This is a genomic window from Roseateles agri, assembly GCF_034043675.1.
Lineage (GTDB): Bacteria > Pseudomonadota > Gammaproteobacteria > Burkholderiales > Burkholderiaceae_C > KK5.
Window position 1 is genome coordinate 228,540 of record NZ_JAXCLA010000007.1, and the last position, 229,195, is coordinate 457,734.

At 66.9% G+C, this 229,195-nt stretch carries 193 protein-coding genes, 2 tRNA genes and 1 other RNA gene (2 of these 196 only partly in view); 131 read left to right on the plus strand and 65 right to left on the minus strand.

What is annotated here, in order from left to right; translation table 11 throughout:
• Positions 1–1,543, plus strand: the 3' portion of a protein-coding gene (gene rnr, locus SNE35_RS21445) for a ribonuclease R (protein WP_320425056.1). 722 nt of this gene lie to the left of the window's left edge; 1,543 of the gene's 2,265 nt are visible here — the last part of the coding sequence; its start codon lies off the left edge, out of view; the stop codon is at positions 1,541–1,543.
• Here rnr and SNE35_RS21450 read toward each other — a convergent pair.
• From SNE35_RS21450 to SNE35_RS21465, 4 genes are read right to left on the minus strand one after another with little or no spacing between them, the layout of a single operon-like run.
• Positions 1,503–2,876, minus strand: coding sequence for an FUSC family protein (locus SNE35_RS21450; protein WP_320425057.1), 1,374 nt, complete (start codon positions 2,874–2,876; stop codon positions 1,503–1,505). The two genes, rnr and SNE35_RS21450, sit on opposite strands and share 41 nt — an antisense overlap.
• Positions 2,873–4,276 (minus strand): NAD(P)H-hydrate dehydratase, encoded by a 1,404-nt coding sequence (locus SNE35_RS21455; RefSeq protein ID WP_320425058.1) that lies wholly within the window; start codon positions 4,274–4,276, stop codon positions 2,873–2,875. The genes SNE35_RS21450 and SNE35_RS21455 overlap by 4 nt, the downstream gene beginning before the upstream one ends.
• A gap of 13 nt (positions 4,277–4,289) precedes the next feature.
• Complete coding sequence (locus SNE35_RS21460) at positions 4,290–5,513, minus strand: FAD-dependent oxidoreductase (protein ID WP_320425059.1); 1,224 nt, start codon at positions 5,511–5,513, stop codon at positions 4,290–4,292.
• Between the two features lies 1 nt (position 5,514).
• Positions 5,515–6,867 (minus strand): amidase, encoded by a 1,353-nt coding sequence (locus SNE35_RS21465; RefSeq protein WP_320425060.1) that lies wholly within the window; start codon positions 6,865–6,867, stop codon positions 5,515–5,517.
• Positions 6,868–7,030: 163 nt separating this feature from the next.
• On the opposite strand from SNE35_RS21465, the gene rpsB reads away from it, so the two are divergent.
• The 19 genes from rpsB to SNE35_RS21560 all read left to right on the plus strand — a co-directional run bounded on the left by rpsB (position 7,031) and on the right by SNE35_RS21560 (position 23,948).
• Complete coding sequence (gene rpsB, locus SNE35_RS21470; RefSeq protein ID WP_320425061.1) at positions 7,031–7,777, plus strand: 30S ribosomal protein S2; 747 nt, start codon at positions 7,031–7,033, stop codon at positions 7,775–7,777.
• A 76-nt stretch (positions 7,778–7,853) separates the two neighbouring features.
• The gene (gene tsf / locus SNE35_RS21475; protein ID WP_320425062.1) at positions 7,854–8,747 is read left to right on the plus strand and encodes a translation elongation factor Ts; all 894 of its coding nucleotides are present in this window, start codon (positions 7,854–7,856) and stop codon (positions 8,745–8,747) included.
• Between the two features lie 148 nt (positions 8,748–8,895).
• Positions 8,896–9,606, plus strand: coding sequence for a UMP kinase (pyrH, locus tag SNE35_RS21480; protein ID WP_320425063.1), 711 nt, complete (start codon positions 8,896–8,898; stop codon positions 9,604–9,606).
• Positions 9,607–9,704: 98 nt separating this feature from the next.
• Positions 9,705–10,265: a ribosome recycling factor gene (gene frr / locus SNE35_RS21485; protein ID WP_320425064.1), complete on the plus strand. Its 561-nt coding sequence runs from the start codon at positions 9,705–9,707 to the stop codon at positions 10,263–10,265.
• A gap of 31 nt (positions 10,266–10,296) precedes the next feature.
• A complete protein-coding gene (uppS, locus tag SNE35_RS21490) occupies positions 10,297–11,022 on the plus strand; it encodes a polyprenyl diphosphate synthase (RefSeq protein ID WP_320425304.1) in 726 nt (241 codons plus the stop codon).
• 19 nt (positions 11,023–11,041) lie between these two features.
• Positions 11,042–11,878: a phosphatidate cytidylyltransferase gene (locus SNE35_RS21495; RefSeq protein ID WP_320425065.1), complete on the plus strand. Its 837-nt coding sequence runs from the start codon at positions 11,042–11,044 to the stop codon at positions 11,876–11,878.
• Positions 11,878–13,068, plus strand: coding sequence for a 1-deoxy-D-xylulose-5-phosphate reductoisomerase (gene ispC / locus SNE35_RS21500; RefSeq protein ID WP_320425066.1), 1,191 nt, complete (start codon positions 11,878–11,880; stop codon positions 13,066–13,068). The genes SNE35_RS21495 and ispC overlap by 1 nt, the downstream gene beginning before the upstream one ends.
• Positions 13,065–14,438, plus strand: a complete 1,374-nt coding sequence (gene rseP, locus SNE35_RS21505) for an RIP metalloprotease RseP (RefSeq protein ID WP_320425067.1) — start codon at positions 13,065–13,067, stop codon at positions 14,436–14,438. Before ispC ends, rseP begins: the two co-directional genes overlap by 4 nt.
• A 56-nt stretch (positions 14,439–14,494) precedes the next feature.
• On the plus strand, positions 14,495–16,789 hold the full coding sequence (gene bamA, locus SNE35_RS21510; RefSeq protein WP_320425068.1) for an outer membrane protein assembly factor BamA: 2,295 nt from the start codon (positions 14,495–14,497) through the stop codon (positions 16,787–16,789).
• 2 nt (positions 16,790–16,791) lie between these two features.
• Positions 16,792–17,304 (plus strand): OmpH/Skp family outer membrane protein, encoded by a 513-nt coding sequence (locus tag SNE35_RS21515; protein ID WP_320425305.1) that lies wholly within the window; start codon positions 16,792–16,794, stop codon positions 17,302–17,304.
• 6 nt (positions 17,305–17,310) lie between these two features.
• Positions 17,311–18,339, plus strand: a complete 1,029-nt coding sequence (gene lpxD, locus SNE35_RS21520; RefSeq protein ID WP_320425069.1) for a UDP-3-O-(3-hydroxymyristoyl)glucosamine N-acyltransferase — start codon at positions 17,311–17,313, stop codon at positions 18,337–18,339.
• Between the two features lie 54 nt (positions 18,340–18,393).
• Positions 18,394–18,837 (plus strand): 3-hydroxyacyl-ACP dehydratase FabZ, encoded by a 444-nt coding sequence (gene fabZ / locus SNE35_RS21525; protein ID WP_320425070.1) that lies wholly within the window; start codon positions 18,394–18,396, stop codon positions 18,835–18,837.
• A gap of 2 nt (positions 18,838–18,839) precedes the next feature.
• The gene (gene lpxA, locus SNE35_RS21530; RefSeq protein WP_320425071.1) at positions 18,840–19,613 is read left to right on the plus strand and encodes an acyl-ACP--UDP-N-acetylglucosamine O-acyltransferase; all 774 of its coding nucleotides are present in this window, start codon (positions 18,840–18,842) and stop codon (positions 19,611–19,613) included.
• Positions 19,613–20,737: a lipid-A-disaccharide synthase gene (lpxB, locus tag SNE35_RS21535; protein WP_320425072.1), complete on the plus strand. Its 1,125-nt coding sequence runs from the start codon at positions 19,613–19,615 to the stop codon at positions 20,735–20,737. The genes lpxA and lpxB overlap by 1 nt, the downstream gene beginning before the upstream one ends.
• Positions 20,706–21,326, plus strand: coding sequence for a ribonuclease HII (gene rnhB, locus SNE35_RS21540; protein WP_320425073.1), 621 nt, complete (start codon positions 20,706–20,708; stop codon positions 21,324–21,326). The genes lpxB and rnhB overlap by 32 nt, the downstream gene beginning before the upstream one ends.
• An 82-nt stretch (positions 21,327–21,408) precedes the next feature.
• Positions 21,409–22,185 carry a TrmH family RNA methyltransferase gene (locus SNE35_RS21545; RefSeq protein ID WP_320425074.1) on the plus strand — a complete coding sequence of 259 codons (777 nt, stop codon included), beginning with the start codon at positions 21,409–21,411 and terminating at the stop codon, positions 22,183–22,185.
• A 146-nt stretch (positions 22,186–22,331) separates the two neighbouring features.
• A complete protein-coding gene (locus tag SNE35_RS21550; protein WP_320425075.1) occupies positions 22,332–22,595 on the plus strand; it encodes a hypothetical protein in 264 nt (87 codons plus the stop codon).
• Positions 22,596–22,611: 16 nt separating this feature from the next.
• Positions 22,612–23,508: an MbnB/TglH/ChrH family RiPP precursor modification enzyme gene (locus SNE35_RS21555; protein ID WP_320425076.1), complete on the plus strand. Its 897-nt coding sequence runs from the start codon at positions 22,612–22,614 to the stop codon at positions 23,506–23,508.
• Positions 23,502–23,948: a hypothetical protein gene (locus SNE35_RS21560; RefSeq protein ID WP_320425077.1), complete on the plus strand. Its 447-nt coding sequence runs from the start codon at positions 23,502–23,504 to the stop codon at positions 23,946–23,948. The genes SNE35_RS21555 and SNE35_RS21560 overlap by 7 nt, the downstream gene beginning before the upstream one ends.
• Here the strand turns inward: SNE35_RS21560 and SNE35_RS21565 are convergent.
• Both SNE35_RS21565 and ppsR read right to left on the minus strand, forming a co-directional pair.
• Complete coding sequence (locus tag SNE35_RS21565; RefSeq protein WP_320425078.1) at positions 23,937–24,818, minus strand: EamA family transporter; 882 nt, start codon at positions 24,816–24,818, stop codon at positions 23,937–23,939. The genes SNE35_RS21560 and SNE35_RS21565 overlap by 12 nt on opposite strands.
• A complete protein-coding gene (gene ppsR, locus SNE35_RS21570; protein WP_320425079.1) occupies positions 24,818–25,639 on the minus strand; it encodes a posphoenolpyruvate synthetase regulatory kinase/phosphorylase PpsR in 822 nt (273 codons plus the stop codon). The genes SNE35_RS21565 and ppsR overlap by 1 nt, the downstream gene beginning before the upstream one ends.
• A 191-nt stretch (positions 25,640–25,830) precedes the next feature.
• Here ppsR and ppsA point away from each other — a divergent pair, with 191 nt between their 5' ends.
• From ppsA to dnaB, 7 genes are all read left to right on the plus strand, one after another.
• Positions 25,831–28,230, plus strand: coding sequence for a phosphoenolpyruvate synthase (gene ppsA / locus SNE35_RS21575; protein WP_320425080.1), 2,400 nt, complete (start codon positions 25,831–25,833; stop codon positions 28,228–28,230).
• Positions 28,231–28,310: 80 nt separating this feature from the next.
• A complete protein-coding gene (locus SNE35_RS21580) occupies positions 28,311–30,386 on the plus strand; it encodes a sodium:solute symporter family protein (protein WP_320425081.1) in 2,076 nt (691 codons plus the stop codon).
• A gap of 152 nt (positions 30,387–30,538) precedes the next feature.
• Positions 30,539–30,904, plus strand: a complete 366-nt coding sequence (gene rpsF, locus SNE35_RS21585) for a 30S ribosomal protein S6 (RefSeq protein WP_320425082.1) — start codon at positions 30,539–30,541, stop codon at positions 30,902–30,904.
• Between the two features lie 9 nt (positions 30,905–30,913).
• Positions 30,914–31,213, plus strand: coding sequence for a primosomal replication protein N (priB, locus tag SNE35_RS21590; RefSeq protein ID WP_320425083.1), 300 nt, complete (start codon positions 30,914–30,916; stop codon positions 31,211–31,213).
• 45 nt (positions 31,214–31,258) lie between these two features.
• On the plus strand, positions 31,259–31,549 hold the full coding sequence (rpsR, locus tag SNE35_RS21595; protein WP_320425084.1) for a 30S ribosomal protein S18: 291 nt from the start codon (positions 31,259–31,261) through the stop codon (positions 31,547–31,549).
• Positions 31,550–31,561: 12 nt separating this feature from the next.
• Positions 31,562–32,014, plus strand: coding sequence for a 50S ribosomal protein L9 (gene rplI / locus SNE35_RS21600; protein WP_320425085.1), 453 nt, complete (start codon positions 31,562–31,564; stop codon positions 32,012–32,014).
• A 149-nt stretch (positions 32,015–32,163) separates the two neighbouring features.
• Entirely contained in the window at positions 32,164–33,579 is a 1,416-nt protein-coding gene (gene dnaB, locus SNE35_RS21605) for a replicative DNA helicase (RefSeq protein WP_320425086.1), read from the plus strand.
• Here dnaB and SNE35_RS21610 read toward each other — a convergent pair.
• Positions 33,573–34,250, minus strand: a complete 678-nt coding sequence (locus SNE35_RS21610; RefSeq protein ID WP_320425087.1) for a YoaK family protein — start codon at positions 34,248–34,250, stop codon at positions 33,573–33,575. The two genes, dnaB and SNE35_RS21610, sit on opposite strands and share 7 nt — an antisense overlap.
• Positions 34,251–34,256: 6 nt before the next feature.
• Positions 34,257–35,501, minus strand: coding sequence for a cation:proton antiporter (locus tag SNE35_RS21615; protein ID WP_320425088.1), 1,245 nt, complete (start codon positions 35,499–35,501; stop codon positions 34,257–34,259).
• A gap of 67 nt (positions 35,502–35,568) precedes the next feature.
• On the opposite strand from SNE35_RS21615, the gene SNE35_RS21620 reads away from it, so the two are divergent.
• From SNE35_RS21620 to SNE35_RS21635, 4 genes are all read left to right on the plus strand, one after another.
• Complete coding sequence (locus SNE35_RS21620; protein ID WP_320425089.1) at positions 35,569–35,916, plus strand: hypothetical protein; 348 nt, start codon at positions 35,569–35,571, stop codon at positions 35,914–35,916.
• A 98-nt stretch (positions 35,917–36,014) separates the two neighbouring features.
• A complete protein-coding gene (locus SNE35_RS21625; protein ID WP_320425090.1) occupies positions 36,015–37,328 on the plus strand; it encodes a hemolysin family protein in 1,314 nt (437 codons plus the stop codon).
• Positions 37,312–37,761, plus strand: coding sequence for a hypothetical protein (locus tag SNE35_RS21630; RefSeq protein WP_320425091.1), 450 nt, complete (start codon positions 37,312–37,314; stop codon positions 37,759–37,761). Before SNE35_RS21625 ends, SNE35_RS21630 begins: the two co-directional genes overlap by 17 nt.
• 86 nt (positions 37,762–37,847) lie before the next feature.
• Positions 37,848–39,560, plus strand: coding sequence for an AMP-binding protein (locus SNE35_RS21635; RefSeq protein ID WP_320425092.1), 1,713 nt, complete (start codon positions 37,848–37,850; stop codon positions 39,558–39,560).
• On the opposite strand, the gene SNE35_RS21640 is transcribed toward SNE35_RS21635, so the two are convergent.
• From SNE35_RS21640 to SNE35_RS21655, 4 genes are all read right to left on the minus strand, one after another.
• Positions 39,534–40,907, minus strand: a complete 1,374-nt coding sequence (locus SNE35_RS21640) for a TRAP transporter large permease (RefSeq protein ID WP_320425093.1) — start codon at positions 40,905–40,907, stop codon at positions 39,534–39,536. The genes SNE35_RS21635 and SNE35_RS21640 overlap by 27 nt on opposite strands.
• Entirely contained in the window at positions 40,904–41,461 is a 558-nt protein-coding gene (locus SNE35_RS21645; RefSeq protein ID WP_431312775.1) for a TRAP transporter small permease, read from the minus strand. Before SNE35_RS21645 ends, SNE35_RS21640 begins: the two co-directional genes overlap by 4 nt.
• The gene (gene dctP / locus SNE35_RS21650; RefSeq protein ID WP_320425094.1) at positions 41,458–42,483 is read right to left on the minus strand and encodes a TRAP transporter substrate-binding protein DctP; all 1,026 of its coding nucleotides are present in this window, start codon (positions 42,481–42,483) and stop codon (positions 41,458–41,460) included. The genes SNE35_RS21645 and dctP overlap by 4 nt, the downstream gene beginning before the upstream one ends.
• A 101-nt stretch (positions 42,484–42,584) precedes the next feature.
• Complete coding sequence (locus SNE35_RS21655) at positions 42,585–43,517, minus strand: LysR family transcriptional regulator (RefSeq protein WP_320425095.1); 933 nt, start codon at positions 43,515–43,517, stop codon at positions 42,585–42,587.
• Positions 43,518–43,576: 59 nt separating this feature from the next.
• On the opposite strand from SNE35_RS21655, the gene SNE35_RS21660 reads away from it, so the two are divergent.
• Positions 43,577–44,737, plus strand: a complete 1,161-nt coding sequence (locus tag SNE35_RS21660) for a PA0069 family radical SAM protein (RefSeq protein ID WP_320425096.1) — start codon at positions 43,577–43,579, stop codon at positions 44,735–44,737.
• Positions 44,738–44,746: 9 nt separating this feature from the next.
• Here the strand turns inward: SNE35_RS21660 and SNE35_RS21665 are convergent, their stop codons facing one another.
• The 7 genes from SNE35_RS21665 to SNE35_RS21695 form a co-directional block, all read right to left on the minus strand.
• Positions 44,747–46,387, minus strand: a complete 1,641-nt coding sequence (locus SNE35_RS21665; RefSeq protein ID WP_320425097.1) for a phosphoethanolamine transferase — start codon at positions 46,385–46,387, stop codon at positions 44,747–44,749.
• Positions 46,388–46,499: 112 nt separating this feature from the next.
• Positions 46,500–47,651, minus strand: a complete 1,152-nt coding sequence (gene dnaJ / locus SNE35_RS21670; protein WP_320425098.1) for a molecular chaperone DnaJ — start codon at positions 47,649–47,651, stop codon at positions 46,500–46,502.
• A gap of 102 nt (positions 47,652–47,753) precedes the next feature.
• Positions 47,754–49,703, minus strand: a complete 1,950-nt coding sequence (gene dnaK / locus SNE35_RS21675; RefSeq protein ID WP_320425099.1) for a molecular chaperone DnaK — start codon at positions 49,701–49,703, stop codon at positions 47,754–47,756.
• 81 nt (positions 49,704–49,784) lie between these two features.
• Positions 49,785–50,333 (minus strand): nucleotide exchange factor GrpE, encoded by a 549-nt coding sequence (grpE, locus tag SNE35_RS21680; RefSeq protein ID WP_320425100.1) that lies wholly within the window; start codon positions 50,331–50,333, stop codon positions 49,785–49,787.
• Between the two features lie 136 nt (positions 50,334–50,469).
• On the minus strand, positions 50,470–50,871 hold the full coding sequence (locus SNE35_RS21685; protein ID WP_320425101.1) for an RNA-binding S4 domain-containing protein: 402 nt from the start codon (positions 50,869–50,871) through the stop codon (positions 50,470–50,472).
• Positions 50,868–51,875, minus strand: coding sequence for a ferrochelatase (gene hemH, locus SNE35_RS21690; RefSeq protein WP_320425102.1), 1,008 nt, complete (start codon positions 51,873–51,875; stop codon positions 50,868–50,870). The genes SNE35_RS21685 and hemH overlap by 4 nt, the downstream gene beginning before the upstream one ends.
• Positions 51,872–52,834 carry an adenylate/guanylate cyclase domain-containing protein gene (locus SNE35_RS21695; RefSeq protein ID WP_320425103.1) on the minus strand — a complete coding sequence of 321 codons (963 nt, stop codon included), beginning with the start codon at positions 52,832–52,834 and terminating at the stop codon, positions 51,872–51,874. Before SNE35_RS21695 ends, hemH begins: the two co-directional genes overlap by 4 nt.
• 204 nt (positions 52,835–53,038) lie before the next feature.
• Between SNE35_RS21695 and SNE35_RS21700 the strand changes: the two genes are divergently transcribed.
• Complete coding sequence (locus SNE35_RS21700; protein WP_320425104.1) at positions 53,039–53,734, plus strand: PEP-CTERM sorting domain-containing protein; 696 nt, start codon at positions 53,039–53,041, stop codon at positions 53,732–53,734.
• 64 nt (positions 53,735–53,798) lie between these two features.
• Here the strand turns inward: SNE35_RS21700 and rpoD are convergent, their stop codons facing one another.
• From rpoD to argA, 6 genes are all read right to left on the minus strand, one after another.
• Positions 53,799–56,033: an RNA polymerase sigma factor RpoD gene (gene rpoD / locus SNE35_RS21705; protein ID WP_320425105.1), complete on the minus strand. Its 2,235-nt coding sequence runs from the start codon at positions 56,031–56,033 to the stop codon at positions 53,799–53,801.
• A 357-nt stretch (positions 56,034–56,390) separates the two neighbouring features.
• Complete coding sequence (gene dnaG / locus SNE35_RS21710; protein ID WP_320425106.1) at positions 56,391–58,316, minus strand: DNA primase; 1,926 nt, start codon at positions 58,314–58,316, stop codon at positions 56,391–56,393.
• 4 nt (positions 58,317–58,320) lie between these two features.
• Positions 58,321–60,663, minus strand: a complete 2,343-nt coding sequence (locus SNE35_RS21715) for a putative bifunctional diguanylate cyclase/phosphodiesterase (RefSeq protein ID WP_320425107.1) — start codon at positions 60,661–60,663, stop codon at positions 58,321–58,323.
• A gap of 197 nt (positions 60,664–60,860) precedes the next feature.
• Positions 60,861–61,157, minus strand: a complete 297-nt coding sequence (locus tag SNE35_RS21720; RefSeq protein WP_320425108.1) for an H-NS histone family protein — start codon at positions 61,155–61,157, stop codon at positions 60,861–60,863.
• A gap of 159 nt (positions 61,158–61,316) precedes the next feature.
• On the minus strand, positions 61,317–61,589 hold the full coding sequence (locus SNE35_RS21725) for an oxidative damage protection protein (protein WP_320425109.1): 273 nt from the start codon (positions 61,587–61,589) through the stop codon (positions 61,317–61,319).
• A gap of 57 nt (positions 61,590–61,646) precedes the next feature.
• Positions 61,647–62,987, minus strand: coding sequence for an amino-acid N-acetyltransferase (gene argA, locus SNE35_RS21730; protein ID WP_320425110.1), 1,341 nt, complete (start codon positions 62,985–62,987; stop codon positions 61,647–61,649).
• 105 nt (positions 62,988–63,092) lie between these two features.
• On the opposite strand from argA, the gene SNE35_RS21735 reads away from it, so the two are divergent.
• The 4 genes from SNE35_RS21735 (at position 63,093) to SNE35_RS21750 (ending at position 71,746) form a co-directional block, all read left to right on the plus strand.
• Positions 63,093–63,476, plus strand: a complete 384-nt coding sequence (locus SNE35_RS21735; RefSeq protein WP_320425111.1) for a VOC family protein — start codon at positions 63,093–63,095, stop codon at positions 63,474–63,476.
• 82 nt (positions 63,477–63,558) lie between these two features.
• Positions 63,559–67,347 carry an ATP-dependent RNA helicase HrpA gene (hrpA, locus tag SNE35_RS21740; RefSeq protein WP_320425307.1) on the plus strand — a complete coding sequence of 1,263 codons (3,789 nt, stop codon included), beginning with the start codon at positions 63,559–63,561 and terminating at the stop codon, positions 67,345–67,347.
• Between the two features lie 143 nt (positions 67,348–67,490).
• Positions 67,491–69,299, plus strand: coding sequence for a serine/threonine protein kinase (locus SNE35_RS21745; protein WP_320425112.1), 1,809 nt, complete (start codon positions 67,491–67,493; stop codon positions 69,297–69,299).
• A gap of 14 nt (positions 69,300–69,313) precedes the next feature.
• Positions 69,314–71,746: a protein kinase domain-containing protein gene (locus SNE35_RS21750; RefSeq protein WP_320425308.1), complete on the plus strand. Its 2,433-nt coding sequence runs from the start codon at positions 69,314–69,316 to the stop codon at positions 71,744–71,746.
• Between the two features lie 5 nt (positions 71,747–71,751).
• Here the strand turns inward: SNE35_RS21750 and SNE35_RS21755 are convergent, their stop codons facing one another.
• From SNE35_RS21755 to SNE35_RS21765, 3 genes are all read right to left on the minus strand, one after another.
• Entirely contained in the window at positions 71,752–72,033 is a 282-nt protein-coding gene (locus SNE35_RS21755; RefSeq protein ID WP_320425113.1) for a hypothetical protein, read from the minus strand.
• Between the two features lie 89 nt (positions 72,034–72,122).
• Positions 72,123–72,219: signal recognition particle sRNA small type (gene ffs, locus SNE35_RS21760), an RNA gene on the minus strand.
• Between the two features lie 17 nt (positions 72,220–72,236).
• Positions 72,237–73,364, minus strand: coding sequence for an AIR synthase related protein (locus SNE35_RS21765; RefSeq protein ID WP_320425114.1), 1,128 nt, complete (start codon positions 73,362–73,364; stop codon positions 72,237–72,239).
• A gap of 54 nt (positions 73,365–73,418) precedes the next feature.
• Between SNE35_RS21765 and dnaX the strand changes: the two genes are divergently transcribed.
• Genes dnaX through SNE35_RS21785 form a run of 4 tightly spaced genes read left to right on the plus strand, consistent with a single transcriptional unit; the run spans position 73,419 to position 76,738 of the window.
• Complete coding sequence (dnaX, locus tag SNE35_RS21770; RefSeq protein WP_320425115.1) at positions 73,419–75,392, plus strand: DNA polymerase III subunit gamma/tau; 1,974 nt, start codon at positions 73,419–73,421, stop codon at positions 75,390–75,392.
• Positions 75,393–75,422: 30 nt separating this feature from the next.
• On the plus strand, positions 75,423–75,749 hold the full coding sequence (locus SNE35_RS21775; protein ID WP_320425116.1) for a YbaB/EbfC family nucleoid-associated protein: 327 nt from the start codon (positions 75,423–75,425) through the stop codon (positions 75,747–75,749).
• The gene (gene recR, locus SNE35_RS21780; protein ID WP_320425309.1) at positions 75,749–76,339 is read left to right on the plus strand and encodes a recombination mediator RecR; all 591 of its coding nucleotides are present in this window, start codon (positions 75,749–75,751) and stop codon (positions 76,337–76,339) included. Before SNE35_RS21775 ends, recR begins: the two co-directional genes overlap by 1 nt.
• Before the next feature lie 12 nt (positions 76,340–76,351).
• Positions 76,352–76,738: an MAPEG family protein gene (locus SNE35_RS21785; protein ID WP_320425117.1), complete on the plus strand. Its 387-nt coding sequence runs from the start codon at positions 76,352–76,354 to the stop codon at positions 76,736–76,738.
• A gap of 7 nt (positions 76,739–76,745) precedes the next feature.
• Here the strand turns inward: SNE35_RS21785 and SNE35_RS21790 are convergent, their stop codons facing one another.
• Both SNE35_RS21790 and gloB read right to left on the minus strand, forming a co-directional pair.
• Complete coding sequence (locus SNE35_RS21790) at positions 76,746–78,383, minus strand: transglycosylase SLT domain-containing protein (RefSeq protein WP_320425118.1); 1,638 nt, start codon at positions 78,381–78,383, stop codon at positions 76,746–76,748.
• Positions 78,380–79,162, minus strand: coding sequence for a hydroxyacylglutathione hydrolase (gene gloB, locus SNE35_RS21795; protein ID WP_320425119.1), 783 nt, complete (start codon positions 79,160–79,162; stop codon positions 78,380–78,382). Before gloB ends, SNE35_RS21790 begins: the two co-directional genes overlap by 4 nt.
• Positions 79,163–79,194: 32 nt before the next feature.
• On the opposite strand from gloB, the gene SNE35_RS21800 reads away from it, so the two are divergent.
• The 4 genes from SNE35_RS21800 (at position 79,195) to SNE35_RS21815 (ending at position 81,432) form a co-directional block, all read left to right on the plus strand.
• Positions 79,195–80,013: a class I SAM-dependent methyltransferase gene (locus SNE35_RS21800; RefSeq protein WP_320425120.1), complete on the plus strand. Its 819-nt coding sequence runs from the start codon at positions 79,195–79,197 to the stop codon at positions 80,011–80,013.
• A 50-nt stretch (positions 80,014–80,063) separates the two neighbouring features.
• Positions 80,064–80,501, plus strand: coding sequence for a ribonuclease HI (gene rnhA / locus SNE35_RS21805; RefSeq protein ID WP_320425310.1), 438 nt, complete (start codon positions 80,064–80,066; stop codon positions 80,499–80,501).
• Positions 80,502–80,520: 19 nt separating this feature from the next.
• Complete coding sequence (locus SNE35_RS21810; protein ID WP_320425121.1) at positions 80,521–81,045, plus strand: deoxycytidylate deaminase; 525 nt, start codon at positions 80,521–80,523, stop codon at positions 81,043–81,045.
• A gap of 87 nt (positions 81,046–81,132) precedes the next feature.
• The gene (locus tag SNE35_RS21815; protein WP_320425122.1) at positions 81,133–81,432 is read left to right on the plus strand and encodes a hypothetical protein; all 300 of its coding nucleotides are present in this window, start codon (positions 81,133–81,135) and stop codon (positions 81,430–81,432) included.
• A 19-nt stretch (positions 81,433–81,451) separates the two neighbouring features.
• Here the strand turns inward: SNE35_RS21815 and SNE35_RS21820 are convergent, their stop codons facing one another.
• From SNE35_RS21820 to SNE35_RS21835, 4 genes are all read right to left on the minus strand, one after another.
• The gene (locus tag SNE35_RS21820) at positions 81,452–82,213 is read right to left on the minus strand and encodes an ATP-binding cassette domain-containing protein (protein ID WP_320425123.1); all 762 of its coding nucleotides are present in this window, start codon (positions 82,211–82,213) and stop codon (positions 81,452–81,454) included.
• On the minus strand, positions 82,210–83,391 hold the full coding sequence (locus SNE35_RS21825; protein WP_320425124.1) for a sugar ABC transporter permease: 1,182 nt from the start codon (positions 83,389–83,391) through the stop codon (positions 82,210–82,212). The genes SNE35_RS21820 and SNE35_RS21825 overlap by 4 nt, the downstream gene beginning before the upstream one ends.
• 65 nt (positions 83,392–83,456) lie before the next feature.
• Positions 83,457–84,479 carry a D-xylose ABC transporter substrate-binding protein gene (gene xylF, locus SNE35_RS21830; RefSeq protein ID WP_320425125.1) on the minus strand — a complete coding sequence of 341 codons (1,023 nt, stop codon included), beginning with the start codon at positions 84,477–84,479 and terminating at the stop codon, positions 83,457–83,459.
• A gap of 103 nt (positions 84,480–84,582) precedes the next feature.
• Positions 84,583–85,893: an ROK family transcriptional regulator gene (locus SNE35_RS21835; protein ID WP_320425126.1), complete on the minus strand. Its 1,311-nt coding sequence runs from the start codon at positions 85,891–85,893 to the stop codon at positions 84,583–84,585.
• Between the two features lie 279 nt (positions 85,894–86,172).
• Between SNE35_RS21835 and SNE35_RS21840 the strand changes: the two genes are divergently transcribed.
• The 8 genes from SNE35_RS21840 (at position 86,173) to SNE35_RS21875 (ending at position 101,252) form a co-directional block, all read left to right on the plus strand.
• Entirely contained in the window at positions 86,173–88,803 is a 2,631-nt protein-coding gene (locus SNE35_RS21840) for a DUF7927 domain-containing protein (RefSeq protein ID WP_320425127.1), read from the plus strand.
• Positions 88,800–92,441, plus strand: a complete 3,642-nt coding sequence (locus SNE35_RS21845; RefSeq protein ID WP_320425128.1) for an RHS repeat domain-containing protein — start codon at positions 88,800–88,802, stop codon at positions 92,439–92,441. Before SNE35_RS21840 ends, SNE35_RS21845 begins: the two co-directional genes overlap by 4 nt.
• A 5-nt stretch (positions 92,442–92,446) precedes the next feature.
• The gene (locus SNE35_RS21850) at positions 92,447–94,264 is read left to right on the plus strand and encodes a prealbumin-like fold domain-containing protein (RefSeq protein ID WP_320425129.1); all 1,818 of its coding nucleotides are present in this window, start codon (positions 92,447–92,449) and stop codon (positions 94,262–94,264) included.
• Between the two features lie 35 nt (positions 94,265–94,299).
• Positions 94,300–95,580, plus strand: coding sequence for a glutamate carboxypeptidase (locus tag SNE35_RS21855; RefSeq protein WP_320425130.1), 1,281 nt, complete (start codon positions 94,300–94,302; stop codon positions 95,578–95,580).
• Between the two features lie 86 nt (positions 95,581–95,666).
• Positions 95,667–97,835, plus strand: a complete 2,169-nt coding sequence (locus SNE35_RS21860; protein ID WP_320425131.1) for a S46 family peptidase — start codon at positions 95,667–95,669, stop codon at positions 97,833–97,835.
• Positions 97,832–99,148 carry a serine hydrolase domain-containing protein gene (locus SNE35_RS21865; protein ID WP_320425132.1) on the plus strand — a complete coding sequence of 439 codons (1,317 nt, stop codon included), beginning with the start codon at positions 97,832–97,834 and terminating at the stop codon, positions 99,146–99,148. The genes SNE35_RS21860 and SNE35_RS21865 overlap by 4 nt, the downstream gene beginning before the upstream one ends.
• Before the next feature lie 68 nt (positions 99,149–99,216).
• Positions 99,217–99,954 carry a MerR family transcriptional regulator gene (locus SNE35_RS21870; RefSeq protein WP_320425133.1) on the plus strand — a complete coding sequence of 246 codons (738 nt, stop codon included), beginning with the start codon at positions 99,217–99,219 and terminating at the stop codon, positions 99,952–99,954.
• Entirely contained in the window at positions 99,951–101,252 is a 1,302-nt protein-coding gene (locus SNE35_RS21875) for an MFS transporter (protein WP_320425134.1), read from the plus strand. Before SNE35_RS21870 ends, SNE35_RS21875 begins: the two co-directional genes overlap by 4 nt.
• Here SNE35_RS21875 and SNE35_RS21880 read toward each other — a convergent pair.
• From SNE35_RS21880 to SNE35_RS21890, 3 genes are all read right to left on the minus strand, one after another.
• Positions 101,249–102,397, minus strand: coding sequence for an alpha-hydroxy acid oxidase (locus SNE35_RS21880; protein WP_320425135.1), 1,149 nt, complete (start codon positions 102,395–102,397; stop codon positions 101,249–101,251). The two genes, SNE35_RS21875 and SNE35_RS21880, sit on opposite strands and share 4 nt — an antisense overlap.
• A gap of 76 nt (positions 102,398–102,473) precedes the next feature.
• Positions 102,474–103,397 carry a LysR substrate-binding domain-containing protein gene (locus SNE35_RS21885; protein WP_320425136.1) on the minus strand — a complete coding sequence of 308 codons (924 nt, stop codon included), beginning with the start codon at positions 103,395–103,397 and terminating at the stop codon, positions 102,474–102,476.
• Between the two features lie 29 nt (positions 103,398–103,426).
• Entirely contained in the window at positions 103,427–104,608 is a 1,182-nt protein-coding gene (locus SNE35_RS21890; RefSeq protein WP_320425311.1) for a DNA polymerase Y family protein, read from the minus strand.
• 370 nt (positions 104,609–104,978) lie between these two features.
• Between SNE35_RS21890 and SNE35_RS21895 the strand changes: the two genes are divergently transcribed.
• Both SNE35_RS21895 and SNE35_RS21900 read left to right on the plus strand, forming a co-directional pair.
• Positions 104,979–105,182 carry an oxidoreductase-like domain-containing protein gene (locus SNE35_RS21895; RefSeq protein WP_320425137.1) on the plus strand — a complete coding sequence of 68 codons (204 nt, stop codon included), beginning with the start codon at positions 104,979–104,981 and terminating at the stop codon, positions 105,180–105,182.
• Positions 105,183–105,313: 131 nt separating this feature from the next.
• Positions 105,314–105,961 (plus strand): PEP-CTERM sorting domain-containing protein, encoded by a 648-nt coding sequence (locus SNE35_RS21900; protein WP_320425138.1) that lies wholly within the window; start codon positions 105,314–105,316, stop codon positions 105,959–105,961.
• 41 nt (positions 105,962–106,002) lie between these two features.
• On the opposite strand, the gene argH is transcribed toward SNE35_RS21900, so the two are convergent.
• Positions 106,003–107,409 carry an argininosuccinate lyase gene (gene argH / locus SNE35_RS21905; protein ID WP_320425139.1) on the minus strand — a complete coding sequence of 469 codons (1,407 nt, stop codon included), beginning with the start codon at positions 107,407–107,409 and terminating at the stop codon, positions 106,003–106,005.
• Between the two features lie 50 nt (positions 107,410–107,459).
• Between argH and SNE35_RS21910 the strand changes: the two genes are divergently transcribed.
• From SNE35_RS21910 to SNE35_RS21930, 5 genes are all read left to right on the plus strand, one after another.
• Positions 107,460–108,485 carry a sensor histidine kinase gene (locus SNE35_RS21910; protein ID WP_320425140.1) on the plus strand — a complete coding sequence of 342 codons (1,026 nt, stop codon included), beginning with the start codon at positions 107,460–107,462 and terminating at the stop codon, positions 108,483–108,485.
• Positions 108,482–109,333 carry a LytR/AlgR family response regulator transcription factor gene (locus tag SNE35_RS21915; protein ID WP_320425141.1) on the plus strand — a complete coding sequence of 284 codons (852 nt, stop codon included), beginning with the start codon at positions 108,482–108,484 and terminating at the stop codon, positions 109,331–109,333. The genes SNE35_RS21910 and SNE35_RS21915 overlap by 4 nt, the downstream gene beginning before the upstream one ends.
• 8 nt (positions 109,334–109,341) lie before the next feature.
• A complete protein-coding gene (locus tag SNE35_RS21920) occupies positions 109,342–110,544 on the plus strand; it encodes a hypothetical protein (protein ID WP_320425142.1) in 1,203 nt (400 codons plus the stop codon).
• A gap of 90 nt (positions 110,545–110,634) precedes the next feature.
• Positions 110,635–112,362 carry an ABC transporter permease gene (locus SNE35_RS21925; RefSeq protein WP_320425143.1) on the plus strand — a complete coding sequence of 576 codons (1,728 nt, stop codon included), beginning with the start codon at positions 110,635–110,637 and terminating at the stop codon, positions 112,360–112,362.
• 16 nt (positions 112,363–112,378) lie between these two features.
• Positions 112,379–113,674 (plus strand): ABC transporter ATP-binding protein, encoded by a 1,296-nt coding sequence (locus SNE35_RS21930; RefSeq protein WP_320425144.1) that lies wholly within the window; start codon positions 112,379–112,381, stop codon positions 113,672–113,674.
• A gap of 9 nt (positions 113,675–113,683) precedes the next feature.
• Here the strand turns inward: SNE35_RS21930 and SNE35_RS21935 are convergent, their stop codons facing one another.
• Positions 113,684–114,691 carry an alpha/beta fold hydrolase gene (locus SNE35_RS21935; RefSeq protein ID WP_320425145.1) on the minus strand — a complete coding sequence of 336 codons (1,008 nt, stop codon included), beginning with the start codon at positions 114,689–114,691 and terminating at the stop codon, positions 113,684–113,686.
• A gap of 1 nt (position 114,692) precedes the next feature.
• Positions 114,693–115,982 (minus strand): Xaa-Pro dipeptidase, encoded by a 1,290-nt coding sequence (locus SNE35_RS21940; protein ID WP_320425146.1) that lies wholly within the window; start codon positions 115,980–115,982, stop codon positions 114,693–114,695.
• 76 nt (positions 115,983–116,058) lie between these two features.
• Between SNE35_RS21940 and SNE35_RS21945 the strand changes: the two genes are divergently transcribed.
• On the plus strand, positions 116,059–117,339 hold the full coding sequence (locus SNE35_RS21945; RefSeq protein WP_320425147.1) for an MFS transporter: 1,281 nt from the start codon (positions 116,059–116,061) through the stop codon (positions 117,337–117,339).
• Here the strand turns inward: SNE35_RS21945 and SNE35_RS21950 are convergent.
• From SNE35_RS21950 to SNE35_RS21960, 3 genes are read right to left on the minus strand one after another with little or no spacing between them, the layout of a single operon-like run.
• The gene (locus tag SNE35_RS21950; RefSeq protein WP_320425148.1) at positions 117,272–118,711 is read right to left on the minus strand and encodes an efflux transporter outer membrane subunit; all 1,440 of its coding nucleotides are present in this window, start codon (positions 118,709–118,711) and stop codon (positions 117,272–117,274) included. The two genes, SNE35_RS21945 and SNE35_RS21950, sit on opposite strands and share 68 nt — an antisense overlap.
• 15 nt (positions 118,712–118,726) lie before the next feature.
• Positions 118,727–120,325 (minus strand): DHA2 family efflux MFS transporter permease subunit, encoded by a 1,599-nt coding sequence (locus SNE35_RS21955; RefSeq protein WP_320425149.1) that lies wholly within the window; start codon positions 120,323–120,325, stop codon positions 118,727–118,729.
• A gap of 20 nt (positions 120,326–120,345) precedes the next feature.
• Positions 120,346–121,473 (minus strand): HlyD family secretion protein, encoded by a 1,128-nt coding sequence (locus SNE35_RS21960; RefSeq protein ID WP_320425150.1) that lies wholly within the window; start codon positions 121,471–121,473, stop codon positions 120,346–120,348.
• Between the two features lie 122 nt (positions 121,474–121,595).
• Here SNE35_RS21960 and SNE35_RS21965 point away from each other — a divergent pair, with 122 nt between their 5' ends.
• The gene (locus tag SNE35_RS21965) at positions 121,596–122,258 is read left to right on the plus strand and encodes a TetR/AcrR family transcriptional regulator (RefSeq protein WP_320425151.1); all 663 of its coding nucleotides are present in this window, start codon (positions 121,596–121,598) and stop codon (positions 122,256–122,258) included.
• A 3-nt stretch (positions 122,259–122,261) separates the two neighbouring features.
• Here the strand turns inward: SNE35_RS21965 and ppc are convergent, their stop codons facing one another.
• Entirely contained in the window at positions 122,262–125,159 is a 2,898-nt protein-coding gene (gene ppc, locus SNE35_RS21970; protein ID WP_320425152.1) for a phosphoenolpyruvate carboxylase, read from the minus strand.
• 114 nt (positions 125,160–125,273) lie between these two features.
• Between ppc and hemC the strand changes: the two genes are divergently transcribed.
• The 14 genes from hemC (at position 125,274) to soxA (ending at position 135,228) form a co-directional block, all read left to right on the plus strand.
• The gene (gene hemC / locus SNE35_RS21975) at positions 125,274–126,194 is read left to right on the plus strand and encodes a hydroxymethylbilane synthase (RefSeq protein ID WP_320425153.1); all 921 of its coding nucleotides are present in this window, start codon (positions 125,274–125,276) and stop codon (positions 126,192–126,194) included.
• Entirely contained in the window at positions 126,194–126,985 is a 792-nt protein-coding gene (locus tag SNE35_RS21980) for a uroporphyrinogen-III synthase (RefSeq protein WP_320425154.1), read from the plus strand. Before hemC ends, SNE35_RS21980 begins: the two co-directional genes overlap by 1 nt.
• Complete coding sequence (locus SNE35_RS21985; RefSeq protein WP_320425155.1) at positions 126,982–128,112, plus strand: uroporphyrinogen-III C-methyltransferase; 1,131 nt, start codon at positions 126,982–126,984, stop codon at positions 128,110–128,112. Before SNE35_RS21980 ends, SNE35_RS21985 begins: the two co-directional genes overlap by 4 nt.
• Positions 128,113–128,124: 12 nt before the next feature.
• Positions 128,125–129,360 (plus strand): heme biosynthesis HemY N-terminal domain-containing protein, encoded by a 1,236-nt coding sequence (locus SNE35_RS21990; RefSeq protein WP_320425156.1) that lies wholly within the window; start codon positions 128,125–128,127, stop codon positions 129,358–129,360.
• Between the two features lie 47 nt (positions 129,361–129,407).
• A tRNA-Arg gene (locus SNE35_RS21995) sits at positions 129,408–129,484 on the plus strand.
• A gap of 116 nt (positions 129,485–129,600) precedes the next feature.
• Positions 129,601–129,879 carry a hypothetical protein gene (locus tag SNE35_RS22000; protein WP_320425157.1) on the plus strand — a complete coding sequence of 93 codons (279 nt, stop codon included), beginning with the start codon at positions 129,601–129,603 and terminating at the stop codon, positions 129,877–129,879.
• A 74-nt stretch (positions 129,880–129,953) separates the two neighbouring features.
• Positions 129,954–130,030: transfer RNA gene (locus SNE35_RS22005), tRNA-Arg, on the plus strand.
• Between the two features lie 188 nt (positions 130,031–130,218).
• Positions 130,219–130,530 carry a hypothetical protein gene (locus SNE35_RS22010; protein WP_320425158.1) on the plus strand — a complete coding sequence of 104 codons (312 nt, stop codon included), beginning with the start codon at positions 130,219–130,221 and terminating at the stop codon, positions 130,528–130,530.
• Positions 130,531–130,692: 162 nt separating this feature from the next.
• Entirely contained in the window at positions 130,693–131,193 is a 501-nt protein-coding gene (locus tag SNE35_RS22015) for a (2Fe-2S)-binding protein (RefSeq protein WP_320425159.1), read from the plus strand.
• The gene (locus SNE35_RS22020; protein ID WP_320425160.1) at positions 131,190–133,346 is read left to right on the plus strand and encodes a xanthine dehydrogenase family protein molybdopterin-binding subunit; all 2,157 of its coding nucleotides are present in this window, start codon (positions 131,190–131,192) and stop codon (positions 133,344–133,346) included. The genes SNE35_RS22015 and SNE35_RS22020 overlap by 4 nt, the downstream gene beginning before the upstream one ends.
• Positions 133,347–133,399: 53 nt before the next feature.
• A complete protein-coding gene (gene soxX, locus SNE35_RS22025) occupies positions 133,400–133,738 on the plus strand; it encodes a sulfur oxidation c-type cytochrome SoxX (protein ID WP_320425161.1) in 339 nt (112 codons plus the stop codon).
• Positions 133,735–134,160, plus strand: a complete 426-nt coding sequence (locus SNE35_RS22030; RefSeq protein WP_320425162.1) for a thiosulfate oxidation carrier protein SoxY — start codon at positions 133,735–133,737, stop codon at positions 134,158–134,160. The genes soxX and SNE35_RS22030 overlap by 4 nt, the downstream gene beginning before the upstream one ends.
• A gap of 16 nt (positions 134,161–134,176) precedes the next feature.
• A complete protein-coding gene (gene soxZ, locus SNE35_RS22035; protein WP_320425163.1) occupies positions 134,177–134,497 on the plus strand; it encodes a thiosulfate oxidation carrier complex protein SoxZ in 321 nt (106 codons plus the stop codon).
• Positions 134,494–135,228 carry a sulfur oxidation c-type cytochrome SoxA gene (soxA, locus tag SNE35_RS22040; protein WP_320425164.1) on the plus strand — a complete coding sequence of 245 codons (735 nt, stop codon included), beginning with the start codon at positions 134,494–134,496 and terminating at the stop codon, positions 135,226–135,228. The genes soxZ and soxA overlap by 4 nt, the downstream gene beginning before the upstream one ends.
• Positions 135,229–135,237: 9 nt before the next feature.
• Here soxA and SNE35_RS22045 read toward each other — a convergent pair whose 3' ends face one another.
• Complete coding sequence (locus tag SNE35_RS22045) at positions 135,238–135,930, minus strand: glutathione binding-like protein (protein ID WP_320425165.1); 693 nt, start codon at positions 135,928–135,930, stop codon at positions 135,238–135,240.
• A gap of 154 nt (positions 135,931–136,084) precedes the next feature.
• Here SNE35_RS22045 and SNE35_RS22050 point away from each other — a divergent pair, with 154 nt between their 5' ends.
• On the plus strand, positions 136,085–136,708 hold the full coding sequence (locus SNE35_RS22050; protein ID WP_320425166.1) for a hypothetical protein: 624 nt from the start codon (positions 136,085–136,087) through the stop codon (positions 136,706–136,708).
• A gap of 12 nt (positions 136,709–136,720) precedes the next feature.
• On the opposite strand, the gene SNE35_RS22055 is transcribed toward SNE35_RS22050, so the two are convergent.
• Positions 136,721–137,800 (minus strand): phosphotransferase, encoded by a 1,080-nt coding sequence (locus tag SNE35_RS22055; protein ID WP_320425167.1) that lies wholly within the window; start codon positions 137,798–137,800, stop codon positions 136,721–136,723.
• 32 nt (positions 137,801–137,832) lie between these two features.
• Positions 137,833–138,537, minus strand: coding sequence for a Crp/Fnr family transcriptional regulator (locus SNE35_RS22060; RefSeq protein ID WP_320425168.1), 705 nt, complete (start codon positions 138,535–138,537; stop codon positions 137,833–137,835).
• A 117-nt stretch (positions 138,538–138,654) separates the two neighbouring features.
• On the opposite strand from SNE35_RS22060, the gene SNE35_RS22065 reads away from it, so the two are divergent.
• Together SNE35_RS22065 and SNE35_RS22070 are read left to right on the plus strand one after the other, a co-directional pair.
• Positions 138,655–139,440, plus strand: a complete 786-nt coding sequence (locus SNE35_RS22065; RefSeq protein WP_320425169.1) for a class II aldolase/adducin family protein — start codon at positions 138,655–138,657, stop codon at positions 139,438–139,440.
• A gap of 164 nt (positions 139,441–139,604) precedes the next feature.
• Positions 139,605–141,596, plus strand: a complete 1,992-nt coding sequence (locus tag SNE35_RS22070; protein ID WP_320425170.1) for a type IV pilus assembly protein FimV — start codon at positions 139,605–139,607, stop codon at positions 141,594–141,596.
• Here the strand turns inward: SNE35_RS22070 and SNE35_RS22075 are convergent.
• Genes SNE35_RS22075 through lptF form a run of 5 tightly spaced genes read right to left on the minus strand, consistent with a single transcriptional unit; the run spans position 141,593 to position 146,313 of the window.
• Positions 141,593–142,753 (minus strand): pyridoxal phosphate-dependent aminotransferase, encoded by a 1,161-nt coding sequence (locus SNE35_RS22075; RefSeq protein WP_320425171.1) that lies wholly within the window; start codon positions 142,751–142,753, stop codon positions 141,593–141,595. The two genes, SNE35_RS22070 and SNE35_RS22075, sit on opposite strands and share 4 nt — an antisense overlap.
• Positions 142,750–143,694, minus strand: coding sequence for a CysB family HTH-type transcriptional regulator (locus tag SNE35_RS22080; RefSeq protein ID WP_320425172.1), 945 nt, complete (start codon positions 143,692–143,694; stop codon positions 142,750–142,752). The genes SNE35_RS22075 and SNE35_RS22080 overlap by 4 nt, the downstream gene beginning before the upstream one ends.
• Complete coding sequence (locus tag SNE35_RS22085) at positions 143,691–144,080, minus strand: sirohydrochlorin chelatase (protein WP_320425173.1); 390 nt, start codon at positions 144,078–144,080, stop codon at positions 143,691–143,693. The genes SNE35_RS22080 and SNE35_RS22085 overlap by 4 nt, the downstream gene beginning before the upstream one ends.
• A gap of 11 nt (positions 144,081–144,091) precedes the next feature.
• Entirely contained in the window at positions 144,092–145,207 is a 1,116-nt protein-coding gene (gene lptG / locus SNE35_RS22090; RefSeq protein ID WP_320425174.1) for an LPS export ABC transporter permease LptG, read from the minus strand.
• Positions 145,204–146,313 carry an LPS export ABC transporter permease LptF gene (gene lptF, locus SNE35_RS22095; RefSeq protein WP_320425175.1) on the minus strand — a complete coding sequence of 370 codons (1,110 nt, stop codon included), beginning with the start codon at positions 146,311–146,313 and terminating at the stop codon, positions 145,204–145,206. Before lptF ends, lptG begins: the two co-directional genes overlap by 4 nt.
• A gap of 28 nt (positions 146,314–146,341) precedes the next feature.
• Here lptF and SNE35_RS22100 point away from each other — a divergent pair, with 28 nt between their 5' ends.
• The 9 genes from SNE35_RS22100 to SNE35_RS22140 all read left to right on the plus strand — a co-directional run bounded on the left by SNE35_RS22100 (position 146,342) and on the right by SNE35_RS22140 (position 159,558).
• Positions 146,342–147,817, plus strand: a complete 1,476-nt coding sequence (locus SNE35_RS22100) for a leucyl aminopeptidase (RefSeq protein WP_320425176.1) — start codon at positions 146,342–146,344, stop codon at positions 147,815–147,817.
• Between the two features lie 8 nt (positions 147,818–147,825).
• Entirely contained in the window at positions 147,826–148,257 is a 432-nt protein-coding gene (locus tag SNE35_RS22105; protein ID WP_320425177.1) for a DNA polymerase III subunit chi, read from the plus strand.
• 201 nt (positions 148,258–148,458) lie between these two features.
• Positions 148,459–149,601: a branched-chain amino acid ABC transporter substrate-binding protein gene (locus SNE35_RS22110; protein ID WP_320425178.1), complete on the plus strand. Its 1,143-nt coding sequence runs from the start codon at positions 148,459–148,461 to the stop codon at positions 149,599–149,601.
• Between the two features lie 523 nt (positions 149,602–150,124).
• Complete coding sequence (locus SNE35_RS22115) at positions 150,125–151,459, plus strand: TIGR03013 family XrtA/PEP-CTERM system glycosyltransferase (protein WP_320425312.1); 1,335 nt, start codon at positions 150,125–150,127, stop codon at positions 151,457–151,459.
• Positions 151,460–151,611: 152 nt separating this feature from the next.
• A complete protein-coding gene (prsK, locus tag SNE35_RS22120) occupies positions 151,612–153,738 on the plus strand; it encodes an XrtA/PEP-CTERM system histidine kinase PrsK (protein ID WP_320425179.1) in 2,127 nt (708 codons plus the stop codon).
• Positions 153,735–155,111, plus strand: coding sequence for a PEP-CTERM-box response regulator transcription factor (gene prsR, locus SNE35_RS22125; RefSeq protein ID WP_320425180.1), 1,377 nt, complete (start codon positions 153,735–153,737; stop codon positions 155,109–155,111). Before prsK ends, prsR begins: the two co-directional genes overlap by 4 nt.
• Positions 155,112–155,141: 30 nt before the next feature.
• A complete protein-coding gene (prsT, locus tag SNE35_RS22130; RefSeq protein ID WP_320425181.1) occupies positions 155,142–157,907 on the plus strand; it encodes an XrtA/PEP-CTERM system TPR-repeat protein PrsT in 2,766 nt (921 codons plus the stop codon).
• Positions 157,908–157,920: 13 nt separating this feature from the next.
• Positions 157,921–158,715, plus strand: coding sequence for a S1C family serine protease (locus SNE35_RS22135; protein WP_320425182.1), 795 nt, complete (start codon positions 157,921–157,923; stop codon positions 158,713–158,715).
• 57 nt (positions 158,716–158,772) lie between these two features.
• The gene (locus tag SNE35_RS22140) at positions 158,773–159,558 is read left to right on the plus strand and encodes a PEP-CTERM/exosortase system-associated acyltransferase (protein ID WP_320425183.1); all 786 of its coding nucleotides are present in this window, start codon (positions 158,773–158,775) and stop codon (positions 159,556–159,558) included.
• A 120-nt stretch (positions 159,559–159,678) separates the two neighbouring features.
• Here SNE35_RS22140 and prsT (SNE35_RS22145) read toward each other — a convergent pair whose 3' ends face one another.
• Positions 159,679–162,453 (minus strand): XrtA/PEP-CTERM system TPR-repeat protein PrsT, encoded by a 2,775-nt coding sequence (gene prsT, locus SNE35_RS22145; protein WP_320425184.1) that lies wholly within the window; start codon positions 162,451–162,453, stop codon positions 159,679–159,681.
• A gap of 359 nt (positions 162,454–162,812) precedes the next feature.
• Here prsT (SNE35_RS22145) and pepA point away from each other — a divergent pair, with 359 nt between their 5' ends.
• The 14 genes from pepA (at position 162,813) to SNE35_RS22215 (ending at position 180,129) form a co-directional block, all read left to right on the plus strand.
• Positions 162,813–163,631, plus strand: a complete 819-nt coding sequence (gene pepA / locus SNE35_RS22150; RefSeq protein ID WP_320425185.1) for a flocculation-associated PEP-CTERM protein PepA — start codon at positions 162,813–162,815, stop codon at positions 163,629–163,631.
• A 1,059-nt stretch (positions 163,632–164,690) separates the two neighbouring features.
• Positions 164,691–165,572 carry a ThiF family adenylyltransferase gene (locus SNE35_RS22155; RefSeq protein ID WP_320425186.1) on the plus strand — a complete coding sequence of 294 codons (882 nt, stop codon included), beginning with the start codon at positions 164,691–164,693 and terminating at the stop codon, positions 165,570–165,572.
• Between the two features lie 333 nt (positions 165,573–165,905).
• Positions 165,906–166,505 carry an XrtA/PEP-CTERM system exopolysaccharide export protein gene (locus SNE35_RS22160; RefSeq protein WP_431312778.1) on the plus strand — a complete coding sequence of 200 codons (600 nt, stop codon included), beginning with the start codon at positions 165,906–165,908 and terminating at the stop codon, positions 166,503–166,505.
• A gap of 41 nt (positions 166,506–166,546) precedes the next feature.
• Positions 166,547–168,148 carry an XrtA system polysaccharide chain length determinant gene (locus SNE35_RS22165; RefSeq protein WP_320425187.1) on the plus strand — a complete coding sequence of 534 codons (1,602 nt, stop codon included), beginning with the start codon at positions 166,547–166,549 and terminating at the stop codon, positions 168,146–168,148.
• The gene (locus SNE35_RS22170) at positions 168,149–169,129 is read left to right on the plus strand and encodes an XrtA-associated tyrosine autokinase (protein ID WP_320425188.1); all 981 of its coding nucleotides are present in this window, start codon (positions 168,149–168,151) and stop codon (positions 169,127–169,129) included.
• Positions 169,130–169,235: 106 nt separating this feature from the next.
• Positions 169,236–170,696, plus strand: coding sequence for a TIGR03016 family PEP-CTERM system-associated outer membrane protein (locus tag SNE35_RS22175; protein WP_320425189.1), 1,461 nt, complete (start codon positions 169,236–169,238; stop codon positions 170,694–170,696).
• 3 nt (positions 170,697–170,699) lie between these two features.
• Positions 170,700–171,782: an XrtA/PEP-CTERM system-associated ATPase gene (locus SNE35_RS22180; RefSeq protein ID WP_320425190.1), complete on the plus strand. Its 1,083-nt coding sequence runs from the start codon at positions 170,700–170,702 to the stop codon at positions 171,780–171,782.
• Positions 171,783–171,793: 11 nt separating this feature from the next.
• Entirely contained in the window at positions 171,794–172,936 is a 1,143-nt protein-coding gene (wecB, locus tag SNE35_RS22185; RefSeq protein ID WP_320425191.1) for a non-hydrolyzing UDP-N-acetylglucosamine 2-epimerase, read from the plus strand.
• Positions 172,937–172,946: 10 nt separating this feature from the next.
• A complete protein-coding gene (locus SNE35_RS22190; protein ID WP_320425192.1) occupies positions 172,947–173,798 on the plus strand; it encodes an XrtA system polysaccharide deacetylase in 852 nt (283 codons plus the stop codon).
• On the plus strand, positions 173,798–174,847 hold the full coding sequence (locus SNE35_RS22195) for a FemAB family XrtA/PEP-CTERM system-associated protein (RefSeq protein WP_320425193.1): 1,050 nt from the start codon (positions 173,798–173,800) through the stop codon (positions 174,845–174,847). The genes SNE35_RS22190 and SNE35_RS22195 overlap by 1 nt, the downstream gene beginning before the upstream one ends.
• A gap of 4 nt (positions 174,848–174,851) precedes the next feature.
• A complete protein-coding gene (locus SNE35_RS22200; RefSeq protein WP_320425194.1) occupies positions 174,852–176,039 on the plus strand; it encodes a TIGR03087 family PEP-CTERM/XrtA system glycosyltransferase in 1,188 nt (395 codons plus the stop codon).
• Positions 176,036–177,607, plus strand: coding sequence for an exosortase A (gene xrtA / locus SNE35_RS22205; RefSeq protein ID WP_320425195.1), 1,572 nt, complete (start codon positions 176,036–176,038; stop codon positions 177,605–177,607). The genes SNE35_RS22200 and xrtA overlap by 4 nt, the downstream gene beginning before the upstream one ends.
• A 42-nt stretch (positions 177,608–177,649) precedes the next feature.
• A complete protein-coding gene (locus SNE35_RS22210; protein ID WP_320425196.1) occupies positions 177,650–178,930 on the plus strand; it encodes a nucleotide sugar dehydrogenase in 1,281 nt (426 codons plus the stop codon).
• A gap of 68 nt (positions 178,931–178,998) precedes the next feature.
• Positions 178,999–180,129, plus strand: a complete 1,131-nt coding sequence (locus tag SNE35_RS22215; RefSeq protein ID WP_320425197.1) for a TIGR03088 family PEP-CTERM/XrtA system glycosyltransferase — start codon at positions 178,999–179,001, stop codon at positions 180,127–180,129.
• A 74-nt stretch (positions 180,130–180,203) separates the two neighbouring features.
• Here SNE35_RS22215 and SNE35_RS22220 read toward each other — a convergent pair whose 3' ends face one another.
• From SNE35_RS22220 to SNE35_RS22235, 4 genes are read right to left on the minus strand one after another with little or no spacing between them, the layout of a single operon-like run.
• Positions 180,204–181,859, minus strand: coding sequence for a hypothetical protein (locus SNE35_RS22220; protein WP_320425198.1), 1,656 nt, complete (start codon positions 181,857–181,859; stop codon positions 180,204–180,206).
• The gene (locus SNE35_RS22225; RefSeq protein ID WP_320425199.1) at positions 181,849–182,211 is read right to left on the minus strand and encodes a hypothetical protein; all 363 of its coding nucleotides are present in this window, start codon (positions 182,209–182,211) and stop codon (positions 181,849–181,851) included. The genes SNE35_RS22220 and SNE35_RS22225 overlap by 11 nt, the downstream gene beginning before the upstream one ends.
• Complete coding sequence (locus SNE35_RS22230; RefSeq protein ID WP_320425200.1) at positions 182,208–183,227, minus strand: glycosyltransferase family 2 protein; 1,020 nt, start codon at positions 183,225–183,227, stop codon at positions 182,208–182,210. The genes SNE35_RS22225 and SNE35_RS22230 overlap by 4 nt, the downstream gene beginning before the upstream one ends.
• Before the next feature lie 4 nt (positions 183,228–183,231).
• Positions 183,232–183,612, minus strand: a complete 381-nt coding sequence (locus SNE35_RS22235; protein WP_320425201.1) for a GtrA family protein — start codon at positions 183,610–183,612, stop codon at positions 183,232–183,234.
• 223 nt (positions 183,613–183,835) lie between these two features.
• Here SNE35_RS22235 and SNE35_RS22240 point away from each other — a divergent pair, with 223 nt between their 5' ends.
• The 14 genes from SNE35_RS22240 to SNE35_RS22305 all read left to right on the plus strand — a co-directional run bounded on the left by SNE35_RS22240 (position 183,836) and on the right by SNE35_RS22305 (position 205,779).
• Positions 183,836–185,755: an XrtA/PEP-CTERM system amidotransferase gene (locus SNE35_RS22240; protein WP_320425202.1), complete on the plus strand. Its 1,920-nt coding sequence runs from the start codon at positions 183,836–183,838 to the stop codon at positions 185,753–185,755.
• 19 nt (positions 185,756–185,774) lie between these two features.
• The gene (locus SNE35_RS22245) at positions 185,775–187,091 is read left to right on the plus strand and encodes a nucleotide sugar dehydrogenase (protein WP_320425203.1); all 1,317 of its coding nucleotides are present in this window, start codon (positions 185,775–185,777) and stop codon (positions 187,089–187,091) included.
• On the plus strand, positions 187,088–188,302 hold the full coding sequence (locus SNE35_RS22250; protein WP_320425204.1) for a glycosyltransferase family 4 protein: 1,215 nt from the start codon (positions 187,088–187,090) through the stop codon (positions 188,300–188,302). Before SNE35_RS22245 ends, SNE35_RS22250 begins: the two co-directional genes overlap by 4 nt.
• Positions 188,299–189,507 (plus strand): glycosyltransferase family 4 protein, encoded by a 1,209-nt coding sequence (locus SNE35_RS22255; RefSeq protein WP_320425205.1) that lies wholly within the window; start codon positions 188,299–188,301, stop codon positions 189,505–189,507. The genes SNE35_RS22250 and SNE35_RS22255 overlap by 4 nt, the downstream gene beginning before the upstream one ends.
• Positions 189,497–190,819 (plus strand): putative O-glycosylation ligase, exosortase A system-associated, encoded by a 1,323-nt coding sequence (locus SNE35_RS22260; protein WP_320425206.1) that lies wholly within the window; start codon positions 189,497–189,499, stop codon positions 190,817–190,819. The genes SNE35_RS22255 and SNE35_RS22260 overlap by 11 nt, the downstream gene beginning before the upstream one ends.
• Positions 190,816–191,775 (plus strand): polysaccharide deacetylase family protein, encoded by a 960-nt coding sequence (locus SNE35_RS22265; RefSeq protein ID WP_320425207.1) that lies wholly within the window; start codon positions 190,816–190,818, stop codon positions 191,773–191,775. Before SNE35_RS22260 ends, SNE35_RS22265 begins: the two co-directional genes overlap by 4 nt.
• Entirely contained in the window at positions 191,775–193,055 is a 1,281-nt protein-coding gene (locus tag SNE35_RS22270; RefSeq protein WP_320425208.1) for a glycosyltransferase, read from the plus strand. The genes SNE35_RS22265 and SNE35_RS22270 overlap by 1 nt, the downstream gene beginning before the upstream one ends.
• Positions 193,052–194,533 carry a lipopolysaccharide biosynthesis protein gene (locus SNE35_RS22275; protein WP_320425209.1) on the plus strand — a complete coding sequence of 494 codons (1,482 nt, stop codon included), beginning with the start codon at positions 193,052–193,054 and terminating at the stop codon, positions 194,531–194,533. The genes SNE35_RS22270 and SNE35_RS22275 overlap by 4 nt, the downstream gene beginning before the upstream one ends.
• A gap of 16 nt (positions 194,534–194,549) precedes the next feature.
• Complete coding sequence (locus SNE35_RS22280; RefSeq protein WP_320425210.1) at positions 194,550–195,620, plus strand: Gfo/Idh/MocA family protein; 1,071 nt, start codon at positions 194,550–194,552, stop codon at positions 195,618–195,620.
• A gap of 2 nt (positions 195,621–195,622) precedes the next feature.
• Positions 195,623–196,210, plus strand: coding sequence for an acyltransferase (locus SNE35_RS22285; protein WP_320425211.1), 588 nt, complete (start codon positions 195,623–195,625; stop codon positions 196,208–196,210).
• 1 nt (position 196,211) lies between these two features.
• Positions 196,212–197,309: a DegT/DnrJ/EryC1/StrS family aminotransferase gene (locus SNE35_RS22290; RefSeq protein WP_320425212.1), complete on the plus strand. Its 1,098-nt coding sequence runs from the start codon at positions 196,212–196,214 to the stop codon at positions 197,307–197,309.
• A gap of 10 nt (positions 197,310–197,319) precedes the next feature.
• Entirely contained in the window at positions 197,320–199,224 is a 1,905-nt protein-coding gene (locus tag SNE35_RS22295; protein WP_320425213.1) for an acyltransferase family protein, read from the plus strand.
• The gene (locus SNE35_RS22300) at positions 199,221–201,119 is read left to right on the plus strand and encodes an acyltransferase family protein (RefSeq protein ID WP_320425214.1); all 1,899 of its coding nucleotides are present in this window, start codon (positions 199,221–199,223) and stop codon (positions 201,117–201,119) included. The genes SNE35_RS22295 and SNE35_RS22300 overlap by 4 nt, the downstream gene beginning before the upstream one ends.
• Positions 201,120–201,396: 277 nt before the next feature.
• Entirely contained in the window at positions 201,397–205,779 is a 4,383-nt protein-coding gene (locus SNE35_RS22305) for a PKD domain-containing protein (protein ID WP_320425215.1), read from the plus strand.
• A 71-nt stretch (positions 205,780–205,850) separates the two neighbouring features.
• Here SNE35_RS22305 and SNE35_RS22310 read toward each other — a convergent pair whose 3' ends face one another.
• The gene (locus SNE35_RS22310) at positions 205,851–207,566 is read right to left on the minus strand and encodes an asparagine synthetase B family protein (RefSeq protein ID WP_320425216.1); all 1,716 of its coding nucleotides are present in this window, start codon (positions 207,564–207,566) and stop codon (positions 205,851–205,853) included.
• 608 nt (positions 207,567–208,174) lie between these two features.
• Between SNE35_RS22310 and SNE35_RS22315 the strand changes: the two genes are divergently transcribed.
• From SNE35_RS22315 to SNE35_RS22330, 4 genes are all read left to right on the plus strand, one after another.
• A complete protein-coding gene (locus SNE35_RS22315; RefSeq protein WP_320425217.1) occupies positions 208,175–208,873 on the plus strand; it encodes a hypothetical protein in 699 nt (232 codons plus the stop codon).
• A gap of 110 nt (positions 208,874–208,983) precedes the next feature.
• A complete protein-coding gene (locus SNE35_RS22320) occupies positions 208,984–209,244 on the plus strand; it encodes an HPr-rel-A system PqqD family peptide chaperone (RefSeq protein WP_320425218.1) in 261 nt (86 codons plus the stop codon).
• Positions 209,241–210,146: an HprK-related kinase A gene (locus SNE35_RS22325; RefSeq protein WP_320425219.1), complete on the plus strand. Its 906-nt coding sequence runs from the start codon at positions 209,241–209,243 to the stop codon at positions 210,144–210,146. Before SNE35_RS22320 ends, SNE35_RS22325 begins: the two co-directional genes overlap by 4 nt.
• Positions 210,143–211,234 carry a nucleotidyltransferase domain-containing protein gene (locus SNE35_RS22330; RefSeq protein WP_320425220.1) on the plus strand — a complete coding sequence of 364 codons (1,092 nt, stop codon included), beginning with the start codon at positions 210,143–210,145 and terminating at the stop codon, positions 211,232–211,234. The genes SNE35_RS22325 and SNE35_RS22330 overlap by 4 nt, the downstream gene beginning before the upstream one ends.
• 67 nt (positions 211,235–211,301) lie before the next feature.
• On the opposite strand, the gene SNE35_RS22335 is transcribed toward SNE35_RS22330, so the two are convergent.
• Genes SNE35_RS22335 through SNE35_RS22365 form a run of 7 tightly spaced genes read right to left on the minus strand, consistent with a single transcriptional unit; the run spans position 211,302 to position 217,121 of the window.
• A complete protein-coding gene (locus SNE35_RS22335; protein WP_320425221.1) occupies positions 211,302–212,402 on the minus strand; it encodes a GNAT family N-acetyltransferase in 1,101 nt (366 codons plus the stop codon).
• An 8-nt stretch (positions 212,403–212,410) separates the two neighbouring features.
• Positions 212,411–213,511 (minus strand): glycosyltransferase family 4 protein, encoded by a 1,101-nt coding sequence (locus tag SNE35_RS22340; RefSeq protein WP_320425222.1) that lies wholly within the window; start codon positions 213,509–213,511, stop codon positions 212,411–212,413.
• The gene (locus tag SNE35_RS22345) at positions 213,508–214,452 is read right to left on the minus strand and encodes a glycosyltransferase family 2 protein (RefSeq protein ID WP_320425223.1); all 945 of its coding nucleotides are present in this window, start codon (positions 214,450–214,452) and stop codon (positions 213,508–213,510) included. The genes SNE35_RS22340 and SNE35_RS22345 overlap by 4 nt, the downstream gene beginning before the upstream one ends.
• A gap of 3 nt (positions 214,453–214,455) precedes the next feature.
• Positions 214,456–215,199: a tetratricopeptide repeat protein gene (locus tag SNE35_RS22350; RefSeq protein ID WP_320425224.1), complete on the minus strand. Its 744-nt coding sequence runs from the start codon at positions 215,197–215,199 to the stop codon at positions 214,456–214,458.
• A 16-nt stretch (positions 215,200–215,215) separates the two neighbouring features.
• Positions 215,216–216,076, minus strand: coding sequence for a hydrolase 1, exosortase A system-associated (locus SNE35_RS22355; protein ID WP_320425225.1), 861 nt, complete (start codon positions 216,074–216,076; stop codon positions 215,216–215,218).
• Positions 216,073–216,876: a hydrolase 2, exosortase A system-associated gene (locus tag SNE35_RS22360; RefSeq protein ID WP_320425226.1), complete on the minus strand. Its 804-nt coding sequence runs from the start codon at positions 216,874–216,876 to the stop codon at positions 216,073–216,075. The genes SNE35_RS22355 and SNE35_RS22360 overlap by 4 nt, the downstream gene beginning before the upstream one ends.
• Entirely contained in the window at positions 216,873–217,121 is a 249-nt protein-coding gene (locus tag SNE35_RS22365; RefSeq protein WP_320425227.1) for an acyl carrier protein, read from the minus strand. The genes SNE35_RS22360 and SNE35_RS22365 overlap by 4 nt, the downstream gene beginning before the upstream one ends.
• Before the next feature lie 219 nt (positions 217,122–217,340).
• Between SNE35_RS22365 and SNE35_RS22370 the strand changes: the two genes are divergently transcribed.
• The 11 genes from SNE35_RS22370 to SNE35_RS22420 all read left to right on the plus strand — a co-directional run.
• Positions 217,341–218,930 carry an acyl-CoA ligase (AMP-forming), exosortase A system-associated gene (locus SNE35_RS22370; protein ID WP_320425228.1) on the plus strand — a complete coding sequence of 530 codons (1,590 nt, stop codon included), beginning with the start codon at positions 217,341–217,343 and terminating at the stop codon, positions 218,928–218,930.
• A 10-nt stretch (positions 218,931–218,940) separates the two neighbouring features.
• Positions 218,941–220,194, plus strand: a complete 1,254-nt coding sequence (locus tag SNE35_RS22375; protein ID WP_320425229.1) for a pyridoxal-dependent decarboxylase, exosortase A system-associated — start codon at positions 218,941–218,943, stop codon at positions 220,192–220,194.
• A 60-nt stretch (positions 220,195–220,254) separates the two neighbouring features.
• Entirely contained in the window at positions 220,255–221,016 is a 762-nt protein-coding gene (locus tag SNE35_RS22380; RefSeq protein ID WP_320425230.1) for a LytTR family transcriptional regulator, read from the plus strand.
• Between the two features lie 234 nt (positions 221,017–221,250).
• Entirely contained in the window at positions 221,251–222,114 is an 864-nt protein-coding gene (locus tag SNE35_RS22385) for an FAD binding domain-containing protein (RefSeq protein ID WP_320425231.1), read from the plus strand.
• A gap of 13 nt (positions 222,115–222,127) precedes the next feature.
• Positions 222,128–222,619 (plus strand): (2Fe-2S)-binding protein, encoded by a 492-nt coding sequence (locus tag SNE35_RS22390; protein WP_320425232.1) that lies wholly within the window; start codon positions 222,128–222,130, stop codon positions 222,617–222,619.
• A gap of 17 nt (positions 222,620–222,636) precedes the next feature.
• A complete protein-coding gene (locus SNE35_RS22395) occupies positions 222,637–225,051 on the plus strand; it encodes an aerobic carbon-monoxide dehydrogenase large subunit (RefSeq protein WP_320425233.1) in 2,415 nt (804 codons plus the stop codon).
• Positions 225,051–225,671: an SRPBCC family protein gene (locus SNE35_RS22400; protein WP_320425234.1), complete on the plus strand. Its 621-nt coding sequence runs from the start codon at positions 225,051–225,053 to the stop codon at positions 225,669–225,671. The genes SNE35_RS22395 and SNE35_RS22400 overlap by 1 nt, the downstream gene beginning before the upstream one ends.
• Positions 225,672–225,678: 7 nt before the next feature.
• Positions 225,679–226,584, plus strand: coding sequence for an AAA family ATPase (locus SNE35_RS22405; RefSeq protein ID WP_320425235.1), 906 nt, complete (start codon positions 225,679–225,681; stop codon positions 226,582–226,584).
• Complete coding sequence (locus SNE35_RS22410; RefSeq protein ID WP_320425236.1) at positions 226,581–227,747, plus strand: VWA domain-containing protein; 1,167 nt, start codon at positions 226,581–226,583, stop codon at positions 227,745–227,747. The genes SNE35_RS22405 and SNE35_RS22410 overlap by 4 nt, the downstream gene beginning before the upstream one ends.
• Positions 227,748–227,758: 11 nt before the next feature.
• Positions 227,759–228,664: an XdhC family protein gene (locus tag SNE35_RS22415; protein ID WP_320425237.1), complete on the plus strand. Its 906-nt coding sequence runs from the start codon at positions 227,759–227,761 to the stop codon at positions 228,662–228,664.
• A 6-nt stretch (positions 228,665–228,670) separates the two neighbouring features.
• A protein-coding gene (locus tag SNE35_RS22420) for a nucleotidyltransferase family protein (RefSeq protein WP_320425238.1) crosses the window boundary here: on the plus strand, positions 228,671–229,195 show its 5' portion. 150 nt of this gene lie beyond the right edge of the window; 525 of the gene's 675 nt are visible here — the first part of the coding sequence; it begins with the start codon at positions 228,671–228,673; its stop codon lies off the right edge, out of view.

Sequence of the window (229,195 nt, forward strand, 5' to 3'; positions counted from 1 at the left end):
CGCCTACGAGCGCGCCACCAGCGTCTACTTCCCGCGCCGCGTGATCCCGATGCTGCCGGAGAAGATCTCCAACGGCCTGTGCTCGCTGATCCCCTACGAGGATCGCCTGTCGATGGTCTGCGACATGCTGGTCAACGAGGCCGGCGAGGTCACGGCCTACCAGTTCTATCCGGCCGTGATCCGCTCGCACGAGCGCTTCACCTACACCGAGGTGGCCGCCATCCTTGGCAACACGCACGGCCCCGAGGCCGCCAAGCGCAAGGAACTGGTGCCGCACCTGCTGCACCTGCACGAGGTCTATCGCGCGCTGCTCGCGCAGCGCCAGATCCGCGGCGCGATCGACTTCGACACGACCGAGACGCAGATCGTCTGCGACGAGAACGGCCGCATCGAGAAGATCGTCCCCCGCACGCGCAACGAGGCGCACCGCCTGATCGAGGAGGCCATGCTGGCCGCCAACGTCTGCTCGGCCGACTTCATCGCGCAGAACAAGCATCCCGCGCTGTTCCGCGTGCACGAGGGGCCGACGCCGGAGAAGCGCGTCGCACTGCAGGCCTACCTGCGCGCGCTGGGCATCGGCCTGTCGATCAGCGACAACCCGAAGCCCGCCGAGTACCAGGCCATCGCCGCCGCCACCAAGGATCGCCCGGACGCGGCGCAGATCCACAGCATGCTGCTGCGCTCGATGCAGCAGGCGATCTACACGTCCGCCAACTCCGGCCACTTCGGCCTCAGCTACGAGGCCTACACGCACTTCACCAGCCCGATCCGCCGCTACCCGGACCTGCTGGTGCACCGCGTGATCAAGTGCATCCTGGCCGGCAAGAAGTACCACCTCGACCCCGGCAAGATGGACGTGCCGATGCCGGCCAAGCGGCCCGGCCGCGCGGCGCCGATCAACCCGGCCTCGGCCTCCACCGAGATCGAGCGCTGGGACGTCGTCGGCGCCCATTGCAGCGCCAACGAGCGCCGCGCCGACGAGGCCTCGCGTGACGTCGAGGCCTGGCTCAAGTGCCGCTACATGCGCGAGCACCTGGGCGAGGAGTTCTCGGGCACCGTCAGCGCGGTGACGAGCTTCGGCCTGTTCGTGCTGCTGGATGCGCTGTACGTCGAGGGCCTGATCCACATCACCGAGTTGGGCGGCGAGTACTACCGCTTCGACGAAGTGCGGCAGGAGTTGCGTGGCGAGCGCACCGGCATCCGCTATTCGACGGGCACCAAGGTGCAGGTGCAGGTCAGCCGCGTCGACCTGGACGGCCGCAAGATCGACTTCCGCCTGGTGAAGGACAACGACGAGACCAAGCTGATCGCGCGGGCCATGCGCGACAAGGCCGGCCAGGCGGCGTCCAAGCCCAACACGGCGGTCGAGGCGCTGGAGCAGGTGCGTCGCGCGGACCGCGAGTTGAAGACGAGCCGGGGCGGCAAGACCGGCAAGGCCGCGTCGCACCCGGTGAAGGCGGCGCGCCAGGCTGCGAAGGCCGGTGCCAAGTCGGCGGGCGGCGCTAGTTCGGCTTCGGAGGCGAAGCCGCGCAAGCGTCGCTGAGCGTGCGGCGCAACTCGCGTAGCGCCGGCCCGAGTGCCGGCGGTTCGCGCAGGGCCTTGCGCGCGGCACCTACCGCCATGCGTACGCGGCCGGGCGTCTCGCCTCGCTCGATCAGTGACGAGGCTAGTGCCTGGCAGGCGGCGAGATCGTCGATCCAGTCGGCCGGCTGAAATGCGCGCCATCGCCGTGTCGCCATGCGCAGGGCGCGGAACGGCGGTGCCAGCTTCGCGATGGCCTCGATACCAGTGTTGAAGGGCACCGCCGAGCGCTCCGCTTGCGCGGGATCGAGCGCCTCGCTCAGCGCGGTCAGGGCGTCGGCGATCCGGCGGCGCAGCACATCGGCCGAATCCAGCGGCAGCAGCCACCAGGCCGCGCCGATGCCGATCAGCGCGCCGATCAGGATCTCCTCCAGCCGCAGGCCCAGCAGCGGCGTCTCGCCTTGCAGCAGCGACAAGGCCAGCGTGATGAACAGCGCCCACCAGCCATAGCCGAGCGGGCGCAGCCACACGGCCATGAACATCGCGCCCAGCATCAATGCGGCGCTCAGCCCCGGATCGGCGGCCAGGCCCGCCGTCGCCAGCGCGATCACCGTGCCGGCCGCCGCGCCGCCCAGCCGCAGGATGCCCTTGTAGAGCACGTCCAGCCGGCCCTGGCTGCCGCTGTTGACGATGAAGGCCGTCAGCACGATCCAGGCCCAGCGCTCGGCGAAGAAGCCGTAGCCCACTGCGAACGAGAGCGCGAGTGCCAGCCCCATCTGCAGCGCCATCCGTGTGCTCGGCAGCGGGCGCATCGCCGAGGTTGGCTTCGTGTGCGCGGGTGCGGCCCGGGCCGGCGGCGCCTGCAGCAAGCCCAGCCTCAGCCCGAGCGCATGGACGACGCTGACACAGAACAGCGCCAGTAGCGCGACGATCGTCGGCAGCGCAAGTGCCAGCAGGGGCCCGACGTGCCGTGGCGGCGAATAGGGCGTCACGAGGATCACGACGAAGGGCAGAGCGATCAGCGTGCCCGCCTTGTGCCCGGCGGGGCCGAAGCGGCGCAGCCAGATCGACGCGGCGATGGCCAGCGTGAAGGCTGCGGCGCCCGCGATCGGCGCATGGCGCAGCAGCATCGCCACACCCAGCGCTGCGACGCTCACCAGCGGCAGCACTACGGCCGCCTCGATGCGACCGCGCAGGCTGCGGTCCAGCTGGCTGCGCGACAGGGACAGGCACAGGACCACGGCCAGCACCATCGGCCCCATCTCGGCGTCGATCGCCCGCGTGCAGGCCAGCGTGGCCAGCGCGGCCAGCAGCGTGGCGATGGCCTCGTACAGGGCGCGCCGGAGTTGGGTCATGCGCCGCGCGCCCAGGCGTGCAGTGCGTGCATGCGCTCGACCAGGTCGGCGGCGCGCAGCGGGCCGGCGGCCTGGCTCTCTCCCGCATGGCCGTGCCAGTGGACCGCCGCGGCGGCGATGGCGGCGGGCTCGCTGTGCGGCATCTGCGCCCATAGCCCACCGATCCAGCCGGCCAGCACATCGCCGGTGCCGGCGGTGGCGAGCGCGGCGCTGCCGCTGGTGTTGATCGCCGGCAAGCGCCCCGGTGAGGCAATGGCGCTGCCGGAACCCTTCAGCACCACGGTGCAATGCAACTCATCGGCGAGTGTCTGGGCGGCACGCAGGCGGCCGGCCTGCACCTCGGCGACGGTGCAGCCGAGCAGGCGGGCCGCTTCGAGCGGATGCGGGGTGAGGATCGTCTGCGCGTCGCGGTCTTTCAGCGCCTGGCGCAGCAGCGGATCGGCGGCGACGGCATTGAGGGCGTCGGCGTCGAGCACGAGCCTTGAGGCCTGCTCGATGACAGGGGCCAGGTCTTGCCCGATCGCCGCGCCGCCACCGCATCCGGCGATGACGGTCTTGCCGGCGAGGGCAGTGTCGTACCGCGCGTGCATCAGTTCGGGTCGCTGCGTGTCGAACTCGGCTGCAGCTTCGTCCAGCAGGCGGAGGTAGACGCGGCCCGCACCGGCCGCCAGTGCCGCTCGCCCAGCCAGCAGCAGTGCGCCCTGCATGCCGGCGGCACCGCCGACGAGCAGCACGTTGCCCTGCACGCCCTTGTGGCTTGCCGGGCCGGCCGGATCGAGCGGCAGCGCCAGCACGGCGTCGCGGCCGAGCAGCAGGGCGTCGGGCGCCGTCGTTGGCGTCACGCCGAGATCGTCGAACCAGATCTGGCCCGCCTGCGCCCGGCCCTGCGCAGTGAAGAGGCCCGGCTTCAGTGTGAGCAGGCTCAGTGTGTGGTCGGCGCGCACCGCCTGCGTGCCGATCGGAACGCCGGTGTCGGCGAGCAGGCCGCTGGGCAGGTCGACGGCAATTACCGGCGCGTCGAGTGCGTTGATCCGTGCGATCGCCGCCGCCAGTTCGGCGCTCGGCGGTCGGTTCAGCCCAAGGCCCAGCAGTGCGTCGATCGCCAGGGCCACCGGCTCGGCAGGAGGCTCCAGGCCGACGTGAACGCGGCGCCCCTGCGCGGCGAGCAGGCGGGCGGCGATCCGGCCGTCGCCGCCGTTGTTGCCGGGGCCGCAGGCCACCCAGATCGCGCCCTCGCGCGGCTGCAGCGCCAGTGTGAGGCGGGCGACGGCCAGGCCGGCGCGTTCCATCAGTTCGTCTTCAGGCCGGCCCGCCAGCGCGGCTGTCTCGATCGCGCGGCTGCTGGCGGTGCCGAACAGCGGCAGGCTGGCGGCGAGGGGGATGATTCTGCGCAGGCTCATCCGGCCCAGCATCTCAGGCGAAACGGGTGATGTCCAGTCCGGCCAGGTCCACTTCGGGCGACAGGCGCGCGATCTGCTCCGCCAGTGCGCGGGCGGCTCCGCAGGCCAAGGTGAAGCCGCTGTCGCCGTGGCCGAGGTTGAGCCAGATGCCGGCCAGGCCGCTGCTGCCGAGTACCGGCAGACCATCGGGCAATTCGCCGTGCGGCCCCTGCCAGCGCTGGACCTGCCCGGCCACCATTGCGCCGGGGAACCAGTCGTGCAGCGCTTGGTGCAGTGCCGCCTCGTCCGTGCCGAGCGCGCGCACGCGCTGGCCGATGCGGCCGATGTGGATCTGCCGCTGCTGGTCGAACAACGCGCCGCGCGGGCCCAGGTCGGGGTGGGCTTCGAGCTGGCGCAGCGGCGCGGTGATCGAGCAGCTCTGCACCGGATCGATCGGCAGCTTCAGCGTGCGCAGCAGCGCCGCCGAATCCTGGGCCGCGCAGACGACGACGGCGTCGAAGGCCTGCTGCTGCGGCCCGAGTTCGGCCGGCTGCGTGTCGCCCGCGTCGGGCTGGCGCGTAGCCGGCCCCGGCGCGGTCTCGCGTGGCGGCGTGTACTCGTGCGTCAGCCGTGCCGGCGCGCCGGGCTCGACCGCGCGCACGGTCGTGTGGAAGCGGAACTGCACGCCGAGCCGCTGTGCCTCCAGCCGGAGCTGATGGGCGAGCTGCCGGCAATTGCCGACCTCGGCCTGCGGCAGCAGTACACCGCCGTGCAGCGTGTGATCGGGATTCAGGCCGGGCTCGGCGGCGCGGCATTGATCGGCGTCGAGTTCTCGCGCGGTGATGCCGGCCTCGGCCAGGATCGCGAGCCCCGGTGCGATGGCCTGCTGGTCCTTGGCCGTGCGCAGCAGCACCAGCAGGCCCTCCGCGCGCTCGTAGTCCAGCTGCAGGGCGCGGCGCAGTTCGCGCAGGCGCTCGAAACTGTAGGTGGCCAGCTTCAGCAGCCGTTGCTGGCGCTCGGGCAGCGTCGCGTCGCGCTGGGCCTTCCAGCGCTGGCGCTGGCGGCCACCGAACAGCGAGAAGCCGACGCGCGTCCAGGGCAGGGCGAGGCCCGGTGCCACGAGGCCGCTGTTGGCAAAGCTGGCTTCGGCGGCGACGCTGCCGCGGCGCTCGAAGACGGTGACTTCGTGGCCGTCGGAGGCTAGTTCGTAGGCCGTGCTGACGCCGGCGATGCCGGCGCCGATGATGGCGATGCGCATGTCAGTGCACCGCCTTCTTCTGGACTTCGGCTTCGACCTGCAGGGCGATGTCGAGGATGGTGTCGTCCTGGCCGCCAGTGCTCCACAGCATCAGGCCCACCGGCAGCTCGCCCGGGGCGTGACAGGGCAACGAGATCGCGCAGCCGTCCAGCGCATTGACGATGCTGGTGTTGCGCAGCAGCAGGCCGTTGGCGGCGTAGTAGGCAGCGTCGCTGTCCAGCAGCGGTTGCAGCAGCGGCGCGACGACGGGCACCGTGGGGCTCAGCACGGCGTCGAAGCCCTGCAGCGCCGATTCCATCGCTGCAATCCACGCACGGCGTGCGGCGATGCGGTCGAGCAGATCGGCGCCGCTGATCGCCTCGCCTTCACGGATGCGGCGCGCAACGCGCGGATCGTAGGCATCGCCGCGTTCGGCCAGCAGCTTGCGATGCCAGGCCCAGGCCTCGGCGGCGACGCTGGAGACGCGGTAGGGCTGCAGCGTAGCCAGCGCTGCCAGCGGGATTTCCTCGATCTGCGCGCCAGCCTGGCGCAGCGCGGCCAGGCTGCGCTCGAAGGCGCTGGCTACGGTCGCGTCCATGCCGTCCTGGAACACCGGCTGCACGACGGCCAGGCGTCGCGCACGCAGAGGGCGGGCCGTCAGCCGGACCCGGCGCTCGGCCAGGATCTCGTGCAGCAGCACCGCGTCGCGCACCGAGCGGGTGATGGCGCAGGCGGTATCCAAGGCCGGCGACAGCGGGATCGTGCCTTCGGTCGGCGTCAGCCGCGTGGTGTTCTTGAAGCCGACCAGGCCTTGCAGCGCGGCCGGGATGCGGATCGAGCCGCCGGTGTCGGAGCCCAGTGCGGCCCAGGCCGCGCCGGCAGCGACGCTGACCGCGGCGCCGGAACTGGAGCCTCCGGGGATGCGGGCCAGGCCGTCGATGGCCCGCGTCACCGGGTTCAGCGGCGTGCCGTGGTGCGGGTTCAGGCCGAGGCCGGAGAAGGCGAACTCGGTCATGTTCGTGTGGCCGATCAGCGCGGCACCGGCGCGGCGCAGTCGCGCCACCGCGGGGCAATCGGCGGCGGCAGGCGCGGCGTCCGCCAGTGCGCGGGAGCCGGCGGTGGTCGGCTGTTCGGCGACGTCGAACAGGTCCTTGATGCTGATGGTCAGGCCGCCGAGCGGGGCTCGCGGCGCACCCGCGGCGGCGATCGCGTCGGCGGCGTTGGCCACGGCCTGCGCCGAATCGGCGAACTCGCGGACGAAGGCATGGCGACAGGCCTCGCCGCGCAGGGCTTCGAGGTTGTGGGCCAGGGCGTCGCGCGCGCTCAAGCGGTCGTCTTGCAGGCGCGAGAGCGCGCCAAGAAGATCGTCGGACATCGGTTCGTGTATACTCTTTGGGTTTTGCCGGGGGTGGCTCGCGATGAGTTGCTTCTACGAGCAAGACAAAAACGCAAATCCGGCCTTGAAAGGTGTCTGCTCCTGTTTCGCATCAGGACAGATTCGCGCCGGATTTTAGACACAACCCTTCGGAGTATTAGACATGTCCGTCACGATGCGCGAGATGCTGGAAGCCGGCGTCCACTTTGGTCACCAAACCCGCTTCTGGAACCCCAAGATGGCCCCGTATATCTACGGCCATCGCAACAAGATTCACATCATCAACCTGGAAAAGACGCTGCCCGCGTTCCAGGAAGCGATGAAGTTCATCGGCAAGCTGTCGGCCAAGCGCGGCACGATCCTGTTCGTCGGCACCAAGCGCCAAGCCCGTGAAGTCGTCGCGATGGAAGCCCAGCGCGCCGGCATGCCCTTCGTCGACCAGCGCTGGCTGGGCGGCATGATGACCAACTTCAAGACGGTCAAGGCTTCGCTGAAGAACCTGAAGGACATGCAAGCCCAGGTCGATGCCGGCACGCAGCCCGCCATCAAGAAGGAAGCGCTGATGTTCCAGCGCGACCTGGCCAAGCTGGAAAAGAACATCGGCGGCATCCAGGACATGACGGCCCTGCCGGACGCCATGTTCGTCATCGACGTCGGCTATCACAAGATCGCCATCGCCGAAGCCAAGAAGCTGGGCATTCCGGTCATCGGCGTGGTTGACACCAACCACTCGCCCGAAGGCATCGACTACGTGATCCCTGGCAACGACGACTCGGCCAAGGCCGTCGCCCTGTATGCCAAGGCCGTGGCTGACGCCGTGCTGGAAGGCAAGGCCAACGCGACCAACGAAGTGGTCCAGGCCGTGGCTGCCGCTGGCGACGAATTCGTGGAAGTGAACGAAGGCGCTTAATTCCCCGCCCGGTTACATGAACAAAGGGGGCTGAGATTCAGCCCCCTTCGTCCAACGATTGATGGAGATTGAACGAATGGCTGCAATTACCGCAAGCATGGTTGGCGAGCTGCGCGCCCGCACCGACGCTCCGATGATGGAGTGCAAGAAGGCCCTGACGGAAGCCGAAGGCGACCTGTCCCGCGCGGAAGAGATCCTGCGCGTCAAGCTGGGCAACAAGGCCGGCAAGGCTGCCTCGCGCGTGACCGCCGAAGGCGTCGTCGCGGCTGCCGTCGTCGGCGGCCACGGTGCCCTGGTCGAAGTGAACTGCGAAACCGACTTCGTCTCGAAGAACGACGCGTTCCTGGCCTTCGTGAACGCCGTCGCCGGCCTGATCGCCGAACAGAACCCGGCCGACGTGGCTGCGCTGTCGGCCCTGCCGCTGTCGCAAGAAGGCTTCGGCCCGACGGTCGAAGACGTGCGCAAGGGTCTGATCGGCAAGATCGGCGAGAACATGACGATCCGCCGCTTCCAGCGCTACGCCGGTGCCAACCTGGCGTCTTACCTGCACGGCACCCGCATCGGCGTGATGGTCGAGTTCGACGGCGATGCCGTGGCTGCCAAGGACGTCGCGATGCACATCGCCGCCATGAAGCCGGTCGCGCTGTCGGGCGCCAATGTCTCGGCCGAACTGGTCGAGAAGGAGCGCAAGATCGCCACCGAGAAGGCTGCCGAATCGGGCAAGCCGGCCGACATCGTCGCCAAGATGGTCGAAGGCTCGGTGCAGAAGTTCCTGAAGGAAGTCTCGCTGCTGGATCAGGTCTTCGTGAAGGCCGCTGACGGCAAGCAGACCGTTGCCGCGATGCTGAAGGACAAGGCTACGACGGTGAAGGGCTTCACCCTGTACGTCGTCGGCGAAGGCATCGAGAAGAAGGTCGACGACTTCGCCGCCGAAGTGGCTGCGCAAGTGGCCGCCGCCAAGGGCGCGTAAGACTCGGTAAAAAGGCCCCGAGGCTTGATCGAACAAAGGGCGCCTCAGGCGCCCTTTATTACACTCGTGCCAGCTCTTTCTCGCCGGGCCGCCCACAAGGCGGTTCGGCCGGCACTCCCCCAACACCCAAAGCACATAGAGGTCATCCATGCCCGCCCACAAACGCATCCTGCTCAAGCTCTCCGGCGAAGCCCTGATGGGCGATGACGCCTACGGCATCAATCGCGCGACGATCGTGCGGATGGTGCAGGAGGTTCGCGAGGTGGTGCAACTGGGCGTGGAAGTGGCGGTCGTGATCGGCGGCGGCAACATCTTCCGCGGCGTGGCGGGTGGCTCCGTCGGCATGGACCGCGCGACGGCCGACTACATGGGCATGCTGGCCACGGTGATGAACTCGCTGGCGCTGGCCGACACGATGCGCCAGGAGGGCATGGTGGCCCGGGTGATGTCGGCGATCGCCATCGAGCAGGTCGTCGAACCCTATGTGCGGCCGAAGGCGCTCCAGTACCTCGAAGAGGGCAAGGTCGTCATCTTCGCCGCCGGCACCGGCAACCCCTTCTTCACGACCGACACCGCCGCCGCGCTGCGCGGCGCCGAGATCGGTGCCGAAATCGTGCTGAAGGCTACCAAGGTGGACGGCATCTACACCGCCGATCCCAAGAAGGATCCCGAGGCCACCCGCTACAACCGCATCAGCTTCGACGAGGCGATCATCAAGAACCTCCAGGTGCTGGATGCCACCGCCTTCGCGCTGTGCCGCGACCAGAAGCTGCCGATCCGCGTGTTCAGCATCTTCAAGCCGGGTGCGCTGAAGCGCGTCGTCATGGGTGACGACGAGGGTACGCTCGTCCACGTCTGAACGGCCGCCGCATTACACAGGGGCGTTAAAGTCATGCCCCAGTCATTTGGGGTGCGCGCGCCGATGCGCTCCCGCGGCAGAGAACAAGGATTCGAATCATGAGCATTGCAGACATCAAGAAAACCGCCGAGACCAAGATGGCGAAGTCGGTGGAATCGCTGAAGGGGGATCTGCAGAAGATCCGTACGGGCCGTGCCCACCCTGGCATCCTCGACCAGGTCAGCGTCGACTACTACGGCTCGATGGTGCCGGTCTCGCAGGTTGCCAACGTCAGCCTGCTCGACGCCCGCACGATCAGCGTCCAGCCCTGGGAGAAGGGCATGGGCGCCAAGATCGAGAAGGCGATCCGCGAAAGCGACCTGGGCCTGAACCCGTCCTCGCAGGGCGACCTGATCCGCGTCCCGATGCCGCCGCTGACCGAGGAGCGCCGCCGCGACCTGACCAAGGTCGTGCGCAACGCCGGTGAAGACGCCAAGGTGGCCGTGCGCAACCTGCGCCGCGATGCCAACGAGCAGGCCAAGAAGCTGCTGAAGGACAAGGAAATCGGCGAAGACGACGAGCGCCGCAGCCTCGACGACGTGCAGAGGCTGACCGACCGCGTGATCGCCGAGATCGACAAGCTGGTCGCGTCCAAGGAAGCCGAAGTCCTGGCGGTCTGAGCGAGCGCGCGCCGTGACGACGAACGCTCCCATGCAGGACCTGCCCGTTCCGCGCCACGTCGCCATCGTCATGGATGGCAACGGCCGCTGGGCGAAGAAACGCTTTTTGCCGCGCTTCTTCGGCCACAAGCAGGGCGTGGACGCGGTGATGAAGACCATCCAGGCCTGCATCGACCGCGACATCGAATACCTGACCGTCTTCGCGTTCTCGTCCGAGAACTGGAAGCGCCCCGCCGAGGAGGTCTCGGGCCTGATGGGCCTGGTGCTGGCCGCCGTGTCGCGCTACCTCGCCAAGATCGGCCAGATGGGCGTGCGCGTGCGCGTCGTCGGTGACCGCGACACGATCTCGCCGAAGCTGCGCCAAGTGTGGGCCGATGCCGAAGAAGCCACCAAGCACAACACCAAGCTGAACCTGTCCGTGGCCTTCAACTACGGCGGCCGCTGGGACATCGTGCAGGCGGCGCAGAAAGCCATCCGCGCCGGCGTGTCGGCGGACGAACTGACCGAGAGCAAGCTCTCCGAGTTCATGGCGATGAACTTCGCGCCGGACCCGGACCTGTTCATCCGCACCGGCGGCGAGGTCCGCATCAGCAATTTCCTGCTCTGGCAGGTGGCCTATACCGAATTCGTGTTCTCGGACACGCTGTGGCCCGAGTTCGGCGGGGCGCAGTTGGACGCGGCGATCGCCGCGTTCCGCCAGCGCGATCGCCGCTTCGGCGGCGTGAAGACGGCAGAGGACGCGGCCGTCACGGCATAGCGTTATCAGGCCCTAACCGATGCTCAAACAACGTGTCATCACGGCCATCGTTCTGCTGGCCATTCTGCTGCCGGCGCTGTTTGCCGCTTCCCCCTGGCCGTTCGCGCTGCTGACCCTGGTCATGATCGGCGCGGGTGGCTGGGAATGGTCGCGGCTCAACGGCGCAGACGGCACGCCGGCCATCGTGTTCGGTCTCGGCCTCGCGGCCGTCTGCGGTGCGACTTTGGTCGCCCTGGGCTTGAATGCACCGCCGGCCTGGTGCTGGTGGCTGGTCGGCGCGGTCTGGGTGCTGGGCGGCGCCTACGCGCTGCGCGGCGGCCCGGCCGGCTGGCCCAAGGTCGCCCGGCTGCCGCGGCTCGTGTTGGGGGCGCTGGCGCTCTGGGCCGCTTGGCTGGCGATCGTGCAGGCTAAGACGGTGGGCATCAACTACCTGCTGTCGATCTTCTGCCTGGTCTGGGCGGCTGACATTGCTGCCTACTTCGGCGGCCGCGCGTTCGGCAAGCGCAAGCTGGCGCCGGCGATCAGCCCGGGCAAGAGCTGGGCGGGCGTGTGGTCGGGCATGGTCGGCGTGATCGTGCTGGGCTTCGTCTGGGTGCATGGCATCGACCTGCACTTCGCTGTCGACTCGGCCAGCCTGTTTTCCGTGCTGGTGCGGCGCATGCACGTCGTGAGCCTGCTCGCCATCATCTTCCTCTGCGCGATGAGCGTCGTCGGCGATCTGTTCGAATCGCTGATCAAGCGGGCCGTCGGCGCCAAGGACAGCAGCGGACTGCTGCCCGGCCACGGCGGCGTGCTCGACCGTGTCGACGCATTGCTGCCCGTGTTTCCCCTTGCGCTTGCCTTGAGCTCCCTCTGATGACATCCCCCACTCGACGCGTCTGCGTTCTCGGCTCGACCGGCTCCGTCGGCACCAACACGCTGGACGTGCTGGCCCGCCACCCCGAGCGCTACGAGGTGTTCGCCTTGAGCGCGATGAGCCGCGTCGACGACCTGCTGGCGCAGTGCCTGCAGCACAAGCCCCGCTTCGCGGCGATGCCCGATGCGACCAAGGCCGCCGAACTGCGCGCGAAGCTGCGCGAGGCCGGCAGCCGCACCGAAGTGCTGGCCGGCGCGGAGAGCCTCTCGGAAATCGCCGCCCATCCGGACGTGGACATGGTGATGGCTGCCATCGTCGGCGCCGCGGGCCTGGCGCCCTGCCTGGCGGCAGCCCGCGCGGGCAAGCGCCTGCTGCTGGCGAATAAGGAAGCGCTGGTCGTCGGCGGCGCGCTGTTCATGCAGGCGGTGGAAGAGGGCGGCGCGACCTTGCTGCCGATCGACTCCGAGCACTCGGCGATCTTCCAGTGCCTGCCCGAGGATCGCAGCGCGTGGCCTCATCGCATCGACCACATCGTGCTGACGGCCTCCGGCGGCCCGTTCCGCCAGCGTGATCCGAAGACCCTGGCCGACGTCACCCCGGACCAGGCATGCGCGCATCCGAACTGGGTGATGGGCCGCAAGATCTCGGTCGACTCGGCGACGATGATGAACAAGGCGCTCGAGGTGATCGAGGCGCGCTGGCTGTTCGGCCTCGCGCCCGAGCAGATCAAGGTGCTGATCCATCCGCAGAGCATCGTGCATTCGATGGTCGTGTGCCGCGACATGTCGGTGCTGGCGCAGCTCGGCACGCCGGACATGCGCGTGCCGATCGCCTATGGCCTGTCCTTCCCGGAACGCATCGAATCCGGCGCCGGCCGGCTTGACCTGCTGAAGACCCCGCCGCTGAGCTTCGAGGAGGCCGATGCGATCCGCTTCCCCGGCCTGCACCTGTCCTGGCAGGCGCTGCGCAGTGCCGAGGGTTCGACGGCAGTGCTCAACGCCGCCAACGAGGAGGCGGTTGCCGCCTTCCTGGACCGCCGCCTGCGCTTCGACCAGATTTACCGTGTCAACGCGCAGAGCCTGGAGCAGTTGCTGCCCGAGGCCGGTGATTGCGCCAGCGTCGACGGCCTGCTGAACCTGGACGCCCGTGCCCGCCGTTATGCCCAAGAGCTGATCGCGAGCCTCGCATGACGGACCTGCTGGCCTTTCTGGTCACCCTGGCGGTGCTGATCCCGATCCACGAGTACGGGCACTACCGGGTGGCGAAGGCCTGCGGCGTGCGCGTGCTGCGCTTCTCGTTCGGTTTCGGCCGCGTGCTGTGGCGCCGCCAGGCCTCGCCCGATTCGACCGAGTTCACGATCTCCGCGATCCCGCTGGGTGGCTATGTGCGCCTGCTGGGACATGGCGACAGCGCGACCCTGCCGCCGCAACTGCGCGCCGAAGCCTTCGACAACCATCCGCTGCGTCATCGCGTGGCGACGATTGCCGCGGGGCCGCTGGCCAACCTGCTGCTGGCGATCGTGCTGTTCGGCTGCGCCAGCTGGATCGGCATGGACGAGCCGGTGGCGCAGCTGGGCACGCCTGCGGCCGGATCGGTCGCCGAGCGTGCCGGACTGCGTTCCGGCGACAAGGTGCTCGCCAGCTCGGACGACGGCATGGACTGGCAGGCCGTGCAGTCGATGCCGGAGCTGATCGGCGAGGCCGTCGAGGCGATCGCCGATGGCCGCAAGCTCTACCTGCAGGTCGACGGCAGCGCCGTCGGCAACGGCCACCGCATCGTGGTGCTGGATACCGACAAGCTGCCTTCGCGCGAGATCGACGCGTCGACTTCGCGGCAACTCGGCCTGAGCCTGTACGGCGAACCGATCATCACCCGCATCATCGTCGGCGGCGCCGGCGACCGGGCCGGCCTGCATGCCGACGACCGCGTGCTGGCCGTCGACGGTGTGTCCATCGCCGATGGGGCGCAACTGCGTGAGCGCATCCGCGTCGCGGTCGATGGCGCGCAGGGGCGTGCTATGCACTGGCGCATCGAGCGCATGGGCCAGACGCAGGACATCGATGTGCAGCCGGGCGTCGTCGACGAGGCCGGCACGAAGATCGGCCGGCTGGAGATCCTGATCGGCGGCACGCCGCAGATGGTCCATGTGAGCCGTGGCCTGGTCGACGGCCTCGTGCGCGGCGCCCAGCGCACCTGGGACACCTCCTGGATGACGCTGAAGATGTTCGGCCGGATGATCGTCGGCGAGGCTTCGCTGAAGAACCTCAGCGGGCCGTTGTCGATCGCCGACTACGCCGGCCAGTCGGCACGGCTCGGTATCGCTTCGTTTCTGAGTTTTCTCGCCTTCGTAAGCGTGAGCCTTGGCGTGTTCAACCTGCTGCCGTTGCCGATGCTCGATGGCGGACACCTGATGTATTATCTTTTCGAGGGTCTGACCGGCCGCCCGCTTTCAGACTGGTGGCAACAGCAACTCCAGCGCGCCGGCGCGCTGATCCTGGTGCTGATGATGGTTCTCGCCCTTTCCAACGACGTCGTCGCCCGCCTGCCGGGCCTGCATTGATCCCCCGCATGTCCTCATCGAACAAGAAGACTGGAGCGCGCCTGCGCCCCTCGCTCATGACTTTGGCCCCGATTGCCATCGTGGCCTCCATGCAGTCGGGCGCCGCCTGGGCCGTGGACCCATTCGTCATCAAGGACATCCGCGTCGACGGCCTGCAGCGCACGGACCCCGGCACGGTCTTCGCTTCGCTGCCCTTCCGCATCGGCGACACGTACACCGACGACAAGAGCGCGGCCGCGCTGCGCGCGCTGTTCGCCACCGGCCTGTTCAAGAACCTGCGCATCGACATCGACGGCGACTCGGTCGTCGTCGTCATCGAGGAACGGCCGATCATCGCGAACGTGTCCTTCGTCGGCCTGAAGGAATTCGACACCGAGGCGCTGACCAAGTCACTGAAGGACGTCGGCATCGGCGAAGGCAAGCCCTTCGACAAGGCCCTGGCCGACCGCGCCGAGCAGGAACTGAAGCGCCAGTACCTGACGCGCAGCCTGTACGGCGCCGAGGTCACCACCACGATCACGCCGCTGGAACGCAACCGCGTCAACGTCAGCTTCAACGTGACCGAAGGCGAACCGGCCAAGATCGCCGAGATCCACATCACCGGCAACAAGGTGTTCTCCGAGAGCACGCTGCTGGGCCTGCTGGAGCAGACCACCAGCGGCTGGCTGACCTGGTACACGAAGACCGACCGTTACTCCCGGGCCAAGCTCAATGCCGACCTGGAAACGATCCGCTCGTACTACCTGAACCGTGGCTACCTGGAGTTCGCCGTCACGTCCACGCAGGTGACGATCTCGCCGGACAAGCAGAGCATCAACATCGCCGTCACGGTGAGCGAGGGCCAGCCCTACACGGTGACCGGCATCAAGCTCGAGGGCGAGTACTTCGGCCGCGAGGAAGACTTCAAGCACCTGATCAAGCTGAAGCCGGGCGAGGCCTACCAGGGCGAGGCAGTGGCGCAGACGACGCGGGCCTTCTCCGACCTGTTCGGCACCTACGGCTACGCCTTCGCCCGCGTGGACAGCCGCACCGACATCAACCGCGAGAAGGGCACCGTGGACGTGACCTTCACCTCCGAGCCGCAGCGCCGCGTCTACGTGCGCAAGGTGATCGTCTCCGGCAACACGCGCACGCGCGACGAGGTCATCCGCCGCGAGTTCCGTCAGTTCGAATCGGCCTGGTACGACGGCCAGCGGATCAAGAATTCGCGTGACCGCGTCGAGCGCCTGGGCTACTTCAAGGACGTGACCGTCGACACCCAGGAAGTGCCTGGCGCGCAGGATCAGGTGGACGTGATCCTGACCGTCACCGAGCGGCCCACCGGCAACATCAGCGTCGGCGCCGGCTATTCGAGCCAGCAGAAGCTGTCGCTGACCGGCTCGATCCGCCAGGACAACGTGTTCGGCTCCGGTAACTACCTGGGCATCGACCTGAACACCGCCTACACCGGCCGTTCGGCGGTGATCTCGACGGTGGACCCGTACTTCACCGTGGACGGCGTCTCGCGTGCGGTGGACCTTTTCTACCGCACCACCAAGCCTTACAACACGCTGGGTGAGCAGTACGAACTGATCAGCCACGGTGCCTCGGTGCGCTTCGGTGTGCCGTTCTCGGAGCTGGACACGGTGTTCTTCGGCATCGGCTACGAGCGTACGAACATCTCGACCAACGCCGGCCTGCCCAACACCTACCTGATCTACATCAACGAGATCGGCCAGAACAGCATCTCGATCCCGCTGACCATCGGCTGGCAGCGCGACAGCCGCGACAGCGTGCTGGCCCCGCAGAAGGGCAAGTACCAACGCGTCAACCTGGAACTGAGCCCCGGCGGCCAGGCCCAGTACGCCCGCATGAACTTGCAGTACCAGCAGTACTTCGACATCACGCGCAAGATCAGCCTGGGCATCAACAGCGAACTGGGTTGGGGCGTGGGTCTCAACGGTCGCCCGTATCCGATCTTCAAAAACTTCTACGGCGGCGGCCTGGGCTCGGTCCGCGTGTTCGAAGCCGGCACGCTGGGCACGCCCGACGTCACCGGCTCCTATGTCGGCGGCAATCGGCGCTTCAACCTGAACGCCGAGCTCTACCTGCCGGTGCCCGGCAGCGGCAACGACAAGACCTTCCGCCTGTTCGGCTTCATGGACGCCGGCGGCGTCTGGAACGAAGAAACGAAGCTGAACTGGAACGTGCTGACCAGCCAGAACCCGAACATGATCCGCGCCTCGGCCGGTATCGGTCTGTCCTGGACCTCGCCGATGGGCCCCCTGCGCCTCTCCTACGGCACGCCGATTCGCAAGGATCCGCGCGATAGAATCGAAAAATTCCAATTCCAGATCGGGACTGCATTCTGATGATGAGCAAGCTGTTGAAGTCGATGGCCCTGGTGGCCGTGATGAGCATGTCGGCGCTGACGGCGCAGGCGCAAGACGGCCCGCTGAAGATTGGTTACGTCAATAGCGAGCGGGTCCTGCGTGAAGCCAATCTGGCCAAGGCTGCCCAACTGAAGCTCGAGACCGAGTTCGGCAAGCGCGACAAGGATCTGAAGGATCTGGAAGCCAAGCTGCGCACGGCTGCCGACAAGCTCGAGAAGGACGCACCGACCCTGGCCGAGGCCGAAAAGAGCCGCCGCCAGCGCGATCTGGTCGAGCAGGATCGCGACCTGCAGCGCAAGCGCCGCGAATTCCAGGAAGACCTGAACCAACGCAAGCAGGAAGAGCTGTCTGGCGTCGTCGAGCGCGCCAACAAGGTCATCAAGCAGATCTTCGACAACGAGAAGTACGACCTGATCCTGCAGGATGCGATCCACTTCAGCGCCCGCGTGGACATCACCAAGAAGGTGATCGACGCGCTGAACGCGCAAAAGTAATCCGTGATGGCTCAGCCAGTCTCACTGGCCGAAGTAATCGCCGCCTTGGGCGGCGATCTTCTTGGTGACGCCGAAATCCGCATCGGCCGGATCGGGCCGCTCGCCGAGGCCGATGCGCAGACGCTGAGCTTCCTGTCCAACCCGCGCTACCAGTCGCAACTGGCCACCAGCGGTGCGGCCTGCGTGATCGTGGCGCCGGCCTTCGCCGAGACGGCGGCCACGCGCGGTGCGGCGATCGTTACGCCGGACCCTTACCTGTATTTCGCCCGCCTCACCCAGTGGTGGGCGGCACGGGTGCGGCCGCAGGCGGCAGCGCGCATCCATCCGGCGGCGGTGATCGATCCGGCTGCGGTGATCGGCGAGGGCGTGGACATCGGCCCGCTGGCCGTCATCGAGGCCGGCGCCCGCATCGGCGATGGTGCCCGCATCGGCGCGCACTGCGTGGTCGAGCGCAATGCTTCGGTCGGTGCCGGTACGCGCCTGGCACCGCGCGTCACGCTGGGCTTCGATTGCCGCATCGGCGAGCGCTGCATCGTGCACAGCGGCGTCGTCATCGGTGCCGACGGTTTCGGCTTCGCGCCCGACAAGGGAACCTGGGTGAAGATCGAGCAGCTCGGTGCGGTGGCGATCGGCAACGACGTCGAAATCGGCGCCAACACCTGCATCGATCGCGGCGCGCTGGACGATACGGTGATCGAGGACGGCGTCAAGCTCGACAACCAGATCCAGATCGGCCACAACGTGCGCATCGGCGCGCATACGGCGATGGCCGGGTGCTCGGCGATTGCCGGCAGCACGACGATCGGCAAGCACTGCACGATCGGCGGCGCGGCGATGATCATCGGCCACCTGACCCTGGCCGATAACGTGCACATCTCGATGGGCACGGCGATCACGCGCAGCATCGCCAAGCCGGGCCAGTACAGCGGCGTGTTCCCGTTCGACGACAACGCCAGCTGGGAGAAGAACGCGGCCACCCTGCGCCAGTTGCATGCCCTGCGCGAGCGCATCCGCGCCTTAGAACGCAAGGCGTAGCCTTGCGGGGCGCAGGCTTGCCTGCGTCAAAAGAACACTTGGAAAATACACGACATGGACATCCACGACATCCTCAAGAAGCTCCCGCACCGCTACCCCATCCTGCTGGTGGACCGGGTGCTGGAAGTGGAGAAGGGTCAGCGCATCCGCGCGCTGAAGAACGTGTCCATCAACGAGCCGCATTTCAACGGCCACTTCCCGCACCGCCCGGTGATGCCCGGCGTGCTGATCCTCGAAGCGCTGGCCCAGGCCGCGACGCTGCTGGCCCTGTACAGCACCGATGACCTGGTGCTGGACGAGAGCACCGTCGTCTACTTTGCCGGCATCGACAACGCGCGCTTCAAGCGCCCGGTCGAGCCGGGCGACGCGCTGTTCCTCGACGTGACGCTGGACCGTGCCAAGGCCGGAATCTACAAGTTCGGCGCCAGGGCGCTGGTGGGTGAGCAACTCGCCGCCGAGGCCGAGCTGATGTGCACGATGCGGCGCCTCAAGCCCTGAACATGACTGGCAATATCCACCCGACCGCGATCGTCGAAGCAGGCGCGCAGTTGCACCCCACGGTGACGGTGGGGGCCTACAGCCTGATCGGCCCGCACGTGAAGATCGGCGCCGGTACCAAGGTCGGCCCGCACTGCGTGATCGAGGGCCACACGACGATCGGCGAGAGCAACAAGTTCTACCAGTTCAGCTCGATCGGTGCCCACAACCAGGACATGAAGTACGCCGGCGAGCCGACCCAGCTCGTCATCGGCGATCGCAACGTGATCCGCGAGTTCTGCACCTTCAACATCGGCACGGTGCAGGACAAGGGTGTCACGACGATCGGCAGCGACAACTGGATCATGGCCTACGTCCATGTGGCCCATGACAGCGTGATCGGCAACCACAACGTGCTGGCCAATGGCGTGACCTTGGCTGGCCACGTGGAGATCGGCGACTGGGTCACCGTCGGCGGCCTCAGCGGCATCCTGCAGCGCATGCGCATCGGCTCGCAGGCGATGATCGGCTTCCAGGCGCATGTCGCGATGGACGTGCCGCCGTTCATGACGGTCGACGGCAACCCGCTGGCCGCGCGCGCCGTGAACCTGATCGGCCTGAAGCGCCGCAACTTCAGCGACGAGCGCATCGCATCGATCCGCCAGATCTATAAGCTGCTCTACCGCCAGGGCCTGACGCTGGACGAAGCGATCCAGCAGATCGACGCGCTGGGCGGCGAGGACGCCGTGCTCATGCGCGATTTCCTGGCCACCGCGAAGCGGGGCATCGTTCGCTGATGAAGCTGGGGCTTGTCGCCGGCGAAGCCTCCGGCGATTTGCTCGGCGGATTGTTGTTGGCCGGTTTGCGTGAACGCTGGCCTGCATTGCGTTCGGAAGGCATCGGCGGCCCGAAGATGATCGCCCAGGGTTTCGAGACCTGGTGGCCGCACAGCAAGCTGTCGATCTTCGGCTACGTGGACGCGCTCTTGAACATCCGTGAACTGCTGGCCATTCGCAAGCAACTCGGTGACCGACTGCTGGCCGACAAGCCAGCCGCCTTCATCGGCATCGACGCTCCCGATTTCAACTTCGGCCTCGAAGAACGGCTGAAGCAGCAGGGCATCAAGACGATCCACTTCGTCTGCCCCTCGATCTGGGCCTGGCGGGCGGAGCGAGTCGAGAAGATCAAGCGCTCGGCCGACCATGTGCTGTGCCTGTTCCCGTTCGAGCCCGAACTGCTGCATGCACATGGCATTGGCGCGAGCTACGTCGGTCATCCTCTGGCGGACGCAATCCCGCTGGAGCCGCCTCAGGCTGCGGCACGGGCGGCCATCGGCCTTGCCGAGAACGAGACCGTCGTCGCCCTGCTACCCGGCAGCCGCCGCAGCGAGATCAAGTACATCGCCCCGCCGATGCTGGGCGCCGCGCTGCTGATGCAGCAGGCGCGGCCCGGCCTGTGTTTCGTGATGCCGGTGGCGCCAGGCTTGCGCGAGATGCTCGCGCCGCTGGTACCCGCGGGCCTGAACCTGACGCTGCTGGACGGCCGCTCGCACGAGGCGCTGGCCGCCTGCGATATGACGCTGGTTGCCAGCGGCACGGCCACGCTGGAAGCGGCGCTGTTCAAGCGGCCAATGGTGATCGCCTACAAGGTCAACGCGCTGAACTGGTGGCGGATGAAGGGCAAGAACTACCAGCCCTGGGTCGGTCTGCCGAATGTGCTGGCGCGCGAGTTCCTGGTGCCCGAGCTGATCCAGGACCAATGCACCGCCGAGAACCTGGCCCGCGAGGGCCTGGCCTGGCTGGACGATCCGGCGCGCTGCACGGCCGTGCAGGCGCGCTTCGCCGAGCAACACCAACTGCTGCGCTGCAATACCGCGCAAAGGGCCAGCGATGCGATCGCGCAAGTCATCGGCAGTGCCTGAACAACTGGGCCTGAGCTGGGATGCCATCGGCCTGATGGCCGGCGTCGACGAGGCGGGCCGCGGGCCGCTTGCCGGCCCGGTCGTGGCCGCCGCGGTGATCCTTGACGAACTGCAGCCGATCCACGGCCTGGCCGATTCCAAGGTGCTGACCGAGAAGAAGCGCGAGCGCCTGTACGACGAGATCCATGCGAAGGCGCTGTGCTTCTGCATAGCCGAGGCGACGGTCGAGGAGATCGACCGGCTGAACATCCTGCACGCGACGATGCTGGCGATGCGCCGCGCCGTCGAGGGCCTGCGGTTGAAGCCGGCGAAGGTGCTGGTGGACGGCAACCGCATCCCTGTGCTGCGGATCCCGGCCGAGGCGATCGTCGGTGGCGATGCCAAGGTGCAATCGATCTCGGCGGCCTCGATCCTGGCCAAGGTCCATCGCGACCGTTGCTGCGTGGCGATGCACGCCACGCTGCCGCACTACGGCTTCGCCGCGCACAAGGGATACGGCACGACCGAGCACCTGGCGGCGCTGCGCGAACACGGCCCCTGCGACTGGCACCGCCGCAGTTTCGCGCCGGTGCGCGAGGCGATCCGATGAGCCAGGCAGCGCAGGGCCGCCCCAAGCAAGTGGCGATCCCCTTGGGGGATCGGCTGATGTACCCATCAGACGAGGGGCCGACATGACGCTACTGCACATCACGTCCAAGGACAACCCGGTCCTGCAGCGCCTGCGCAAGCTGAGCCAGGACGGCGGCGCCTACCGCAAGCTCGGTTCGGTCTGGCTGGAAGGCGACCATCTCGTGCGTGCCTGCCTGCAGCGCGGGTTCCCGGTGACGCAGGCCGTGCTGACGGAGGCCGCCGCGGCCGACCCGGCACTGCGTGCGCTGGCCGAGGCCGCACTGCGGATGCTGGTCGTGCCGACGGCGCTGTTCAAGACGATCAGCGGGCTGGAGTCGCCGGCGCAGATCGGCTTCGAGGTGCCACACGATGGGGGTCAGGTCTTGACTTCCGGGCTCGATTCGATCGTGCTCGATCGCCTGCAGGACGCTGGCAACGTCGGCACGATCTTGCGCAGCGCTGCGGCGCTGGGCTTCCGCCAGATCCTCGCGCTGAAGGGCACGGCGGCGTTGTGGTCGCCGAAGGTGCTGCGCGCTGGCATGGGCGCGCATTTTGGGTTGCGCCTGATCGAGGGCCTGGCGCCCGCCGACCTGGATCGGCTCGGCGTGCCCTTGATCGCCACCAGCTCGCATGCCGATGCGCAGATCCACCGCATCGCGCTGCCACAGCCCTGCGCCTGGGTGATGGGCCACGAAGGGCAGGGCGTCCAGGGCGAGCTGATGCAGCGCTGCGCCTTGACGGTGGGCATCCCGCAGCCGGGCGGCGAGGAATCGCTGAACGTCGGCGCGGCCGCTGCGATCTGCCTGTACGAGAGTGCACGCCAGCGCGCTAGCGAGTGATTCGCCGAAGTCAAGAAACTGTTACTTCCTGGTTTCCGCCGACATGCGGATGACGCCGGCGACGAACTTGCTGACCATAACCTGACCGGCCCGCGTGCTTCATGTCGAAGCACCTCCGGTCCCTGCCGGTGTGGAGGAGCAGTCCCATGGTTACCAAAGTCGATGCCGTCGCTCGCAGCGCCACGCTGCGCCTGGTCCCCAGCGCCGAAGGGCCCGTCCTGCGGGCCTCGATGCCGCCCGACTCCGGCCGCGCCGATTTCGGCAAGGTCAGCGCCCATGCCTTCGACCTGATCTCGAAACTGACCGGCCATCCCTGCCTGTCTGGACGTTTCCGCTTCGAGTTCGAGGACTTGTTCGTCAACCGGGCCATGGCCGTCGACCTGGTCGCCGACAAGCTGATCACCGGCTGAGATCGGAGACCGCGCGATGCGCCCCGCCGTCGGGCTGCTCTACAACCCGAGCACGCCGGCCTTGCTGGCCCACGCGCCGGCGCTGGTCGAGCACCTGTCGGCGATGCCCGACCGGATGTGGTTCGACTTCGGCGACGAGCCGGTGGCTCGTCGCTTCCGTCATGCGCAGGGTGCCATCACCGAGTTGGCCGCCCTTGCGCGCGGGCGCAGCCTAGCCGGCCACGGCCTGGGCCTGTCTTTGCCCAGCGCGATGCCGCTGGACGAAGCGATGCTCGGCGCTGTCGTCGCGGTGGCGGAGGGCTTGCGCGGCTTCGCCTGGTACAGCGAGCATCTCAGCGTGTTCGTGACGCCGGGCGGTGCCGCGGTGCCGAATGCGCAGGCGGGCCTGGGCCTGCCTGTCGTCTATGGTGACGAAAGCTTCGAACTGCTATGCCCGAAGCTGCGCCGCTTGAATGAGGCCCTGGGTTGCCGCGTGCTGCTGGAGAACCCGGCGCAGTTCTCGCCGCTGACCGACCTCGACTGCAGCGAGCCCGAATTCCTGAACCGGCTGTACCGCGCCGGCGTGTCGGGCACGCTGCTGGACCTGCACAACCTCTACGTCTGCCAGCGCAACGGCGTGACCGACCCGCAGGCCTATCTGGAGGCACTGGACCTGGACAGCGTGGAGGAGGTCCACCTGGCCGGCGGAGACGAGTTTGGCGGTTTCTATATGGACAGCCACGCCACCGTCACGCCGCCCGCCGTGTGGGAGCTGGCGCACGAGTTCCTGCCGCGCTGCCGCCGGCTGCGGGCGATCACGCTGGAGTACCAGGAGTCGTACTTCGAGCAGATCGGCCTGCAGGCGCTTGCTCGCGAACTGGAGCTGATGCACGAACTGGCCGAGCGCTGCACCGTGGAGCATCCGCCGTGCTGAGCGATTTCCAGCAGGCGATGGCGGACATCGTCGCCTCCCCGGCCCTGTGCAATGCAGTGCGCGAAGACGCCGCCGTGCTGGACGGGCGTTATGCGCTGGACGAACGCGAGCGCCGTCGCCTCATCGCGCTGGCGCGAGACCGCGGCATGCAGGCCGCCTGCACCGTCTACCGGATGAACCGGATCACGCCGCTGGCGATCAATCTCCGCGCGACGCTGCACGCGCTGGGCGAGCGGCTACCAGGCATGGTGACGCTGTACTGGCAGGCCCATCCGCGCGGCCACACGCATTTCTACATCGAGGCCGATCGCTTCTGCCGCTGGCTGTCCGAGCGGCCCGAAGCGCGCGACGACGAGGATGTGGCCGCTGCGCTAGCCGATGAGTGGTCGAGCGTGTGCGCCGCGCTGGAGGCCAGCCTGGCCGACGCCTCAGCTGATTGACAGCGCAATGACTCCGCCGGCGATCAGCGCGGCGCCCAGCAGTCGCCAGCCCTGTTCGCGCTCGCCGAGCAGCTTTCCGCCCAGCAGGGCCGCGATCAGCATCGACAGCTCCCGCGCCGGTGCCACGCGTGACAGCGGCGCCAGCTGCATCGCATACAGCACCAGCACGTAGGCCAGGGGGCTGCAGACGGCCATCAGCAGCACGTAGGGCCACTGAGCACGCAGCGCGGGCATGAAGCCGGCGCGGTCACGCCACACGGCGGGCAGCATGAAGGGCACGCGCAACAGGTTGCCCACGTAGTCGAGCAGGATCGGCGACAGCAGCAGCGTCTTCACCGAGTAGCCGTCGGAGACCGTGTAGCCGGCGATGGTCAGCCCGGTCAGGGCGCCCCAGCGGATGCCTGCGCGCCGGCGCTGGCGGGCCGTCGCATCGGCGCCCGCTTTCCAGAACGAAGGCCCCGCGGCCATCATGAAGATGCCCAGCACGACACCGGCCAGGCCCAGCGCACCGCCAAGGCCCAGGTGCTCGCCGAGCAGCGTGACGGCCACCAGTGCCGACATCGCGGGTCCGCTGCCGCGCGCCACGGGGTAGACGATGTTGAGGTCGGACGCGCGGTAGCCGGCCAGCAGTACGTTGAAATAGAGCAGGTGCAGGATGGCGCTGAGAAAGGTCATCGCCCAAGCCAGGGCGCTCCAGCCGGGCAGGGTGTCCCATCCGACGTACACGGCGACGGGCAGCCACAGGATGCTGACGCCCAGCGCACTCGACAGGACGAAGTGGTGATTGCCGCCGGCTTTCTTGGCGCCGAGATTCCACGCCGCGTGCAGCAACGCGGCGCACAGCACCAGCGCGAGGGCGGTTGCCCCCATCAGTAGACGAGACGATCGGGCCGGATGTCGTTGAGGATCGTCGTCGCGATCTCCTCGATCGACTTGTGCGTGGACGAGAGCCAGTTGATGCCCTCGCGCTTCATCATCTTCTCGGCCTCGTTGATCTCGTAGCGGCAGTTCATCAGGTCGGCGTACTTGCTGCCGGGGCGGCGCTCGTTGCGGATCTGGCTGAGGCGGTCGGGGTCGATCGTCAGGCCGAAGCACTTGCGCCGGTGCGGCGCCAGCGAGGTGGGCAGGCGGTCGCGCTCGAAGTCCTCCGGGATCAGCGGGTAGTTGGCGGCCTTGATGCCATGCTGCATCGCCAGGTACAGCGAGGTGGGCGTCTTGCCGCTGCGCGACACGCCCACCAGGATCACGTCGGCCACGTCGAGGTTCTTGGCCGACTGGCCGTCGTCATGGGCCAGCGAGAAATTGATCGCCTCGATCCGGTCGTGGTACTCCTGGCTCTTGGCGATGTCCGAGAAGCGGCCGACACGGTGGTTGGACTTGGCCTCGAACTCTTCCTCCAGCGGCTCGATGAAGGTGCCGAACATGTCCATCACGCGGCCCTTGCAGTGGTCGCGGACGATTTTCAGCACCTCACGGTCCACCAGCGTGAGGAAGACGATCGGGCGCTTGCCCTCGCGTTCGGCCATCTCGTTGATCTCGCGCACCACGGCGTAGGCCTTCTCGGACGTGTCGATGAAGGGCCGGCGGATGTGGCGCGGCTTGATCGTGAACTGGGCGAGGATCGAGTTGCCGAAGGTCTCGGCGGTGATGCCGGTGCCGTCGGAGACGAAGTAGACGGTGCGATCGGTCATGGCTGGAATCCTTCCGGGGTTTTGGATCATAGGTCTAGAATCGCGCGCAACATCTCGCCAGCAGCCATGACGACGTCCCACCCACAACTCGAATCCACAAGCGTGGCGAGGTCGTCATGGGCAAAGCACAGGGGAGGCGTTGCCCCCCTCGCAGCGGGAGCCCGGAATTCACAACCTTACGGAGCTTTCCCATGTCTGCACGCTTTGAGTCGACCGCCCTGGTCGTACCGTTTGAAAACCTGAGAATGGACGACGTCGAGGTCGTTGGCGGCAAGAACGCCAGCCTCGGCGAGATGATCTCCCAGCTCAGCGCCACCGGGGTCCGCGTGCCCGGTGGTTTCGCCACCACGGCCCATGCCTTCCGCCAGTTCCTCCAGCACGAGGGCCTGGACAAGCGCATTGCCGACCGGCTGGCCACCCTGAACACCGAAGACGTGCGCGCGCTGGCCGAGGCCGGTGCGGAGATCCGCGGCTGGCTGGAGGCGCAACCCTTCCCGGCCGAGCTCGAAGCGCAGATCCGCACGGCCTTTGCCAAGCTGACGGCCGAGAACCCGGGCGTGTCCTTCGCCGTGCGCTCGTCGGCCACCGCCGAGGACCTGCCCGACGCCTCCTTCGCCGGCCAGCAGGAAACCTTCCTGAACGTCGTCGGCATCGACGAAGTGCTGCACAAGATGAAGGAGGTGTTCGCCTCCCTCTATAACGACCGCGCGATCAGCTATCGCGTGCACAAGGGCTTCGCCCACGCGGACGTGGCCCTGTCGGCCGGCGTGCAGCGCATGGTGCGCTCCGACCTGGGCTCGGCCGGCGTGATGTTCACGATCGACACCGAGAGCGGTTTCAAGGACGTGGTCTTCATCACCTCCAGCTACGGCCTGGGCGAGACGGTGGTGCAGGGCGCGGTGAACCCGGACGAGTTCTACGTCCACAAGCCCGCGCTGAAGGCCGGCAAGCTGCCGATCATCCGGCGCAACCTGGGCTCCAAGCTGATCCGCATGGAGTTCGCGACGCCTGAGGAAAAGGCGGCCAGCGGCAAGCTGGTGAAGACGGTGGACACCGCGCCCGAGCAGCGCAACCGCTACTCGCTGCTGGATGCCGAGGTGGTCGAGCTGGCCCAGTACGCGCTGATCATCGAGAAGCACTACGGCCGCGCGATGGACATCGAGTGGGGCCGCGACGGCGTCGACGGCAAGCTCTACATCCTGCAGGCCCGCCCGGAGACGGTGAAGAGCCAGGCCGAGGGCCAGGTCGAGATGGCCTACAAGCTCAAGGGCCACAGCACCGTGCTGGCCGAGGGCCGCGCGATCGGCCAGAAGATTGGCACCGGCCCGGTCCGCCTGGTCCACAGCATCGCCGAGATGGAGCGGGTGCAGCCCGGCGACGTGCTGGTGACCGACATGACCGACCCGAACTGGGAGCCGGTGATGAAGCGCGCCGCCGCCATCATCACCAACCGCGGCGGCCGCACCTGCCACGCGGCCATCATCGCGCGCGAACTGGGCATCCCCGCCGTCGTGGGCTGCGGCGACGCGACCGAGACGCTGAAGGACGGCCAGCTGGTGACGGTGGCCTGCTCCGAGGGCGATACCGGCTACATCTACGACGGCCTGCTGGAAGCCGAAGTCAGCGAGGTGCACCGCGGCGAACTGCCGTACTGCCCGATCAAGATCATGATGAACATCGGCAACCCGCAGCTGGCGTTCAACTTCGCGCAGATGCCCGGCGGCGGCGTCGGCCTGGCGCGCCTCGAGTTCATCATCAACAACAACATCGGCGTCCACCCGAAGGCGATCCTGGACTATCCGAACATCGATGCCGACCTGAAGAAGGCCGTCGAGTCGGTGGCCCGCGGCCATGCCTCGCCGCGCGCCTTCTACGTGGACAAGCTGGTGGAAGGCATCGGCACGATCGCGGCCGCCTTCTTCCCGCGGCCGGTGATCGTGCGCCTGTCGGACTTCAAGAGCAACGAGTACCGCAAGCTGATCGGCGGCTCGCGCTACGAGCCGGACGAAGAGAACCCGATGCTGGGCTTCCGCGGTGCCTCGCGCTACATCAGCGGCGAGTTCACCGATGCCTTCGCGATGGAGTGCGAGGCGCTGAAGCGCGTGCGCAACGAGATGGGCCTGACCAACATCGAGATCATGGTGCCCTTCGTGCGCACGGTAAAGCAGGCCGAGCGTGTCGTCGGCATGCTGGCCGAGCGGGGCCTGAAGCGCGGCACGAACGGCCTGCGCGTGATCATGATGTGCGAGGTGCCCAGCAACGCGATCCTGGCCGAGCAGTTCCTGGAGCATTTCGACGGCATGTCCATCGGCTCCAACGACCTGACGCAGCTGACCCTGGGCCTGGACCGCGACTCCGGCCTGGAGCAACTGGCCGGCGATTTCGACGAACGCGATCCGGCCGTCAAGGCGATGATCTCGCGCGCGATCGCCGCCTGCCGCGCCACCGGCAAGTACGTCGGCATCTGCGGCCAGGGCCCCAGCGACCATCCGGACTTCGCCGACTGGCTGGCCGACGAGGGCATCGAGTCGATGTCGCTGAACCCGGACACGGTGATCGACACCTGGCAGCGGCTGGCCGCGCGCCGCTGATCGATTGATCGGCTGATCGGTCGGCTGACTCGCCCGGGAGGGCGGGTTCGCCGCTATCGACGCTGCAGGGCGGGATCGGCATGATCCCGCCCGTGCCGTCCGACCCGTTCAAACGCCGACTGACCCGTATCTACGCCTGGTACACGCTGGGCTTCCTGCTGTTCGTGCTGGCGCTCGGGCTGCTGGAGCGGGCGGGCCTGTCCAAGAACTGGATCGGCTTCGCCTTCATGGCCGCCACTGTCGGCGTCTACGCGGTGATCGGCGTGCTCAGCCGCACGACCGATTCGGCCGAGTACTACGTGGCGGGCCGCCGCGTGCCCGCCGTCTTCAACGGCATGGCTGCCGGCGCGGACTGGATGAGCGCTGCCTCCTTCATGGGCATGGCGGGCACGCTGTACCTGAGCGGCTATGGCGGCCTGGCCTTCGTGCTCGGCTGGACCGGCGGCTTCTGCCTCGTCGCACTGTGCCTGGCGCCCTACCTGCGCGCGTCCGGCTGCTTCACGATCCCGGACTTCCTCGGCTCGCGCTACGGCAGCAATGTGCTGCGGCTGGTCGCGGCGCTGGCGGCCATCGGCATCTCCTTCATCTACCTGGTGGCGCAGATCTATGGCGTCGGGCTGATCACCACGCGGCTGACGGGCATGAGCTTCGAGGTCGGCGTGTTCGTCGGCGTCGGCGGGGTGCTGGTGTGCTCCTTCCTCGGCGGCATGCGGGCAGTGACCTGGACGCAGGTGGCGCAGTACATCATCCTGATCGTCGCCTACCTGGTGCCGGTCGTCTGGCTGGGCCTGCAGCAGAGCGGCACGCCGGTGCCGCTGGCCGCCTACGGGCAGCAGCTCGAAAGCATCAGCCAGCGCGAACGCGAGCTGGTGCGCGACCCGCACGAACTCGAGGTGCAGGTCCAGTTCGCCCACCGCGCCGAGGCGAGCGCGGCCAAGCTGCTCGACGTGCCCGCTGCGCTGGCCCAGGAGCGCCGCCTGGCCGAACACCAGGTGGCGATGCTGAAGGCGGCGGATGCGCCGCTGGCGCAGGTGCAGGCGGCCGAGAAGCGGGTGGCCGCGCTGCCGCGCACGCCAACCGAGGCGGCGGAGCGCTGGCGCCGGCAGCAGCAGGCGGACGAGCAGCGCGCGCTGCCGCTCGCCGGCATGCCGCCGCACGCGCAGGCCTTTGCCGGCGATCCCGAGGGCACGCCCGCCGAGCGCCAGCAGTTCAGCGAATCGCGGCGCAATTTCCTCGCGCTGGTGTTCTGCCTGGTCGTCGGTACCGCCGGCCTGCCACACCTGCTGACGCGCTACTGCACGACGCCGACGGTGGCCGAGGCGCGCCGCTCGGTCGCCTGGTCGCTGGTGTTCATCAGCCTGCTCTACGTCAGTGCGCCGGCGCTGGCGGTGATGGTCAAGTACGAGGTGTTCAACCATCTGGTCGGCACGCGCTTCGACAGCCTGCCGGCCTGGATCGGCCAATGGGCGCGGGTCGATCCATCCTTGCTGTCGGTCGCCGACGTCAACGGCGATGGCGTGCTGCAGCTCGGCGAGCTGCGCATCAGCGGCGACATCATCACCTTGATCACGCCCGAGCTGGCCGGGCTGCCCTATGTGATCTCCGGCATGGTGGCGGCCGGCGGCCTGGCGGCGGCGCTCTCCACGGCCGACGGCCTGCTGCTGACCGTGTCGGCCGCGCTGTCGCACGACATCTACTTCCACGTCGTCAACCCGCAGGCCTCGGCGACGCGGCGGGTCACCCTGTCCAAGGCTCTGCTGCTGGCCACGGCCCTGGCCGCCGCTGCGGTGGCGACGCAGAAGCCGGCGGACATCCTCTTCCTTGTCGCCGCGGCCTTCTCGTTCGCCGGCGCGGCCTTCTTCCCGGTGCTGGTGCTGGGCGTTTTCTGGCGTCGCGCCAACGCGGCGGGCGCGGTGGCGGGCATGCTGGTCGGCACCGCGGTGACCGCCTGGTATATGGCATGCGCGCATCCGCAGATCCGCGCCGCGCTGGGCATCCCCGGCCCGGTGACGCTGTGGTGGGGCGTGCAGCCGATCTCGGCCGGCCTGTTCGGCGTGCCCGCCGCCTTCGCGGCGATATTGCTGGTGAGCGCGCTGAGCCCCGCGCCGCGAACCTCCGGTGCCGGCATGCTGGCGCTGCTGCGCAGCCCGCCGTAGAACGGCTGAGTTGACGCCCGGTTAGGCAGATCCGGCTTTTCGTACTAGAATCGCGGGTTCCCCCTTGCCGTGCTACGAGTTTTGACGCCGTTGCACGGCTTTCCACAGTCCGTCGCAGTCCGTGCCGGGCTGGAAATCCACAAGGAGCATTGATGCGTCACTATGAAATCATTCTGCTGATCCATCCGGATCAAAGCGAACAGGTTCCGGCCATGCTGGAGCGCTACAAGGGCCTCGTCACCGCTGGTGGCGGCGTGGTCCACCGCGTCGAGGACTGGGGCCGCCGTCAGATGGCCTACCTGATCCAGAAGCTGGCCAAGGCGCACTACCTGTGCATCAACATCGAGTGCAGCAAGGAAGTCCTCGCCGAGCTCGAGACCGGCTTCCGCTTCAACGACGCCGTTCTGCGCCACCTGACCGTGGTCCAGGACAAGGCCCAGACGGCCCCGTCGGTGATGATGAAGAGCGTCGAGCGCGAAGAAGCCCGCAAGGCTCCTGCGCAGCAAGAGGCCGCCTGATAAAGCCTGGTGAATCAGCTCGCCCTGCAAGCAACATTGCTTGAACTGGGACTGGTCAGATACACGCCGGCCGGATTGATGGCGCTGGACCTCGGCTTGAAGCACGAGGGCGAAGCGCAGGAAGCCGGCAGACCGCGCAAGGTCTCGATGGAGATCAAGGCGGTTGCCATCGGCGAGATCTGCAAACGGCTGCAGGCGCTGGGTGTCGGAGGTCAGGCCCTTTTCTCGGGCTTCCTCAGCAACCAGCGCAACGGACGCGGAATCGTCTTCCACGTCACGGCAGTCGAAACGGCCAGCCAGGCGCTCTGACTCACCAACATGTTCGTTCCGGATAGAAATTAACGAGGTCCAAAAATGGCACCACCCCGCGGTAAAGGTCGCTTCTCGAAGGACAAGAAGCCCAAGCGCAACCAACAATCGCTGCTGTTCCGCCGCAAGCGCTTCTGCCGTTTCACGGTCGCTGGCGTCGAACACATCGACTACAAGGACATCGACACGCTGCGCGATTTCATCGGCGAAAACGGCAAGATCACGCCGGCTCGCCTGACGGGCACCCGTGCGTTCTTCCAGCGTCAACTGACGGTCGCCATCAAGCGCGCGCGCTTCCTGGCCATGCTGCCGTACAGCGACCAGCACAAGGTCTAAGGAGTCCCCACCATGCAAATCATCCTGCTTGAGAAGGTGGCAAACCTGGGTAACCTCGGCGACGTCGTCAAGGTCAAGGACGGCTACGCACGCAATTTCCTGATCCCGACCCGCCAGGCACGCCGTGCCACGGCCGCCGCGATCAAGGAATTCGAAGCCAAGCGCGCCGAACTGGAAAAGGCTGCCGCCGAGAAGCTGGCCGCTGCGCAAGCTCTGGGCGAAAGCCTGTCGGGCAAGACGGTCCGTATCGCACAGAAGGCCGGTGTTGACGGCCGCCTGTTCGGTTCGGTCACGAACGCCGACATCGCCGAAGCACTGGGCAAGATCGGCTTCACCGTCGCCAAGTCGCAGGTCCGCCTGCCGCTGGGCCCGCTGAAGGCCGTGGGCGAGTTCCCGGTCAGCGTCGCTGCTCACACCGACGTGGTCGTCGAAGTGACGGTGCAGGTCGTCGCCGAACAAGAGTAATAACGCTCCAGTTCAGCGAATCGACAAAGAGCCGATGGCCGCAAGGCCATCGGCTCTTTTACTTCTGCGGCGCGTTATACCCTGCGCTCCACCGGTTTTCCACAGCCTTTCCCACAGGCTTCTGGAAGGTGGCGACTTATAGTTCCCCGATGTCCGTAACCTTCAACACCAACAGCTCAGTGCAGGACGACGAAGTCGCCCGCCTGCGCGTGCCGCCGCACTCGGTCGAGGCCGAGCAGAGCGTGCTCGGCGGCCTGCTGATCGACAACTCCGCCTGGGACAAGGCCGGCGACCTGCTGTCCGACTCCGACTTCTACCGCTACGAGCACAAGCAGATCTTCGCCGCCGTCGGCAAGCTGGTGAACGCCGGCAAGCCGGCCGACGTCGTGACCGTGTTCGAGGAGCTGACCTCACTGGGCAAGGCCCAGGAGTGCGGTGGCCTCGCCTACCTGAACGACCTCGCGCAGAGCGTGCCGAGTGCCGCCAATATTCGGCGTTATGCGGAGATCGTTCGCGAGCGCGCGGTGCTGCGCAAGCTGGTCAGTGCCTGCGACGAGATCGCCAGCGCGGCGATGAACCCGCAGGGCCGGCCGGCCAAGGAGATCGTCGACGAGGCCGAAGGCCGCATCTTCAAGATCAACGAAGACGGCGCCAAGGGTGGGCAGGGCTTTCACAGCATGGACAAGCTCGTCGTCGACCTGATCGACCGCGTCAACGAGCTGGCCGAGAACGGCGCCGAGGACGTCACCGGCGTGCGCACCGGCTTCTACGACCTCGACAACATGACCGCCGGCCTGCAGCCGGGCGACCTGATCGTGCTGGCAGCGCGCCCGTCGATGGGCAAGACGGCCTTCGTCGTCAACATCGGCGAGAACGTCGCCATCAACGAAGGCCTGCCGGTCGTCATCTACTCGATGGAAATGGGCGCGGCCCAGCTGGCGCTGCGGATGGTCGGCTCGGTCGGCCGCATCGACCAGAGCCGCCTGCGCCTGGGCCGCCTGGCCGACGACGAATGGAGCCGTCTCTCCGAGGCCGTGGACAAGCTCGGCAAGGCCGCGATCTACATCGACGAGAGCCCGGGCCTCTCGCCCAGCGAGGTGCGCGCCCGCGCGCGCCGCCAGGCCCGCATCAGCGGCCAGTTGGGCCTGATCATCATCGACTACCTGCAGCTGATGAGCGGTAACGGCGGCAACGAGGAGAACCGCGCCACCGTGATCGGTGAGATCTCGCGCGGCCTGAAGGCGCTGGCCAAGGAACTGAAGTGCCCGGTGATCGCGCTGTCGCAGCTCAACCGCTCGGTCGAGACGCGGCCCGACAAGCGCCCGATGATGTCCGACCTGCGCGAGTCCGGCGCCATCGAACAGGACGCGGACATCATCATGTTCATCTACCGCGACGAGTACTACACGAAGGACGAGTGCAAGGAACCGGGCGTGGCCGAGATCATTATTGCGAAACAGCGTAACGGCCCGGTCGGTACGGTGAAGCTCGCCTTCCAGCGCATGCACACCAAGTTCGAGAACCTTGCGCCAGGCTACGTCGGCCCTGGCGGCGACGACTACTGAGCTGCTTCCGCTCGCTGCGCGGCCACGGCCGCCAGCGTGAGCAGCGGCGGCACGGCGAAGCAGCCGACGCCGAAGAAGTGAAACAGCAGCGCCGCCACGCCGCAGCCCGCGGCGAAGGCGGCCACATTGGCGCCGACCTTCGCCAGGCGCCCGAGCACGGCGGACCGGTCCGCTCCGGCCTGGCTCACGCCCGCCAAGTCCGCCAGGTCGATCATCACCTGCGTGGTCGTGCCGGTCATCATCGTCGTCGGCGGCGCGCTGGGCAGGTGGATGCGCGAGGCGGCATTCTGCAAGGCCATCGCAGCGACAAGCACCATGCCCGCCACGACCTCGGCCGGGCTGTCGCCGTCATGGTTGATCCCCAGGCGGAACACCAGCACGCCACCGAAGACCAGCAGCAGCGCCTGCAGGGCCAGCACGCCGCGTAGCTGCGGCTGCAGGCGCCCACTGAGCCGGCCGCTGCTCCATCGCAGGGCGAAGATGACGGCGCAGAACACCGGCAGCGCCAACAGCTTGGCCAGCACGCCGGTACTGCCCATCACCAGTGCCGCGCCGAGGGTGACGAAGTTGCCGGTGACGTGGGCGGTGAACAGGCCGTGCAGCGCCAGAAAGCTGGCCGTATCGACGTAGCCCGCGTTCACGCTCAGCAGGGCGGGCAGGGCGTTCTTCATCGTTGACTACCCAATCGGTCGGCTGGCCACGCGGCTTCCGACACGCAGCGCAAGATTGATCAGAGGGCTCGTCATCGCGGTGGTCACCAAGGCCATGACGAGCAGGATGGTGAACATGTCCTGGCCGATGAGGCCGACGTCCAGGCCCACCTTGATGACGATCAGCTCCATCAGGCCGCGGGCATTCATCAGCGCGCCGGTTGCCATGCTCTCCGGGCCGTTGAGACCCGCGGCACGCGCGCCCAGCGCGCCACCGACGAGCTTGCCGATGCTGGCCACGGCCACCACCAGCACCATCGCGCCCAGCGCGCCGCCCTGGAATGCGGCGGGCGAGGTGGACAGGCCGGCCAGCGCGAAGAAGATCGGCATCAGCATCACGATGGACATCGGCTCCACACGCTGCGTGACGGCGCGCAGCAGGCGCTCGTCGCGGGGCATCGCGGCGCCGAACAGGAAGGCACCGAACACCGCGTGCAGGTGCAGCCACTCCGTCGCCGCCGCGCAGCCCAGCAGGCCCAGCATCAGCGCCGCCAGCACGGCCAGGCTCGGCTCGCCCTCCGGTGCCTTCGCGGCCAGCAGGCGCGCGTATAGCGGGCGGACGAAGAAATAGAGCACCAACAGCAGCCCGACCGTTCCCAGCGTGATCGTCAACAAGGCGCCATAGCCTTCGGCCGCGCCGGATAGCGCAACCACCAGCGCGAGCATCACCCAGGCGAAGACGTCCACCACCGCGGCCCCAGCCAGCGCCAACTGGCCGAAGCGCGTCTGCGTCATGCCCTTGTCCTTCAGGATGCGCGCCATCACCGGGAAGGCCGTGATCGACACGGCGGCCACCACGAACAGCGCAAAGGGCCAGAAGCCCACGCCCTGCGGCGCCAGCGCGGGATAGAGCGCCGGCGTCATGCCGAGGGTCAGGCCCGCGGGTACCAGCACGCTCAGCACGCCCACGCTGCCGGCCGACTTGACCTGCGCACGCAGCCCGCCTGGCGCCCGGATCTCCAGGCCGATCACGAACATGAACAGCACCAGGCCCAGCGTCGACAAGGCATTCAGGCCGACCAGCATGCCTTTGCCGAACAGCGCGCCATGCAGCTCGGGCAGCAGGGCACCCAGCACGGCCGGCCCCAGCAGCAGACCCGCCGCCATCTCGCCCACGACCTGGGGTTGGTGCAGGTAGCGCAGCAGCCAGCCGCAGGCGCGGGCCGTGCCCAGAACGACGATGAGCTGGAGGAGTAGTGTTGTTGTGCTCATGGAGGGTCCCAAGGGGAATGGGATTCTAGAGTCCGGCGAAATGAAGGGGTCCCAATACAATGCGGGCATGTCTCGCATGCTGCGCGCCCTTGTCATTGCCCTGTTGCTCCCGGCGTATTGCTGGGCGGCCATCGGTGTCGATGCCTTCGTGCCCGCGCAGTCCAAGGCGGGGCTGGCTGTGCTGGAGATGTCGGAGCCAGCTGCTCCCGGCGTTGACCTTTCTGATCAGGTGGCCGACCTCGTTTCCGAGCTGGGCGACACCTCGGACGACGCCCCCGAACTGCTGACGACATTGCCCGCGGTATCCGCGGTAGTTCTCTCGGCTGCGGACGTCCCGCATGCCCCCAATGCACGCCCGCCGGTGAATACGCCGGATCGTCTGCTGCGCCCGCCACGGGCCGCACTGCAGTCCTGACCTGCGGCCGTCCTTCCGGCGGTCGACGCATCCCCTTTCTGTACCCGCTCGGCAGCCTCCCGCCGCGAGCGGCGCTTTCCTATCCCGTCCACCCCCTCATGGAAATCGCCTTACTTTTCGTCCTGATCCTGATCAATGGCTTGTTCGCCATGTCCGAGATCGCCCTCGTCACCGCGCGCAAGGCGCGTCTGCAGAAGCTTGTCGACGAGGGCGACAAGGCCGCCGCCGCGGCCGTCAAGCTCGGCGAGGAGCCGACCCGCTTCCTCTCCACCATCCAGATCGGCATCACCTCCATCGGCGTGCTCAACGGCATCGTCGGCGAGGCGGCGCTGGCTGGTCCGCTGTCGTTATGGCTGCAGGGCCTGGGGTTGCCGGCCGAGTATTCGGACACGGGCAGCACCGTCCTCGTGGTCGTGCTGATCACCTACTTCTCCATCGTGCTGGGCGAACTGGTGCCCAAGCGCCTGGGGCAATCCAACCCCGAGGCGATGGCCCGCCTCGTGGCCCCGGCGATTGCGGCGCTGGCGCTGGCGACGCAACCCTTCGTGCGTCTGCTGGCGGGCTCCACCAATGCGCTGCTGCGGCTGCTCGGTGTGAAGGCCCGCAGCAACGTCAACGTCACCGAGGAGGAGATCCACGCCGTGCTGGCGGAAGGCACGAACGCAGGCGTGATCGAATCTCACGAGCACACGATGGTGCGCAATGTGTTCCGGCTCGATGACCGCCAGATCGGCTCGCTGATGGTGCCGCGCGGCGACGTGGTCTGCCTGGACATCAATTCGCCGCTGGCGGAGAGCCTGGCGCGGATTGACACGTCTGACCATGCCTTGTTCCCGGTCGTTCGCGATGGCCTGCATGACATCGTCGGCGTGGTGAACGCACGGCAGTTGCTGTCCCAGATCGTGCGCGGCGGTTCGCCCCGGCTGGACGAGCATCTGCAGCAGCCCCTCTATGTTCCGGAAACGCTGACCGGCATGGAACTGCTGGACAACTTCCGGTCCACGAACATGCACATGGCCTTCGTGATCGACGAGTACGGTGAGGTGAAGGGCCTGCTCACCTTGCAGGACCTGGTCGAGGCGATCACCGGCGAGTTCCAGCCGGGAGACCCGGCGGATGCCTGGGCCGTCCGGCGCGAGGACGGCTCCTGGCTGCTCGACGGCCACATCCCGGTGCCGGAGCTCAAGGACCGGCTCGAACTGGAGGCCGTGCCTGAAGAGGATCGCGGCCGCTATCACACGCTCAGCGGCATGATGATGCTGCTGACCGGACGCCTGCCGCGTGTGGCCGATGCCGTGGAGTGGGAAGGCTGGCGTTTCGAGATCGTCGACATGGACGGCAAGACCATCGACAAGGTGCTGGCCAGCCGCATCCTCCTGAGCCGCGGGACCGCCAATGCGCTGGGTTCCTGAGCGCCCCGGGATCTTCCTGCTGGCCCTGGTGCTGCTGCAGGCGTGCAGCGACGGCTATCCCAGGGAGGACGCGCCCTTGCCCAGCCCCTTCGACATGGACAGCGCACAGCGGATCACTGCCTTAAACGAGATCGGCGCGAAGGCCCACATGGAGCAGCGCCGGCGCTTCGAACTGCAGGGTGACTGTGGCCTGCAGGTGACCACCAAGCGCCCCAAGACCCGCGAGCTTCGGGAGACCTTCGAGCTTCAACGATCGATGGACGTCCGCGTGGCCTTCGACAAGGCGGGCCAGACCTTCGACGTGCATCTGGTCTCGCGCGCCGAGCAGCCCGAGGTGCGCCTCGGCATCCTGCTGAAGAGCACGAGATGGACCGATGCCACCCGGGCCCACCTGCTGCTGCAGTTGCTGGCTCGTGACTGCGGAAGGGCCTAGCTGCCACGAGCCCCGCGGAGCCTCCTCGGTCATCGGTGAGCTGGCCCACAATAGCCCTGCATACCGATAACAGGAGACCCCCTGCCATGAGCGCCTTCACCGAGGCTCGAGACTTCCTGCTGCGCCACCGCAGCGACTACGACACCGCCTACCGCGACTTCCGCTGGCCCGAGCTGGGCGAGTTCAACTGGGCGCTGGACTACTTCGATCCGATGGCGCGCGGCAATGCCGCTGATGCGCTGGTGATCGTCGGCGAGGATGGCGCGGTGCTGCGCCGCAGCTTCGACGAGATGGCACGGCGCTCCGATCAGGTTGCGAGTTATCTGCGCGGGATGGGTGTAGGCCGCGGCGACCGCGTGCTGCTGATGATGGGCAACGAGGTGGCGCTGTGGGAGCTGATGCTGGCCTGCATCAAGCTCGGCGCGGTGATGATCCCGGCCACCTCGCTGCTGACGGCGGACGACCTGCTCGACCGGCTGGAGCGCGGCGCGGTGCGCCACGTCGTCGCGGCCGGCGCGCAGACGGGCAAGTTCGCCGGGCTGCCCGGTGACTACACGCGCGTCGCCGTCGGCACCAGCGTGGCCGAAGGCTGGCACGACTTCGCCGCGTCGGCCCATGCGCCTGCGCACTTCGAGCCCGAGGGCAAGACGCTCGCCACGGATCCGCTGCTGCTGTACTTCACCTCGGGCACCACCTCCAAGCCCAAGCTCGTGCTGCACACGCACGAGAGCTATCCGGTCGGCCACCTGAGCACGATGTACTGGCTGGGGCTGAAGCCTGGCGACCGGCACCTGAACATCTCCTCGCCGGGCTGGGCCAAGCATGCGTGGAGCTGCTTCTTCGCGCCCTGGAACGCGGGGGCCTGCGTGTTCATCTACAACTACGGCCGCTTCCACGCGCCGACGATGCTCGACGTGCTGGCGACGCACGGCGTGACCAGCCTGTGCGCGCCGCCGACCGTCTGGCGCATGCTGATCCAGTCGGACCTCGCCGCCTGCAAGGACCGGTTGCACCTGCGCGAAGTGATCGGCGCCGGCGAGCCGCTGAACCCCGAGATCATTGCCCAGGTGCAACAGGCCTGGGGCCTGACCTTGCGCGACGGCTACGGCCAGACGGAAACCTGCGCCCAGGTCGGCAACACGCCCGGCCAACTGCTGAAGCCCGGCTCGATGGGCCGGCCGCTGCCGGGCTACCGCATCGCGCTGCTGGACCCGGACGACCACGAGGCTTCGGAAGGCGAGCTGTCCATCGCGCTGGCCGGCAAGACCACCGGCCTGATGACCGGCTACGAGGACAGCCCCGAACGCACCGCCGAGGTGATGCGCGCCGGCCACTATCACACCGGCGATACCGCGATGCGCGATGCCGACGGCTACATCACCTTCGTCGGACGGGCCGATGACGTGTTCAAGGCCAGCGACTACCGCATCAGCCCCTTCGAGCTGGAGAGCGTGCTGATCGAACACGAGGCGGTGATGGAGGCTGCGGTGATTCCCAGTCCTGATCCCGTGCGCCTGGCCGTGCCTAAGGCCTGCGTGATCCTGCGGCCGGGGCGCGAGGCCGGGCCGGAGCTGGCGCAAGCCATCTTCGCCTTCTCGCGCGAGAAGCTCGCGCCCTACAAGCGCCTGCGCCGCATCGAGTTCGTCGCCGAGCTGCCGAAGACCATCTCCGGCAAGATCCGCCGCGTGCAGCTGCGGGCGCAGGAGACCGCGCTGCGCCAGGGCGACGGCCAGCGCGGCCCTGGCGAGTTCTTCGAGGAAGACTTCCCCGCCTTACGCGGGGGCACCGCCGCCGACTGAAACAGGCCCCATCACCGCGTCCGGCAGCGCCGTAGCGATGTCGGGGAACACGCAGATCAGCACCACGGCCAGCAGCATCAGCACGACGAAGGGCAGCACGCCCCGGATGATCTCGCCCAGCGGGATGTCCGGGGCGATGTTCTTGATGACGAAGATGTTCAGGCCCACCGGCGGGTGGATCAGCCCGGTCTCCATCACGATCGTCATCAGCACGCCGAACCACACCAGGTCGAAGCCGGCGGCCTTCAGCGGCGGCAGGATGATCGGCGCGGTCATCAGGATGATCGAGACCGGCGGCAGGAAGAAGCCCAGCACGATCACCATCACCAGTACCGTCGCCAGAAGTATCCATCTGGAGAGTTGCATGCCGACGATCCACTCCGCTGTGCTCTGGCTGATGTGCAGGTAGCTCATCACGTACGAGAACAGCAGCGACATGCCGATGATGAACATCAGCATCGTCGATTCCTTCAGCGTGGCCTGCAGGATGGGCGCCACATCGCGCGCGCGCCACACCTTGTAGATCACGGCGATCAGCGCCAGTGCCAGCATGGCGCCGAGGCCCGCCGTCTCGCTGGGCGTGGCGAAGCCGCCGTACAGCGCCACCATCACGCCGATCAGCAGCAGCACGAAGGGCAGCACGCGCGGCAGCATCTCGAACTTCTCGCGGCGGGTGAACGATTCGCGCGCCAGCATCGGCGATTCGGTGCCCGAGCGCTCGTAGGCCGCCAGCGCCAGCGCGTGTTCCTTGCGGTAGCGCAGCATCGCGTAGCCGGCGAACAGCAGCACCAGCAGCAGGCCCGGGAAGATGCCGGCCAGGAACAGCCGCCCGAGCGACTGTTCGGCCGCCACCGCGTACAGGATCATCGTGACCGAGGGCGGCAGCAGGATGCCCAGGGTACCGCCGGCGGCGATGATGCCGGCCGCGAAACCGGGCGAGTAGCCGCGCTTGCGCATCTCCGGGATGCCGGCGCTGCCGATGGCCGAGCAGGTGGCGGGGCTGGAGCCCGCCATCGCCGCGAACAACGCACAGGCGAACACGTTGGCGATGCCCAGCCCCCCGGGAATGCGGCCCATCCAGACGTGCATTGCCAGGTACAGGTCCTGGCCCGCGCGCGACTTGCCGATCGCCGCGCCCTTCAGGATGAACAGCGGGATCGACAGCAGGGTGATGCTGGCCATCTCTTCGTAGACGTTCTGCGTGATCGTGTCCAGCGCCGAGGCCGGCATGAACAGGAACATGAAGACCACCGCCACGCTGCCCAGCGCGAACGAGATCGGCATGCCCGAGAACATGAACAGCAAGGTCGCGATGCCGAAGAGGCTCCCGATCATCGTCATGCTCATGACAGCACCTCCTCATGGCGCACCACGACGATGGCAGCGCGCGGATTGAGCCGCGCTGCCGCCTGCACGAACAGCTGCAGGCTCAGCAGCGTCATGCCCATGGCCATCAGGCCGTAGGGAATCCACAGCGGCGGCGCCCAGGACGAAGACGTCGTCTGGCCCTCGACCCAGGCCTCGTGGAACAGGGACCAGGACTTCCAGGCGAAGAAGGCGCAGAAGGCGGTGGCGGTGATGTCCACCAGCGCCAGGCGCAGGCGCTCCAGCACCGGCGGCAGCAGGCCGGCCATGGCCTCGATGCCGATGTGGCCGCGCAGCGATTGCACGAAACCGCCGCACATGAAGGTGGCGCCGACGAGGCAGAACACGGCAGCCTCGTCCTGCCAGTCGGTGGAGGCCTGCATCACGTAGCGCGAGATCACGCTGTAGGTCAGCACGCCGGCCGCGACGAGCAGGGCGAACATGCCCAGCACGACCATGACGCGGTTGATCACCGCGAGCAGGCGGGCCAATGGCATCAGCCACTGCGGCGTGGCGGGGTCCAGGTCCGTCTTCATACGAGCTTCTGCGCGGCCTTCAGCAATGCGGCGCAGGTCTCGTTGCGCTCGCCGAAGTCCTTCCATGCGGTGTCGCGTGCGATCGCCTGCCACTTCTTCAAGGTGGCGGTGTCCATGTCGTAGACCTTGGCACCGGCCTTCTGGTACAGCTCGGCCACCGTCTTGTCGTCGGCCATCGCGGCCTCGCGGGCGAAGGTTTCCAGTTCGCCGCCTACGGCCATTACCACGTCCTGCTGCGCCTTCGACAGCTTGCCGAACACCTCCTTGGAGATCATCAGCGGTTCCAGCATGAACCAGTAGGTCTTGTCCCGGCCGGTGGTCAAGTGCTTGGCCAGTTCCTCCAGCTTGAACGAGATGAAACTGGTGGACGAAGTCATCGCCGCTTCCATCGCGCCGGTCTGCATCGCGGCGTAGATTTCGTTGGACGGCAAGGTGATCACCGAGGCGCCGGCCTGCTTCAGCATCATGTCCATCTCGCGGCTGCCGCCGCGCACTTTCAGGCCCTTGGCATCGTCCGGCGTCACCAGCGGCCGGCTCTTGCTGGCCACGCCGCCGGCCTGCCAGACCCAGCTGACGATGATCACGCCCTTGTCGTCAAGGACCTTGCTGAGCAGCTTGCCCACTTCGGCCGTCTTCCATTGCGCGCCCTGCTCGTAGCTGGGCACCAGCGCCGGCATCAGGCCGATATTGGTTTCGCCAACCTCGCCGCCGGCGTAGGACAGCGGCACCAGACTCATGTCCAGCGCGCCCTTGCGCATGGCGGAGAACTGGGCGTTGGTCTTCATCAGCGAGGAGCCGGGGTAGACGGTGGCCTTCAACGCGCCGTTCGTGCGCTTTTCGACCTCGGCGGCGAAGCGGCGGCACAGCCGGTCGCGGAAATCGCCTTCGGTCAGCGTACCGCCGGGGAACTGGTGCGAGATCTTCAGGGTGCCGGCCTGCGCGAAGGCGGACGGAAGGCCGCCGGCGGCCAGGGCGGCGGCGCCGGCGGCCCGGATCAGGTCGCGTCGATGGATGGAAGTCATGCTGCTTGTCTCCTGCTGTTATCGCTGGAGGGCAGCTTATCGACGGGCCCGAAGCCCCATCAATCAAGCGGGGTCGGCGATCGTTTCGAGGAACGAAAGGATCAGGGGTTATCCCGAGTGGCCGTCAGCTCGGCCGCATAGCTGCGGCTGGCCGCCAGCAGCGAGAGCAGGTTCGGATCGCGCTCGCGCGTGCGCAGGAAGCAGACGACGACGCGCTGCAGCTTGTGCTGGCGCGGGCGCATGTCCAGCATCTGCACGCCGGGCGGCAGCACGTCGCGCACGCGGCCGGGCAGCAAGGTGCAGCCGATGCCGCCGCTGACGAGGTTCATCAGCGAGAAGATGTCGCCGGTGGTGATCGTGACGCTGGGCTTGAAGCCGGCGTTGGCGAAGGCTTCGTCGAAGCGCGAGCGGGTGACGAAGCCGTCGCTGAGGGCGACGAAGCGCTCGTCGCGGCAGTCGTGCAGGTCCACGCTGGCCAGGCCCGCGAAGCGCGAGCCCGCGGGCGCGGCGAAGAACAGGTCGTCCTCGAACAGCAACTGCGATTCGAGGTCCGGCGCGTCGACGGGCTGACCCATCAGCGCGGCGTCGATCGCGCCGTCGCGCAGCTTCAGCAGCAGATCGGCGTTGGAGGCCAGCACCAAGTCGGTATCGATGTCGGGCTTGCGCAGCTTCAGCCCGCGGATCAGGGCCGGCACGATGCGGCTGGTCAGCGAATAGAGCGAGCCGATGCGGATGCGGTCGGCCGCGTAGCCGGCGATCTCGCGCGTGGAGCGGATGCCCTCGGCCATCGTGCGCAGCACCTCGCTGCCGACGTCGGCCAGCGCGTGGGCGGCATCGGTGGGCAGCAGGTTGCGGCCCTCCAGGCGGAACAAGGTGCAGCGCACGCCGGTCTCCAGCGAATGCAGCGCGCGGTGCACGCTGACGGCGCTTAGGCCCAGCTTCTCGGCCGTGCGCCCGAGGCTGCCGGCTTCCATGAAGGCCAGCAGGATCTCGAGCTTGCGGAAGGTGATGTCTTCGTCGATGTGGAAGGTCATGGGGCCGCATCCTATGCCGCCGCGCCCGGCTGGCCCGAAATACTGTATAAATAAACAGTATGCCAAAGTCATCTTTCCGGCCGGTCGACAAGAGCCGGCCGCTCTACCTCCAGCCCGAATCGATGCGGGGCCGCGGCAGCGCCTGGGTGATCGCGCACCGCTTCGAGAACGCGGCGCGCGAGCAGTTCGACGATGGCTGGGGCTCGCTGGACCAGACGGCCAGCGAGGAGCACCTGCCGCCCGCCACCGAGATCCTGGAGGAGCGCGCCAAGAGCATCCTGTCGACCAACCAGTCGCCGGACATTTCCTTCGAGCAGTCGATCAATCCCTATCGGGGCTGCGAGCACGGCTGCATCTACTGCTTCGCCCGGCCGACGCACAGCTACCTGAACCTGTCGCCGGGCCTCGACTTCGAAACCAAGATCGTCGCCAAGGTCAACGCCGCCGAACGGCTGCGGGCTGCCTTCGCCAGCCGGCACTACGAGCCGCGCTCGCTGTGCCTGGGCACCGCCACCGATGCCTACCAACCGGTCGAGCGCCGGCTGGGCATCACGCGGGGCATCGTCGAGGTGCTCAGCGAGTGCTCGCATGCCTTCTCGCTGGTGACCAAGTCCAGCGGCGTCGAGCGCGACCTGGACCTGATCGTGCCGATGGCCGCGCAGCAGCTCGTCTCGATCTACGTCTCGATCACCACGCTGGAGCCCGATCTGGCGCGCATCCTGGAGCCGCGCGCGGCCGCGCCGCACCGGCGGCTGCGCACGGTGAAGACCTTGGCCGAGGCGGGCGTGCCGGTGGGCGTCAGCGTGTCGCCGCTGATCCCGTTCATCAACGAGCCCGAGCTGGAGCGCATCCTGGAGGCCGCCACCGAGGCCGGCGCGCGCACGGCCTTCAGCATCCCATTGCGCCTGCCCTGGGAGGTGAACCCGCTGTTCCAGGACTGGCTGCAGCGGCACTTCCCCGACCGCGCCGCGCGCGTGATGGCGCGGCTGCACGACATGCGCGGCGGCAAGGACAACGACGCCCGCTTCGGCACCCGCATGACCGGCGAGGGCCTGTGGGCCGAGCTGATGGCGCAGCGCATGCGCAAGGCCTGCGCGCGGCTGGGCTTGAACCGCGAGCGGATCTGGCTGGACCTGCGGCGCTTCAGGCGGCCGGAGCCGCCTTCACGCCAGTCTGCCAAGGCCGACAAGGTCGACCCAGGGCAGGGCGAGCTGTTCTGAGCCGGCGGTTCAGTGCTTGGTGGTGCAGGACGCGAGCAGGTCCTGCTCGGGCTTGTACAGCGCCGTCTGCACGCCCATGAAGCCCAGCACCGTGTGGAACAGGTTGTCGTGCGAGGCCGGCTGATCCAGCTTGGCCTTCAGGCAGTCAGTCACCGGGGCCAGGTCTTGCCCTAGCCACAGCACCATCGGCACGTGCTTCTGCTCCTCCGGTGCCACGGCGTAGGGCACGCCGTGCAGGTAGAGGTTGTTCTCGCCCAGCGATTCGCCGTGGTCGGAGACGTAGTACATCCGCGTGGCGAAGTCCTTCTCGCGGCCCTGCAGCCAGCCGATCGCGCTGGCGAGCACGTGGTCGGTGTAGGCGATCGAGTTGTCGTAGCCGTTGACGACCTGTTCGCGCGGGCACTGCTGCAGCGCGTTGGTCGTGCACTCGGGCATGAAGGGCTTGCGGTCCGGCGGCGAGCGCTTGTAGTAGGCGGGGCCGTGGCTGCCCATCTGGTGCAGCACCAGCACGACGCCGCGCTTCGCGCGCTCCGGGTCCAGCGCGGCGAGCCGTTCGTCCAGGCCGTGCAGCAGCGACATGTCCAGGCATTCCTCGCCGTCGCACAGGCCCGCGGGCAGCGCCGGCGCGCCCTCGGGCAGCTTGGCGGTGGGGCTGTTCGGCACGCGGTCGCAGATGCCCTTGCAGCCGCTCTGGTTGTCCACCCACAACACGGCCAGGCCGGCGCGCTGCAGCACGTCCATCAGCGTTTCCTGGTCGTTCTTCTGCTTGACGAATTCCTCGCGGCCCAGCGGCGAGAACATGCAGGGCAGCGAAGCGGCCGTGCTGGTGCCGCAGGATGTGGCCTTGCTGAAGTTGAGCACCGGCAGCTTCGCCAGCTCGGGCGTGGTCGGCCGCGAGTAACCATCCAGTGCGAAGTTCGCTGCGCGCGCGGTCTCGCCGACGACCAGCAGCAGCAGCGGCGGCTTCGTTCCCGCCGGGCGGGACGCCAGCTTCGCGTCCGCGCCGATCACCTGCGGCGGGCCCTTGGGCTTGGCGCCGGAGCGCGCGGCCACAGCTGCGAGCGAGTAGAACGCGTTGACCGGCGTGATCATGTAGCGCATCGTCGGGTAGCTGCGCATCGTGGCAGCGAAGTCGGCGAAGGTGGCGAGGATCAGCAGCGCGCTGACGACGATGCCACCGACGAAGCCGATCAGGTTCCAGCCGAGCCGCCGCGGCCACAGCGTCTGCGTGAGCTTGAGGCGCCAGATCACCAGCAGCGGCAGGCCGGCCAGCACGAGCAGTGAAGCCGCCAGGCGCAGGTTCAGCAGGTCGCGCGTCTCGCGCGCATCGGTCTGCAGCGTGTTGATGACCATCGTCGGGTCCATCACGATGCCGTAGCTGCCGATGAAGTAGGCCAGCGCCGCGGCAGCCAGCAGCACGACCGTCAACACCGGCTTGATCGTCGCCCGCCAGGCGAACAGGCTCAGCAAGCCGCCCTGCAGCGCCACGACGAAGGCGCAGAACACGCCGATGAACAGGTGGCCGCGCGCGTTGTCGAGTTCGGGCAGCGAGGCCAGCTTCTGCCACAGCGGCCAGTTGCACAGCAGGCCCATCCAGAGCGAGGCCAGCCAGGCGATCGTGAGCGGGGATTTCAGCGGAGGGAGGCGCATGCGTCGGACCGGGGTTCGAGAAGTGGGCGATTGTGGCTCAGCACCGGGCATGAAAAAGCGCCATGCCCGGCCGGGTCATGGCGCTTGAACGTTTCGTTATGCAACGAACGGTTTACTTGAACAGATCCTTGACCTTGTCGGTCCAGCTCTTGGCGTTCGGCGAGTGCCGGTCGCCGCCTTCGCGGAAGCTCTTGTCCAGGTCCTTCATCAGCTTGCGCTGGTACTCGGTGAGCTTGACGGGCGTCTCGATCGCGATGTGGCAGTACAGGTCGCCCGGGTAGCTGGAGCGCACGCCCTTGATGCCCTTGCCGCGCAGGCGGAAGGTCTTGCCGTGCTGCGTGCCTTCGGGCAGCTCGATCTCGGCCTTGCCGCCCAGGGTCGGCACCTCGATGCTGCCGCCCAGCGTGGCCGTGGTCAGGCCGACCGGCATCGTGCAGTGCAGGTCGTCGCCGTCGCGCTCGAAGATGTCGTGCGGCTTCATCCGGATCTCGATGTAGAGATCGCCCGGCGGGCCGCCGTTGACGCCCGGCTCGCCGTTGCCGGCGGAGCGGATGCGCATGCCTTCGTTGATGCCGGCCGGTATCTTGACTTCCAGCGTCTTGCTCTTCTTGACCTTGCCCTGGCCGTTGCAGGTGGTGCAGGGCTCGGGAATGATCTTGCCGGTGCCGTGGCAGTGCGGGCAGGTCTGCTGGATCGAGAAGAAGCCCTGGCGCATATGCACCGTGCCCGAGCCCTGGCAGGAGCCGCAGGTCTTGGCGCTGGTGCCAGGTTTTGCCCCCGAGCCCTTGCAGGTCTCGCAGCTTTCCCACGAGGGGATGCGGATCTGCGTTTCCTTGCCCTTGGCGGCTTCCTCCAGCGTGATCTCCATCGCGTAGCTGAGGTCGCTGCCGCGGTAGACCTGCTGGCCGCCGCCGCCGGCACGCCGGCCGCCGCCCTGGCCGCCGAAGATGTCGCCAAAGATGTCGCCGAAGGCCTCGGCGAAGCCGCCGAAACCTTCCTGGCCCGGGCCGCCGCGGAAGCCGCCCGCGTTGGGGTCGACGCCGGCGTGGCCGTACTGGTCGTAGGCCGCGCGCTTCTGCGCGTCGGAGAGCATCTCGTAGGCCTCCTTGGCCTCCTTGAATTTCTCTTCGGCGGCCTTGGCGCCTTCACCCTGATTGCGGTCAGGGTGGAACTTCATGGCCAGCTTGCGGTAGGCCTTCTTGATCTCGTCCTCGGGCGCGTTCTTGGCGACGCCGAGGACTTCGTAGTAGTCACGCTTTGCCATTTTTGGCCTTCGCAGCTTTCCGGGTTTCCCTCTCCAACGGAATCGCCGCGCCAGGCCTTTTGACGGGCCTCGACGCGGCGTTCGGACTCTATCGGGCCGGCCTTACTTGGTGTCCTTGACTTCCTTGAACTCGGCGTCGACGACGTTGTCGTCATCCGCAGGCTTGCCGGCCGGGGTCGCCTGGGGCTGCTCGGCACCCGCTGCGGCTGCAGCGGCTGCTTGCGCACCCTGCGTCTCGGCATAGACCTTCTCGCCGAGCTTCTGGCTGGCAGCCATCAGCGCTTCGGTCTTGGCCTCGATGTCGGCCTTGTCGTCGCCCTTGATCGCTTCCTCGGTGTCCTTCAGCGCGGCCTCGATCTTTTCCTTGTCGCCAGCCTCGAGCTTGTCGCCATGCTCCTGCAGCGACTTGCGCACGCTGTGGACCATGCCGTCGGCCTGGTTCTTGGCGGTCACGAGTTCGACCTTCTTCTTGTCCTCGGCGGCATTGGCCTCGGCGTCCTTCACCATCTTCTCGATCTCGGCTTCGGAGAGGCCCGAGTTCGCCTTGATGGTGATCTTGTTTTCCTTGCCGGTGCCCTTGTCCTTGGCGCCGACGTGCAGGATGCCGTTGGCGTCGATGTCGAAGCTCACCTCGATCTGCGGCGTGCCGCGCGGTGCCGGCGGGATGCCTTCGAGGTTGAACTCGCCGAGCGACTTGTTCGCCTGGGCCAGCTCGCGCTCGCCCTGGTAGACCTTGATCGTCACGGCCGGCTGGTTGTCGTCGGCGGTGGAGAAGGTCTGGCTGAACTTGGTCGGGATCGTCGTGTTCTTGGCGATCATCTTGGTCATCACGCCGCCCAGGGTTTCGATGCCCAGGCTCAGCGGGGTGACGTCCAGCAGCAGCACGTCCTTGCGCTCGCCGCCCAGGACCTGGCCCTGGATCGCGGCGCCCACGGCCACGGCTTCGTCAGGGTTGACGTCCTTGCGCGGCTCCTTGCCGAAGAACTCCTTGACCTTCTCCTGCACCTTGGGCATGCGGGTCATGCCGCCGACCAGGATCACGTCGTCGATGGCCGAGACCGAGACGCCGGCGTCCTTGATGGCCGTGCGGCAGGGAGCGATCGTGCGCTCGATCAGCTCGTCCACCAGCGACTCCAGCTTGGCGCGGGTCAGCTTGACGTTCAGATGCTTCGGGCCGGTGGCGTCGGCGGTGATGTAGGGCAGGTTGACGTCGGTCTGGCTGCTGTTGGACAGCTCGATCTTCGCCTTCTCGGCCGCTTCCTTCAGGCGCTGCAGGGCCAGCACGTCCTTGGTCAGGTCGACGCCCTGGTCCTTTTTGAACTCGCCGATGATGTAGTCGATGATGCGCTGGTCGAAGTCTTCGCCGCCCAGGAAGGTGTCGCCGTTGGTCGACAGCACTTCGAACTGCTTCTCGCCGTCGACGTCCGCGATCTCGATGATGGAAACGTCGAAGGTTCCGCCGCCGAGGTCATAGACGGCGATCTTGCGGTCGCCCTTGCCGTGCTTGTCCAGGCCGAAGGCCAGGGCCGCGGCGGTGGGCTCGTTGATGATGCGCTTGACGTCCAGGCCGGCGATGCGGCCGGCGTCCTTCGTCGCTTGACGTTGGGCGTCGTTGAAGTAGGCCGGCACCGTGATCACGGCTTCGGTCACTTCCTCGCCGAGATAGTCCTCGGCGGTCTTCTTCATCTTGCGCAGCACTTCAGCGCTGACCTGCGGGGGCGCGAACTTCTTGCCGCGCACTTCCACCCAGGCGTCGCCGTTGTCGGCGGCAGCGATCGTGTAGGGCATCAAGTCGATGTCCTTCTGCACTTCCTTCTCGGTGAACTTGCGGCCGATCAGGCGCTTCACCGCGTACAGCGTGTTGCGCGGGTTGGTGACCGACTGGCGCTTGGCCGAGGCACCGACGAGGATCTCGCCGTCTTCCTGGTAGGCAATGATCGACGGGGTCGTGCGAGCGCCTTCGGCGTTCTCGATCACGCGCGTCGTGTTGCCTTCCATGACCGCCACGCACGAGTTCGTGGTGCCGAGGTCAATGCCGATGATTTTTCCCATGTTCTGCTCCTTGGATCTGTGGAATTCGATGTTCTTAAGCTGTGGATAACTCGCCCTGTTTCAAGGCGGTCAAGCGTGCATTTATTTGGGCGCGGCCACGGTAACGAGGGCCGGACGCAGCGTGCGGTCGGCGATCGAATAGCCCTTTTGCAGCACGGCCACGACCGTGTTGGCGTCCTGCTCGGCGGGCACCATGCTGATGGCCTGGTGCTGGTGCGGGTCGAACTTTGTGCCGGCTGGCGGGTTGATCTCCAGCACCTTGTTGCGCTCCAGCGCGGCGGCCAGCTGGCGCTTGGTGGCGTGGACGCCTTCGAGCACCGTCTCGACCTTGGTTTCCGGGGCGGTGGTGGCCGACACGATCGCGGCTTCCATGCTGTCCATCACCGGCAGCAGCGCTTCGGCGAACGATTCGACGGCGAACTTGCGCGCCTTGCTCATGTCCTCGTCGGCACGGCGGCGGGTGTTCTCGACCTCGGCTTTGGCGCGCATGTAAGCGTCCGACATCTCGGCCAGGCGGGCTTCCAGCGTGGCGATCTGGCTTTCCGGGGGCGCTGCGCTGGCGGCGTCAGGCGCCTCTGCGTGGTCGGCGGGCGTCGCGGCGGATTCGGGATTCGTGTTGTCTGTCGTCATGATTCGGAACGGCAAGGAAAAGCAATGCCAAAACGGGCGATCCGCCCCATGTAGGCTTGATGCCCCGCTTTTCAAGAGGGGGAATTTGAAACTTTTTTACCGGGATTTCCCGCGGTGCTATGAGCCGGGGATTATCTCAATCGATCTCGGCGCTCCAGCGGTCGCCCCAGTCGGCGAGGCGGCGGCGGTCCTGCTTGGTCGGGCGGCCCTGGGTGATCGTCTGGGCCGGCTCCGGCGCCATGCGGCGCTGTTCGGCCGCCTTCTCGCGGGCGGCCACGCTGGCGGCCGTTTCCTCGTACAAGGCCTGAGCCTGCGGCGCCGGTCCGCGCACGTGCGAGAGCCCGCGCACGACGACTTCGCGCTGGATCACGCCCTGGCGCAGCTGCACGACGTCCCCGAGCTTCATGTCGCGGGAGGCCTTGGCCGCCTGGCCGTTGATCGTCACCCGGCCCTTGCCGATCTCCTCGACGGCCAGCGCGCGGGTCTTGTAGAAGCGCGCAGCCCACAGCCATTTGTCCAGACGGAGTCCGTCGCTCATGGCGCCCAGCCTTGCAGGTGCTTCTCAGCCACGGCCACCAGGGCGCGCATGCCCGGCTCGCTGTCGTTGAGGCAGGGGATGTAGCCGAAGCGCTTGCCGCCGGCCACGATGAAGGCTTGCCGGGCTTCCTGGTCGATCTCTTCCAGCGTTTCCAGGCAGTCGGCGGCGAAGCCGGGGCAGATCACGTCGACCGAGGCAATGCCTTCCTTGGCGAGTCGGACGAGGCTGGGCTCGGTGTAGGGCTCCAGCCACTTCGCCTTGCCGAAGCGGCTCTGGAAGGTGACGAGGAACTGCTCGGCCTTCAGGTTCAGCGCCTGGGCCAGGCGCAGGCCGGTCTCCAGGCACTCGGCGTGGTAGGGGTCGCCGAGCGTGGTGGTGCGCGCAGGCATGCCGTGGAAGCTCATCACCAGGCGCTCGGGCTGGCCGTTGGCCTGCCAGTGCCGGCGCACGCTGTCGGCCAGCGCGTTGATGTAGGCCGGCTCCCCGTGATAGCGGTTGACGAAGCGCAGCTCGGGCAGTGCACGGGTCTTCAGCACCCACTGGGCGATGGCATCGGTGACGCTGCCGGTGGTCGCGCCGCAGTACTGCGGATAGGCGGGCAGCACCAGCACGCGCTCGATGCCTTCGGCGCGGAGTTGGTCGAGCACGCTGCCGATGGCGGGGCTGCCGTAGCGCATCGCGTAGCGCACGGTGAGGCGGTGGCCGCGTTCACCGAGGAAGCCCTGCAGCAGCTTGGCCTGGCGTTCGGTCCAGACCTTCAGCGGCGAGCCCTCGGGCATCCAGACCGAGGCGTACTTGGCGGCGGATTTCTTCGGCCGCGTGCGCAGGATGATGCCGTGCAGGATCGGCAGCCAGGCCAGCCGCGGGATCTCGACGACTCTCCGGTCGCTGAGGAACTCGGCCAGATAGCGGCGCAGGGCGGGGGCGGTCGGTGCGTCGGGCGTGCCGAGGTTGCACAGCAGCAGCGCCGTCGTGGGCGCCGCGGTATCGGGAGGATTCGTCATCGGCGGGAGCGCGACTGGCCCAGTGCCAGCGGTTCGGTGTCGGCGAAGTGGAGCACCTCGAAGCGCACCGTCGGCGAGGCCAGTTCGCTGGGCGGGCTGCCCAGGCCGATCGCGCCGCTGCCGTGCAAGGTGCAGCCGCCGCGCTTCAGGCTGACGATCTCGCCATCGGCACCGAAGCGCACGAAGGTGCCGTTGTAGGAGAGGTCGGTGATCGAGAAGCTACCGCCATGCCATTCGATACGGGCATGCGAGCGGGAGACGCGCCCGTCGGTGATGCAGTAGGTGGCCTGCACGCTGCGGCCGAGCACGACGGGCATGCTGTCGATGTCGAACACGCGGTCCAGGTCCAGCCAGACGAGGCGGATGCCGTCGGGCTCGGTGCTGTGGACGACCTCGCCGAACTGCGTGGCCGGCTGGTCGCCGACGCTGGGCTTGTCCAGCACATGCACATGGACCGGCTCGGCACGGCCGCGCACGGCGATCAGGTCGAGGCTGCGGAAGCGGTTCTTGAGCTGGCTGGGCAGGCCGGCCAGGACTTCGTCGGTGATCAGCGTCTCGTTGTCGCTGGCGTGGTCGAGCAGGCGGGCCGCCACGTTGACGGCATCGCCGAAGCAGTCACCGCCCATCTCCACGACTTCGCCTCGCGCCAGCGCCACCTGCATGCGCAGGCCGCGCAGGCCCGGCGAAGACTGCCGCTTGCCGCGCGAGACGACCTTTTCCAGGAAGTCATGCATGCGGGCCGCGGACTTCACCGCGTCGCGCGGCGACGAGAACACGGCCATCAGCCCATCGCCCAAGGTCTTGATCAGCCTGCCGCCGCATTCATCCACGGCGCGGCCGATCTGGCTTACCGCATGCGTGACGACGGCGCTGGCTTCGGCGTTGCCCAAGGTCTCGTAGAGGCCGGTGCTGCCGCGCAAGTCGGCAAACAGAACGGTCAACTCACGGATTTCGGTCATGGCGCGGAGTCAGGCGTGGGGGTGTGAAACTTTTCACAGTGTAGCGGGGCATCCCCGGGATCATGGGGTGAAGGATGCGGGCACGAAGTGCCAACAAGTTGTCGTTCCGCGTCGGCGGCCACCGGAGTCGCGGGATGCGTGCATGCAGGCCTCCTCGGACACTGCGGTCTCGATTCAAGACAGACCGAATTCAGAAGGCCTTTCATGCAGCGCTTGTTCACCATTGCCGGCATTGCCGCCCTTGCCTTGAGCGTGGCTTCCGCCGCACACGCGGATGCCGTCATGCTTACCGGCACTTCGCTGGGCGCCGATGTGCAGACCCAGCTCTACAGCAAGTCGGGCCAGTTGCTGGATCAATCGAGCTGGGCGGGCCCGCTGACGCTGACCGTCGGCACTGGCGCGTCGAAGCAGACCATCACCACCTTCTGCGTGGAGTACGACGCCTTCATCTACATGGGTCAGCAGTACACCGATTACAAGGTCGCGCCGGTGGGCTCCGCCCACGGTTTCACGGCTGCGCAGGATCTCGACCTGCGTCGCCTGTTCACGCTGGCCGGCGTGATCGATACCGACGTCAAGGCAGCCGCGGCGCAGTTGGCTACCTGGGAAATCATGCAGGACTCGGGCCTCGACCTGGGGGCCGGCCGCTTCACGGCCAGCCGCAGCACCAGCCGTACCGCTTCCGAGGGCGATCTGGCGCTGGCGCAGGCGAGCACCTGGCTGGATGAACTGGGCACGGTGAGCGTGACCGACGTGCAACTGACCAAGTACTACAGCCCGACCGGGCAGGACCAGATGCAGGTCACTTTGCTGCAGAACGTGCCGGAGCCGGGCAGCCTGAGCCTGGCGGGTGCGGCGCTGGCGGCCGCGCTGGGCGTGCGCCGCCGCCAACGCAAGTAAGCGAGGGCTGAAAAAGAACAAAGGGCCGGAGAATCTCCGGCCCTTTGTCATTTGCGGAAACCTTTTACAGGTTGTCCAGATACGTACGCAGCTTGTCCGAACGGCTCGGGTGCTTCAGCTTGCGGATCGCCTTGGCTTCGATCTGGCGGATGCGCTCGCGGGTGACGTCGAACTGCTTGCCGACTTCTTCCAGCGTGTGGTCCGTGCTCATCTCGATGCCGAAGCGCATGCGCAACACCTTGGCCTCGCGCGGGGTCAGCGAGTCGAGGATGTCCTTCACCACGTCGCGCAGGCCGGCCTGCATGGCGGCTTCGATCGGCGCGGTGTTGTTGGTGTCCTCGATGAAGTCGCCCAGGTGGGAGTCGTCGTCGTCGCCGATGGGGGTTTCCATCGAGATCGGCTCCTTGGCGATCTTCATGATCTTGCGGATCTTGTCCTCGGGGATCTCCATCTTCTCGGCCAGCGTCGGGGCGTCCGGCTCGTAGCCGAACTCCTGCAGATGCTGGCGCGAGATGCGGTTCATCTTGTTGATCGTCTCGATCATGTGGACCGGGATGCGGATCGTGCGGGCCTGGTCGGCGATCGAGCGGGTGATCGCTTGGCGGATCCACCACGTGGCGTAGGTCGAGAACTTGTAGCCGCGGCGGTATTCGAACTTGTCCACCGCCTTCATCAGGCCGATATTGCCTTCCTGGATCAGGTCGAGGAACTGCAGGCCGCGATTGGTGTACTTCTTGGCGATGGAGATCACGAGGCGCAGGTTGGCCTCGATCATTTCCTTCTTCGCGTCGCGGCTGGCCTTCTCGCCCTCGTTCATCTTCTTGTTGATGTCCTTCAGGTCATCAATTGGAACGACGGCCTTGGCCTGGATGTCGATCAGCTTCTGCTGCAGTTCCTGCACGGCCGGCAGGTTGCGGCTCAGCACGGCGGAGTAGGGCTTGCCGGCGGCGACTTCCTTCTCGGCCCACTGGCGGTTCAGCGCGTTGGGCGGGAAGGTCTTGATGAAGTGCTCCTGCGGCATGCCGCACTTGTCCACCACGATCTTGCGCAGTTCGCGCTCGTAGCGGCGTACGTCATCCACCTGCGAGCGCAGGATGTCGCACAGCTTCTCGATCGTCTTGACGGTGAAGCGGATCGTCATCAGCTCCTGGCTGATCGCCTGCTGGGCCTTGTTGTAGTTGGCCGACTTGTAGCCGTCCTTCTCGAAGGCCTTGCGCATCTTGTCGAAGTTGCCAGCCAGGCTGTCCAGCTTCACCAGCGCGGCGTTCTTCAGCTCTTCCAGCTTCTTGGTCAGTGCCTTGGAACCGCCGTTGCCGTCGTCGTCGTCTTCCTCGTCGAACTCGTCAAAGTCTTCTTCGGCCACGTAGTCGTCCGCCTCGTCGGCGGCGACGAAGCCGTCCACGACTTCGGAGATCTGCATCTCGCCGGCGCGGATCTTGGTGGAGAACTCGAGGATGTGCGCGATCGTCGTCGGCGAGGCCGAGATGGCCAGCATCATGGCCTGTAGGCCGCCTTCGATGCGCTTGGCGATTTCGATTTCGCCTTCGCGAGTCAGCAGTTCTACCGTGCCCATTTCGCGCATGTACATGCGCACCGGGTCGGTCGTGCGGCCGAATTCGGAGTCGACGGTGGAGAGCGCGGCTTCGGCGGCTTCTTCGGCTTCTTCTTCGGTCGCCGTGGGCGAGGAATTGCCTTGGATCAGGAGCGTGGCGGCGTCAGGGGCCTGCTCGTAGACGGCGATACCCATGTCGTTGAGCATCGAGATGATGGCTTCGAGGATTTCCTCGTTGACCAGCTTCTCGGGCAAGTGGTCGTTGATTTCCTGATGGGTCAAGAAACCACGGGTCTTGCCCATCTTGATGAGCGTCTTCAGCTCGTGGCGGCGCTTGGCGGCTTCCTCTTCGGTCAGCGCCGTTTCCTCCAGGCCGAACTCGCGCATCAGCGCGCGCTCCTTGGCGCGGCTGACCTTCATGCGCAACGGCTTGGCCTTGGGCGTGACTTCGGCGGTGGTTTCCTCCGCAACGACGTCGGCTTCCGGCTCGCCTTCCAGATCCTCTTCCAGATCGGACAGGTCAACGTCTTCCGTGTCGGCGCTCGCGGCGGCAGCCTTGCCGGACTTCTTCGTCGCTGCTGCCGTCGTCTCGGCCTTCGGCTTGCGGCCGCGCTTGGGCTTGTCCTCGACGGCCACCTCCGTCGATGCCACGCTGGGCGTCTTCGCCGCGGCCTTGGAAACCCGGACGACCTTGGCGGTCTTCTTGGTTTCGTCGGCTTCAGGAGCGGTGGTTTTCTTGGCGGTCATGCAGGCGATCCTCGGAAGGTTGGCGTCGAGCGGCGACGAGGGGGAAACAAAAATATTTTTGAGCGGCCAATGCAGCAGCCACCTGGGGCCGTTTACTGCGCAATGCTTTGCACTTGCGGAGCTCGGCCCAGGCGGCTCACCTTGTCGAAGCTGAGGGTCAACCCGGCCGCTTCAAGGCGTGGCGCGTGCAAGCTGGCGTGAACGTTTGTGTTTGCAAGCCTTGGCGGATAGAAGTGGCCGCTTGTGCGGGGCCCAGTGTTCTGCTGGGGGGCCGGGTCCGGAAGTGCTTGCCGTTACTCTTGACGCGCGCGGAAACCCTTAATTATAGACTGGAACAACAGACAAATCGAAGCGATGTCATGTTGCTATCGTAGCGAGCGCTTTTAAACCGTTGATTTCCAAGCGCAGCGCCTGGACGTGGCGAAGATTCTCTGGATCTTGGCTGAGACGTGCTGCTTCGGTTTCCAGATCGGCGATCCGCAATTTGCGAACGGCGATCCGCAGAATCTCCAAGGACATGTCCTGCTGGGCGTGCACGCTCTGAAGCAAGCGCTTGGCAGGCTCCGCATGCGCGGTTTCCGCCAGCGCGACTTCCAGCACGGCCCAAGGTGTGGCGCCGTGTTCGGTCAGATACCAGTCAAGCCAGGCGAGGATCTCGTCGAAGGGGCTGTCCAGCCCGAATAGTGTGAGGTGCTCCTCCTGGCTCAGCAACTCCCACCATTGGCTGTTGAGCAGCAGCATGGTCAGCGCGTGTTCAGCCTGACCGACCGGTCGCTTACGAGGCATGCCTAGTGTTTCGTCCTCGGGCTGGCGGCCCTTCCATTTGCCGCCGCCGCTGGGCTTCCAGTCCTTCTTCCACTCGGTCTTCTTCTTCCAGGGCCGCGCTGCGGGCGTGCCATAGGGGTCGGGCGGGGCCTCGGCGGCGTAGTCGATGTCGCCGTGCGGGATGTCGTCGTAGGGAATGTCGTCGCGACGCGGCGGGCGCTCGGCGGCACCGGAGGGCCACAGCGCCATCAATTCCTGCTCGGGCAGCTGCGCGCGGCGCGCCAGTTCGCCCAGCAATTGGCGCTTCAGCAGGCCGGCGGGCAGGGCGCTCCACAGCGGTCGCGCGTTGGCAAGCATTCGGGCACGGCCCTCGGCGGTGCCGAGATCGCAGCCTTCGGCCGAGGCATCCATCAGCTGGCGCGATAGCGGCACGGCATCTTCGACGTAGTGCTCGAAGGCCTCGGCGCCGAATTCGCGCACATAGGAATCCGGATCATGCTCGGTGGGCAGGAACAGGAACTTGATGCTGCGCGTGTCGGTGGCGTGCGGCAAAGCGGCCTCCAGCGCGCGGCCGGCGGCGCGGCGGCCGGCGGCATCGCCGTCGAAGCTGAAGACGACCGATTCGGTGAAGCGGAACAGCTTCTGCACGTGCTCAGCCGTGCAGGCGGTGCCCAGTGTGGCGACGGCATTGCCGAAGCTGCTCTGCGCCAGCGCGACGACATCCATATAGCCTTCGACGACCAGCGCGTAGCCGCGCTGGCGGATGCCGGGGAGGCCTTCGAACAGGCCGTAGAGCTCCTGGCCTTTGTGGAAGACCGGCGTCTCCGGCGAGTTCAGGTACTTGGGTTCGCCCTTGTCGAGCACGCGGCCGCCGAAGCCGATCGTCTCGCCACGGACATTGCGGATCGGGAACATGACCCGGTCGCGGAAGCGGTCGTAACGCTTGCCCTCGTCGCCCTCAATGACGAGGCCGGATTCGACCAGCTTCGGGTCCGCGTAATCAGGGAAGGCGCTGGCCAGCTTGTTCCAGCCGTCCGGCGAGAAGCCGAGGCCGAACTGCTTGGCGATCTGGCCGGTCAGGCCGCGGTTCTTCAGGTAATCGATCGCCCGCGGGGCTTTGCGAAGCTGGGCTTGGTAGTGCTGCGCGGCGCGTTCGAGCAGCTCGGTCAGGCTGGCCTGCCGCGCTTTCTGCTCCTGGGCGCGGGCGCGTTCCTCGGCCGAGCGCTCGTCCTGCGGCACCTGCATGCCGGCCTGTTGAGCCAGGTCTTCCACCGCCTCGACGAAGCCGGCGCCGGTGTGTTCCATCAGGAAACCGATGGCGTTGCCGTGCACGCCGCAGCCGAAGCAGTGGTAGGTCTGCCGGCTCGGGCTGACGATGAAGCTGGGCGATTTCTCGCCGTGGAAGGGGCACAGGCCCTTGTGGTTGATGCCGGCCTTCTTGAGCTCGACATGACGACCTACCACCTCGACGATGTCGAGGCGGGACAGCAGGTCCTGGATAAAGCCGGGTGGGATCACCCTCTCAGTTTAGGGCTTGCCGGCGCGGCCCCGGGTTGGTGCTGTCCAGCCAGGGCGAGCGCGAGAAGGCCTCGACCCAGCCCGGCACGTCGGCGGCCGGCATGGCTGCGGCGATGCCGTTGCCCTGGCCTAGCTGGCAACCCAGGCGCAGCAGCGCGCGGGCGTGGGCGGCGGATTCGACGCCTTCGGCGATCACCTCGGCTCCGAAATGCCGCGCCAGGCCGATCACGCCTTCGACCAGTGCCATGTCCTGGGCGTCGGTCAGCATGTGCTGGACGAAGGAGCGGTCGATCTTCAGGGCGTCGACCGGCAGTTTCTTCAGGTAGGTCAGCGTGGAGTAGCCGGTGCCGAAATCGTCCAGCGCGAAGCGCACGCCGAACGTGCGGCAGCGCTGGATCAGCTCGTGCGCGGCCTGCACATCGGCCAGCGCCGCCGATTCGAGCACTTCCAGGCTCAGATACGGCGCCACGGGTCGCTGGTGCCGGGCGATCAGCTCCTGCAGGCGCTGGGCGAAGTCCGGTGTCTGCAACTGGCGGGCGGTGACGTTGACGCTGACCTCCAGCCCCAGACCCTGTTCCAGCCATAGGGCGACCTGCTTCAGGGCCTGCTCGATCACCCAATCGCCAATCTGCACGGCCAGGCCGGTGTGCTCGACCAGCGGCAGGAACTCGCCCGGCGCCAGCAGGCCGCGCTCCGGGTGCTGCCAACGCAGCAACGCTTCCATGCCCAGCACGCGGCCGGACTGCATGTCGATCTTCGGCTGGAAGTGCAGCCGCAGTTCCTCGTCGTCCAGGGCCTGCTGGATGCGCGCCAGCTCGATCAGGCTAGCCTCGTCGCGCAGCCGCTTGGCCGTGTCGAAGAAGCGGTAGCCGTTGCGGCCGGCGTGCTTGGCGCGGTAGAGCGCATGGCCGGCATGGCGCAGCAGGGTCTCGGCGTCGGCGTCATCCTGCGGGTACAGGGTGGCGCCGATGCTGGCGGTGATCTCGGCCGCGGCTTCGTGCCTGCCCGACTCCAGCGACTCCAGCGGGTAGGGGGCGCGCAGCACGTTCAGCAGGCGGGCCACGGCGCGCTGCGCCTCGTCGGCATCGTGGACGCGCAACATCAGCGCGAACTCGTCGCCGTCCAGCCGGGCGACGGCATCGGCCCAGCGGCGGCCGCCCTGGGCGCCGCGCAGCGCGGCCTCCAGCCGCTTGGCGGCCTGGATCAGCAGGGCGTCGGCAGCGGCGCTGCCTCGTTGAGCATTGACCTGCTTGAAGCGGTCCAGGTCGACGCGGCAGACCGCCAAGCGCATCGGTTCCGGCGCGCTCATGGCGGCACGCAGCATGCGGATGAATTCGCCGTGGTTGGGCAGGCCGGTCAAGGGGTCGAAGCGCGACTCGCGATCCAATTGCTGCTGCTGGCGCAACTGGCGGGTCAGGTCGACCAGGGTGACGACGTGGAAGCGCGTCGGGCCGTCCGGCTCTGGAATCGTGGAGATGCTCAGTTGCAGCACGCAGGTCGAACCATCCGCGCGCGTCGTGGAGACGCAGCCCCGCCAGTCATCGCCGGCCCGCAGCACCGCATGCAACTGACTCAGATCGTGTCCAGCCTGCTTCACCGATTCGGGCCGCAGCGGTGCCGCGAGGCGCCCCAGCAACGCCTCGCGCGTCACGCCCAGCATGCGGCAACAAGCCGGGTTGGCATCCAGCGCGCGCAGTTCGAGGTCGGTCACCATCACGCCTTCCTGCAGGTGCTGGAACAGGCCCGCACTGATGCGCTCACGCTCGGCGGCGGTGTACTGCAAGGTCACGTCGGACAGCCGGCTGACCAGTTGCGAGGCCTGCCCCTGCCGGTTGCGCCGCAGCACGCGCGCATGGAGTTCGCAACGCCGCCAGCCGGCTTCCGTGCGCAGCCTCAGCGTCCCGCGGTATTCATCCTGCGGGCTGCCGGCAAGCAGCAGTGCATGGATGGCGCCGCGGGCCGCTTCGCAGTCCAGCGGGTGCGCGGCCGCATCCAGCCACGCGCTGGGCGTCGACGCCTCTTGTGTCGACTGGCCGGTCATCCGCTGCCAGGTGGGCGAAGCCTTGGCCTTGCCCATCGGGCCGGTGCGTACGCGCTGCCACAGCGCGACGCCGATGTCGGCGCTGTCCAGCAGATCCTGCTGCTGGCGCAGGTCCCGGCGCAGTGCAAACAGGGCCCAGGCGAGCAGCGGTACGAGGCAGAGGGCGAGAGGCAGCGCGATCAGCGACCCGTGCCCGGCTGGCCGCCAGCCCTGCAAGGGATCGGCCGCGCCGGCGCCGAGCCAGAGGGCGGCGGCGCCGAGGGCCAGCGTCAATAGCAGGACGGGAGATCGGGCGGTGTGCTGCATGGATCGATCAAGCCGGATGTGCGTGCCACAGCACGGCTGGCGTCGCTCGTCAATCGGGCAGGGAGGCTTGTGGCGAAAAGGAGTTACAAGATGTTAGCAGCCGCATATTGATGAACGGCTAGCGATTCACCCGAGGTTCGCCCATGAAAAAGGCCACCGATTGGTGGCCTGATTGCTTTGCAGCAGTAGTTCGAGGGTCAGACGTGGAAATCTTCGAGTTTCGCGCCGCCGGAAATTGCCGCCTTGAGCCACTTCGGCTGCAGGCCGCGGCCGCTCCAGGTTTCACCGGTGGCCTTGTTGCTGTACTTGGCTGCAACCTTCGAAGTTTTTACCGCTTTCGGTGCGCGCATGCTGAGATCGGCGACGGTCAGTCCATATTCGGCCATCAGCGATTTCACCTTGGCAACCGCTTCACCACGCTCGCGGTCTTTCGTTTGGGCGATTTGTTCGTCAAGGGCGGCCCGCTGGGCCAGGAGGTCTTTCAATGATGCCATCTGTGCAATCCTCGCAAGCAATGGTTCCGACCGGTTGTCGACGCTTTGATTATAGGCACGACTTAATCGGAGATTCCAGCGGAGATATTAACGGTTTTTGGCATTCATCCAACGTCGGGGTATCGGCAAATACCCTCTGAATACTCGGCCGCGCCTGGTTCAGGCTGCCGGCGGCACGTAGCCGGCCGGCTGCTCGGCCCCGCCGCCGAAGAAGAATTGCTCCATCTGGCGGGCCAGATACTGCCGTGCCCGCAGGTCCGCGAGATTCAGGCGGTTCTCGTTGACCAGCATGGTCTGGTGCTTCATCCAGGCCGCCCAGGCTTCCTTGCTGACGTTTTCATAGATGCGCTTGCCCAATTCGCCGGGGTAGGGCGCGAAGTCCAGGCCATCGCCTTCCTTCTTCAGATAAACACATTGGACGGTGCGTGCCATGTCGAAACCTCTTCTGTTCTCGGTAATCAAATGAATCAATGAATGAAAGCAGGCCGTTCAGGCCAGCCGCTTGACCAACACCTGCGAGCGCCGATCCCAGTTGTATTTGCGCTTGCGTTCCTCGGGCAGCCATTCGGGGTCGACCTGCTGGAATCCCCGCTTGATGAACCAGTGCATCGTGCGCGTCGTCAGCACGAATATGCTGCTCAAACCCATGGCCTTGGCGCGCTGTTCGATACGCTTCAATATCCGGTCGCCGTCGCCCTGGCCTTGCACTTCGGCATGCACGGTCAGCGCCGCCATTTCCGCGGTGCGTGCCTCGACATACGGATAGAGCGCCGCACAGCCGAATATCACGCCGTCGTGCTCGATCACCGTGTAGTGTTCGATATCGCGTTCGATTTCGGTCCGGTCGCGTTTCACCAGCGTGCCGTCGCGCTCGAAAGGTTCGATCAGGCCGATGATGCCGCCGATATCGTCGGGCGTGGCCTCGCGCAGGCTTTCGAGTTTCTCGTCGACGACCATCGTGCCGATGCCATCGTGCGTGTAGACCTCTTGCAGCAGCGCGCCGTCGGCGATGAACGGGATGATGTGCGAGCGCTCCACGCCAGCCTGGCAGGCCTTGACGCAGTGGCGCAGGTAGAAGGCCCATTCGGTCGGCTTCGGCGCCTCGGTCATCTTGTCCAGCAGGCGCTGGGCGTCGGCCAGGGCAAGCTCGGTATCGATCGCACTGTCCGGGTCGCTGATGTCTTCCGGCACGCCGGGCACCTCGCAGACGAACAGCAGCTTGTCGGCCTGCAATGCGATGGCGGTGCTGGTCGCCACGTCTTCCATCGTCAGGTTGAAGGCCTCGCCGGTCGGCGAGAAGCCGAAGGGCGACAGCAGCACGATCGCGCCGGTGTCGATCGCGCGCTGGATGGCCGCCGCGTCGACCTTGCGGACCAGGCCGCTCTGCTGGAAGTCCACGCCGTCGACGATGCCGACCGGGCGTGCGGTGAGGAAGTTGCCCGAGACCACGCGCACCGTCGAGTTGGCCATCGGCGTGTTCGGCAGCCCTTGCGAGAACGCGGCTTCGATCTCGAAGCGCAGCTGGCCGGCGGCCTCCTGCGCGGCGTCCAGCGCCACCTCATCGGTGATGCGGACGCCATGGCTGTAATGCGAGCTGTGGCCCTTGGCCTTCAGCTGTTCGTCCACCTGCGGGCGGAAGCCGTGCACCAGCACGATCTTGATGCCCATCGCGTGGAGGATGGACAGGTCCTGCACGAAGGCGTTGAGCTTGTGCGCCGCCACCAGCTCACCCGGCATCCCGACCACGAAGGTCTCACCTCGGTACGCATGGATATAGGGCGCGACGGAACGGAACCAGGGGACAAAGGTGTGCGGGAAGACGAGGCTCATGGGGCGGAATTGTGCCGCAGCCTCTCTGGCGGCATCGACGGCACTTGTTTCCACCATTCAGGCGCGAGAGTATTGCCGTCCCCCAACCCAAGACGGAGACAAACCATGGACGTGATGAAGACTCACGGCGCTTTCAGCTGGTCGGAGCTGATGGCCACCGACCCTGCCAAGGCCGCCGAGTTCTACGGCAGCCTGTTCGGCTGGAAGATCGAGGAGATGCCGATGCCCAACGGCACCTACCGGGTGGCCAAGGTCGGCGACACGCCGGTAGGCGGCCTGATGTCCTGCCCGGACGGCTCGATGCCGCCGATGTGGGGCGTCTACGTCACCGTCGACGACGTGGATGCGGCGATCGCCAAGTGCACCTCGCTGGGCGGCAAGGTGCTGATGCCGCCGATGGAAGTGCCGGGCGTCGGCCGCATGGCCGCGCTGGCCGATCCGCAGGGCGCGGCGTTCAGCGTCATCAAGTACACCGAGCAGGCGAGCTGACATCTGGGGCGCGGATAATCCGCGCTCCGTGAAAGATTCTTCCCCTTCCAAGCCTCCCCGCGGCCCGGTTCCGGCGAACCCGCTGCCCCCGATCACCTTCCCCGAGTCGCTGCCGGTCTCCGGCCGCCGCGACGAGATCGCGCGCGCGCTCGAGGAACACCAGGTCATCATCGTCTGCGGCGAGACCGGCTCCGGCAAGACGACCCAGTTGCCCAAGATCGCGCTGGCGCTCGGCCGTGGCCGCGCCAACACCGGCAAGCTGATCGGCCACACCCAGCCGCGCCGCATCGCGGCCAGCAGCGTCGCCAAGCGCATTGCCGAGGAACTGAAGACGCCGCTGGGCGAGATCGTCGGCTACAAGGTCCGCTTCCAGGACCGGCTGCAGCCCGGCGCCAGCGTCAAGCTGATGACCGACGGCATCCTGCTTGCCGAGACGCAGACCGACCCGCTGCTGAAGGCCTACGACACGCTGATCATCGACGAGGCGCACGAGCGCTCGCTGAACATCGACTTCCTGCTCGGCTACCTGCGCGAAGTGCTGCCGCGCCGGCCGGACCTGAAGGTCATCGTCACCTCGGCCACCATCGACGCCGACCGCTTCGCCAAGCACTTCGAGTCGGCCAAAGGCCCGGCGCCGGTGCTGATGGTCAGCGGCCGCACCTTCCCGGTGGAGCAGCGCTACCGGCCGTTCGAGGAATCGCGCGAGTACGACGTCAACGATGCGATCTGCGATGCCGTCGACGAACTCTGGCGCGAGGGCTCGGGCGATGTGCTGGTCTTCCTGCCCGGTGAGCGCGAGATCCGCGAGGCCGCCGAGGCGCTGCGCAAACACCACCCGCCCGGCGTCGAGGTGCTGCCGCTGTTCGCGCGCCTGTCGGAAGCCGAGCAGAACCGCGTCTTCGAGCCGCACGGCAATCGCCGCATCGTGCTGGCTACCAACGTGGCCGAGACCTCGCTCACCGTCCCCGGCATCCGCTATGTGATCGACCCGGGCCTGGCTCGCGTCAAGCGCTACAGCTACCGCAACAAGGTCGAGCAGCTGCAGATCGAGAACATCAGCCAGGCCGCGGCCAACCAGCGCGCGGGCCGCTGCGGGCGGGTCAGCAACGGCATCTGCATCCGTCTCTACGAAGAGAAGGAATACAACGAGCGCCCGAAGTTCACCGACCCCGAGATCCTGCGGAGCTCGCTCGCCGGCGTGATCCTGCGGATGAAGGCGCTGCACCTAGGCAATGTCGACGAGTTCCCCTTCATCGAACCACCGCCGCGCAAGGCCATCGCCGACGGCTACCAGCTGCTGCAGGAACTGGGCGCGGTGGATGACCAGAACGAGCTGACTCCGCTGGGCGGCGAGCTGTCCAAGCTGCCGCTGGACCCGCGCGTCGGCCGCATGATCCTGGAGGCCCGCAACCGCGAGGCGCTGACCGAGGTGCTGATCATCGCCAGTGCGCTCAGCGGGCAGGACGTGCGCGACCGCCCGCTGGAGCAGCAGCAGGCCGCCGACGAGAAGCACAAGAAGTTCGACGACGAGAAGTCGGAGTTCATGGGCTACCTGAAGCTGTGGAAGTGGCTCGGTGAATCGCGTGGTGGCGAGGGCGAGCACAAGCTCAGCAACCGCAAGCATGAGCAACTGCTGCGCGACAACTTCGTCTCCGTACGCCGCGTGCGCGAGTGGCGCGACATCCATTCGCAGCTGCACACCGTTGTCGCCGAGCACGGCTGGCGCATGAACGGCAGCCCGGCAACCTACGAGCAGGTTCACCTGTCGATGCTATCGGGTCTGCTCGGCAATATCGGCCTGAAGAGCGACGAGGACGACTGGTACCTCGGCGCGCGCGGCATCCGCTTCTATCGCCACCCGGGCGCGCACCTCTCCAAGAAGCCCGGCCGCTGGATCGTGGCCGCCGAGCTGGTGGACACCACGCGCCTGTTCGGTCGCGGCATCGCCGCCATCGAGCCGCAGTGGCTGCCCGGCATCGCCGGCCACCTGATCAAGACCCAGCTCGCCGAGCCGCACTGGGAGAAGAAGGCCGCCGAGGTGATCGCGCTGGAGCGCGCGACCCTGTACGGCATCGTCATCTACAGCAACCGCCGGGTGAACTTCGGCAAGGTCGATGCGTCGGCGGCACGGGAGATCTTCATCCGCGAGGCGCTCGTCAACGGCGAGTGGGACACCAAGCTGCCCTTCCTGGCGCATAACCAGAAGCAGATCGCCAAGGTCGAGGAGATGGAGCACAAGTCGCGCCGGCAGGACGTGCTGGTCGACGATGAGCTGATCTACGCCTACTACGAGCAGCAACTGCCGGCCGACGTGGTCTCCGGCGCCAGCTTCGAGCGCTGGTACCGCCACGCCGCCAAGGCCGAGCCCAAGCTGCTGTTCCTCAGCCGCGACGAGCTGATGCGCCACGAGGCCGCCGGCATCACCAGCAATGCCTTCCCGAAGACGATCCGCCTCGGCGGTGTCGACTGCACCGCGACCTACCTGCACGAGCCCGGCGACGCCAAGGACGGCCTCACCGTCACCGTGCCCATCTATGCGCTGAACCAGGTCAGCGACGAGCGCTGCGAATGGTTGGTGCCCGGCATGCTGGAGGCCAAGGTCACGGCCTTCCTGAAGAGCCTGCACCAGAAGCCGCGCGCGCGGCTGGTGCCGCTGCCGGACTTCGTCGCCGAGTTCATCGAGCTCAATCCCTTCGCGCAGGGCAGCCTGCTCGAGGTGCTGCTGAGGGCCGTCAAGGAGCGCACGCAGCTTGCGATCCAGCGCAACGACTTCAAGCTGGAGCAGATCCCGGCTCATCTGTTCATGAACTTCCGCGTCGTGGACGAGCACGGCCGGCAACTGGGCCTGGGCCGCAACCTGGCCGCGCTGAAGGCCGAACTGGGCAGCCAGGCGCGTTCGGCCTTCCAGGCGCTGGCGGCGCTGAAGCTGCCCGCAGCCGCGGCTCCGGCGGTACCGACTGCGGCCGCACCGGCGGGCGTCCAGGTCGTCAAGGCCAAGCCCGCCGCGCCCGTCAAGGACAGCGCCACCGCCTACACCGCCTGGACCTTCGGCACCCTGCCGGAGTTGATGGAAGTGAAGAAGGGCGCCCAGACCCTGATCGGCTTCCCGGCCTTGATCGACCGCGGCGCGCACGTCGAGATCGAAGTCTTCGACGAACCCGAGGTGGCCGCGGCCAAGCACCGGCTGGGCCTGCGCCGCCTGGTGGCGCTGCAGCTGAAGGAGCCGCTGAAGTACCTGGAGAAGAACATCCCGGACCTGCAGAAGATGTCCGTGCTCTACATGGGCCTGGGCACGGCGGAGGAACTGCGCGAGCAGATCATCGGCGTCGCGCTGGATCGCGCCTTCCTGGCCGATCCGCTGCCGGGTGACGAGTTCGCCTTCAAGGCGCGTCTGGAGGAAGGCCGCGCGCGCCTGAACCTGATTGCCCAGGAGGTGGCCCGCCAGACCGGCGCGGTGTTGCAGGACTACGCCGCCGCCGTGCGCAAGCTCAAGGACGCCCGCGCGGCCAAGGATGTAGCCGACGACATCTCCGCGCAGCTCAACCGGCTGGTGCCGAAGATCTTCGTCGTCGCCACGCCCTGGTCGCAGTTGCAGCACGTCACCCGCTACCTGAAGGCCATCGTCGCGCGGCTCGACAAGCTGCGCGCCGACGCGGCCCGCGACACGCGGCTGATGGCGGAACTGAAGCCGCTGGAGCAGCGCTACACCCGCCGGCTGATCGAGCTGAAAGGCCAGCAGGATGCCCGGCTGGCCGATTTCCGCTGGCAACTGGAGGAATTGCGCGTCAGCCTGTTCGCCCAGGAGCTGCGCACGCCGCAGCCGGTCAGCGTCAAGCGGCTCCAGAAGGTCTGGGACCAGATGACGGCTTGAGGCTGCCGCTGGAGCATTTAGTTACAAGGAGGGGCTTTGCGTTAAAACCTGGGCGAATGCCGTACAAATTCGCCGTTAGGGTGCGCTCCCAATTGTGTCAAATTGGGATGAAACTAGAGCCCTGCCTTTCGGTCCCCTGATCCGTGCCTGATTCCTCTCCCACCGCCGCCGCGACCAAGCCCGCCGCCGCAGCGCCCACGCGCAGCTTCGGCCGTTTCGAGTTGCGCGCCTTGCTGAACAAGAGCGCGCGCACCATGCTCTGGATCGTCTACGACGAGCGCAACGAGCAGGAGCTCTACCTCTGCATGCCGCGCGTGGCGCCCAACTCGCCTGCCGCTGCCGAAGACTGGCAGAAGATGGCCAACGCCGGAGCGCGGGTGAAGCACCCGAACCTGGGCAACGTCGTCGAGGTCGGCCAGGTCGAGCACTGGCCTTATGTCGCCTACGAACGCGCGCTCGGCGAGACCTTGGACGAACGGCTCGCCCGCGGACCCGCGCCGGTGCCGAACGAGGCGGCCGACTGGATCTGCCAACTGCTCGAAGGCCTGGCCTTCGCGCACGAGGCCGGCCATGCGCACCGCGACATCCAGGCCGCCCTGGTGGTCATCAGCCCGACCAACCAGGTCTGCCTGCTGGGCCTGGAAGTGGCCCAGGAAGTGTTCCCGGCCAATGCGAACTTCAACGCCGTCACGCGTCGCGCGGTGCGCGAGGCCGCCGAGGAGGATGTGCTCTGTGTCGGCCTGCTGTTGCATCGCCTCCTCACCGGCCGGCCGGTGCTGGAGCTGAACGATCTGCAGATGGTGATTCAGCAGATGCAGCCGATCGGCCACGAGGTCGTGCGCCTGGGCTGGGAGACGCCGCACCCGATCCCCGATCCGCTGCGCGCGATCGGCAATCGCGCCACCGACCGGCAGGCCCGCCAGCGCTATCACATGGCCCGCAGCTTCCTGCGCGCGCTGGACGGCTGGCGCACGGCCGCCAATGCCGACGACGGCGGGCCGATCGCACTGCTGATCGACCGGCTGCAACGCGTCGGCCACCTGCCCGGCACGACGACGGCGCTGAACGCCGTCGCGCAGTCCAGCAGCATGGGCGGCAAGCACATCAGCGTCCTGGCAGAACTGGTGCTGAAGGACATGGCGCTGAGCCTGGAGCTGCTGCGCCGCGTCAACAATTCGCTGAAGCAGCAGGGCGCGCCGGTGGACGGCACGGTGCTGAACCTGCAGCGCGCCATCGCCATGCTGGGCCTCAACGGCGTGCAGGAGGCGGCCCGTTCGCTGAAGCCCTGGCCGGGCGTGCTGGCCGAGCAGCCCGCGATCATGCTGCGCAAGCTGATGGATCACCTGCAGCGCGCGGGCCAGATCGCACAGGCGCTGCGGCCCGCCGGCTACGACGCCGAGGTCATTTACCTGATCACGGTGATGCAGAGCCTGGGCCGCCTGCTGGTGACCTATCACTTCCCGGAGGATGCGCAGCAGATCCGGCAACTGATCCAGCCGCTGGAGCCCACGCCCGACCATCCCAACCCGGCGCCGATGACCGAGCAGGCCGGCGCCTACGCGGTGCTCGGTTGCGATCTGGACACCCTGGGCCAGGCGGTGGCGCGCTACTGGAGCCTCGGTGACGAGTTGCAGCACATGATCCGCCGCCAGGGCGCCGATGCGCCGGTGCGCCATGCCGATTCCGATGCCGAGACGCTGCGCCTGACCGCCAGTCTCGCCAACGAACTGGCCGACGCGCTGCTGCAGCCCGAACCCTTGAAGCGGCAGGCCGCCATCGAGACCGCGACCAAGCGCTACGCCCGCACGCTGCACATCGGCCTGCGGGAGGTCGAGCTGGCGATCAATCCGGAGAGCGGTGAAGGCGCGCCGGACGAGCCCGAAGCGCCGCCCGTGGTTGCCGTGCCCAAGGCTTCGGCCTTGCGCGGCCGCTTCACTTCCGGCGGCCGCTGAGCCGGCCCGTGGCTATGGGCACCGGGGCCGAGGGCCGCAAGTCATCGCTGCCGCCTGAGCTCGGCCGCTTCCGCCTGCTGAAGAGCCTGGGGCAGGGCGCGCAGGCCACGGTCTGGCTCGCGCACGACCCGCGGCTGGACCGGGAGGTGGCCGTGAAGGTGCTGCGCTCCGGCGCCGATCCGCTCACGGTGGACGAGTGGCTGCACGAGGCGCGCGCGGTCAGCCGGCTGACGCATCCCAACATCGTGCCGGTGTTCGAGGCGGACGCGCAGGGCGGGCAGTCCTACATGGTGTTCGAGTACGTGCCGGGCGGCACCTTGGCCGAGCGGTTGCGTGGCGGGCGGGCGCTGCCGGCGCGCGATGCCGTGGAGCTGATGCTGCAAGTGCTGGACGGCCTGCAGGCGGCGCACGACAGCGGCGTGGTCCATCGGGACCTGAAGCCGACGAATGTCCTGCTCGATGCCCAGGGCCGTGCGCGCGTGATGGATTTCGGCATCGCCGCCCGCGTGGCCAAGGCCGGCGAGGCGCCGGCCAGCGGCGAGCCGGAGCCCATCGTCGGCACGCCCAGCTACCTCTCGCCCGAGGCCGCACGCGGCGAGGCGCCGAGCCCCTTGATGGACGTCTTCGCTGCCGCCTTGCTGCTGGCCGAGATGCTCAGCGGCCGTCGCCTGAACCAGGATGCCGATCCCTGGCGATCGGTCCACCGCGTGGTCGAGCAAGACCTGACCCTTCCGTCGGGCCTGGCCGCCGATGTCGATGACGCGTTGCGCGCCATCGTCCAGCGCGGCCTGGCGCGCGACGGCTCGCAGCGCTGGCCCAGCGCGCGGGCGTTCCGCGATGCGCTGGCGGCGTGGCTGAATCCGGCGCAGGAGCCGGTGGGCGAAGGCAGCGAAGGCGCGGCGCTGGAGTTCCTGCTGCGCCGGATGCGGATGAAGAGCGACTTCCCGGCGATGTCCGACGCCGTGGGCCGCATCCAGCGCCTGACCCAGAGCGAGAACGAGAGCATCACGAGTCTCTCGAACGAAATCCTGAAGGACGTGGCGCTGACCCACAAGCTGCTGCGCCTGGTCAACACGGTGCAGTTCAGCCATGCCGGCGGCGGCACGATCAGCACCGTGTCGCGCGCCGTTGCGCTGGTCGGCTTCGCCGGCATCCGCAACCTGGCGCTGTCGCTGATCCTGCTGGAGCGCATGGAGAACAAGGCCCACGCGCAGCTGCTGCGCGAGGAGTTCCTGCGCTCGCTGATGGCCGCGTCGCTGGCGCGTGAGCTGTGCGGCGCGCCGCACAACAACGAGGAGGCCTTCCTCTGTGCGATGTTCCATCACCTCGGCCGCGTGCTGAGCGAGTTCTACTTCCCCGAGGAAGCGCAGCAGGTGCGCCGCATCATGCGGCCTGAGCGCGGCGCGGCGCCCGATGCCAAGCCGGTCAGCGAGGCGGCGGCTTCGATGCAGGTGCTGGGCATGAGCTACGAGCAACTGGGCGTGGGCGTGGCGCGCAAGTGGGGCCTGCCGGACGTGCTGCAGGCCAGCATGCGCCGGCCCGAGGGTGAGCCACCGGCACGGCGGGTGGACAGCCCGATCGAGCGCCAGCGCTGGCTCGCGCGTGCCGCCAACGACGTGGCCGATGCCTTGCTGCTGGCCGAGGCCAAGGATGCGCACGGCCGCGTCCGCGCGATGGCGCAGCGCTACGCGCGGGCACTGGGCGTCACCTCGGAGGCCTTCGCCAAGGCTGCCGAGCAGGCTCGCCAGCGCCTGGGCCAGATGGCGCAGGCGATGGACATCAAGCTCGCCAAGGGCTCACAGGCGGAGCGCCTGCTGGCGCCGTCGACGCCCGCGCCCAATGACGATTCGCTGTCGGAACACCAGTTGCAGGCAACGCAGGTGTTGGAGCCGACGCTGCCCGGTCAACAGCCGTCGCGTGAACAGGCGGTGGACATGCTGACCGCCGGCGTGCAGGACATCACCCAGGCGATGGTGGAGAGCTTCAAGCTCAACGAGGTGCTGCGGATGATCCTGGAGACGATTTATCGGGGCCTCGGCTTCCGCCGCGTCGTCTTCTGCCTGCGTGATCCGAAGACCGATGCGTTGACCGGACGCTTCGGCCTGGGTGAGGGCGTCGAGGCGGTGACGCCGGCGTTCCGCGTTGCGCTGAGCGCGCCGCCAGGCACAGTGGCCGACCTGTTCTCCGCGGTCTGCCAGAAGGGCGTGGACACCTTGATCGCCGATGCCGGCGTGCCGAAGATCGCCGAACGGCTGCCGGCCTGGTTTCAAGGTCCGGTGCGCGCCTCGAGCTTCCTGCTGCTGCCGATGGCGATGAAGGGCGCGCCCTTCGCGCTGATCTACGCCGACAAGGTACGCGCCGGCAGCATCGACCTGGGCGAGAAGGAACTGTCGCTGCTGCGCACCTTGCGCAACCAGGCTGTGATGGCCTTCAAGCAGGCCGGCTGAACGGGTCAGCGGCCGCGATCGCGATAGCCATCGCGGTGTTCGTAGTGGCCTTCGTACCAGCGGCGGCGTCCGCCTTCCCAGCCCCAGTAGCCATCGACCCAGATGCCGGGACCGGCGACCACGGCCGGTTCGGCGACATAGCCGCCACCGTAATAGCGGTGCGCCGGCACCACGACGCAGCCGCTGAGGCCAGCGCCGACGAGGGCCAGCAGGGCCGCGGTGGAAATGAGGCGGCTCTTGTTCAGCATCATCATCTGCTCCTGATCAATCGTTGCTTGTGTGTTCAACGCATCTCAGGGCAATGACGGTGACCGGATCGGCGCAGAGTTACTGCCGGTCACAAATGAAAAAGCCGGCGAACGCCGGCTTGATAGAGGTTGACGAGCCTTGACTCGGCACTGGTTGCAACGGTTGGGGCTGCTTCGTTCCCGACCTGACCCGGTTGGCCGCGCTTCCATGCGAGGAGGCCCGTCGGGGTGGAGTATACCCCTCAGCGAAGTTGCAGATCGTCGTCGCTGAAGCGGATGTTCAGCGGCTCGATCAGCAGTTGCTTCTCGCCTTCTTCCAGCGCGCCAGCGACCCAGGCGTCGATGCCGCAGGCCTTGGCGACTTCGACTGTCTTGGCGGCATCCGTGGCGGGAACGAAGATCGCGAAGCCGGCGCCCATGTTGAGCGTCGAGTAGGCCTCGCGGTCGTCCTGCTTGGCGTGCTGCTGCATGAACTTCAGCACCGGGGTGACCGGGGGCACGGTGTGGATGCGGTAGGTGAAGCGGCCGGGGTGGCGCAGCAGCTTGCGCCAGCCGTGGCCGGTGATGTTGGCGCAGTAGTGCGGCTGGATGCCGGCCTTGTACAGCGCCTCGGTGACGGGCGAGTACAGCACGGTGGGCGCCAGCAGCGCGTCGCCGTAGGTGAGGCCCGGCTCGATCTCGGTCAGGTAGCCGTTCGGCAGCCGTTCGACCAGCTTGCGCGCGAGCGACAGGCCGTTGGCGTGGATGCCGCTGGAGGCCAGCAGCACGATGGCGTCGCCCGCACCCAGCTTGTCGCCGACCGACAGGCGCTGCTTCGGGTTGACGAGGCCGGTGCAGGACGCGGCCAGGTCGATGCGGCCCTCTTCGACGATGCCAGCCAGCGCCGGCGTCTCGCCGCCGCCCCAGGCCACCGAGCAGGTGTCGCAGGCCTTCTTCCAGCCCTCGACCAGCGCTTGCGCGCGGGCCTTGTCGCCGAACCAGTCCGAGCCGCCGGCGGCCCAGTAGGCTTGCACGACCAGCGGCGTGGCGCCGACGGTGATCAGGTCGTTGATCGCCATCGCGATCGTGTCCTGGGCGATGGCGGCGTAATAGCTGCTCTTGCCGGTGAGCTTGGCCATCTCGTCGGCCACCAGGGTCTTGGTGCCCAGGCATTCGACGATCGAGGCCATGTAGAACGGGCCGACGTCGACGACGTAGGCCGATTCGCCGCGCGAGGCGGGTACTTCGGTGAAGCCGTGGCCGATCAGGTGGGCGCCGGTCGCGGCAGCCGCGCGCTGGGCCGAGATCTTCAGCGGATCGATCAGGTCGTAGTTGACGCCGGCTTGCTCATAACTGAGAGTTTCGGCGGAGGAGGGGGCGGTGTTGCTCATGGTCTCGGATTATCGGTCAGGCCGGCAGGGAGCCCGCCCGTAGAATGCCGCGCCATGAGTTATCTGGTCCTTGCCCGGAAGTACCGCCCCCGCGCCTTTGAAGAGATGGTGGGACAGGAGCACGTCGTGCAGGCCCTGTCGAACGCGCTGACGCAGCAGCGTCTGCATCACGCCTACCTGTTCACCGGCACGCGCGGCGTCGGCAAGACCACGGTCTCGCGGATCCTCGCCAAGAGCCTCAACTGCACGGGCCCGGACGGCAGCGGCGGCATCACTGCCACCCCCTGCGGCGTCTGCGATGCCTGCCGCGATATCGACTCAGGTCGCTTCGTCGACTACGTCGAGCTCGACGCGGCCTCGAACCGCGGCGTGGAAGAGATCTCCCAGTTGCTGGACCAGGCGGTCTACAAGCCGGTCGTCGGGCGCTTCAAGGTCTACATGATCGACGAAGTCCACATGCTCTCGAACACCGCCTTCAACGCGATGCTGAAGACGCTCGAGGAACCGCCCGAGTACCTGAAGTTCGTGCTCGCGACCACCGATCCGCAGAAGGTGCCGGTGACGGTGCTGTCGCGCTGCCTGCAGTTCAACCTGCGGCCGATGGCGCCGCAGAACGTACTGAGCCACCTGACCAGCGTGCTGCAGACCGAGAACGTGCCGGCCGAGCCCGGTGCGCTGCGCCTGCTGGCCCGCGCGGCGCGCGGCTCGATGCGCGACGCGCTGTCGCTCACCGACCAGGCGATCGCCTTCGGCGCCGGCTCGCTGACCGAGCCGGGCGTGCGTCAGATGCTGGGCAGCGTCGACCGCTCTCACGTCACGGCCATCCTCGACGCGCTCGCCGCCGCGGACGGCGCTGCCGTCGTCGCCCAGGCCGACGCCTTGCGCAGTCTGGGCCTGTCGGCCGCCGGCACGCTGGAAGACCTGGCCGGCCTGCTGCAGCAGATGGCGGTGGCCCAGGCCGCGCCGCGCGCGCTCGACGAGCAGGATCCCGACACGGCCGAGGCCCGGCGCCTCGCCGCGCTGCTGCCGGCCGACGAGATCCAGCTGATGTACAGCATGGCCCTGCATGGCCGCCAGGAACTGGCGCTGGCGCCGGATGAATACGCGGGCCTGCTGATGGTCCTGCTACGCATGCTGGCTTTTCGGCCGGCCGGTGCCGCGAGCCAGCAGCCGGTGAAACCGCCTGCCGCGAAGGCCGAGCCGGCCCCCGCGGTGGCCGCCGCGCCGCTGCTAGCGCCGGTCGCGCCCAAGGTTGTGGTGCCTGTGCCTGTGCCTGTTGCTGCGCCGCCCGTGGCGGCATCCCGGCCTCCCGTGCCCGAACCCGTGCGTGAACCCGCACCGGTGCGTGCGCCTGAACCGCCGCCGGTGCGCACCGCCGTCGATCCCAGCTCGCCGAGCGCGCGACTGCGTCCGCGTGCGATGGTGCAGCCGGTCGAGCAGGAAGCCGATGACGACCTGGGCCCGCCGCCCGCTGGCGATGAGCCGCCGCCCTGGCTCGATGCCGGGCCCGACGACGATGTCGCTGTCAGTGCCGCCGATCTGGGTGATCCCGATTTCGGCGAGAACGATGCGCCCGCCGAGCGCAGCAAGGGTTATGCGTCGACCGCCGGCGCGGACGTCGTCTTCGAGCCCACGCCGCTCGGCGAGCGCTGGCACGCGCAGGTGATGACCCTGGGCCTGACCGCGCTGCCGCGCGAGCTGGCGATGCAGGCGCAATGCATCGGCTTCAGCGAGGAAGGTGAGACGCAGGTCTGGCGCCTGCGCGTCGAGCGCGATTCGCTGCGCCAGCCGGCGCTGAAGGACAAGCTGCAGACGGCCTTGAACACGGCCCTGCAGCGGCCTGTGCGCATCGAACTCGAAGCCGGCGTGGCGCAGGACTCGCCAGCGTTGCGCGAAGCCGCCGCGGCGCAGGCGAAGCAACGCGAGATCGAGCGCATCGTCGTCGAAGACCCGATCGCGCAGGCCTTGCTGGCCGACTTCAAGACGGCACGCATCGTGCCCGGATCGATCCGCTCGATCCTCCACTGATTTTCAAAGTTATTCCAAGGAGTACGTCAAATGATGAAGGGTCAACTCGCCGGCCTGATGAAGCAGGCTCAAGCGATGCAGGACAACCTGAAGAAGGCGCAGGAAGAGCTCGCCACGATCGAGGTCGAGGGCCAGTCCGGCGCCGGTCTCGTGAAGGTCACCATGACCTGCAAGAACGACGTCAAGCGCGTCACCATCGATCCGAGCCTGCTGGCCGACGACAAGGACATGCTGGAAGACCTGGTGGCCGCCGCGTTCAACGATGCGGTGCGCCGCGCCGAGCAGGTCAGCAGCGAAAAGATGGGCAAACTGACCGCCGGCATGCCCATGCCTCCCGGCATGAAGTTCCCGTTCTGATCTTGGCCGCCTCGGCTTTAGAGAACTTGATCGAGGCGCTGAAGCGCCTCCCCGGCGTGGGCCAGAAATCGGCCCAGCGCATGGCCTATCACCTGCTGCAGCACGACCGGGAGGGCGCGCGCCAGATGGCGAAGGCGCTGAGCACGGCGACCGAGTCGATCGGCCACTGCCAGCGCTGCCACACCTTCAGCGAGACCGAGCTGTGCCTGATCTGCTCGGACGGCGCGCGTGATGCGCGGCTGCTGTGCGTGGTCGAGACGCCGGCGGACCAGGCCGCGCTGGAGCGCACCGGCTCCTACCGCGGCTACTACTTCGTGCTGCTGGGCCGGCTGAGCCCGCTGGACGGCATCGGCGCGCGCGAGATCGGCGCGGAAGAACTGCTGGCACGCGCGGCGCAGACGGAGGTCGAGGAGGTGATCCTCGCCAGCAGCTTCACCGCCGAGGGCGAGGCCACGGCCCACGTGCTCGCCGAGGCCTTGCGCTCGCGCGGTATCAAGGCCACGCGCCTCGCGCGCGGCGTGCCGGTCGGCAGCGAGCTGGAGTATGTGGACCTGGGCACGATCGCCCATGCCCTTTCCGATCGACGTTGAGGGATCGCCTGCATGACCATCGCGAATATCTGCATCCTCGTGGCCTGCGCGCTGCCGATCGCCTGCGCGGGCATCGCCAAGGCTAAGGGCCTGGGGAAGATCGACCGTCCCGGCGGCTATGACAACCGCGAGCCGCGTGCCTACCTGTCGCAGCTGACCGGCTGGCGCGCCCGTGCCAATGCGGCGCAAGCCAACAGCTTCGAGGCGCTGCCGCTGTTCATCGCGGCCGTGCTGGTGGCTCAGCAGGCGCAAGCACCGCAGGGGCGGACAGACACACTGGCGATGGCCTTCATCGCCCTGCGCCTGGTCTACATCGCCCTGTACATCGCCAACCAGGGCATGTTGCGCTCGCTGGTCTGGTTCCTCGGCCTGCTCTGCTGCGTGGCGATGTTCTTCTGAGCGACGCTCAGCGCCGCGCCACGCTCGTCGAGGGCTTGGCCGAGGCGCTGGTCACCGTGTGGCCGCCGCGAGCGGACTTGGTCTTGACCAGGCGTTGCGGCTGCTTGCCGGCTGGTGCTGCCACCGTCTTCGCGGCCACGCGCTGCGGTGCCACAGCCGGTGTGGCCGGCGTGGCCGTGTAGACAATCACCGTCTGGCCCGTCTTGAAGCTCGTCGCCCGCGGGCCCAGCTTGTTCCACTGCGCGACCTGCGCTGTGCTGACGCGGTAGCGCCGCGCCACCGCGGCCACCGTCTCGCCCTTGCCGGCGCGCCACGACACGCGGCGCAGCGGCGGCACGTCCGGCGCCAGGGTCATGCTGGCGTTCTCGGCCAGCAGTTCGGACACGTCCTCCTGGCGGTGCGCGGCGCGCGGCACCAGCAAGGTCGAGCCCTTCTTGACGAGCATCTTCGGCGGGATGTGGTTGACCTCGCGCAGCGCGTCCTCGTTCATGCCGACCTGCTTGGCTGCCTCGGCCGGCTTCATCGTGCGCGGCACGACCCAGGCGGTCCAGGTCGCCAGCGGGCCGCGGTGGGCGGCCAGGTTCAGCGCGAAGGCGCTGGCGTTGTCAAAGGGCAGCAGCACGCGCTCGGTACCCGCGGCCAGGATCACCGGCTTGTTCATCTGCGGGTTGAACTGCTTGAACTCGTCGGTGCCGAGGCCGGCCAGCCGGGCGGCGACGTCCACGTCCATGTCTCGCTCGATCGCGACGCTGAGGAAGTACGGGTGGTTGGACAGCGAGGGCAGCGTCAGGCCGAAGGCTTCCGGCGTCATCACGATGTTCTTCACCGCCTGCAGCTTGGGCAGGTAGTAGCGCGTCTCGTCCGGCATCTGGATGCTGTCGTAGTCGGTCGGCAGGCCGCGCTTCTGGTTGCGCGCGATCGACTTCTGCACATTGCCCTGGCCCCAGTTGTAGGCGGCCAGCGCGAGTTGCCAGTCGCCGAACATGTCGTGCAGGCGGTTCAGGTAGTCCAGCGCGGCGCGGGTGGAGGCGAGCACGTCGCGGCGGTCGTCGCGGAAGATGTTCTGCTTCAGCGCGAAGTCGCGGCCGGTGGCCGGCACGAACTGCCACATGCCCGAGGCCTTGGCGGTGGACTGGGCCTGCGGGTTGTAGGCGCTCTCGATGAAGGGCAGCAGGGCCATCTCGGTGGGCATGCCGCGCTTCTCCACTTCCTCGACGATGTGGAACAGGTAGCGGCTGCCGCGCTCGGTCATGCGCTGCACGTAGTCGGGCCGCGAGCTGTACCAGGCCTCGGCCTTGCGCACGCCGTCGTTGTCCAGCTCGGGCATCGCGAAGCCGGCGCGCAGGCGGGCCCAGAGGTCGGCGTTCTCGATCGCGGTGTCGGACAGGTCGACCTTGACGCCGGGGCGCAGCGTGTCTTCCAGCAGGGCGGAAGCGGCGGCTTCGGTCGCGAGCGTCGGTGCCGGCATCGGCGGCAGCACGGGCGCGGACGAGGCGGCGGCGACGGGCGTGGGGGGCGGGACTTGCGCCGTGCCCGCGGGAGCGGGGGAGGCGTCTGAGGAAGCGGGAGAGGCGGGCGGCTGAGTGGCGCAGGCGGCCAGCAGCGAGGCAAGGAGCAGGGCGCTCCAGCGGTGATGGATCGTCATCGGAATTCGTTCTTCCATTGGCGCAGCGTGGCGAGCACCGTGGCGGGGTGTTCGTCAGGCATCGCTGCGGGGGTGGCATGGGCGCGGGCGGCGGCCAGGACGGTGGGCTCGCTGCAGCGCAGGAAGGGGTTGATGTCGCGCTCCAGCGCGATCGTCGACGGCAGCGTCGGCTCGCCGCGTTCGCGCAGGGCGATGCAGTGGACTTCGTGATCGCGCAGCGCGGCGTTGCCGGGCTCGACGGCGCGCGCGAAGCGCAGGTTCGACATCGTGTACTCGTGGGCGCAGCAGACGCGGGTGTCGCCCGGCAGCGCGGCGAACTGCTGCAGCGAGTCGTGCATCTGCTCGGCCGTGCCTTCGAACAAGCGCCCGCAGCCGGCCGAGAACAGCGTGTCGCCGCAGAACAGCAGCGGCGCCTCGCCCGCCGGCTCCGCGTAATACGCGATATGGCCGGCCGTGTGGCCGGGCACGTCCAGCACGCGGAACTTCAAGCCCAGCAGCTCGACGGTATCGCCGGCAATGCAGGGGATGCAGGGTCCGGGGATGGTCTCGTGGGCCGGGCCGTAGACCGGGCCCTGCAGTAGCGGACGCAGGCCTTCGAGGCCGCCGACGTGATCGCCGTGGTGGTGCGTCACTAGAATGCCGGCAAGGCGCAGCCGCCGTGCGCTGAGCGCTTCGATCACCGGGGCCGCATCACCCGGATCGACGACGACGGCATCGCTGCCGTCGTGAAGCATCCAGATGTAGTTGTCGGCAAAGGCGGCGACTGCGTTCAGGTTCATGCGGCAGTGGTGTTGGCTATGCAGCGAGTTCCATGACACGCGAAGCTTCGATTATAGAGTTGGCTGCCTGGCTGGAGACCCCGCCGGGACGCTATCTGCTGGCCTGGGAGCAAGCGCAGCTCGATGGCGCGGTGGCCGACCTGTTCGGCTTCCATGCGCTGCAACTGGGCCTGCCCCAGCTGTCGGGGCTCGATGCCAACCGCATGCCGCACCGCTGGCTGGCGCTCGATTGCGCGCCTGGCGCCGGCGAAGAGGCGTGCGAGGACCGCCCCGACGCGCCGAAAGCCATCGTCGCACTGCACTGCGAATTCGACGAACTGCCCTTCGAGGCCGCCTCGCTGGACCTGGTCGTACTGCCCCACGCGCTGGAGCTGGCGCGCGACCCGCACCAGACCTTGCGAGAGGTCGAGCGCGTGCTGCGGCCCGAGGGTCGCGTCGTGATCCTCGGCATGAATCCGGCCAGCTTCTGGGGCCTCAGGCAGAATCTCGGCCGGCTGCGGGGCAAGACCCGGCACCCGTACCTGCCGCGCTTGTCCCCCACCCGCGAGCGCATCGGCTACTGGCGGCTGCGCGACTGGCTGCGGTTGCTGAGCTTCGAGGTCGAGGGCGCGCGTTTCGGCGTCTACGCACCGCCGCTGCGCTCCGAGAAATGGCTGGCGCGCTGGCGCTGGATCGAGCGCATCGGCCAGCGCTGGTGGCCGGTGCTGGGCGCGGTGTACTTCATCGTCGCGGTCAAGCGCGTGCACGGCATGCGTCTGATCGGACTGGCCCGCCAGCAGAAGCAACTCAAACCGAAGGCCGCTCCGGCAGTGGCCTTGCATCAACGTCGTTCCCACAACAAGAAGCCATGAGCACCTCAGCAGTCCCGTCCGCACCACCCGCCGCCAAGCCCGCGATCGCCATTCCGCAGGTCACCATCTACACCGACGGTGCCTGCAAGGGCAACCCGGGGCCCGGCGGCTGGGGCGCCTGGCTCTCGGCCGGCGGGCACGAGAAGGAGATGTTCGGCGGCGAGCCGAACACGACCAACAACCGGATGGAGCTGACCGCGCCGATCGAGGCCCTGGCCTCGCTGAAGCGCACCTGCCAGGTCGTCATCTACACCGACAGCGAGTACGTTCGCAAGGGCATGACCGAGTGGCTGTCCGGCTGGCAGCGCCGCGGCTGGAAGACGGCCGACGGCAAGCCGGTGAAGAACGCCGACTTGTGGCAGCGGCTCGACGCGCTGGCGCGCCTGCATCGCGTCGACTGGCGCTGGGTGAAGGGCCATGCCGGCGACCCGGGCAACGAGCGGGCGGACCGACTCGCGAACCAGGGCGTGGCCTCGGTCGGGCGCTGATCGGCCGTAGACTTTCGGCATGCAGAACCATCCGCTGATCCACTGGCATTCGATGTTCATGGGCGTGGCCCTGCTGGCTGCGGCCCGCTCGAAGGACGCGCGCAAGCGCAACGGCGCCTGCATCGCCAGCGCGGACAACAAGATCCTCGGTGTCGGCTACAACGGCCTGCCGCGCGGCTGCGACGACGATGATCCGTCCTACTGGAGCGATGACGACGCGGACCCTGCCAACTCGCGCCACAGCTACATCGTCCACGCCGAGGTCAACGCGATCCTGAACTGCGTGGTGCTGCCGCTCAACGGCAGCACGATCTACACGACGCAATACCCCTGCCCGCGCTGCGTGCAGTCGATCATCCAGGTCGGCATCAAGCGAGTCGTGTTCCTGGAGAAGAAGTCGCACCAGGTGGCGAACAACCAGGCCTCGGACAAGATGCTGGTCGACGCGCAGATCGAGGTGCTGTCGCTGGACGAACTGGAAGCCGCGGCGGCCCGTTGGTGTGACAAGCTCAACGGCTTCGTGCGCGACACGCCGGAGACTTGAGCCGAATAAGCGGGTGAAATCCCGCCTTATTTGGATTTAAGTTTTCGCCGCGGCGAACATCATCGGGTCTCGAAGTCGAGGCCCATCATGATCATCACGCTGCACCAGAATTCCGCCGAACACCGCGAGCCCCTGCTGGCCGCGCCGCTGTTCCTGGAATCGCCGATCGTGGCACCCGTGGATGCATCACGGCTGCAGCGCCTGCACGCGCTGATGTTCGCCGCCGGCCTCGATCTGGAACCGACCCGCATGGTCTACGACCGTGCCTATGCCTACGAGCGGCTGGCCGCCGGCTTCGGTTCCGACAGCGAGACGCTGCGCCAGTTCGCGATCGATGTGTTCGCGGACTACCAGGACGCGGGTGAGTGGATCGGCCTGATCCACTGATCCTCGTCGGTCGCCGCTTTCACGCGGGTGCCCACTGCGCCACCCGCGCCACCGGCTTGCCGCCGATGATCATCGCCAGCACCTCGTCCTCGGTCACGTCGGCCGTGCGGTAGGTGCCGACGACCTTGCCGTTCTTCATCACGCTGAGCCGGTCCGACAGGCCGAACACGTCCGGCATGTCGTGCGTGATCAGGAAAATGCCGACGCCTTCGCTCTTCAGGCGCCGCACCAGCTCGTGCACCATCCGCGTCTCCTCGGGGCCGAGCGCCGCGCAGGGTTCGTCCATGATCAGCACGCGCGCCTTGAAGTACAGCGCGCGCGAGATCGCGACGACCTGACGCTGCCCGCCCGACAGCGCGCGCACCGGCACGCGGATGTTCTTGAAGTTCGGGTTCAGCCGGTGGAAGGTCTCGCGTGCCGCCTGCTCCATCGCATCGTCGTCGAGCAGGCCGAAGCGGGTCAGCAGCTCGCGGCCGAGGAACAGGTTCTGCACCGCGTCGAGGTTGTCGGCCAGCGCCAGGGTCTGGTAGATCGTCTCGATGCCCAGCGCCTGCGAATCGGACGGGGAGGCGATCTTCGCCGCCTGGCCGCTCACCAGGATCTCGCCGCTGTCGATCGGGTAGGCGCCCGCCAGCATCTTCATCAGCGTGGACTTGCCCGCACCGTTGTGGCCCAGCACGGCGACGACCTCGCCGGGATGCAGCTGCAGGCTCACGTTCTCTACCGCGTGCACGCCGCCGAAGGCCTTGTGCACGTTCCGGATTTCTACCAGCGCCGTCATGCGATTCTTTCTCCGGTCCAGCGGCGGTACAGCACGTCGAAAGCGACGGCCACGATCAGCACCTGGCCGATGATCACGTAGCGGCTGCCGATGCTGACGTCCATCAGCAGCATGCCGCTGTCCAGGAACTGGATCATCAGCGCGCCCAGCACCGAGCCCAGCACCGTGCCGCTGCCTCCCGACAGCGCCACGCCGCCGATCACCGCCGCGGCGATCACGTACAGCTCCATGCCGGTGCCCAGCGAGTTGGTGCCGGCGTTCAGCCGCGCCACGGCGACGATGGCTGCCACGGTGATCATCACCGCCAGCAGCATGAAGAGCTTGATCGTCACGCGCTTGACTGGGATGCCCACCAGTTGCGCCGCTTCCGGATTGCCGCCGATCGCGAACACGTAGCGGCCAAAGCGGGTGCGCCGGGCGATGAAGCTGATGCCGAACACGACGACGCCCCAGATCAGCACCGGGATCGGCACGCCCTGCGCCTCGGGCTTGCTCTCCAGCCGGTAGGCGTTCATCACGCCGACGAAGCCGAGCACGAGGATCGAGAAGCCCGCCGTCAGCGCCAGGTCGAAGGCCAGCGGCCGCAGCGGGAAGCCGTGCTTGCGCTTGCGCGCGCGGCGGGCGAGGCTGCTCCACACCAGCAGCGCCACCAGCACGATGCCCAGCGCCCAGCTCAGGCGAGGCCCAAGCGCTCCGTCCAGTCCGCCGCCCAGCGCAAGGAAGGTTTCGTCGGTGATCGGCTGCGTCTTGCCGTCGGCCACGAGGAAGGCCGCGCCGCGGAAGGACATCAGCCCGCCGAGCGTTACGACGAAGGAGGGCACGCCCAGCACGGCGGTCAGCCAGCCCTGGTAGAGCCCGATCGCCAGTGCCATCGCCAGCCCGGCGAGCGATGCGGAGATCCAGCCCCAGTTCTTCGAGTACATCAGCCAGGCGATCAGCACGCCCACGGCGCCCAGCACCGAGCCGACCGACAGGTCGATCTGCCGCGCCACGATCACCAGCGTGATCGCCGTGGCGACGATGCCGACGACGGCCGTCTGCTGCGCGATGTTGTAGAGGTTCTCCGGCGTCAGGAAGGTGCCGGTGGCGGCGTGGAAGACCACGGCCATCACCACCAGCACGGCGGCCATCAGCGACAGCCGCAGGTCCAGCGCGGAGATTTGGAGTTTGGAGTTCATGGATTGAAGACAGGGAGCGGGGCGGGCCGGCACCCGGCCCGCCCCTTCACCTGTTGTTCAGTCGTTTACTTGCAGGCGGCCGGCGCGGTCGCCTTGTCCACGCCCTTGCACGCCTCGTCCTTCGAAATCCAGCCGGCCTTGATGACGACGTCGAGGTTGTCCTTGGTGATGGACACCGGCTTCAGGAACTTGGACTGCAGCGGCACCTTCTTCTCGCCGTCGGCCCAGGTCACCGTGCCCGGCACCTTCTGGCCCTTGGCCAGTGCCACGGCAGCGGCGGCGGCTTCCTTGCCGAGCTCGCGCGCATCCTTCCAGACCGAGACCGTCTGCGAGCCCAGCGCGATGCGGTTCAGTGCGGCGTGGTCGCCGTCCTGGCCGGAAACCGGCACGCCCTTGATGCCCTTGGCGGACAGCGCGGCGATCACGCCGCCGGCGGTGCCGTCGTTGGAGGCCACGACCGCGTCGACCTTGCCGCCGTTCTTGGTCAGGATCTGCTCCATGTTCTTCTGCGCCACTTCGGGCTTCCAGCCGTCGGTGTATTCCTCGCCGACGACCTTGATGTCGCCGCTCTTGATGGCCGCGGCCAGCACCTCGCCCTGGCCGTCGCGCAGGAAGTTGGCGTTCGGGTCCGTCGGCGAGCCCTTGATGAAGACGAAGTTGCCCTTCTGCTTGACCTTGAACACGCCGCGCGCCTGCTCGCGGCCGACTTCCTTGTTGTCGAAGGTGATGTAGAAGACGCCGGGTGCCTCGATCAGGCGGTCATAGGCCACCACCGGCAGGTTCTTGGCCTTGGCCTTGGCGAGCGCGGGCAGGATCGCGTCCTTGTCCATCGCCAGGATGATCAGCGCCTTGGCGCCCTTGGCGATCAGGCCGTCGACGTCGGCCAGCTGCTTCTCCGGCGAGCCGCCGGCGTCCGCGCTGATGTAGCTGGCGCCGAGCTTGGCCAGCTCGGCCTTGATCGCGGCCTCGTCGGTCTTCCAGCGTTCTTCCTGGAAGTTGGACCAGCTGACGCCGACGGTCTGCGCCGCGGCCAGCGATGCGAAGCCACCGATGAGCGAGGCGGCGAGGATCTTGTGAACGAACTTCATGCTTCTTGTCTCCTGGGATGGGTTTTGAACAACACGAATCGGTACAGCAGGGAAAACCAACTACATCGACGGCCAGAGCGGTGGCCGCCGCGCGGGGAACAGCTCAAGCCGCGGCCCGTCTCGCCGCAGGGTTCTTCGTCTCGGTGGGATGCAGGTCTTCGTCGAAGCCGTGGCGCGAGGTGACGCTGACCACCTGGGCCGATTCGTCCAGCCGCTGCAGCACCAGCGAGGCCGCGCCGCGCGCCCAGGCCTCGCCGCCCTCGTGGTCGATCAGCACGGGCACGCGGCCGCGGTGCGGCATCACCATCGCTTCGTCCAGCGCGGTGCGCAGCGGGCCTTCCAGCAGCTCGATCGCCAGTTGCCGGCCGCCGTCCACGATCACCAGCTGCAGCGCCAGCAGGTTCACCACATTGCCGATCCAGGTGCCCAGCAGGCGGCCCTGGCGCTCGAAGATCGCGCGCGCCTTGGTGCCGGCGGCGCCGGGGCGGCGCGCGGTGTCGGCGAGCTGGCCGTAGGTGGCCTCGATGTCCTGCGGCAGCAAGGTGCCGGCCGGCAGCAGTCCGGCCTCCTGGCCCTGCTCGACGACCGCGTAGTGCGCCACGTAGGCCTCCAGGCAGCCGCGCTTGCCGCAGTGGCACTGGCGCCCGTCGGCGACGATCTGCACATGGCCCATTTCCCCGGCCAGGCCTGCGCGGCCGCGGTACAGCTCGCCGTTGATGATCAGGCCCACGCCCAGGCCCTGGTCCAGCGTGATCGCCGCGGCATCGGTCAGCCGGGCGGCGCGGCCGAACCACTGCTCGGCCAGCGCGCGGATCTTGGCCTCGTTCTCGATGAAGACCGGCACCTCCAGCTCCTTCGAGAGAGCGGCGGCCAGGCCGGTGACGCGGTGCGTCTTCTTGCTGCCGGCCGAGAACACGGCCGACCAGTGCACCAGGTCGCCCATCGAATCGACAAAGCCGGGCAGGGCGACGCCCACGCCGGCCAGCGCGACGCCGGTGCCGCCGTGCTCGGCCAGGCAGGCGCGCACCTCCTTGACGACGCGCTTGACCAGCGCGGCCTTGGCCATCGGCGTGGCCAGCGGCGCGCTGCGCGTGCCGCGCACGCTGCCGGCGAAGTCGGTCAAGGTCACGGTGATGCGGAACAGCGAGATGTTGACGCCGACGACCCAGACGAAGTCGGAGTTCAGCGCCAGCTCGCGCTCACGCCGGCCGCCGCCGGCCGAGGGGCGGGCGCCGACCTCGACCAGGGCGCCGCTCTCCAGCAGCCGCCGTGTCAGCGAGGACACCGCGGGCTGGCTCAGTCCGGTCGATTCGCCGATCTCCGCGCGCGACATGGCCGCGCCGTTGCGGCGAACGGCATGCAGCACCTGGTACAGGTGCAGCTGCGAAATGTGGCGTGAACTCAGACGCGTCATGCGCGTTTGTCTCCGAGTCTTGTTGAAATAATTTCGCGCCATTCTATTTCAGCGAAATATTTGTCTTTAGGTGGTTTCCCGCAGAAGTGGCTGAAGCCAATGCGAGGGACGTGATGTGGTGCGGCCGCCTAAAGCACGGACCTTGAGCCACAAATCCCTAATCCTCGACTTCCGTTTCCCTTAGATTTTGTTCAGGCAAAGAGGTGAAAAGAAAGTCAGGGGAGTGCTGGGGATGACGACTCGCATTACCGCTTGCACCGACGGCAGCGGAGCTTCATTTTGCTGAGATGGCTGCGCCGCCTGGGCGTCTGCCTGGCCCTGGGCGGGTGGAGCCTGGCCGTGCCCGCGCAGACGCCGGACACGGTGACCAACAGCGCCAGCATCACGCCGCCCGCTGGCGTCCACGATCCCGACTGCGGTCTGCCCGGCCCGGCCGATTGCGGCGGCAACAACAGCAGCAGCACCTCGGCGCCGCTGTGGGTCGATGCGGTCACCAAGAGCGCCGAGCCGGCCAGCGGTACCTCGGTGCAGGCGGGCCAGACCATCACCTACACGCTGACGATCACCGTGGCCAATGCGCCGACCACGGCGCCCATCGTGCTGCAGGACCAGCTCGGCACGGGCTTGGCCTTCGGCGGCGTCGTCAGCGCCGGGCCCTTCGTGGCCGGAGGCAGCGGCAGCACGCGCAGCTTCACCCTGCCTGCCGGCGCACCGGTGGGCGCCTATGCCGTGCGCTACACGGCGACGGTGACCGACGGCGCCAGCGGCAAGGTCAGCAACGTGGTCAGCGCGCCCGGCTGCACGGCCGGCAGCTGCAGCACCACCCATCCGCTGGGCGGCGTGGTGGTGGCCAAGCGCCTGAGCAGCGAGAGCGGCACGCAGAGCGGGCTGGCCGAGTTCGCCGAGACCCTGGGCTACACGATCACGCTGACCAACGGCGACGCCGCGCCGGCGGCCAATTACCGCTTCAACGAGAACGTGCCGGCCGGCGCCACGCTGGTGGGCGTGGACGGCGCATCCGGCTTTAGCAGCCCTGTCGTGGGTCCGGCAGCCGTGCCGTTGCTGGTGGCCCAGGTGCCGGCCAACGGCGTCGCGAGCGTGGCCGTGCGCTTCCGCATCGCCGATTCGCCGCCGGCCGGGCTGGCCGCGATCGTCAACCGCATCGACGGCGGCGATATCGATAGCACGATCTGCGGCGCGCGCTGCATCGTCACCACGCCGCTGGAGCAACCCACGGCAATGCGCCTGGTCAAGAGCGTGGCCGTGCGCGAGGCCCACATCGGCGACCTCGTGCGCTACACGCTGCGCGTGGCCAACGCGGGCGCCGTCGACATCGTGAACGGCAGCATCCTCGACACGCCGCCGCAGGGCTTCAACTACGTGGCCGGCTCGATGACCGTGGCCGACCGCGACGGTGCCTTCACGCTGGGCAGCGCGCAGACGCCGCTGCAGATCGGCGGCATCGACATCGCCACGGGCCAGGAGGCGGTGATCAGCTACCTGCTGCGCGTGGGCGCCGGCGTGCGCCAGGGTGTCTACACCAACCAGGCGCAGGCGGTGGACCGGCGCGGCTGGCCGATCTCCAACGTGGCGACGGCGCAGGTCTCGATCGTGGCCGACCCGCTGCTGGACGAATCGCTGATCCTCGGGACCGTGTTCGACGACCGCGACGGCGACGGCTGGCAGGCCCCGGCCGGCCTCAGCGGCGTGCGCGTGCAGGGCGGTTTTGCGGCCGAGGCCTATATCGCCGGCTCCACCGAGATCGATCGCGGCCAGGGCTTCGTGGCTTTGCCCGACGACGGCGCACCGCTGCTGAAGGGCCTGGCGCTGGGCCGCATCGCCGGCCGCGAGTCCGAGGCCGATGCGCCGCGGAACCACCAGCTCGTGCTGCGCCAGCGCCTGCGCGCACTGGACTTCCGCGACGGCTTCTCGCTCCGTAGCGCCCAGGGCGTGAGCTTGCTGATGGATGCCGCCGGCATCACCCGGCTGGAGCGCGAGGGCGACGCGGCCAAGGGTCTCGACGGCGCGCTGCCCAGCGTGGAGCGCCGCGTTGCGGTGGGCGAGGGCGGCTACGTGGTGGACTACGTGCTGCGCAACCTCGGCATCGACGAGCGCGGCATCCCCGGCGTGCGCATCGCCTCCGCCGAGGGCCTGCTGATGGAGACGGACGCCTACGGCCGCTACCACCTGCTGGGCATCGATGGCGGCACGCAGGCCTTCGGCCGCAACTTCGTGCTCAAGGTCGATCCGGCCACCCTGCCGGCCGACGCCGAGTTCAGCACGCCCAGCCCGCTGGTGCGCCGCATCACGCCGGGCGTGCCGGTGCGCTTCGACTTCGGTGTGAGGCTGCCGCTGCGGCGCGAGGGCAGCGCGCCGGTGCCGGCCGGCATCCTGCTCGGCGAGGCGTTGTTCGAAGCGGGTCAGGCCACCTTGAATCCGGCACATGCCGCCGTGCTGAACGAGCTGGCCGCGCGGCTGCAGGCCCAAGGCGGTGGCGGCGAGCTGTTGCTGCCCGTGCGCGATGACGAAGCCGGCCTGGGTCTGGCACGCGCGCACACCCTGCGCACCGCGCTGCTGCCGCGCCTGCAGCCGGCCGCGGCGCGTGCGGTGCGCGTGGTGCTGCGCCCGGCGGGCGAGGGCCCGCCGCTGGCCGCGCTGGTGCAGGGCGGCGTGGTGCTGGGCGCAATGTGCTTCGAGCCGGGCCAGGCGGCGCTGCGGCCATCGGCTGCGCCCCTGCTGCACGCGCTGGCCCAGCAACTGGCGCAGGACGGCGGAGGCCGCGTCGAGATCGCGCAGGACCCCGGTGGCACGCCCGCGGATCTGGCCATGGCGCGTGCGCGCGCCGTGTACGCGGCCCTCGCCGCCGAATTGCCCGCCGCCGTGCGGGGTCGCCTGGAGGTCGCGCCATGAAGCGCTACCTGCTGGGCTGTGCCCTGTTCTCGCTGGCGGCGGAGGTGTTTGCTCAGTTGCCCTCGCAAGCCTCGCCCCAGTCTGCCACGCCGCGGGCCCCCGGGAATCGCGCCCCGATGGCCGCGCCGGCCGGCCCTACACCGGGCTGCGAGGCCCAGGGCTGCAGCACCGCCGACGGCCAGTTGCTGTTCCAGCTGCAGCAGGCCCCGCCGCTGGCCCCCGCCGGCCGCACCGCGGCTGGCGCCGGCCTGTCGCTGCTGCTGCCCAATGGTGGCCTCGTCTGGGCCACCGAGGACCCGGCGCTGGGCCAGCCCGAGCTGAGCGTCTCCGGCCCGGCCCAGGCGGCCTTCGAGAACGGCCGGCTCACGCAGCCGTTGCTGTTCTACCTGCGCAGCAACTACCCGGGTTTCGTGCAGCGTTTCGAACTGACGATCTACCGCGCCAGCGACACCGCCTACACCGAGCCGCTGGCCGTGTTGCCCATGCCGGTGGCGGCCGTGGGCCGCGTCGAATGGAGCGGCACGCCGGCCTCGCGCTTCCCGCTGCGTGCGGGCGATGCGCTGGTCTACGTGCTGCGCGCTTACGGTGCTGATGGCGCCGTCGACGAGACCCTGCCCAAGAACCTGCTGCTTGCCCGCCCCGAAGACGTGGAGCGCAGCGACAGCGAGCAGCGCGCCGCCGCCGAGCGCAGCCTGGGCGCGCCGCTTAGCCTGCAGCAGGCGCAGGCCCAGCGCCTGGTGGACAGCGTGTTCACCAGCAACGACCTGCGGCAGCAGAACATCCCGCTCTACGGCTCGCGTATCCGCATTCAGGGCCGCAACCTGCCAGACGGCGCCGCGCTGGAGATCAATGGCCAGAGTTACCCGACCGACCTGCAGCACAAGTTCGTCGCCGAGTTCCTCACGCCGATGGGCATGCATCGCTTCGACGTCGCCGTGTCGGCGCCGGGCCAGGCGCCGCTGCACCAGGTGCTGGAGGTGGACGTCACCGGCAAGTACTTCTTCGGCGTGGCCATGGCCGACCTCACGGTGTTCCAGAACCACGCCACAGGCCCCGGCAGCGAGCTGGCACTGGCCGGGCGCGAGGGCAGCGTGCTGAGCAACGGCCGGCTGGCCTTCTATGGCAAGACCAAGGTGGACGGCAAGTACCTGATCACCGCCAGTGCCGACACGCAGGACCGCCCGCTGCGCGAGTTGTTCACCGGCTTCACCCGGGCCGACCCGCAGGACCTGTTCCGCCAGCTCGATCCCAACCTCTACTACCCCACCTACGGCGACGACTCCACCACCGTGCGTGACGTCGACACCCAAGGCCGTGCCTACCTGCGCGTGGACTGGGACAAGAACCAGGCGCTGTGGGGCAACTACCAGACCGGCTTCACCGGCACGGCCTACGGGCAGTACCTGCGCGGGCTGTACGGCGCGGCCCTCAAGTGGCGCTCCACCGACACCAACCCCTGGGGCGAGGCCACCACGCAAGTGCGTGCCTTCGCGTCCGAGGCGCAGACGGCGCCCGGCCACAGCGAGTTCCTCGGTACCGGCGGCAGCCTTTACTACCTGCGCCATACCAACATCGTGCAGGGCTCGGAAACAGTGATCGTGGAGCAGCGCAACCGCAGCACCGGCCGTGTCGAGAACCGGGTCACGCTGGTGCGCGGCACCGACTACGAATTGAGCGAACTGCAGGGCCGCATCCTGCTGCTGCGCCCGCTGCTTCAGCTGGTGGACGACGGCCTGCAAGGCATCACCCGCGACACGCCGCTGGCCGGGCTGGAGCAGCACCTGATCGTGGACTACGAGTGGATTCCCACCGCCTACGACGCTGGCAACATGACCACCGGCCTGCGCGGTAAGCAATGGGTGAACGACCACCTGGCCGTCGGCGCCACCTACGTGGACGAGGGCCGCTCCGGCGAGGACTACACGCTCAAGGGCGTGGACGTGACCTTGCAGGCCGGGCGCGGCACCTCGCTGCGGGTGGAGCGCAGCGCCAGCCGCTCCACCGGCTCGCCGGTGTTCGAGTCCACCAACGGCGGCCTGAGCTTCACGCAGCGCGGCACCGACGTCGGCCTGCGCGCCGGCCATGCCACCTTGGTGGAAGGCGAAGCCAGCCTGCAGGAACTGGGCTGGACCGAGCGCAACTGGACGGTGGGCGGCTGGTGGCGCCGCGTGGACGCCGGCTTCTCGGCCGCCAACGAGGACTACGGCATGGGGCGGCGCGAGGTCGGCGCCGAAGTGCGCGGCCAGGTCGGCGACACGCTGGAGGTACTGGCCCAGACGAGCCGCACCACGCAAGGTACCGAGCAGCTCGACCAGACCCGCTTCACCGCGCAATGGCGCCCCACCGGCGAGGACACGGTGACCGCCGAGCTGCGCCGCATCACCCAGGACAGCGCAGCCGGCCCGGTGGACGGCACGCTCGGTGCGCTCAAGTACACGCGCCGCATCACGCCGCGGCTGGAGCTCTACGGCGTGGCCCAGAAGACGCTGGACGATGACGAGGGTCGCTACCCCGCCAACGACGCCGCCACGCTGGGCGCGCGCTACCGCTTCGAGAACCAGTCGCAGCTGGGCGCGGAAGTCACCCACGGTGACCGCGGCGACGCCGCGCAAGTCACCGGCGAATACCGCCTCGGCCCCGACCACACCTTGTACGGCACCGTCACGCACACCACCGACACCAGCGAGTACGACTCGCTGTTCAACAGCCGGCTGCAGAGCGGCTGGACCCTGGGCCAGCGCTGGCGCCTGGGCGAGCGCAGCAACCTCTACAACGAGAGCCAGTTCTTGAAGGAGCCCGATGGCACGGGCCTGGTCCACACCTTTGGCATGGACTTCTACCCGGTGCCGGGCTGGAACACCGGCTTCAGCTTGCAGAAGGGCGACCTCGAAGCCGCCGCCGGCACCGTGCACCGGCGCGCCGTGAGCCTCAGCGCCGGCCACACCTCGGCCACCGCCGAGTGGGCCAGCCGGCTCGAATGGCGCGAGGACAGCGGTGCCGAACGCCGCCGCCAATGGGTCAGCACCAACCGCGTGGACCACAAGCTCGACGAGGACTGGCGCGTCTCCGCACGCTACAACTACTCGCAGACGCGCGACGAGATCGACGCTACGGCCGACGCCAAGTACGTCGAGGCCGGCGCGGGCTTCGCCTGGCGGCCGCACGACGATGCACGCTACGCGCTGCTGGGCCGCTACACCTACCTCTACGACCTGGCCTCCGCCGGGCAGGTGGGCGACACAGCGAGTACCAGCTACGACCAGCGCTCCAACATCGTCGCCTTCGACGGCATCTATAAGCGCGACCGCCAGTGGGAATTCGCCGCCAAGCTGGCCGTGCGCGAAGGCAGCGCGCGCGCCGGCCGCGGCACCGGCGCCTGGTTCGATTCCGGCACACGCTTCGCCGCACTGCAGGCCCGCTACACCTTGCCCCGGCAATGGCATGGCCTGGCCGAATACCGCTGGCTCGATGCCAAGGCGGGCGGCACGCGCCAGGGCTGGCTGGCCGGCATCGACCGCGACATCACCCAAAACCTGCGCCTGGGCGTGGGCTACAACTTCACCGACTTCAGTGACGACCTGACCCGCCTGGGCTACCGCTACCGCGGCTGGTACGTCAACCTGGTGGGAAGCTACTGAACACCATGCACGACATGACTCGCAAGCTCCTCGCGACCCTGGCCCTGCTGCCGGCGCTGGCCGCAGCGCAGACCACTTCCTGGGTGGACCTGGCCGGCGGCGCCCCGGGCCTCACCAACGACGGCCAGACCCGCACCTTGACCTGGCTGTGGGCGCCTGGCGGTGCCTCCATCAGCGGCCGGGTGGACATCACGCGCACCGGCGCCGGCGTGCACTACGTGCTGGCCGAAAGCCAGTTGGCCACCATCCGGGCCTTCGTTCCGGGAGCGGGGGAATACGACAACAGCCCTTATGCGCTGTCGCTGGGTGGTGCATCGGGCATCAAACAGTTCGGCTCCGAGGGCGAGTTGGGCCGCGCGCCCAACGATGTGCCGGGCGGCACCTTCTCCACCACCGTCATCGATTTCCGCTTCGACGGCACCGTCAGCGCGCCCAACCACACCATCCTCACGCTGTTCGATCCCGGCACCGCGGAGTCCTCCGACGACCGCTCGCAGTACTTCGACGGCCCGGCCGTCTACCGCTTCACCGCCTTCAACAAAGGCGTGCCGGTGGACACCAGCAGCTGGACCGTGAACGTGGTGGACCCCTACCTGCCGGCCGTCACGCCCGCCAACTGGAGCTGGGACGCGGCCTCGGGCACTTATCGCTTGGAGCACTACCCCTCCGCATCCGTGCAGTCCGACTTCAGCGACTACAACTTCCCCGACACGCTGGTGTTCATCGACACCAACAACACCACCTTCGATCGCGTGGTGCTCACGGTGAATGGCCTGGCCTTCGACACCATGGCCCTGGGCATCGGCTCGGCCAACCGGCCCAAACTGCCGATCACGCTGGACGCCAACTGGACCAACGCAACGGCGGCCGACGCGGTGGGCCTGACCATCGCCGGCGCGGGCGCGGAGACCGTCGTGGCCGGCGGCTCCACGGCCCCCGTCGCCAGCACCCCGGCCGGCGCCAATGGCCTGCCGAACCAGCTCGTCACGATCCGCGAGACCTTCACGCGCGGCGCCGCGGCCAGCTACACGCTCGCCTGGTCCTGCCGGCGCCTGGACAACAACACGGTCATCGCCAGCGGCACCGGTGACAACGGCAGCTTCACGATGCCCGCCGACACGGGCGTGGGCTGCAGCTTCGCCAACACAGGCCATGCGGCACTGCGCCTGCAGAAGACGCTGCCCTATGGCCGCCGCAATCCGGCCGATCAGTTCAGCCTGAGCCTCACCGGCCCCAATGCGCCGCCGGCCGTGACCACCGCCGGCGCCGGCGTTGCGCTCACCGGCAGCGTGGTGCTGGCAACGGCCGCCGTGGGCAGCAGCTACACCTTCACCGAAGCCGGCGCGGCCGGCGCCAACCTGCCCGACTACGCGAGCAGCTGGAGCTGCAGTAATGCGCTGGCCGGCGGGCAAGCGCCCAGCGGCAGCGGCACGAGTTTCAACCTGACGCCCGCAGCCGGCGACGACATCACCTGCACCTTCAGCAACAGCGTGCGCCCCGCCGCCGACCTGCGCGTGCGCAAGACGGTGACGCCGGCCGGCGCGCGCACCGGCGAGATCCTGAGCTTCAGCATCGTGGCCGACAACCTGGGGCCGGACCCCGCCAACGGCGCGCTGCTGCGCGACACGCCCGGCCCCGGCCTCGATTGCACGGCGCCCGCCACCACGGCCACCTGCACCGGCACCGGCGGCGCCGCCTGCGGTGCACCGACGGTGCCGGTGGCGAGCCTGCTGGGCAGCGGCGTGAGCCTCACCTCGATGCCGGTGGGCGGCAGCGTGACCATCACGCTGCTGTGCAAGGTGACGGCCGTGCCCGCGCGCTGACAGGACCCGTTGCCGGCGGTGCTGATAATCCGCCGATGCCTATCGTCAAGTTCCCGCTCGCCGCCTTGTTGTTGCTGGCCCTGTCACCGTGTGCTTTCGGCCAGACGCCGCGGCAGGATCTGATGGAGGCCGCACAGCGCGAGCAGCCCCGGCTGATCGGCAGCCTGGAGCAGTTCTGCGCGATCGAGAGCGACAGCCGCAACACCGAGGGTCTGGCGCAGATGGCCGACCTGCTGGCCGCACGCTTGCGCGCGCTGGGCGGCGAGGTCGAGATCCTGCCCACCGGCGAGGTCTACCGGATGGAAGATACGCCGGCCGAGCCCGGCCGGGTGGTGAAGGGCGTGTTCCGCGGCACCGGTACGAAGAAGCTGCTGCTGCTGGCGCACATGGACACGGTCTATCCGAAGGGCACCGGGGCGAGCCAGCCCTTCGCCGTCAAGGACGACAAGGTCTACGGCCTGGCCATCGCCGACGACAAGCAGGGCCTGGCCGTGGTGCTGCACGTGCTGGCGATGCTGAAGGCGGTGGACTGGCGCGGCTATGGCGAGATCACCGTGCTGTTCAACGGCGACGAGGAGATCTCCTCGCCAGCCTCGCGCGACATCATCACCGCATCGGCCCAGGAGGCCGATGCGGTGATGTCCTTCGAGGGTTCGGGCGCGTCGAACGACAAGCTGTCGCTCGCCACCGCGGGCATCGCCTCGGTGATGATGACCGTCTACGGTCGTGCCGAGCATGCCGGCGGCGCGCCGCAGGACGGCGTCAACGCGCTCTACGAGATGGCGCACCAGGTGCTGCAGATGCGCGACCTGACCGACCCGGCCATCGGCCTGCGCCTGAACTGGACCATGGCCAAGGCCGGGGTGGTGCGCAATATGGTGCCGCCGCTCGCGACGGCCGAGGCCGACATCCGCGCGCTGCGGGTGCGCGACTACCTGTCGCTCGAAAAGACCATGCAGGAGCGCATCCAGTTCCACCTGCTGCCCGAGGCTCAGGTGACCCTGAAGTTCGAGCGCCGCCGCCCGCCGCTGGAGGCCACGGCGGCCTCGCGTGCGCTGGGCGACGTCGCAAAGAAAATTTACCTGGACGAGCTCGGCCTGCTGCTGAACGTGGACGACGAGGCCGAGGGCGGCGGCACCGACGCGGGCTTTGCCGGCGTGAAGGCCAAGGGGCCGGTGATCGAACGCTTCGGCCTGCGCGGTGCGGGGGCCCACGGCTCGGCGCCGGAGTACGTGCTGCAGAGCTCGATCGTGCCGCGGCTGTACCTGGCGGCGCGGGTGATCCAGGCCGTTTCGGAGGCCGGCGGCACGCGGTAGAAACCCGGGGTGACTGACGGCAGGGGCCATGGGTGCTGGTGTATCGTCGCGCCTTCGCAAATTTCGCCCCTGCTGGTTCGCCCCCGATGAAACGCCTGATCCCGGCCGCAACGACCCTTGCACTGTCCCTCGCCTTCGCGTACGCCCATGCCACCGAAGGCATGTGGATGCCCAAGCAACTCCCGACGATCGCCAAGGAACTGAAGGCCGCGGGCCTGGGCCTGGAACCGGCGAAGCTCGCGCAGCTGACCGAGTTCCCGATGAACGCCGTCGTCTCGCTGGGCGGCTGCACCGCGTCCTTCGTGTCGCCGCAAGGCCTGGTGGTGAGCAACCACCACTGCGTCTATGGCAGCCTGCAGTTCAACTCCAAGCCCGAGCGCGACTTGATGAAGAACGGCTTCCTTGCGCCGAGCCTCGGCGAGGAGCTGCCGGCCGCGCCGGGCACGCGCATCCTTGTCACGGTGGACGCCAGCGACGTCACTGGCCGCATCATCGACACGGCCACCGCCAAGCTGGTGGGCAAGGCCCGCACCGATGCGATCGAGAAGAACGAGAAGGCCCTGGTGGCCGCCTGCGAGAAGGAAGCCGGCTTCCGCTGCAACGTCTACAGCTTCTACGGCGGCCTGCAGTTCCAGCTGATCAAGCAGATGGAAGTCCGTGACGTGCGCCTGGTCTACGCGCCGGCCGGCGGAATCGGCAACTTCGGCGGCGACACCGACAACTGGATGTGGCCGCGCCACACCGGCGATTTCGGCTACTACCGCGCCTACGTCGGTGCCGACGGCAAGCCGGCCGACTACAGCCCGAACAACAAGCCCTACACGCCGAAGTCCTGGCTGAAGCTCGCCAGCTCGCCGCTGAAGGACCAGGACTTCGTGATGGTCGCCGGCTACCCCGGCCGCACGAACCGCCTGCGCCTGCCGGCCGAGGTGGACTTCAACCTCGGCTGGTTCCAGCCCGCCATCATCAAGGCCTACGGCGAGGAGCTTGACCTCATCGGCAAGGCCACGGCCGGCCGCCCGGACGCGGAGATCCGCATGGCCAATATGGTCAAGGGCCTCAACAACACGATGAAGAACTTCCAGGGCCAGGACGCCAGCTACCGCGGCAGCGACATCCTGGCGCGCAAGCAGCAGGCCTTCGCCGAGCTGAAGGCCTGGGTGATGGCCGATGCCAAGCGCCGCGCGCAGTACGGCGCGGACTTCGAGGCGGTCGACCGCCTGGTGGCCGAGCAGCAGGCGACGGCCAAGTCCGAGTTCCTGCTGCGCTTCGCGACGCCGACCTTGCTGGGCACGGCCCGCAACCTGCTGGAGACGGCGCACCAGCGCGTGCTGCCGGACGCCGAGCGCAAGTCTGGCTTCCAGGAACGCGACATGCTGCGCCAGCGCCAGGCGCTGGAGGCGCTGGACCGCCGCTATGACGAAGCTACCGACAAGGCCATCAGCGCGCACTTCCTCGCGCAATACCTGACCCTGCCGGCCGCGCAGCTGAACAAGCCCCTGCTGGCCGCCCTGGGCGTGCAGCCCGGCATGGACGAGGCGGCGATCAAGGCGCGCCTGGACGCGCTCTACGCCGGCAGCCAGCTGAACGTGCTCGCTACACGGCTGGAGTGGGCGGCGCGCCCGGTGCAGGGCTTCGAGACGAGCAAGGACAGCTTCATCGCCGCCGCCGTCGCGCTCTACGCCGACGACCATCGCCGCGAAGACCGCGACAAGGAACTCGCCGGCCGTCTGCAGCAGGCCTATGCCGGCACGATGCAGGCGCTGATCGACTTCAAGGGCAGCCAGGGCCAGGCGGTCTATGCCGACGCGAACAGCACGCTGCGCGTCTCCTTCGGCAAGGTCACGGGCCGTACGCCGGGCCGCGACGGCGAGACCTGGCAGCCCTTCACGACGCTGCGCGGAATCACCGCCAAGGCCACTGGCGAGGGCGAGTTCGACGCGCCCGAGGCCGAGCTGAAGGCCATCCACGCGGGTGACTTCGGCAGCTACGGCGTCAAGGAACTGAACTCGGTGCCGGTCAACTTCCTGGCCACCTTGGACACCACCGGTGGCAACTCCGGCTCGCCGGTGTTGAACAAGAACGCCGAACTGGTGGGCCTGCTGTTCGACGGCACGCTGGACGGCGTGATCGCGAGCTGGGATTACAACGACCAGATGATCCGCAGCATCGTGCTGGACTCGCGCTACATGCTGTGGACGATGAAGTTCGTCGACCATGCCGACCGCCTGCTCAACGAGATGAACGCCAAGTGATCGATCGGCGCGCCTTTCTTTCGATCGGCGCGGCGCTGCTGGCCACCGGCTGTGCGCCGGGCCAGCGCGCGATCGAACTGGGCCAGGAACTGAAGGCCCTGGTCGACGATCCGCTGCAACCGCTCTCGGGCCTGTCGGTGCTGGTGCAGCACCGCGGCCGCAGCGTCTACGAGGCGCAGTTCGGCCGTCGCTGGATCGCGCCCGCCGGCTCGGGGCAGAAGGATCTGCCGATCACCGCCGACACGCTGTTCCGCGTCGCCTCGCTCAGCAAGCTGGTGCTGGGTGTGGGCGCGATGCGGCTGGTGGATGCGGGCCGGCTGGATCTCGATGCCGACGTGAGCGACGTGCTCGGCTACCGGCTGCGCAATCCGCGTTTCCCGGACCAGCCGCTGACGGCGCGCATGTTCCTCACGCACACCAGCTCGCTCACCGACGAGGGCGGGCTCTTCGTGCCGGCCGGCGAGACGATGCAGCATTTCCTGGCCACGCGCGAGCGCTGCTGGGCCGACGTGAAGCCGGGCAGCTTCTTCCAGTACAGCAATCTTGGTTACGGCTTCCTGGCCGGGCTGCTGGAGCGCGCCAGCGGGATGCGCTTCGACGTCTTCATGCAGCAGCAGGTGCTGGCACCGCTGGCCATGCAGGGCGGCTACGAAGCCACGCAGCTGCCGCCGGAGCAGCTCGCCAACGTCGCCACGCTCTACCGCAAGCAGGGCGCGGGCGAGAAGTGGAACGCCACCGGCCCCTGGGTCGCGCAGGCGGACGATTTCCACGCCGAGCCGCCCACGGCAACGCCGGGCCTCGACGGCTACCTGCTCGGCAGCAACGGCTCGCTGTTCGGCCCGCAAGGCCGGCTGCGCACGCGCGTGCGTGACCTGGGCACGATCGCGGCCATGTTCTGCGCCGGCGGCACGCTGGCCGACAGCACTACTTTCCTGTCCAAGGCCAGCATCGCGGCGATGACGTCCGAGCGCTGGCGCTTCGACGAGGCAGCCAAGAACGGCGACAACCTCGGCGGCCGCTTCCAGGCCTGGGGTACGGGCCTGCAGCACTACATCGACCGCAGCGCGCCGCACTGGGGCGACCGGTTGCTGGCGGAAGGCGGGCTGACGGCCTGGGGCCACCACGGCTTCTCCTACGGCCTGCAGTCGGGGCTGATGTTCGAGCCGGTGTCGCAGACGGCGGTGATCTACGTGATCGGAGGCCACTCGGCCGATCCGGGCGCCAATCGCGGGCGCTATTCGAGCTACCCGGCCTGGGAAGAGCAGGTGCACCAGCGCCTGTGGACGAGGGCGCTGGACGACCGAAAGGTCTGACGCATTGACCGCTTGACCCTGACGCAGCGTCAGGGTTCATCATGCCGATCTCGACAAGGAGGACGGGCATGCGAGGCGATGAATACACGGTCGGCGATCTGGCGAGGCGCAGCGGCACCACGGTGCGCGCGCTGCACCACTACGAGAAGCTGGGGCTGCTGAGCCCGTCCGGCCGCAGCGAGGCCGGCTACCGCCTCTATTCCGATGCCGACGTGCAGGTGCTGCACCGCATCCTGGCCTACCAGCAGATGGGCGTGGCGCTGAAGGACATCGGCCCGCTGCTGGGCCCCGATGCCCCGCCGCTGGCCGAACTGCTTGCGAAACAGATCACCCAGGCGGAAGCCGAGCTGAAGCGACAGCAGAACCTGCTGGCGATGCTGAAGCGCGTGCAGACGCGCGCCGCGGCCGGCGGGCCGGAACTGAGCGACTACCTGCTGCAGCTGATGGCCGCGCGGCGCAGCTATGAGCGCTGGTTCAGCGCGGACGAGCTGCAGCGGATGAAGGCCGCGCAGGACGCGATGGGCGACGAGGGCGTCGCGCGCTTCCGCGCTGAAATGGAGCGGCTGCTGCCGGCGATGCGCGAGCAGATGGAGCGTGGTGCCGACCCGACCGGCCCCGAGGTGAGGCCGCTGGCCCTGGATTGGATCGAGCTGACCCGCGGCATGCCCGACGACGAGGAGATGCGCCGCAAGGGCCGCGAGATGTTCACGGCCCAGCCGGAGCTGCTGAAGGGCTCGGGCTTTACCACCCAGTTGCTGGAATTCCTGGACCGCGCGGTGGCTGCCGCGAAAGGGAAGCAAGCATGAGCACCACAACGACGATCGACACTGCGGCTGCAAACGGACGCCAGGCCCTGTTGGCCGACGCGAACTTCCGCTGGCTGCTGGCCGGCGGTGCTGTCTCGCTGCTGGGTGACCAGTTCACCTTGGTGGCGCTGCCCTGGCTGGTGCTGCAACTCACCGGCGACCCGCTGGCGCTGGGCGTGACGCTGGCCTTGATCAGCGTGCCGCGGGCGGTGTTCATCCTGTTCGGCGGCGCCATTGCCGACCGCTATTCGCCGGCTCGCGTGCTGGTCGTGGGCAAGCTCGCGCAGTTCCTGCTGCTGGGCGGCCTGGCGGCCCTGCTGTGGAGCGGCGCGCTGACGATGTGGATGGTGCATGGCCTCGCGCTGGCGCTGGGCCTGGTCACGGCCTTCAGCTTCCCGGCGGGTAGCGCGATGCTGCCGCGCTGCCTGCCGCCGGCGCTGATCCGGCCGGCCAATGCCGTGCTGATGAGTGCGGGGCAGATCGTGTCGCTGGCCGGGCCGCTGCTGGCCGGCGGCCTGATCGCGCTGTTCGGGCACGGGCCCTCGCACGCGGTGCCGGACGCTCACGGTCTGGCGCTTGCGATCGGCTTCGATGCGGTGAGTTTCGCGTTCTCCGCCTGGACCGTGTCGCGGCTGAGCCTGCGGCCGCTGCCAGTCGCAGCTACGACGGCGGCGAAGGCGAAGGGCGTGCTGGCCGACATCGCTGAAGCCTGCCGCGCGTTCTGGGCCGACGTGCCGCTGCGCACCGTGTGCCTGTACTTCGCGGCCATCGCCTTCTTCGCCGGCGGACCGATCTCGGTGGCGCTTCCAGTGCTGGCGAATTCCGAGCTGGGTGGCAATGCGTCGGCGCTCGGCCTGCTGCTGGCGGCCAACGGTGCGGGCGTGCTGGCGGGCATGACCTTGTCCGGCCTGCGGTCCGACTGGCGGCTGGGCACGCTGGGCGCCACGATGCTGGCGGTCGATGCGCTGGCGGGCCTGGGCTTCGCGGCGCTGGGCCTCGTGCATGCGCTGTGGCTGGCGATGGCCTTGCTGGCGGTGCTCGGGCTGCTGCTGGGCTTCGTGCGCGTTGCGGTTTTCAGCTGGATGCAGAAGCGCGTGCCGCCGGCCATGCTGGGCCGCACGATGAGCCTGTTCATGTTCATCGTGATGGGGCTGACGCCGCTGGCCTCGGCACTGGCCGGTGCGGCCCTGCGGGTGCTGAGCCCCGGGGCGCTGTTCGTCGCCAGCGGCGGCGCGCTGATCCTGATCGTCGTGATCGGCGCCGTGATGACGCCGATCCGTCAGGTTCGTGAGGCTTAGTAGGTGCCGGGGAGCAGGATCGTCTTGTCGACGTCCGTGATCTTCGTGCGGCCGCAGAAGGCCATCGTGATGTCCAGCTCCTTGTGGATGATCTCCAGCGCCTTCGTCACGCCGGCCTCGCCCATCGCACCCAGGCCGTAGAGCATCGAGCGGCCGATGTAGGTGCCGCGCGCGCCGAGCGCGTAGGCTTTCAGCACGTCCTGGCCGGAGCGGATGCCGCCGTCCATGTGGACCTCGATGCCGCGGCCGGCGACCGCATCGACGATGGCCGGCAGCGCGCGGATGCTGGACTCGGCGCCGTCGAGCTGGCGGCCGCCGTGGTTGCTGACGATCAGCGCGTCGGCGCCGGAATCGGCGGCGAGCTTCGCGTCCTCGACGTCGATGATGCCCTTGATGATCAGTTTGCCGCCCCAGCGCTTCTTGATCCACTCGACGTCGGCCCAGCTCAGCTGCGGGTCGAACTGCTTGGCCGTCCATTCGGACAGCGAGCCCATGTTCTCGATGCCCTTCACGTGGCCGACGATGTTGCCGAACTGGCGTCGCTTCGTGCCCAGCATGCCCAGGCACCAGCGCGGCTTCGTCGCCAGGTTGATCAGGTTGGCCAGCGTGGGCTTCGGCGGTGCCGACAGGCCGTTCTTGATGTCCTTGTGGCGCTGGCCGAGGATCTGCAGGTCCAGGGTCAGCACCAGCGCGCCGCACTTGGCGGCCTTGGCGCGGTCGATCAGGCGCTCGATGAAGTCGCGGTCGCGCATCACGTAGAGCTGGAACCAGAAGGGCGCCTTCGTGTGCGCGGCGATGTCCTCGATCGAGCAGATGCTCATCGTCGACAGGGTGAACGGGATGCCGAACTTCTCGGCCGCGCGGGCGGCGAGGATCTCGCCGTCGGCGTGCTGCATGCCGGTCAGGCCGGTCGGTGCGATGGCCACGGGCATGGCGACTTCGCGGCCGATCATCGTGGTGGCCGTGCTGCGGCCCTCCATGTTGACGGCCACGCGCTGGCGCAGCTTGATCGACTGGAAGTCGGCCTCGTTGGCGCGGTAGGTGCCTTCGGTCCAACTGCCGGAGTCGGCATAGTCGTAGAACATCCGGGGCACGCGCTTCTGGGCCAGGACGCGCAGGTCTTCGATGCAGGTGATGACGGGCATGGTCGCTCTTGTCGTTGTGCGGGCGAGGAACTGGCGGATGCTAGTGCAGCGGGCGGGCTGCCGTGCGGAATTGTGTTCAGGCGGCGCCTGAGGATTCTTCATCCTGCAGGGTGCGGCAGTGCCCGCTCAGCCAGCTGGCGAACTGCGCTGCCGCGGCGCTGTCGCCGTGCCGGACCAGCGTGTACTGCACCGCGGCCCGCACCGCCAGCGGGAAGAGACGCCGCAACGCGCCGCTGCGCAGATAGGGCGCGGCGAGGCTGGGCCGCGCCAGCGCGACGCCCTGGCCGCAGACGGCGGCCTCCAGCACCAGGCCCAGGTCCACATAACGGTTTCCCTCATCGGGTTCCGTGGCGTCAGCCAGGCCCGCGGCCTGCAGCCACGCCAGCCAGGGCTCCAGCGGGGTGCGCAGCAGCGGGGCATGCTGCAGCAGCGCGGCCGGCGAATTCAGCGGCGGCAGCCGTTCGATCAGCGCCGGGGCGGCCATCGGCGTCACCGTGTCGATCATCAAGACCTGACCCTCGCCGGGGCCCTGCTCGGCGCCGTTGCGGATCTCCACATCGGCGGATGGCGCGCCTTCGTCGAGGAAAGGCACGCTGAGCACCAGCTCCAGTTCCAGCTCTGGATGCAGCGCGTTGAAGGCCGGCAGTGCTGGAACGAGGATCTGCCGCGCGAAGGTCGGCGGCGTCGTGATGCGCAGCCGCTGGCGGGCCTGGTTGCGGCGCTGATGCAGCGGCATCGCCGACAGCAGCGCCAGCGCCTGCCGGACCTGGGCCAGGTATTCCTTGCCCGCCACCGTCAAGGCCAGCGGCCGTGCCGGCGCGCGGACGATCAGCGGCGTGCCGAGCAGTTCTTCCAGCGCGCTGATGCGCTTGCTGACAGCGCTGGCGCTGACGTGCAGTTCCTCGGCGGCGCGCTCCAGCTGGCCCAGGCGGGCCACCGCCTCGAAGGCGAGCAGGCCGTCGATGGAGGGCAGGCGCAGCAGGTGATGGGCGGAATTCACCCGTGCGACTGTATCGGGCCGCGGCGGCTCTAGAACAGCGGCAGGTTCTCGGCCGCGGCCTTGCCGTCGCTGCGTGCCGTCTTGCGAGACGTGGTGGCGGCCGGTACGTCGGAGCGGTGCGACAGATTGCCGATGCGCACGCCCAGCAGACGGATCCGCTTCGTGAGGTCGACGCGCTTCAGGCACAGGCCGGCGGCATGGCGCAACTCGGCGGCGCCGTCGATCGGGGCATCCAGGGTCAGGTCGCGCGTGACGGTGACGAAGCCCTCGAAGCGCAGCTTCAGGCCGACCGTGCGGCCGACGTAGCCCTTGCGCTGCAGATCGCCGGCCAGTTGCTCGCACAGCCGCGTGAACACGGCACCGAGTTCGGCGCGGTCATGGACGGCATGCAGGTCGTGCTCGAAGGTGGTTTCGCGGCTGATCGACACCGGCTCGCTGTGGGTGACGACGGGCCGGTTGTCGCGCCCGTGGGAGGCTTCGTGCAGCCAGGCGCCGTAGCTCTTGCCGAAATGTTCCAGCAGAAACGCCGGCGACGCCGCGGCGAGCTGGCCGATCGTCTCGATGCCCAGCGCCAGCAGCTTCGCACCGGCCTTGGGGCCGATGCCATTGATCTTGCGCACCGACATCGGCCAGACGCGGGTCTCGATGTCCTCGGGCATCAGGATCGTGATGCCGTCCGGCTTGTCCAGCTCGGAGGCGATCTTGGACAGCAGCTTGTTCGGCGTGATGCCGATCGAGCAGGTGAGGCCGGTGGCCTTCAGCACCGAGTTCTTGATCTCGCGCGCCACCGAGCGGATGCCGCCCAGCGGGTCGTGGCCGACCGGCTCGCGAATGCCGGGCACTTCGCTGAGGTCGATGTAGATCTCGTCGATGCCGCGATCCTCGATCACCGGCGCCACCTCGGCAACCGCTGCCTTGAACAGCCGCGAATGGCGGCGGTAAGCCTCGAAATCGGCCGGCAGCAGGATAGCGTCCGGCGCACGCAGCGCCGCCTTCATCAGGCCCATGGCGGAGAACACGCCCAGGTCGCGCGCCGCGTACGAGGAGGTGGTGACCACGCCCCGGCCCGTGTAGTCGCGCAAACGTGCGTAGCGTCGGGTGCCATCGGGCAGATCGCGCGGCGTGTGATCGCGCCTGCCGCCGACGACGACCGCCTGGCCCTTCAGCTCCGGATAACGCAGAAGCTCGACGGACGCATAGAACGCGTCCATGTCCAGATGGGCGATCAGCCGTTCGGGCAACCGGGTTCCCGTGGGCACGGAGGGCTCGAACGCGGCGTCATCCGCATCCGCCTCGGCGCTCATGGGGTCTGGGTCAGCGAACATCCCGGCAGGCATGCGTCATTGTGACGCTGGCATCGGCGGCAGCGCGTTATGCTGTGCGGCCGCGCCTTCCTTGTCTGGACTCAGAACCAGGCCCACATGGCCCGCAGCCACCTGGGCACGCGGACGGCAGGGGCGGGGCTGTAGGTCTGGCGGTAGCAGGTGCGAGAGTACATGGCGATCCCTCAAAGTACTGTGTATGCATACAGTATAGGGAGCGCGTCCGCATTTGCCAAGCACGTTGCCATCGATTTTGCGAATGTCTTCCTTGTCGCCCCAATCCGCCCTCGATGAAGCGGATCCGATGCCGGTCCCGCCGCCTCAACCGGATCTCGATGCCTGCTGCGGCAATGGCTGCGATCCCTGCATCTTCGATTTCTACGACCTGGCGATGGATGAATACCGCCAGAAGCTGAGGGCCTGGCGAGCGCGGCATCCGGATTGGTCTAACCTAGCTTCGTGACACTAGACCGGTGTCTTTTTCAAGTCCATCCCCCTGAATGGACGGGACACTTCTTTGTCGAGTAGCAACAGAATGCGACTTCTTGCACGCTGGCGTGCTTGCCATCACGAAGACCTGAGGAGATGAATTTCATGAAGCTTCGCCGCATCCTGGCCCTCACCACTCTGGCCCTAGCACCGCTGGCTGCAAATGCCACCTTGACGACGCTGACGGCGCCGTGGCCGCCGACCGGAAGTACCGGCCTGGACGGCGTGGAGTTCAACGTGCAGACTAACGCAGCCACCGGCGTGATGGTGGCGATGGGCGCGCACCCCTACAAGAACGGCGCGACGATGCCGAACGATGGCATCTCCACCTTCTATGCCCCGTCTGGCATCTACGCCGCCGATGGCCTGGGCCGCGCGAACTGGAGCTTTGACTTCGCCTGGAACCTAGGGACCGGCTGCGGTAGCTGCAAGGTCGTGCTGAGTATTGATCAGGATCCGAGTTCGGCGATCGACTACGTCTCCAACGACCAGATGAAGGCGGCGTTCGGCTCGTCTTACGCCGAGTCTTGGAACCTGACGATGGGCTTCATACCGTTCACCTTCGATCCATTCGGCGCGAGCGACACGAACTTCCTGCTGCAAGTACTCGACGCCGATGGTGCTGTGATGGTCGAGTCGGGAATCCGGGTGCTCGTTGGCTCGAACAGCGTGCCAGAGCCGAGTAACTTGGCGCTGGCCGGTCTTGGCCTCGCAGCGGCGGCATTTGCACGCCGACGCGCCCTGCGCAAGTAAGCTGTCTGCGATCTAGCTAGCGGCGCCTTTGGGCGCCGTTCTTACGCCAGCCGCGCCCGATGCCTCGCCACCTGCGCCCGCACCTGCGCGGGCGCCGTGCCGCCCAGGATGTTGCGGGCTTCCAGCGAGCCGCGCAGCGAGAGCACGGCGAAGACGTCTTCGCCGATGCGGGCGTCGAACTTCTGCAGCTCGGCCAGCGGCAGCTGCGACAGGTCAAGACCTGACCCGATCGCCGTCTTCACCGCATGGGCGACGATCTCGTGGGCGTCGCGGAAGGCCAGGCCTTTCTTGACGAGGTAGTCGGCCAGGTCGGTCGCGGTGGCGTAGCCCTTCAGCGCGGCGCGCTCCATGGCCTCGGGCTTGACGGTGATGCCGCCGGCCATTTCGGCAAAGATGCGCAGCGTGTCCTTCAAGGTGTCCACCGTGTCGAACAGCGGTTCCTTGTCTTCCTGGTTGTCCTTGTTGTAGGCCAGCGGCTGGCCCTTCATCAGGGTGATCAGGCCCATCAGGTGGCCGACGACGCGGCCGGTCTTGCCGCGTGCCAGCTCGGGCACGTCGGGGTTCTTCTTCTGCGGCATGATCGACGAGCCGGTGCAGAAGCGGTCGGCGATGTCGATGAAGCCGAAGCTCTGGCTCATCCACAGGATCAGCTCCTCGCTGAGGCGCGAGATGTGCACCATCACCAGCGAGGCGGCGGCGGTGAATTCGATCGTGAAGTCGCGATCGCTGACCGCGTCGAGGCTGTTCTGGCAGACGCCTTCCATACCCAGCGTCTTGGCGACGCGCTCGCGGTCCAGCGGATAGCTGGTGCCGGCCAGCGCGGCGGCACCCAGCGGCAGGCGGTTGACGCGCCGGCGCGCGTCGGCGAAACGCTCGGCGTCGCGGGCGAACATCTCCACATAGGCCAGCACGTGATGGCCGAAGGCCACCGGCTGGGCCACCTGCAGGTGGGTGAAGCCAGGCAGGATGACCTCGGCGTTCTTCTCGGCCACATCGACCAGCGCGGACTGTAGCGCTGCCAGCAGGGCGAGCAACTCATCGATCTCGCCGCGCAGCCACAGGCGCACGTCGGTGGCGACCTGGTCGTTGCGGCTGCGGCCGGTGTGCAGGCGCTTGCCGGCGATGCCCACCAGCTCGGTCAGGCGTGCCTCGATGTTCAGGTGCACGTCTTCCAGGTCCAGCTTCCATTCGAAGGAGCCGGCCTCGATCTCGCTGCGGATCTGCGCCATGCCGCGCTCGATCGCTGCGAGGTCCTCGGCACCGAGGATGCCCTGGGCATGCAGCATCTCGGCGTGCGCCAGGCTGCCGGCGATGTCGGCGGCCCAGAGGCGCTTGTCGAAGCCGACGCTGGCGGTGTAGCGCTTCACCAGATCGCTCATCGGCTCCGAGAACAGGGCGGACCAGGCTTGGGACTTGTTGGCGAGTTGGTTGTCAGAGACGGAAGACATGGCAGGCGAGGGCACAATGAAGCAGCCTCGGATTCTATCGACCCACCCTCATGCTCCCGGCCAGCCCTCTCGATGACGACGCCGCGGCGCCATTGTTCGACCCGGTGCGCGTGTTCGACGTCTGCCACGTCGGGCTGGTGCTGCGGGCAGTGCTGGCCTTGCACGGCATCCTTGCCTTGAGCCTCGCGCTGGCCGTGCGCGATGCCGGCACGTGGATGATGGCGATGGCCAGCGGCACGGTAGTCACGATGTCGGCACTGCTGCTGTGGCTGCTGCTGGTGTGCGCCGCGCGGCGCGGCCTGGCGCGGCTGCCCGAGTCGCTGCAGTGGACCCTGCTGATGGCGTTGGGTGCGGCCTGCGCGCTGGGCGGTTGGGCGCTGTTGAACCTGGCCAGCGAGGACCCCACCAGCGCCTTCCGCTGGACCACCCTGGCGCTCGCCGGCGCGGCCACCGCGGCGGTGCTGCTGGCCTGGCTGAAGCAGCGCGAGCGCATGCAGCGGCCAGCCGATGCGATGGCGCAGTTGGTGGAGCTGCAGTCGCGCATCCGGCCGCACTTCCTGTTCAACACGCTCAACAGCGCGATCGCGCTGGTGCAGATCGACCCGCAGCGAGCGGAGGGCGTGCTTGAAGATCTGAGCGAGCTGTTCCGCGTGGCGCTGGCGGATGCGAGCGCCGCGGTCCCGCTGGCCGAGGAGGTCGAGCTCGCGCGCCGCTATCTCGACATCGAGCAGATCCGCTTCGCGGAGCGCTTGCGCGTGCGCTGGTCCGTCGATCCTGCAGCGGGCCAGGCCAAGGTGCCGCCGCTGCTGCTGCAGCCGCTGGTCGAGAACGCCGTGCGCCATGGCGTCGAGCCGAACGACGAGGGCGGCGATATCGACATCGCCATCGAACGCCAGGGCAGCGAGGTCGAGATCCGCGTCGTCAACAGCGTCGGCCAGCCCGCGCGCAAGACCGGCCACGGCCTCGCCCTGCGCAATGTGCGCCAGCGCCTGCGGCTGATGCATGATGTGGCGGCCCGTTTCGAGCTGAGCCCCGAGCCGCAGCGCTTCTCTGTCCGCATCGTTGTACCTCGATGAATTCCATTGCCGCGAAGCCCGCCATCAAGGTCCTGCTGGTCGACGACGAGCCGCTGGCCCGCTTGCGCCTGCGCAGCCTGCTGGAGGCCTGCGTCGACCCGCGCGCCGAGGTCGTCGCCGAGGCGGCCGCCGTCTCGCAGGCCCAGGCCTGGCTGCGCGAACACGCCTGCGACCTCGTACTGCTGGACGTGCAGATGCCGGGACCGGACGGGCTCCACCTGGCCGACACCTTGCGCGAACGCAGCGCCGCCGGCGCGCCGGCGATCGTCTTCGTCACCGCCCACGCCGAGCACGCGCTGCGCGCCTTCGAGCTCGACGCGATCGACTACCTGACCAAGCCGGTGCGCCGCGAACGCCTGCAGGCGGCACTGGCGCGGGTGGCGCAGCGCCTGTCTGAGCGCGCCGCAGCGCAGGCCCAGCAGCGCCAGGACAGCCCGGAAGCTGCCGACGGCGGCGCCGACGTGGTCGTCGTCAGCGACCGTGGCCGGTTGCTGCGCGTGCCGGTCGTCGAGGTGCTGTACTTCAAGGCCGAGCTGAAATACCTGACCCTGCGCACCGCGCAGCAGAGCCTCGTGATGGACGGCAGCCTGTCCGATCTGGAACAGCGCCTGGGCGATCGCTTCCTGCGCGTGCACCGCAATGCGCTGGTCGCCAAGTCGGCGGTGCGCGAACTGCAGCGACATGCGCCGACCGATTTCGGTGAGCTCGATGGCGGCGACGGCAGTGCTGGCGAGGCGGCCGAGGGCTGGGCGGTGCGGATCGCCCATGTCAACGAGTGGCTGACCGTGTCGCGGCGGCAGGTGGCAGCTGTCCGTGAGGCGCTGGCGCAAGGGGGCGGCAAGCCCTGAGAGCGGTAGTGCGCATCGCAGTCCTATTGGCCGTCGCGCTCGCGATTGCGTTGGCGCTCGTGTGGTGGCTGGCGTCGCCGCCGGCAGCCGTACCACCGGTGCCACCGGCCGTTGTGGCGGCCTCGGCGCCCAAGGTGGAAGAGCTTTCGACGAAGACGAGTGCACCCCCGCAGGCCCACGACGTACCGGCATATCTCCGCCATGTGGACCCGGCCATGGAGATCTGCCGCCAGCCCAGGCTGGCTGAGCAGGCGCTGGAAATGTTCCTTGTGCCCGGCAGCCGCATTCAAACCTATCTGGAGACGCAGACCGAGGACTTGCGGCAGTACGTCATCGACACGCTGGGGGCGAGCGCGGGAGACCGGCCGCGGCTTGCTGCGGCGTTACTGCGCGGTGACGTTGCGGCCGGCGCCGAGATCGCGCGCAGGACGGAGGACGGGCAAGCCTATGGCATCGCCTGGCGAGCCTGTCAGAGCCGCGGCGCGGCTGTGGTGTTCCGCAACGCTGCGTCGGCTGGTAACGCGGAGGAAATGATGGCGGCAGTCGAACGGGAATTGGCGACCGCCTCGCCAAGCTGCGACGCGCTGACCCTGGAGCGCTGGCAGCAACTGCAGCCCGAGAACGCAGCACCCTGGCTCGCGAGCCTGAACAAGGCGCAGGCGGCGGGCGATCAGGCCGGGGTTGTCGACGCGTTGCATCATGCCGGCCAAGCGCAGGTCCACGACTCGAACTGGGCCTGGCTGGCCGGGCAGGTCGCCGCGGTGCTGCCTGCCGACACGCCGGAAGGTGGCCGCATGCTCTTGCTGATGGATGTGATCGGGCGTGAGGCCGCCTTGCTCGGTGTCACGGCTATGGCGCCCAGCACGAAGGCCTGCAGCGCGCAGGAGCTCCAGAATGCCAACCGGCGCCAGCAATGCGAGCAACTGGCCGATCTGCTGACGCAGCGCTCAAACACCGTGCTGGATCTGACGATCGGCGCGGGCCTAGCCGAGCGCATGGGTCTGCCGGCCGCGCGAATTCCAGTGACGCGTCAGGCGATTCGGGAGGCCCAACTGAAGGACGCCGACGACTACACGGTCTCGATGGAACGCCCGGGAGCCTGCGCGGCGTTGCGCACGATAGGCGATCGCCTCACCGAGACGGCCCAAGTGGGCGAATGGCCGGCCCTCCAGCGGCGCCACCGCCTGCGTATCGGCAAGGGTAAGTCATGAAACCGTCACACCCGGGTCAAGGCGTGGTCAGCGTTGGCCGCTACCATTGCAGGTTGCCTCCTCCCGACTCGCCAGCCTGACGACGCCCCGATGAAAGACAAGCGATTTTTTCCCCGCCAGGTGGTCGAGGCCAGCGGCAACCGCTGGGACTGGGTGCTGCTGCCGATCGTGCTGGCCGGCTTCACCTTGATGGCGCTGGCTGCCTCGCAGATGGCGCGGCCCTTCCACCTCGGCGAGACGCTGCCGATCAGCCTCGAGCCCGAGGTGCTGCCCTACTACATGCTGCGCACCACGCTGCGCATGTTCATCGCGTTGGGCGCCTCCTTGATCTTCGCCTGCGTGTTCGCGGCGCTGGCGGCCAAGGTGCGGGCGCTGGAGAAGGTGCTGGTGCCGCTGCTGGACATCCTGCAGTCCATCCCCATCCTCGGCTTCCAGGCGATCGCGGTGGCGCCGTTCATCGCGCTGTTCCCAGGCAATCTGTTCGGCGTCGAGCTGGCGGCGATCTTCGCGATCTTCACCTCGCAGGCCTGGAACATGGCCTTCTCGCTGTACCAGTCGCTGCGCACGGTACCGCAGGAGCTGAAGGAGGCCTCGCGCGTGTTCCAGCTCTCGGGCTGGCAGACCTTCTGGCGGCTGGAACTGCCGTTCGCGATGCCGGGCCTGCTGTGGAACATGATGATGAGCATGTCCGGCGGCTGGTTCTTCGTCGTCGCGTCCGAGGCGATCTCGGTGGCGAACCAGGACATCAAGCTGCCCGGCATGGGCTCCTACATCGCCACCGCGATCGAGGCGCGCGACATGCACGCGATTGTCTGGGCCATCTTCACGATGCTGGCAGGCATCATCGCGTACGACCAGCTCTTCTTCCGCCCACTGATCGCCTGGGCCGACAAGTTCCGCTTCGAGGAATCCGGCGGCGAGAACGCGCCGACCTCGTGGCTGCTGACCTGGCTGCTGCGCACCGAGCTGCTGCAGCGCATCGGCAACTGGCCCAACCTGCTGCTCAACCGCAGTCTGCGCTGGTTCCGCCGCGACTACGACGGCACCTCGATCCGCGCCCGCGCCACGCCGCCCAACCCGCTGTGGGGCCGCGCCTGGGATGCGCTGCTGATGGCCGGCCTGCTGTACGCGGCGGTGCGCCTGGTGATCTTCATCCACGAGGAAGTGGGCTGGAGCGAGGCGGCGCACGTCGTCGGCCTGGGCCTGCTGACCTTGACGCGGGTGATGGTGCTGATCTTTGTGTCCTCGCTGGTCTGGGTGCCGGTGGGCGTGTGGCTGGGCATGAACCCGCGCTGGTCGAACAAGGTGCAGGCGCTGGCGCAGTTCCTGGCGGCCTTCCCGGCCAACCTGGTGTTCCCGCTGGCGGTGATGTTCATCGTCTACTGGGACCTGAACCCGGACATCTGGCTCTCGCCGCTGATCGTGCTGGGCACGCAGTGGTACCTGCTGTTCAACGTGATCGCCGGCGCGTCGACGATTCCGTCGGAGCTGCGCTTCGCCGCGCAGAACCTCGGCCTCACCGGCTGGCTCAAGTGGCGCCGCTACATCCTGCCGGCCATCTTCCCGAGCTTCGTCACCGGCGCCATTACGGCCAGCGGCGGATCGTGGAACGCCAGCATCGTGGCCGAGTACGTCCAGTGGGGCAACACCACCTTGCATGCCCACGGCCTGGGCAGCTACATCAAGCAGATGACCGATGCTGGCGACTTCCCGCGCCTGGCGCTGGGCATCGGCGTGATGTGCATCTTCGTGATGGCGATGAACCACCTGCTGTGGCGCCGCCTTTACCGCCTGGCCGAGAGCCGCATGCACTTCTGAAATTGAGAGAACGACGATGACTACCGCATTGGTCGAACTGAAGAACGTCGCCAAGAGCTTCAAGGCCTCGGACGGCACGCCCCGCTCGGTGCTGGAGCAGGTGGACTTCACGCTGAAGGAAGGCGAGATCGTTGCGCTGCTGGGCCAGTCCGGCTCCGGCAAGAGCACGCTGCTGCGCATCATGGCCGGCCTGATCCCGGCCGACGGCGGCGACGTGCGCTACCGCGGCCAGCCGCTGTTCGGCCCGGCCGCGGGCATCGCGATGGTGTTCCAGTCCTTCGCGCTGTTCCCGTGGCTGACGGTGCAGAAGAACGTCGAACTGGGCCTGGAGGCGCGCGGCGTGGATTCGGCCGAGCGCGAGCGCCGGGCCGAGGCGGCGATCGAGATGATCGGCCTGGCCGGCTTCGAAGGCGCGTTGCCGCGCGAACTGTCGGGCGGCATGCGCCAGCGCGTGGGCCTGGCGCGGGCGCTGGTGACCGAGCCGGCCGTGCTGCTGATGGACGAGGCCTTTTCCGCGCTGGACGTGCTGACCGGCGAGCGCCTGCGCAACGAGATCCTGGAACTGTGGGGCAGCGGCGAGATGCCGACCAAGGCGATGCTGGTCGTCTCGCACAACATCGAGGAGGCCGTGATGATGGCCGACCGCGTGCTGATCTTCTCCAGCAACCCGGGCCGCGTGCGCTCCGAGCTGGCGATCAACCTGCCGCGCCCGCGCGACCCCGACAGCCTGGAGGTGCGCGCGCTGATCGACGAGGTCTACAGCCTGATGACCGCCAAGCCGCACGCGGTGGCCGGCAGTGCCGAGCCCGCCCGCCCGCACCTCAGCGACCGCCTGCCCGAGGCCGACGTCAACAGCATGGAATCGCTGCTGGAGCTGCTGCTCTCCGACTTCGAAGGCCACGCCGACCTGCCGAAGATCGCCGACGAGAGCGAGCTCACCGACGAGGAACTGCTGCCCCTGTCCGACGCGCTGCACCGCCTGGGTCTGGCCAAGCTGGAGCACGGCGACCTGGTGATCACCGGCCTGGGCCAGCGCTACGTCGAGGGCGAGCACGAGTTCCGCCGCCAGATCTTCGGCCAGCAACTGCTGAGCCACGTCCCGCTGATCGCCTACGTGCGCCACAGCCTGGAGCAGGAGGGCAGCGGCCAGTTGAAGGAAGAGCCTTTCCTGCGCCTGCTCAGCGAAAGCATGGACGGCCAGGAGGCCGAGCGCGTGCTGAAGGTGGCGATCGAATGGGCGCGCTATGGCGAAGTGTTCGAGTACGACTTCAACACCGGCATGATCCATCTGCCGGAAGAGGACGTGGCCTGAGCGGGCGGTCTACCGCAGCCGAAGCAGGACGGCGAACTGCGCGTCGATCATCGAGCGGTTCGGATCATGGCCGGTGCGCTGCAGCGGGATGAACTCCTTCTTCGGCGCGACCAGCTCATCGAAATAGGCGCGGCTGATTTCCGGCGGCGTCACCAGGTCTTCTTCGCCTTGCAGCATGTAGACCGGCATCGAAAAGCGGACGCCCAGCTTTCTCAGATCGATCTTCGGCCCCATGCCGTCGCCTGCCAGGCCGACGAAGTTGAGGAAGGAATAGTCCTCACCGGCCTCGTAGGCGGCTTCGTAGTCCGGCGTGTCGTAGCCGGGGCCGAAGGCGAACCAGCCCTTGGGCGGCGCGTCGCTGCGCAGGGCTTCGTACTTGCGCGTGATGCGGCGGAGCACGCCGAAGGCGCGCGGATCCGTCCAGGGCGGAGGGCCCAGCTTTTCCAGCTTCGCCAGTGGCTCCGCGTCGTCGGCCGCCTTGGCCAGGGCGAGCGTCTTCCGATAGCTGGCCGCCATGTCGGCCTGGTAGTTCACCAACTGCGCCGTGCCCACATAGGCATCGAACAGCTCCGGCGCGGCCATCGCCATGTTCACGGCCAGCGCGGATCCCCAGGAGCCGCCCATCAGGATGAGCTTGCGCTTGCCCAGCCGCCGCATCGCATAGCGGGCGACCTCGTTGCCGTCCTGGCTCAGGCGCTCCATCGTCAGTACCTCGCCTTCGGCGGGCTTGCTCGCGGCATAGGTCTTGCCCGATCCGCGCTGGTCCCATTGAACGACGGTGAAGTCCTTCGACCAGTTGCCGAACAGCTTGTGCGCGAATGGCGTGTTCGGGTTGCCGGGGCCGCCGTGGACGATCAGGACGACTGGGTTGGCACTGTCCTGCCCCTCGATCGTCACCCATTGCCGGATGCCGCCGATCGTGACGTAGCCGGCCTCGTCGACGGGCTCCGCGCTGCAGGTCAAGGAGACAAGGGTGAGCAGGGCGGCGGAGAAGTTCCTGCGCAGACTTTTCAACATGTCAGCGAGCCGGGGTCTTCACCACCTCACCACCCTTCATCACGAAGCTGATCGACTGCAGCAGCTTCACGTCGGCCAGCGGATCGCCCTCCACGCCGACCAGGTCGCCGTAGCGGCCAGCGGCAACGGCGCCGACGTCGCCGGGCCGGGCCAGCGCTTCGGCGGCGTTGACGGTGGCGGCCTGGATCGCCTGCAGCGGCGTCATGCCCCACTGGACCATGGTGGCGAACTGGCGGGCGTTGTAACCATTCGGATACACGCCGCCGTCGGTGCCGAAGATCATCTTGACGCCGGCCTTCACCGCGGCCTGGAAGGTCTGCCGCTGCTTCAGGCCGATCGCTCGTTCCTTGTCCAGCGATTCCTTGAAGAGGCCGTTCTTCTCGCCCTCGGCGAGGATGTAGTCGTCGTTGTAGATGTCCATCGAGAACCAGGTGCCGTGCTGCTTGGCGAGCTCGAAGGCCTCGGCGTCGGCGAGGCTGGCGTGCTCGATGGTGTCGGCGCCGGCGCGGATCGCGTCCTTGATGCCGCTGGTGCCGTGCGCGTGGACGGCCACCTTCAGGCCCAGCATGTGCGCCTCGTCGACCAGTGCCTTCATCTCCTCCAGCGAGTACTGCTGCGCGCCGACCGAGTCGGTCTTGGACAGCACGCCGCCGGTGCCGCAGAACTTGATCACCTCGGCGCCGTACTTGCGCAGCTTGCGCACGGTGGCGCGGATAGCCTGCGGGCCGTCGGCGACGTTGGGCGCGGGCACGTTGACCGAGGGCGGGAACTCGGTGGTGTCGCAATGGCCGCCGGTGGCGCCGATCGGGTAGGTGGCCGGCACGATGCGCGGGCCGGGGATGAAGCCTTCCTCGACACCTTGCTTCAGCGCCACGTCCGCGTAGTCCGACGAGCCGACGTTGCGCACGGTGGTGAAGCCCGCCTCCAGCGTCTTCTTCGCGTTGGCCACGCCGACGACGGTCCAGAAGTTGTCGGTGAACTCCAGGCCGCGGTAGCCGCCGTAGCGCGGATCGCCGGTCAGGTGGACATGCATGTCGATCAGGCCCGGCAGCAACGTGAGGCCGGGCAGGTCGACACGCCGGGCGCCGGTGGCGACGGCATCGCCCTTACCCTCACCCTGTCGGCCAACGGCGCTGATGCGGCCATCGACGATCGTGATCTGCGGCTTGTCGACATAGCGGCCGGCCTGCACGTCGAGCAGGCGCTCGGCGGTGACGACGACGGTGTCGGCCTGGGCTGCGGAAGCGAGGGCCAGGATCAGGAGGGCGAGGGAGGTTTGGGCGAGGCGCATGAGGGCGGATGCTAACCGTGGAGTCAGGTGCCGCAGGCTAGACTGCGCCGCTTCACGGGGAACGAGGACTCCATTCATGAACACCGACGGGACGCCGAGCCGGGCGATGGCCTGGCTCGTCTGCGCGCTGATCGCCGCGGCGCTGTACGGCAACTTCTACGTCTACGACAGCATCGGCCCGGTGGCTGATCTGCTGCAGCAACAGCGCGGCTTCGCCGACACGCAGATCGGCCTGCTGAACGCGATCTACAGCCTGCCCAATATCGTGCTGATCCTCGTCGGCGGCGTGCTGGTGGACCGCTTCGGCGCGGCGCGCATGACGATGATCACCGCGGCGATCTGCTTCGCGGGCGCGCTGCTGACGGCGCTGAGCCCGAACTTCGCCGGCATGGCGGCCGGCCGGCTGCTGTTCGGTATCGGCGCGGAGACCTTCAACATCGCGACCCTGGCGGCCATCGCCGACTACTTCGGCGCGGGCACGCTCGCCTTCGCGATGGGCCTGGGCCTGTCGATCGGCCGGCTCGGTTCCTATTCGGCCGACATGTCGCCGAACTGGTTCGCCACCGCCTATGCCAGCGGCTGGCAGCAGCCGCTGCTGATCGCGGCCGCATTCGGCGCCACCTCGCTGGCGGCCTCGCTGGTCTACGGCCTGATCGACCGCCGGCGCACGGCCAGCGCGCCGCCAAAGCCGGTGGCCGAGAAGTTCGTGTTCCGCGATCTGCTGCACTTCCGCAAGGCCTACTGGTATCTGCTGGCGCTGTGCGTGCTGTGGTACTCGGTGATCCTGGCCTTCCGCAGCACCTTCTCGATCAAGTACTTCCAGCACGTGCATGGGCTGGACCTGGGCACGGCCGGCGAGATGAACAGCTACGTCTTCCTCGCCGCCGTGTTCGCCACGCCGGCCTTTGGCTGGCTGTGCGACCGGGTGGGCCGTTATGCGCCCTTCCTGGCCTTCGGCGCGCTGCTGCTGCCGCTGGCGCTGTGGACGATGACCTGGCCCCACGCGAACCTGTGGATCGGCACGGCGCTGATCGGCGTCAGCTTCTCGCTGGTGCCCGCGGTGATGTGGCCGCTGACCAGCCGGCTGCTCGGGCCCACGCGCTTCGGCACCGGCATCGGCCTGATGTGGGTGGCGCAGAACGCAGGCATCGCCGGCGCCAACCTGGTGGCGGGCTGGCTCAACGACCGGGCTGGCGCGAGCGCGCAGAACCCTGCCGGCTACGACGCGATGATGCTGTTCTTCGGCGGAGCCAGCGTCATCGGCGCCGTCTGCGCGCTGCTGCTGTGGTTCAGCGCTGGGCGACGGGACCAGGAACTGGCGCCGACCAGCCACCGCCCAGCGAACGCGCCAGCGTGACGGCGGCCAGCAGCCGCTGCGTGCGGATCTGCGCCGCGGCGCGGTCGGCCGCGAGGTGGCTGCGCTGGGCGTCGGTGACGTCGAGGTAGCTGGACACGCCACGGTCGTAGCGCGCCTGCGCCACCTCGTAGGCGCGCGCCGCGGCGGTCTGCGCTTGCGCTTGCGCATCGGCCTGCAGCTGGCGCTGCTGAACGTCCGACAGCGCGTCTTCCACTTCACGCAGCGCCGTCAGCAGCTTGCCCTCATGGTTGGCTACGGCCTGCGCATAGCGGGCCTTTGCTGCGTCCAGGTTCGCCTGGTTGCGGCCGCCGTCGAAGATCGGCAGCGAGAGCGCCAGCGGGCCGACACTGAACTGGCGCGAGCCGCCCTGGGCCAGCTCGTTCAGCTCCTGCGAGGCGTAGCCGAAGTTGCCGGTGAGGCTCACGGACGGATAGAACGCGCTCTGCGCCACGCCGACCTGCGCATTCAGCGCGCGCAATGTGGCGACGCTGCCGGCCAGGTCCGGCCGTTGGCCGAGCAGGCTTGCGGGCAGGCCGACCGGAATGGCGGGCGGCAACGGCAGCGCGGCGTTCGACACAGGCAGCACCGGCGTGCTCGGCGAGGCGCCCAGCAGCACGGCCAGGCCATGCTCCAGTGCCAGGCGCTGGCGGCGCGCGTCCTGCAGGTCCGACTCGGCATTGGCGCGCTCGACGCGGGCGCGGCTCAGGTCCAGCTCGTTCGACAGGCCGTTGTCGAAGCGGGCGCCGATCAGCTGCTCCGATTCGCGCCGCGTGGCCAGTGCCTGCTCCAGCACGGCGATGTCGGCGTCCAGCCCGCGCAGTTGCCAGTAGGTGCCGGCAACCTGGCCGGACAGCATCAGCAGCACGCCGTCGCGGTCGTCCTGCGCGGCGAGCGCTTGCGCATCGGCCGATTCGACGGCGCGGCGCACGCGGCCCCAGATGTCCACTTCATAGGACAGCGAGGCGCCGGCCGTGTAGTTCATGCCCTTGATCGCGTGGCGGCCCAGCATGATGGCCTGCGAGGTGTTCTCGGACGTGCGCTGGTAGGCCGCCGAGGTGCTGACGCCGGCCTTCAGGCCCTCGTCCGAGCGCGCGACGCCGAGCTGCGCACGGGCTTCTTCGAGGCGCTGGTAGGCGGCCTCGACGTTCGGGTTCTTGGCCAGCGCCTGCTGCTCCAGCGCGTCCAGCGTCGTGTCCTGGAAGACGGTCCACCAAGTGGCGGAGAGAGCGGTCGCTTCGCCCGCGGCCGGTGCATGGCGGTAGCTTGCCGATGTGGCGACATCGGTAGCGGGTGCCTTGAAGTCGGGGCCGACGGCGGCGCAGCCGGACAGCAGCAGCGCGATCGCGGCCGTGGTGACAGAAATCTTGTTCATGATCTTGGATCCTTCTTAGTGCGCACCAGCGCCGCCGCCCGAGGGCGACTTGGTCTTGTCGGCGAACCACAGCACGACGATGCAGGCGAACAGCACGCCGGCCATCATCAGGAAGCCGTCGTTGTAGGCCATCACGTAGGACTCGCGGCGGACGATGCGGTCGATGGCCGCGATCGCCTGGCTGCCGGCCGTGGCGGGGTCGATGCCCGCGGCGATGAAGCCTTGCGTCATCTGGTCCAGCCGCGACTGCGTGGCGTCGGAGAGCAGGCTCACCGCCTCGCCGACACGCTCCGAGTGGAAGTGCTGGCGGTTGGTCAGCATCGTGGCGAGCATGGCGATGCCGATCGAGCCGCCGAGGTTGCGGGTCATGTTGAACAGGCTGGAGGCCGAGGGCGTGTCCTGCGGCGCGATGCCGTTCATCGCGAAGTTCGACAGGGTCAGCATGATGAAGGGCTGGCCCAGCGCCCGCACCACCTGCGACCACAGCAGCTCGTCGTAGCCGTAGGAGGCGTCCATGTAGCCGTTCATCAGGCAGGAGATGCCGAACAGCAGCAGGCCGATCGTGCACATGATGCGGTTGTCGATCTTGGATGAGAGCCGCGCCACGAAGGGCATGATGAACAGCTGCGGCAGGCCGGCCCACATGATCACCTCGCCGATCTGCATCGGCGTGTAGTTGGCGATCTGGCCCAGGTACAGCGGCAGCAGGAAGGACGAGCCGTACAGCGCCATGCCCGTCACCGCGGCCAGGGTGGCGGCCACGAAGAAGTTGCGGCGCAGGTACAGGCGCAGGTTGACGAAGGGCTCCTTGCGCAGCGCGCTGATCGCAATCCAGCCGACCAGGCCGACGATGGCCAGCGTGGCGAACAGGCGGATGAAGTTCGAGTCGAACCAGTCCTTCGAGTTGCCTTCTTCCAGGAAGATCGTCAGGCTGCCTAGACCCATCGCCATGAAGGCGATGCCGAGCCAGTCGGCGTTGGCGAGCAGCGCCCAGTTGCGGCGGTCCTTGTCCAGGCCGTAGGCGATGCCGGCGATCAGCAGCAGGCCGGGCACCCAGTTGATGTAGAAGATCGACGGCCAGCCGTAGAGCTCGGACAGGTAGCCGCCCAGGGTCGGGCCCAGCGTGGGCGCCATCGTGGCGGTGAGGCCGAACAGGGCCATGCCGGTGGCGCGCTTGCTCGGCGGCAGCTTGGCCATCACCAGCGTCATCGCCATCGGGATCAGCGCGCCGCCGGTGAAGCCCTGCATCATCCGGAACACGATCATGCTGGGCAGGTTCCAGGCCGCGCCGCAGAGCGTGGAGCATACGAGGAACAGCGCCGTCGTCGAGATCATGTAGGCGCGCAGGCCGAACACGCGGGCCAGCAGGCCCGTCAGCGGGATCACGACGATCTCGGCGCACAGGTAGGCGGTGGAGATCCAGGAGCCTTCCTCCTGCGTGGCCGACAGGGTGCCGAGGATGTCCTTCAGCGAGGAGTTGGTGATCTGGATGTCCAGCACCGCCATGAAGGCGCCGAGCAGGCCGGCAGCGACGGCGAACCAGGTGCGCGCATCGACCTTGGCGTCGTGCGCGGCCAGCATCGGCGCCAGTGCGGCGGAAGAGGAGGAGGCCATGATGCTCGCGCTCCCGGCGATCAGTTCTTCGATTGACGGAGGTCGACTTCGACGATGGCCGACATGCCCGGGGCGAGGCGACCGGCGAGGCGCTTCAGATCGGCGTCGGAGAAGGTCAGCTTGACCGGCACGCGCTGGACGATCTTCGTGAAGTTGCCGGTGGCGTTGTCGGCGGGCAGCAGCGCGAACTGGTTGCCGGAGGCTGGGGAGAAGCTGTCCAGCTTGGTCTTCAGGTGCTCGCCGGGCAGTGCGTCGATCGTCACGTCGACTTCCTGTCCGGGCTTCAGGCCGGCCAGCTGCGTTTCCTTGAAGTTGGCGTTGACCCAGACCTTGTCCTCGACGATGGCGGCGAGCTGCTGGCCCGGCTGCACGCGCGCACCGACCTCGACGCTGCGCTTGCCCAGGCGGCCGGCCACCGGCGCGAAGATCTTGTTGTACGAGAGCTGCTGCTCGGCATCCTTGGCCTGCGCCTGCAGCACCTTGATCTGCGCCTTCAGCACCTCGCGGGCCGATTGCGAGGCGCCGATCTGGGCCTGCGCGGCCTTGACGGCATCCGTCTTCGCGACGACATCGGCCGCGGCGCTGGCGCGCGCGGCAACGGCGGCGTCCAGCTCGGACTTGGCGACGGCCTTCATCTGCGAGTTGTAGAGCTGGCCGTAGCGCTCAGCGTCCTGGCGGGTGCGCTGGGCCTGGGCCTGAGCCTGCACGACCTGCGCCTGCGCGGCGCTGGCCGAGGCACGGGCCTGCGCGGTCTGCGCGTCGGCCTGGATCACCTGCTGCTCGACCTGCGCGATCTGCGCGTGGATCTGCTCCAGCTTGACGCGCTGGTCGGCGGGGTCGAGCTCGGCGATCACGTCGCCCTCCTTGACCCACTGGTTGTCATCGACTGCGACCTTCGTCACCACGCCGGAGATGCGCGCCGAGATCGGGTGCACGTGGCCAGTGATGTAGGCGTTCTCGGTCTCGACGAAGTTCGTCGCGCGCCAGTACATGCGGCCGCCGACGGCAAGGCCGGCCACGATCAGCACGCCAAGGATGACGAAGACGCGCGCCTTGTTCGGCGCAGGAGGAGTGGCCGCCGGGGCCGCGGGAGCCGGAGGAACGGCGGCGGCGGTAGCGGCTTCGGTCTTGGCGCTTTGGTTTTGCATGGCGCTGCTTCCTGGAAGAGGGGGAAATGAAATTCGATCGGCGCATTATTTGCGGGCAGGCTCCGCAAGTCAAGAAATGAAATCATGTCATTTCATTAAAGAGTGAATTAAAGTCATGGGCCATGGTCACCACTACCACTGCATCGTCGAAGAAGAAGCCCGTGCGCAAGACGGCCGGCCGCCCGCGCGCGGACGAGGTCGAGGCCCGCGCGGACGAACTGGCCCGCATCGCCGGCAAGCTGTTCCTGGAAAAGGGCTACAGCAAGGTCAGCCTGGAGATGATCGCCCGCGAGGCGCGCGTGGCGGTGCGCACGATCTACGTGAAGTTCGGCGGCAAGCCGGGCCTGCTCAGCGCGCTGCTATTGGCCAAGCGCGAGAAGTACTTCAGCGGCCTCGATCTGGCGCAGGATCCGCGGCCCTTGCAGGAAGTGATCGGCGATTTCTCCGCGCGCTTCTATGAGCTGATCTGTTCCGAGGAGGCGCTGGCGCTGCAGCGCATGCTGGCTGCCGAGTCCTGCACCAACCCCGAATTCGTGCGGACCTTCTTCGAGCAGGGCCCGAACCGGACCCGCGCGACGATCGCCGCCTACCTGGACCGGCCCGACGTCCGCGCGCAACTGCGCGAAGACGTGGCGCATGAGCTGCTGCCGGTCTTCCTGATCAACTGCATCCTCGGCGACCAATTGACACTGATGCTGCTGCGCCCGGCGCTGCCGTCGCCGGAGCAGCGCGCGAAGGAGCTCGCGCAGCGGCTCGACCTGTTCTACAAGGCAGTGCTGCGCTGAGCCTCAGCCCGTGTTCCGGAGGCCCGCCGCGATGCCGTTGATCGAGAGGTGGATGCCGCGCTGCACCTTCTCCATCGTCGGCTCGCTGGCGCGCTTTTCCGCCGGCACGGCGCGGTAGCGGCGCATCAGCTCGACCTGCAGGTGGTTCAGCGGGTCGATGTAGGGGAAGCGATGCTCGATCGAGCGGGCCAGCGCCGGGTTCGTCGCCAGGCGGCTCGCTTCGCCGGTGATCAGGCTCAGCGCGCTCTGCGTGCGCTCGAACTCGGCCTTCACTGCGGTGAAGATCTTCTTGCCCAGCTTCTTGTCCTCGACCAGCTCCACGTAGCGCTCGGCAATGCCGAGGTCGGTCTTGGCCAGCACCATGTCCAGGTTCGACAGCACGGTGCGGAAGAAGGGCCACTGCTTGTGCATGCGCTTGAGCAGGGCCAGGCCTTGCGCGTGTTCCGGCGTGCCTTCCTTGCCGAGGAAGTTCAGCACGGCCGAGCCGAAGCCGCACCAACCCGGCAGTGCCACGCGCGACTGGCCCCAGCTGAAGCCCCAGGGAATCGCGCGCAGGTCTTCGATCGCGCGGGTGGCCTTGCGCGAGGCCGGGCGCGAGCCGATGTTCAGCTCGGCGATCTCGCGGATCGGCGTGGCGGCGAAGAAGTAGTCGGCGAAGCCCGTGGTGTCGTAGACCAGGCCGCGGTAGGCCGCGAAGCTCAGGTCCGACAGCGACTGCGCGGCGTCGAGGAAGCTCTTCGGCGCGCTCTTCGTCGGGTTCAGCAGCGTGGCCTCCAGGGTGGCGGCCACCAGCGTCTCCAGGTTGCGGCGGCCGATCTCCGGGTTCGCGTACTTGGAGTTGATCACCTCGCCCTGTTCCGTCAGGCGGATCTGGCCGTTCACGGTGCCGGGAGGCTGGGCCAGGATGGCCTGGTAGCTCGGGCCGCCGCCGCGACCGACCGTGCCGCCGCGGCCGTGGAACAGGCGCAGGGTCACGCCCTTGGCCTGGGCGGAGCTGGCGAACATTTCGACCAGCGCGATCTCGGCGCGGTAGAGCTCCCAGGAGCTCGTGAACATGCCGCCGTCCTTGTTGGAATCGGAGTAGCCGAGCATCACGTCCTGCTCGGCGCCACCACGGTGGATCAGCTTCGAGATGCCGGGCAGCGCGTAGAACTCGCCCATGATCTCCGGCGCCACGCGCAGGTCGCCGATGGTCTCGAACAGCGGCGAGACGATCAGGTCGCAGACGGCCCCGCCGCCCGCCGGGCCGCCCCCAAGGGCGGCGGCACCCCCTCGGGGGGCAGCCTGCGTACCCGCAGGCGTGGGGGCTCCATCCTCATCGAGCGTGCCGCGCATCAGGCCGACTTCCTTCAAGAGCAGCAGCACCTCCAGCAGGTCGCTGACCGACTCGGTATGCGAAATGATGTAGTGGCGGATCGACTCGCGGCCGTAGCGCTTCAGCGCGTCGCGGGCGGCTTCGAAGATGGCCAGCTCGCCGATGGTCTTCTCGCTGTACTCGGCGCCGTGGACGCGCAGCGGGCGGGCGTCGTTCAGCAGCTTGACGAGCAGCGCACGGCGGGCGGCTTCGTCGAGGGCCGCGTAGTCCTTCTCGATGCGTGCATGCTGCAGCAGCTCGGCGACGACGGCCTCGTGCTGGTCCGAGCTCTGGCGCAGGTCCAGCGTGGCCAGGTGGAAGCCGAACACGCTGACCGCGCGGATCAGCGGCGTCAGGCGCGGCGCGATCAGGGCCTCGGCATGGTGGCTCTTCAGCGAGGCCGCGATCGTCTTCAGGTCGGCCAGCAGCTCGTCCGGCGAGCCATAGGCGTTCTGCGGCGCGACGGCGTGGCGCAGTGCCTCGGTGCCGGTCAGCTCGTGCAGGGTGGCGGCCAGGCGTGAGTACATGCCGGTCAGCGCGCGGCGGTAGGGCTCGTCCTTGCGGTGCTCGTTCTGGTCGGGGCTGCTCTCGGCCAGCGCCTGCATTGCGGGCGTGATGCTGGCCAGGCGCAGCGAGATCGACAGCTCGCCGCCCAGCGCGTGGATCTCGGTCAGATAGAAGCGCAGCGCGACCTCGCTCTGGCGCTTCAGCGCGTGGCGCAAGGTGGTGGCGGTGACGTTGGGGTTGCCGTCGCGGTCGCCGCCGATCCAGTTGCCCATGCGCAGGAAGCTCTTCAGCGCGTGGCCGGGCAGCGCCTCTTCCAGCTCGGCGTAGATCTTCGGGATCTCGCGCAGGAAGGTGGCCTGGTAGTAGGACAGCGCGTTCTCGATCTCGTCGGCGACGGTCAGCTTCGAGTAGCGCAGCATGCGGGTCTGCCACAGCTGGGTGACGCGGGCGCGCAGCATCGCTTCGTTCTCGCGCTTCTCGCGCTCGGTGTGCAGGGTGTCGCGCTGCTCGATCAGGCCGGCGATCGAGCGTTCGGCGTCAAGGATGCTCTTGCGCTGGACTTCGGTCGGGTGGGCGGTCAGCACCGGCGAGATGAAGCCGTGCTGCAGGGTCTTGGCGATCTCGGTCGGGCGCACGCCGTGCTCGTGCAGCTTTTCCAGCGCGAAGGCGAGCGAGCCTTCCTGCATGCTGCCGGCCCGCTCGTGGACTTCGCGGCGGCGCACGTGATGGCGGTCTTCGGCGATGTTGGCCAGGTGCGAGAAGTAGCTGAACGCGCGAATCACGCTGACGGCCTGCTCGCCCGAGAGGCTTTTCAGCAGCTTGTCGAAACTCTTGCCCGCCTGCGTGTCCTGCTTGAGCCGGTAGGCCACGGCCAGCTGCCGGATGCGCTCGACCAGCTCATAGGCCTCGCGACCCTCCTGCTCGCGGATCACCTCGCCGAGGATGCGGCCGAGCAGCCGGATGTCGTCCATCAGCGGCTGGTTCTTGTCGGCGACAAGGGCCTTGCGGTCGGGCTTCGCGGAGGACTTCTTGGAGGGCATGGCTGTCTCTCTGAAAGTTATGTAACGCAGTTACCGATTTTTGACTTTATCAGTTTCTTCGACCTCGACTGCTGCTCGCCCGGGCGGGATTCTTCGCTGTCTGATAATCGAAACATGACAAAAAAGATCACCATCGCCACGCGCGAAAGCCGGCTTGCGCTGTGGCAGGCCGAGCATGTGCGCACGCTCTTGCAAGAACGGGGCCTGACGGTCGAGCTGCTGGGCATGACGACCCGTGGCGACCAGATCCTGGACCGCACCCTGTCCAAGGTCGGTGGCAAGGGCCTGTTCGTCAAGGAACTGGAAACGGCGCTGGAGGAAGGCCGCGCGCAACTGGCCGTGCACTCGCTGAAGGACGTGCCGATGGAGCTGCCCGAGGGCTTCGAGCTGGCCGCGATTCTGGAGCGCGAGGATCCACGCGATGCCTTCGTGTCGCCGCGCTTCGCCAGCCTGGCCGAGCTGCCGCAGGGCGCCGTGGTTGGCACCTCCAGCCTGCGCCGCGTGGTGCAACTGAAAGCGATGCGCCCGGACCTGCGCATCGAACCGGTGCGCGGCAACCTGGACACGCGGCTGCGCAAGCTCGACGAGGGCGGCTACGACGCGATCGTGCTGGCCGTGGCGGGCCTCAAGCGGCTGGGCCTGGCGGAACGCATCCGCGCCTGCTTCACGGTGGAGGAGATGATTCCCTGCGCCGGCCAGGGCGCGCTGGGCATCGAGATCCGCAGCGACGATGCAGCGCTGCGCGAGGCGCTCGCGCCGCTGATCGACCGGCCGACCTGGCTCGCGACGCAGGCCGAGCGCGCGGTGTCACGCTCTCTCGGTGGCAGTTGCAGCATGCCGCTGGCGGCGCATGCGGTGTGGGCCGGTGATGAGCTGCGGATCGATGTGGCGTTGGGACACCCGGAAGAAACGGGTCGCACGCTGCTGAAGGCGCAGCTCGGCGCCTTCGTGCGCAGCGACGCGGAGGCTCGCGAACTTGGCGAGCGCGCGGCGCAGGCGCTGCGCGAGCAGGGCGCCGAGGCCTACCTGGCCTGATGGAGGCCGGCACGCTGGTGCTGACCCGGCCGCGCCAGCAGGCCGGCGAGTGGATCGAGCGCCTGGCCGCCCAGGGCCTTGCCGCGCGCAGCCTGCCGCTGATCGACGTGACGGCGGCCGATGGCGGCGATGCCGCGAAGGCTTGGTCCTCCCTGCCTGGCGCTGCGCTGGCCGTTTTCGTCAGCCCCAACGCCGTCGAGCATTTCTTCGCCCATCGATCCGCAGGCGCTTCGTGGCCGGCAGGCACGCTGGCCGCCTGCGTCGGCCCGGGCAGTGCGCGGGCCTTGCGCGAGGCGGGCGTGCCCGCTGGAGCGATCGTCCAGCCGCCGGCCGATGCGCCGAGCCTCGATTCCGAGCACCTGTGGCCGCAGCTGGCGGACCTCGATTGGCAGGGGCGCCAGGTGCTGCTGCTGCGTGGCAATGGCGGGCGTGAATGGCTGGCCGAGCGCTTGCGCGAGCGCGGGGCCACGGCGACGCCCTTCAGCGTCTACCGCCGTGGGCCGCCGCGTTTCGATGTTCAAGAGCAAGCGCTGTTCGAAGCGATCCTGGCCGCGCCGCGTGACTACGTCTGGTTGTTCAGCAGCGCGGAGGGCGTGGGCCATCTCGGTGATCTGGCGCCGGCCGCAGCGGACTGGTCGCAGGGTGCATGCATCTGCACGCACGAGCGCATCGCGGCGGCTGCGCGAGGGCTCGGCTTCACCGCTGTCGCATCCGCGCGACCGGACGCGGCGGCCGTCGCCCAGGCCTTCCGGGCACTGCAAAAGGGCGACCTACAATCGTTTTCACCGTGAGCGATACCTCCTCCAATACGCCAGCGACCGAGACTGTCGCATCCGCCGTGACGCCTTATGCGGCGCACGCCGTCGTCCCGAGACCCGTGGTGCCGGCCTGGCTGCTGCTTGGTGCGCTGGTGCTGGCCGTGACCTCGGTGGCCGGCCTTGCCGTCGCCTGGCACGGCCTGGACCGCCAGCGCGCGCTGGAGCAGGAGCTGGTGCGCCGCCAGGACGCCAGCCGTGGCGAGGCCAGCGAGGCACAGGCGCAATCGAAGCAGGCGCAAGACCTGGCACGCGATACCGCGGCCAAGGTGGCGCTGCTGGATGCGCGGCTCGCCGAGGTCGCGCTGCAGCGCGGACAGCTGGAGGATCTGATCCAGTCGATGTCCCGCTCGCGCGACGAGAACATCGTCGTGGACATCGAGGCCTCGGTGCGCGTCGCCGTGCAGCAGACGGTGATCACCGGTAGCGCCGAACCGCTGGTGGCCGCGCTGAAGCAGGCCGACGACCGGCTGCTGCGCTACAAGCAGCCGCGCTTCGAGGGCATCCGCCGCGCCGTGGCGCGCGATCTGGACCGCATCAAATCGCTCAGCGTCGTCGACGTATCGACCCTGGCGATCAAGCTCGACGAGGTGGTGCGCCTGCTGGATGACCTGCCGCTGCTGGCCAGCGCCGAGCGCGATGCGCCGGAAGCTGCGCCGGCCAAGCGCGTCGTCAAGGCGCCGGCCGCCGCGGCATCGGTGCCCGTGGCCGATGGCGAGATGTCGCAGTGGCTGGGCCAGGCGCGCCAGCGCTGGGACGATGCGGTCAAGCTCGTCTGGGGCGAGACCCGCTCGCTGATTCGCGTGACGCGCATCGATCATCCCGAGGGCATGCTGATCGCGCCGGACCAGAGCTTCTTCCTGCGCGAGAACCTGAAGCTGCGCCTGCTGAATGCCCGCCTGGCGCTGCTGAGCCGCCAGTTCGACACCGCGCAGTCCGACCTGCGTGACGTGCAAGAGACGATGGGCCGCTACTTCGACGTGCATTCGCGCAAGGTTGTCGCCGCGACCGAGCTGATGCGTCAGGTCACTGGCCAGGCGCGCCAGATCACCGTGCCGCGGCCCGACGACACGCTGGCCGCGCTGGCGGCCGCGGGCCGCTGAGGGACGCGATCGATGCGCACGATCATCTGGCTGGTACTTCTCTTTGCTTTTGCCGTCGTCGCGGCGCTGATGCTGGGCAGCAATGACGGCCTCGCCAGCTTCTACTGGAGCGGCTGTCGGCTCGACGTCTCGCTGAACCTCTTTCTGCTGGTGCTGGTGGGCAGCTGCTTCGCGCTGGTCACCGCGATCAATGCGATCAACTCGCTGATCTCGCTGCCGCGCCGCGCGCGCGAATGGCGCGTGGCCCAGCGCGAGCGCAGCGCGCAGATGGCGCTGCGCGAGGCGCTGGCCGAGTTCTTCGGCGGCCGCTACAGCCGCGCGCAGAAGGCAGCGCAGAAGGCGCTGAACATCCAGTCCGCCACGCCCGAACTGGCGCAGGATCATTCCTTCATGGCGCTGGCCCACCTGATGGCCGCGAGCAGCGCGCACCGCCTGCAGGACCGGCGCCGGCGCGACGAGCAACTGCAGCTGGCACTCTCGCTGTCCAAGCGCGGCGCGCTGGAGGAGGGCGCCCGGCTGCTGGCGGCCGAGTGGGCACTCGACGACCGCGATGCCGGCCGTGCGCTCGAACTGCTCGGCGAGCTGACACCAGGCGTGGCCCGCCGCACGCAGGCGCTACGGCTGAAGCTGCAAGCGGCTCGCTTCTCCAAGCACTCGCTGGAGGCGCTGCGCACGGCGCGCCTGCTGGCCAAACACCAGGGCTTCTCCAAGTCTGCAGCCCAGGGTCTGCTGCGCGCGCTGGCCTTCGAGGCGCTGGATGCCGCACGCGACGTCGACCAGTTGCGCGCCGCCTGGCTGCAGCTCGACGGTGCCGATCGCCGCGATGCCATCGTCGCTGCCCGTGCTGCGCAATGTGCCGCGGCACTCGGTGCACCGGAAGACGGCCGCGGCTGGCTGCGTCCGTTCTGGGACGACATCGGCGACCTGCCGGTCGACGAGCGCGCCGCACTGGCCGAAGCGCTGGTGCCGGTGCTGCCCGGCGTCGGCGCCGAATGGCTGCAGCGCCTCGAATCGGCGGTGCAACGCTTTCCGCGCGACAAGTACCTCGCCTATGCGCTGGGCCACGCGCTGGCCGAGCGCCAGCTGTGGGGCAAGGCCCGGCTGATGCTGGAGCAGGTCAGCGACGACCGCGCGATGCCTGTTGCTGCGCGCCGTCGCAGCTGGCTGAGGCTGGCCGCGTTGGCCGAGCAGGACGGCGACATGGAACGCCGCGCACGCTGCCACGAGGCCGCCGCGCTGCTGGCTTGAGAAGATCTTGCCGGAGCGGAAATTTCCATGCTATAGTGCAAGGCTTCGCGGCTGTAGCTCAGTTGGATAGAGTACTTGGCTACGAACCAAGGGGTCGTGGGTTCGAATCCTGCCAGCCGCACCATAAAAAGAAGAGTCGACGGGTCAGATGCGCAAGCGTCTGGCCCGTTTTCCGTTTCTGGGTGCCTCGAGGCACCCGAATTGCCAGAGCGAACGCATCTGATCCCGATCGAGGTTCGTATGGCATCCATTTCCCCTGAGACGAAAGTCGGCTCGAAGCGCCGCGCCAATGGCTCCGACGACGTGCAGTTGCCGCACGAGCGCGATGAGTCGGTCGGTGCGGACTCCACCTCCCGCCAGGGCACCGGCGCTGCAGGCGAGAAGCAACGCTGCATTGGCCGGCAGGCGGCCGACGATCTGCAGCAAGGGCAGGTCGACACGGACCTGCACGCGACGCCCGGCCTGGATGCCGAGAGGCGCGGCAGGATTGCAGGCCCTCCCGCCAAACGCAGCCGTTGAGCTGCGGCCCGGCTGCAATATTTATCCGAGTTTCATTCGGAGCCCGCAAAGCTCATGCTATAGTGCAAGGCTTCGCGGCTGTAGCTCAGTTGGATAGAGTACTTGGCTACGAACCAAGGGGTCGTGGGTTCGAATCCTGCCAGCCGCACCAGAAAAAGAAGAGAAATCACGGGTCAGATGCGCAAGCGTCTGACCCGTTTTCCGTTCTACGCGTGCTCCTTTTCTCCGCCTGCTCATCTGGACGATGACGGGCCCCCTCAGTCGAGGGGAGGAAATGGTTTGCGTGCAACACGAGCGCCACCAGATGCGGGTAGAACTGGGGCCAAGGAGAAGTTCACGATGATGTACGACGTTCCCGCTTCGCCTTCAATGCCATCCACTCCGCTTGCCGCAGACCAAGCGCATGAACAGTCTGGCAACGAGTCCGCCAACGACCGATTGCGTGACCTGGTTGCAGCTTCGGGTCTTCCGACTGCCGTGGCGATGACTGTTTTCAACCGGGGTCTCGGCGCCACCGGTTGCACCGAAACCCAATGGAAGGGTTTCCTGGCCGACGCCGGCTCGGCGCGCTTCGTCCCGCTTTCTGACGACTGGCTGTCACACGCCATCGAGCAGTTCGCACGCATCGGCGTGCCGGGCGAATTGGCATAGATCGGCGTCAAGACGCTCTCGTGCGCTTGGCGCGCGCCGCACATGCGGCGCAAACACGGCGCAAACGCAATACTGCTAGTCTCCGCGCTGCCAGGAGACCCTCTCGCGGCGTCTCCCGTTGTTGTCTTCCGATCGATGAACGACGCACAAGGAGAGCGCCAGATGGGCCAATTGAACGTCAACGGCAGTCCGCGTGAATTCGAGGCCGAGCCCGACACGCCGCTGCTGTGGGTGCTGCGTGAGCAGCTGGGTCTGACGGGTACCAAGTACGGTTGCGGCATCGCCCAGTGCGGCGCCTGCACCGTGCACCTGGATGGCGTCGCGACGCGCTCCTGCGTGCGTCCGGTCTCCACCTTGTCCGGCAGCGAGAAGATCGTGACGATCGAGGGCCTGTCCAAGGACGCCAGCCATCCGGTGCAGCGCGCCTGGGACGAGTTGGACGTGCCGCAGTGCGGCTTCTGCCAGAGCGGCATGATCATGGCGGCCGTCGTGCTGCTGAAGGCCAAGCCCAAACCCACCGACGCGGACATCGATGCCGCGATGACCAACATCTGCCGCTGTGGCACCTACAACCGCGTGCGCGCCGCGATCCACCTCGCGGCCGGTCAACTGCAGCGCAAGCAGATCGCCATCACGATCCAGACGGAAGGCGGTGTCGCATGAACAGCCGCCGTCATTTTCTCAAGACCTCGGTCGGCGCCGCTGGCGGCCTGATGGTCGGCTTCCACATCCCTGCGCTTGCCGACACTCCGGCCGCCAACCCTGAGTTGAACGCCTGGGTGCTGATCCAGCCGGACGAAACGGTCGTCATCCGCATCGCCCGCTCCGAGATGGGCCAAGGCACGCTGACGGGCCTCGCGCAGTTGGTGGCCGAGGAGCTCGGCTGCGACTGGGCTCGCGTGCGCACCGAGTACCCGACACCCGGCCAGAACCTCGCGCGCAATCGCGTCTGGGGCAGCTTTTCGACCGGCGGCAGCCGAGGCATCCGCGAGTCCAACGACTACGTGCGCAAGGGCGGCGCGGCGGCGCGGATGATGCTCGTGGCCGCGGCAGCCGCGCAGTGGCAGTGCGCCGCTGCCGATTGCAAGGTCAGCAGAGGCGAGGTGGTGCACGAGGCCTCCGGCCGGCGCCTGAGCTACGGCAAGCTCGCCGACGCCGCTGCGCGCCTGCCGGCGCCGACTGACGTCGTGCTGAAGGACCCGTGCGAGTGGAACCTTGCCGGCAAGCCGATGAAGCGACTGGACACCCGCGGCAAGCTCGATGGCTCGCAGATCTACGGCATGGACCTGACGATGCCGGGCATGCTGAACGCCGCGATCCGCGCCTGCCCCGTCTTCGGCGGCAAGGTGAAGGGCTTCGATGCGGCGAAGGTCGCGTCCATGCCTGGCGTGAAGAAGGTGCTGCAGGTGGACGACTCGTCCGTTGCCGTGGTTGCCGACACCTGGTGGCGCGCGAAGACGGCGCTCGAGGCGCTGGAGATCGTCTGGGACGAGGGGCCGAACGCGAAGACCAGCAGCGCCGACGTCGCCGCGATGCTGAAGGCCGGCCTCGACGCCGACGACGCCGTGGCCTTCAACAAGCAGGGCGACGCGCGGGCAGGGCTGGCCGGTGCGGCGCGGAAGATCGAGGCCGTCTACGCCTGCCCGCACCAGAATCACGCGACGATGGAAGTGATGAACGCCACCGCGCGTTGGACGCCGGAGCGCTGCGAGGTCTGGACGCCGACACAGAACGGCGAGGCCTCGCTGGCCACCGTCATCGAGACCTCGGGCCTGCCTGCCGCGCAGTGCGAGGTCTACAAGCTGCATCTGGGCGGTGGCTTCGGCCGGCGCGGTGCGGCGCAGGACTGGGTCGCGCAGGTGGTCAACATCGCCAAGCAGATGCCCGGCACGCCGGTCAAGCTGATCTGGAGCCGCGAGGAGGACATGCAGCACGGCCGCTACCACCCGGTCACGCAGTGCAAGCTGCAGGCCGGCATCGACGCGAGTGGCAAGGTCACGGCGCTGCACATGCGGATCTCCGGCCAGTCCATCGTCGCCGGGCTGTTTCCCGAGAACATCAAGAACGGTCTGGACCCGGTCGTGTTCCAGGGCCTGAACCCGGGTGGGGCCGAGGGCGCCTTCGGCTACGCCGTGCCGAACCTGCTGATCGACCACGCGATGCGCAACCCTCCGGTGCCGCCGGGCTTCTGGCGCGGCGTGAACCTGAATCAGAACGCGATCTACCTGGAGTGCTTCATCGACGAAGTGGCCCATGCGTTGAAGCGCGATCCGCTGGCCCTGCGCCGCGAGCTGCTGGCGAACTCGCCCAAGCACCTGGCCGTGCTGAACGCAGTGGCGGAGAAGGGCGGCTGGGGCAAGCTGGCGCCCAAGGGCCACTACCGCGGCCTCGCGCAGATCATGGGCTTCGGCAGCTACGTGGCGGCTTGCGCCGAGATCTCGGTCGACCGCAAGAGCGGGGAAGTTCGGGTCCACAAGATCACCGCGGCCACCGACCCAGGCCATGCCGTCAACCCGCAGCAGATCGCGGCGCAGGTCGAAGGCTCGTTCGCCTACGGCCTGTCGGCCGCGCTGTTCGGCCAGTGCACGCTGAAGGACGGCCGCATCGAGCAGAGCAACTTCGGCGACTACCCGGTGATGAAGATGGAGCACATGCCCAAGGTCGAGGCCATCGTGATGCCCTCGGGCGGCTTCTGGGGCGGCGTCGGCGAGCCGACGATCGCCGTCGCAGCGCCGGCCGTGCTGAATGCGGTGTTCGCGGCCACCGGCAAGCGCATCCGCGAGCTGCCGCTGCGGCTGCACAGCCTGAAGGCCTGAGCAAAGTGCGTGACATGCGGGGTCAGGTCTTGATGCTGGCCCTCCTGACCGCCATGCATGCTCACGCAGAGCCCGGCGATCCGGCGCGCGGCCGCGCCATAGTCGCGAGCCGCCAGCAGGGCCTGTGCCTGCTGTGCCACAGCGCGCCGATCCCCGAAGAGCGCTTCCAGGGCACGCTGGCGCCCGATCTGGCCGGCGCTGGTTCGCGCTGGACAGCGGCGCAGCTGCGCGCCAAGCTCGCCGACGGCCGGCGCGACAACCCGGCCAGCATCATGCCGGCCTACTACAGCACGGAGGGCCTGCAGCAGGTCGGCGAGACCTGGCGCGGGCGCACGATCTTCACGGCCCAGCAGCTGGACGATGTGGTTGCCTACCTGGAGACGCTCAAGTGAAGCGCCGCGCCTTGCTCGGCTGGCTGGCGCTCAGCGGGCAACTGGCGAGCGCCAGCACCGAGGAGCTGCGCGCGGCCATCCTCCTCTACACCGGCGGCGTGGAGCCGAAGCCGGGTGGCGTGCAGATCGACATCGCACCGCTGGTCGAGAACGGCAACGCCGTGCCGGTGACCTTGCGCGTGGATGACAGTCCGATGCGGCCGGACGACTACGTGCAGGGCATTGCTCTGTTCAACCAGCTGAACCCGCAGCGCGACGTCGCGCGCTTCAGCCTGACGCCCGCCTCTGGCAAGGCTCAAGTGGCCACGCGGATCCGCCTCGCCACGAGCCAGCAACTCGTGGCGGTGGCCAAGCTCAGCGACGGCAGCTATCGCTCGCAGGCGGTGGATGTGGTCGTCACGCTGGCGGCCTGCGTCGAATAGTGGAGAGGAAGGCTGCATGGCGCGCGTGCTGATCACGATGCCGGCCGAGGCGAAGCGCGGCGAGATCATCGAGATCCGCTGCCTGATCGCCCATCCGATGGAGACGGGCTATCGCACCGGAGACGACGGCCGGCGCCTGACCCGCAACATCATCCGCCGCTTCCGCTGCTCCTTCGGTGGCGAGCCGGTGTTCAGCGCCGAGCTGTTCCCCGCCGTGGCGGCCAACCCGCTGATCAGCTTCTGGCTGCGCGCCAGCGAAAGCGGCGAGCTGCGCTTCAGCTGGGAGGGCGACGAGGGCTTTTCGCAGGCCGAGACGCGGGTGCTGACGGTGACATGAGACGCGCGCTGGTCGCCCTGCTGCTGTTGCCGCTGCTGCTGGGCGCCAGTGCGCCGCGCCGCAGCGGCTACGACATGATGAGCCCCGCGCTGCAGGCGATGCAGCGCGACGACGGCAGCAACCCGGCCATGCTTTGGGCCGACGGCGGCCGGGCGTTGTGGCAGCAGTGGGCCTGCGGCCGTTGCCATGCACCTGCCGAGCAGTCGATGCGTGGCGTGGCGGCGCGCTATCCGGCCTTCGACGCGGCGCTGAAGAAGCCGATCACCTTGGCTCAACGCATCCAGCAGTGCCGGCGTCTCGACCACGGCGCCGAGCTGCCCCCCGAGAGCGAAGACCTGCTGAGCATCAGCGCCTGGATCGCGCTGCAGTCGCGCGGGCAACCGGTGGCGCCGCCGGCCGATGAGCGGCTGCAGCCCTTCCGCGCGCGGGGCCAGGTCTTGTTCGAGCGGCGCATCGGCCAGCTGAACCTGTCCTGCGCGCAGTGCCATGACCAGCGCGCCGGCGAGAAGCTGGGCGGCAGCACGATCCCCGAGGCGCACCCGACCGGCTACCCGCTGTACCGGCTCGAATGGCAGGGCCTGGGTTCCCTGCAGCGGCGCCTGCGCAACTGCGCGGCCGGCGTGCGCGCTCAGCCCTGGGACTGGAACGCCGAGGAAATGGTGGATCTGGAGCTCTACCTGATGCAGCGCGCCGCGGGCATGGCTATGGACGCACCGGCGGTGCGACCATAACGGCGAAGTTCAGTGCCGCTTGTACTGGGTGGCGCCGAACAGCATCTCGCGTGCCTTGTCGGTGATCTGCGGCTGGCGCGCGTTGGCCAGCACCTCGACGCCGCGCTGCACGGCAGGCCGTGCGGCGATCTCGTCGAACCAGCCCTTGAGGTGCGGGTACTCGCCCATCTCGACGCCCTGGTTCTTCCAGGAGCGCAGCCACGGGAAGATCGCCATGTCGGCGATGCCGTACTGCTTGCCGGCGATGTAGGTGGACGAGGCCAGGCGCTTGTCCATCACGCCGTACAGGCGCTTGGCCTCGTTCGTGTAGCGGTCGATCGCGTAGGCGATCTTCTCGGGCGCGTAGATGCGGAAGTGGTGGGCCTGGCCCAGCATCGGGCCAACGCCGCCCATCTGGAACATCAGCCACTGCAGCGCCTCGTACTTGCCGCGTGTGTCTTCTGGCATGAAGCGGCCCGTCTTGCCGGCCAGATAGAGCAAAATGGCGCCGGACTCGAAGAGGGAAATGGGCCTGCCGTCGGGGCCGTCAGGATCGACGATGGCGGGGATCTTGTTGTTGGGGCTGATGGCAAGAAACGCCGACCCGAACTGGGCGCCGCTGCCGATGTCCACTGGAATCACCCGATAGGGGAGGCCGCATTCCTCCAGCATGATGTGGACCTTGTGGCCGTTCGGCGTGGGCCATGAATAGACTTCGATCACCTTGTTGTCCTTGCGCAGTCCCGAGACCTATTCCGTTGCATTCTCCTGACTCATGGTTTTAAAGCAAGTCAAACACTGGTTTGTCGCCCGGGCCAACGCAGCGCGCTGGCGGGTCATCCACGACTGGGCCGAGGGACGTAACGCTCAATTTCGAGTGACACGCGACGGTCAGGGCTTCATGGTCGAGCAGCCCAAGGCGCTGCCGGGGCCGCTGCGGATTGAGTGGGGCGCCTCGCAGCGCAGCTACATCACCGGGCACGAGCTGCGCATGCGCTGCGAAATGAAGCTGCAGGGCGACCTGCAGCTGCTGGTGCTCGGCCGCGACCTGATGGAGACGCTGGAGAAGGCGGTCTTCGAGGCCTACACCGACACCCTGAAGACCCGCGTCGACACCGACACGCCCGAAGAGATGCGCTGGCTCGTGATGTTCCCGAAGCTGACGCAGTTCTCCTCCAAGCTCGTGCGCCAGCGCTTCGGCGTGCTGGGCGTGACCAAGGACCTGGCCGATGCCTGGCTCGAAGGCGAGCTGAGCGAGCTGCTCGCCCAGTCCTCGCAGGACGTGCTGCCCGAGGGCCAGCCCGTCGTGCTGATGACGATGCGCGGCAACGTGTACCTGCGCACCGCAATGCCGGTGCCGGACATGGCCAAGATCCAGTCGCTGGTGCGACTGCTGGAGTGCGCCTGCCGGGAGGCCCAGCGCGTCAACGCGAAGCTGTCCGAAGGCAGCCCCTGGCCGACGACCACTTCGGTCGCCTGGCAGAGTTCCCGCCCGGAGTGAGCTGAGCGGCCGTCAGTGGCCGCGCTGCGCGAACTGCCAGCCGAGTTCGGCCAGCGGAACGGCGGCGGCGCCTGCTTCCTTCGCCCGCTCGTTCGATGCCGTGCCGTCCTGCGCGCGCTTCGCGATGCCCTGGACGATAGCCGCCAGGCGGAACAGGTTGTAGGCCAGGTAGAAGTTCCAGTCCTTCATCACCGCGTCGACGTCGTGGCGGCCGGTGCGCTCGCAGTAGGCCCGCACATAGCTGCGTTCGTCCGGGATGCCCAGCTCGGCCAGGTCCGTGCGGCCGCCGAGGCCGCGAGCGGCGCCCGAGGCCTGGATGTGCCAGCTCATGCAGTGATAGCTGAAGTCGGCCAGCGGGTGGCCCAGCGTCGAGAGCTCCCAGTCGAGCACGGCGATCACGCGCGGCTCGGTCGGGTGGAAGACCATGTTGTCGAGCCGGAAGTCGCCGTGGACGATGGATACCTCGTCTTCGTCGCGCGCCGAGGCCGGGATGTGGGCCGGCAGCCAGGCGAGCAATTGGTCCATGGCCGGGTTCGCCACCGTGATCGAAGCCAGGTACTGCTTGCTCCAGCGGCCGATCTGGCGCTCGAAGTAGTTGCCGGGCTTGCCGTAGGCTGCCAGGCCTACCGCTGCGAAAGCCACGTTGTGAAGCGCGGCGATCACGCGGTTCATCTCCGTGTAGATCGCGCCGCGCTCGGCGGGGCTCATGCCGGGCAGCGACTGATCCCACAGCACGCGGCCTTCCATGAACTCCATCAGGTAGAAGGCGCGGCCGATCACCGATTCGTCCTCGCACAGCGCCAGCATGCGCGGCACCGGCACGTCGGTGTTGGCGAGCGCCTTCATCACCGTGTACTCGCGCTCGATCGCGTGGGCCGAGGGCAGCAGCTTCGCGACCGGACCGGGCTTGGTGCGCATCGCGTAGACGCCAGTAGGCGTGGTCAGCTTGTAGGTCGGGTTCGACTGGCCGCCCTTGAACTGCGCGATCTCCAGCGGGCCGGCGAAGCCGTCGACATGACGCGTTAGCCAGGCGGTGAGGGCTTCGGTATCCAGCGGCGTCGTGGGTGCGCGCGTTCCGGTGTAGGCGTCCATGGGTCTCCTGTTCCTTGATCTTCTTGGTGTTTTCAGCGGCCTGCGATCGCGAGCAGCTTGTCCTTGCTCAGCACGACGAGCCGCGTCGGCTCCACGCGCACCGCACCGTCGCGCTCGAAGCCCTTGAGCTCCTGGTTGACGCGCTGGCGCGAGGCGCCGAGCAGCTGCGCGATGTCTTCCTGCGCGAGCTGTAGGCTGATGCGGATCTCCTCGCCCTGTGGCACGCCGTAAGAGCGAGCCAGCAGCAGCAACTGCTTGGCCAGGCGCGCGGCCAGCGGTCGTGTGTTGAGGTCTTCGATCTGGTCGAACATCAGGCGCAGGCGCCGGCAGTTCAGGCGCAGCAGCGCGTCGTACAGCTCGACGTGGCGAGACAGCAGGTCCTTGAAGTCGGCCTTGCGCACGACCAGCAAGGTCGTTTCGCCGTGGGCGTTGGCATCGTGGGTTCGCGGCATGCCGTCGAACAGCGCGATGTCGCCGAACCAGGTGCCGGGCTCGACGTAGGTCAGCGAGATCTGCTTGCCGGAGAGCGAGACCGAGCTGACCCGCACCGCGCCCTTGGCCACGCCGATCCATTCCTCGGCCGGCTGGCCGCGGTGGCCCATCAGCGTGCCGTCGGCGACGCGGCGTACGAAGGCGCGCGAGAGGATGTCGCTGCGCAGGGCGGGCGAGAGGCGCGAGAACCAGGGGCCGGATTCGATGTTGGCGCGTTCAGCAGTGTTGAGATCCGTGCTATTCATGCTTTGTCGCTGACGTGACAGCAGGGCGATGCTGTGATTGCCTATTGTCCACGAGCCGCATCTACGCCAAAACGAGCGCCAAGACGAGCGCCCAGACAACAAGGAGACGAGGAAACCATGAGCACCGCATCGCATCAACTGCCGGCGATCCCGAGCCGCCGCAACGAGGTCAGCGCCGAGGAATGGGCGCTGCGCGTGGACCTGGCCGCGGCCTACCGCCTGGTGGCCTTGTTCGGCTGGGACGACCTGGTCTTCACGCACATCAGCGCGCGGCTGCCGGGCCGCCACGACGAGTTCCTGATCAACCCCTACGGGCTGATGTTCGAGGAGATCACCGCGTCCAGCCTGGTGCGCGTGGACATGAACGGCAACAAGCTCGACGAATCGCCGTTCCCGGTCAATCCGGCCGGCTTCACGATCCACAGCGCGGTGCACGCGGCGCGCGAGGACGCCGGCTGCGTGCTGCACACGCACACGCTCAACGGTGTGGCCGTCAGCGCCCAGCAGGGCGGCGTGCTGCCGATCTCGCAGCAGTCGATCTTCGTGCTGTCGGGCTTGGGCTATCACGACTACGAGGGCGTGGCGCTGCGCGACGAGGAGAAGCCCCGGCTCGTCGCCGACCTGGGCCCGACCAACGGCTTCCTGATGCTGCGCAACCACGGCCTGCTGACGGTGGGCCGCGGCGTGCCCGAGGCCTTCCTGCAGATGTACCTGTTCGAGACCGTCTGCAATATCCAGATTCGGGCCCAGGCCGGCGGCGGTGAACTGGTGCCGGTGAACCCGGCCATCATCGCCGGCGCGAAGCAGCAGCAGGCGCAGGTCACCAAGGGCATGGGCGCCGGTCTCACCTGGCCGGGCTTGCTGCGGCGCCTGGATCGCCGCTCACCCGGCTACGACACCTGACGGATCGCCTGACCCCTGAAGTCCGGGTGCGACCCGGGAATCGGCGGTGGATGCCCATGCTAGAGTGCCGCGAAACCAACAAATGCGGCATGGACCGAGACAGCGTACTGCCTCCTAACGTCTTGCGCCCACTGACAGGGAGGGCGCCACTGCCCTGGGTCACCATGGCCCTGGTCGCGTGCGCGGCTGTCCTGCCCGGCACCGCGCGGGCCCTCGGGGTCTCCAACCCGCTGACGCACTCCTCGCTGGGCCAGCCGCTGAACCTGCTGTTCCCGCTGCGCCTGAACCCCGATGAAAACCTGAGCCGCGATTGCGTGCGCGCCGAGGTGATGGCCGGCGAGGCGCGGCTGCCGCAGGGACTGGTGCAGTTCCGCCTGGAGAGCGATGGCGCCGGCCACGTGCGCGGCGTGCGCCTGCTCAGCTCGGTGCAGGTCGATGAGCCCATCGTCACCGTCAACCTGAGCCTGGGCTGCCCGGCCCAGCTGACGCGGCAATTCACCGCCTTCGTCGATCCGCCGGATGCGCGGCCCACAGTCGCGGCTCCGCTGGCCGCCGAGGTGACGCCCGTGGCGGAGGGCGCGGTACCCGCGCCTGCGCCAGCCATGGAGGTGAAGCCTGCCGCGACCGCGCGCCTGGTCGCCCAGGCGCCAGCATCGCCGCCGAAGCCGCGGCCCAAGCCGCGGCCGAAACCTGTGGTTCCCGCTCCGGCAGCCTCGGCTGCCAGTGCAGCAATGGCAGAAGCGCCAGCGCCGAAGCCGGTCGCCGCTGCGCCGGTCTCGCGGCTGCGGATGGATCCGCTCGACGTGCCTGCCGAGACCGCCGCAGCAGCGGCTGCCTCGGCTCCGGTGCCGCCGCCCGTCAGCGTCAACGACGAGACCCTGGCCCGCCTGCAGCAGCTCGAGGACAAGCTGGATCAGGTGCACAAGGAGAACGTCGCCGCCGAGGATCAGTTCAAGCTGCTGCGCGCGCAGCTCGAGGAGGCGCGCGAGCAGCGCTATCGCAATGTGCTGGTCTACGGCCTCGGCGTGTTCCTGGCGGCGCTGGCGCTGATCTGCGCCTACCTGTGGACTAGCCTGCGTCGTGAACGCGAGCAGCGCGAGCGCGATTGGCGCAGCGAGGCCGACCGGATGCAACGTGAGCGCGATGCGTCGCCGGCGCCGGCGGCCCCCGCCGTGCACGCCGCAGCGGCACCCGCGAGACCGCATGCGCCGCCGCCATCGCCCTTGCCGCCGTTCTCGCCGCCCTACCAGCCCGCGAACGTGCCGCGCAGCGTGGCGCACGACAGCCGCACGCTGCCAGCCGTCGCGCGGCCGGCGCTGGATTCGATCCTGCAGGACGAGGGCGATCCGCAGACCACGATGGCCAGCGCCTTCGTTGATGCGCAGCAGAGCGGGCCGTGGCCGGCACCCGTGGCTGGCAGCGAGCGCGAGATGCAGCCGACCGCGCCGCTGCCGCTGATGCAGGAAGCCATCCAGCTGGCGCCGATGGAACCAAAGGCCCGCCACGCCGCCAACTCGGTGGTGCTGGACGACGAGAACCACGAGGTCAGCGTCGAGGAGCTGATCGATCTGGAGCAGCAGGTCGACTTCTTCGAGGTGCTGGGCCAGGACGAGGCCGCGATCGACCTGCTGAAGCTGCGTATTGCCACCGGCCAGGAAAGTGCGCTGCCCTACCTGAAGCTGATGGAGATCTACCAGCGTCGCGGCGACGAGGCGGCCTTCAATTCACTGCACGGTGACTTCGCGCGCAACTTCAAGGCCGTGCCGCCGAGCTGGGGCGCCAAGCTCAACGAAGGCCGGGGGCTGGAGTCCTACCCGCGCGTGCTGGACATCGTGCAGCAGTACTGGAGCGACGCTGGTGCGAGCATGGCGCTGCTGCAGAACCTGCTGTCGCACGGCGGCGAGGACGCGCAGGGCTTCGACCTGCCGGCCTACCGCGATCTGCTGATGCTCTATGGCCTGGCGCGCGATCAGTCCGAGCGCGAGGTGCGCGGCGAGCCGATCGATCTGTTTCTGCCGCTGGATGCCGGCGCGCCGTCCGTCGGGACCTCGATGATGGCGACGCAGCCGATCGAACCATCCGCCGAGACCATCCACCTGGACCTGTCGCTGGACATCGATCTGGACGACCCCGCGGCCGCCCGGAACCCGCGCTAGAGACTGCGCAGCTTCTCCAGCGCGCGCTCCAGCGTCGCGTCCTGCTTGGCAAAGCAGAAGCGGATGATGGTCTGTGTGCTGCCACTCGCGTAGAAGGTCGACATCGGGATCGCGGCCACGCCGATCTCGGTCGTCAGCCACTCGCAGACTGCCGTGTCGCCCATGCCGACCAGCGCCGGCACGCCGGCGTAGTCCACGCACTGGAAGTAACTGCCCTCGCTGGGCAGCAGGCGCAGCGGCGTGCCGGCCAGGCCGGCGCGGAACAGGTCGCGCTTGCGCTGGTAGAAGGCGGGCAGGTCCAGGTAGGGACGCGGGTTCTGCAGATAGGCGGCGAGGCCCAACTGCATCGGCGTGTTGACGGTGAACACGTTGAACTGGTGGACCTTGCGGAACTCGGCCATCAGCGGCGCCGGCGCGACGACGTAGCCGACCTTCCAGCCGGTCACGTGGAAGGTCTTGCCGAAGCTGGAGATGATGAAGCTGCGCTCGGCCAGCGTCGGGAAGCGCGCCACGCTCTGGTGCGGCGCACCGTCGAACACCATGTGTTCGTAGACCTCGTCGCTGACGACCAGCACGTCGGTGCCGTCGAGCAGGTCGGCCAGGCGCTGCATCTCGGCCGCGCTCCAGACGGTGGCGCTCGGGTTGTGCGGCGTGTTGATGATGATCGCGCGGGTGCGCGGCGACAGCGCGGCGGCGATCTTGTCGAAGTCGGGCCGAAAGCTGCCCGGCGTCAGCGGCACGCGCACGGTGACGCCGCCGCACAGGTCGATGTTCGGCCCGTAGCTGTCGTAGCAAGGCTCCAGCACGATCACCTCGTCGCCCGGGTGCACGATGGCCAGTAGCGCGGTGAAGATGCCTTGCGTGGCGCCGGCGGTGATCGTGACCTCGCTGACGGGGTCGTAGCTGCGGCCGTGCAGGGCGGCGATCTTCGCCACGACCGCCTCGCGCAGTGCCGGCGTGCCGGTCATCGGCGGGTACTGGTTGTGGCCGGCCCGCATGGCGGCGTTGACGGCGTCCAGCAGCGCCGGATCGCAGTCGAAGTCGGGGAAGCCCTGGCCCAGGTTGACCGCGCCGTGCTTCTGCGCCAGCGCGGACATCGTCGTGAAGATGGTGGTACCGACCTGGGGCAGGCGGCTCTGGATCTGCGGTGTGCTCATAGGCCGAAATCGGTGGCTTCGCCGCTCATCGCGCGTTCCAGCAGATGCCGGTTCAGGCGCTCGGAGAGCAGCTCGGCGAAGGTGTAGACGTAGTTGCGGAGATAGGCGCCGCGCTTGAACGCGACGCGGGCGAGGTTCTGGCCGAACAGGTGGCCCAGCGGCCGGGACACCAGTTCGCCGCCGGGCGGGTCGTCGCGCACCGCCATCTCGGCCACGATGCCCAGGCCCATGCCGAGTTTCACGTAGGTCTTGATGACGTCAGAGTCGATCGCCTCCAGCACGATGTTGGGCTGCAGGTGGCGCTGCTCGAAGGCGCGGTCGATGCGTGTGCGGCCGGTGAAGCTCGGGTGGTAGGTGACCAGCGGCTCGGCGGCGATCTGCTCCAGGCTGGGGCGCTCCACCTGCGCCAGCGGGTGGTCGGCCGGCACGACCAGCGCGTGCTGCCACTCGTAGCAGGGCAGGCTCACGAGCTCGTCGAGATCGGCCAGCGATTCGGTGGCGATGCCGATGTCGGCGCTGTCGTCCATCAGCATGCGCACGACCTGGTCCGGGTTGCCCTGGTGCAGGCTGACGCGCAGCTGCGGCAGCTGGCGGCGCAACTGCGCGACCGGGCCGGGCAGCACGTAGCGGGCCTGCGTGTGGGTGGTGGCGATCGACAGGGTGCCGCTGTCCTGTTTCGAGTACTCCTCGCCGATGCGCTTCAGGTTGCTGACCTCGCGCATGATGATCTCGATCGAGGCCAGCACCTGCTGGCCCGGCTCGGTGATGCGGCGCAGGCGCTTGCCGTGGCGCGAGAAGATATCCACGCCAAGCTCTTCCTCCAGCTCCAGGATGGCCTTGGACACGCCGGGCTGCGAGGTGAACAGCGCCTTCGCCGTCTCGGTGAGGTTGAGGTTGCGGCGGGCCGCCTCCTGGACGAAACGGAACTGGTGGAGGTTCATTGTTGTTCTTCCGATCCCAGGAGGCCGAGGGTGGTGTCGCACAGCGCCTGCATCACGCGGTCCTGGTCGCCCAGCGGCGGGTGCAGGATCCATTCGACGGCCGTACCGTGCCGTTCGCGCAGGCGTTCGATCAGCGGCGGGATGTCGCGGCGCACATGACCGCCCGCGCCGAGGAACATCGGCACGACGTGGATGCGGCTGCAGCCCTGGCGAACCAGTTGATCGGCGGCGTCCTCGATGGCGGGCTGCATGAATTCGAGGTAGGCCAGCACCCGTGGCATCGCCGGCCGCCCTGCCGCAATGCGCCGGGCCACCTCCTCGAAGGGCCGGGCCCAGAGCGGGTCGCGCGCACCGTGGGCAAACAGCAGCAGGCCGTCCTTCGCCATTGCCGTCACCATCAGCGGTAGCGGACCAGCCAGCCGAAGGCGCCCAGCGAGAGCGCCAGATAGGCCAGGCTCGGCGCCGCGGCAACGGTCCAGGGCGTCCAGTCCTTCAGCAGGCCCAGGTGCTCGGCCACGTTGTTCAGCAGCACGAAGCTGATGCCCAGCATGATGCCGCCGAAGACCTTCAGGCTGATGCCGCCGGCGCGGCCGTGCAGGTAGGCGAAGGGCAGGGCCAGGGCGACCATCACGAAGCAGGCGAAGGGGTAGAAGGCCTTGTGCCAGAACTGGATGTTGTGTGCCTGCGCGGACTGCTCCTGGGCCGATAGATGCTGGGTGTAGCGGTACAGCTCGATCGTCGACATCGAGGTGGCCGGCAGCACCGCCGCGGCGATCACGCCAGCGTGCAGGGAGCTCTGCCAGTCCCAGTGGTCCTCGTGCGTCTCGCGGACCAGCGGCGTGCGGTTGGCGCCGGTGCCGCCGAGCCAGTCGGTCCGGTCGACGTCGATCAGGCGCCACAGGCCCTTCGCGTCGACGTTGGCGGTCTTGGCCTGGATGCGCGCGACGAGGCCGCCGTGCGTATCGAATTCGTAGATGCGGATGTCCTGCAACTGGCCGGACGAGCTGGCGCGTCCGACGTTGACCGAGAAGCTGCGCTCCTGGCCGTCGACGACTTGGCGGTCCTTCAGCCAGGCGCCGCGGGGGCTCGGTGCCTTGTCGCCGACGAAGCGGGCGCGCATGACGTCGCCCTGGCGCTCGAAGTAGGGCGCGGCCCAGTCGCCGGTGACGAAGGTCAGCGCCGCGAACACGAAGGCCAGGCTGGCGAGCAGGCCCAGCGCGCGGCCGGGGCCGAGACCGCCGGTGCGCAGGATGGTGAACTCGCTCGATTGCGCCAGCCGCGCCAGCGAGAAGATCGTGCCGATCAGCACTGCGATCGGGAACAGCTCGTAGAAGTGCCCGGGCGTCTCCATCAGCGAGAGCAGGGCCGCCTTGCCGGCACCGACGCCGGCGCGGCTCATGCGTTCGATCTCGTCCACGAAGTCGAAGAAGAAGAACAGCGCCAGGAAGGCCAGTGCGACGAGCACGACGGAGCCGACGATGTCGCGATACAGCAGGCGGCGGACGGTCCTCATGCGCTCACCGCCGCGGTCTTCTTGTGGATGCGGCGCGTGAGGCCGATCCGGTTGCCCTGGTCACGCAGCCACATCAGCAGCATGGCCAGCGCGAGTGCGCCGCCATGCACGCCGACCAGCGCCCCGGCGATGCTCGTGCGGCCGCTGCTGACCCAGGTCTGGCTCAGGTTGATGGCGTTGAAATAGACGACGAAGCCCAGCAGCGCGAACAGCAGATTCCAGTTGTTCGCGCGGCGCGGGTTGTTGGCCGCCATGCCGATGCCCAGCAGCACCACGTTCACGCAGGCGAGGATCCAGCCGAAGCGCCAGGTCAGTTCGCCGTCGTTGCGCGGCGAGCGCGTGTGCAGCAGGGTCAGCGTGTCGGTGGCCTTGGGCGGCAGCGCATCGGCGCTGCGCATCACCTGGCTGTCGGCCAGCACCTTGTATTGCTCGAAGCGGGCCACGGTCTTGTCGTCGGTCTTCAGGTTGGTCTCGTTCTGCTGGCCGCGCTCGAGCACGAGGAAACGGTCATCACCGGCCTGCTCGATGTGGCCGCGGGAGGAGGTGGTCACCGCCTCGCGCTGCGGCAGCTGGGTGAGGATGAAGACGTTGCGGCCGGTGTTGCCGTCCTCGCTGTCACGCTCGATGAAGAACACGCGCGAGCCGTCGCGCGAACTCTGGAACTGGCCGGGCGCGACGCGCGAGAGGTCGCCGCGCTTCTGGTAGTGGTCGCGCAGCTGGGCGCTGTTCTGGTTGCCCCAGGGCCAGACGATCATCTCCAGCACGACGATCACGCCCATCACCGGCCAGGCCATGCGCAGCACCGGCTTGATGAAGCGCGTCAGCGGAATGCCGCTGGCGAACCAGATCGCCATCTCGGATTCGCGGTACATGCGGCCGAGCGTGAAGACGACGGCGATGAACAGCGACAAGGTCAGCATCGTCGACAGGTGCGACAGCGCCGCGTAGCCCATCAGCAGCATCACGTCCTGCGGCGCCACATTGCCGCCGGCGGCCTGGCCCAGCGTCTTGATCAGCATGGACGTCAGGACGATGGTGAAGATGACCACGAGGGTCACGCCGAAGCTCTGGGCCAGCTCTTTGCGTACGGTGGAATCGAATAACATCCTGGCACTTTATCTATTGCCTCTCATTATGGACTTCCGTACTCAAGCCGCGTCCGTCGACGCGCTGGCCGGCGTTGCCGCCGATGCGCTGATCGTCGTGGTTGCCGGCGATGCCTTGCCCAAGAATTTCGATAAAAGCCTGGGCGCTCTGGCCGCCGACGCGGTCAAGCTGGGCGACTTCGAATTCAAGGCCGGCAAGACGCTGAGCCTGCTGCGCCCGGCCGGCGTGAAGGCGCCGCGCGTGGTGTTCGCGGCTTCGGGCAAGTCCACGTTGAAGGCGGCGCGCAGCACCTTCCAGGCCTCGCTGGGCCTGCTCAAGGGCCGCGGCGCGGCCCATGCCGCCGTGGCTTTCGTCGGTTTCGACGCGCCGACGGAAAGCTTGGCCGAGCAGTTCGTGCTCGCCGCTCAGGACGCGGGTTATGTCTATCGCCACACGAAGCCCAGCGCGCCGGCCGCCGGCAAGCTGGGCAAGTTCACCCTGCTGACCGCCGATGCGGAAGCCACGAAGGCCGCCAAGGCGGGCCTGGCGCGCGGCGAGGCAATCGGCGCCGGCATCGAGCTGGCACGCGAACTGGCCAACCGCCCGGGCAACCATGCGACGCCGACCTTCCTCGGTCAGCAGGCCCAGGCTCTGGGCAAGAGCCACGGCCTGAAGGTCGAGGTGCTGGACAAGAAGGCCGTCGAGAAGCTGGGCATGGGCTCCTTCCTGTCGGTGGCCCAGGGCTCGGACGAGCCGCTGCGCTTCATCGTCATCCGCTACGACGGCGCAGTGAAGACGCAGGCGCCGGTCGTGCTGGTCGGCAAGGGCATCACCTTCGACTCCGGCGGCATCTCGCTGAAGCCGGGCGCCGGCATGGACGAGATGAAGTTCGACATGGGCGGCGCGGCCAGCGTGATCGGCGCGATGCGCGCGATCGCCGAGCTGAAGCCGAAGATCAACGTCGTGATGCTGGTCGCCGCCTGCGAGAACATGCCCAGCGGCCATGCGGTCAAGCCGGGCGACGTGGTCACCTCGATGTCGGGCCAGACGATCGAGAACCTGAATACCGACGCCGAGGGTCGCCTGATCCTGTGCGACGCGCTGACCTACGCCGAGCGCTTCAAGCCGGCCGTCGTCGTCGACGTCGCCACGTTGACCGGTGCCTGTGTGATCGCCCTGGGTGGCGTGCGCAGCGGCATGTACGCCAGCGACGACGAGCTGGCCGGCGCACTCAGCGCGGCCGGCGAGGCGGCGCTGGATCCTTGCTGGCGCATGCCGCTGGACGAGGAGTACGAGGAAGGCCTGAAGAGCAATTTCGCCGACGTGGCGAACGTGGCCGGCCGCGAGGGCGGCTCGGTCACCGCAGCGAAGTTCCTGCAGCGCTTCGCGAGCAAGTACCGCTGGGGCCACCTGGACATCGCCGGTACCGCCTGGAAGGGCGGCGCCGCCAAGGGTGCCACCGGCCGACCGGTGGGCCTGCTGACGCACTTCGTGCTGTCGCAAGTGAAGGGCGGCGCTCGCTGAGCCCATCGATGAGCCAGATCAGCTTCTACACGGGCGTGCCCGAGAGGCTGGGCTATCTGTGCCGACTGCTGCGCAAGGCGCAGCAGTCGGGCGCGCGCATCGGCGTCTGCGGCCCGGCGAACCTGCTGATGCGGCTGGATGCCACGCTGTGGACCTTCGATCCGCTCGAGTTCGTGCCGCATCTGCGCGTTTCGTCCGGGGCGACGTTGCCGCCACGGCTGACCGACACGCCGATCCTGCTGGTCGAGCGGCCTGACCAGTTGCCGCACCGCGAGGTGCTGCTGAACGTGGGCGCGGAGATTCCCGAGGGCTTCGATCAGTTCCAGCGCGTGCTCGAGGTGGTGTCCCAGGACCCGCCGCAGGTGCAGGCCGGGCGCGAGCGCTTCCGCCGTTATCAGCAATTGGGGCACGAGGTCGTGCACCACATCGCGACAGCTTGAATCCCGGGCTGTCAACGCCTTGGTGCAGGCCGCGTTGAAGCGGTGCCCGGTCGGACTTTCTGGCGTCACCCGAGCGTTGTATTTAGACGCTTTCCCCATTCAGGCGGCGTGCGATTTCGGTTAATGTCTGCCGGTTGATTTTCAACACAAAAGATCCTGTTGATCCTGTTGATCCTGTTCTTCCTACCCCGGAGGTGTTTCATGCAAGTCAAGTTGAATGTTGTCGTTGCCGCAGCCGCGGCACTGCTTAGCGGTGCGGCCATGGCGCAGGACCTGGTCGTCAAGATCGGTCACGTCGGTCCGACCAGCGGAGCGATCGCGCACCTGGGCAAGGACAACGAACTCGGTGCCCGCATGGCCATCGATGACTTGAATGCCAAGGGCGTGACGATCGGCGGCAAGAAGGCCAAGTTCGAACTGCTGGCCGAAGACGATGCCGGCGATCCGAAGCAAGGCACGGCCGCAGCGCAGAAGCTGGTGGACTCGAAGGTGAACGGCGTTGTCGGCCACCTGAACTCGGGCACCTCGATTCCCGCCTCGAAGATCTACTCCGACGCTGGCATTCCGCAGATCTCGCCGTCCGCCACGGCCACGCAGTACACGCGCAGCGGCTACAAGACGGCGTTCCGCGTCGTTGCTGACGACGGCCACCTGGGCGGCACGCTGGGCCGCTATGCGGTCAAGGAACTGAAGGGCCAGTCGATCGCCGTGATCGACGACAAGACTGCCTACGGCGCCGGCGTGGCCGACGAATTCGTCAAGGGCGTGAAGGCTGCGGGCGGCAAGACCGTCGGCCGCGAGTCCACCACCGACAAGTCGACGGACTTCACCGCCATCCTAACCACCCTGAAGGGCAAGAAGCCCGATGTGATCTTCTTCGGCGGCATGGATGCCGTGGCCGGCCCGATGCTGCGTCAGATGAAGCAGCTGGGCATCACCGCCAAGTTCATGGGCGGCGACGGCATCTGCACGGCCAAGCTGCCTGAACTGGCTGCCGGCACGATGGCCGACGACCAAGTCATCTGCGCGGAAGCCGGTGGCGTGGAAGGTGAGTCGAAGAAATCCCTGGACGCCTTCAAGGCCAAGTTCAAGGAGAAGTACAAGGTCGACGTGCAGATCTACGCACCGTACGTGTATGACGCCGTGAACGTGCTGGTCAATGCGATGGTCAAGGCCGGTTCCTCCGACCCGGCGAAGTACCTGCCGGTGCTGGCCAAGACCGAAGGCTACAAGGGCGTGACCGGCACGATCTCCTTCGACAACAAGGGCGACCTGAAGAATGGCGCGCTGACGATGTACACCTATAAGGGTGGCGCACGCTCCGAAATGGGCGTCGTGCACTGAGCGAGAAAAACTCCACGAAAACGCCTGCTTCGTGCAGGCGTTTTTTTATGCTCGCTTGATATCAATACTTCGTTGTATCGGGGCCGAGAAAACTGCGCGTCCGGGTTTCATCGATTCAACTGATGATCTGTCGCGTGGAAAAGGCACGAATACCGGCAGCAGGCTCTTTAGCCTGTCACGGAACTGCGCTCTACTGCGCTCCGTTGCGGTTTTGAAGACGACGTCGTAGCCCAGGTTTCGTTTGTTTCAACCTGGGGTTCCCCCTGCAAACGGGGGGCTCTCAAGACCCCTACTGCGAAGGCATCATCGGTCCGCGATTCGGGGGAAGTCTCCGCGTGAGATCGGCTGAGGTGCCGGAAACGGAGCAGGCGTCTGGCCCACCAGCCGGTGACCTGCAAAAAAGCGAGAGGCCGAGCGCCTCAATGCCTTCAAAGGCGCTACTCAGCAGAAGAGCAGTTGTGCGATCGGGGGAAGCATGATCCGGATATTCAATCACTATCTACACAGGCAAACTTTGCTGCAGGTGTTCTTCGATCTCGGCTTGATCGTGTTCGTAGTGCTTGCGGTTGTGCTCAGCCAAGGCGAAGCCGCCCAAACCGTGATTCCGTTTGCCGCGTCGCACGGGCTCTCGCTGGCGGGCTGCATATTCGTCATCAATTCCGCTACGGGTTTTTATCAGCATGTGCACAACCGCTCGATCACCGAGTCCTGCGCACGAGCTCTGTTGGGCCTGATGTTCGGCCTGCCCCTGGCCTACGCGATCTTCAGCTTGGTGCCCGCCAGCACCAGCCATCGCGAACTGATTACGTTGGCCGCGATGGCTGCGGTGGCAACGGTGATGGCGCACCGCGTCTACGCGGCGCATTCACGCACCCAATCGCGACTGCGTACACGCATCCTGATTTTCGGTTCTGGCGCAGCAGCCAAGACCGTGGGCAGCACACTGCGCGAGGCCGACCCGCATGCGCAGATCGTCGGCTACTTCGCCGGCCCGAACGAAGATGAGTCGGAAGTCGCCCAGGCCGAGATGATCGCGCCGCGCGGCACGCTGACCGAGACCGCCCGCTACCTGGGTGTGGACGAGATCGTCGTGGCGCTGTCCGAGCGACGCGGTGGCAGCATGCCGCTGCGTCAACTGCTGGACTGCAAGCTGTACGGCATCCGCGTGGTGGACATCGCTACCTACTTCGAGAAGACGCTTGCACAGATCAAGATCAGCCATGTGAACGCCGGCTGGCTTATCTTCGGCGACGGATTCAACCAGGGTGCGCTGCGCACGATCGTCAAGCGCGTCTTCGACATCATCTTCTCGGCCGCAATCCTTCTGCTGACGCTGCCCGTGATGGCGGTGACGGCGGTGTTGATCAAGCTGGAGTCCTCGGGCTCGGTGCTCTATCGGCAGGAGCGTGTCGGCCTGAACGGCGCGATCTTCAAGGTGATCAAGTTCCGCAGCATGCGCTCCGACGCCGAGAAGGACGGCAAGCCGCGCTGGGCGACGCTGAACGATGATCGTGTGACTCGCATCGGCAAGTTCATTCGCAAGGTCCGTATCGATGAGCTGCCGCAGCTGTTCAACGTGCTGCGCGGAGAGATGAGCCTGGTCGGCCCGCGGCCCGAACGCCAGTTCTTCGTCGATGACCTCATCAACAAGATTCCGTACTACGCCGTACGCCACAGCGTGAAGCCGGGGGTCACCGGCTGGGCGCAGGTGCGTTACGAGTACGGCTCGACGGTCGAGGATTCGATCGAGAAGCTCCAGTACGACCTGTACTACGTCAAGAACCACACGCTGTTCCTGGATCTGTTGATCATGCTGGAAACGGTGGCTGTGGTGCTGACCGGCAAAGGCGCCCGCTGAGCAAGCGAAACGCGACGGACGTATCGAACGTTCGTCGCCAGCCCTGATCTAGATAGCCGAGTTGGCTTGCCGATCGATGCGGAGTTTGGCTGCGCACACCTCTCCGCGTTAGTGTCAATTTCCGGCACCGCGGACAGGTGCTGAAATGCCCCATGCTCAACGGCGTCCCGGATCCCTACTTCGTCGGTAACCTGCTGGCCCTGCTGGCGTACGCAGGATTTGCGCTGTACTTTGTACAGACCTTGTTCCGCAGTGGCGTACCGACCAGCGGTGTCACCTACGTTTTCCTTGCAGCCGTGCTGTGCAGCACGCTGTGGGCCGGCCTTTTCCTCGCCGTCGATCTGCTGCGCTGGACGCAGTGGATCGAGACTTGGGCGCTTCCGCTGGCCGACCTGCTGCGTTACGCATTTTGGTTCTGGTTCGTGCTACTCCTGTTGCGACCGAGGCGATCTGGCGATGCGGGCCGGGAATACCGGCTCTTCGTCTATCTTGCGACCGCGGCGATCGCCGCAGGCGTGCTGCTGTATCTCGCCCGGATCGCGCATGCCGACTGGGCACAGCTCTCGGGCCGCATGGCGGCATTTGCCGCATTGGCCCAGGCCGTGATGGGGCTCGTGCTAGTTGAGCAGTTGCTCCGCAATACGTCCGCCGACATGCGATGGAATGCCAAGCCGGTGTGCCTTGGCCTCGGCGCGATCTTCCTGTTCGACGTCTTCGTGTTCTCTCAGGCGGCACTGTTCCAGACCTATGACGGCGACGCCTTGAGCATTCGTGCGGCCGCGCACAGCATGGCGGTGCCGCTGCTGTATCTGGCTTCGCGGCGGCAGACGAACTGGATGGGCAAGCTGCATGTCTCGCGTGCGGCGGTATTCCATTCGGCCAGTCTGCTGCTGGTGGGCGCCTATCTGCTGCTGATCTCGGGTGTCGGCTACTACGTGCGCTATACCGGTGGTGAGTGGGGCAGGGCGTTGCAACTGGTGTTGAGCTTCCTGGCGCTGATTGCGTTGGTTGTCCTGATGCTTTCGGGCTCGGTGCGCGCGCGGCTGCGCGTCTACATTAGCAAGAATTTCTTCAGCTACCGCTACGACTACCGGGAGGAGTGGCTGCGCTTCACCGCGATCCTTTCGTCCAGCGGATCGCCGCAGGAAACCGGTGGCATGGTCGTGCGCGCGATGGCCAATCTGGTGGAGAGCCCGTCGGGCGCCCTCTGGCTGCGTAACGGTACCGGCGAAGACTTCATCCAGGTCGCGCGCTGGAACCTGCCGGAGATCCGCGAGCGGGAGGGCGCGGAATCCAGCTTCGTCAGCTTCCTGCAGGAGAAGGGCTGGATCGTCGACGTCGACCAGTTGCGTCGTGGCCATGCGGACTACGTCAGCTTGTCCCCGGCATCCTGGCTCATCTCGGATGCGCGCTACTGGATCGCGATCCCGCTACTTGCGCGACAAGAGCTGATCGGCTTCGTTGTCCTCGGCCGTCCACGCGCGGCGATCGAGCTCAACTGGGAGGTGCGCGATCTGCTGAAGACTGCGGCCAGCCAGGCCTCCAGCTACCTGGCCCAGATGCAGGCCGCCGAGGCCTTGCTGGAATCTAAGAAGTTCGACGCCTTCAACCGCATGTCCGCCTTCGTCGTGCATGACCTGAAGAACATCGTGACGCAGTTGTCGCTGATGATGAAGAACGCCAAGCGCCTGCGAGACAACCCCGAATTCCAGCAGGATATGCTGGACACGGTCGAGAACTCTCTGGAGAAGATGCGTCAGCTGATGCTCCAGTTGCGCGAAGGGGAGAAGCCGCACCATGGTGCCAGCAGTGGCGTCGACCTCGAGCAGATCGCCCGGCGCTTGGCGGTGTCGGCGCGCAGCAAGGGGCGCGAGCTGGAACTGCAGTTGCGTGCGCCGGTCAGCACGCGAGGGCACGACGAGCGCGTCGAGCGCGTGATCGGTCACGTGGTGCAGAACGCCTTCGATGCTTCGCCGCCGGAGGGCAAGGTCAGCCTGCTGCTCGACAAAGCCGGCAGCCAAGCGCTCGTGCAGATTGCGGATCAGGGATGTGGGATGAGCGAGGAGTTCATACAGAATCGCCTCTTCAAGCCCTTCCAGACCACGAAGGCCAATGGCATGGGCATTGGCGCGTACGAGAGTTTTCAATACCTGCAAGAACTGGGAGGAAAGATTTCCGTGGACAGCAAGCTCAACCAGGGCACGACGGTGACGATCCTGTTGCCGCTGTTTCACCACGTCGCAGCCGGTGCGGACATGTCGATGCTAGGGGCCAAATGAGCAATGCCGAACGCCAGCAACAGCAGCAGCCGCTGCTGATCGTCGAGGACGACCTGTCGCTGCAAAAACAGCTGAAGTGGTCGCTGGACCGCTTCGAATCGGTTGTCGCGGACGATGTCGCCAGTGCGGTGCTCCAGTTCCGCCGCCACAGCCCCGCTGTGGTGACGATGGACCTGGGCCTTCCGCCCGATGCCGATTCCGTCTCCGAGGGCTTCAAGTGCCTGGAGAAGCTGCTGGAGCTGGACCGCAACGCCAAGGTCATCGTCCTCACGGGTCAGAACGACCAGGACAACGCGCTACGCGCCATCCGCATGGGTGCCTACGACTTCCTTGCCAAGCCGGTCGATCCTGACGTGCTCGCGCTGACTGTCGAGCGCGCCTACCGCCTCTACGAGCTCCAGCAGGAGAACCGCCGCCTGCAGACCTTGCAGCAGACCGACGTGCTGGGCGGCCTGGTGACGCGCGACCCCGGCATGCAGCGCATCTGCCGCTCGATCGAGAAGGTGGCGCCGAGCAATGCCACGGTGCTGCTGCTCGGCGAGAGCGGCACCGGCAAGGAGCTTCTTGCCCAGGGTGTGCACGACGCCTCCAAGCGCAAGGGCCGCTTCATCGCGATCAACTGCGCGGCCATCCCCGAGACGCTGCTGGAAAGCGAGCTGTTCGGCTACGAGAAGGGCGCGTTCACCGGCGCCAGCAAGACGACGATCGGCAAGATCGAGACTGCCAATGGCGGTACCTTGATGCTCGACGAAATCGGCGACCTGCCGATGTCGCTGCAGGCCAAGCTGTTGCGCTTCCTGCAGGAGCGCACGATCGAGCGGCTGGGCGGGCGGCAGGAGATCGGGATCGACGTCCGCATCATCGGCGCGACCCACCAGGACCTGAAGCGCCACATCGCCGAGGGCCGCTTCCGCGAAGACTTGTACTACCGCCTGGCGGAGATCGTGCTGGAAATCCCACCGCTGCGCGACCGTGTCGGCGATGCCGTGCTGCTGACCCATGCTTTCCTGCGCCGCTTTGCCAGCGAGCAGCGGCGCCCCGCGATGTCGCTCGGCGAAGACGCGATCCGCGCGCTGGAGACCTACAAGTGGCCTGGCAACGTGCGTGAACTGCAGAACCTCGTCAAGCGCGCGACCATCATGGCCGACGGCTCCCGCTTAAGCGCCGATGACCTCGGCCTGGCTGCGCCGGCCGCCGAAGAGGATGCCGAACTTGCCTCGCTTGACCTGCGTGCGGTGCGCGAGAAGGCGGAGCGGCAGGCCGTCGTCGCCGCGCTGGCGCGCACCGATGGCAACGTGGCGCGTACCGCCGAGATCCTGGGCGTCAGCCGGCCTACGCTGTATGACCTGATGAGCCGCCTGCAAATTAAATAAATGACTTCCCGTTTCCCGGATGAACCGCGAGTGAAGACAAGATCCAAGACCCACCTTGCTGTGCTGGCGGCCTCTGCACTGCTGCTTGTCGGCTGCTTCGGTCAATCGGCGGACCAGTTCCTCGCCGAGGCCAAGACGAAAATCGACGCCAAGGAGAGCGAAGCGGCGGTCATCCAGCTGAAGAACGCCCTGCAGAAGGATCCCAACCTTGCGGAAGCCCGTTTTCTGCTCGGCAAGGTGATGCTCGAGTCTGGCGACATGCGCGGTGCAGCGATTGAGCTGGGCAAAGCCAAGGACCTTGGCTACAGCGATGACTTGGTCGTTCCGCTGATGGCGCAAGCGATGGTGGGCCAGGGGCAGTTGCAAGAGGTCTTGACGAGCTTCGATGACATCCAGCTACAGTCACCCGAGGCAATCTCGAATCTGAAGGCTTCGCTTGCCGTCGCCTATGGCGGCCTCGGACGCTCCGTGCAGGCGGAGGAAGCGATTCAGTCGGCGGTCTCGGTCGACCCTTCAAACACTCGTGCGCAACTCGTCCGGATACGTTTGCTGGCCGGCGGTGGGTCAATTGACGACGCCCTGCTCGCGCTGGATGCGCTGATGGCCAAGTCCCCTAGCTCGGAGGCTTGGCAGCTCAAGGGCGATTTGCTGGCTCGCACCAACAAGCGCCAGGAGGCCATGCAGGCCTATCGCGAGGCGGTTATCCTGAACAAGGGCAATGTGCCAGCCCAGATCGGCCTGATGCAACTGCTGCTCGCCAAGCGCGATTTGGAAGGCGCCACGGCGCAGCTCGCCGCCCTGAAGACCGCGCGGGCGGGTCAGGGCCAAGTGTTGATGTTCACCGCTCTGTTGGCGTTGGAGCGTAACGATCTGAAGCTGGCGCGCGACAGCGCCCAGACTTTATTGAAGAACGCGCCGGAGGATCCGCGCGTGCTGAACCTGGCCGGCGCCATCGAATATCGCCGCGGGGCTCTGCTGGAGGCTGAAAACTACCTGAGCAGGGCCTTGCAGTCGACGCCCACGTTGACCAAGGCGCGTCTGCTACTGGCACAGACCAAGCTGCGTCAGGGTGATGCCGCCAAGGCCTTGAATGTGCTGCAGCCTTTGCTGGATGAGCAGGGCGGCAGCGTGGAGGCCTACACGATCGCCGCGGAGGCCTACCTGCAGAGCGGCGAACCCCAACGCGCCGAGGAGTATTTCACCAAGGCATCCGAGCTGAACCCGAAGGACGTGCGCAGCCGCGTAGCGTTGGCGCTGGCCCAGGTGTCCAAGGGACATCTGAGCGAAGGGGTTTCGGCCTTGCGCGCGCTGGCGGCTTCGGACTCGGGCGTGACGGCCGACATGGGCCTGATCACCACCTTCCTGCAGCGCCGCGATTGGGATCAGGCGCTGAAGGCTATCGACGGCCTTGAGATCAAGACGCCCGATCGGCCGACCGCTGCGAACCTGCGCGGACGCGTCGAACTCGCCCGCGGGAACAAGGACCGTGCCGGCCAGGCTTTCGAGGCCGCGGTGAAGATCGACCCCGTGTTCTTTCCGGCGATCGCCAGCCTGGCTGCGCTGGACGCGGATGCCGGCCGCACGGACGCCGCGAAGGCGCGCTTCCAGCACCTGCTCGAGACTCAGCCGAACAACGTGCAGGCCAACATGGCGGTGATCGCGCTGAGCGCCAAGGCCGGTGCCAGCAAGGACGAACTGGCCGCATCGCTGGACAAGCTGGTCAAGCAGATGCCCACCGAAGCCCAGCCGCGCCTGGCGCTGATCGAGATGCAGCAGCAGCGCCGGGACTTCAAGGCTGCGGTGGCAAGCGCGCAGGATGCGGTGGCTGCATTGCCTGACAACGCCGACGCGTGGCGGCTGTTGGCTCAGTCGCAGGCTGTGGCCGGCGATGCCAACCAGGCGATCAACTCCGTCAACAAATGGGCAACGCTAGCGCCCCGCTCACCGGAGCCGCAGCTGATGCTGGCGGAGATCTACGCGAAGCAGGGTGACAAGCCCAGCCAGACGCAGGCGCTCAAGCGAAGCCTGGCGATCAAGGCCGATTTCCGCCCGGCGCAGCTGGCGCTGTTTGCCAGCGAACTTGGGGCGGGCCACTATTCCGAGGCGCGCCGTGTCGCGGAGACGGCTCAAACCCGGCAGCCCGCCGACGCGATGGGCACAGCGCTGCTGGCGGACGTCAGCGCCGCGCAGAAGGACTGGACCAGCGCCGTCACAGGCTATCGTGCCGCGCTGAAACTGCAGCCGGTGCCGGAAGTGGCCATCAAGTTGCATCGGGCGCTCAACGTCGGCGGCAAGCCGGCGGACGCCAAGGCTTTCGAATCCGAGTGGACCGCTGCGCATCCGCAGGACGCTGTCTTTCTCGACTACCTGGGCAGCCTGGCCTTGATGCAGCAGAACCTCCCATTGGCGGAGCAGCGCTATCAGGCGGTCCTGAAGATCCAGCCCGACAACCCGATCGCGGCCAACAACATTGCCTGGCTCCTGAACAAGGCCAAGAAGCCGGGTGCGCTGGCCTTTTCGGAAAAGGCCAACAAGGTTGCGCCGGATCAGCCCGCGTTCATGGATACGCTCGCGCAGATCTATGCCGACAACGGACAGATGGACAAGGCCCTGGAAATCCAGAAGCGGGCCGTCGGCCTGGCGCCTGACCTGGCCGCGCACCGGCTGCATCTGGCGCGCTACTATGTGGCCGCTGGTCAGAAGGCAGAAGCTCGCACGGAGTTGAGCCGCCTGTCGGCCCTGGGCGACAAGTTCGGCCAGCAGGCCGAGGTGAGCAAGCTGCTGGCTACGCTGTAGAGAGGTGCCGTCGATGAAGGGATGGAGACTGGCTCGTCGAGCCGTTCTTGTTGGCCTTGCCTCTGCCACGCTGGCCGTTGCTCAAGCGGCTGCCGCGCTGGAATTGCCTGACCTGATCGATCGCAACAAGCCTTCGGTCACCCTGGTCGGCACCTATGCGGAGACCGACAGCCCGCGTTTCGCTTTCCGTGGCAGCGGTTTCGTCGTTGGCGACGGCAACCTTGCCATCACCAACGCCCATGTGCTGCCGCCCGCGTTGACCGGCGAAGTCGGCCGGCGCCTGGTGATCCAGGTGCGGCGTAGCTCGGGCGAATGGGGCGTGCGCAACGCCAGCGTCGTCTCCCTGGACAAGGCCCGCGACCTCGCGCTGCTGCGCTTCGAGGGGCCAGCCGCGCCGGCGGTGACGCTGCGCAAGGATGGTGTGCGCGAAGGCACTCCCATCGCGCTGATGGGCTTCCCTTTGGCCGGCGCGCTGGGCTTTTCCACCGTCACCCACAAAGGCATCGTGTCCGCGGTGACCGGTATCGCCATGCCGACGCCCAGCGCCCAGTCGCTGAACGCGAGCGCGGTGCTGCGTCTGCGCGAGGGCTCCTTCGACATTCTGCAGCTCGACGCGACCGCCTACCCTGGCAACAGCGGCGGCCCGGTGTTCGATGCAGAGCGGGGCGACGTGATCGGCGTGATCAATATGGTCGTCGTCAAGCGAAGCCGGGAATCGGCGCTGAGCGATCCATCCGGCATCACCTATGCAATCCCGGCGAGCTATGCGGCCGCCTTGGTCGAGCAGGAGCTCGGCGCCAAGCCTTAGGCCTCTGCGCAGCAGCCTTTACTTGATACCATCGGCAGCAACCTCCGAGGTCATCCTGTGGACTCCACATCAAGCGAAAGAAATCTTGGCATCAAGTTCCAGGAGTTGTTCGAGCTCACGCCAGCGTTGGACGCGGCGAGCATCGAATCGGTCTATCGAATCCGTCACGAGGTCTACTGCCGCGATCTAGGTTGGGAGCCGGTCCGCGCGGATGGCATGGAGACGGACGAATACGATCCCAATTCGATCCACTGCCTGCTTCGTAGCCGCGGAACTGCTGAACCTATCGGCTGTACGCGCCTCGTCCTTGCGCGTCCTGGAGATCGGTCCTATCTGCTGCCCTTCGAACACAGCTGCAAAGACGTCATCCACCGCGAGGAGTGCGACCCTTCGTCCCTCCCGCGCGATGACGTCGCCGAGGTTTCGCGGCTCGCCGTGATGGGGCGATTCAGGCAGCGTAAGGGCGAAACTTCAAAGCCCGTCTCGGTCGCCGACGAAGACTTCGAGTCGCGCGCCGGCCTGCCTCGCTTCCCGTTTATCCCGGTGAGCCTCTACCTGGGTGCGGCCGCGATCGCTCGACGGCTGAACATCGAAAACGTGTTCGTGCTGACCGAACCAAGGCTGGCCAGTCACTTCGGCCGCATCGGCTTCGACATCCGCCCTATTGGTGGGGCGATCGAACACCGCGGGACGCGTGTTCCATCGCTGCTGAGTTCCAGCAGGGTCGTGGCAGGGCTGCGGCCGTTGATCCAGCCGCTTTACGCCGTGATCGAAAAATCGGTCACCGACGCGTTCGAGCGCCATCCGGAAGCGATCCAGCGGGTCAAGCCGGTGCACGGGTAAACCTACCCTCGCCGAGCGCAGCGCATGGCGCGGTGATCGAACTGGGAAGGGCCAAGAGGCCTGGGCTACGCAGCGGAAAGAATCGTTCCGCGGACGGTGCTTGTCATGCTGCGCCGATCCTTAGAGCATCCCCAGCAACTTCTTCGCCTCTTGTTGCTGCGGCAGCGCTTCGCTCATCCTCGCCAGCTTCGTCAACTCCTCTTTGGCGGCGGCCTTCTGTCCTGCGCTGAGGTAGAGCCGCGCCAGGGCCAGGCGATAGCGCGGGTTGTCCGGCGGCGCCAGCGCAACGGCTCTCTTCTCGATGTCGATCGCTTTGTCCAGTCGACCGGCCTTGGCGTGGATCTGCGCAAGTGTGTCCAGCAGTGGCGGGCGATCTGGCAGCACCTTGTTCGCGCGTTCTGCCAAGTCCAGCGCCTCCGACCGCCCGGCCTCAGACAGTAGCCAAGCCAGATTGTTCAGTGCCATCGGATCGTTGGGTTCGATTTTCAGCACTGCCTGATACCGCTGCTCGGCCAAAGCCATGTCTTTCTGGTTTATAGCCCGGTCACCCAGGTACAGCAGGAAGACGACATCTTTCGCATGTGTCTCCAGCCACTCCGCCTCGAACGCCCTTACCGCTCCTGCGTTGCCAGTCTTCACCAGCGCCGGGTGCAGCTTCAGTGCCAATTCCGTTGGCGAGTTAGCAGTCAAGGCCGAGCGGTAGGCTGACACCGCTGCATCCCAATGCTTCTGTGCGGCCTCAATATCCCCGAGCAGCACCGCGCCGACAGCATCATTGGGGTGTTGCTGCCGCACGGTCTGCGCGATGCTGCGGGCCTCGGCGTAGTCCCCCTTGTTGGCGCTGGCGGCAATTAGCGCGATCTGCGCGGGTAGAAAGTCCGGCTTGATGAGCAAGGCTCGCTTCAGTGTCTTCATCGCCGACGGCCCATCGCCGCGGCGGGCGTACAGTTCCGCCAGCGAGACGAGAGCCTGCGGCGAATTCGGGGCCAAACTCACCTGCTTGTTCAGGCTCGCCGTCGCCTGCAGAAGATCTCCCGTCTTCGCCTGCGCGCGCGCCAGCACGGCCTGTATATCCGCATTTTCAGGCAGCGCAGCGGCGGCGTTCTGAGCGGCTGCCAGCGCCTCCTTGCCATGGTTGTGCTGCAGCAGTAATTTCACCAACGTTAGTCTTGGCTCTGCTTCCGTGGGCGATTGCTGGATGGCCTTTTCCAACATGCTCACCAACTCCGTCAGGGGGGCGCCTGCCAACTGACGTACGTGCGCCAAGGTCATCTGAGCGCGCATATGTTGCGGGTCGCGCGCCAGTACCTGCTGCAGCCGCGTTGCCGCCGCTCCATAGTCTCTTTGGTCCACATCCAGCTTCACCAGTGCAGCCACTGCCGGGTAGTAGGCGCTATCCAATTTCAGTGCAGCCTCAAAGGCCTGTCGCGCCTCCGCCACGTGCCCCTGCATGAGTTCTGTCGCCCCTCGCAGTTGGGCCGGTAGCGGGCTGCCGGGGACCTTGCGCTGCAACCCAGCAATGTCGGCAAGCGCCTGCACCTGATCCTTACTTTCCATGTGCAGATTGACGAGCGCAAAGTTTGCCGCCATGCCGGGGTCCTGTGCTGCCAGCGCGCGCAAATCGGCCACTCCCTGCTCGAACTGGCCGCGCCGCGCCTTTGCCAGCGCCAACACCACGCGGCTGCGAACGTCCTTCGGATTGGCCTCGGCAATCAGCGCGAAGTAGTCCTCCGCCCGCTTGGTATCTCCGGCCAGCATGTAAGCCTCTGCAGCGACTGCCAGCGAAGCAGGATTCTTGGTCACTTCTGCCAGAGCCGGCCGCAAGGTCGCAAGCGCCTTCTCCGTGTCTCCCCGGCGCAATTGCGCCTGTGCCAGCAAGGCCCGCGCACCATCGTGGTCCGGGTGATCGGCGACCAGTTTCCCCAGCGCCGCCTCTGCCTCCTGCAACGCACCGCTTTGCAGGCCGATCCGCCCGGCCAGCATCAGCACGCTCGGATCTGTGGGTGCCAGCTTCTGCACCTGCTGGATGGCCTCCGTGGCCGCTTTCGAGTCACGGCGTGCAAATGCCAGCACCGCCGCGTCGAAGAAGGTCTGCGGATGCCGCGGCGCCACCGCCTTCAGCTTGTCCAACTCTGCTGCCGCGCCTGTTATGTCGTTCGCCTCCATCAGCAGCGTGAACGCCCCATTGCGCGAGCTAATGTCGTTCGGGTCCAGGGTAGCGGCCTGTCTTAAGGCCTCCACGGCCTCGCGGCGATGCCCTGTGCTTACCAGCAAATCCCCCTTTGCTCGCCAGGCTCTCGCATCCTTGCCATGTGCGGCTAACAGTGCTTCCAGGGCCGCCTTCGCCTCATCTATGCGCTTGGCTGCCAGCAGGAGATGCACCTTCGCCACCTGCGCCCTCAACCTGCCTGGCGCCAGTTTCAGAGATGTCTCCACCTCTTCCAAAGCCTTCGGCAACTGGTTGGCCTCGCCATACGCCATCGCCAGCGTCGCCTGCAGATCCGCCATCTCCGGAGCAGAGGCCAGTTGCGTCTGCGCAAACTCCGTCAGCACCCGGGCACTCTGACCGCGCGCGAGCATCAGCTTCGCGTGCAAAGCGGTCACTCCATCCCCGGCGTAGCCGCCCTTCATCGCCTTGTCCAACTCAATGCCGGTGCCCGTGAGGTCACCTCGCTCGTACAAGGCGCGCGCGAGCAGGAAGCGCGCCTGCGCCAAATCCGGCGCTGCCTGCAAGGCATTCTTCAGCTCGATCGTCGCGGTTGCGACGTCCCCTTTGTCCAGCGCCTCCTGGGCCGACTGCATGAACTGCTCGGGAGATTTCTGAAAACACCCCGCCAGCAACAGAGGGGTGCCCAAGGCGGCGATGACGGCGAGGCGAGACTGGAGGAGTTTCACGATGGATTGCAGTACAAGCGAAGGGGAAGAGGCCAATGCTGCGTAGGCGGCAAAATTCCAGATGGTGCGCGAGATGGTAACGAGGCACTCCGTGCACCCGGCCGGCTTTTTGCTGGGTGCATGCCTTTCACTCCCCCCGGGTTCATGGGGGTCCAAAAGGTGTTCTGGAGTGTCGAATATTTTTACAGAATCTGCCAGCTCCCTCGTGAGGGTGGTGTGAAAAATTCAATAAAATCAATGACATGGATCTTTTGAATGAATCTGGCACGGGACGTGCTTGTTAGATGCTTGACAGGCGGTGGCTATGACAAAGTAGCCTCGCAATCAGGTTGGCACCTTAACCCTTAGGAGTTTCCGCCATGAAGATGAAGAAGACTTTGGCTTCGCTGGCCCTCGTCGCTGTTGCTTTTGCAAGCACCTCCGCCATGGCGGATCAAGTTCCCTTTACGGTCAATGAGACAGGTATTCCCGGCGTGTCGAACTGGGATACCATCGTCGGAGCTACAGGCTCATTCACTGCCAACAACATGGGCGGTAAGTACGATGAGCAAGTGGGCTTGAATGGCGATGGTACTTTCTCCGCCTCGGCGATCGGAACTTTTGCTGCTTATTACAACAACGCGACTCAAATTGGCTCTGACAAGTCGGCGTTGGGCGCGCCCGAGTCGCTGGGTGGCTACAAGTTGTACGCTGTGTTCACGGCAAGTGGCAATGCGACCAGCAACACGACGTTCGCGGGTACGAGTGGTACTTTGAACATCTATGTCGATACGGGTTCAAATACCTCGTGCAGCATCACCAGCTTCACGACCGCCGCGACTTGTGCCGGCAACGGCGATGACCTCTTGGTTGGCACCAGCACTACCAGCTACGGGACCGGCGATCTGGTTGGCCCCCCGGGTGCTTTCAACATCTACTTCTCGAACTTCGCTTTGACTTCTTTCGGTCAAACCTACTGGACCGGTATCGACACACTGCAGTTCACGCTGCAGACCAATGGTGATATCGACATTGTGACTCCTGACCCGACCACGGGCGGGCTGCCTCCTTACTCGATCCATGGTGACTTCAGTGCGAATTTCGCGTCGGTTGTTCCCGAGCCGGCTTCCCTGGCTCTGGTTGGTGTCGCGCTCTTGGGCCTGGGTGCCGTCACTCGCCGCCGTAACCGTAAGGACTGAAAGCGTCCAGACGCATCTTTAGCCTAGGGAAAAGCCCTGCCAGCGATGGTGGGGCTTTTTTGCGTGTGATGCTTGTCTACTGCCGCGAGTTGGCGCCTTGATCTTGCGTAAGGGGCGAGAGAGGGGAGGGGGCTGTGTCGCACGCATGTTTGTGTGATCGAGGTTGCGTTCGTGGGGCTCACGTATGCAGTGCTATTGCAACGAATGTCAGCCGCGCCGTTCGAGGACTGATCAAGTCCTTGCGTGTCCGACCGGGCCTGCGCGGTTGTGCTTTCGCAGATGCGGCCCATGAAGACGGCAGGCCCCGCCGTTCCTTCGCCGGGCAGTGCGTTAAGCTGCTCAGCGATGCGCACCGCCCTTTGTGTGGAACCGGGGCTTTCGGAGAAGACGACTCGATTCCTTGTATAGCGCGCAAATACAAAGGCGTGACTTCGGGCTGAAGTTGCAGCGCTCAGTAGCGCGTGGCGCCTTTGCATGGATCAAAAAGCGGGCGGTGCTGGCGATATTGGGAATCAGGTCGAGTCCTATGCGTGGCGCCCAGGTGGCCTGCCAGGATGATGTCAGTGGCCACGCCGTGAACGTTCGGCGCTGGACGCTGCGCTCGTTGACTACTTTTGCGGGCGGATTGGCGGGCACTGATGTCGCCTAAAGGAAGTGTGGTTGAAATCGTGGCCGAGCCTCTGGAGCGTCGAGGTCATGAAATATGTCGATCGTCGTGCCGTGCGCCGACGCGGCAATCTCGATCGTTCCAGCGGGATGCCCAGTGAAATCTGGCTTGAGTGATCGTCCAGATCGTGGGCGCAATGATCCCGCGTATCCCATCCAGGGGTGACCATTGATCGATGTCGATCATTTCGAAGCGCCAGGACTGGGTGTTGCTGCCGCACGGCGCTCAACGGGCAACTTCGAGAATCTGTGTCATGGTGCTGTCGGTGTCTATGATTTCGGTCTTTCGACACAGGTCGGTGCAGCCCGAGGAATTCTGCTTACTTGTAGTGGCGGGCGGCAGGCGCTTGTTGCATCATGTTGTCCTCATTCGGATCGGAAGGTGGAGGACACGTGGACCAGACCAATGCGTTCGACTATGGCAAGGCATTTTCGCGGAACATCGGCTGGGTAACTGAAGCGGAGCAGGAAAAACTCCGGAATGCGCGCGTGGCGATCGCCGGCCTGGGTGGCGTCGGCGGTGTTCATCTCTTGACCTTGGCTCGGCTCGGCATGAGCAAGTTCAACATTGCCGACTTCGATGAGTTTGGTTTGCACAACTTCAATCGACAAGTGGGGGCATTCATGTCCACCATCGATCGGCCCAAGGCGGATGTGCTTGCCGAGATGACGAAGGAAATCAATCCGCTTGCCGATATCCGCATGTTTCGGCAAGGGGTGACTCCGGATAACCTGGACGAGTTCCTGCGCGATGTTGATGTTTACGTGGACGGTATCGACTTTTTTGCGTTGCCAGCCCGGCGAATGTTGTTCAAGGCGTGCTACGAGAAAGGAATACCGGCACTGACGGCGGCGCCGCTCGGCATGGGTGTGGCGTTGATGTATTTCAAGCCGGGTGGCATGAGTTTCGAGCAGTATTTCCGGGTCGAAGGCCGCGCCGAGAAGGAGCAATATGCTCGTTTCATCGCTGGTGTGTCACCGGCCATGTTGCAGCGAGACTATCTGGTGGCGCCGCAAGCGGTGAATTTCGACGAGCGCCGCGGACCGTCGACGATGATGTCCTGCAATCTCTGCGCTGGCGTGATGGGCGTTTCGGTGCTGAAGGTTCTTCTGAATCGAGGGGCACTACGTGCGGCGCCGTGGGGAATGCAGTTTGACGCCTATCACCAGAAGCTCAAATTCACGTGGCGCCCTTTTGGCAATGCTAACCCGATCCAGCAACTTATGCTGATGTTGATCCGGCCGCTGCTGGAAGGTCGAGCCAAACCGCGCTGAACGGTTTGCTCCACCCATCCACGGGGTGGGGGCGGGCAATCCGTCCTCGTACGGGTTCGCCGGCATGGATTGAATGCGATGATGCGCGCCGCATGTAGTCTGCTGAGCGTCACTCTCATTCCGTGGAAGATCGTGATGATGTGCTCGGCCCAGGCTCGCCGAGGCCCTCTCTTGGATCCAGTGCCGCCAGGGGCCTATGGCATCATTCGGCGGCGCCAGCCCTGATGGAAGGGGGTTGTCAGCGACGCTGCGGCGAGGGTGAACGCACATGGAATTCATTCGGTTTTGAGAGGAACTGCCTTGAACAAAAAAATTACCCTTCTGTCGCATCGATTGGGACTGGTTGTTTGTGCCGCCGTGCTGGGCTTGCTCGCGGCCTGTGCTTCGAGTGGCCGCTATCCCGCGGCGCCGGTCAACGCTACGCCGCTGGACTACAGCTATGTGATCGGGGCAGGGGACAACATCAACATCATCGTTTGGCGTAATCCTGAACTCTCGATGTCGGTGCCGGTGCGGCCGGACGGCAAGATTTCCACGCCTCTGATCGACGAGATGGTGGCGCAGGGCAAGAATTCGACCGAGGTGGCGCGCGAGATCGAGAAGAAGCTCTCGGCCATCGTGCGGGATCCAGTCGTGACGGTGATCGTCACCAGTTTCGTCGGCCCCTATAGCGAACAGATCCGTGTCGTCGGCGAGGCGGCCAAGCCGCAGGCGCTGCCGTTCAAGCAGAAGATGACAATCCTGGACGTGATGATCGCCGTCGGCGGCCTGACCGACTTTGCGGCGGGCAATGACGCGACGATCCTGCGCTCCAGCGAGGGCAACAAGCAGTATTCGGTGCGCCTGAAGGATCTGCTCAAGCGGGGTGATGTGTCGGCCAATGTCGAGATGCGGCCCGGCGACATCCTGATCATTCCGCAAAGCTTCTTCTGAGCGCCCGCTCCATGACCTGCTGAACCCGAGACTCGCTTCAGATGGATTCCCTGATTGCTCAAGTTGTCGCCATCGTCCGGCGCATGTGGAAGTACCGCTGGACCGGGCTGCTGGTGGCTTGGGTCGTCGGTGCTGTCGGCGCAGTGGTGGTGTTCGTGTTGCCGGATCGCTATGAGGCGAGCGCGCGTATCTATGTGGACACGCAGTCGATCCTGAAGCCGCTCATGTCCGGGCTCACGGTGCAGCCGAACGTTGAGCAGCAAGTAGTGATGCTGAGCCGTACGCTAATCAGTCGGCCCACCGTCGAAAAGCTCGTGCGCATGGCTGACCTGGATCTGAAGAACCAGTCCAAGGCACAGCAAGAGGCGACGATCGATACGGTGACGAAGAACCTGTCAATCCAGAGCACTGCACGTGACAACCTGTACACGTTGTCCTATCGGGCGTCTGATCCTGAGACGGCCAAGCGTGTCGTGCAGTCGTTCGCGTCGATCTTCGTCGAGTCGAGTCTGGGCTCCAGCCGGAAGGACACGGCTACAGCTGCAACCTTCATCAACGAGCAGATCAAAACCTATGAAGGCAAGCTTGAGGAGGCTGAAACGCGGCTGAAAGAGTTCCGGTTGAAGAACATCCAGTCGATGTCCTCGGATGGCAAGGATTCGGCCTCGCGTCTGGCCGAGAGTTCGGCCCAACTGGAACGTGCGCGACTCGAGTATCGAGAGGCTGTCAATGCGCGCGATTCCGCGAAGCAGCAACTCGACGGAGAGCGCAACCACGGCACCGGTGCGAGCGGCGCCTCCAATTCCACGGTGCAGAGCCTGCTGCAGGAATCCAACCTCAATGTCGCCACGCCGGAGATCGATTCGAGGCTGGATGCACAGCGCCGCAATCTCGACTCTCTGTTGCAGCGCTTTACCGAGCAGCACCCGGACGTCATCGGCACCCGTAAGATGATCAAGGATCTGGAAGAGCAGAAGCGCAAGGAGCAGGCCGAACTCCGCAAGGCAGCGCTGGCGGTGCCGACGATGGCCGGCGGCCCAAGTGGCTCTCTAGCCAGCCAGGAACTGACGCGTCTGCTGGCGACGAGTGAGGTGCAGGTCGCGGCGATGAAGGCGCGTGTTGATGAATATCAGGCGCGCTATAGCCAAGCGCTGGCTGCGATCAAGACTGCGCCGCAGATGGAAGCCGAGGCGGCACAGTTGAATCGCGACTACGCTATCAACAAGAAGAACTATGAAGACCTAGTGGCCCGGCGCGAGGCGGCGGCGATCTCGGGTGACCTTGACGTGACCTCGGGTGTTGTCGACTTCCGCGTGATCGATCCGCCCCGTGCTCTACCTCAGCCGGTGGCCCCGAACCGTCTGCTGTTGCTCGCGGGTGCGATGCTCGGCGCGCTGGTCGCGGGTGTGTTTGCCTCTTTTGCGGCGAGTCAGTTGCGTCCGGTATTCCATGACATGATGGAATTGCGCAACAAGGTCGAACTGCCGATCCTGGGTGTGGTCACCCGGCTGGTGACGGATTCCGACAGGCGTCTGCGGCGCGTGGACCTGATTCGGTTCGGTGCGGCATCCGGTGCTCTGGTCGGGCTGTTCGTGCTGGGATTGACGGTCATGGCTATTCTCTTGAGTCGACAGGTGGTTTGAATGGGTAGCCTGATTGAACAAGCCGCCCAACGGCTGGAGCAGTTGCGTCAGGCAGGCGTGAGCCTGCCTGACGATACCGTCATGCGCTCGTCGGCCGAGCCGACGCCACAGATAGATGCTCAAGGGACTGCTATTGCTGCAGCCGCGGTGTCGGTGGATCCCGCGGCGTCGAACGAGCCCGTACCCGCTGTAGTGCCGGAACAGTTTCATCCTGCGTCCAAGATCGTGGAACTGGATATCGACGCGCTGTCTGCGCAGGGATTCCTGATGCCGAACTTGGCGCGCAGCCAACTGGCCGATCAGTATCGCGTGATCAAGCGCCCGCTGATCAAGAATGCGATGAGCAAGGGAGCGGTGTCGCTTAACCATGCCAACCTGATCATGGTGACCAGCGCCCTGGCTGGCGAGGGCAAGAGTTTTACCGCGCTGAACCTGGCGCTGAGCATCGCTGCGGAGATGGACAACACGGTGATGCTGGTCGATGCCGATGTTGCACGGCCCTCCGTGCTGCGCATGCTTGGTCTGCCACACGGGCCTGGCCTGCTCGATGTTCTGGAGAATGCGGTCGACATGTCCGAAGTGCTGATGCGCACCAATGTCGACAAGCTGACGCTGTTACCTAGTGGAACGCCGCACGCCCGTGCTACCGAATTGCTCGCGAGCGACGCGATGAGCCAGTTGCTGGACGACATGGCCAAGCGCTATCCAGATCGAATCATCATTTTCGATTCGCCGCCCTTGCTGCTGACCACCGAGTCACGTGTGTTGGCTTCGCACATGGGTCAGATCGTTGTGGTCGTGCAGGCCGAGAAGACACTTCAGAGCGCCGTTCAACAGGCGCTGCTCACGATCGAGTCGTGCCCGCTGAAGATGATGTTGTTGAATCAGGCCAGCGACAACGCTACCGGCAGCTATGGATACGGCTATGGCTACGGTTACGGCTACGGCTACGGGTATGGCAATGAGACTGCCAAGGGCTGAGGCCGACCGTGAAGTTGATACCAGGCTGCGGAAAAGTACCCCGCTCGGGGGGCTGAAGGGCAGCGCGGCCGGCTTGCCGCTGCTACTGCTGCTGAGCGTTGGCACAGTGAGTGCTCAAGACGAGGAAAGCGCGCGCGGACGCAACGGCATCGTGGTGCAGCCACGGATCGGTTTGACCGAAACGCTGACCGACAATGTTTCGCAAAGCTCGACTTCCAAGGACGCGGCGCTGGTAACTCAGGTCTCGCCGGGTATCCATATCGAGAGCCGAGCAGGGCGAGTGCGCGGCACCTTTGACTATGCGCTGAACGGCGTGCTTTACACCGGCAGTCCTACTGCGAATCAGACGCAACACACGTTGGCGGCCAAGGGCGCCGTGGAGTTGATCGAGAACAGCGTTTACGTAGATGCGCAAGCCAGCATCAACCAGCAGACTATCTCTGCTTTCGGGCAGCAGTCGAGCAGCAATGTGCTGAGCAACGCAAACCGCACGGAGGTGGCTTCGGTTAACGTGTCTCCCTATTGGCGCGGCCGTCTGGGCGATGTCGCCAGCTTCGAGTTGCGTGCGTTCGGCACGGCGACGAATCAGAAGGAATCCATTTCCGGCGACAGCCATACGGAGGGGGCGTCGCTACGCCTCAATGGCTTGAATAGCGGACAAATCCAATGGTGGGCGAGCCTTAGTTCGCAGGACTCACATTTCAGGGCTGGCAGCGGTAGTAGTAGCCAGAGCACGATAGCAAACCTCGGCTTGAACTACCGACCGGATGTCGATCTCAGCCTGACAATCAGCGGCGGTCCGGAGCGCAACGACTACGGCGGTGGCGAGATGCGCAACAGCTCCAACTATGGAGCGTCTGCCACGTGGACGCCGTCGCCGCGGACCCAACTTACCGGCGAGTGGCAACACCACGACTATGGCAATGCCCACACGCTGAGTTTCGAGCACCGTCGAGCCCGCTCGGTCTGGCGCTACTCGGATGTCAAGAGCGTGACGCTTGGTACACCCAACGGTACAACTGCAGGCACGACGCTTTACAACCTTTTCTACCAGCAGTGCGTCGCAACACAGACTGATCCGGCGTCCTGCCCGACAGTGGTGACGGCGTATCTGCTCGCGCTCGGCCTCGATCCGAACATGATCCTCTCCAGCGGTTTCGTCGCTTCAGCACCCACGAGCCAGCGACTGCAGGATCTTTCGTTTTCCCTGCAGGGAATGCGCACGACGCTGATGTTCAGCCTGACGCAGTCGACCTCCTCGCTGCTGTCTGGCGCGGCTGCTACTGGTGACCTTGCGCAGAGTTCGTTCGTGCGTCAACGTGGCTTCGCGCTGTCTCTCTCTCACGGCTTGACGCCAATCTCTAGTGTCCAGGCCACCTTTAGCATGTCACGGAACAGCGGTGATATTGCGAGCTTGTCCAACACCCTCCGCAGCCTCGCCGCCAATTGGAGCAGCAGCTTCGGGAGGCGACTGTCGGTGTCGCTCGGTGCGCGCCATTCCGATTTCAGCGGAGCCTCGGGCTACACCGAGAACGCACTCATCGCCAACTTGGTACAGCAGTTCTAGCCCATGTACGAATCCTTCTACGGGCTGAGCAGCAAGCCGTTTCAGCTGAGCCCCGACCCCAACTTCTACTTCGGCAGCAAGCAGCACCGCCGGGCCAAGGCATACCTGGACTATGGCGTGCTGCGCAACGACGGCTTCATCGTCATCACCGGCGAGATCGGCGCCGGCAAGACGACTCTGCTGCGCGGCCTGCTCGACAGCCTCAACCGCAGCAACGTCGTGATCGGCAACCTGGTCACGACCCAGCTCGACGCGGAAGACACGCTGCGCATGGTCGGCGCCGCCTTCGGCGTGCGCGTCAAGGACCTGCCCAAGTCCGAACTGCTGATGACGCTGGAGGCCTTCTTCGTCAACCAGACGAGCCAGGGACGACGCTGCCTGCTGATCGTCGACGAGGCGCAGAACCTCACGCCACGCGCCGTCGAGGAATTGCGGATGCTGTCGAACTTCCAGTTCGGCAACCAGTCGCTGCTGCAGACCTTCCTGGTCGGTCAGCCCGAGTTTCGCGGCATCCTGCAGCGGCCCGAGATGGAGCAGTTCCGCCAGCGCGTGGCGGCCACCTGCCACATCGGCCCGCTTGACGAGGACGAGACCCGCGCCTATATCGAGCACCGGCTCAAGTGCGCCGGCGGTAGCGGCAAGCCGAGCTTCGAGACGGAAGCCTTCCCCGCCATCTTCAAGGCCAGCCAGGGCATCCCGCGGCGCATCAACTCGCTGTGCGACCGGCTGCTGCTGCTGGGCTTCATGTCCAACCGCACGCATTTGACGCTGGCCGATGTCGAGGAGGTCCTGCGCGACATCGCGCAGGAGTCCGAGACGCCGAAGCCCGCCGCGGTCAACGGCAGCGCAGCGCTGCCGCTCGTGCTGAACGGTGCCGACATCGAGCATGTCGACCTGTCCCGGCTGGCGCTGAGCGCGGAAGCCGCGCAGGGCCTGTCCGGCGAGATCGCCGCTCTGGGCCACGAGCAGCAGGCTGACCGGCTGAACCGCCTCGAAGGTAGCCTGATCCGGCTCGAACGCATCAATCTGCAGACCCTCGCCCTGCTGCAGAAGCTGGTCGAGGCGGTCAGCAACAAGCCTCACTGAGATAGATCCCGATGAGTCAAGAACAGAAGTCGTCCTCCATGGCCCCGGTGATGTGCGTCGTCGGCGCCCGGCCGAATTTCATGAAGATGGCGCCGATCCTGCGCGCGCTGGCCGCGCACCAGCCGCCGATCCCCGCGTTGCTGGTCCACACCGGCCAGCACTACGACACCGACATGAGCAAGAAGCTCTTCGTCGACCTCGGCCTGCCGCAGCCCGACATCAACCTGGAAGTCGGCTCCGGCACCCACGCGCAGCAGACGGCCGAGATCATGCGGCGCTTCGAGCCGGCGCTGGACGAGCACAAGCCGTCTTGCGTGCTGGTCGTCGGTGACGTCAATTCGACGATCGCCTGCGCGCTGGTCGCGTCGAAGAAGGACATCCCCGTCGCGCACGTCGAAGCGGGCCTGCGCAGCTACGACCGCAAGATGCCCGAGGAGATCAACCGCGTCCTGACCGACCAGATCTCCGACCGCCTGTACACGACCGAGCGCAGCGCCGCTGACAACCTCGCCCGAGAAGGCATCGACCTGTCGCGCGTCTGCTTCGCCGGCAACGTGATGATCGATTCGCTGGAAGCCAGCAAGCCGCATGCACGTGCGCCGCAGCAGACACTGGCCGCGCACGGCCTGGATGCCGGGCTCGCCGCCGGCCGCTACGGCGTCGTCACGCTGCATCGGCCTTCGAACGTCGATACACCCGAGTCGCTGACCTCGCTGTTGGGCGTGCTGGGCCAGGTGGCCAAGGATCTGCCGCTGATCTTCGCGATGCACCCGCGCACCCGCAGCAATATCGACCGCTTCGGCCTCACCGGCCTGATCGATCCCGCGCGCATCGCCGTGTTGCCGCCGCAGGGCTATCTTGAGATGCTGGGCCTGATGGCCGGCGCTACGCTGGTCCTGACCGACTCCGGCGGTCTGCAGGAAGAGACGACGGCGCTGGGCGTTCCCTGCCTGACCTTGCGCGAGAACACCGAGCGCCCGATCACGGTGGAGCAGGGCACGAACACGATGGTCGGCATCGACCCGCAGGCCATCCTCGCTGGCGTGGCCGAGATCCTGGCCGGCCGCGGCAAGCACGGCCGCGTGCCCGAGTACTGGGACGGTCATACCGCCGAGCGCATCGCCGCCGACCTGTGGACCTGGCTGGGTAGCTGAGGACGACACCATGCTGATGCCGACCCGGACCCCGGTCATTCGCAATGCGATGACGATCGACGTGGAGGACTACTTCCAGGTCTCCGCCTTCGCGCCCTACATCGCCCGCGGCGACTGGGACAGCCGCGAGTGCCGCGTCGAGCGCAATATGGAGCGCATCCTGGCGTTGCTCGCCGAGCGCCAGGTCAAGGCCACCTTCTTCACGCTCGGCTGGATCGCCGAGCGCTACCCGCATCTGGTCCGCGCAATCGTCGAGCAGGGCCACGAACTCGCCAGCCATGGCTACGGCCACCAGCGGGCCAGCGACCTGAGCCGCGAGGCCTTCGCCGAGGACATCGGCCGCGCCAAGAAGCTGCTGGAAGACCTCGGCGGCCGCCCGGTGCTGGGCTACCGTGCGCCGAGCTTCTCGATCGGCGAGGGCAACCTCTGGGCCTTCGACGTGCTGCGCGAAGCCGGCTATCGCTACAGCTCCAGCGTCTACCCGATCGCGCACGACCACTACGGCATGCCCGATTCGCCGCGCTTCGCCTACCCGGTGCGCGATGGCCTGCTCGAAGTGCCGGTGACCACGCTGCGCATGTTCAACCGCAACCTGCCTTCCAGCGGCGGCGGCTACTTCCGCTTGCTGCCCTACGCGCTGTCGCGCTGGATGATCCGGCAGGTCAACGCGGTCGACCAGCAGTCGGCCGTCTTCTACTTCCATCCGTGGGAAATCGACGCCGAGCAGCCGCGCATTCCCGGCATCGACGGCAAGACCCGCTTCCGCCACTACGTCAACATCCCCCGCACCCATGGCCGTATCGCCCAGTTGCTGAGCGACTTCGCCTGGGGCCGGATGGACGAGATCTTCCTCGGGGCCTGATGGCTGCGAACCTCGACATCAAGCGCCTGCTGGCGCGGGACGGCACCGGTGTGGCGGCGCGCTGGGACGCCTTCGTCCTCGCCTGCCCGCAAGCCACCTTCTTCCACCGCGCCGGCTGGCTGAAGCTGATCGAACAGCAGTTCGGCCACCAGGGCTTCTTCCTGTACGCCGAGCGTGCCGGCGAGATCGTCGGCGTGCTGCCGCTGGCGCAGGTGAAGAGCCGGCTGTTCGGCCATTCGCTGGTGTCGCTGCCCTTCGGCGTCTACGGCGGCGTGGCTGCAGGCGACGACGAGGCCGCGAATGCGCTGGAAGCCGAGGCGCAGGCGATCGCCAAGCGCATCGGCGCCGAGCATCTGGAGTTCCGCAACGTCGCGCCGCGCCATGCCGATTGGCCCAAGCAGGACCTCTACGTCACCTTCCGCAAGGAGATCCTGCCGGACGAGGAGGGGAACATGCTGGCGATCCCGCGCAAGCAGCGCGCGATGGTCCGCAAGGGCATCAAGAACGGGCTCGTCAGCCAGATCGACGCCACGGTCGACCGCTTCTTCGACCTCTACGCCGACAACGTCCACCGCCACGGCACGCCGGCGATGCCCAAGCGCTACTTCGCCGCGCTGCAGCAGGAGTTCGGTGCGGATGCCGAGGTGCTGACCGTCAGTGGCCCTGACGGCCGGCCGCTCAGCTCGGTGCTGAGCTTTTACTTCCGCGACGAGTGCCTGCCCTACTACGCGGGCGACGACGAGTCGGCCCGCGACCTCGCCGCCAACGACTTCAAGTACTGGGAGCTGATGCGCCGCGCCTGCGCACGCGGCCTCAAGGTCTTCGACTACGGCCGCAGCAAGCAGGGCACCGGCTCCTATTCGTTCAAGAAGAACTGGGGCTTCGAGCCGACGCCGCTGCACTACGAGTACTGCCTGTACAAGCGCGACGCCGTGCCCCAGAACAATCCGAACAACCCGAAGTACCAGCTGATGATCAAGACCTGGCGCCGCCTGCCGATCGGCGTGGCGAACTGGCTGGGCCCGTTCATCGTCAAGAGTCTGGGCTGACGGCGTGAAGGTTCTCTACCTCGTCCACCGCTTGCCTTACCCGCCCAACAAGGGTGACAAGGTTCGCTCCTACCACCTGCTGAAGCACTTGGCGTCGCAGCACGAGGTGCACCTGGGCACGTTCATCGACGATCCCGACGACGAGCAGCACCTGCCGCGTGTGCGCGAGCTGTGCGCTGATCTGCATGTGGCACGACTGCATCCGCGCGCCGCCAAGCTGTTGAGCCTGCGCGGGCTGCTGACGGGCGAGCCGCTGAGTTTGCCCTACTACCGCCACGCTGGCCTGCAAGCTTGGATCGACCAGGCAGTGGCGCGCGTGGGCTTCGATGTCGTCGTCGTGTTCAGCGGCGTGATGGCGCAGTACGCGCCGTCGGGGCTGCGGCGGCTCGTCGATTTCGTTGACGTGGACTCCGCCAAATGGCGCGACTACGCACCCGAGCACACGTGGCCAATGTCCTGGCTGTACCGGCGCGAGTTCACCAAATTGTTGGCCTTCGAGCAGCGCGTCGCGGCCGAGGCCGCGTGCAGCTTCTTCGTCACCGAGCACGAGGCTGCCTTGTTTCGCGAACTGTCGCCGGGTCGTCATCTGCGAGTGGAGGCCCTGGGTAACGGCGTTGATGCCCATTTTTTTGCGCCCGATCCTGAGCTCGCCAGTCCGTTCGCGGCCGATGAACTGCCACTGGTTTTCACCGGCGCGATGGACTACTGGCCCAACGTCGATGCAGTGAGCTGGTTCGCGCGCGACATCCTGCCTGCGCTGCGTCAACGCTTTCCGGCACTGCGCCTGTACATCGTCGGGCGTGCGCCCACGCCAGCCGTTCAAGCGCTGGCGGGCGAGGCGGTCAATGTGACCGGCGGCGTGCCCGACGTGAGGCCTTACCTGCAACACGCTGCCGCCGTCGTCGCGCCGCTGCGGCTGGCACGTGGGTTGCAAAACAAGGTCCTGGAGGCAATGGCGATGGCGCGGCCTGTCATTGCGGCCGAAGCGTGTGTTCGCGCGATCACGGCCGATGCGCTGCCAGGTCTGCTGCCTGCTGAACGCGAGGCCGACTACGTCGAGCGCGTGAGCGCGATGCTAAGCGACCGCACCGCTGCAGACTTGGTCGGGCGCGATGCGCGCGCCTTCGTGCTGCGCGCCTACACCTGGGACGCGCACCTCGCCGGCCTAGACCGCCATCTGGAAGCTGCATGACTCCGATTCCCGTCCCTTGGCGCTTGCCCTTGCTGGCTCTGACCCTGGCCTGGGCGCTGCTCGCCACGCTGTATTTCGATACCGGTGCGGCGATGGTCCATATCTGGGACCGCTCGGAGACCTTCGCTCACGCCTGGGTCGTGCCGCCACTGGCGATATGGCTGGTATGGCGTCGCCGCGCGGAATTGGCCGCGCTGACTCCCCGGCCCGCGCTACGCTGGCTGTGGCTGCTGCCGTTGCTAGGCCTGCTGTGGCTGGCCGGCGACCTGGCCGCCGCGCACGCGGCGACGCAGTTCGCGCTGGTGGGCATGCTGGTCGCCGTCGTGCCCGCGCTACTGGGCACGGACGCGGCGCGCCGCATCGCGTTCCCGCTGGGTTTCCTGTTCTTCGCGGTGCCCTTTGGCGATTTTCTGACGCCGTGGCTGGTAGACCGCACGGCGGACTTCACCGTGCTCGCGCTACGCGCCACCGGGATCCCGGTTTTCCGCGAGGCGACGCAGTTCGTCATTCCGACCGGCTCTTGGTCCGTCGTGCAGGCGTGCAGTGGTATTCGCTATCTGATGGCCTCTATCATGGTGGGCACGCTGTTCGCATACCTGAACTACCGCAGCAATGGAAAACGTTGGGCCTTCGTCGGCGTGGCCATCATCACGCCGCTGGTTGCCAACTGGTTGCGCGCTTACATGATCGTCATGCTAGGCCACCTGTCCGGCAACCGGATCGCCACCGGGGTCGATCACATCATCTACGGATGGGTGTTCTTCGGCATCGTGATGCTGGTGATGTTCATCATCGGTGCACGCTGGTCCGACCCCGATGGCGAGCCCGCGCCTGCTGCGCTGCGCGAGGTCGCATCAGACGCCGCGCCGCGCCGCGCCGCGACCGTACTGTCTGCTGCGCTGCTACTCATTGCTCTGCCCATCGCACTGCGCGCGCAGGTAGAGCATGCGGCTCCCAAGTCCACACCGAGCCTCGCGGCGCCCACGCTACCCGGCTGGACATGGAATGTCCAGCCACTCAGCGACTGGACGCCGCATTTCGACGGTATGGCAGCGACGCTGCGCGGCCGCTACGAACCGACGGCGGGTGGCCCGGCCGTGGGTGTCTTCATTGGCTACTACCGCAACCAGAGCTATGGCCGCCAACTTATCACTTCGACCAACGACCTCGTCGAGGGCGACGATGAGCGCAAGGATCCATGGGCGCGCACCGCTTCCGGCCTTGCCGGCTTGGATAACGCCCAGCCCTGGCTTACCGCCGAACTGCGCGGCCAAGCGTTGAGCCAGGTCACCGGCAGCGGCGAGTTAGCGCCGCGACTACGTGTCTGGCAACGCTACTGGATCAACGGCCGCTCGTTCACCAGCGACTGGCAGGCCAAGCTTTATGGCGCGTGGTGCAAGCTGCTGGGGCAGGGCGACGACGCGGCCGTCGTCATCGTCTATGCCGACAAGGTCACTGGTGGTGGCGACGACGACGTGTTGCTGCGCGGCTTCCTGCATCAGCATGCCGCTGCGCTGAACACCGCTCTGCAGGATGTCCGCGACCACGACGCGGCACACCGCCCCTGACAATTACATTCCTCCTAACATTCATCACGAGAGAGCTGCCCCATGAACACCCTCGCAGTCATCGGTCTGGGCTATGTCGGCCTCCCCTTGGTGGTGGAGTTTGGCAAGCAGATCCGCACGATCGGCTTCGACATCTCCACGCAAAAGGTCGAGGCCTGCCAGCGCGGTACCGACCCATCCCGCGAACTCACTGACGAGCAAGTGCAGGCCGCCAAGTTCGCGGTCTATACCGACGACCCAAAGCTCTTGGGTGAGGCTGACGTCATCATCGTCGCCGTGCCAACGCCGGTCGACGAGGCGCATGCGCCGGACTTCCGCCCGCTGGTCGGTTCCAGTACCAGCGTGGGCCGCCACATGAAGAAGGGGGCGATCGTCGTGTACGAGTCGACCGTCTACCCTGGTGCCACCGAGGAGGTCTGTATTCCCGTGCTGGAGCGCGAGTCCGGCATGAAGTGGAAGCAGGATTTCTTTGTCGGCTACAGCCCCGAGCGCATCAACCCGGGCGACAAGGAACACACCTTGACCAAGATCCTGAAGATCGTCTCCGGCGACACGCCCGAGACGCTGGACAAGGTCGCGCAGGTCTATGAAAAGATCATTGTCCCCGGTGTGCACCGGGCGTCCAGCATCAAGGCCGCCGAGGCTGCCAAGGTCATCGAGAACACGCAGCGCGACCTCAACATCGCGCTGATGAATGAACTCTCCATCATCTTCGACAAGCTCGGCATCGACACGACCGAAGTGCTGGAAGCAGCCGGCACCAAGTGGAACTTCCTTAAGTTCAAGCCCGGGCTCGTAGGGGGGCACTGCATTGGCGTGGATCCCTACTACCTGACGCACAAGGCCGACATGCTGGGCTACCACCCGCAGGTCATCCTCGCCGGCCGACGCATCAACGACGGCATGGGCAAGTTCATCGCCGAGCAGACGATCAAGCACATGATCGCTGCAGGCAGCTACATCAAAGGTGCGCGCGTCAACGTGCTGGGCCTGACCTTCAAGGAGAACTGCGGCGACCTGCGCAATTCCAAGGTCATTGACATCATCCACGAACTGCAGAGCTACGGCGTCGAGGTCTTCGTCACCGACGTTCAAGCTGATGCCGAGGAAGCAATGCACGAATACGGCGTGCGCCTGACGCCCTTCGACGACTTGCCTCGCGCCGACGCCATCGTCGCGGCCGTCTCGCACAAGGAATATGCCAGCCTGAGCGTCGAGGACATCGGCAAAAAACTCGTCAAGGGCGGTGCGTTCATCGACGTGAAGGCGGCGTTCGATGCGAAGGCGTTGCAGGGGGCGGGGTTCCGCCTATGGCGGCTCTAGCATGCGCACTTCGATCGGCTGGGACTCGAAGGGGCTAAGTACGCCCGCGCCGGCGCGTTGCTTGCGCGATGACTGACACGCGGCCTCTGGTCGTCCATCTGCTTCACCGTTTTGATACCGGTGGGCTGGAGAACGGCGCCGTCAACATCATCAACCACCTACCAGCCTTTCGACATGCGGTGGTGGCGGTGACCGAGATCACGGCATTCAAGGAGCGTGTCACTGCGCCCGGCACGCAGTTCATAGCGCTGCACAAGCCGCCGGGGCAGGGCCTCTGGCTCTATCCGAAGGTCTACAAGCTGCTGCGCCAACTACGCCCCGCCGTTGTGCACACGCGCAACCTTGGCGCGATGGAGTTCCAACTGCCGGCCTGGGCCGCAGGCGTGCCGCTGCGCATTCACAGCGAGCATGGCTGGGACATGGGCGACCTCGGCGGGACCAACCGCACGAATCAGCGCTTGCGCCGCGTCTACGGCTTCAAGACGCATCGTTTCGTCGCGCTGTCCAAGGCGATCGAAGCCTATCTGACCGGCCCGGTCGGCTTTGCCCCCGAACGTGTGCTGCGCATTTGCAACGGTGTCGATACGCAGCGCTTCATGCCGACCGCGAGCGTGTCCGACTCGTGGCCCTATCGGCGAAATGAGCACATCGTCATCGGCGCTGTCGGTCGTATGGAGGCGGTGAAAGACCCACTGAATCTCGTCGAAGCCTTCCTGAGCCTCCGTGAACTGTGCCCGGCTGACTGGCCGCGGCTGCGCCTCGTTATGTTGGGTGGCGGCCCGCTGTTGGCGGCTGCACGTGATCGCCTAATCCAGGCCGGTGCTGCGGATCAGTCGTGGCTGCCGGGCAACCGCAGCGATGTAGCGGCGCTACTGCCGCAGTTCGACCTTTTTGTGCTGCCGTCGCAGGCCGAGGGTATTAGCAACACGCTGCTCGAAGCGATGGCTTGCGGTTGCGCGCCGGTGGCGACTGACGTGGGCGGCAACCCGGAATTGATCGAGCACGAAATCAACGGCCTGCTCACACCTGCGCAAGACAGTACCGCGCTGGCCATCGCGCTGGCCCGTATCGTCACCAAACCTGTGCTGCGCCGCCAATTTGCAGACGCCTCGCTGGCTCGTGCGCGCGAGCAATTCAGCCTGCGGGGCATGGTCTCCGCCTATGGGCAGCTTTACGCATCGTCGGAATCGGTGACTTGATCGGCCGGACGGCCCTCGCTGACTGATGATCTGACGAGTCGGATCAACAACGGCCGTTGGTTCTTAAAAGCGTCCTAAGGTGACGCTCTTGTGCGGATCAAATCCAGTGCTCGCAATTCGTAGGCCGGGAAGCCCCCCGCATCCACTGGCCCACTGATCACATAGCGTTCGGCCAGATGCGCGTGCAGTTTGGCTCGCGGTAGGCCAGCGAGTGCGACCTGCATGACCGGGCCACGCCAGTCCATGTCGTCCAGCGCGCGGAACACCAGTACGCGGCCGCCGCGCGCCAATGCGGCATCGACGTGTTCGTCTAGTTTTGCCAGCAGGGCGTCGACGTCAGCCTTGATTTCGTTGGCCTGTACGAGGTCAATGTTGAAGCGCTCCAGACCAGGCGTGTCCATCAGACTGCTGTCCGGCTCGCCGGGGTAGGCTGCAAAACCGACGTACAGGCCTTGCATACCCAGCGCCGTCTGCAATGCTTGCTGGCGCTCGGCCAGCGCGAACCGCGCTTTCGGGATGCCGTAGCCGACTAGGTTGACGGTCAGCAGTACAGGCGTCGCAATACACAACAGCCAGATCGTCAACCAACGGCGGCGCAGTTGTAGCGCGAGCAGCGCGACTGGCATCGTGAACTGAAACCAGTGCTCTGGGTCGTTGAGGTTGTAGTAGTACGAGAATGCCGCCGCGCCCAGCACGAAGGCCCAGGGCGACAGCAGTCCCGGCTCGGCCTTGCTCTTCAGTGCCTGACGGGCACCGACGGCGAAGGTGGCAAGCAGCAGAGCGCCCACCATTGCCGCCAGCAGTGCCTGACCCAACAGCGACGGGAGCACAGGGCGAACGTCCGCCAGCCAACCCCAGAGATATGCCCGCCCCAATGTGCCCACCGATGGCAGGAACGCGAAGTTATTGACGAGGCTGAACCCGAAGCGCAGTGGCATTTCCTTCAACGAGGGGAAACCGACGTGCAGGTCTTCCTTCTCTTTCAACCCACCGAGCGTGAAGCCCAATAGGTCCTGGGCGGACGTCGTACCGCTCTGGCGGGCGACGACATAGGCCGCCAGCAATAGCCCGAACCCGACGACAGCCAGTGCAAGCGCATAGGGCAACATGCGGCGCACTGTCTGAGCGAGACCATATCGGCGTGCACCGCGGATCAACATGAACACCGCCAGCAGCAACATTTGTGGCAGCACGCTGACGAGCAAGTTCACGCTGAGCCCTGCCCATGCACCGCTGGCGAGCTGATGACGGAGTGTCGACTGACCGGCCGCGTCAGCTCGCTCCCAGCGCAGCGCATGGTGTAGCGTAAGCGCGAGCGCGGGGAAAACCATCAATTTGATGTGTGCCGTCGGCCCCAGCGTCATGAGGTCGAAGCTGGCTGCGACGAAGGCGACGGCCGCCACGCTTTTCAGCGTCGAGTGCCCGGCCTCGCGCAGCGTCGTGAAGAACACTGCGCAGCCCAGCGCCACTGAGATGACGTTGATGGCCTCCAGGCTATGGTTGACACCCAGCACGTCGCCGCTGGCACGATAGAGCAGCAATGCCAGTGGCTGCATCCAGAGATGACCGAGATCCCAGAAGAAGCGGTTGGTGCCCAGTTCGTACCAGTAGCGGTCCACGTCGTCGACCTTGATAGCCGAGCACAGCAGGGTGTAGGTCAGTAGCACGGCAGCACCTACCGCCAGGGCCGCTGCCATCGAATGGCGGGAAGCAAGGTTGTCAGTGCGCATGAGAGAGAGCTCCGTGGTCGTTCGGGCCGGTGCTGGCGGGCTCCCACCATTCAGGTGGCCAATGCTGGATTAGCAGCACGGTGGCGGGAAGATGGATCGGGTAGCCGAGACATGCCATCGCCGAGCTAATCTGGACGAGCGCGGCGACTAACGCCCCACGGTGGTCATGGAGGGCAAGCGCCGGGTGCACAAGTTCCACGAGGTGACGCTTGTGCATTTCGGCAGCGGGAAGGCCAAACCCTGCAAAGCCGCGGGGGCTCAATTCATCGAGCCGGTTGTACAGAAAGTCGGCCACGGCCGGCAGCACCAGCACCGCCCGAGCCAGACCCGAGGTCGGTTCGGGGGCGTTCATCGGTCTGTATTCGCGCCGGGCCAGCCGCCCGTGATGGCCTCGACATGAAACCGCGGTCTCGCTTTTCCGGCCTCATAGACCTTGGCGAGGTATTCGCCGATGACGCCCAAGCTCAGCAACTGGATGCCGCCGAGCAAATACATCGGGATCACAGTGGACGCCCAGCCCGGGAGGGCCATGCTGGTGAAGAGGCTGATGAACAGCGCCCACAGGCCAAAGGCCACGCTGACGAGGGATACCAGCATCCCCAGCCCTGTGATCACACGCAGCGGCGCGGCGGAAAACGATGTGACGCCGCGCCAAGCCAAGCTCAGCATCTTGGACAGCGGGTATTTGGACTCACCCGCAAAGCGCTCAGCGCGATCGAAGGTGACGATGCTGCTGCGGTAACCGAGTTGCGGCACCATCCCGCGCAGGAATAGGTGCGTCTCGCCATAGCTGCGCAGCGCCTCCAGCGGGCGACGGCCCAGCAGCCGGTAGTCGGCGTGATTGAAGACGACTTCCACGCCCATCATCGCCAGTGCCGTGTAGTAACCCTCGGCGGTGAAGCGCTTGAAGAAGCTGTCGGCGTCGCGGCGGCGACGTACGGCGTAGACGACTTCATCGCCGTTGCGGAAGGCGCGAATCATGTCGGGGATGATGGACAGATCGTCCTGTAGGTCGGCGTCCAGACTGATGAGTGCGTCGCCGCTGATCGACATGAGCCCGCACAGCAGCGCGTTCTGATGGCCACGATTGCGGCTCAGCTTGAGGCCGCAGACATCGCTTCGCTCGCGAGCCAACGTCTCGATTAGTGCCCAGGTGCCATCACGGCTACCGTCATCGACGTAGTAGGCGGCACTTGCGGAGGCGATCAGGCCCTCAGCCTTCAAGCCGTCCAGCAACGCGCCCAGACGGCCGGCAGTTTCGTGCAGCACGGCCTCTTCGTTGTAACAGGGCAGTACGAGGTTGACGACCGGGGCTTGGCTACCGTCCCAACTGGAGCTGTGGAATTGAGTCGGGTCGATCAGTTGCATGACGTCAAAGTTGGCGGAAGACCCAGAGGCGGCTGAGCGTGAAATTGCTGACCAGCACGCCGGCGGTTGCGATGAACTGACTCAAGACGGGGTGCAGGCCCAGCGCCACAGCAGCGTGCAACAGACCGGCGTTCAGCGCGCAGCCCAGTGCCACCATCGCGACGAAGCGCATCTGCTGGGCGCGGTTACCCGCGCGGTGACCCTGAGTGGCGAAGGTCATGCTCGCGTTGGCCCAGTAGTTGAACGCGGCACTGATCAGGAAGGCTAGCGTAGAGGCCAACACCAGCGGCAACCCACCTGCCAGCACCAGGCCAATCGTTAGCAAATACTGCAAGCCGGTGGCAAAAACGCCGACGGACAGGAATGAGAACAACTGAGCGAACAAGGCGGAGGGGTAGGGTGAAGTCGATGAAGTATCGATGCTTGCGGGCGTGTGCCGCCTTCTTTTTGAGCGGTGGTATCCCTTGTGTGGGGGATTTTCCGCGATTGGGGCTGCACCTGAAGACGCTCAAGCGGGGTAGCGTCACCAAACTCGGTAAGAATCCGACTGCTGTCCGGTTCGCCCGGCAAAGCGGCTCCCCAACAATGATTGGCTGAATCAATTCTCCATGTGTGGCATCACCGGCATTTTTGACATTCGCAGCCAGCGCTTACCCGAGCGAGACAGGCTGCACCGGATGAACGAGTCCCAGCACCACCGCGGGCCAGACGAGGGCGACCTGCACATCGAGCCTGGCGTAGGCTTCGGCCACCGTCGACTGTCGGTCATCGACATCGCCACGGGCCAGCAGCCGATCTTCAATGACGACAAGACCGTGGCGCTCGTCTTCAACGGCGAGGTCTATAACTACCTGGAGTTGATGGACGAGTTGCGCGGCCACGGCTACGTGTTTCGTACCAAGAGCGACTCCGAGGCCATCGTGCGTGCTTGGGAGCACTGGGGCGAGGACTGCGTGCACCATTTGCGTGGCATGTTCGCCTTCATGATCCACGATCGTCGTCGCGAGTGTCTGTTCATGGCGCGCGATCGCCTGGGTGTGAAGCCGCTGCATTACGCGTTGACGGCGGACGGCTGGCTGTTGTTCGGTTCTGAATTGAAAAGCCTGATGGCTCATGGCGGGCTGCGTCAGGAACTGGATCCGCGCGCCGTCGAAGCCTATTTCGCGCTGGGATACGTGCCCGATCCGGCGACGATCTACAAGCACGCGTACAAGCTCGCCCCTGGCCATCGCCTGCTCGTCAAACGCGGCGAGGCGGTGGGTACGCCACAGCGCTATTGGGACGTGAAGTTCACGCTGGACGCGCAGATCGGCGAGCAGGAGGCCGCCGAGGAACTGCGCCGCCGGCTCGCTGAAGCTGTCAAGCTGCGCTTGAAGTCCGAGGTGCCGCTGGGCGCGTTCCTGTCCGGCGGCGTGGATTCCAGCGCCGTTGTTGCGGCGATGGCGCAGTTGGACGAGCAGCCGGTCAACACTTGCTCCATCGGTTTCGACGACCCGCAGTTCAACGAGACACAGTTTGCGCAGATGGTGGCGGACCGCTATCGCACGAACCACCGTGTCGAGACAGTCGACAGCGACGATTTCGGCCTGGTCGATCTGCTGGCGCATCTGTACGACGAGCCCTATGCGGATTCGTCCGCAATCCCGACCTATCGCGTCTGCGAACTGGCGCGCAAGCACGTGACCGTGGCGCTGAGCGGTGACGGTGGTGATGAGAGCTTTGGTGGCTACCGGCGCTACAAGATGCACATGATGGAAGAGCGCATGCGTGGCGCGTTCCCGCTGGCACTTCGGCGTGGCGTGTTTGGCCCGCTGGCAAGGCTCTATCCGAAGGCCGATTGGGCGCCTCGCGTGTTCCGCGCCAAGACGACCTTCCAGGCCATCGCGCGTAACTCGGTTGATGCCTACTTCAACACGATGGGTCTGGTGCGCGACCCGATGCGACACGCCTTGTTCAGCGATGCCTTCAAGCGCGAACTGCAAGGCTGGCATGCCAGCGAGGTGTTCCATGCGCACGCGCAACGTGCCGATACCGACGATCCGTTGGCGGTGATCCAGTACATTGACCTCCACACCTATCTGCCCGGCGATATCAACACCAAGGTGGACCGCGCCAGCATGGCGCACAGCCTGGAGGTGCGCGAGCCGCTGATGGACCACCCGTTGGTGGAGTGGCTGGCGACGCTGCCGTCCAGCTTGAAGCTGCGCGGCCAGGAGGGCAAGTACCTATTCAAGAAGGCGCTGGAGCCGATGCTGCCGCATGACGTGCTGTATCGGCCCAAGATGGGCTTCGCCGTACCGCTGGCGCGCTGGCTGCGCGGGCCGCTGCGGGAGGCCACGCGGCAGGCGCTACAGCACGGTGCACTGGCGCAAACGGGTTGGTTCAACCCTGCCACCATCGCGCGCCTGCTGGACCAGCACGAGCGCGGCCAGCTCGATCACGCGCAGCCGCTGTGGGTACTGTTGATGTTCGACGCCTTCCTGCGCAACGCCGGGCTGGGCCAGGCCGCCGCGCGCGCGGCCGCATGAATTCAAAGGGATCAGGACGATGAAGGTTTCGGTTTTCGGTCTGGGCTACGTCGGCGCGGTGTCTTGCGCTTGCTTGCCCGAACTCGGGCACGAGGTGGTGGGCGTGGACATCAACTCGCTCAAGGTGGAACTGATCGCCTCGGGCCAGTCGCCCGTCGTGGAGGCGGGCATCGAGGAGCTGATCGCGGCTGCAGTGCAGGCCGGCAAGCTGACCGCGACCCGCGACGTGTCCGCTGCCGTGCGCAGCACCGAGGTCTCACTGATCTCCGTCGCCACGCCTGCGCTGTCCAACTACATGCCCGACCTGACTGCGCTGGACGCTGTGGTTCGCCAGATCGGTGCGGAGATTGCGAAGAAGGACAGCCGGCACACGCTGGTCATTCGCAGTACTGTCGCGCCGGGCACGACGCGCGAGCGCATCGCGCCGTTGCTCGAACAGGCCGTGGGCCGTCGCATCGGTGACCGGCTCTCGCTGGTCTTCAACCCCGAGTTCCTGCGCGAAGGCTCGTCGGTAGCGGACTTCCACCAGCCGCCGCAGACCATCGTCGGCAGCCTGGACGAGGCTGGTGTCGAAGTGATGCGCCAGCTCTATGCGGGTGTGCCCGGCAGCTTCGTCGCAGCCGACGTGGGCGTGGCCGAGTCCGTCAAATACCTGTGCAACGTCTTTCATGCGCTGAAGATCGTCTTCGCCAACGAGGCCGGAGCAGTGTTGAAGGAAACGGGTCTGGACTCCCGCGAAGTGCTGGATCTGTTCTGCCGCGACACGCAGCTCAACATCTCAAAGGCCTATCTGCGCCCCGGTTTCGCGTTCGGCGGATCCTGCCTACCTAAGGAGGTCAAGGGCTTCCTGACCATAGCGCGGGAGCGCGGCGTGGAGATTCCCGTGCTCGGCTCGCTGCTGGACAGCAACGAGGCTCATATCGCGCGGGCCTATGCGCAGATTGCGGCCCACGGTCGCAAGCCCGTGGCGCTGTTCGGCCTGGCTTTCAAGCCCGGCACAGACGACCTGCGCGACTCGCCGCTGGTGGTGCTGGCCGAGCGCCTGCTGGGCAAGGGCTTCGATATCGCGATCTACGACAAGTTCGTCAAGATTGCGCGGCTGCTGGGCAAGAACAAGGAATACATCGACCGCGAAATTCCCCACCTCGATCGCTTGCTGCATGAGGAGCCCGACGCCGCGCTGGCTCGCGCCGAGATCGTCGTCGTGGGCCATGCGGACGCCGAGGCGCGCCAGCGCATCATCGCCTTGTCGAAAGGCGCTCGTGTCATCGACCTGAATGGCTATGCCGACTTGCGCGACGCCGGGTTTGCGCAGTACGAGGGCATCTGCTGGTGAGTCGGCTCAAGGTCGCGTTCATCTCGCCGGTGTTTCTCTTCCCGGCCGATGCAGGCGGCAAGATCCGCACGGGCAACATCCTGAGAGGCTTGAAGGAGAGTGGCCAGTTCGACATCACGCTGCTGTCGCCGGCCACGGGCGAGCAGCAGCGCGAGTGGCAGCATGAGCTTGGCAGGCTCTGCGAGCGCTTCATCGACTGGATGCCCAGCCCGCCGCGTCCGCGCTGGCGGCGCGCGCCCGACCTGCTGTCGTCGCTGCCGATCAACGTCGCTGCCGACCGCACGCCTGCAGCCGTCGCCGCCGTCGAACAGGTGTTGGCCGCCGAGCGCTTCGACGTGGCCGTCTTCGACTTCGTTCATGCTGCCGTGTTGCGCCCCGAGACGCTGAGCGGCGCAACCGTTTGCTTCACGCATAACGTCGAGGCCGAAATTTTCGAACGCCACGCAAAGACAGCGGCCAGCGCGCCGCTGCGATGGCTGTGGTCTGGGCAGGCGCGCAAGATGCGCCGCTTCGAGCGTGCAGAGCTTGCGCGTTTCACGCGCGTCGTCGCGGTGTCCGAGCGCGATGCGCAGATGTTCGCCAAACAAGACGGCCTGACCACAGTCCGAGCGATCCCCACCGGCGTCGATCTCGACTTCTTCTCCTGGCAGCCGCCGACCGATGGCGCGCCAACTGTCGTCTTCACCGGCTCGATGGACTGGGAGGCCAACGTCGACGGTATTCGCTTCTACATCGATGAAGTCTGGCCGCGCGTGCGCGCCAAGCGGCCGGACGCGCAACTGCGCGTCGTCGGCAAGAATCCCCCGCTTGGCCTGGTGCAGCGCAACGAGCCGGGCGTGAGCTTCACCGGCTTTGTCGATGACGTGCGTCGCCACGTGCGCGATGCCCAGGCGTTCGTGATCCCGCTGCGCGTGGGCGGTGGCACGCGTATCAAGGCATTCGAGGCGATGGCCATGGGTCTGCCGGTCGTCTCGACCAGCATCGGCATCGAGGGGCTGGACGTTGTTCACGGCCTCCACTTCCTGCGTGCCGACGGCGCCGACGCGCTTGCCGAAGCCACGCTGCAGTTGCTGGCCGATGCTGAGCTGCGTCTGAGCCTCTCCAGGGCCGCGCGCGAGGTGGTTGAAGCTCGCTTCGGCCACCGTGTCGCGTCGGATGTGTTCGGCCGCATCCTCGTGGAAGCCGTTGATGCGGAGGGGGCTGCCGCGTGAGGACGCTCAAGATCCTGACCTTCTCGACGCTGTTCCCCAGTAGCGTACGGCCTACCCACGGCATCTTTGTCGAGACGCGGCTGCGCGAGCTGCTGAAAAGCGGGCAGGTCGAGTCTCGCGTCGTCGCGCCGGTACCGTGGTTCCCGGCAAGTCACCCGCGCTGGGGTGACTACGCCAAGTTCGCCGCCACTCCTGCCAGCGAACAGCGCAACGGGCTGGATGTACTGCACCCGCGCTACCTGCTGCTGCCTAAAGTGGGCATGACTGCTGCACCGCTGACGCTGGCGCTGGGCGCGCGCGCGGCCGTGCAGAAGCTGATTGATGAAGGCTTCGACTTCGATCTCATCGATGCGCACTACTACTACCCCGACGGCGTTGCCGCCGCGCTGCTTGCGAAATGGTTCCACAAACCGTTGACCATCACCGCGCGCGGCACGGACCTGAACCTGATCCCGCAATACGCGTTGCCGGCTCGCATGATCGACTGGGCCGCCCGGCGCGCGTCGGCCTCCATCGGCGTCTGCGCCGCTTTGATGGATGTGCTGCGTGGCCGGGGCCATGACCCGGCGCGGCTGCACGTGCTGCGCAACGGCGTGGACCTGCAACGCTTCCGTCCTCTATCGCCTGCCGACATGCGCGCCGACTTGGGTATTGATGGCGCCCCGCTGCTGCTGTCTGTGGGTCACCTGATCGAGCGCAAGGGCCACCACATCGCCATCGAGGCGCTGGCGGAACTGGCCAAGATCCGCCCCGATGCCCGGCTCGTCATCATCGGCGAGGGCGAGGAGCGAGCCGGCTTGGCTGCACTGGCTGTGCGCCTGGGCGTGTCCGAGAAGGTGCGCCTGACCGGGGCGCTGCCCAACGCCGAGTTGTTGAAGTGGTACAGCGCTGCCGATGCGCTGCTGCTGTGCTCCAGCCGCGAGGGCTGGGCCAATGTGCTGCTGGAAGCGATGGCCTGCGGTGCACCGGTTGTCGCGACCGACATCTGGGGTACGCCCGAGGTCGTCGCGGCGCCGGAGGCGGGACGGTTGGTGACTCGCCGCGATGGGCCCGCATTTGCCAGCGCGATCAGCGAATTGCTCGATGCCGGAGTAGATCGTTTGGCGACGCGCCGCTATGCCGAGGGCTTTAGTTGGCAAGCCACGACGGAGGGGCAACTGGAGCTGTTCAGCGGAATTGCCAAGAAGGTTTGCCATGCTACGTGACCTTGCCCTGTTGCTCATCTTTGGTTGGGGTTTCTTGCAATCGTTCAAGCGCCCGTGGATTGGCATCCTGATCTGGACCTGGATCAGTGTCATGAATCCCCACCAGTTGTCCTGGACGCTGAAGGATCAGCCATTCGCCATGGTTATCTTTTGCTCGACGATGTTGGGCCTGTTGATCACGAAGGATCGCAAGGATTTTTCGCTGGCCCGCGAGCAGCGCATGCTCATCGTCTTCATGGTCTGGATGTGCATCACCTTGCCGTTCTCGATGTTGTTCGACGAGAGCTTCGAACTGTGGAAACGGGTCATGAAGATCGACCTGGTGGTGCTCGTGTCGATGGTCTTGCTGCACTCGAAGCGGCAATTGATGTGGTTCGTCTGGATCAACGTCATTTCGATTGGCTTCTATGGCGTGAAGGGCGGCATCTTCACGGCGATGACCGGCGGCAACTACAAGGTATGGGGACCAGAAACCAGCTATATCGAGGGCAACAACGAGGTCGCGGTCGCTATCGTGATGACCATCCCGTTGATGCGTTTCCTGCAGATGCAGATGCAGGCTAGATGGGCGAGGCTGGTGATGACCTTCTGCATGCTCATGATGGTCTTGGCCGCATTGGGCAGTAATTCGCGCGGTGCGTTGTTGGCGCTCGGAGCGATGGGGCTGATGTTCTGGTGGCGCGGCAAGAACAAGATCGGCCCGGCGATCGCCCTTGTCGTCATCGGTGCCGGGATGCTGTCGTTGATGCCTGCCGAATGGTGGGAGCGCATGAATACCATCAAGACCTACGATCAGGATGCGTCGGCCCTGGGCCGTATCAACGCCTGGTGGATGGCGTTCAACCTGGCCAAGTCCCATTTGTTTGGCGGGGGATTCATGGTCTGGACGGGCGTCATCTTCGCGGTCTATGCGCCAGATCCGACCGACGTTCATGCCGCTCACAGCATCTATTTCATGGTGCTGGGCGAGCAGGGTTTTGTGGGCTTGTTTCTCTTCCTGGCGTTGTTCATGCTGGCCTACGGCTCGGCCAACCATCTGCGCGGACAGGGGCGGCGCCAGCCCGAAACGCAATGGTTGTCGGATCTGGGCGGCATGCTGCAGGTGAGTTTCGTGGGCTACGCCGTGGGTGGCGCATTCCTGAGCCTGTCCTACTGGGACCTGCCCTACAACATGATGATCATGGCCGTGGTCGGTAGGCGCTGGCTTGCGCGCAAGGCGTGGTTGACTGAGAAACCCGAGCCGCTGATTGTGTGGCCGCCGTTCGCGCAAAGTTGGTTCAAGAAGACGCCCAAGGCGATGCCATTGTCATGAAACCCCTGTTCAATCTGCTGTCTCCGGCTGGAACGCGCGCGCGCTTGAGCGTGTTGATCTTCCACCGCGTGTTGCCGCAACCTGACCCGCTGTTTCCCGAGGAGATGGACGCGGCACGCTTCGACACCCTGCTGGGCTGGGTCAAGTGGTGGTTCAACGTGCTCCCGCTGGACGAAGCGGCGCGGCGTCTGCGGGACGGCAGCCTGCCTGCGCGAGCCGCGGCCTTGACCTTCGACGACGGCTATGCCGACAACCACGACGTGGCGCTCCCCTTGCTTCAAAAGCATGGCCTGCCTTGCAGTTTCTTCGTCGCCACCGGTTTCCTGGACGGAGGGCGTATGTGGAATGACACGCTCATCGAGGCCTTGCGCCTGAGTGATAAGCCGCTGCTCGACCTCAGCGGCTTGCGGGGGGCCAACGGCGAAGATCTGGGCCGGCATGAACTGGGCGCAGATACCGCGCGCCGTGCGGCTCTGGGCCAGCTCATCGAGCATGTGAAATACCTGCCCCCTGGGCCTCGACAGGCCTGCGTGGATGCCATCGCAGCGCGTGCCGAAGTCGAACCACCGAACGATCTGATGATGAGCAGCGAACAGGTGCGCGCCCTGCGTGGGGCCGGCATGCAAATCGGCGCGCACACCGTCAGCCACCCGATCCTGGCGACGCTTGATGCTCGGCAGGTCGCCGATGAAATGGGCCGCAGCCGCGACGTGCTTCAGGCATTGCTGGGTGAGAAGGTGAGCCTATTCGCCTATCCCAATGGCAAGCCGGGTGTCGACTACCTGCCCGACGTACATCCCGGCATCGCGCGCGAGTTGGGGTTCGAGGCGGCGGTGTCCACGCGCTGGGCAGCGGCGCGGCGCGACGAGGATGTTTTCCAGATCCCGCGCTTCACGCCTTGGGACCGCAGCCGGTTCGGCTTTGGCCTGCGCCTGGCGCGCAACCTGTCGAACTGATGGCGATGCGCCGAGTCCTTTTTCTCGCTTATCTGTTTCCGCCGATTGCCAACTCTGGCACGCGGCGCAGCCTGGCTTTCGTCAACCATCTGCCGGACTGCGGCTGGCATCCGCTGGTACTGGGCTGGGATCCCGAACCGCATGTGGGACTGGAGCCCGAGATGTTGGCCGAACTCCGGCCCGGCACACGTATCGAACGAGTACCGCTGCTGTCCCGCTTGCGTGCGCAGCGTTGGGCGGGCTGGTTGCCGCGGGCGGTCAGCCGCCGCCTCGTCGAGGCCCTGGCTTGGCGACTGCGAGTTCGCAGTACCGTACCCGACGAAGCCGCGGGCTGGCTCAAGCCTGCCGTCGAGCGGGCGGTCGAACTGCATCGGCGCGAGGGCTTCGATGCCATCTACGCCAGTGGCTGGCCCTGGACGGCCTTCCTTATCGCGCGCGAGGTGTCACGTCGTACCGGCAAGCCCTATGTGCTGGACTATCGTGACCAGTGGACGCCCAGCGGTGACATGGCCTGGGAACAGGCGACGCCCGAGCAACTGCGCGACAACCCGGCGCTGGAAAGGCTGGCGGCCAAGGACGCCGCAGCAATCGTCACCGTCACCCGAGCGTTGGTGGACAGCGTGGGCCGCGACTGCGGACGCGACGACCTGCATCTGATCACAAACGGCTTCGAACCCAGCGATTTCGCAGGCGAGGCGCCGCCCCCTGGCGACGGTCTGCTGCGCATCGCGTATACCGGCGTTTGGCGGCCGGGCTACGGTCTGCATGATCTTTATGCCGCCGTCGCGCTGCTTGGCTCGCAAGGCCATCCGGAACTGGCGCGACTGCGTGTGCTGGCCGCCGGTTTCGCACCCGGGCCTGCAGCCGAGGCAGGCGTGAGCGAGTGGGTCAGTGAACTGGGTCGCGTGCCGCATGGCGAGGCGGTCACGCTGATGAAGCAAGCCGACCTGTTGTACTTGCCGGTGCCCACGGGCTATTACGCCATCGCGTCGCTACCCGGAAAGCTGTTTGAGTATCTGGCCTGCGGTCGACCCATTCTGGCGATCGTGCCTGCGGCCAGCGAGGTGGCGCAGGTGCTCGACGACACCGGCGGCGGTGTGCGCGTCGAGCCGGGCGACGTGGCCGGCCTCGCACTGACGCTGCTCGCTTGGCTGCGCGGCGAAGCGCAGGTGGCGCCACCGCATGGCATCGACCGCTACAGCCGCGCCGCCACGGCGCAGCGCCTGGCCCGTGTGCTGGATGCGGCGGTCGACGGTCGGCGCCTGGAGGCCACTCCATGAGCAGCGTGCGTAGCGCACTGCTGTTCTCCTTCGCGGAACGGTATGTGCTGATCATCATCGGCCTGGCAAGCAATCTGCTGATTGCCCGCCTGCTGACGCCGGCGGAGATCGGCGTTTACTCGGTGACGCTTGCCGTCATGAGCATCGCCCAGGTGCTGCGCGACTTCGGTGTGGCCAGCTATCTGATCCAGGAGAAGGAACTTAACGACGACCACATTCGTACGGCGCTGGGCGTCACGCTACTCATCGGCGTGGGCCTGGGTCTGGTCGTGTTCGCCGCTGCGCCCTGGGTGGCTGATTTCTACCGCGAGCCGCGCATGCGCAACCTGCTGTGGCTGGCTTCGCTGAACTTCCTACTGCTGCCGTTCTCCACGATCTCGCTGGCGCTGCTCCGCAGGGGCTTGGCGTTCAAGCCCCTGGTTGCAGTGAACTTCATTGCAACGCTGGCTGGCGCCGTCGCCAGCGTCGGACTCTCCTGGGCCGGCTTCGGGCCGATGGCGCTGGTCGCCGGCACGTTGGTGGTCAGTGCCACCACGGGCTTTGCCGCGTGGTGCGCGAGGGGTGACCGCCGGATGCTGCGCCCAAGCCTTTCTCATTGGCGTAGCCTGTTCAAGTTCGGCGCGCAGAGTTCGGTAGTGGGTGTGATCACATCGGTCTCCATGGACATCAATGACTTGGCGGTGGGCAAATTGATGGGCTTCACGCCGGTGGCGCTGCTCAGTCGGGCGCAAGGGTTGATGAACCTCTTCCATCGGGATCTGATGGGCTCCGTGCGCAATGTGGCCTACCCCGCCTACGCGAAGGCGGTGCGCGAGCATCAGGCCATGGAGCCTCTATACGTCTCCAGCGTTACCTATGTTTGCGTCGTCGCCTGGCCGTTCTACGGCTTTGTGTCCCTCTATGCGCTGGAGACCTTGCGCCTGCTGTTCGGCCCACAGTGGGATGCGGCGGCACCGCTTGTGCCGCTGTTCTGCTTGGCCGGCGCGTTGGCGGCGGCGGGCAGCTTGGTGGGCAACCTGATGGTGGCCATGGGCCGCATGGATCTGCTCACACGCATGGAGGTCTTCTTCCAACCGGCGCGGGCGGTTGCCATCGTCGCCGCAGCTGCCTACTGGCGAGAGCCATGGGCCTGTGCGGCCGCCCTCGCGGTGACGACGCTGCTGCAGTTGCCGTTGATCTACGTGGTCAAGGGCAGATTCCTACCCAACGATTGGAGTGCGCTGTGCCATCAGCTCGGGCGCAGCCTGATCGTTGCCTCGCTGGCGTTGGCATTGCCTGGACTGCTGCTGTGCTTGCATCCGCGCGAGTTGGGCCAGCCGCTGCCAGCCGCCTGGTTCGCGCTGGCTATCGTGAGCTGCTGCGTGTCATGGCTGTTTGCATTGAGCTTGTGCCGCCATCCGCTGGCTGCCGATCCCGTTTTCGCGAAGCTGACGAGGTTCTGGCGCCGGCCTGCCGACAATGCGGCCCAGAACGGTTAATTCACAGGTGAATCCTATGCAACATTTCCGCACTCCCGTCCAAGGCCGCCTCGTCCGCTTCGCGCTGATCGGTTGCGGCCGCATCGCGCAGAATCACATGGAGGCCGTGAAGAAGCATGCAGAGCGCGCCGAACTGGCGGCCGTCTGCGATACCGATCCTGCCGCGTTGCAGGCCGCTGTAGCCAAGACCGGCGCACGCGGTTTCGCCAGTCTCACCGAACTTCTTGCTGCAAAGGCCGAATTGGGCATCGATTGCGTGGTGCTGACCACGCCCAGCGGCCTGCATCCACGCCAGGCGATCGAGGCCGCCCATGCCGGCGTGGACGTGATGACCGAGAAGCCCATGGCCACCCGCTGGCAGGACGGCCTGGCGATGGTGAAGGCCTGCGACGACGCCGGCGTGCGCCTTTTCGTCGTCAAGCAGAACCGCCGCAACCCGACGCTGCAGCTGCTCAAGCGGGCGATGGCCGAAGGCCGCTTCGGACGCCTGTACAACGTTGCCGTCAACGTGTTCTGGACTCGTCCGCAGGCCTACTACGACAGCGCGGAATGGCGCGGCACCTGGGAATTCGACGGTGGAGCCTTCATGAACCAGGCCAGCCATTACGTGGACCTGTTGGACTGGATCTGCGGCCCGGTGGAGAGCGTCATGGCCTACACCGGCACGCTGGCCCGCAACATCGAGGTGGAGGACAGCGGCGTGGCGGCGCTGAAGTGGCGTAACGGCGCCATGGGCACGGTCAACGTCAGCATGCTGACCTACCCCAAGAATCTCGAAGGCTCCATCACGCTGCTGGGCGAAAAGGGCTCCGTGCGCGTCGGCGGCCTTGCCGTCAACGAGATTCAGCACTGGGAGTTCGAGACGCCGCACGAGATGGACGATCTCATCAAGGACGCGAGCTACCAGACCACTTCCGTCTACGGCTTTGGCCACCCGCTGTACTACGACAACGTCATCAAGACGCTGCGCGGTGAGGCCCATGCCGAGACCGATGGCCGCGAGGGCCTCAAATCCCTGGAACTGCTGATCGCGCTGTACATGAGCGCCCGCGACGGGCGCCGCATCAACCTGCCGCTGAGCTACTGAACATGGCCACCACCATCCATCCGAGCGCCATCGTCGACGACGGCGCCCAGCTCGGCGATGACTGCCGCGTCTGGCACTTCGTCCACATCAGCGCAGGAGCCCGCATCGGCGCGAAGTGCTCGTTCGGCCAGAACGTCTATGTGGGCAACGACGTGAGCATCGGCGATAACGTCAAGGTCCAGAACAACGTCTCCGTCTATGACGCCGTGACGCTGGAGGACGACGTGTTCTGCGGTCCCAGCATGGTGTTCACCAACGTCTACAACCCGCGCTCGGCCGTCACGCGCAAGGACGAATACCGCCGCACGCTCGTGAGGCGCGGCGCCACGCTCGGCGCCAATTCCACCGTCGTCTGCGGCACCACGGTGGGCCGCTACGCCTTCATCGGCGCCGGCGCCGTCATCAACCGCGACGTGCCCGATTTCGCACTGATGGTGGGCGTGCCCGCCCGCCAGATCGGCTGGATGAGCCGCTTCGGCGAGCGGCTGGAACTTCCGGTCACAAGCGAAGATCCCGTCGAGACCACCTGCCCCCACACTGGCGACCGCTACCGCCTCGCCGGCCAGCAACTCCAACTCATCGAATCCTGAAATGGACTTCATCGACCTCAAGAGCCAGTACGCGGCGCTGCGCGACAACATCAACGCCCGCATCCAGAAGGTGCTGGACCATGGCCAGTACATCCTCGGCCCCGAGGTCAAGGAAATGGAGGAGGCCCTCGTCGCTTACACGGGCGCCAGGCACTGCATCAGCGTCGCCAGCGGCACCGAGGCGCTCCTGATCGCGCTGATGGCGCTGGACCTCCAACCCGGCGACGAGGTCATCACCAGCCCGTTCACCTTCGCCGCGACGGCCGAGATGATCGTGCTGGCTGGCGGTGTGCCGGTGTTCGTGGACATCGAGCCCGGCACGGCCAACATCGATGCCAATCTCGTCGAGGCTGCGATCACGTCGAAGACCAAGGCCATCATGCCGGTGAGCCTGTATGGCCAGGTGGCCGACATGGACGCGATCAACGCCATCGGCCAGCGGCACGGCATCGCTGTCATCGAGGACGCCGCGCAGAGCTTCGGCGCCACGTACAACAACAGGAAAAGCTGCAACGTCTCGACCTTCGGCTGCACCAGCTTCTTCCCCAGCAAGCCGCTGGGCTGCTACGGCGATGGCGGCGCCATCTTCACCAGCGACGACAAGCTCGCCCAGGCCTGCCGCGAAATCCGCACCCACGGCCAGAGCCAGCGTTACCTGCACACGCGCCTGGGTGTGGGTGGCCGCATGGACACGCTGCAGTGCGCTGTCGTGCTGGGCAAGCTGGACCGCTTCGACTGGGAGATCCGCCGCCGGCTGGAACTGGGCGATGCCTACGGGCGCAAGCTCAAGGCCGCTGTCCCGGGCCTGCAGCTACTGGAGGTCAAGGGCGACCGTGACTGCGTGTGGGCCCAGTACACGGTCTTCGTGGACGACCGCGAAGCCCTGCAGGGCAAGCTCAAGGCTGCAGGCATCCCGACGGCCGTGCACTACCCGCGCCCGCTGCATCACCAGCCGGCCTACGCCAAGTACGCCCAGCCGGACGACTTCCCGCACAGCATTGCCGCCGCACAGCGCGTGATGAGCCTGCCCATGAGCGCCGATCTCACCGAGGGGCAGCAGGACCAGGTCGTCGCCGCGCTGGCGCAGGCTTTCGCCTGATCCATCGCGGATGAAATTCCGGCCCGACATCGAGGGACTTCGGGCCCTGGCCATCGTCCCGGTCGTGGTGTTCCATGCCTGGCCCGCGGTGCTGCCCGGCGGCTTCGTCGGCGTGGACGTCTTCTTCGTGATCTCGGGCTACCTGATCACGACGCTCCTGCTGCAGCGCCTGGCGGCGGGCCAGTACAGCATCGCATCGTTCTACGCGGCCCGCATCCGGCGTATCTTCCCGGCGCTGTTCGCGATGCTGGCCCTCGTCGCGCCGGCCTGCCTGCTGTTGCTGGAGCCGCAGATGCTGCGCGAGTTCGCACGGCTGCTGGGGGCGACGGGACTCTTCCTCTCCAACGTGGAGCTGTACCACACCACCGGCTATTTCGAAGGTGCTGCGGACCTCAAACCGCTGCTGCACACCTGGTCGCTCGCCGTGGAAGAGCAGTACTACATTCTCTTCCCACCGGTGCTGGCGCTCCTCTGGCGCTTTGCGCGGCGCTACATCGGCGTCGTGCTGCTGGGGGGGGGCCTGTTGTCGCTGACCTGGTGCCTGCGGCTGATGATGTACGACGCCGAATGGGCCTTCTTCGCCGCGCCTGCCCGCACCTTTGAGCTGATGATCGGGTCGGGCCTGGCCTGGTGGGTGGGCCGCAGCGACGCAGCGCCCGTACGCCCGACCTGGGTGGATCAGGCGGTGGGCTGGGTAGCGCTGGTAGCCCTCGTCGCATCGCTGCTGTGGGTTCGGGCCGACCATGCCTTCCCCGGCCCCATCGCGCTGTGGCCTTGTCTTGCGACGGCGGCGCTGATCTGGGTGGGAACGACGAGGCAGGCCGCTGCGACGCGCTGCTTGTCGGTGGCGCCGCTGCGCTGGATTGGCGCGATGTCGTTTTCGCTATACCTGTGGCACTGGCCTGTGCTGGTACTGGCGCGGCACAGGCTGCTGGACGAACCCACGCCCGTCCAGGCCGCACTTGCCGTAGCGGTGGCCATCGCGCTGGCCTGGGCCTCCCTGCACTGGGTGGAGGCACCCGTGCGGCAATCCAGGGTGACTCAGCGCGTGATGCTGGCCGCTGGTGTGTCCGCCATCCTGGCCAGCCTTGCCGCGGCCTGGGCGCTGACGGCCGCAGCCGACCACCGCGCCGCCCAGCCGGGCCGCGATGCCCTGCTGCGCGCCGGTGCGGACGACTTCAGCCCCGATCGCAAACGCTGCCACTCCAGCGGGAACCGCTGGCTGGATTACGAGCACCGGTGCCTGTTCGGCCCCGCATCTGCGTCGGCGACGCTGGCCGTCTGGGGCGATAGCCATGGCGTGGAGATCGCCCGTGCGCTGGGGGACCAGGTCGCAGATCGTCGGGTTGCCCAGCTCACCGGCTCCACCTGTCCGCCGGCCCTGGACTACACGCCGCCGGGCCGGCCGCACTGCGCTGCCGTCAATGCCGCGTTGTTGGACAAGCTCAGCCACGATCAGAGCGTGGAAGCCGTGCTGCTGGCGGCCCGCTACGAGTTCTACCTGAACGCCCCAGATGCTGTCGCCTTCGAAGCGGGCTTGGCCGAGGTTGTGAAGCGGCTGCACCGGGCCGGCAAGCAGGTGCTGCTGCTGGACCCCGTGCCCACCTACCGCTACCCAATTCCCGCCGCGCTGGCCATGCGCTGGCGTCGAGGCGAGGCGCTAGAGGCGCAGGGCCAGTTGCCTGTGCAGTACGAGGCGCAGCAGGCCGCACCGCTGGCACTGCTTCAGCGGCTCAGTGCGGATGGTCTGGTGCGACGCGTTCCCGTCGGGGAATTGCTGTGCGGCGGCCGGCGGCGCTGTGCCGTGCTGGAGGGCGACCACCCGCTGTACTTCGACGACAACCACCTCAGCATGCATGGAGCGGCCCAGGTCGCGCCGGTCGTGCTGCGGTTGCTGGAGGCACCCGCACGATGAGGTTCCGGCCCGACATCGAAGGCCTGCGCGCCCTGGCCATCGTGCCGGTAGTGGCCTTCCACGCCTGGCCTTGGCTGCTGACGGGCGGTTACGTGGGCGTGGATGTGTTCTTCGTCATCTCGGGCTACCTGATCACGATGCTGCTTCTGCAGCGCCTGGAGGCGGGCAAATACAGCGTGGCGTCGTTCTACGCGGCGCGCATACGGCGCATCTTCCCGGCCCTCTTCGTCATGCTGGCTCTCATAGTGCCGGCTGCCTGGCTGCTGTTGGCGCCGCAAGCCATGGGCGAGTTCGCGCGCGTGTTCGGCGCAACGGGACTGTTCGCGTCCAACGTCGAGCTGTACCGCACCACGGGCTACTTCGAAGGGGCCACCGAGCTCAAACCACTGGTACACACTTGGTCGTTGGCCGTGGAGGAGCAGTACTACATCGTCTTCCCGCTGCTGCTTGCGGCCTTGTACCGCCGCTCGCAGGGAGCCATTGGCTGGGTGCTGGCGGGCCTGGGCCTCGTTTCGCTGGCCTATGCGCAGTACCTCGTCCGCAGCGATCCCCCGCTGGCTTTCTACTCCGCGCTGTCGCGCACCTGCGAACTGATGGTGGGCTCACTGCTGGCGGTGCGTGTGGACCGCGGCCGCCCGCCGTTGTCGACCAGAGTGCGTCAACTGATGGGCCTGGCCGGTTTGGCGACCATCATCTCGGCCTGCGTGCTGTTGAAGCCGGACTCGGCCTTTCCAGGTCTGACTGCGCTGTGGCCTTGCTTGGGCGCTGCGGCGCTGATCGAGGCTGGGCGGGGCGACGGGAGCGGCGCCAGCCGCCTACTGGCGCTACCGCCGCTGCGCTGGATAGGCGCGCTGAGCTTCTCGCTGTATCTATGGCACTGGCCTATGCTGGTGTTCTCGCGCCACCTGTTGCTGGGCCAGCCGGATGCCCTGCAGGCCGGTGCTGCCGTGCTGCTGGCCGTAGCGGTGGCTTGGGCATCGCTGCACTGGGTGGAGATACCCGTGCGCCGCGCTGCCTGGCGTCAGCGGACTTTCCTGCTGTCGGGCGGCGCGGCTATCGCGATGTGTCTGGTGCTGGGCGGCGGCCTCTTCATCGCTGCCCGTCGCGCGGGCGAAGCGCCCACGGCGTCCAATGCGCTGCTCACTGCTGCGGCCGACTTCAGCCCGGGTCGCGAGCGCTGCCACACCCGCGAGCGCGTACAGATCACGTACCTCTCGCGTTGCCAGTTCGGTGACGCGAACGCGGCACACCAACTGGCCGTGTGGGGTGACAGTCATGGCGTGGAGATCGGCCAGGCATTGTCCGAGTTCCTGCCCGGCGACCGCAGCCTCGCGGCGATGACGGCGGCAGCCTGTCCGCCGTCGCTGGACTTTGCGATGCCAGGCCGCAGCTACTGTCGCCCGCATAACGAGGCGATTCTGGCCGGCCTTGTGGCCGACGCGAAAGTCGATCGCGTGCTCATCGTCGCTCGAGCTTCGAGCTACCTGGGTGATTCGGTCACAGCGGAGGCCTTTGAAAAAGGCCTCCGCGCCGCGATCCTGGCGCTCGTAGCGCACGGCAAGGAAGTCTGGCTGATGGACCCGGTGCCGACCTATGACTATCCAGTACCTGCCGCCTTGGCGCAGTACCTGCGGCGCGGACGAGATCCGGCCGACTACGGCATGACGAGGCAGGTGTATCAGCGCATGGAAGCGAGGTCGCTCGACATGCTCGCGCGAGCATCGGCTGCCACGGGCGCGCGGCGCGTGTCCGTGGAGGATGCGCTCTGCGGCTCCGGGCATTGCGCGGTCGTGGGCGACGACGGGCGCGGCTTGTACCTGGACAGCAACCACTTGAGCATGGTCGGCGCCCGCTTGCTGGTAAGCCGAGCCTTGCTGCCCGCGGTTCAGCGTTGATCATGGCGCGGATCGTGCTTTTCTGAGGGTAGCCGTCCGGTTTTCCCGCTCGAAGTGCTAGTACATCTGATTGCGCCAGCTCGAAGGTGCGAAACGAAAGAGGCGATTCCGAGGCGTGGAGAAGTGGTTTTAGCCGAAGATTTTGATGGATCGGCTGCATTTTGCGTGAGTCCAGAGACTCGCTTCGCTGAGAAACCAGTGCCCGTACTTATCGCACAGCGCGATGCCATGAGCCGAGCGTCTGTCGATTTTCTTTACAACTGTTCATAGGCCTCCCATGCGTGTCCTTCTTTGCTCGCTGCGCAGCATCGTGTTTGCTGCCTTCATCGGCTCTCTGGGACTGGTGACCACGGCGCGCGCTGCGGACTACATTGCCACCTGGCGTTTGGTCTCCACCAGCAACGCGCCGACCTGGCGGGAGTGGAGTGCGATGACGTGGGTGGACTCGCTCAATAAGGCCGTGCTATGGGGCGGAGCAGGGGGGGGCGCCTATCTCAACGATATTTGGGCATTCGATCCGCTGGCCAAATCTTGGACGGTACTTGATCCAAACGATAGTTGCGGCGGCAATACCTCATTTAATCGGCCAAATGGGTCCGACGAAAGTGGCGTCGTCTTCGACCCCATAAACAACTATTTCTGGCTTTGGAATGGCGGGCGCGGGTATTCATGCGAAAGCCAGCCAGGTTTTGTGCGGTCCGCTGGTGCTGGCACGGCGGCAAAAAACGTTGTGGATCCCACGCTGCCTGCGACGACTGATGATTTCTACAAGGATTGGATTGTACGAAATTCCGGGAGCGGCACTGCCGTGGTCCTGTCGTATAACGCCAGCCTCAAGACACTCAAACTGGACAACGATATCGGCATTGTCGCGGGTTCGGCATATTCGATCTACGCGGACTTCGGCAGCGGCACTTGGGCGTACGACCTGTCGACGGGACAGTACAGCAAACTGATGCAGCGTCACTGGGGCTATACCGGCTTGGCGCCGACCGAACGACGGAGTCCGGGCTTTGCCGCGGATGGCATCAATGCATATATGTTTGGCGGGGCCAGCGACGACAACGCCTTGTTCCGCTTGGATTTTGCTGGGAAAAACTTCCAGCTTGCCATTCCCGCGGGTCAAGGGACTTCGCCGCCCGCTCGCGGTCAAATTGAAAACCAGTTCGTCTACGATTCCATCAATCGACGCTTCGTACTTTTCGGCGGGTTGTGCTACGACCGAAATTCCGTGCGTTGTACCAATGGCGACAATATCGACGACACCTGGCTTTACGATCCAGCGGTTAATACTTGGACGGCGGTCACTGCGGCCGTGCATCCCAGTGGGCGCAATCAGGCGCAGATGTATTTCGATTCCAAGAACGGCGTGGTCGTCCTGTTCGGTGGCGTGTCATCAGCAGGCACCTTGTTGGACGATGTCTGGACCTTTGATACGCAAACATTGTCGTGGACGCAGCAGCAGGTTCCTGCGACCAATCCCGGGAATGTCAGTCTGGCACTGACGACTTTCGCGCCGAGCACTGGCTGCGGCTATTCTGTCTATGGGGAGTCCAGGGGCGCTGCGATTTTCGGCGTATGGGAGCTTTGCCTGCGCCTGAACTCTGCTCCGACGGCAGTGATTTCGCTACCATCGGGCGTGCAGGCGGGGATTTTCAGCAGCTTTTCCGCCTCCAGCAGTACCGATGCCGAGAACAATATCGCGAGCTATGCCTGGGACTTCGGCGATGGCACGACGGCGCTTGGATCTTCTGCGACGAAGGTTTATGCGAGCGCGGGCACATATACAGTCACGCTGACGGTGACCGACTCGCTGGGCGCGGTATCCACGACAAGCGGCCAAGTCGTGGTTTCGCCAGCTGCCTATTCGCCTCCGATCGCGAGTTTTAACGTGCAGCCCGCAATGGGATCTGCCGGGACTGCAGCACAGTTTTCCGCCGCGTCAAGTAGCTCGCCCAATGGGGCCATCGCGTCGTACGCCTGGGACTTCGGTGACGGCACTTCTGCAAGCGGCATCAGCGTCAGCAAGATATATCCTTATCTCGGCACGTACAAGGTTACCTTGACTGTGACCGATAACCGTGGTCTGAGCGCCGTCCAATCGGTGCCATTTGCGGTTCAGGCGCCCGCGGGCGTCGCGACCAATGTGGCCTTGGCCGCCAACGGTGGCGTCGCCTCTGCCTCAAGCGTCTATGACACGCGCTATCCGGTGGCTGCGGTCAACAACGGTGATCGCCGCGGGCTGAACTGGAATGCGGGCGGCGGATGGAATGACGGCACCAAAGGTATTTATCCGGATTGGGTCCAGATCGATTTCAACGGTACGCAGACGATCAGCGAAATTGATGTCTTCACCTTGCAGGACAACACCGCGTCACCGTCGGTGCCGACCTTGGATATGACCTTCAGTACCTATGGCGTCACGCAGTACGAGGTGCAATATTGGGACGGCGCTAACTGGGTCGATGTGCAAGGCGGGAATGTCACCGGCAATAACAAGGTGTGGCGGCAATTCACCTTTCCGCCGGTGAATACGCCGCGCATCCGGGTCCTTGTCAGCAATGCGTTGAATAATTTCTCGCGTATCGTCGAGGTCGAAGCCTGGACGCCGGGGAGCGGCGCGAATCAGGCACCGGTGGCGGCTATCAGCGGCCCGGCGAGCGGGCTGGTGGGAGCCAACCTGAGCTTCTCCGGCGCGGGGAGTACCGATGCGGAAGGCGCGATCGCGAGCTATGCGTGGACCTTCGGGGATGGCACCAGCGCCAGCGGCGTGTCGGTCACGAAGAGCTATGCAGCGGCGGGCAGCTACACGGTGACCTTGACGGTGACCGACGCGGCGGGCCTGAGCAGCAGCAAGATGCAAACGGTGGTGATCACGGTGGCCGGGAGTGTGGCCATCAACGTTGCGGCCTCCGCCAACGGTGGGGTGGCAACGGCGTCCAGCGTGTTCGATTCCAACTATCCTGCGAGTGCTGTGAACAACGGTGATCGGCGCGGGTTGAACTGGGGCGCCGGAGGGGCTTGGGCGGATGGCACGGCGGGGGTCTACCCGGACTGGGTGCAGATCGACTTCAACGGCGCACAGACGATCAGCGAGATCGATGTGTTCACCTTGCAGGACAACTCGTCATCACCGTCGGTGCCGACGCTGGCGATGACCTTCAGCAACTACGGCATCACGGATTTCAGCGTTCAGTACTGGAATGGTGCGGCCTGGGTGGCGGTGCCTGGCGGCAACGTCACCGGCAACAACAAGGTGTGGCGTCAGTTCAGCTTTGCCCCCATCACGACGCAGCGCATCCGTGTTCAGGTGAACAACTCGGCCTACTACCTCTCGCGCATCGCCGAGGTGGAGGCGTGGACGCCGGGGAGCATGGCGAACCAGGCGCCGGTGGCGGCCATCAGCGGTCCGACGAGCGGGCAGGTGGGAGCCAGCCTGAGCTTCTCAGGCGCGGGGAGTACCGATGCGGAAGGCGCGATCGCGAGCTATGCGTGGACCTTCGGAGACGGCACCAGCGCCAGCGGCGTGTCGGTCACGAAGAGCTATACCGCGGCGGGCAACTACACGGTGACCCTGACGGTGACCGATGCGGCTGGCTTGAGCAACAGCAAGACACAGGCGGTGGCGATCACGGCGCCCACGAATCAGGCACCGGTGGCCAATATCAGCGGCCCGACAAGCGGGCAGGTGGGAGCCAGCCTGAGCTTCTCCGGCGCGGGGAGTACCGATGCGGAAGGCGCGATCGCGAGCTATGCGTGGACATTCGGAGACGGCACCAGCGCCAGCGGCGTGTCGGTCACGAAGAGCTATGCCGCGGCGGGTAACTACACGGTGACCCTGACGGTGACCGATGCGGCTGGCCTGAGCAACAGCAAGACACAGGCGGTGGCGATCACGGCGCCGACGAATCAGGCGCCGGTGGCGGCTATCAGCGGCCCGGCGAGCGGGCTGGTGGGAGCCAACCTGAGCTTCTCAGGCGCGGGGAGTACCGATGCGGAAGGCGCGATCGCGAGCTATGCGTGGACCTTCGGGGATGGCACCAGCGCCAGCGGCGTGTCGGTCACGAAGAGCTATGCAGCGGCGGGCAGCTACACGGTGACCTTGACGGTGACCGACGCGGCGGGCCTGAGCAGCAGCAAGATGCAAACGGTGGTGATCACGGTGGCCGGGAGTGTGGCCATCAACGTTGCGGCCTCCGCCAACGGTGGGGTGGCAACGGCGTCCAGCGTGTTCGATTCCAACTATCCTGCGAGTGCTGTGAACAACGGTGATCGGCGCGGGTTGAACTGGGGCGCCGGAGGGGCTTGGGCGGATGGCACGGCGGGGGTCTACCCGGACTGGGTGCAGATCGACTTCAACGGCGCACAGACGATCAGCGAGATCGATGTGTTCACCTTGCAGGACAACTCGTCATCACCGTCGGTGCCGACGCTGGCGATGACCTTCAGCAACTACGGCATCACGGATTTCAGCGTTCAGTACTGGAATGGTGCGGCCTGGGTGGCGGTGCCTGGCGGCAACGTCACCGGCAACAACAAGGTGTGGCGTCAGTTCAGCTTCGCCCCCATCACGACGCAGCGCATCCGCGTTCAGGTGAACAGCTCGGCCTACTACCTCTCGCGCATCGTCGAGGTGGAGGCGTGGACAGCGCCCCAATGACGCGGACGGCGCCCTGATCTTCAAGGCGTCGCTCAGGCCATGCTGGTAGTTCTGCCCGGCGTGGCCGAGGCTCACGCGAAACGGTAGTCCGGTGCGTGCTGGCGCAGCCACTGCTCCAGCATCATCAGGATCCACACCATTTCGCCGTAGAAGCCGGCGTGCTCCTTGAGTCGTTGCGTCAGCAGGCTGTCCACGAACTCGGTACGCACCAAGCCGCGCTCCGCCACGCCGCGCAGTGACTCCGCGGCCAATGCGTTCAGCGCCGCGTCCTTCACGGCCCATGGGCCGAAGGGCAGACCGAAGCCGTGCTTCTTCTTCGTCAGGATCTCGTCTGGCAGGAAGCCGCGCAGCGCCTCCTTGAAAAACCAGCGCAACTTCAGGCCCTTGAGCTTGTAGCTGGTAGGTAGCTTCAGTGAAAAATCCAGCAGTCGCGTGTCGAGCAAGGGGAAGCTGACATCCACGCCTGCCAGGCCCGCAGTGCCCATGACCTTGGGCAGGTCGTTCTCGGCCAGCGTATAGCGCCAATCGAAGGCCAGCATCTGGTTGATGAGGCTCGCGCTTTGAGGTCCAGCAAGCCAGGCCGCGCGCTGGTGGTCGCGCGGTGCGTTCGCATTGACGGCTGCCAAGAAGGCGGGCGTGAATATTTCGGCGAGTCCTAGGCGGTCCAGCAGGTTGTAGCTTTGCATTCGGTCGGGCATTGGCACGCGAGCCTGGTGGATGTAGCTCGCTCCCTTTTTCAGCAACGGGATATTGGCGACCAGCGGGTTCAACAGCAGCGGGTCACCAATGGCGCGCAGTGCGGCGGGCACGCGGTAATAGATGTCGAACACGCTTTCCTTGGCGTAGCGCGTGTTGCCGCCGAACAGTTCGTCACCGCCGTCGCCCGCTAGCAAGCGCGTATAGCCATCGGCGCGGGCTTTGCTGGCGCAGTAGAAGGCGGGCACTGCGGATGAGTTACCGAAGGGCTGGTCATAGTACGCGGCCACGTCGGGGATGGCCTTCACGAGGTCGGCGGGCGTCACGTAGTACTCGTGATGGTCTGCGCCGTAGGCCTTGGCGGCGATGCGCGCGTACTCCATCTCGTCGTAGCCCTCGGCCTCGAAGCCGATGGAGTAGCTGGCGGGCGGCTGGCCGGTGGCCTCGCGCAACAGCCCGCAGATGGTGGAGCTGTCGGTACCGCCGCTGAGGAAGCAGGCGGTCTGGCCGTCACTCGAGATGCGCTCACGCACGGCAGAACGCAGGATGCTTCGAAACTCGTCGCGCAACTCAGTGAAGTTGGGTCGGATTTGTTCGTCGAAGCGCGGCGTCCAATAGGGCGCAACGGTCAGCTTGCCGTTCTCGAACAGCGCGTAGTGCGCGGGCGGCAGGCGGTGGATACCCGCGTAGATGGTGCGCGGCGACGGGATGCAGTGGTGGAACAGGTAGTCGAAGACGGCTTGTGGGTCGATGTCGCGTGTGCCTAGGCGCCGCGCCAATACGTCGGCGCGCGTTGCGTAGTGCATGCGGCCGTCATGCACCGCGTAGCAGAGGCTGTGGGTGGCAAAGCGGTCCACGGCCAGATAAGTGCCGCCGCCAGGCAGGTCGAGCGCGACCGCGAACTCGCCGCCGAGGTCGGCTGCGCAGTTGGCACCGCGTGTTGCGTAGGCCTGTTGCCATCCGGTCAATGCGTCAGCGACAGGTGCGGCGAAGCGGGGTGTGCCGATGGCGAAGGGGGTTTCTGGTGGCAGATTGGGGGAGGGCATTCGTATACGAAACTCAAAATGGATCGAGATCGAAGTCGAAGTCAACGAACTCGGCTCCGTTGTGCAATTGCCTTTGGCGTTTAAGCCAGCGCTTGGCCATTTTCATATCGCCCAGCATGTGCATATCGCGCTGCTATTGGCTCACCCGGATTGTCACTGGCCGCTTATCTGCTGGAGGATCCCGCCCAGCATGTGAGGATTTATGCGCTAACCGGATTTCAGCCGAACTCCATGCGGAAGCCTATCTCCACATCGGCCATATGCGATTTAAGTTGGGCCATACGCCGTGATGTTCTTGCGCCACGTCGCCAACGTTTGTTGCTCCTGTGTGATCTGTCGGATGGCGCTGTTGGGCCGCCTTTGCGACGGCGTCAATGCCGGCCCGGACTTGTTCGACGAGATTTGCAGGGCGTCAGTGCGCGACATGAGGCTGCTCCAGCTTCTTCGATGGTGCTGCCATTGTCCTTCATGGACCGGCGCCTGATGGGAAGAAGCAAGGCACGCGGCACGTGACACTTTTTCAACATCCGCCCTATGGCCGTCCACTCAATTGCGGGGGCGCACGCAGCCCGTTGTAAAGCCTTGTGTGGAATACTCCGTACTCAAACCGCCATCGCTGTCCCCGTCCGTGCAGCCTTGAAGAAGGAACCCTCATGAGCGAACGCCCGAACACCGACGCGCAATCCGTGCCCGCCACGCCCGCCTCAGCGCGCCGCCGCCGCTTCATCAAGGGTGGCGCGGGGCTGATACCGGTAGCATTGACGCTGAATAGTCGACCGGTGTTGGCTACCACTACAACTACCGCCAATGGGCAATGTTTCTCGGCATCTGCCTGGGGGTCGATGCAGGCACTTGCCACGAACGCCAGCCAGTACACACGGCTGGTAAATTCTGGCCGGGTGACGACGGTTGCCTGTTATGACAGGGCTACGTGGTGTGGCAAACAGACGGTGAACAAGGTCGACTACGCAACGTGCACCGGCTGGAAAGCGAACCGAATCAATTGCGCTGACTTGACACTTGCAAAGGTCAAGAACTACACCGTCGGGCAGGCATGCGGCAACTCTGCAGGTACTGCTGGTATCGGTGGTACGGTCACGTGCTGGGACGTGGTGAGTGGCGCTGCTGGCTGCTCTCAAGCCCAGCAAGCCGTGATTGTGGCTTGGCTGAACTGCCAGATCACGACAACCACAAATACCGAGACTTGCGTCCTCGACACTTATCTCAAAAACCAACTAACGACCTTGGGCAATTGTGTCCCCAACGGTGGAATCGGGCCGGATGGCAAGACTTGGCGAGCTGTAGATGTGCTGAACTATCTGCAGAACAACAAGATCGGCAAGGTCAGCTGACTGTCGTGCTCATGCCCGCCAGAACGCCCGCAGCTTCGGGCGTTTTGTCTTTTTTCGGCGCCTGAATTCCGATGCACGACTCTCGGTGGACGGTTGGCCGCCCTGCGGACATGGCATGGCGGGATTGGGACGATGGCCTGAGCGCCGTCTACGACGATGCCTCAGGCGACACGCACGTGCTGGACGCGTTGGCAATGGAATTGCTCGAATTGCTGATGCGGCAAGCGTTGTCTATTCCTGAGTTGGCCGTCGAACTGGCCGACGCTGTTCCCGACGACATGGATCAAGCGACGGTGCACTCCTTCCTTGAACGCCAATTGCAATCCTTGCTCGGCCTGGGCTTGATCGAGCAGTTGGTTGCGCCCGCATGAAAGTCCGTGACCTGTCGCCGCGCGATTTGCGTAAAAAGCTGTCGCGGGGCGAACTGATGTTGCAGGCACCGCCCTTTGTCGCCCGCCTGCGCTCCGACTTGGATCGCGTGGCCGAGGATTTGCAGCGGCTGTATGCAGATTTTGAAGTGGGCGAGCCTGAAGACTTTGCGGATTTCCACCTCGAAGTGCTGCGCGAGCATGGGCTGCGGCGTTGGTACAAGCCGATGGCGCGCTTTTTTGCCGACGGCGAGCCCGCTTTCAGCATGCTGCCTGCAGAGCAAGGCTTTCACATGATCGAGTGGGGGCTGAACTGGGCTGTCAGCACGATGGCCCATCCGTATCTGTCCTACCACGCGGCGGCTTTGGAGCGCGGCGGCCGGGCGCTGGTGATGCCCGCGCCGCCGGGCTCAGGCAAGAGCACGCTGAGCGCCGCGCTGGCGCATCGCGGCTGGAGACTGATGTCGGATGAAATCACGCTCTACGACATCACGAGCCAGCAGGTGCGCGGTATGGGGCGGCCGGTGAACCTGAAGAACGTCTCCATCGACCTGATCCGCCGCTTTGCACCGCAGGCCGAGCTGACGCGGCCGGTGCCGGACACGACCAAGGGTACGCTGGCGCTGATGAAGGCACCCGGCGACAGTGTGGCGCGCGTGTTGGAGTCGGCGCAGCCTGCGTGGATCATCATCCCGCGTTACACGGCCGGTGCCGCGCCCGCATTGGCACCTTTGCCCAAGGCGCGCATGCTTTTATTGCTGGCCGAGCAGGCGTTCAACTACGACATTCATGGCCGCCAGGGCTTCGAAGCCACTGCCGACCTTGTGGAGCGCTGCGAGTGCCTCGAGTTCACTTATTCGGCACTGGACGAGGCCGTCCAATGCATCGCCGATCTGACCCGATGAGCCTCCCGCGCGCGCGCCTGCTACTGCACGTTCTGCTCGATCCGACAGCGGCGCTGGCGCTGAGCCCGCTGGACTGGGATTTGTTGCTGCGCCAGGCGCGGCGTGGGCTACTGCTGACCAAACTGGCCGTGCTGCTCCAGCCGATGCTGGATCGCGTGCCGCCTGGTCCGCGCCACCACCTGTACGCCGCACTGCTGACGGCGCAGCGGCAGGCGAAGCTGACGCACTGGGAGGTGAGTCACATTCGTGCCGCGCTCGCGCCGCTGGGCTTCGAGCCCATCCTGCTCAAGGGCACGGCCTATCTGATGGCCGGGCTGCCCGCCAGCGAAGGCCGGGTGTTCGGCGACGTGGATATCCTCGTACCGCAGGCGCGCATCGCCGAGATCGAGGCAGCGCTGCTGGCTCAGGGCTGGCAGTTTCCCGATGACCTGGACGACTACGACAGGCGTTATTACCGCGAGTGGATGCACGAGATACCGCCGTTGACGCACTTGCAGCGCGGCAGCAGTCTGGACGTGCATCACACCATCCTCCCGCCTACGGCGCGCGTACGAGTCAACACTGCGGCGCTGTTCGAGGACACGCGCACGCTGCCGCATCAGCCGGGCGTGCGTGTGCTTGCGCCGGTGACCATGACGCTCCACAGTGCGGCTCACCTGTTCCACGAGGGTGAACTGGAAAAGGGCCTGCGCGATCTGTTCGATCTGGACGCGCTGCTTCGTGACTTCGGCCGCGATACAGCGTTCTGGGCCGCGCTCGTGCCGCGCGCCCGCGTGCTGGGGCTGACGCGCCCGCTGTTCCACGCGCTACGCTACACGACACGGCTTCTGGGTACGCCCGTCCCGGCGGACGTGATGGAGCAGGCAGCGGTGGACGCGCCGCGCTTTCAGAAACTGCTGGACGCCTGCTACGAACGCGCGCTGATGCCCGCACACGCCAGTTGCGACACATCGCTCACCGGCCTGACGCGGCTGGCGCTATATGTTCGCTCGCACTGGCTGCGCATGCCGCTCGGACTACTGGCGCAGCACCTGGCGCGCAAGGCGTGGTTGCGCATGCGGCCTGAGCCGGAGACTGAATCCAATTAAAGGTAAAGGCGGGCGGCGCAACAGCCAGGACGGTGCATAGGCGTCTCAGGCTCCGGAGCACTCCTCGTCACGGGTTAACCGGCTTGCTTGCGGGTCGGGCATGCAGGCGGCGCCGCGCATTGCCAGCGATTTGACGCGCCAACCCCAGCAGCCCGCGCAGCGTCAGCGGGTCGTACGCGATAAGACCGAAGCGCTCACGGCGTTGACTCATCCAAGCGGCTTTGTAAGCATCGTCGCCGATCAGGTAGTCGATCTCACACACTTTGTCGGTGTCGATGACCTGTTCCATCAGCAGCGCGGTCAGCAGCGTGCCGGGGGCCAGCGATTTATAGGCCTCGTCGTACGCGAGTTTGAAGATGTCGGCACGGCCGTTGGCGACGATCCAGATCTGAGCGGCCACGGCATCGGCGCCGAGCCAGGCCACGCCCAGGCGCAACCATCCACGTTGTGCACAGAGGCGGATCAGGCCGGGCACGAAATCCGGGTACGGTTCCGGGACCTTCCAGCTCTTCGCGTAGACGGCCTGGTAGGCAGCAAGCCCTTGTTCCAGCCGCTCGGCGCCTTGGATGACTTCCAACCGTCCGCCCTCTGCCGCGAACTTCTTCGCGTTGCGCTTGATCGTGTTGCGCACCTGACTGTTGCGGTCCTTCAGGTAATCGGCCCAGCTCTGCCGGACCGGCTCGTACCAATTGCCGAATGCGAAGTATTCATACGGGCGCAGGCCCGCCAGCCTGAGTGAGCGCGTAAGCGTTGCGAACTCGGGCGAGTGCGGGTCCATCGGCGCAAAACGGTAGACCGCGACGCCTTGACCCGTCCGGCGCAACGCCTGCGTCAGCGGCAGCAGGTCCTCAGCCGTGATGCCGTCGTCCAGCGCCGGTGCGAACAGGGCCGTATAAAAGTTGGCCAGTGCGCTGACTTCGCGTCCGAGCACACCGGTCTGGGCCACGGTGGGTAGCACCGCTAGCGCACGGCCCCGCCGTTGCAGCACGAAGATGCGTACTTGATGCGCGTGCGGCTCGCGGCCATGGACGTGGTCAATCAGGTTGGCGAGCCAGTCCGCGCCGAACTCGATATGCCGTCGTTCGGCACGGTCGAGCAGCAAGGTCGCCGTAGGCGGCAAGTCCTTGGGGTGGTTGTAGACCTGGACTTCTGTAAGAGCGGCCGTCATTGGCGTTGTCATTTGAGGGCGACCTTGCGATAGACGTCCAGGTGCTTGCGATAGCTCTCCTGCCAGCGGAAGCCGGCGGCCCATGTCTGTGCGGCTGCCGCTTTTTCGGCGCGGGCTTCGGGGCTCAGCTTGATCGCTCCGTCCAGTGCCGCCGTCCAGGCGGCCAGATCATCGGCGGGCACCAGCGTTGCGAGCGGGCCCACCAGCTCGGCGAGACTACCCAGTGGACTGAAGATCACCGGTACACCGGCCGCCTGCGCCTCGATGGCTGGGAAGCCAAAGCCTTCATAGAGCGTTGGATAAAGCACTGCGGCAGCGCTCGCGTAGAGCGCTTGCAACTCTGCGTCTGAAAGGAACTCGGCGAACAGCACGCGACCCTGCAGTTCGTGGGGCAACGCGACGCGAGCTGCATTGCGTGCGTCGGCGCCGAAACCGCAGGCGACCAGCTTGAGCGATGCATCCGGCTGATTGGCGAGTACCTTCAATGCCCAGTCGAAGCGCTTGCGCTTCATGGGGCCGCCCAGGTACACGACATAGGCTGCGTCGCCCAGCGACTGCCGCAGGCTGTCCGGGACGGCGGCGGTGGGTGGCTCTAAGTAGGCCGTCTCGATGCCGTGGTGAATGACAGTCAGGCGCGGTTCCAGTTCGGGCCAGCGGGCAAGGATGTCGCGCTGCGAGGATTCGCTGATCGTGATGACGTGGGCAGCGCGCTTGAGCGCAGCAGGAATTACTTGATCCCAGTAGAAGCGATCGGCTGCGGTATCCGGGCGTTCCTCGAAGGCGAGGGTGTCGTGCAGCGTGACGACGGTCGGCAACGGCTGCCACAGCGGCAGCGCACCTTCGGTGCAGTGCAACAGCGCGAGCGGCAAGCGTCCTGCACGCAGCGGCAGGCCGAGTTGCTCCCACAGCCGGAAACGATCGCCGCGAAACTCGAAGACGTCCGGCGTGAAGCGATGCCCTTGCGGATGGAGCAATGGGTAGCGAGTGTCGTCGGCGAACAGGTGCCAGGCGACGTCCTCGCCACTTTGACGCAGCAGTTCAAGGACGTACTTGCCCATGCCGCGTACATGGGCTGTATTGAGGCAGCGGGCGACGAGGCCAATCTTCATGCGGCACGAGCCGCATCGGGCAGCCAGGAGCGAAGCAATAGCTTCCATCCGCGCCAGTGACCAGGCTGGATTCGCAATGCCTCCCGCGCACTGCGCCTGGCCGCGTTGCGCTGGCCGGATAGCAATTGGGCATAGGCAAAGTCGCTCCAACTGCCGGCAAGCCCGTCGCGCACGGCCGTGGCGTCGGCTTTGCGGCCGTCGGGACCGGCCAGGCCCCAGGTGGCGAGCGCGCGCTGAATCACTCGCCCGCGATAGTTATCTCTCGGGGTGGTACGGGTGATGCTCGCTGGGTGCTGACGGTACAACGCCAGCGGCCGCGCTACGCGTTCGATGGGCGTCACGCGCGAGGTGCGCAGCCAAAGGTCGTAGTCCTCGCCGATGCGCAAATCCGGGTCGAAGACGCCGACCTCGTCCAGCAAGCTGCGCTGCATCAGTACAGTGGAGGTCCAGACGACGCAGTCCAGCAGCAGTTCCGGATACAGCCAGCCGGTGGCGCCGGTCCACTTCGCCGACTGATCAGTTTCCACTTCAATCTCTCGCAGCAGGGCGGGATCTGGTTCGGGCTCGGCACTGGTCCAGACGTACCAGGCCGTGTAGCTCATACGGCAGCCTCGGGAGGCCGCGATGACCTCGAATTGAGCAGTCAGTTTGCCGGGCAGCCAGATGTCGTCGGCGTCACAGAAAGCGACCCAGTCGCCGGTTGCAGCGGCGATGCCGGCATTGCGGGCGGCGGCCACGCCGGCGTTGGTTCGGCGGATCAGCCTGACCTGCGGAAATTCACGCGCCACGCATGCTGCTGAATCGTCGGTCGAGCCGTCGTCCACGACTATGACCTCAAGTTCGACGCCGGTCTGCGCCAATACGGAACGTACCGTCGCGGCGATGTAGCGCGTGGCGTTGAAGCAGGGGATGACGACGCTGACGCGGGGCAGGGTGGCCATGCGTCAGGGTGCGGCTACCGAGGCCGGGGCTGATGGCGCGGAGGCCGCTTCGGCAGCGGGCTCGACCCAGCGACCGACGGAACTCAGCCGATCATGCAGTTCGGGGCGGTTAAACCCCAATGCCATCGCGCGGTGCGCCTGCGCCAGCGCTTTGTCGTACTCCTTCATGTCGAAGTACAGCATGCCAGCATTGAAATGAGTGAATCCTTCGTCCCCTGCGTGGTCCGCCACCTCATCGACGACTTTCATCGCATCCGGTACGCGGTTGCGGGAGATGAGAAAAACGGCGTACTGCATGCGCCATACGAGGTCATCTGGAGCGAAGCGGATACCTCGCAGGAAATAGCACTCCAGTGACATTTGTGCGTACTGGACGGGATCTTGCTTGGTTCTTGCCGAAAGTCGCATCATCGAGACGATGGCGCGTGGATGGTTGGGGAAGGCGCCCAGCGTGTAGCTGAGGTCTCCGCCGACGTATCCTTCCTGCCCGGCTTGCAACTGTTCCACTTTGGCGGTGAAGTGATGGTCCTCGACCAAGTCGCGTCTCTGCTGGGGCGCCGTTCGGTAGTCGTAGGGGCCGTAATGCCCCGTTGAGTATTGTTCGCAACCCGCCGGAGCGGGGGCCTTGTTCTCCGACACCGCATGGGCCAACGGGCCGGACAGGATCAGCCCAAGAAACAGAAACACGCATAAACCTGAGCGAGCGGGCCGGAAAGCCAGCTTCGGAAACTCGAAAGTCTTGTTCATGGCGGGGTGGTGATGGCTATTCGGTGCGGCTCGAACCCGGGGTGGTCAGCGATCGTATGGCGCTGACGCTCCAATCAAAGGCGAGCAACTGGTCCTGAGCCCGGCTCAGCGTATGGTCGGCGTGATCCAGGTCAAAACGGCGCAGATTGGGCCGGGTCAGCAACTTCTGCCAGTGTACTGATGGCGTGGCGTGCCCGAGGAACTCCTTGGCGGTGAGGTCGTCTCCGCTGAGGATCAGCAGCACCTCTCCTGCGAATCCTTCCAGGCCATCGGCCATGCGGCTCTGAAAACTGCGCGAATCCGTAGCGGTGGCGCTGCGGGCGAGGCGCAGGTTGCTGCTCAGCGTGCGTAGTGCCTTCAGCCCCACGCCCCCGCGCAGCAGCTTGCGCCAAAATTCGGGTTCGCGCAGCCGTTTCCAGTAATAGTGCTTCACGTGCACCTGTGCCAGCGTCGCGGCCGAGCGTACCCAGGGGTTCAGCAGCACGAGGCCAGACACGCGCGAATCACGGGTCGTGTCCAGATAGAGCAGCGCGGCGGAGGCGGCGTCGCATAGACCCCACAGCGCGACACGCTTGACCGTGGGGCGCGCTGACACAAGTGCGGCAATGGCGGCAGCGATGTCGGCCCTGATGCCGAGAAAATCCCGCGACTCGCCAGGACTGTCGCCCATGCTGCGGTAGTCGAAGCGCAGCGCTGCGAAGCCATTGGTAGCGAGATGACGAGCCAGCAAGGTGAACTGACGGTGGCTGCCTGCACGGTATTGCGGGCCGCCCACGATGATGATCACGCCGACTTCTGCCGGCATGCTGTCGGGCTCGGCCATGATGCCGATCAGGCGCTCGCCTTCGCAATCGAAATTCAGCACCGACTCTTTCACGACAGAGCTTTCACTGTCTTGGCGATCAGCGCGGGTGCGAGTTCGATCTCGCTCGTGGCCCAGAAGCCGACGCCTTGCACGATCTGTGCACGGACTATCCAGCCCGCGTCGCGCCAGCGCTGAATGGATTGTTCACTGACGGGCGTTAGCGCTGCCTCTTCGCGGGTGCTGAGTTCCAGCCATTCGACGCGGCCGGGCGAGCCCGTGGGCGTGAGCTGGGCCGCCTCCAAGCCGGACGCGAGTGCCGACCCAAGCCGGTAGCCCGCGACTTCCACGGCGCGGCCTGCGGCGAGTTCTGTCTTCATCTGCTCCATCAGCCCTTTGCTTGCCCCGCCCGCCATCTCGGACGCGAGCTTCAAGCGCAGGAACTGCTGCAACGCCAATTTGCCGCTGAGCATCGGCTGCCAAAAGAGATGATTCACCGGGCGGCCCCAGTCAGAGGCGGTCAGCAAACCACCCGCGCGCAGGCCCCACAGCCACAGAGGGGCTTCGGGCACGCGGGCATCCAGTTCGTTCATGGCCAGCCGTACATCAGCCTGCCAGTCGGTCCAGCTCGCGTCGCTAAAATCAGCCGACGAATCTCCGCAGCCGCGCAGGTCGATTTGCAGCACTGCATGCCCGGCGTTTGCCAGCGCGCGGCAAGCAAGGGCGGCCATGCGGCGAGATTTGTTCATCTCTTCCGCAAAAGGGTGCAGGTAGAGCACCTTGCTTTGTGGTGCACCCTCGGGCGCATGAAAAAGACAAAGCCGCTGCTCGCCGCCTGCTGCGGGCAGAAAGAAGACGTCGGGGTGAGGGATCAACCCAGCCGGGCGGCCACGAAGTCCGCCAGCGAGCCCACGGTGGCGAAGGTGTCGCCGTCGATGTCGTCATCGTCAACAACGAGACCTAACTGCTCCTCCAGCGCTGTAATCAGGCTGACCACGGCCATCGAATCCAGCTCCGGGATCGCGCCGAGCAGATGCGTCGAGCGGTCGAATGCGGCGCTGCGGCCGTTGAGGCTCAAGACCTCGTCCAAGATGCGCAGCACTTGCTTTTCGGTATCCATTGCTTTGATTGATGTCCAGAGGAGGCGGGGCGGGCGCCCAGGGGCCCGTGATCGGGGCGAATCTTAGCTGCTCGCCCTGCTGCGCCTCCCCCCTGAGCACGGGCATTTCACACGCTCAGCGGATGCTCGCCGCTTCCCGGGCTCGCGCCCGGTCGTCGCGCAGGGGTGCTGTGAGATACTTTTTTGCTCCCTTTTTGCCCCTTTGACCGGCGCCAAAGCATGCCCGAATCGACCCTGCTGCACGATCTCGTCTCCAGAGCCGCCGACCGGCGTGGCCCCGCGACGGCCCTGACGCAAGGCGCCGCCCAGCTCGGCTACGACGCGCTCGACGCGGCTGTCTCGGCCTTCGCCAGCGGCCTGATCGCGCTGGGCGTGCAGCGTGGCGAACGGGTCGCGATCTACCTGGAAAAGCGCTTCGAGACGGTGATCGCCAGCTTCGGCGCGCCGGCCGCCGGCGCCGCCTTCGTGCCGCTGAATCCGCTGCTGAAGGCCGAACAGGTCGGCTTCATCCTGCGCGACTGCGATGTGCGCGTGCTCATCACCTCGCCCGATCGCCACGCGCTGCTGGCCGAGGAACTGGGCCGCTGCGAGGCGCTGAAGCACGTGGTCGTCACCGACGGCGGCGAGGCGAGTGCCACCGCGCTGCGCTGGTCGGCCCTGCTCGACGCGCCGCAAGCGAGCGGCCATCGCGTCATCGACACCGACCTCTGCGCGATCCTCTACACCTCCGGCAGCACGGGCCGCCCCAAGGGCGTGATGCTGTCCCACCGCAATATGGTGGCGGGCGCGAAGAGCGTCTCGTCCTACCTCGAGAACGACGAGAACGACACGCTGCTGGCCGCGCTGCCGCTATCCTTCGACGCCGGCTTCAGCCAGCTCACCACGGCCTTCCACACCGGCGCCCGTGTAGTGCTGCTGAACTACCTGCTGCCGCGCGACGTGCTGAAGGCGCTGGAGCGCGAGAAGGTCACCGGCCTCACTGCCGTGCCGCCGCTCTACATCCAGCTCACGCAGATGGAGTGGCCCGCCGCGATCGGCGAGCACCTGCGCTACTTCGCCAACACCGGCGGCCGCATACCGCGCGAAACGCTCGACGCCCTGCGTGCCCGCGTGCCGGCCGCCAAGCCCTTCCTGATGTACGGCTTGACCGAGGCCTTCCGCTCGACCTACCTGCCGCCGTCGGAGGTGGACCGCCGGCCCGACTCGATCGGCAAGGCGATCCCGAACGCCGAAATCCTGGTGCTGCGCGAGGACGGCTCGCCCTGCGCGCCGGATGAGCCGGGCGAGCTCGTGCACCGCGGCGCGCTGGTCGGCCTGGGCTATTGGAACGATCCGGAAAAGACCGCCGAGCGCTACAAGCTGCTGCCTCCCGGCCTGGATGGCCGACCGACCGGCCTGCAACTGCCCGAGTACGCCGTGTTCTCCGGCGACACGGTGCGCCGCGATGCCGAAGGCTTCCTCTACTTCGTCGGCCGCCGCGACGAGATGATGAAGACCTCCGGCTACCGCGTCAGCCCGACCGAGGTCGAGGAACTGCTGTACGCGACCAAGCTGGTCGGCGAATGCGTGGCCTTCGGCGTCGATCACCCGACCTTGGGCCAGGCGATCCAGGTCATCGCCACGGCGCCGGCCGGCGCGGCCGACATCGACCTCGTCGCGCTGATGACCGAGTGCCGCCAGCGCATGCCGGCCTACATGGTGCCCGCGGGCATCGAGGTGCAGGCCGGCCCGCTGCCGCGCAACCCGAACGGCAAGATCGACCGCAAGCTGCTCTCGACCGCCTGGGTCGAGCGCGCCGCCCAGACCTGAATCGCACATCATGTCCGACGCTCCCGTATTCCCCAAGCGTGCGCCCGCGCACGCCGCAATGACCCAGTTCCCGATCCGCGACGGCGAGCTGATCGTCGGTGGCCAGAAGCTCTCGCTGCTGGCTGAGCGCGTCGGCCAGACGCCGTTCTACGCCTACGACCGCAGTCTGCTGCGTGCGCGTGCAGCCCAGTTGCGCGACGCCCTGCCCAAGCAGGTCAAGCTGCACTACGCGATGAAGGCCAACCCGCTACCGGCCGTGGTGGGTCTGATGGCCGGCCTCGTAGACGGCATCGACGTCGCCTCGGCCGGTGAGCTGCAGGTGGCGCTGAACGCTGGAGCCGATCCGGCCGAGATCAGCTTCGCCGGCCCCGGCAAGCGCGACATCGAGCTGAATCAGGCGGTGGCGGCGGGCGTGCTGATCAACGTCGAATCGCCGCGCGAACTGCCGGTGCTCGCCGCGGCTTCGCAGCGCATGGGCCTGCCGGCGCGCGTGGCCGTGCGCGTGAATCCCGACTTCGAGCTGAAGGGCTCGGGCATGAAGATGGGCGGCGGCCCCAAGCAGTTCGGCATCGACACCGAGGTGCTGCCCGAGCTGCTCGCCGAGATCGGCCGCCTGAGCCTCGCCTTCGAAGGCTTCCACCTGTTCGCCGGCTCGCAGAACCTGCGCGCCGAGTCGATCTGCGAGGCGCAGCAGAAGTCCTACGAGCTGGCCCTGCGACTGGCGCAGCACGCGCCGGCGCCCGTGAAGTTCCTGAACCTCGGCGGCGGTTTCGGCATCCCGTACTTCCCGGGCGAGCAGCCGCTGGACTTGGCGCCGATCGGCGAGAACCTGCAGCAGCTGGTCGGCCGCGCCGCGCAGGAGATGCCGCAGGCTTCTCTCGTTATTGAACTGGGTCGTTACTTCGTCGGCGAAGCCGGTGTCTACGTGACCCGCATCGTCGACCGCAAGGTCTCGCGCGGCCAGGTCTACCTGGTGGCGGACGGCGGCCTGAACCACCACCTCGCGGCCTCGGGCAACTTCGGCCAGGTCGTGCGCAAGAACTACCCGGCGACGATCGGCAACAAGGCCGGCAGCGCGGAGCGCGAGCCGGCCTCGGTGGTCGGGCCACTGTGCACGCCGCTGGACCTGCTGGCCGACCGGATGGAACTGCCGGTGGCCGAAGTGGGCGACCTCGCCGTCGTGTTCCAGTCCGGCGCCTATGGCCGCAGCGCCAGCCCGCAGGATTTCCTGGGGCATCCGCACTGCGTGGAAGTGCTGGTCTAGCGGCTGGGGCTGAGAGCGCGCGTACCATGCGCGGAAACGACCCTCAGAGAGTCGCCGCCGATGAGCCACCTGTCGCCCCTATACCTGCTGGAACGCTTCGACGTCGGCATTGTCCAGCTCGATGCCGAGCGCCGCGTGACGGCGATGAATGACCTGGCGCGCAAGATCTTGCCGGTCGACGAGAAGCAGCCTTTCGATGCGAGCGTGGTGAGCTTCCATCCGCCGCGCTCGCAGCCCAAGGTCGAGTTCATGCTGGACCAGGCGGCGATCTGCCCGGTGGCCAATCCGCCGCCGATGACGATGATCATCAACATCCCCGAGCGGGTGCTGCTGATCAAGGTGACGCGGCTGAGCAATGCGCGCGCGGCCACGGCCGGCTACACGCTGGTCTTCTACGACATCACCGATCTCGTCAGCGGCGAGCAGCCGGCCGTCGATGCCTCGGACCAGCGCCGGCGCCTGGCCAAGATCCCGACGATCTCGGGCCAGCAGGTCGTGCTGGTGGATGCCGACGATGCGCTGCACCTGCATTCCGAAGGCCACTACACGCGCGTGATCACAGCCGACGGCAATCGCTTCTGCAATCTCAGCCTCGGTGACCTGGAGGCACGCCTGGACCCCGCGCAGTTCATGCGCGTGCACCGCTGCCACATCGTCAATCTGTCGGCGATCAAGGGCCTGGCGCGCGACACCGGCCGGCTGATGGTGCGGCTGGCCGGCAATGGCGAACCGGTGCCCGTCTCGCGCACCAGCGCGCCCGATCTGCTCTCGCGGCTGGGCATGTCGCCGGTGGTCGGCAACGGCGCGGCCAAACGGGACTAGCAAGGCGCCCAGCTTGTTGGCACGCGCATTCCGCGGGCAAACACCTATCTATCGGTTTCCCTAGGTCCGTCGCTGCGATCGGCGCGTCTTCGGCAGTTCGTGCGCGCGGCTTGCAGTTCGTTCATCGGGCCCGTCGCTTCACGCAAATCGCGGGGCATTGCCTGCTCGTTTGCGTCGTTCGAGAGGGCGGACGTATCTTCAAAGCACACCAAAAACAGTGCATTGGAGACATCGATGATCCCCCCGAATTTCGACTATCACGCGCCCAAGACCGTGGGTGAGGCGATCACGCTTCTCGGGTCTCTGGGCAGCGAAGCCAAGCTGCTGGCGGGCGGCCACAGCCTGCTGCCGATGATGAAGCTGCGCTTCGCCCAGCCGGCGCACCTGATCGACATCAACCGCATTCCCGAGCTGCGCGGCATCCGCGAGGACGCCGGCGAGATCGTGATCGGTGCGATGACGGTCGAACGTGAGCTGATCGAATCGAAGCTGCTTCAGCAGAAGCTGCCGCTGCTGGCCGACGCCCCGCGCCTGATCGCCGACCCGCAGGTGCGCAACCGCGGCACCATCGGTGGCGACATCGCGCATGGCGACCCGGGCAACGACCACCCCGCGCTGTCCATCGCGCTCGATGCCACGCTGGTACTGGAAGGCCCTCAGGTGCGGCGCTCCGTCAAAGCCGAGTCCTTCTTCCACGGCACCTACATGACCGATCTGGCCGAGGACGAGATCCTCTGCGAGATCCGCATCGCGCCCTTCGCCGCCGGTACCGGCTGGGCCTACGAGAAGCTCAAGCGCAAGACCGGCGACTGGGCCACCGCGGGCGCCGCCGTTGTCATGCGGATGAGCGGCGGCGCCGTCGCGTCGGTCCGCATCGCGCTGACCAACGTCGCCCCGACCGCGCTGCGCGCCACTGCCGCCGAGCAGTTGCTGATCGGCAAGCCACTGAGCGAAGCCGCCATCGACGCCGCCGCTGCGGCCGCGATGGCGATCGCCGACCCGCAGGAGGACCTGCGCGGCGACCGCGAATACAAGACCGCGATGACCGGCCAGATGCTCAAGCGCGCCCTGCGCGCCGCCGCCGAGCGTTGTCACTGAACGGGAGAGAGTGATGGCCAAACGAATCCTTAACATCAAGGTCAACGGCAAGACGCTGGAGAAGGCGGTCGAGCCGCGCACCCTGCTGATCCATTTCCTGCGCGAAGACTGCAACCTCACCGGCGCCCACATCGGCTGCGACACCTCGCACTGCGGCGCCTGCACCGTCGATCTGGACGGCGAGTCCGTCAAGTCATGCACGCACCTGGCCGTGCAGTGCGAGGGCTCCAGCGTCCTCACGGTCGAAGGCCTGGCGCAAGGCGGCGTGCTGCACGCCGTGCAGGAGGGCTTCTACAAGGAGCACGGTCTGCAATGCGGCTTCTGCACGCCGGGCATGCTGATGCGCGCCTACCGGCTGCTGCAGGAGAACCCGAACCCGAGCGAAGCCGAGATCCGCGCGGGCATCAGCGGCAACCTGTGCCGCTGTACCGGGTACCAGAACATCGTCAAGGCGATCCAGTACGCAGCGAACAAGCTGCGTGCCGACACCGCTGTCGCAGCCTGAGCCCGGAGACCAAGAGCATGAACGCACCCACCGATCCCAAGCTGCTCGAACGCAGCGCCGCCCTGCAAGGCATGGGCGACAGCCGCCTGCGCAAGGAAGACGCGCGCTTCATCCAGGGCAAGGGCAACTATGTCGACGACATCAAGATGCCCGGCATGCTGCACATGGACATCGTCCGTTCGCCGCTGGCCCATGCCCGCATCAAGAGCATCGACAAGAGCGAGGCACTGAAGGTCCCCGGCGTGATCGCCGTGCTGACCGCCGAAGACCTGAAGCCGCTGAAGCTGCACTGGATGCCTACGCTGGCCGGCGACGTGGCAGCCGTGCTGGCCGACGGCAAGGTGCACTTCCAGATGCAGGAAGTGGCCGTAGTGATCGCCGAGGACCGCTATGCCGCGGCTGACGGCGTGGAGGCCGTGCTCGTCGACTACGAGGAGCTGGAGCCGGTCATCGACCCCTACGCGGCGCTCGCGCCTGATGCGCCGGTGATCCGCGAGGACCTGGTCGGCAAGACCGTCGGCGCGCACGGCCCGCGCGAGCACCACAACCACATCTTCACCTGGGATGCCGGCGACAAGGCCGCGGCCGATGCGGCCTTCGCGGTGGCACCGGTCACGGTGACGCAGCGCATCCACTATCCGCGCGTCCATCCCTGTCCGCTGGAGACCTGCGGTTGCGTGGCCAGCTTCGATCCGGTCCGTGGCGACCTGACCACCTACATCACCTCGCAGGCGCCGCACGTGGTGCGCACGGTGGTGTCGATGCTGTCGGGCATCCCGGAATCGAAGGTGCGCATCGTCAGCCCCGACATCGGCGGCGGCTTCGGCAACAAGGTCGGCATCTATCCCGGCTACGTCTGCGCGATCGTGTCGAGCATCGTGCTCGGCAAGCCGGTCAAGTGGGTGGAAGACCGCATCGAGAACATCTCCTCGACCGCCTTTGCACGCGACTATCACATGGACGGCGAACTGGCCGCCACGCCCGACGGCCGGATCACCGCGCTGCGCGTCAACGTGATCGCCGACCACGGCGCCTTCGATGCCTGCGCCGATCCGACCAAATTCCCCGCCGGCCTGTTCCACATCTGCTCGGGCTCCTACGACATCCCCGCCGCGCATGCCAGCGTCAAGGGCGTCTACACCAACAAGGCGCCCGGCGGCGTGGCCTACCGTTGCTCCTTCCGCGTGACGGAGGCGGTCTACCTGGTCGAGCGCATGGTCGACGTGCTCGCGCAGAAGCTCGGCATCGACAAGGCCGAGATCCGCAGCAAGAACTTCATCCGCAAGGAACAGTTCCCCTACACCTCGGCCTTCGGCTTCGAGTACGACTCGGGCGATTACCAGCTCGCGCTGGACAAGGTGCTGAACGCGGTCGACTACAAGGCCCTGCGCGCCGAGCAAGCCGCCAGGCGCGCCGACCCGAACAGCCCGACGCTGATGGGCATCGGCCTCGTGACCTTCACCGAAGTCGTCGGCGCCGGGCCCAGCAAGATGTGCGACATCCTCGGCGTGGGCATGTTCGATTCCTGCGAGATCCGCGTTCACCCGACCGGCAGCGCCATCGCCCGCATGGGCACGATCACGCAGGGCCAGGGCCACCAGACCACGTACGCGCAGATCATCGCCACCGAGCTGGGCATTCCCAGCGAGGTGATCCAGGTGGAGGAGGGCGACACCAGCACCGCGCCCTATGGTCTTGGCACCTACGGCTCGCGCTCCACGCCGGTGGCGGGCGCGGCCATCGCGATGGCCAGTCGCAAGATCTTCGCCAAGGCACGCAAGATCGCCGCGCACCTGCTGGAAGTGGGCGAGAACGATCTCGACTGGGAGATCGATCGCTTCAATGTCAAGGGCGACGACAGCCGCTACAAGACCATGAAGGACATCGCCTGGGCCTCGTACAACAGCCCGCCGCCGGGACTGGAGCCCGGCCTGGAAGCGGTCCACTACTACGACCCGCCGAACTTCACCTATCCCTTCGGCATCTACCTGGCCGTGGTCGACATCGATCGCGCCACCGGCGAGACGCACGTGCGCCGCTTCTACGCGCTCGACGACTGCGGCACGCGCATCAACCCGATGATCATCGAGGGCCAGATCCATGGCGGCCTCACCGAGGGCTACGCCGTCGCGATGGGCCAGCAGATGCCCTTCGACGCGCAGGGCAACCTGCTCGGCAACACGCTGATGGACTACTTCCTGCCCACGGCCGTCGAGACGCCGCACTGGGAGACCGACCACACCGTCACGCCCTCGCCGCATCACCCGCTCGGCGCCAAGGGCGTGGCCGAGTCGCCGCACGTGGGCTCGATCCCGACCTTCACCTCGGCCGTCGTCGATGCCTTCGCGCATCTGGGCGTCACGAACATGACGATGCCGCACAGCAGCTACCGCGTCTGGCAGCAACTGAAGGCCAGCGGAGTGAATCTCTGATGGAAGTCACTCTCGACAAGCGCTACCCGGTCGTTGCGGGCATCGACCAGGCCTGGGCCGTGCTGCAGGACATCAACGCGACGGCGGCCTGCATGCCCGGCGCCGCCATCACCGAGCAGATCGATGCCAGCCACTACAAGGGCACGGTCAAGAGCAAGGTCGGCCCCTCGACCTTGATGTTCGGCGGCGACATCGAGGTGCTGGGCCTCGACGCGCAAGCGCGCCAGCTGCACATGCTGGGCAAGGGTTCCGACAAGAGCGGCTCCTCGGCCTCGATGGATCTGACGGCCCATCTTGAAGCGGGCGAGGCGCCGGGCAGCTGTGTGCTCGTAGGCCATGCCGTGATCATCGTGAACGGCAAGCTGGCGCAGTTCGGCAGCCGGCTGCTGGTGCCGGTGTCCGACGTGATGCTGGGGCAGTTCGCCACCAACTTCAGCGCGGCTGCGGCGGCGGTGCCGGTGGTGGCCGTGCCTGTGGTGGCGGAAGCGCCGGTGGCTCCTGTAGCGCCGGTGCCCGCCGCCAAACCCGCGAACGAACCTGCCAACGAACTGAACGCCTTCAGCTTCGGCTGGGCCGTGCTCAAGAGCTGGTTTGCCGGCCTGTTCGGCAAACGCGCGTGAGCCTGTCATGGCCGAGCCCGTGAACACCGACGCCCACCTGCGCGAGCGCCTGCACGAGGCCGGCTACATCGCCGACGAAGGCCTGGCCACGACGCTGTGGCTGTCCTCCCAACTGCAGCGCCCGCTGCTCGTCGAGGGCGACGCCGGCGTGGGCAAGACCGCGCTGGCGCTGGGCCTGGCGCGCGCTGGCGGCCGCCGGCTGATCCGGCTGCAATGCCATGAGGGCCTCGACCTCTCGCAGGCCGCCTACGAGTGGAACTACGGCCGCCAACTGCTGGCCATCCGCGCGCACGAGACGCAGCCCACCGGCATCCGCGAAAGCGATCTGTTCGCCCGCAGCTACCTGCTGGAGCGGCCGCTGCTGCAGGCCATCTCCAGCGACGAGCCCTGCGTGCTGCTGATCGACGAGATCGACCGCGCCGACGATGCCTTCGAGGCCTATCTGCTCGAAGTGCTGGCCGACTACCAGATCACCGTGCCCGAGCTGGGCACGCTGCGCGCCACGCACGTCCCGCAGGTCGTGCTCACCAGCAACGGCACGCGCGAGCTGTCGGACGCGCTGCGCCGCCGCTGCCTCTACCACTGGCTCGACTACCCGACCCTGGCGCGCGAGATCGCCATCGTCCGCACCACCTTGCCGCAGGCCGAGTCGCAATTGGTGGAGCAGGCCGTTGCCTTCGTGCAGCGCCTGCGCAAGGAGGATCTCGGCAAGACGCCCGGCGTCGCGGAGACGCTCGACTGGGTGCGCGCGCTGCACAGCCTGCGGCTGCAGGGCCTGCCCGACGACCCCTACGCGCTGATGCCCACGCTCGGCTGCCTGCTCAAGACGCGGGAGGACCTGTACCAGCTGAGCCCGCAGCGCGTGCTGCAGCTGGTCGAGCGGCAGCGCATCGAAGGCGTGGCCAGCCTATGAGCGCCATGCTGGCCCAGCACGCCCGCCCGCTGGAGGCCATCGGCGGCTTCGCGGCCCTGCTGCGCGAACACGGCATGAAGGTCGGCATCGCCGAGCAGATCGCCTTCGTGCGTGCGGCGCTGCTGCTGCCGGGCGGCCGGGCCCAGCAGCTCAGCAGCGCCTGGCGCGCCATCGCCTGCCGCGACCGGCGCGACTGGCGCCAGTGGCCGGAGCTGTTCGAGCGCTACTGGCAGCCCGAGCGCGTCAAGGGCAAGGTCAGCGTGAGCGGGCGGACACGGCCTTCGCGCGATCTGCGCCAGGCGGTGCGGGCGCTGCACGATGCGTTGAGCGGCGGGCCCGGCGGCAGCGGCTCGCTGGACAGCGCGCTCGATGTGCCCGAAGGCGGCGCTGACGAAGTCGCGTCGCAGCCGCGCGCCCAAGGCGGCGCGAGCCGCACTGAGGCCTTACACGACCGCTCGATGGCGATGTGGATGCCGCAGGATCTGACCCAGCTGGAGCAGCTCGCCGCACGCATGGCGGAACGCCTGCGCAAGCGCCTCACGCGGCGTTGGCAGGACGCACCGGCCGGCCGCCGGCTCGACCTGCGCCGCACGCTCCGCAGGAGCCTCGCCACCGGCGGCGTGCCCATCCAGCCGGCGTGGCGACGCCCGCGCCGCGAGCGCCCGCGGCTCTTCATCCTGGTCGACGTGAGCCGCTCGATGCAAACGCATGCGCAGCTGTTCCTGCGCATCGCGCGGGCCTTCGTGGGCACGGCCGATGCGCGTGTCTTCGTGTTCCACACGCGCCTGATCGAGATCACGCCGCTGCTGCAGCGCGACTCGGGAACGGTGCAGGAGAAGGTCAACGCGGTCACCGCCGGCTTTGGCGGCGGCACGCGCATCGCCACGAGTCTGGCCGATTTCCAGCGCAGCCATGCGCGCGCGCAGCTCGGTCGGGGCGCGCGCGTCTGGCTGCTCTCCGACGGCTTCGATGCCGACGAGCCGGACCAACTGCCCGAGCAGATGCGGCTGCTGCGCCGCCGTGGCGCACGCATCACCTGGTTCCATCCCACGGCCGCGGCGCCAGCCTCGGCCGCGGTGCAGGGCTGCGCCGGCCTGATCGAGAGTTTCGTGCCCCTGTCTTCGCTGCGCGATCTGGCGCGCGCCGAGGCGCTGATCCATTGAAGGACACCGACATGACTGCCACCTCGCTCGATTGGATTTCTTCGGCTGAGCGGCTGCGCGCCGCGGGCCAGCCCTTCGCGCTGGTGAGCGTGGTGCGCGTGGTGGCGCCCAGCTCCGCGCGACCGGGCGACAAGGCGCTCGTCACGGCGGACGGCCGCATCGACGGCTGGATCGGCGGCGGCTGCTCGCAGCCCGCCGTCGTGCGCACCGTGCGCCAGTCGCTGCAGGACGGCCAGCCGCGGATGATCCGCATCGCGCCGGCGGCCGAGGGCCACGAGCGCGAGCTGAGCGACTTGCTGGAGTTCGGCATGGCATGCCATTCGGGCGGCACGGTCGAGCTCTTCATCGACCCCGTGCTGCCGCCGGCGCATCTCGTCGTCGTCGGCGATTCGCCGGTGGCGGTCTCGCTGGCGGAGCTGGCGCCGCGGGTCGGCCTCACGGTCACGGTGATCGCGCACGATGCCGATGCGAGCCGCTTCGCCGATGCTCGCCAGGTGCTGGTCACCGATGACGCGATCGCCTTCGCCGGCGAGGTGGAGGCGGGCGCCTTTGTCGTCGTTGCCACGCAGGGTCGGCGCGATCTGCAGGGCCTGCATGCGGCGCTGTCGTTGAAGGCCCGCAAGATCTTCTTCGTGGCCAGCGCGCGCAAGGCCGACGTGCTGCGCCGGACGCTGCTCGAGTCCGAGCACGACCAGGCCGAGGTGGACGCCATCGTCGCGCCGGCCGGCCAGGCGATCGGCGCGCAGACGCCGCAGGAGATCGCGCTGGCCGTTCTGGCCGCGGTGATCGCCGCGCGGCGCAACGCGCCGGAGAAAGAGGTCGTCGAATCGCCGCGCGCCAAGCCGTCGGTCCTGCCGCTACCCGAGCTGGCGCCGATCGCCGGCTCCTGCTGCGGTGGCGGCGCCGCGAAGGAGTGATCCGGCATGGGCTGCATTCTCAAAGGGGGCGGCGGTCTCTACAGCCGGCTGGTGGTGGGCGCGGTGGTGCTCGCGGCCGGGGCCGGTGAGCGCATCGGGAATCGTCCCAAGAGCCTGCTGGAGCTGGGCGGCGTGCCGCTGATCCGGCGCACGCTGATCGCGCTGTCGGGCGCGGGTGTGGACGAGGTCGTGGTCGTGCTCGGTCACTACGCGGACGTGATCGGCCCGGCGGTCGAAAGCTTCCCGGTCACCGTCGTCCGCAATCCGCGGCCCGAGGACGGGCAGGTGTCCTCGCAACGGCTCGGCCTCGCCGCGCTGGCCGGCAAGCTGGACGCCGTGATGGTCGTGCTGGCCGATCAGCCGCTGCTCAACGCGCAAGATATCGGCGCGTTGATCGGCGCCTGGAAGAAGCGGAGCGAAGGCGCGGCCGTGGTCTACCCCGAGGTGCAGGGCGAGCGCGGCAACCCGGTGATGTTCAGCGCCGATGTCCGGGAGCAGATCCTCGCCGGCGCGGCCAACGCGGGCTGCCGC

What these genes read in the sequence shown, in the direction of transcription:
- SNE35_RS21990 (WP_320425156.1), top strand. Translation starts at nt 128,125, where the DNA reads ATGCGCACGATCATCTGGCTGGTACTTCTCTTTGCTTTTGCCGTCGTC.
- SNE35_RS22280 (WP_320425210.1), top strand. Translation starts at nt 194,550, where the DNA reads ATGCAACATTTCCGCACTCCCGTCCAAGGCCGCCTCGTCCGCTTCGCG.
- prsR (WP_320425180.1), top strand. Translation starts at nt 153,735, where the DNA reads ATGAGCAATGCCGAACGCCAGCAACAGCAGCAGCCGCTGCTGATCGTC.
- SNE35_RS22390 (WP_320425232.1), top strand. Translation starts at nt 222,128, where the DNA reads ATGGCCAAACGAATCCTTAACATCAAGGTCAACGGCAAGACGCTGGAG.
- SNE35_RS21725 (WP_320425109.1), bottom strand. Translation starts at nt 61,589, where the DNA reads ATGGCACGCACCGTCCAATGTGTTTATCTGAAGAAGGAAGGCGATGGC.
- SNE35_RS21860 (WP_320425131.1), top strand. Translation starts at nt 95,667, where the DNA reads ATGAAACGCCTGATCCCGGCCGCAACGACCCTTGCACTGTCCCTCGCC.
- rseP (WP_320425067.1), top strand. Translation starts at nt 13,065, where the DNA reads ATGACGGACCTGCTGGCCTTTCTGGTCACCCTGGCGGTGCTGATCCCG.
- SNE35_RS21545 (WP_320425074.1), top strand. Translation starts at nt 21,409, where the DNA reads ATGACGCTACTGCACATCACGTCCAAGGACAACCCGGTCCTGCAGCGC.
- SNE35_RS22055 (WP_320425167.1), bottom strand. Translation starts at nt 137,800, where the DNA reads ATGGACGCCTACACCGGAACGCGCGCACCCACGACGCCGCTGGATACC.
- SNE35_RS22020 (WP_320425160.1), top strand. Translation starts at nt 131,190, where the DNA reads ATGAACAGCCGCCGTCATTTTCTCAAGACCTCGGTCGGCGCCGCTGGC.
- soxZ (WP_320425163.1), top strand. Translation starts at nt 134,177, where the DNA reads ATGGCGCGCGTGCTGATCACGATGCCGGCCGAGGCGAAGCGCGGCGAG.
- SNE35_RS22000 (WP_320425157.1), top strand. Translation starts at nt 129,601, where the DNA reads ATGGCATCCATTTCCCCTGAGACGAAAGTCGGCTCGAAGCGCCGCGCC.
- gloB (WP_320425119.1), bottom strand. Translation starts at nt 79,162, where the DNA reads ATGAACCTGAACGCAGTCGCCGCCTTTGCCGACAACTACATCTGGATG.
- SNE35_RS22295 (WP_320425213.1), top strand. Translation starts at nt 197,320, where the DNA reads ATGAAATTCCGGCCCGACATCGAGGGACTTCGGGCCCTGGCCATCGTC.
- SNE35_RS21785 (WP_320425117.1), top strand. Translation starts at nt 76,352, where the DNA reads ATGACCATCGCGAATATCTGCATCCTCGTGGCCTGCGCGCTGCCGATC.
- SNE35_RS21775 (WP_320425116.1), top strand. Translation starts at nt 75,423, where the DNA reads ATGATGAAGGGTCAACTCGCCGGCCTGATGAAGCAGGCTCAAGCGATG.
- SNE35_RS21850 (WP_320425129.1), top strand. Translation starts at nt 92,447, where the DNA reads ATGCACGACATGACTCGCAAGCTCCTCGCGACCCTGGCCCTGCTGCCG.
- SNE35_RS21550 (WP_320425075.1), top strand. Translation starts at nt 22,332, where the DNA reads ATGGTTACCAAAGTCGATGCCGTCGCTCGCAGCGCCACGCTGCGCCTG.
- SNE35_RS21895 (WP_320425137.1), top strand. Translation starts at nt 104,979, where the DNA reads ATGTCTTCCTTGTCGCCCCAATCCGCCCTCGATGAAGCGGATCCGATG.
- SNE35_RS22210 (WP_320425196.1), top strand. Translation starts at nt 177,650, where the DNA reads ATGAACACCCTCGCAGTCATCGGTCTGGGCTATGTCGGCCTCCCCTTG.
- SNE35_RS21945 (WP_320425147.1), top strand. Translation starts at nt 116,059, where the DNA reads ATGAACACCGACGGGACGCCGAGCCGGGCGATGGCCTGGCTCGTCTGC.
- SNE35_RS21665 (WP_320425097.1), bottom strand. Translation starts at nt 46,387, where the DNA reads ATGCGCCTCCCTCCGCTGAAATCCCCGCTCACGATCGCCTGGCTGGCC.
- SNE35_RS22415 (WP_320425237.1), top strand. Translation starts at nt 227,759, where the DNA reads ATGACTGCCACCTCGCTCGATTGGATTTCTTCGGCTGAGCGGCTGCGC.
- SNE35_RS22195 (WP_320425193.1), top strand. Translation starts at nt 173,798, where the DNA reads ATGGCTGCGAACCTCGACATCAAGCGCCTGCTGGCGCGGGACGGCACC.
- soxX (WP_320425161.1), top strand. Translation starts at nt 133,400, where the DNA reads ATGCATGCTCACGCAGAGCCCGGCGATCCGGCGCGCGGCCGCGCCATA.
- SNE35_RS21870 (WP_320425133.1), top strand. Translation starts at nt 99,217, where the DNA reads ATGCGAGGCGATGAATACACGGTCGGCGATCTGGCGAGGCGCAGCGGC.
- SNE35_RS22275 (WP_320425209.1), top strand. Translation starts at nt 193,052, where the DNA reads ATGAGCAGCGTGCGTAGCGCACTGCTGTTCTCCTTCGCGGAACGGTAT.
- SNE35_RS22245 (WP_320425203.1), top strand. Translation starts at nt 185,775, where the DNA reads ATGAAGGTTTCGGTTTTCGGTCTGGGCTACGTCGGCGCGGTGTCTTGC.
- dnaK (WP_320425099.1), bottom strand. Translation starts at nt 49,703, where the DNA reads ATGGGAAAAATCATCGGCATTGACCTCGGCACCACGAACTCGTGCGTG.
- SNE35_RS21460 (WP_320425059.1), bottom strand. Translation starts at nt 5,513, where the DNA reads ATGCGCATCGCCATCATCGGCGCCGGCATCGCCGGCGTCAGCACGGCC.
- rnhB (WP_320425073.1), top strand. Translation starts at nt 20,706, where the DNA reads ATGCGATCGCGCAAGTCATCGGCAGTGCCTGAACAACTGGGCCTGAGC.
- SNE35_RS21925 (WP_320425143.1), top strand. Translation starts at nt 110,635, where the DNA reads ATGAAAGACAAGCGATTTTTTCCCCGCCAGGTGGTCGAGGCCAGCGGC.
- SNE35_RS22290 (WP_320425212.1), top strand. Translation starts at nt 196,212, where the DNA reads ATGGACTTCATCGACCTCAAGAGCCAGTACGCGGCGCTGCGCGACAAC.
- SNE35_RS21955 (WP_320425149.1), bottom strand. Translation starts at nt 120,325, where the DNA reads ATGGCCTCCTCCTCTTCCGCCGCACTGGCGCCGATGCTGGCCGCGCAC.
- tsf (WP_320425062.1), top strand. Translation starts at nt 7,854, where the DNA reads ATGGCTGCAATTACCGCAAGCATGGTTGGCGAGCTGCGCGCCCGCACC.
- SNE35_RS21750 (WP_320425308.1), top strand. Translation starts at nt 69,314, where the DNA reads ATGGGCACCGGGGCCGAGGGCCGCAAGTCATCGCTGCCGCCTGAGCTC.
- SNE35_RS22065 (WP_320425169.1), top strand. Translation starts at nt 138,655, where the DNA reads ATGAGCACCGCATCGCATCAACTGCCGGCGATCCCGAGCCGCCGCAAC.
- ppc (WP_320425152.1), bottom strand. Translation starts at nt 125,159, where the DNA reads ATGCCCTCCAAGAAGTCCTCCGCGAAGCCCGACCGCAAGGCCCTTGTC.
- SNE35_RS22340 (WP_320425222.1), bottom strand. Translation starts at nt 213,511, where the DNA reads ATGAAGATTGGCCTCGTCGCCCGCTGCCTCAATACAGCCCATGTACGC.
- SNE35_RS21845 (WP_320425128.1), top strand. Translation starts at nt 88,800, where the DNA reads ATGAAGCGCTACCTGCTGGGCTGTGCCCTGTTCTCGCTGGCGGCGGAG.
- SNE35_RS22240 (WP_320425202.1), top strand. Translation starts at nt 183,836, where the DNA reads ATGTGTGGCATCACCGGCATTTTTGACATTCGCAGCCAGCGCTTACCC.
- SNE35_RS21880 (WP_320425135.1), bottom strand. Translation starts at nt 102,397, where the DNA reads ATGCCCGTCATCACCTGCATCGAAGACCTGCGCGTCCTGGCCCAGAAG.
- SNE35_RS22010 (WP_320425158.1), top strand. Translation starts at nt 130,219, where the DNA reads ATGATGTACGACGTTCCCGCTTCGCCTTCAATGCCATCCACTCCGCTT.
- SNE35_RS22335 (WP_320425221.1), bottom strand. Translation starts at nt 212,402, where the DNA reads ATGACGGCCGCTCTTACAGAAGTCCAGGTCTACAACCACCCCAAGGAC.
- SNE35_RS21685 (WP_320425101.1), bottom strand. Translation starts at nt 50,871, where the DNA reads ATGAGCGACGGACTCCGTCTGGACAAATGGCTGTGGGCTGCGCGCTTC.
- SNE35_RS22190 (WP_320425192.1), top strand. Translation starts at nt 172,947, where the DNA reads ATGCTGATGCCGACCCGGACCCCGGTCATTCGCAATGCGATGACGATC.
- rpoD (WP_320425105.1), bottom strand. Translation starts at nt 56,033, where the DNA reads ATGACCGCCAAGAAAACCACCGCTCCTGAAGCCGACGAAACCAAGAAG.
- SNE35_RS21735 (WP_320425111.1), top strand. Translation starts at nt 63,093, where the DNA reads ATGGACGTGATGAAGACTCACGGCGCTTTCAGCTGGTCGGAGCTGATG.
- SNE35_RS22110 (WP_320425178.1), top strand. Translation starts at nt 148,459, where the DNA reads ATGCAAGTCAAGTTGAATGTTGTCGTTGCCGCAGCCGCGGCACTGCTT.
- SNE35_RS21610 (WP_320425087.1), bottom strand. Translation starts at nt 34,250, where the DNA reads ATGAAGAACGCCCTGCCCGCCCTGCTGAGCGTGAACGCGGGCTACGTC.
- rpsF (WP_320425082.1), top strand. Translation starts at nt 30,539, where the DNA reads ATGCGTCACTATGAAATCATTCTGCTGATCCATCCGGATCAAAGCGAA.
- SNE35_RS22225 (WP_320425199.1), bottom strand. Translation starts at nt 182,211, where the DNA reads ATGAACGCCCCCGAACCGACCTCGGGTCTGGCTCGGGCGGTGCTGGTG.
- SNE35_RS21465 (WP_320425060.1), bottom strand. Translation starts at nt 6,867, where the DNA reads ATGTCCGACGATCTTCTTGGCGCGCTCTCGCGCCTGCAAGACGACCGC.
- SNE35_RS21765 (WP_320425114.1), bottom strand. Translation starts at nt 73,364, where the DNA reads ATGAGCAACACCGCCCCCTCCTCCGCCGAAACTCTCAGTTATGAGCAA.
- dctP (WP_320425094.1), bottom strand. Translation starts at nt 42,483, where the DNA reads ATGACTTCCATCCATCGACGCGACCTGATCCGGGCCGCCGGCGCCGCC.
- lpxB (WP_320425072.1), top strand. Translation starts at nt 19,613, where the DNA reads ATGAAGCTGGGGCTTGTCGCCGGCGAAGCCTCCGGCGATTTGCTCGGC.
- rplI (WP_320425085.1), top strand. Translation starts at nt 31,562, where the DNA reads ATGCAAATCATCCTGCTTGAGAAGGTGGCAAACCTGGGTAACCTCGGC.
- SNE35_RS22100 (WP_320425176.1), top strand. Translation starts at nt 146,342, where the DNA reads ATGGACTTCCGTACTCAAGCCGCGTCCGTCGACGCGCTGGCCGGCGTT.
- argH (WP_320425139.1), bottom strand. Translation starts at nt 107,409, where the DNA reads ATGTCTTCCGTCTCTGACAACCAACTCGCCAACAAGTCCCAAGCCTGG.
- lptF (WP_320425175.1), bottom strand. Translation starts at nt 146,313, where the DNA reads ATGTTATTCGATTCCACCGTACGCAAAGAGCTGGCCCAGAGCTTCGGC.
- SNE35_RS21820 (WP_320425123.1), bottom strand. Translation starts at nt 82,213, where the DNA reads ATGACGGCGCTGGTAGAAATCCGGAACGTGCACAAGGCCTTCGGCGGC.
- SNE35_RS22270 (WP_320425208.1), top strand. Translation starts at nt 191,775, where the DNA reads ATGGCGATGCGCCGAGTCCTTTTTCTCGCTTATCTGTTTCCGCCGATT.
- ppsA (WP_320425080.1), top strand. Translation starts at nt 25,831, where the DNA reads ATGTCTGCACGCTTTGAGTCGACCGCCCTGGTCGTACCGTTTGAAAAC.
- SNE35_RS21950 (WP_320425148.1), bottom strand. Translation starts at nt 118,711, where the DNA reads ATGAACAAGATTTCTGTCACCACGGCCGCGATCGCGCTGCTGCTGTCC.
- SNE35_RS21630 (WP_320425091.1), top strand. Translation starts at nt 37,312, where the DNA reads ATGCGCTGGGTTCCTGAGCGCCCCGGGATCTTCCTGCTGGCCCTGGTG.
- hemH (WP_320425102.1), bottom strand. Translation starts at nt 51,875, where the DNA reads ATGACGAATCCTCCCGATACCGCGGCGCCCACGACGGCGCTGCTGCTG.
- xylF (WP_320425125.1), bottom strand. Translation starts at nt 84,479, where the DNA reads ATGAAGTTCGTTCACAAGATCCTCGCCGCCTCGCTCATCGGTGGCTTC.
- SNE35_RS21555 (WP_320425076.1), top strand. Translation starts at nt 22,612, where the DNA reads ATGCGCCCCGCCGTCGGGCTGCTCTACAACCCGAGCACGCCGGCCTTG.
- xrtA (WP_320425195.1), top strand. Translation starts at nt 176,036, where the DNA reads ATGACTCCGATTCCCGTCCCTTGGCGCTTGCCCTTGCTGGCTCTGACC.
- ppsR (WP_320425079.1), bottom strand. Translation starts at nt 25,639, where the DNA reads ATGACCGATCGCACCGTCTACTTCGTCTCCGACGGCACCGGCATCACC.
- lptG (WP_320425174.1), bottom strand. Translation starts at nt 145,207, where the DNA reads ATGAGGACCGTCCGCCGCCTGCTGTATCGCGACATCGTCGGCTCCGTC.
- SNE35_RS21800 (WP_320425120.1), top strand. Translation starts at nt 79,195, where the DNA reads ATGACACGCGAAGCTTCGATTATAGAGTTGGCTGCCTGGCTGGAGACC.
- SNE35_RS22375 (WP_320425229.1), top strand. Translation starts at nt 218,941, where the DNA reads ATGTCCGACGCTCCCGTATTCCCCAAGCGTGCGCCCGCGCACGCCGCA.
- SNE35_RS22325 (WP_320425219.1), top strand. Translation starts at nt 209,241, where the DNA reads ATGAAAGTCCGTGACCTGTCGCCGCGCGATTTGCGTAAAAAGCTGTCG.
- SNE35_RS22135 (WP_320425182.1), top strand. Translation starts at nt 157,921, where the DNA reads ATGAAGGGATGGAGACTGGCTCGTCGAGCCGTTCTTGTTGGCCTTGCC.
- SNE35_RS22075 (WP_320425171.1), bottom strand. Translation starts at nt 142,753, where the DNA reads ATGAGCACACCGCAGATCCAGAGCCGCCTGCCCCAGGTCGGTACCACC.
- SNE35_RS21625 (WP_320425090.1), top strand. Translation starts at nt 36,015, where the DNA reads ATGGAAATCGCCTTACTTTTCGTCCTGATCCTGATCAATGGCTTGTTC.
- SNE35_RS22370 (WP_320425228.1), top strand. Translation starts at nt 217,341, where the DNA reads ATGCCCGAATCGACCCTGCTGCACGATCTCGTCTCCAGAGCCGCCGAC.
- SNE35_RS21980 (WP_320425154.1), top strand. Translation starts at nt 126,194, where the DNA reads ATGGAGGCCGGCACGCTGGTGCTGACCCGGCCGCGCCAGCAGGCCGGC.
- SNE35_RS22220 (WP_320425198.1), bottom strand. Translation starts at nt 181,859, where the DNA reads ATGCGCACTGACAACCTTGCTTCCCGCCATTCGATGGCAGCGGCCCTG.
- SNE35_RS22345 (WP_320425223.1), bottom strand. Translation starts at nt 214,452, where the DNA reads ATGGCCACCCTGCCCCGCGTCAGCGTCGTCATCCCCTGCTTCAACGCC.
- SNE35_RS22015 (WP_320425159.1), top strand. Translation starts at nt 130,693, where the DNA reads ATGGGCCAATTGAACGTCAACGGCAGTCCGCGTGAATTCGAGGCCGAG.
- SNE35_RS21815 (WP_320425122.1), top strand. Translation starts at nt 81,133, where the DNA reads ATGATCATCACGCTGCACCAGAATTCCGCCGAACACCGCGAGCCCCTG.
- SNE35_RS21855 (WP_320425130.1), top strand. Translation starts at nt 94,300, where the DNA reads ATGCCTATCGTCAAGTTCCCGCTCGCCGCCTTGTTGTTGCTGGCCCTG.
- SNE35_RS21875 (WP_320425134.1), top strand. Translation starts at nt 99,951, where the DNA reads ATGAGCACCACAACGACGATCGACACTGCGGCTGCAAACGGACGCCAG.
- SNE35_RS21620 (WP_320425089.1), top strand. Translation starts at nt 35,569, where the DNA reads ATGTCTCGCATGCTGCGCGCCCTTGTCATTGCCCTGTTGCTCCCGGCG.
- wecB (WP_320425191.1), top strand. Translation starts at nt 171,794, where the DNA reads ATGAGTCAAGAACAGAAGTCGTCCTCCATGGCCCCGGTGATGTGCGTC.
- SNE35_RS21565 (WP_320425078.1), bottom strand. Translation starts at nt 24,818, where the DNA reads ATGGGGGCAACCGCCCTCGCGCTGGTGCTGTGCGCCGCGTTGCTGCAC.
- dnaJ (WP_320425098.1), bottom strand. Translation starts at nt 47,651, where the DNA reads ATGGCAAAGCGTGACTACTACGAAGTCCTCGGCGTCGCCAAGAACGCG.
- SNE35_RS22265 (WP_320425207.1), top strand. Translation starts at nt 190,816, where the DNA reads ATGAAACCCCTGTTCAATCTGCTGTCTCCGGCTGGAACGCGCGCGCGC.
- argA (WP_320425110.1), bottom strand. Translation starts at nt 62,987, where the DNA reads ATGAGCCTCGTCTTCCCGCACACCTTTGTCCCCTGGTTCCGTTCCGTC.
- SNE35_RS21890 (WP_320425311.1), bottom strand. Translation starts at nt 104,608, where the DNA reads ATGGACGCGTTCTATGCGTCCGTCGAGCTTCTGCGTTATCCGGAGCTG.
- SNE35_RS21655 (WP_320425095.1), bottom strand. Translation starts at nt 43,517, where the DNA reads ATGACCTTCCACATCGACGAAGACATCACCTTCCGCAAGCTCGAGATC.
- lpxD (WP_320425069.1), top strand. Translation starts at nt 17,311, where the DNA reads ATGGCTCAGCCAGTCTCACTGGCCGAAGTAATCGCCGCCTTGGGCGGC.
- SNE35_RS22260 (WP_320425206.1), top strand. Translation starts at nt 189,497, where the DNA reads ATGCTACGTGACCTTGCCCTGTTGCTCATCTTTGGTTGGGGTTTCTTG.
- pyrH (WP_320425063.1), top strand. Translation starts at nt 8,896, where the DNA reads ATGCCCGCCCACAAACGCATCCTGCTCAAGCTCTCCGGCGAAGCCCTG.
- pepA (WP_320425185.1), top strand. Translation starts at nt 162,813, where the DNA reads ATGAAGATGAAGAAGACTTTGGCTTCGCTGGCCCTCGTCGCTGTTGCT.
- SNE35_RS21965 (WP_320425151.1), top strand. Translation starts at nt 121,596, where the DNA reads ATGGTCACCACTACCACTGCATCGTCGAAGAAGAAGCCCGTGCGCAAG.
- SNE35_RS21810 (WP_320425121.1), top strand. Translation starts at nt 80,521, where the DNA reads ATGCAGAACCATCCGCTGATCCACTGGCATTCGATGTTCATGGGCGTG.
- lpxA (WP_320425071.1), top strand. Translation starts at nt 18,840, where the DNA reads ATGACTGGCAATATCCACCCGACCGCGATCGTCGAAGCAGGCGCGCAG.
- SNE35_RS22380 (WP_320425230.1), top strand. Translation starts at nt 220,255, where the DNA reads ATGAGCCACCTGTCGCCCCTATACCTGCTGGAACGCTTCGACGTCGGC.
- SNE35_RS22060 (WP_320425168.1), bottom strand. Translation starts at nt 138,537, where the DNA reads ATGAATAGCACGGATCTCAACACTGCTGAACGCGCCAACATCGAATCC.
- grpE (WP_320425100.1), bottom strand. Translation starts at nt 50,333, where the DNA reads ATGACGACAGACAACACGAATCCCGAATCCGCCGCGACGCCCGCCGAC.
- dnaX (WP_320425115.1), top strand. Translation starts at nt 73,419, where the DNA reads ATGAGTTATCTGGTCCTTGCCCGGAAGTACCGCCCCCGCGCCTTTGAA.
- SNE35_RS21700 (WP_320425104.1), top strand. Translation starts at nt 53,039, where the DNA reads ATGCAGCGCTTGTTCACCATTGCCGGCATTGCCGCCCTTGCCTTGAGC.
- SNE35_RS21695 (WP_320425103.1), bottom strand. Translation starts at nt 52,834, where the DNA reads ATGACCGAAATCCGTGAGTTGACCGTTCTGTTTGCCGACTTGCGCGGC.
- SNE35_RS22330 (WP_320425220.1), top strand. Translation starts at nt 210,143, where the DNA reads ATGAGCCTCCCGCGCGCGCGCCTGCTACTGCACGTTCTGCTCGATCCG.
- SNE35_RS21935 (WP_320425145.1), bottom strand. Translation starts at nt 114,691, where the DNA reads ATGTTGAAAAGTCTGCGCAGGAACTTCTCCGCCGCCCTGCTCACCCTT.
- SNE35_RS21455 (WP_320425058.1), bottom strand. Translation starts at nt 4,276, where the DNA reads ATGAGCCTGCGCAGAATCATCCCCCTCGCCGCCAGCCTGCCGCTGTTC.
- SNE35_RS21940 (WP_320425146.1), bottom strand. Translation starts at nt 115,982, where the DNA reads ATGCGCCTCGCCCAAACCTCCCTCGCCCTCCTGATCCTGGCCCTCGCT.
- SNE35_RS22230 (WP_320425200.1), bottom strand. Translation starts at nt 183,227, where the DNA reads ATGCAACTGATCGACCCGACTCAATTCCACAGCTCCAGTTGGGACGGT.
- SNE35_RS21495 (WP_320425065.1), top strand. Translation starts at nt 11,042, where the DNA reads ATGCTCAAACAACGTGTCATCACGGCCATCGTTCTGCTGGCCATTCTG.
- dnaB (WP_320425086.1), top strand. Translation starts at nt 32,164, where the DNA reads ATGTCCGTAACCTTCAACACCAACAGCTCAGTGCAGGACGACGAAGTC.
- SNE35_RS22315 (WP_320425217.1), top strand. Translation starts at nt 208,175, where the DNA reads ATGAGCGAACGCCCGAACACCGACGCGCAATCCGTGCCCGCCACGCCC.
- SNE35_RS21515 (WP_320425305.1), top strand. Translation starts at nt 16,792, where the DNA reads ATGAGCAAGCTGTTGAAGTCGATGGCCCTGGTGGCCGTGATGAGCATG.
- SNE35_RS22350 (WP_320425224.1), bottom strand. Translation starts at nt 215,199, where the DNA reads ATGAACAAGACTTTCGAGTTTCCGAAGCTGGCTTTCCGGCCCGCTCGC.
- SNE35_RS21835 (WP_320425126.1), bottom strand. Translation starts at nt 85,893, where the DNA reads ATGACGCGTCTGAGTTCACGCCACATTTCGCAGCTGCACCTGTACCAG.
- SNE35_RS21930 (WP_320425144.1), top strand. Translation starts at nt 112,379, where the DNA reads ATGACTACCGCATTGGTCGAACTGAAGAACGTCGCCAAGAGCTTCAAG.
- soxA (WP_320425164.1), top strand. Translation starts at nt 134,494, where the DNA reads ATGAGACGCGCGCTGGTCGCCCTGCTGCTGTTGCCGCTGCTGCTGGGC.
- uppS (WP_320425304.1), top strand. Translation starts at nt 10,297, where the DNA reads ATGCAGGACCTGCCCGTTCCGCGCCACGTCGCCATCGTCATGGATGGC.
- rpsR (WP_320425084.1), top strand. Translation starts at nt 31,259, where the DNA reads ATGGCACCACCCCGCGGTAAAGGTCGCTTCTCGAAGGACAAGAAGCCC.
- SNE35_RS22085 (WP_320425173.1), bottom strand. Translation starts at nt 144,080, where the DNA reads ATGGCGAAGGACGGCCTGCTGCTGTTTGCCCACGGTGCGCGCGACCCG.
- SNE35_RS22300 (WP_320425214.1), top strand. Translation starts at nt 199,221, where the DNA reads ATGAGGTTCCGGCCCGACATCGAAGGCCTGCGCGCCCTGGCCATCGTG.
- SNE35_RS22385 (WP_320425231.1), top strand. Translation starts at nt 221,251, where the DNA reads ATGATCCCCCCGAATTTCGACTATCACGCGCCCAAGACCGTGGGTGAG.
- SNE35_RS22395 (WP_320425233.1), top strand. Translation starts at nt 222,637, where the DNA reads ATGAACGCACCCACCGATCCCAAGCTGCTCGAACGCAGCGCCGCCCTG.
- SNE35_RS22165 (WP_320425187.1), top strand. Translation starts at nt 166,547, where the DNA reads ATGGATTCCCTGATTGCTCAAGTTGTCGCCATCGTCCGGCGCATGTGG.
- SNE35_RS21450 (WP_320425057.1), bottom strand. Translation starts at nt 2,876, where the DNA reads ATGACCCAACTCCGGCGCGCCCTGTACGAGGCCATCGCCACGCTGCTG.
- SNE35_RS22070 (WP_320425170.1), top strand. Translation starts at nt 139,605, where the DNA reads ATGGCCCTGGTCGCGTGCGCGGCTGTCCTGCCCGGCACCGCGCGGGCC.
- prsK (WP_320425179.1), top strand. Translation starts at nt 151,612, where the DNA reads ATGCTCAACGGCGTCCCGGATCCCTACTTCGTCGGTAACCTGCTGGCC.
- rpsB (WP_320425061.1), top strand. Translation starts at nt 7,031, where the DNA reads ATGTCCGTCACGATGCGCGAGATGCTGGAAGCCGGCGTCCACTTTGGT.
- SNE35_RS22170 (WP_320425188.1), top strand. Translation starts at nt 168,149, where the DNA reads ATGGGTAGCCTGATTGAACAAGCCGCCCAACGGCTGGAGCAGTTGCGT.
- SNE35_RS21715 (WP_320425107.1), bottom strand. Translation starts at nt 60,663, where the DNA reads ATGCAGCACACCGCCCGATCTCCCGTCCTGCTATTGACGCTGGCCCTC.
- SNE35_RS21910 (WP_320425140.1), top strand. Translation starts at nt 107,460, where the DNA reads ATGCTCCCGGCCAGCCCTCTCGATGACGACGCCGCGGCGCCATTGTTC.
- SNE35_RS22365 (WP_320425227.1), bottom strand. Translation starts at nt 217,121, where the DNA reads ATGGATACCGAAAAGCAAGTGCTGCGCATCTTGGACGAGGTCTTGAGC.
- SNE35_RS21790 (WP_320425118.1), bottom strand. Translation starts at nt 78,383, where the DNA reads ATGACGATCCATCACCGCTGGAGCGCCCTGCTCCTTGCCTCGCTGCTG.
- SNE35_RS22320 (WP_320425218.1), top strand. Translation starts at nt 208,984, where the DNA reads ATGGCATGGCGGGATTGGGACGATGGCCTGAGCGCCGTCTACGACGAT.
- hemC (WP_320425153.1), top strand. Translation starts at nt 125,274, where the DNA reads ATGACAAAAAAGATCACCATCGCCACGCGCGAAAGCCGGCTTGCGCTG.
- SNE35_RS22285 (WP_320425211.1), top strand. Translation starts at nt 195,623, where the DNA reads ATGGCCACCACCATCCATCCGAGCGCCATCGTCGACGACGGCGCCCAG.
- SNE35_RS21660 (WP_320425096.1), top strand. Translation starts at nt 43,577, where the DNA reads ATGCCAAAGTCATCTTTCCGGCCGGTCGACAAGAGCCGGCCGCTCTAC.
- SNE35_RS21580 (WP_320425081.1), top strand. Translation starts at nt 28,311, where the DNA reads ATGATCCCGCCCGTGCCGTCCGACCCGTTCAAACGCCGACTGACCCGT.
- frr (WP_320425064.1), top strand. Translation starts at nt 9,705, where the DNA reads ATGAGCATTGCAGACATCAAGAAAACCGCCGAGACCAAGATGGCGAAG.
- SNE35_RS21635 (WP_320425092.1), top strand. Translation starts at nt 37,848, where the DNA reads ATGAGCGCCTTCACCGAGGCTCGAGACTTCCTGCTGCGCCACCGCAGC.
- SNE35_RS22180 (WP_320425190.1), top strand. Translation starts at nt 170,700, where the DNA reads ATGTACGAATCCTTCTACGGGCTGAGCAGCAAGCCGTTTCAGCTGAGC.
- SNE35_RS21615 (WP_320425088.1), bottom strand. Translation starts at nt 35,501, where the DNA reads ATGAGCACAACAACACTACTCCTCCAGCTCATCGTCGTTCTGGGCACG.
- SNE35_RS22405 (WP_320425235.1), top strand. Translation starts at nt 225,679, where the DNA reads ATGGCCGAGCCCGTGAACACCGACGCCCACCTGCGCGAGCGCCTGCAC.
- SNE35_RS21915 (WP_320425141.1), top strand. Translation starts at nt 108,482, where the DNA reads ATGAATTCCATTGCCGCGAAGCCCGCCATCAAGGTCCTGCTGGTCGAC.
- SNE35_RS22080 (WP_320425172.1), bottom strand. Translation starts at nt 143,694, where the DNA reads ATGAACCTCCACCAGTTCCGTTTCGTCCAGGAGGCGGCCCGCCGCAAC.
- SNE35_RS21960 (WP_320425150.1), bottom strand. Translation starts at nt 121,473, where the DNA reads ATGCAAAACCAAAGCGCCAAGACCGAAGCCGCTACCGCCGCCGCCGTT.
- SNE35_RS22400 (WP_320425234.1), top strand. Translation starts at nt 225,051, where the DNA reads ATGGAAGTCACTCTCGACAAGCGCTACCCGGTCGTTGCGGGCATCGAC.
- SNE35_RS21825 (WP_320425124.1), bottom strand. Translation starts at nt 83,391, where the DNA reads ATGAACTCCAAACTCCAAATCTCCGCGCTGGACCTGCGGCTGTCGCTG.
- SNE35_RS21645 (WP_431312775.1), bottom strand. Translation starts at nt 41,461, where the DNA reads ATGAAGACGGACCTGGACCCCGCCACGCCGCAGTGGCTGATGCCATTG.
- SNE35_RS21720 (WP_320425108.1), bottom strand. Translation starts at nt 61,157, where the DNA reads ATGGCATCATTGAAAGACCTCCTGGCCCAGCGGGCCGCCCTTGACGAA.
- bamA (WP_320425068.1), top strand. Translation starts at nt 14,495, where the DNA reads ATGACTTTGGCCCCGATTGCCATCGTGGCCTCCATGCAGTCGGGCGCC.
- SNE35_RS21640 (WP_320425093.1), bottom strand. Translation starts at nt 40,907, where the DNA reads ATGAGCATGACGATGATCGGGAGCCTCTTCGGCATCGCGACCTTGCTG.
- SNE35_RS22410 (WP_320425236.1), top strand. Translation starts at nt 226,581, where the DNA reads ATGAGCGCCATGCTGGCCCAGCACGCCCGCCCGCTGGAGGCCATCGGC.
- SNE35_RS22215 (WP_320425197.1), top strand. Translation starts at nt 178,999, where the DNA reads ATGACTGACACGCGGCCTCTGGTCGTCCATCTGCTTCACCGTTTTGAT.
- SNE35_RS21900 (WP_320425138.1), top strand. Translation starts at nt 105,314, where the DNA reads ATGAAGCTTCGCCGCATCCTGGCCCTCACCACTCTGGCCCTAGCACCG.
- SNE35_RS22305 (WP_320425215.1), top strand. Translation starts at nt 201,397, where the DNA reads ATGCGTGTCCTTCTTTGCTCGCTGCGCAGCATCGTGTTTGCTGCCTTC.
- ispC (WP_320425066.1), top strand. Translation starts at nt 11,878, where the DNA reads ATGACATCCCCCACTCGACGCGTCTGCGTTCTCGGCTCGACCGGCTCC.
- SNE35_RS22105 (WP_320425177.1), top strand. Translation starts at nt 147,826, where the DNA reads ATGAGCCAGATCAGCTTCTACACGGGCGTGCCCGAGAGGCTGGGCTAT.
- fabZ (WP_320425070.1), top strand. Translation starts at nt 18,394, where the DNA reads ATGGACATCCACGACATCCTCAAGAAGCTCCCGCACCGCTACCCCATC.